Origin of the sequence: Maribacter caenipelagi, from assembly GCF_004364175.1 — a bacterium.
GTDB classification, from domain to species: Bacteria; Bacteroidota; Bacteroidia; order Flavobacteriales; family Flavobacteriaceae; genus Maribacter; species Maribacter caenipelagi.
The window spans coordinates 403,701-634,386 of sequence record NZ_SNZW01000011.1; the positions used below are offsets into that span (position 1 = coordinate 403,701).

The 230,686-nt window shown below is 35.5% G+C and carries 205 protein-coding genes, 2 tRNA genes and 1 pseudogene (2 of these 208 only partly in view); 87 read left to right on the plus strand and 121 right to left on the minus strand.

The features are described 5' to 3' along the window. Both DFQ03_RS02595 and aspS read right to left on the minus strand, forming a co-directional pair. A protein-coding gene (locus DFQ03_RS02595; RefSeq protein ID WP_133671466.1) for a chloride channel protein crosses the window boundary here: on the minus strand, positions 1-614 show its beginning. It extends 1,171 nt beyond the left edge of the window; 614 of the gene's 1,785 nt are visible here — the first part of the coding sequence; its start codon is at positions 612-614; its stop codon lies off the left edge, out of view. Positions 615-794: 180 nt separating this feature from the next. Beyond that, positions 795-2,549, minus strand: a complete 1,755-nt coding sequence (aspS, locus tag DFQ03_RS02600; protein WP_133671467.1) for an aspartate--tRNA ligase — start codon at positions 2,547-2,549, stop codon at positions 795-797. Between the two features lie 257 nt (positions 2,550-2,806). Here aspS and DFQ03_RS02605 point away from each other — a divergent pair, with 257 nt between their 5' ends. Next, on the plus strand, positions 2,807-3,154 hold the full coding sequence (locus tag DFQ03_RS02605) for a toxin-antitoxin system YwqK family antitoxin (RefSeq protein WP_133671468.1): 348 nt from the start codon (positions 2,807-2,809) through the stop codon (positions 3,152-3,154). A 70-nt stretch (positions 3,155-3,224) separates the two neighbouring features. Here the strand turns inward: DFQ03_RS02605 and DFQ03_RS02610 are convergent, their stop codons facing one another. The 11 genes from DFQ03_RS02610 to DFQ03_RS02660 form a co-directional block, all read right to left on the minus strand. Further along, positions 3,225-6,728: an efflux RND transporter permease subunit gene (locus tag DFQ03_RS02610; protein WP_133671469.1), complete on the minus strand. Its 3,504-nt coding sequence runs from the start codon at positions 6,726-6,728 to the stop codon at positions 3,225-3,227. A gap of 6 nt (positions 6,729-6,734) precedes the next feature. Then, positions 6,735-7,901 carry an efflux RND transporter periplasmic adaptor subunit gene (locus DFQ03_RS02615; protein WP_133671470.1) on the minus strand — a complete coding sequence of 389 codons (1,167 nt, stop codon included), beginning with the start codon at positions 7,899-7,901 and terminating at the stop codon, positions 6,735-6,737. A 25-nt stretch (positions 7,902-7,926) separates the two neighbouring features. Then, positions 7,927-9,267, minus strand: coding sequence for a TolC family protein (locus DFQ03_RS02620; protein WP_133671471.1), 1,341 nt, complete (start codon positions 9,265-9,267; stop codon positions 7,927-7,929). Next, positions 9,268-9,873: a TetR/AcrR family transcriptional regulator gene (locus DFQ03_RS02625; RefSeq protein WP_133671472.1), complete on the minus strand. Its 606-nt coding sequence runs from the start codon at positions 9,871-9,873 to the stop codon at positions 9,268-9,270. A gap of 84 nt (positions 9,874-9,957) precedes the next feature. Further along, positions 9,958-10,371, minus strand: a complete 414-nt coding sequence (locus DFQ03_RS02630) for a hypothetical protein (protein WP_133671473.1) — start codon at positions 10,369-10,371, stop codon at positions 9,958-9,960. An 11-nt stretch (positions 10,372-10,382) separates the two neighbouring features. Continuing rightward, positions 10,383-10,907, minus strand: coding sequence for an RNA polymerase sigma factor (locus tag DFQ03_RS02635; protein WP_133671474.1), 525 nt, complete (start codon positions 10,905-10,907; stop codon positions 10,383-10,385). A 115-nt stretch (positions 10,908-11,022) separates the two neighbouring features. Beyond that, a complete protein-coding gene (locus tag DFQ03_RS02640; RefSeq protein WP_133671475.1) occupies positions 11,023-12,726 on the minus strand; it encodes a CRTAC1 family protein in 1,704 nt (567 codons plus the stop codon). Continuing rightward, the gene (locus tag DFQ03_RS02645; RefSeq protein ID WP_243834397.1) at positions 12,716-13,984 is read right to left on the minus strand and encodes a phosphatase PAP2 family protein; all 1,269 of its coding nucleotides are present in this window, start codon (positions 13,982-13,984) and stop codon (positions 12,716-12,718) included. The genes DFQ03_RS02640 and DFQ03_RS02645 overlap by 11 nt, the downstream gene beginning before the upstream one ends. 107 nt (positions 13,985-14,091) lie before the next feature. Then, positions 14,092-17,433, minus strand: a complete 3,342-nt coding sequence (locus DFQ03_RS02650; RefSeq protein WP_133671476.1) for a VCBS repeat-containing protein — start codon at positions 17,431-17,433, stop codon at positions 14,092-14,094. 67 nt (positions 17,434-17,500) lie between these two features. Then, positions 17,501-19,390 carry a RagB/SusD family nutrient uptake outer membrane protein gene (locus tag DFQ03_RS02655; RefSeq protein WP_133671477.1) on the minus strand — a complete coding sequence of 630 codons (1,890 nt, stop codon included), beginning with the start codon at positions 19,388-19,390 and terminating at the stop codon, positions 17,501-17,503. 10 nt (positions 19,391-19,400) lie between these two features. Next, positions 19,401-22,592 (minus strand): SusC/RagA family TonB-linked outer membrane protein, encoded by a 3,192-nt coding sequence (locus tag DFQ03_RS02660; protein WP_243834398.1) that lies wholly within the window; start codon positions 22,590-22,592, stop codon positions 19,401-19,403. A gap of 507 nt (positions 22,593-23,099) precedes the next feature. Here DFQ03_RS02660 and DFQ03_RS02665 point away from each other — a divergent pair. After that, positions 23,100-24,116 carry a GntR family transcriptional regulator gene (locus tag DFQ03_RS02665; protein WP_133671478.1) on the plus strand — a complete coding sequence of 339 codons (1,017 nt, stop codon included), beginning with the start codon at positions 23,100-23,102 and terminating at the stop codon, positions 24,114-24,116. A 139-nt stretch (positions 24,117-24,255) separates the two neighbouring features. Further along, positions 24,256-25,230, plus strand: coding sequence for a polyprenyl synthetase family protein (locus tag DFQ03_RS02670; RefSeq protein ID WP_133671479.1), 975 nt, complete (start codon positions 24,256-24,258; stop codon positions 25,228-25,230). Here the strand turns inward: DFQ03_RS02670 and DFQ03_RS02675 are convergent. Both DFQ03_RS02675 and DFQ03_RS02680 read right to left on the minus strand, forming a co-directional pair. After that, entirely contained in the window at positions 25,227-26,369 is a 1,143-nt protein-coding gene (locus DFQ03_RS02675) for a lycopene cyclase family protein (RefSeq protein WP_133671480.1), read from the minus strand. The genes DFQ03_RS02670 and DFQ03_RS02675 overlap by 4 nt on opposite strands. A 75-nt stretch (positions 26,370-26,444) precedes the next feature. Continuing rightward, on the minus strand, positions 26,445-28,721 hold the full coding sequence (locus tag DFQ03_RS02680; RefSeq protein WP_133671481.1) for a TonB-dependent receptor: 2,277 nt from the start codon (positions 28,719-28,721) through the stop codon (positions 26,445-26,447). 77 nt (positions 28,722-28,798) lie between these two features. Here DFQ03_RS02680 and DFQ03_RS02685 point away from each other — a divergent pair, with 77 nt between their 5' ends. From DFQ03_RS02685 to DFQ03_RS02730, 10 genes are all read left to right on the plus strand, one after another. Beyond that, a complete protein-coding gene (locus DFQ03_RS02685) occupies positions 28,799-29,461 on the plus strand; it encodes a metal-dependent transcriptional regulator (protein ID WP_133671482.1) in 663 nt (220 codons plus the stop codon). A 26-nt stretch (positions 29,462-29,487) separates the two neighbouring features. Next, the gene (locus DFQ03_RS02690; RefSeq protein ID WP_133671483.1) at positions 29,488-30,309 is read left to right on the plus strand and encodes a ZIP family metal transporter; all 822 of its coding nucleotides are present in this window, start codon (positions 29,488-29,490) and stop codon (positions 30,307-30,309) included. A 63-nt stretch (positions 30,310-30,372) separates the two neighbouring features. Beyond that, on the plus strand, positions 30,373-31,383 hold the full coding sequence (locus DFQ03_RS02695) for an endo alpha-1,4 polygalactosaminidase (RefSeq protein WP_133671484.1): 1,011 nt from the start codon (positions 30,373-30,375) through the stop codon (positions 31,381-31,383). A gap of 153 nt (positions 31,384-31,536) precedes the next feature. Beyond that, the gene (gene pelF, locus DFQ03_RS02700; protein WP_133671485.1) at positions 31,537-33,081 is read left to right on the plus strand and encodes a GT4 family glycosyltransferase PelF; all 1,545 of its coding nucleotides are present in this window, start codon (positions 31,537-31,539) and stop codon (positions 33,079-33,081) included. A 1-nt stretch (position 33,082) separates the two neighbouring features. Further along, positions 33,083-34,687, plus strand: a complete 1,605-nt coding sequence (locus tag DFQ03_RS02705) for a hypothetical protein (protein ID WP_133671486.1) — start codon at positions 33,083-33,085, stop codon at positions 34,685-34,687. After that, a complete protein-coding gene (locus DFQ03_RS02710) occupies positions 34,674-35,480 on the plus strand; it encodes an endo alpha-1,4 polygalactosaminidase (protein WP_133671487.1) in 807 nt (268 codons plus the stop codon). The genes DFQ03_RS02705 and DFQ03_RS02710 overlap by 14 nt, the downstream gene beginning before the upstream one ends. Beyond that, positions 35,473-37,461, plus strand: a complete 1,989-nt coding sequence (locus DFQ03_RS02715; protein ID WP_133671488.1) for a hypothetical protein — start codon at positions 35,473-35,475, stop codon at positions 37,459-37,461. The genes DFQ03_RS02710 and DFQ03_RS02715 overlap by 8 nt, the downstream gene beginning before the upstream one ends. Then, entirely contained in the window at positions 37,458-41,459 is a 4,002-nt protein-coding gene (locus DFQ03_RS02720) for a DUF2194 domain-containing protein (RefSeq protein WP_133671489.1), read from the plus strand. The genes DFQ03_RS02715 and DFQ03_RS02720 overlap by 4 nt, the downstream gene beginning before the upstream one ends. 140 nt (positions 41,460-41,599) lie before the next feature. Then, complete coding sequence (locus DFQ03_RS02725; protein WP_133671490.1) at positions 41,600-42,040, plus strand: hypothetical protein; 441 nt, start codon at positions 41,600-41,602, stop codon at positions 42,038-42,040. Between the two features lie 90 nt (positions 42,041-42,130). Beyond that, a complete protein-coding gene (locus DFQ03_RS02730; protein WP_243834399.1) occupies positions 42,131-42,553 on the plus strand; it encodes a DUF2141 domain-containing protein in 423 nt (140 codons plus the stop codon). Positions 42,554-42,560: 7 nt separating this feature from the next. On the opposite strand, the gene DFQ03_RS02735 is transcribed toward DFQ03_RS02730, so the two are convergent. Next, positions 42,561-42,959, minus strand: coding sequence for a TonB-dependent receptor (locus DFQ03_RS02735; RefSeq protein WP_133671491.1), 399 nt, complete (start codon positions 42,957-42,959; stop codon positions 42,561-42,563). A gap of 70 nt (positions 42,960-43,029) precedes the next feature. Between DFQ03_RS02735 and DFQ03_RS02740 the strand changes: the two genes are divergently transcribed. Further along, positions 43,030-43,416: a DUF423 domain-containing protein gene (locus DFQ03_RS02740; RefSeq protein WP_133671492.1), complete on the plus strand. Its 387-nt coding sequence runs from the start codon at positions 43,030-43,032 to the stop codon at positions 43,414-43,416. 1 nt (position 43,417) lies between these two features. Here DFQ03_RS02740 and DFQ03_RS02745 read toward each other — a convergent pair whose 3' ends face one another. The 5 genes from DFQ03_RS02745 to DFQ03_RS02760 form a co-directional block, all read right to left on the minus strand. Continuing rightward, positions 43,418-44,956 (minus strand): carboxypeptidase-like regulatory domain-containing protein, encoded by a 1,539-nt coding sequence (locus tag DFQ03_RS02745; RefSeq protein ID WP_133671493.1) that lies wholly within the window; start codon positions 44,954-44,956, stop codon positions 43,418-43,420. A gap of 105 nt (positions 44,957-45,061) precedes the next feature. Then, a complete protein-coding gene (locus tag DFQ03_RS18740; protein WP_166637424.1) occupies positions 45,062-45,205 on the minus strand; it encodes a hypothetical protein in 144 nt (47 codons plus the stop codon). A 7-nt stretch (positions 45,206-45,212) separates the two neighbouring features. Further along, positions 45,213-47,399 carry a ferrous iron transport protein B gene (gene feoB / locus DFQ03_RS02750; protein WP_133671494.1) on the minus strand — a complete coding sequence of 729 codons (2,187 nt, stop codon included), beginning with the start codon at positions 47,397-47,399 and terminating at the stop codon, positions 45,213-45,215. Continuing rightward, complete coding sequence (locus DFQ03_RS02755) at positions 47,396-47,641, minus strand: FeoA family protein (protein WP_133671495.1); 246 nt, start codon at positions 47,639-47,641, stop codon at positions 47,396-47,398. Before DFQ03_RS02755 ends, feoB begins: the two co-directional genes overlap by 4 nt. Before the next feature lie 108 nt (positions 47,642-47,749). Continuing rightward, positions 47,750-48,433, minus strand: coding sequence for an SCO family protein (locus DFQ03_RS02760; protein ID WP_133671496.1), 684 nt, complete (start codon positions 48,431-48,433; stop codon positions 47,750-47,752). A gap of 162 nt (positions 48,434-48,595) precedes the next feature. Between DFQ03_RS02760 and rseP the strand changes: the two genes are divergently transcribed. The 6 genes from rseP to DFQ03_RS02790 all read left to right on the plus strand — a co-directional run bounded on the left by rseP (position 48,596) and on the right by DFQ03_RS02790 (position 56,136). Continuing rightward, entirely contained in the window at positions 48,596-49,948 is a 1,353-nt protein-coding gene (gene rseP / locus DFQ03_RS02765) for an RIP metalloprotease RseP (RefSeq protein ID WP_133671497.1), read from the plus strand. An 80-nt stretch (positions 49,949-50,028) separates the two neighbouring features. Further along, positions 50,029-50,102 (plus strand) — tRNA-Asn (locus tag DFQ03_RS02770). Positions 50,103-50,323: 221 nt separating this feature from the next. Beyond that, positions 50,324-51,520, plus strand: a complete 1,197-nt coding sequence (locus tag DFQ03_RS02775; protein ID WP_133671498.1) for a site-specific integrase — start codon at positions 50,324-50,326, stop codon at positions 51,518-51,520. Positions 51,521-51,577: 57 nt separating this feature from the next. Continuing rightward, positions 51,578-54,094 carry a DEAD/DEAH box helicase gene (locus DFQ03_RS02780; protein ID WP_166637425.1) on the plus strand — a complete coding sequence of 839 codons (2,517 nt, stop codon included), beginning with the start codon at positions 51,578-51,580 and terminating at the stop codon, positions 54,092-54,094. Between the two features lie 169 nt (positions 54,095-54,263). After that, positions 54,264-55,136 carry an AAA family ATPase gene (locus DFQ03_RS02785; RefSeq protein WP_133671500.1) on the plus strand — a complete coding sequence of 291 codons (873 nt, stop codon included), beginning with the start codon at positions 54,264-54,266 and terminating at the stop codon, positions 55,134-55,136. Beyond that, the gene (locus DFQ03_RS02790) at positions 55,111-56,136 is read left to right on the plus strand and encodes a DUF3871 family protein (protein ID WP_133671501.1); all 1,026 of its coding nucleotides are present in this window, start codon (positions 55,111-55,113) and stop codon (positions 56,134-56,136) included. Before DFQ03_RS02785 ends, DFQ03_RS02790 begins: the two co-directional genes overlap by 26 nt. Positions 56,137-56,193: 57 nt before the next feature. Here the strand turns inward: DFQ03_RS02790 and DFQ03_RS02795 are convergent, their stop codons facing one another. Genes DFQ03_RS02795 through DFQ03_RS02830 form a run of 8 tightly spaced genes read right to left on the minus strand, consistent with a single transcriptional unit; the run spans position 56,194 to position 66,243 of the window. Then, positions 56,194-56,487, minus strand: a complete 294-nt coding sequence (locus DFQ03_RS02795) for an STAS-like domain-containing protein (protein ID WP_133671502.1) — start codon at positions 56,485-56,487, stop codon at positions 56,194-56,196. 31 nt (positions 56,488-56,518) lie between these two features. Next, a complete protein-coding gene (locus tag DFQ03_RS02800; RefSeq protein WP_133671503.1) occupies positions 56,519-57,475 on the minus strand; it encodes an ATP-binding protein in 957 nt (318 codons plus the stop codon). 15 nt (positions 57,476-57,490) lie between these two features. Beyond that, complete coding sequence (locus DFQ03_RS02805) at positions 57,491-60,712, minus strand: type I restriction endonuclease subunit R (protein WP_133671504.1); 3,222 nt, start codon at positions 60,710-60,712, stop codon at positions 57,491-57,493. Beyond that, positions 60,712-62,496: a DUF262 domain-containing protein gene (locus DFQ03_RS02810; protein ID WP_133671505.1), complete on the minus strand. Its 1,785-nt coding sequence runs from the start codon at positions 62,494-62,496 to the stop codon at positions 60,712-60,714. Before DFQ03_RS02810 ends, DFQ03_RS02805 begins: the two co-directional genes overlap by 1 nt. Positions 62,497-62,506: 10 nt before the next feature. Continuing rightward, on the minus strand, positions 62,507-64,018 hold the full coding sequence (locus tag DFQ03_RS02815; RefSeq protein ID WP_133671506.1) for a restriction endonuclease subunit S: 1,512 nt from the start codon (positions 64,016-64,018) through the stop codon (positions 62,507-62,509). Then, a complete protein-coding gene (locus tag DFQ03_RS02820; protein WP_133671507.1) occupies positions 64,018-64,500 on the minus strand; it encodes a nucleotidyltransferase substrate binding protein in 483 nt (160 codons plus the stop codon). The genes DFQ03_RS02815 and DFQ03_RS02820 overlap by 1 nt, the downstream gene beginning before the upstream one ends. After that, positions 64,493-66,040, minus strand: coding sequence for a type I restriction-modification system subunit M (locus DFQ03_RS02825; protein WP_133671508.1), 1,548 nt, complete (start codon positions 66,038-66,040; stop codon positions 64,493-64,495). The genes DFQ03_RS02820 and DFQ03_RS02825 overlap by 8 nt, the downstream gene beginning before the upstream one ends. Positions 66,041-66,051: 11 nt before the next feature. Next, positions 66,052-66,243: a helix-turn-helix domain-containing protein gene (locus tag DFQ03_RS02830; protein WP_208295881.1), complete on the minus strand. Its 192-nt coding sequence runs from the start codon at positions 66,241-66,243 to the stop codon at positions 66,052-66,054. A gap of 323 nt (positions 66,244-66,566) precedes the next feature. On the opposite strand from DFQ03_RS02830, the gene DFQ03_RS02835 reads away from it, so the two are divergent. The 6 genes from DFQ03_RS02835 (at position 66,567) to DFQ03_RS02860 (ending at position 72,289) form a co-directional block, all read left to right on the plus strand. After that, complete coding sequence (locus DFQ03_RS02835; RefSeq protein ID WP_133671510.1) at positions 66,567-66,959, plus strand: hypothetical protein; 393 nt, start codon at positions 66,567-66,569, stop codon at positions 66,957-66,959. Positions 66,960-67,012: 53 nt separating this feature from the next. Next, positions 67,013-67,447: a JAB domain-containing protein gene (locus DFQ03_RS02840; RefSeq protein WP_133671511.1), complete on the plus strand. Its 435-nt coding sequence runs from the start codon at positions 67,013-67,015 to the stop codon at positions 67,445-67,447. A 131-nt stretch (positions 67,448-67,578) separates the two neighbouring features. Then, entirely contained in the window at positions 67,579-68,022 is a 444-nt protein-coding gene (locus DFQ03_RS02845; protein ID WP_133671512.1) for a hypothetical protein, read from the plus strand. 655 nt (positions 68,023-68,677) lie between these two features. Further along, positions 68,678-69,157, plus strand: a complete 480-nt coding sequence (locus tag DFQ03_RS02850) for a biotin/lipoyl-containing protein (protein ID WP_133671513.1) — start codon at positions 68,678-68,680, stop codon at positions 69,155-69,157. Between the two features lie 90 nt (positions 69,158-69,247). Then, positions 69,248-70,720 (plus strand): acetyl-CoA carboxylase biotin carboxylase subunit, encoded by a 1,473-nt coding sequence (gene accC / locus DFQ03_RS02855; RefSeq protein ID WP_133671514.1) that lies wholly within the window; start codon positions 69,248-69,250, stop codon positions 70,718-70,720. A gap of 27 nt (positions 70,721-70,747) precedes the next feature. After that, positions 70,748-72,289, plus strand: a complete 1,542-nt coding sequence (locus tag DFQ03_RS02860; RefSeq protein WP_133671515.1) for an acyl-CoA carboxylase subunit beta — start codon at positions 70,748-70,750, stop codon at positions 72,287-72,289. Positions 72,290-72,304: 15 nt separating this feature from the next. On the opposite strand, the gene DFQ03_RS02865 is transcribed toward DFQ03_RS02860, so the two are convergent. After that, on the minus strand, positions 72,305-73,330 hold the full coding sequence (locus tag DFQ03_RS02865) for a LacI family DNA-binding transcriptional regulator (RefSeq protein ID WP_133671516.1): 1,026 nt from the start codon (positions 73,328-73,330) through the stop codon (positions 72,305-72,307). A 195-nt stretch (positions 73,331-73,525) separates the two neighbouring features. On the opposite strand from DFQ03_RS02865, the gene DFQ03_RS18985 reads away from it, so the two are divergent. The 6 genes from DFQ03_RS18985 to DFQ03_RS02885 all read left to right on the plus strand — a co-directional run bounded on the left by DFQ03_RS18985 (position 73,526) and on the right by DFQ03_RS02885 (position 80,547). Beyond that, complete coding sequence (locus DFQ03_RS18985) at positions 73,526-74,686, plus strand: carboxypeptidase-like regulatory domain-containing protein (protein ID WP_243834400.1); 1,161 nt, start codon at positions 73,526-73,528, stop codon at positions 74,684-74,686. A 21-nt stretch (positions 74,687-74,707) separates the two neighbouring features. Further along, positions 74,708-76,201, plus strand: coding sequence for a TonB-dependent receptor domain-containing protein (locus DFQ03_RS18990; protein WP_243834401.1), 1,494 nt, complete (start codon positions 74,708-74,710; stop codon positions 76,199-76,201). Between the two features lie 176 nt (positions 76,202-76,377). Continuing rightward, the gene (locus tag DFQ03_RS02875; RefSeq protein ID WP_133671517.1) at positions 76,378-77,691 is read left to right on the plus strand and encodes an MGH1-like glycoside hydrolase domain-containing protein; all 1,314 of its coding nucleotides are present in this window, start codon (positions 76,378-76,380) and stop codon (positions 77,689-77,691) included. A 120-nt stretch (positions 77,692-77,811) separates the two neighbouring features. Continuing rightward, positions 77,812-79,251, plus strand: coding sequence for a sodium:solute symporter family transporter (locus DFQ03_RS02880; protein ID WP_243834402.1), 1,440 nt, complete (start codon positions 77,812-77,814; stop codon positions 79,249-79,251). Positions 79,252-79,259: 8 nt separating this feature from the next. After that, on the plus strand, positions 79,260-79,412 hold the full coding sequence (locus DFQ03_RS18995; protein ID WP_243834403.1) for a hypothetical protein: 153 nt from the start codon (positions 79,260-79,262) through the stop codon (positions 79,410-79,412). 10 nt (positions 79,413-79,422) lie between these two features. After that, complete coding sequence (locus DFQ03_RS02885) at positions 79,423-80,547, plus strand: glycerate kinase (protein WP_133671518.1); 1,125 nt, start codon at positions 79,423-79,425, stop codon at positions 80,545-80,547. A 22-nt stretch (positions 80,548-80,569) separates the two neighbouring features. Here DFQ03_RS02885 and DFQ03_RS02890 read toward each other — a convergent pair whose 3' ends face one another. The 3 genes from DFQ03_RS02890 to DFQ03_RS02900 are packed head-to-tail and all read right to left on the minus strand — an operon-like array spanning position 80,570 to position 86,529. Further along, on the minus strand, positions 80,570-82,348 hold the full coding sequence (locus DFQ03_RS02890; RefSeq protein ID WP_133671519.1) for a hypothetical protein: 1,779 nt from the start codon (positions 82,346-82,348) through the stop codon (positions 80,570-80,572). A gap of 9 nt (positions 82,349-82,357) precedes the next feature. Next, a complete protein-coding gene (locus DFQ03_RS02895) occupies positions 82,358-83,656 on the minus strand; it encodes a DUF4249 domain-containing protein (RefSeq protein WP_133671520.1) in 1,299 nt (432 codons plus the stop codon). 23 nt (positions 83,657-83,679) lie between these two features. Beyond that, positions 83,680-86,529, minus strand: a complete 2,850-nt coding sequence (locus tag DFQ03_RS02900) for a TonB-dependent receptor (protein ID WP_133671521.1) — start codon at positions 86,527-86,529, stop codon at positions 83,680-83,682. 352 nt (positions 86,530-86,881) lie between these two features. On the opposite strand from DFQ03_RS02900, the gene DFQ03_RS02905 reads away from it, so the two are divergent. The 6 genes from DFQ03_RS02905 (at position 86,882) to scpA (ending at position 94,574) form a co-directional block, all read left to right on the plus strand. Further along, positions 86,882-89,146, plus strand: coding sequence for a PAS domain-containing sensor histidine kinase (locus tag DFQ03_RS02905; protein WP_133671522.1), 2,265 nt, complete (start codon positions 86,882-86,884; stop codon positions 89,144-89,146). 11 nt (positions 89,147-89,157) lie between these two features. After that, on the plus strand, positions 89,158-89,574 hold the full coding sequence (locus tag DFQ03_RS02910) for a response regulator (RefSeq protein ID WP_133671523.1): 417 nt from the start codon (positions 89,158-89,160) through the stop codon (positions 89,572-89,574). Between the two features lie 106 nt (positions 89,575-89,680). Next, a complete protein-coding gene (locus DFQ03_RS02915; RefSeq protein WP_133671524.1) occupies positions 89,681-89,836 on the plus strand; it encodes a YqaE/Pmp3 family membrane protein in 156 nt (51 codons plus the stop codon). A gap of 292 nt (positions 89,837-90,128) precedes the next feature. After that, positions 90,129-90,938: a DUF6503 family protein gene (locus DFQ03_RS02920; RefSeq protein ID WP_133671525.1), complete on the plus strand. Its 810-nt coding sequence runs from the start codon at positions 90,129-90,131 to the stop codon at positions 90,936-90,938. A 107-nt stretch (positions 90,939-91,045) separates the two neighbouring features. Further along, on the plus strand, positions 91,046-92,419 hold the full coding sequence (locus DFQ03_RS02925; RefSeq protein ID WP_133671526.1) for a methylmalonyl-CoA mutase subunit beta: 1,374 nt from the start codon (positions 91,046-91,048) through the stop codon (positions 92,417-92,419). Continuing rightward, a complete protein-coding gene (gene scpA, locus DFQ03_RS02930; RefSeq protein ID WP_133671527.1) occupies positions 92,412-94,574 on the plus strand; it encodes a methylmalonyl-CoA mutase in 2,163 nt (720 codons plus the stop codon). Before DFQ03_RS02925 ends, scpA begins: the two co-directional genes overlap by 8 nt. A gap of 74 nt (positions 94,575-94,648) precedes the next feature. Here scpA and DFQ03_RS02935 read toward each other — a convergent pair whose 3' ends face one another. After that, the gene (locus tag DFQ03_RS02935) at positions 94,649-95,893 is read right to left on the minus strand and encodes an MFS transporter (RefSeq protein ID WP_133671528.1); all 1,245 of its coding nucleotides are present in this window, start codon (positions 95,891-95,893) and stop codon (positions 94,649-94,651) included. A 238-nt stretch (positions 95,894-96,131) separates the two neighbouring features. Between DFQ03_RS02935 and DFQ03_RS02940 the strand changes: the two genes are divergently transcribed. The 5 genes from DFQ03_RS02940 to DFQ03_RS02960 all read left to right on the plus strand — a co-directional run bounded on the left by DFQ03_RS02940 (position 96,132) and on the right by DFQ03_RS02960 (position 100,138). Next, the gene (locus tag DFQ03_RS02940) at positions 96,132-96,704 is read left to right on the plus strand and encodes a RidA family protein (protein ID WP_133671529.1); all 573 of its coding nucleotides are present in this window, start codon (positions 96,132-96,134) and stop codon (positions 96,702-96,704) included. 738 nt (positions 96,705-97,442) lie between these two features. After that, positions 97,443-98,489, plus strand: a complete 1,047-nt coding sequence (locus DFQ03_RS02945) for an alpha/beta hydrolase (RefSeq protein ID WP_133671530.1) — start codon at positions 97,443-97,445, stop codon at positions 98,487-98,489. 14 nt (positions 98,490-98,503) lie between these two features. Beyond that, the gene (locus tag DFQ03_RS02950) at positions 98,504-99,028 is read left to right on the plus strand and encodes an RNA polymerase sigma factor (RefSeq protein ID WP_133671531.1); all 525 of its coding nucleotides are present in this window, start codon (positions 98,504-98,506) and stop codon (positions 99,026-99,028) included. Continuing rightward, complete coding sequence (locus DFQ03_RS02955) at positions 99,018-99,677, plus strand: hypothetical protein (protein ID WP_133671532.1); 660 nt, start codon at positions 99,018-99,020, stop codon at positions 99,675-99,677. Before DFQ03_RS02950 ends, DFQ03_RS02955 begins: the two co-directional genes overlap by 11 nt. Positions 99,678-99,679: 2 nt before the next feature. Further along, positions 99,680-100,138, plus strand: coding sequence for a hypothetical protein (locus DFQ03_RS02960; RefSeq protein ID WP_133671533.1), 459 nt, complete (start codon positions 99,680-99,682; stop codon positions 100,136-100,138). Here DFQ03_RS02960 and DFQ03_RS02965 read toward each other — a convergent pair. Both DFQ03_RS02965 and DFQ03_RS02970 read right to left on the minus strand, forming a co-directional pair. Continuing rightward, complete coding sequence (locus DFQ03_RS02965; RefSeq protein ID WP_133671534.1) at positions 100,125-101,222, minus strand: adenylate/guanylate cyclase domain-containing protein; 1,098 nt, start codon at positions 101,220-101,222, stop codon at positions 100,125-100,127. The two genes, DFQ03_RS02960 and DFQ03_RS02965, sit on opposite strands and share 14 nt — an antisense overlap. A gap of 553 nt (positions 101,223-101,775) precedes the next feature. Beyond that, complete coding sequence (locus DFQ03_RS02970; RefSeq protein WP_243834404.1) at positions 101,776-102,525, minus strand: hypothetical protein; 750 nt, start codon at positions 102,523-102,525, stop codon at positions 101,776-101,778. A gap of 483 nt (positions 102,526-103,008) precedes the next feature. Between DFQ03_RS02970 and DFQ03_RS02975 the strand changes: the two genes are divergently transcribed. The 6 genes from DFQ03_RS02975 to rimK all read left to right on the plus strand — a co-directional run bounded on the left by DFQ03_RS02975 (position 103,009) and on the right by rimK (position 109,795). Then, positions 103,009-104,421 (plus strand): arginine decarboxylase, encoded by a 1,413-nt coding sequence (locus DFQ03_RS02975; RefSeq protein ID WP_133671535.1) that lies wholly within the window; start codon positions 103,009-103,011, stop codon positions 104,419-104,421. Between the two features lie 93 nt (positions 104,422-104,514). Continuing rightward, entirely contained in the window at positions 104,515-105,453 is a 939-nt protein-coding gene (gene speB, locus DFQ03_RS02980) for an agmatinase (protein ID WP_133671536.1), read from the plus strand. Further along, positions 105,440-106,417, plus strand: a complete 978-nt coding sequence (locus tag DFQ03_RS02985; protein WP_133671537.1) for a deoxyhypusine synthase family protein — start codon at positions 105,440-105,442, stop codon at positions 106,415-106,417. The genes speB and DFQ03_RS02985 overlap by 14 nt, the downstream gene beginning before the upstream one ends. A 2-nt stretch (positions 106,418-106,419) precedes the next feature. Next, a complete protein-coding gene (locus DFQ03_RS02990; protein WP_133671538.1) occupies positions 106,420-106,743 on the plus strand; it encodes a hypothetical protein in 324 nt (107 codons plus the stop codon). Positions 106,744-106,855: 112 nt separating this feature from the next. Further along, the gene (locus tag DFQ03_RS02995) at positions 106,856-108,382 is read left to right on the plus strand and encodes a bifunctional GNAT family N-acetyltransferase/carbon-nitrogen hydrolase family protein (RefSeq protein WP_133671539.1); all 1,527 of its coding nucleotides are present in this window, start codon (positions 106,856-106,858) and stop codon (positions 108,380-108,382) included. A gap of 42 nt (positions 108,383-108,424) precedes the next feature. Then, positions 108,425-109,795, plus strand: coding sequence for a 30S ribosomal protein S6--L-glutamate ligase (gene rimK / locus DFQ03_RS03000; RefSeq protein ID WP_133671540.1), 1,371 nt, complete (start codon positions 108,425-108,427; stop codon positions 109,793-109,795). Between the two features lie 18 nt (positions 109,796-109,813). Here rimK and DFQ03_RS03005 read toward each other — a convergent pair whose 3' ends face one another. Next, on the minus strand, positions 109,814-110,761 hold the full coding sequence (locus tag DFQ03_RS03005; RefSeq protein ID WP_133671541.1) for an NAD-dependent epimerase/dehydratase family protein: 948 nt from the start codon (positions 110,759-110,761) through the stop codon (positions 109,814-109,816). 63 nt (positions 110,762-110,824) lie between these two features. On the opposite strand from DFQ03_RS03005, the gene DFQ03_RS03010 reads away from it, so the two are divergent. Then, a complete protein-coding gene (locus tag DFQ03_RS03010; RefSeq protein ID WP_133671542.1) occupies positions 110,825-111,325 on the plus strand; it encodes a hypothetical protein in 501 nt (166 codons plus the stop codon). Further along, complete coding sequence (locus tag DFQ03_RS03015; protein WP_133671543.1) at positions 111,312-111,806, plus strand: nuclear transport factor 2 family protein; 495 nt, start codon at positions 111,312-111,314, stop codon at positions 111,804-111,806. Before DFQ03_RS03010 ends, DFQ03_RS03015 begins: the two co-directional genes overlap by 14 nt. Before the next feature lie 51 nt (positions 111,807-111,857). On the opposite strand, the gene DFQ03_RS03020 is transcribed toward DFQ03_RS03015, so the two are convergent. From DFQ03_RS03020 to DFQ03_RS03035, 4 genes are all read right to left on the minus strand, one after another. After that, on the minus strand, positions 111,858-112,562 hold the full coding sequence (locus DFQ03_RS03020) for a tetratricopeptide repeat protein (RefSeq protein WP_133671544.1): 705 nt from the start codon (positions 112,560-112,562) through the stop codon (positions 111,858-111,860). Between the two features lie 134 nt (positions 112,563-112,696). Next, a complete protein-coding gene (locus tag DFQ03_RS03025; RefSeq protein WP_133671545.1) occupies positions 112,697-113,071 on the minus strand; it encodes a hypothetical protein in 375 nt (124 codons plus the stop codon). A 125-nt stretch (positions 113,072-113,196) separates the two neighbouring features. Beyond that, a complete protein-coding gene (locus tag DFQ03_RS03030; protein WP_133671546.1) occupies positions 113,197-114,003 on the minus strand; it encodes an SDR family oxidoreductase in 807 nt (268 codons plus the stop codon). Beyond that, on the minus strand, positions 113,996-116,278 hold the full coding sequence (locus DFQ03_RS03035; RefSeq protein WP_133671547.1) for a M28 family peptidase: 2,283 nt from the start codon (positions 116,276-116,278) through the stop codon (positions 113,996-113,998). Before DFQ03_RS03035 ends, DFQ03_RS03030 begins: the two co-directional genes overlap by 8 nt. 120 nt (positions 116,279-116,398) lie before the next feature. Here DFQ03_RS03035 and DFQ03_RS03040 point away from each other — a divergent pair, with 120 nt between their 5' ends. Continuing rightward, a complete protein-coding gene (locus tag DFQ03_RS03040) occupies positions 116,399-116,863 on the plus strand; it encodes a CBS domain-containing protein (RefSeq protein ID WP_036151428.1) in 465 nt (154 codons plus the stop codon). 88 nt (positions 116,864-116,951) lie between these two features. On the opposite strand, the gene DFQ03_RS03045 is transcribed toward DFQ03_RS03040, so the two are convergent. The 13 genes from DFQ03_RS03045 to DFQ03_RS03105 all read right to left on the minus strand — a co-directional run bounded on the left by DFQ03_RS03045 (position 116,952) and on the right by DFQ03_RS03105 (position 127,176). After that, a complete protein-coding gene (locus DFQ03_RS03045) occupies positions 116,952-117,302 on the minus strand; it encodes a hypothetical protein (RefSeq protein WP_133671548.1) in 351 nt (116 codons plus the stop codon). Next, positions 117,303-117,761 carry a DUF6265 family protein gene (locus tag DFQ03_RS03050; protein WP_243834405.1) on the minus strand — a complete coding sequence of 153 codons (459 nt, stop codon included), beginning with the start codon at positions 117,759-117,761 and terminating at the stop codon, positions 117,303-117,305. 84 nt (positions 117,762-117,845) lie between these two features. After that, positions 117,846-118,226 carry an SMU1112c/YaeR family gloxylase I-like metalloprotein gene (gene gloA2 / locus DFQ03_RS03055; RefSeq protein WP_133671550.1) on the minus strand — a complete coding sequence of 127 codons (381 nt, stop codon included), beginning with the start codon at positions 118,224-118,226 and terminating at the stop codon, positions 117,846-117,848. A gap of 61 nt (positions 118,227-118,287) precedes the next feature. Beyond that, the gene (locus DFQ03_RS03060) at positions 118,288-119,274 is read right to left on the minus strand and encodes a TIGR03571 family LLM class oxidoreductase (protein ID WP_166637426.1); all 987 of its coding nucleotides are present in this window, start codon (positions 119,272-119,274) and stop codon (positions 118,288-118,290) included. Positions 119,275-119,370: 96 nt separating this feature from the next. Beyond that, a complete protein-coding gene (locus DFQ03_RS03065; protein WP_133671552.1) occupies positions 119,371-120,579 on the minus strand; it encodes an MFS transporter in 1,209 nt (402 codons plus the stop codon). Positions 120,580-120,697: 118 nt separating this feature from the next. Next, the gene (locus DFQ03_RS03070) at positions 120,698-121,270 is read right to left on the minus strand and encodes a Crp/Fnr family transcriptional regulator (protein ID WP_133671553.1); all 573 of its coding nucleotides are present in this window, start codon (positions 121,268-121,270) and stop codon (positions 120,698-120,700) included. A gap of 207 nt (positions 121,271-121,477) precedes the next feature. After that, the gene (locus DFQ03_RS03075) at positions 121,478-121,987 is read right to left on the minus strand and encodes an outer membrane beta-barrel protein (protein WP_133671554.1); all 510 of its coding nucleotides are present in this window, start codon (positions 121,985-121,987) and stop codon (positions 121,478-121,480) included. 204 nt (positions 121,988-122,191) lie between these two features. Beyond that, entirely contained in the window at positions 122,192-122,752 is a 561-nt protein-coding gene (locus tag DFQ03_RS03080) for a nuclear transport factor 2 family protein (RefSeq protein ID WP_243834406.1), read from the minus strand. A 4-nt stretch (positions 122,753-122,756) separates the two neighbouring features. After that, positions 122,757-122,975 (minus strand): DUF6500 family protein, encoded by a 219-nt coding sequence (locus DFQ03_RS03085; RefSeq protein ID WP_133671555.1) that lies wholly within the window; start codon positions 122,973-122,975, stop codon positions 122,757-122,759. 1 nt (position 122,976) lies between these two features. Next, entirely contained in the window at positions 122,977-123,168 is a 192-nt protein-coding gene (locus DFQ03_RS03090) for a DUF4177 domain-containing protein (protein ID WP_133671556.1), read from the minus strand. 48 nt (positions 123,169-123,216) lie between these two features. Beyond that, positions 123,217-123,438, minus strand: coding sequence for a hypothetical protein (locus tag DFQ03_RS03095; protein ID WP_133671557.1), 222 nt, complete (start codon positions 123,436-123,438; stop codon positions 123,217-123,219). Positions 123,439-123,440: 2 nt separating this feature from the next. Next, positions 123,441-124,013 (minus strand): pentapeptide repeat-containing protein, encoded by a 573-nt coding sequence (locus tag DFQ03_RS03100; RefSeq protein WP_133671558.1) that lies wholly within the window; start codon positions 124,011-124,013, stop codon positions 123,441-123,443. 7 nt (positions 124,014-124,020) lie between these two features. Next, complete coding sequence (locus tag DFQ03_RS03105) at positions 124,021-127,176, minus strand: WD40/YVTN/BNR-like repeat-containing protein (protein ID WP_133671559.1); 3,156 nt, start codon at positions 127,174-127,176, stop codon at positions 124,021-124,023. A 202-nt stretch (positions 127,177-127,378) separates the two neighbouring features. Here DFQ03_RS03105 and DFQ03_RS03110 point away from each other — a divergent pair, with 202 nt between their 5' ends. Then, on the plus strand, positions 127,379-129,967 hold the full coding sequence (locus DFQ03_RS03110) for a cyclic nucleotide-binding domain-containing protein (protein ID WP_133671560.1): 2,589 nt from the start codon (positions 127,379-127,381) through the stop codon (positions 129,965-129,967). A gap of 9 nt (positions 129,968-129,976) precedes the next feature. Here DFQ03_RS03110 and DFQ03_RS03115 read toward each other — a convergent pair whose 3' ends face one another. From DFQ03_RS03115 to DFQ03_RS03135, 5 genes are all read right to left on the minus strand, one after another. Beyond that, complete coding sequence (locus tag DFQ03_RS03115; RefSeq protein WP_133671561.1) at positions 129,977-131,524, minus strand: M20/M25/M40 family metallo-hydrolase; 1,548 nt, start codon at positions 131,522-131,524, stop codon at positions 129,977-129,979. A gap of 63 nt (positions 131,525-131,587) precedes the next feature. After that, on the minus strand, positions 131,588-132,022 hold the full coding sequence (locus DFQ03_RS03120) for an SRPBCC family protein (protein WP_133671562.1): 435 nt from the start codon (positions 132,020-132,022) through the stop codon (positions 131,588-131,590). Between the two features lie 6 nt (positions 132,023-132,028). Then, positions 132,029-133,321: a Zn-dependent hydrolase gene (locus tag DFQ03_RS03125; RefSeq protein ID WP_133671563.1), complete on the minus strand. Its 1,293-nt coding sequence runs from the start codon at positions 133,319-133,321 to the stop codon at positions 132,029-132,031. 135 nt (positions 133,322-133,456) lie between these two features. Beyond that, positions 133,457-133,891 carry a (4Fe-4S)-binding protein gene (locus tag DFQ03_RS03130; RefSeq protein WP_133671564.1) on the minus strand — a complete coding sequence of 145 codons (435 nt, stop codon included), beginning with the start codon at positions 133,889-133,891 and terminating at the stop codon, positions 133,457-133,459. Between the two features lie 3 nt (positions 133,892-133,894). Then, positions 133,895-134,191 carry a GNAT family N-acetyltransferase gene (locus tag DFQ03_RS03135; RefSeq protein ID WP_133671565.1) on the minus strand — a complete coding sequence of 99 codons (297 nt, stop codon included), beginning with the start codon at positions 134,189-134,191 and terminating at the stop codon, positions 133,895-133,897. A 196-nt stretch (positions 134,192-134,387) separates the two neighbouring features. Here DFQ03_RS03135 and DFQ03_RS03140 point away from each other — a divergent pair, with 196 nt between their 5' ends. Next, positions 134,388-135,023, plus strand: a complete 636-nt coding sequence (locus DFQ03_RS03140) for a CatA-like O-acetyltransferase (protein WP_133671566.1) — start codon at positions 134,388-134,390, stop codon at positions 135,021-135,023. Positions 135,024-135,051: 28 nt separating this feature from the next. Here the strand turns inward: DFQ03_RS03140 and DFQ03_RS03145 are convergent, their stop codons facing one another. After that, the gene (locus DFQ03_RS03145) at positions 135,052-136,554 is read right to left on the minus strand and encodes a sensor histidine kinase (RefSeq protein ID WP_133671567.1); all 1,503 of its coding nucleotides are present in this window, start codon (positions 136,552-136,554) and stop codon (positions 135,052-135,054) included. A 208-nt stretch (positions 136,555-136,762) separates the two neighbouring features. Between DFQ03_RS03145 and DFQ03_RS03150 the strand changes: the two genes are divergently transcribed. Next, positions 136,763-137,449 carry a GNAT family N-acetyltransferase gene (locus tag DFQ03_RS03150; protein WP_133671568.1) on the plus strand — a complete coding sequence of 229 codons (687 nt, stop codon included), beginning with the start codon at positions 136,763-136,765 and terminating at the stop codon, positions 137,447-137,449. Between the two features lie 142 nt (positions 137,450-137,591). On the opposite strand, the gene DFQ03_RS03155 is transcribed toward DFQ03_RS03150, so the two are convergent. Then, the gene (locus tag DFQ03_RS03155) at positions 137,592-138,542 is read right to left on the minus strand and encodes an alpha/beta hydrolase (RefSeq protein WP_133671569.1); all 951 of its coding nucleotides are present in this window, start codon (positions 138,540-138,542) and stop codon (positions 137,592-137,594) included. 326 nt (positions 138,543-138,868) lie between these two features. Between DFQ03_RS03155 and DFQ03_RS03160 the strand changes: the two genes are divergently transcribed. After that, a complete protein-coding gene (locus DFQ03_RS03160; protein WP_133671570.1) occupies positions 138,869-139,201 on the plus strand; it encodes a single-stranded DNA-binding protein in 333 nt (110 codons plus the stop codon). 143 nt (positions 139,202-139,344) lie between these two features. Further along, on the plus strand, positions 139,345-141,429 hold the full coding sequence (recQ, locus tag DFQ03_RS03165) for a DNA helicase RecQ (RefSeq protein WP_133671571.1): 2,085 nt from the start codon (positions 139,345-139,347) through the stop codon (positions 141,427-141,429). A gap of 5 nt (positions 141,430-141,434) precedes the next feature. Here recQ and DFQ03_RS03170 read toward each other — a convergent pair whose 3' ends face one another. The 5 genes from DFQ03_RS03170 to metG form a co-directional block, all read right to left on the minus strand. Further along, positions 141,435-142,721 (minus strand): serine hydrolase domain-containing protein, encoded by a 1,287-nt coding sequence (locus DFQ03_RS03170; protein ID WP_133671572.1) that lies wholly within the window; start codon positions 142,719-142,721, stop codon positions 141,435-141,437. A 91-nt stretch (positions 142,722-142,812) separates the two neighbouring features. Further along, complete coding sequence (locus DFQ03_RS03175; protein ID WP_133671573.1) at positions 142,813-143,646, minus strand: phosphatase PAP2 family protein; 834 nt, start codon at positions 143,644-143,646, stop codon at positions 142,813-142,815. A gap of 78 nt (positions 143,647-143,724) precedes the next feature. After that, positions 143,725-144,627 carry a histone deacetylase family protein gene (locus tag DFQ03_RS03180; protein ID WP_133671574.1) on the minus strand — a complete coding sequence of 301 codons (903 nt, stop codon included), beginning with the start codon at positions 144,625-144,627 and terminating at the stop codon, positions 143,725-143,727. Between the two features lie 8 nt (positions 144,628-144,635). Further along, a complete protein-coding gene (locus tag DFQ03_RS03185) occupies positions 144,636-146,777 on the minus strand; it encodes a Tex family protein (protein WP_133671575.1) in 2,142 nt (713 codons plus the stop codon). Between the two features lie 28 nt (positions 146,778-146,805). Then, on the minus strand, positions 146,806-148,887 hold the full coding sequence (metG, locus tag DFQ03_RS03190; protein WP_133671576.1) for a methionine--tRNA ligase: 2,082 nt from the start codon (positions 148,885-148,887) through the stop codon (positions 146,806-146,808). Positions 148,888-149,097: 210 nt separating this feature from the next. Here metG and DFQ03_RS03195 point away from each other — a divergent pair, with 210 nt between their 5' ends. Next, positions 149,098-149,277, plus strand: a complete 180-nt coding sequence (locus DFQ03_RS03195; RefSeq protein WP_133671577.1) for a hypothetical protein — start codon at positions 149,098-149,100, stop codon at positions 149,275-149,277. 57 nt (positions 149,278-149,334) lie between these two features. Here the strand turns inward: DFQ03_RS03195 and DFQ03_RS03200 are convergent, their stop codons facing one another. After that, entirely contained in the window at positions 149,335-151,038 is a 1,704-nt protein-coding gene (locus DFQ03_RS03200) for a DUF1501 domain-containing protein (protein ID WP_133671578.1), read from the minus strand. Between the two features lie 11 nt (positions 151,039-151,049). Beyond that, on the minus strand, positions 151,050-152,543 hold the full coding sequence (locus DFQ03_RS03205) for a DUF1800 domain-containing protein (protein ID WP_133671579.1): 1,494 nt from the start codon (positions 152,541-152,543) through the stop codon (positions 151,050-151,052). A 185-nt stretch (positions 152,544-152,728) separates the two neighbouring features. Here DFQ03_RS03205 and DFQ03_RS03210 point away from each other — a divergent pair, with 185 nt between their 5' ends. Together DFQ03_RS03210 and DFQ03_RS03215 are read left to right on the plus strand one after the other, a co-directional pair. Further along, on the plus strand, positions 152,729-153,088 hold the full coding sequence (locus DFQ03_RS03210) for a YraN family protein (protein WP_133671580.1): 360 nt from the start codon (positions 152,729-152,731) through the stop codon (positions 153,086-153,088). A gap of 88 nt (positions 153,089-153,176) precedes the next feature. Then, positions 153,177-153,836: an aspartate kinase gene (locus DFQ03_RS03215; protein WP_133671581.1), complete on the plus strand. Its 660-nt coding sequence runs from the start codon at positions 153,177-153,179 to the stop codon at positions 153,834-153,836. On the opposite strand, the gene DFQ03_RS03220 is transcribed toward DFQ03_RS03215, so the two are convergent. From DFQ03_RS03220 to mfd, 7 genes are all read right to left on the minus strand, one after another. Continuing rightward, positions 153,833-155,152: a TlpA family protein disulfide reductase gene (locus DFQ03_RS03220; RefSeq protein ID WP_133671582.1), complete on the minus strand. Its 1,320-nt coding sequence runs from the start codon at positions 155,150-155,152 to the stop codon at positions 153,833-153,835. The two genes, DFQ03_RS03215 and DFQ03_RS03220, sit on opposite strands and share 4 nt — an antisense overlap. A 175-nt stretch (positions 155,153-155,327) precedes the next feature. Then, positions 155,328-155,648, minus strand: a complete 321-nt coding sequence (locus DFQ03_RS03225) for a tellurite resistance TerB family protein (protein ID WP_133671583.1) — start codon at positions 155,646-155,648, stop codon at positions 155,328-155,330. 8 nt (positions 155,649-155,656) lie between these two features. Next, entirely contained in the window at positions 155,657-155,986 is a 330-nt protein-coding gene (locus tag DFQ03_RS03230; protein ID WP_133671584.1) for a hypothetical protein, read from the minus strand. Between the two features lie 100 nt (positions 155,987-156,086). Next, positions 156,087-157,361, minus strand: a complete 1,275-nt coding sequence (locus tag DFQ03_RS03235; RefSeq protein WP_133671585.1) for a serine hydrolase domain-containing protein — start codon at positions 157,359-157,361, stop codon at positions 156,087-156,089. 60 nt (positions 157,362-157,421) lie between these two features. Further along, positions 157,422-158,435 (minus strand): 3-dehydro-L-gulonate 2-dehydrogenase, encoded by a 1,014-nt coding sequence (gene yiaK, locus DFQ03_RS03240; RefSeq protein ID WP_208295882.1) that lies wholly within the window; start codon positions 158,433-158,435, stop codon positions 157,422-157,424. A 99-nt stretch (positions 158,436-158,534) separates the two neighbouring features. Next, positions 158,535-158,861 (minus strand): TerB family tellurite resistance protein, encoded by a 327-nt coding sequence (locus tag DFQ03_RS03245; protein WP_133671586.1) that lies wholly within the window; start codon positions 158,859-158,861, stop codon positions 158,535-158,537. Then, a complete protein-coding gene (gene mfd, locus DFQ03_RS03250) occupies positions 158,861-162,229 on the minus strand; it encodes a transcription-repair coupling factor (protein ID WP_133671587.1) in 3,369 nt (1,122 codons plus the stop codon). Before mfd ends, DFQ03_RS03245 begins: the two co-directional genes overlap by 1 nt. A gap of 126 nt (positions 162,230-162,355) precedes the next feature. On the opposite strand from mfd, the gene DFQ03_RS03255 reads away from it, so the two are divergent. Next, positions 162,356-163,705, plus strand: a complete 1,350-nt coding sequence (locus tag DFQ03_RS03255) for a dihydrolipoyl dehydrogenase family protein (RefSeq protein WP_133671588.1) — start codon at positions 162,356-162,358, stop codon at positions 163,703-163,705. On the opposite strand, the gene DFQ03_RS03260 is transcribed toward DFQ03_RS03255, so the two are convergent. From DFQ03_RS03260 to DFQ03_RS03280, 5 genes are read right to left on the minus strand one after another with little or no spacing between them, the layout of a single operon-like run. Next, entirely contained in the window at positions 163,702-164,505 is an 804-nt protein-coding gene (locus DFQ03_RS03260; protein WP_133671589.1) for a tryptophan-rich sensory protein, read from the minus strand. The two genes, DFQ03_RS03255 and DFQ03_RS03260, sit on opposite strands and share 4 nt — an antisense overlap. Positions 164,506-164,562: 57 nt before the next feature. Next, complete coding sequence (gene pdeM, locus DFQ03_RS03265) at positions 164,563-165,234, minus strand: ligase-associated DNA damage response endonuclease PdeM (protein ID WP_133671590.1); 672 nt, start codon at positions 165,232-165,234, stop codon at positions 164,563-164,565. A gap of 14 nt (positions 165,235-165,248) precedes the next feature. Further along, the gene (locus tag DFQ03_RS03270) at positions 165,249-167,717 is read right to left on the minus strand and encodes a ligase-associated DNA damage response DEXH box helicase (RefSeq protein ID WP_133671591.1); all 2,469 of its coding nucleotides are present in this window, start codon (positions 167,715-167,717) and stop codon (positions 165,249-165,251) included. Beyond that, on the minus strand, positions 167,710-169,329 hold the full coding sequence (locus DFQ03_RS03275; RefSeq protein ID WP_133671592.1) for an ATP-dependent DNA ligase: 1,620 nt from the start codon (positions 169,327-169,329) through the stop codon (positions 167,710-167,712). Before DFQ03_RS03275 ends, DFQ03_RS03270 begins: the two co-directional genes overlap by 8 nt. Continuing rightward, on the minus strand, positions 169,326-170,351 hold the full coding sequence (locus tag DFQ03_RS03280; RefSeq protein WP_133671593.1) for a ligase-associated DNA damage response exonuclease: 1,026 nt from the start codon (positions 170,349-170,351) through the stop codon (positions 169,326-169,328). The genes DFQ03_RS03275 and DFQ03_RS03280 overlap by 4 nt, the downstream gene beginning before the upstream one ends. Positions 170,352-170,453: 102 nt before the next feature. Here DFQ03_RS03280 and DFQ03_RS03285 point away from each other — a divergent pair, with 102 nt between their 5' ends. After that, complete coding sequence (locus DFQ03_RS03285; RefSeq protein WP_133671594.1) at positions 170,454-170,876, plus strand: tellurite resistance TerB family protein; 423 nt, start codon at positions 170,454-170,456, stop codon at positions 170,874-170,876. Positions 170,877-170,927: 51 nt separating this feature from the next. Here the strand turns inward: DFQ03_RS03285 and fbp are convergent, their stop codons facing one another. Next, a complete protein-coding gene (gene fbp, locus DFQ03_RS03290) occupies positions 170,928-171,938 on the minus strand; it encodes a class 1 fructose-bisphosphatase (protein ID WP_133671595.1) in 1,011 nt (336 codons plus the stop codon). Positions 171,939-172,045: 107 nt separating this feature from the next. Here fbp and DFQ03_RS03295 point away from each other — a divergent pair, with 107 nt between their 5' ends. From DFQ03_RS03295 to DFQ03_RS03305, 3 genes are all read left to right on the plus strand, one after another. Then, positions 172,046-172,528 (plus strand): GNAT family N-acetyltransferase, encoded by a 483-nt coding sequence (locus DFQ03_RS03295; RefSeq protein ID WP_133671596.1) that lies wholly within the window; start codon positions 172,046-172,048, stop codon positions 172,526-172,528. 37 nt (positions 172,529-172,565) lie between these two features. After that, the gene (locus DFQ03_RS03300; protein WP_133671597.1) at positions 172,566-173,813 is read left to right on the plus strand and encodes an aspartate kinase; all 1,248 of its coding nucleotides are present in this window, start codon (positions 172,566-172,568) and stop codon (positions 173,811-173,813) included. A gap of 81 nt (positions 173,814-173,894) precedes the next feature. Continuing rightward, positions 173,895-175,715, plus strand: a complete 1,821-nt coding sequence (locus tag DFQ03_RS03305; protein ID WP_133671598.1) for a GNAT family N-acyltransferase — start codon at positions 173,895-173,897, stop codon at positions 175,713-175,715. 1 nt (position 175,716) lies between these two features. Here DFQ03_RS03305 and DFQ03_RS03310 read toward each other — a convergent pair whose 3' ends face one another. The 17 genes from DFQ03_RS03310 to DFQ03_RS03390 form a co-directional block, all read right to left on the minus strand. Beyond that, positions 175,717-176,217 carry a GNAT family N-acetyltransferase gene (locus DFQ03_RS03310; RefSeq protein ID WP_133671599.1) on the minus strand — a complete coding sequence of 167 codons (501 nt, stop codon included), beginning with the start codon at positions 176,215-176,217 and terminating at the stop codon, positions 175,717-175,719. Between the two features lie 14 nt (positions 176,218-176,231). Further along, on the minus strand, positions 176,232-176,717 hold the full coding sequence (locus DFQ03_RS03315; RefSeq protein WP_133671600.1) for a DUF6428 family protein: 486 nt from the start codon (positions 176,715-176,717) through the stop codon (positions 176,232-176,234). Between the two features lie 15 nt (positions 176,718-176,732). Further along, positions 176,733-177,056: an ArsR/SmtB family transcription factor gene (locus DFQ03_RS03320; protein WP_133671601.1), complete on the minus strand. Its 324-nt coding sequence runs from the start codon at positions 177,054-177,056 to the stop codon at positions 176,733-176,735. Positions 177,057-177,135: 79 nt separating this feature from the next. Further along, positions 177,136-177,582: an NINE protein gene (locus DFQ03_RS03325; protein WP_133671602.1), complete on the minus strand. Its 447-nt coding sequence runs from the start codon at positions 177,580-177,582 to the stop codon at positions 177,136-177,138. 55 nt (positions 177,583-177,637) lie between these two features. Next, positions 177,638-178,024 carry a VOC family protein gene (locus tag DFQ03_RS03330; protein ID WP_133671603.1) on the minus strand — a complete coding sequence of 129 codons (387 nt, stop codon included), beginning with the start codon at positions 178,022-178,024 and terminating at the stop codon, positions 177,638-177,640. A 6-nt stretch (positions 178,025-178,030) separates the two neighbouring features. After that, on the minus strand, positions 178,031-178,486 hold the full coding sequence (locus DFQ03_RS03335) for a DUF1801 domain-containing protein (RefSeq protein ID WP_133671604.1): 456 nt from the start codon (positions 178,484-178,486) through the stop codon (positions 178,031-178,033). 1 nt (position 178,487) lies between these two features. Then, positions 178,488-179,432: a 2-hydroxyacid dehydrogenase gene (locus DFQ03_RS03340; RefSeq protein WP_133671605.1), complete on the minus strand. Its 945-nt coding sequence runs from the start codon at positions 179,430-179,432 to the stop codon at positions 178,488-178,490. A 10-nt stretch (positions 179,433-179,442) separates the two neighbouring features. Further along, a complete protein-coding gene (locus DFQ03_RS03345) occupies positions 179,443-179,808 on the minus strand; it encodes a cupin domain-containing protein (protein ID WP_133671606.1) in 366 nt (121 codons plus the stop codon). Between the two features lie 117 nt (positions 179,809-179,925). Continuing rightward, positions 179,926-181,278 carry a magnesium transporter gene (mgtE, locus tag DFQ03_RS03350; protein WP_133671607.1) on the minus strand — a complete coding sequence of 451 codons (1,353 nt, stop codon included), beginning with the start codon at positions 181,276-181,278 and terminating at the stop codon, positions 179,926-179,928. Then, the gene (rsmA, locus tag DFQ03_RS03355; RefSeq protein WP_133671608.1) at positions 181,265-182,131 is read right to left on the minus strand and encodes a 16S rRNA (adenine(1518)-N(6)/adenine(1519)-N(6))-dimethyltransferase RsmA; all 867 of its coding nucleotides are present in this window, start codon (positions 182,129-182,131) and stop codon (positions 181,265-181,267) included. The genes mgtE and rsmA overlap by 14 nt, the downstream gene beginning before the upstream one ends. A gap of 20 nt (positions 182,132-182,151) precedes the next feature. Continuing rightward, entirely contained in the window at positions 182,152-182,784 is a 633-nt protein-coding gene (locus DFQ03_RS19175) for a DUF4286 family protein (protein WP_133671609.1), read from the minus strand. Positions 182,785-182,859: 75 nt separating this feature from the next. After that, positions 182,860-184,647, minus strand: coding sequence for a tetratricopeptide repeat protein (locus tag DFQ03_RS03365; protein ID WP_133671610.1), 1,788 nt, complete (start codon positions 184,645-184,647; stop codon positions 182,860-182,862). Positions 184,648-184,763: 116 nt separating this feature from the next. After that, on the minus strand, positions 184,764-185,090 hold the full coding sequence (locus DFQ03_RS03370; RefSeq protein WP_133671611.1) for a DMT family transporter: 327 nt from the start codon (positions 185,088-185,090) through the stop codon (positions 184,764-184,766). Positions 185,091-185,365: 275 nt separating this feature from the next. Then, positions 185,366-186,907 (minus strand): amidase, encoded by a 1,542-nt coding sequence (locus DFQ03_RS03375; RefSeq protein ID WP_133671612.1) that lies wholly within the window; start codon positions 186,905-186,907, stop codon positions 185,366-185,368. A gap of 234 nt (positions 186,908-187,141) precedes the next feature. Continuing rightward, positions 187,142-188,413 carry a serine--tRNA ligase gene (serS, locus tag DFQ03_RS03380; protein ID WP_133671613.1) on the minus strand — a complete coding sequence of 424 codons (1,272 nt, stop codon included), beginning with the start codon at positions 188,411-188,413 and terminating at the stop codon, positions 187,142-187,144. A 154-nt stretch (positions 188,414-188,567) separates the two neighbouring features. Continuing rightward, entirely contained in the window at positions 188,568-189,899 is a 1,332-nt protein-coding gene (locus DFQ03_RS03385; protein WP_133671614.1) for an HTTM domain-containing protein, read from the minus strand. 2 nt (positions 189,900-189,901) lie between these two features. Continuing rightward, positions 189,902-190,828, minus strand: coding sequence for a bifunctional riboflavin kinase/FAD synthetase (locus DFQ03_RS03390; RefSeq protein WP_133671615.1), 927 nt, complete (start codon positions 190,826-190,828; stop codon positions 189,902-189,904). A 53-nt stretch (positions 190,829-190,881) separates the two neighbouring features. Here DFQ03_RS03390 and DFQ03_RS03395 point away from each other — a divergent pair, with 53 nt between their 5' ends. Together DFQ03_RS03395 and DFQ03_RS03400 are read left to right on the plus strand one after the other, a co-directional pair. Beyond that, a complete protein-coding gene (locus tag DFQ03_RS03395; RefSeq protein WP_133671616.1) occupies positions 190,882-194,646 on the plus strand; it encodes a zinc-dependent metalloprotease in 3,765 nt (1,254 codons plus the stop codon). Next, positions 194,643-195,329, plus strand: a complete 687-nt coding sequence (locus tag DFQ03_RS03400) for a hypothetical protein (RefSeq protein WP_243834407.1) — start codon at positions 194,643-194,645, stop codon at positions 195,327-195,329. The genes DFQ03_RS03395 and DFQ03_RS03400 overlap by 4 nt, the downstream gene beginning before the upstream one ends. Here DFQ03_RS03400 and pth read toward each other — a convergent pair. The 3 genes from pth to DFQ03_RS03415 all read right to left on the minus strand — a co-directional run bounded on the left by pth (position 195,326) and on the right by DFQ03_RS03415 (position 197,657). Next, positions 195,326-195,955, minus strand: coding sequence for an aminoacyl-tRNA hydrolase (gene pth / locus DFQ03_RS03405; protein WP_133671617.1), 630 nt, complete (start codon positions 195,953-195,955; stop codon positions 195,326-195,328). The two genes, DFQ03_RS03400 and pth, sit on opposite strands and share 4 nt — an antisense overlap. An 86-nt stretch (positions 195,956-196,041) precedes the next feature. Beyond that, on the minus strand, positions 196,042-196,674 hold the full coding sequence (locus DFQ03_RS03410) for a 50S ribosomal protein L25/general stress protein Ctc (protein ID WP_133671618.1): 633 nt from the start codon (positions 196,672-196,674) through the stop codon (positions 196,042-196,044). 41 nt (positions 196,675-196,715) lie between these two features. Next, positions 196,716-197,657: a ribose-phosphate pyrophosphokinase gene (locus DFQ03_RS03415; protein WP_133671619.1), complete on the minus strand. Its 942-nt coding sequence runs from the start codon at positions 197,655-197,657 to the stop codon at positions 196,716-196,718. Between the two features lie 259 nt (positions 197,658-197,916). Between DFQ03_RS03415 and DFQ03_RS03420 the strand changes: the two genes are divergently transcribed. The 10 genes from DFQ03_RS03420 to DFQ03_RS03460 all read left to right on the plus strand — a co-directional run bounded on the left by DFQ03_RS03420 (position 197,917) and on the right by DFQ03_RS03460 (position 206,831). Beyond that, positions 197,917-197,999 (plus strand) — tRNA-Leu (locus DFQ03_RS03420). 365 nt (positions 198,000-198,364) lie between these two features. Then, entirely contained in the window at positions 198,365-200,152 is a 1,788-nt protein-coding gene (locus DFQ03_RS03425) for a ParB/RepB/Spo0J family partition protein (RefSeq protein ID WP_133671620.1), read from the plus strand. A 258-nt stretch (positions 200,153-200,410) separates the two neighbouring features. Continuing rightward, a complete protein-coding gene (locus DFQ03_RS18745; protein WP_166637427.1) occupies positions 200,411-200,572 on the plus strand; it encodes a hypothetical protein in 162 nt (53 codons plus the stop codon). 16 nt (positions 200,573-200,588) lie between these two features. Beyond that, positions 200,589-201,425, plus strand: coding sequence for a DUF932 domain-containing protein (locus DFQ03_RS03430; protein WP_133671621.1), 837 nt, complete (start codon positions 200,589-200,591; stop codon positions 201,423-201,425). Positions 201,426-202,378: 953 nt separating this feature from the next. Next, on the plus strand, positions 202,379-202,723 hold the full coding sequence (locus DFQ03_RS03435; protein WP_133671622.1) for a single-stranded DNA-binding protein: 345 nt from the start codon (positions 202,379-202,381) through the stop codon (positions 202,721-202,723). Positions 202,724-202,800: 77 nt separating this feature from the next. Continuing rightward, positions 202,801-203,181, plus strand: coding sequence for a DUF6876 family protein (locus tag DFQ03_RS03440; protein ID WP_133671623.1), 381 nt, complete (start codon positions 202,801-202,803; stop codon positions 203,179-203,181). A 12-nt stretch (positions 203,182-203,193) separates the two neighbouring features. Next, entirely contained in the window at positions 203,194-203,391 is a 198-nt protein-coding gene (locus tag DFQ03_RS03445; protein ID WP_116772143.1) for a hypothetical protein, read from the plus strand. 432 nt (positions 203,392-203,823) lie between these two features. Then, on the plus strand, positions 203,824-204,204 hold the full coding sequence (locus DFQ03_RS03450) for a BfmA/BtgA family mobilization protein (protein ID WP_133671624.1): 381 nt from the start codon (positions 203,824-203,826) through the stop codon (positions 204,202-204,204). 11 nt (positions 204,205-204,215) lie between these two features. Continuing rightward, positions 204,216-205,247, plus strand: coding sequence for a MobB family relaxase (gene mobB, locus DFQ03_RS03455; RefSeq protein ID WP_133671625.1), 1,032 nt, complete (start codon positions 204,216-204,218; stop codon positions 205,245-205,247). A gap of 3 nt (positions 205,248-205,250) precedes the next feature. Beyond that, the gene (locus DFQ03_RS03460) at positions 205,251-206,831 is read left to right on the plus strand and encodes a type IV secretory system conjugative DNA transfer family protein (RefSeq protein WP_133671626.1); all 1,581 of its coding nucleotides are present in this window, start codon (positions 205,251-205,253) and stop codon (positions 206,829-206,831) included. Here DFQ03_RS03460 and DFQ03_RS03465 read toward each other — a convergent pair. After that, positions 206,801-207,544 (minus strand): hypothetical protein, encoded by a 744-nt coding sequence (locus DFQ03_RS03465; protein WP_133671627.1) that lies wholly within the window; start codon positions 207,542-207,544, stop codon positions 206,801-206,803. The two genes, DFQ03_RS03460 and DFQ03_RS03465, sit on opposite strands and share 31 nt — an antisense overlap. After that, positions 207,531-208,211, minus strand: a complete 681-nt coding sequence (locus tag DFQ03_RS03470) for an RNA polymerase sigma factor (RefSeq protein ID WP_133671628.1) — start codon at positions 208,209-208,211, stop codon at positions 207,531-207,533. The genes DFQ03_RS03465 and DFQ03_RS03470 overlap by 14 nt, the downstream gene beginning before the upstream one ends. 95 nt (positions 208,212-208,306) lie before the next feature. Between DFQ03_RS03470 and DFQ03_RS18750 the strand changes: the two genes are divergently transcribed. From DFQ03_RS18750 to DFQ03_RS03490, 5 genes and pseudogenes are all read left to right on the plus strand, one after another. Then, positions 208,307-208,480 carry a hypothetical protein gene (locus tag DFQ03_RS18750; RefSeq protein ID WP_166637428.1) on the plus strand — a complete coding sequence of 58 codons (174 nt, stop codon included), beginning with the start codon at positions 208,307-208,309 and terminating at the stop codon, positions 208,478-208,480. A 4-nt stretch (positions 208,481-208,484) separates the two neighbouring features. Further along, complete coding sequence (locus DFQ03_RS03475) at positions 208,485-208,901, plus strand: lecithin retinol acyltransferase family protein (RefSeq protein ID WP_133671629.1); 417 nt, start codon at positions 208,485-208,487, stop codon at positions 208,899-208,901. After that, positions 208,894-209,721 (plus strand): SMODS-associated NUDIX domain-containing protein, encoded by an 828-nt coding sequence (locus tag DFQ03_RS03480; RefSeq protein WP_133671630.1) that lies wholly within the window; start codon positions 208,894-208,896, stop codon positions 209,719-209,721. The genes DFQ03_RS03475 and DFQ03_RS03480 overlap by 8 nt, the downstream gene beginning before the upstream one ends. Next, positions 209,722-211,356 carry a nucleotidyltransferase domain-containing protein gene (locus DFQ03_RS03485; RefSeq protein ID WP_133671631.1) on the plus strand — a complete coding sequence of 545 codons (1,635 nt, stop codon included), beginning with the start codon at positions 209,722-209,724 and terminating at the stop codon, positions 211,354-211,356. A 150-nt stretch (positions 211,357-211,506) separates the two neighbouring features. Next, positions 211,507-212,850, plus strand: a pseudogene (locus DFQ03_RS03490) (RNA-binding domain-containing protein). Between the two features lie 10 nt (positions 212,851-212,860). Here DFQ03_RS03490 and DFQ03_RS03495 read toward each other — a convergent pair. From DFQ03_RS03495 to DFQ03_RS03525, 7 genes are read right to left on the minus strand one after another with little or no spacing between them, the layout of a single operon-like run. After that, a complete protein-coding gene (locus DFQ03_RS03495; protein WP_133671632.1) occupies positions 212,861-213,223 on the minus strand; it encodes a hypothetical protein in 363 nt (120 codons plus the stop codon). Positions 213,224-213,230: 7 nt separating this feature from the next. Further along, on the minus strand, positions 213,231-214,091 hold the full coding sequence (locus tag DFQ03_RS03500; RefSeq protein WP_133671633.1) for a DUF4138 domain-containing protein: 861 nt from the start codon (positions 214,089-214,091) through the stop codon (positions 213,231-213,233). A 30-nt stretch (positions 214,092-214,121) separates the two neighbouring features. Continuing rightward, complete coding sequence (traM, locus tag DFQ03_RS03505) at positions 214,122-215,051, minus strand: conjugative transposon protein TraM (protein ID WP_133671634.1); 930 nt, start codon at positions 215,049-215,051, stop codon at positions 214,122-214,124. Positions 215,052-215,082: 31 nt separating this feature from the next. Continuing rightward, positions 215,083-215,697 carry a conjugal transfer protein TraK gene (locus tag DFQ03_RS03510; RefSeq protein ID WP_133671635.1) on the minus strand — a complete coding sequence of 205 codons (615 nt, stop codon included), beginning with the start codon at positions 215,695-215,697 and terminating at the stop codon, positions 215,083-215,085. 11 nt (positions 215,698-215,708) lie between these two features. Beyond that, positions 215,709-216,551, minus strand: a complete 843-nt coding sequence (locus DFQ03_RS03515; protein ID WP_133671636.1) for a hypothetical protein — start codon at positions 216,549-216,551, stop codon at positions 215,709-215,711. A 2-nt stretch (positions 216,552-216,553) separates the two neighbouring features. Further along, positions 216,554-217,135: a conjugal transfer protein gene (locus tag DFQ03_RS03520; RefSeq protein WP_133671637.1), complete on the minus strand. Its 582-nt coding sequence runs from the start codon at positions 217,133-217,135 to the stop codon at positions 216,554-216,556. 4 nt (positions 217,136-217,139) lie between these two features. After that, on the minus strand, positions 217,140-219,542 hold the full coding sequence (locus DFQ03_RS03525; RefSeq protein WP_133671638.1) for a TraG family conjugative transposon ATPase: 2,403 nt from the start codon (positions 219,540-219,542) through the stop codon (positions 217,140-217,142). A 110-nt stretch (positions 219,543-219,652) separates the two neighbouring features. On the opposite strand from DFQ03_RS03525, the gene DFQ03_RS18755 reads away from it, so the two are divergent. Further along, positions 219,653-219,796, plus strand: a complete 144-nt coding sequence (locus DFQ03_RS18755) for a hypothetical protein (protein WP_164076250.1) — start codon at positions 219,653-219,655, stop codon at positions 219,794-219,796. A gap of 17 nt (positions 219,797-219,813) precedes the next feature. Here DFQ03_RS18755 and DFQ03_RS03535 read toward each other — a convergent pair whose 3' ends face one another. Beyond that, on the minus strand, positions 219,814-220,101 hold the full coding sequence (locus DFQ03_RS03535; RefSeq protein ID WP_031427463.1) for a hypothetical protein: 288 nt from the start codon (positions 220,099-220,101) through the stop codon (positions 219,814-219,816). Between the two features lie 189 nt (positions 220,102-220,290). On the opposite strand from DFQ03_RS03535, the gene DFQ03_RS03540 reads away from it, so the two are divergent. From DFQ03_RS03540 to DFQ03_RS19020, 4 genes are all read left to right on the plus strand, one after another. Then, complete coding sequence (locus DFQ03_RS03540; RefSeq protein WP_031427464.1) at positions 220,291-220,932, plus strand: N-acetylmuramoyl-L-alanine amidase family protein; 642 nt, start codon at positions 220,291-220,293, stop codon at positions 220,930-220,932. Between the two features lie 211 nt (positions 220,933-221,143). Next, positions 221,144-221,515 carry an ArsR/SmtB family transcription factor gene (locus tag DFQ03_RS03545; RefSeq protein ID WP_008610939.1) on the plus strand — a complete coding sequence of 124 codons (372 nt, stop codon included), beginning with the start codon at positions 221,144-221,146 and terminating at the stop codon, positions 221,513-221,515. 12 nt (positions 221,516-221,527) lie between these two features. Next, positions 221,528-222,130: a mercuric transport protein MerTP gene (merTP, locus tag DFQ03_RS03550; RefSeq protein WP_008610940.1), complete on the plus strand. Its 603-nt coding sequence runs from the start codon at positions 221,528-221,530 to the stop codon at positions 222,128-222,130. Next, positions 222,130-222,336 carry a GDCCVxC domain-containing (seleno)protein gene (locus DFQ03_RS19020; protein WP_008610941.1) on the plus strand — a complete coding sequence of 69 codons (207 nt, stop codon included), beginning with the start codon at positions 222,130-222,132 and terminating at the stop codon, positions 222,334-222,336. Before merTP ends, DFQ03_RS19020 begins: the two co-directional genes overlap by 1 nt. Before the next feature lie 17 nt (positions 222,337-222,353). Here the strand turns inward: DFQ03_RS19020 and DFQ03_RS03560 are convergent, their stop codons facing one another. The 10 genes from DFQ03_RS03560 to DFQ03_RS03605 form a co-directional block, all read right to left on the minus strand. Continuing rightward, positions 222,354-223,016, minus strand: coding sequence for a P-loop NTPase family protein (locus tag DFQ03_RS03560; RefSeq protein ID WP_133671639.1), 663 nt, complete (start codon positions 223,014-223,016; stop codon positions 222,354-222,356). After that, positions 223,000-223,752 (minus strand): hypothetical protein, encoded by a 753-nt coding sequence (locus DFQ03_RS03565; protein ID WP_026754846.1) that lies wholly within the window; start codon positions 223,750-223,752, stop codon positions 223,000-223,002. Before DFQ03_RS03565 ends, DFQ03_RS03560 begins: the two co-directional genes overlap by 17 nt. A 3-nt stretch (positions 223,753-223,755) precedes the next feature. Continuing rightward, a complete protein-coding gene (locus DFQ03_RS03570) occupies positions 223,756-224,040 on the minus strand; it encodes a helix-turn-helix domain-containing protein (protein WP_047550478.1) in 285 nt (94 codons plus the stop codon). 299 nt (positions 224,041-224,339) lie between these two features. Then, positions 224,340-225,176, minus strand: coding sequence for an RteC domain-containing protein (locus DFQ03_RS03575; protein ID WP_133671640.1), 837 nt, complete (start codon positions 225,174-225,176; stop codon positions 224,340-224,342). A gap of 275 nt (positions 225,177-225,451) precedes the next feature. Then, positions 225,452-226,366 (minus strand): helix-turn-helix domain-containing protein, encoded by a 915-nt coding sequence (locus tag DFQ03_RS03580; protein WP_133671641.1) that lies wholly within the window; start codon positions 226,364-226,366, stop codon positions 225,452-225,454. A gap of 5 nt (positions 226,367-226,371) precedes the next feature. Continuing rightward, the gene (locus DFQ03_RS03585) at positions 226,372-226,860 is read right to left on the minus strand and encodes an asparaginase domain-containing protein (RefSeq protein WP_133671642.1); all 489 of its coding nucleotides are present in this window, start codon (positions 226,858-226,860) and stop codon (positions 226,372-226,374) included. A gap of 81 nt (positions 226,861-226,941) precedes the next feature. Next, positions 226,942-228,912 (minus strand): heavy metal translocating P-type ATPase, encoded by a 1,971-nt coding sequence (locus tag DFQ03_RS03590; protein ID WP_133671643.1) that lies wholly within the window; start codon positions 228,910-228,912, stop codon positions 226,942-226,944. Between the two features lie 33 nt (positions 228,913-228,945). Continuing rightward, a complete protein-coding gene (locus tag DFQ03_RS03595; RefSeq protein ID WP_181898143.1) occupies positions 228,946-229,737 on the minus strand; it encodes a cation transporter in 792 nt (263 codons plus the stop codon). 27 nt (positions 229,738-229,764) lie between these two features. Continuing rightward, positions 229,765-230,187 (minus strand): Fur family transcriptional regulator, encoded by a 423-nt coding sequence (locus tag DFQ03_RS03600; protein ID WP_133671644.1) that lies wholly within the window; start codon positions 230,185-230,187, stop codon positions 229,765-229,767. Continuing rightward, positions 230,180-230,686: the 3' portion of a cation diffusion facilitator family transporter gene (locus DFQ03_RS03605; protein ID WP_116216549.1), read on the minus strand. The gene runs 135 nt beyond the window's last position; 507 of the gene's 642 nt are visible here — the last part of the coding sequence; its start codon lies beyond the right edge, outside the window; it ends in the stop codon at positions 230,180-230,182. The genes DFQ03_RS03600 and DFQ03_RS03605 overlap by 8 nt, the downstream gene beginning before the upstream one ends.

Sequence of the window (230,686 nt, forward strand, 5' to 3'; positions counted from 1 at the left end):
ATAGAAGCTAATAAAAGCGGTAGCATAGAAATCATGGTAAGATCTAAACTAAAAACTTCAACGGCAAAAATGATGGCCGCAATCGGTGACTGAAATATAGATGAAATCGCACCTGCCGATGCGCAGGCAATTAATAAAGAACGGGTTTTGCTATTAATATGAAAAAGTCTACCTAAATTAGAGCTAATAGCTGCACCTGTAGCCACTGCGGGACCAAGTAAACCTACAGAACCACCAAAACCAACGGTCAACGGAGCTATGATTAATTGGGTATATACCTGTTTTACATCTATGCGCCCCTTATTTTTTGAAAGTGAAAATAGAATGGAAGAAACAGCATGTTTTAACTTCTCTTTATGCACATATTTTACATATAGATACACTAATGTTAAACCAATAATTGGGAGAATGAAATACAGTTGATTACTGGAGAATATGATCCCTTTTTCAAGAGAAGCTTCAATAAAGTAGGTGATATTCTTAAGGGTTACCGACGCCAAACCTGCTAAAAGACCTACAACTACACTTAAAATGTAAATAAAGGTTTTTTGAGAGATATGTTTATATCTCCATTTGTAAATGCTTTTTAAAATTTTATTCCTTTGGATGGGCATGGTTGAGCCATATCAGTGATAGGGTTCAAAGGTATTTAATTACTTGCTATGATTTCGGTTTTAAGTTCTTCTAAATCTTCAAGGTTTGTTTTATGTAAAGTTTCCATTGTTCAAGAATCCATAGTTAAAAAAATATCCTGCTCAGAGGCAGGATTTTTTTTATGATTTGATCAAGATTTACTATTCTTGAATATCCAACTTCAAGTTTAATTCTTTCAATTGTTCGTTATCAATCGGGGCAGGAGCATCGATCATTACATCGCGCCCACTATTGTTCTTAGGGAAGGCAATAAAATCTCTAATAGTTTCTTGTCCGCCTAAAATAGCAACAAGCCTATCTAAACCAAATGCTAGCCCGCCATGTGGTGGTGCACCGTATTGGAAGGCATCCATTAAGAACCCGAATTGTGCTTTTGCTTCCTCCGGAGTAAAACCTAAATGCCTGAACATGGTTGCCTGCATATCTTTATCGTGAATACGAATAGATCCACCGCCAATTTCGTTACCGTTCAATACCAAATCGTAAGCATTTGCACGTACAGCACCTGGATCAGTATCCAATAATTCTAACTGACCTGGTTTTGGTGATGTAAACGGGTGGTGCATTGCATGGTAATGACCAGTTTCTTCATCAAGCTCCAATAATGGGAAATCTACTACCCATAATGGTGCAAATTCGTTTGGTTTTCTTAGTCCCAGTCTAGTAGCCATTTCCATACGTAAGGCACTTAATTGTGTTCTTGTTTTATTGGCATCGCCAGAAAGTACACATATAAGGTCACCAGCTTTGGCGTCAGTTGCTTCTGCCCACTTAGCCAAATCATCTTGGTCATAAAATTTATCTACGGTAGATTTAAAGCTTCCGTCTTCATTACATTTTACGTAAACCATACCATTGGCACCAACTTGAGGGCGCTTAACCCAGTTTACTAAAGCATCTAATTCTTTACGTGTGTAAGACGCTGCACCTGGCACCGCAATACCTACTACCAATTCGGCAGAATTAAACACTCCGAATTCTTTATGTTGGGCAATACTGTTTAATTCAGCGAATTCCATTCCAAAACGAATATCTGGCTTATCGTTACCATATTTAGCCATGGCATCATCATAAGTCATTCTTGGGAACGAATCGATCTTAACACCATTCACTTCTTTTAAAAGGTACTTGGTCAAATTTTCGAATACGTTAAGTATATCTTCTTGCTCAACAAATGCCATTTCACAATCTATCTGTGTAAACTCTGGCTGTCTGTCGGCACGTAAATCTTCATCTCTAAAACACTTTACAATTTGAAAGTATTTATCCATACCACCAACCATAAGCAATTGCTTAAATGTTTGTGGCGATTGTGGCAAGGCGTAAAACTGACCTTCGTTCATACGACTTGGTACCACAAAATCACGAGCACCTTCTGGTGTAGATTTTATTAAATACGGAGTCTCAACTTCTATAAAGCCTTCGCCAGATAAAAACTTGCGAACGGCCATAGTTACCTTGCTTCTAAAAATAAGATTGTTTTTTACAGGATTTCTACGGATGTCTAAATACCTATATTTCATTCGTAGGTCTTCACCACCATCGGTTTCGTTCTCGATAGTGAACGGCGGAGTCTTAGATTCGTTTAAAATGGTCAATTCAGAAACTAAAACCTCAATATTACCCGTTGGGATGTTAGCATTTTTTGAAGCTCTTTCAATAACCTCACCTTTTATTTGAATAACAAACTCTCTACCCAAATTTCTTGCCTGTTCTAAAAGCTCAGCACTGGTGCGATTTTCATCAAGTACCAATTGTGTAATACCATAGCGATCTCTTAAATCTACCCAAACTACGAAACCTTTGTCTCTAGTTTTTGCTACCCAACCGGATAGTGTAACCGTTTGGCCAATATGTGATTCTCTTAGTTCCCCGCAGGAATGGCTTCTATACATAGTACTTGCTTTAATGAATTGGCAAATTTAAGAAGTCTATTTCATTATAGATCTATTTAGCTGGTAGCTTTTACACGATGACCAGTTGTGCCTATGTTAAACATGAATTGTTGTTAAAATACTGTAAAATAGAACATTATAAGCCCAATGTAAATTTAATGTAAACTAAAAGTTACCAAAACATTGATTAATTGGAAAATAAATGTATATTTGTAACGTTAGTGTTAAGGAAGAAATTAATTTAAAAAATATATCCCATGAAAAAAATCTTAATTATAGCTGTAATGGCATTGTCTTTAGGAGCATATGCTCAAGTTGATCCTACTTTTGAAAAAGAGGGTGATAAAGTAAAAGCTACATATTTTCACGCCAATGGAGAAAAGTCTCAAGAGGGCTATTTTTTAAATGAAAAGTTGGAAGGACAATGGAAAATGTTCAATGAAAAAGGAGAGAAGATTGCAATGGGTAACTATGATAATGGTGTAAGAACCGGTAAGTGGTTATTTTGGGAAGGTGATGTAACGAGTGAAGTAAACTTCGATAATAATAGAATTGCTAGTGTAAATAAAGCTAGTAAAAAAGATCCTGTTGTAAGCAATAAATAATCTCAATCAACAACAATAAAAAAGCCCCGTATCATTTGATACGGGGCTTTTTACTTTAGTTATTTTGTGGTTATGCCACTTGTTCTAATTGTTTATTTTCTTCATTACTATTACTGCCGAAACCGCTAAACTTTATTTTTATACGGTATACTATGTTGAATAATACTGGCACGATTATAAGGGTTAAGAAAGTCGCAACGATTAATCCGAAGATAACCGTCCATGCTAATGGTCCCCAGAAAATTACGTTGTCACCACCAATGTATATATGCGGATTAAACTCTGTGAATAGCGCAAAGAAATCAATGTTGAGTCCGATTGCAAGCGGAATCAATCCTAATACGGTGGTAATTGCTGTTAATATTACTGGGCGTAATCTTGCCTTACCACCAACAATCATGGAATCGGTTGCATCTTCCATGGTTAACAGATCACTGTCTTCCATACCAAGACGCACTTTTTTACGATCTATCAGAATTTGGGTGTAATCTAGGAGTACCACTCCGTTATTTACCACAATACCGGCTAACGAAATAATACCCATCATAGTCATCATAATTACGAAAGACCATCCGGTAATCATCAATCCTCCAAATACACCTATAAAACTTAAGAAAATAGCGATCATAATAATCAAAGGTTTAGAAATGCCACCAAATTGGAATATTAGAATAAGCATAATCAATCCTAATCCTGAGAAAAAGGCACCTATTAAGAAAGCTTGTTGCTTAGCTTGCTCTTCTAATTGACCTGTGTAATCAATTTTAACGGTTGCGGGAGTTCCATCAAAACTTTCCATCTCATTTTGAATCTCGGCCACAATAGCACCGGCATCTGTAAAACCAGGTTTTAATCCGGAATAAATAGTTACTACTCGTTTTCCGTCTCGGTGTTTAATAGCACTATAACCAGATGTGTTTTTCTCGGTGGCTACAGCAGAAATCGGAATCTCCTTAATCTGCCCGTTAGAAGGATCTCTAAAAATGATATTTTGATTGAATAACGCACTCTTATTGTATCTCAAATCTTCATTGAATCGAATGTTGATATCATAATCTTCACCATCTTCTTTATAAACACCTGCCTTTTCACCAAAAATAGAACGTCTTAACTGGTTACCAACTTGACCAACGGCAACACCCAGTTCACCTGCTTTTTCGCGATCTACAATTACCTGCATGGCAGGTTTGCCTTTGTTTACATCGATTTTCAATTCTTCAATACCGGCAATGTTTTTGGTGTTGATGAAGTTTTTAACGTCTTCGGCGGTATTGATCAGTTCATCATAATCATTACCTTCAAGCTCAATATTAATAGGAAAACCAGCTGGTGGACCATTGGCATCTTTTTCTACAGAAATGGCAACACCTGGGTAAACACCCTGTAAGGCAGCCTGCACACGACCACGAATATCCTCGGTATTTAGGCCATTACGATATTTATACTCACTAAAGTTTACGGTTACCTTACCCTTATGTGGCATTTCTGCAGATGACCCACCATCTGTAAGCGGATTACCAGCACCTTCGCCAACAACAGATACAGCTGAGGCCATCATAAAGTTTTTACCATCTGCATTCTTGTACCTATCATCATCCATGATAGCGTACACCTGCTTTTCGACCTCTTTGGTGATTTCATTGGTTTTCTCAATAGAGGTACCTTCAGGATATTCTACATACACATAGATTTCATTTGGTTTATTATCAGGGAAGAATTCAATTTTGGTTCTGCCACTACCTACAGACATTCCAAATAACATAAATACACCAATCAACATTAAAAAAGTTACACCAAAATACCAGTATACATTACTACCTCTTAAGGCATGTTTTAAACGACGCTCATACCAATTTTCGAAATGAGCCATTGTATTCTTTTGAAATCTAATTGCAGATCCCTTAATGATATATTTGTATGCCCAGAACATGATTCCGGTCAATATCAACACAGAACCCAAGCCACGCATGGCGCCACCAAAAATTAGTATTAAGGCACCTAGGCCACCTAGAATAGCACTCATTCTAATCAATTGCTTTAAGGTCAGTTCTTTTTCATCTGTACTCATGAATTTCGAAACTAACATAGAGTTCATGAAAATTGCCACAAACAATGACGATCCTAAAACCACAGAAAGTGTAATAGGGAAGTAGATCATAAACTGCCCGAAAATACCAGGCCAAAGACCTAATGGTACAAACGCTGCCACAGTTGTAGCTGTCGATATGATAATTGGGTAGGCAATTTCACCGATACCTTTTTTAGCAGCTTCGATTCTAGACATGCCTTCGTCCATTAAACGATATACGTTTTCTACTACAACAATACCGTTATCAACCAACATACCAAGCCCCATAATCATTCCGAAAAGGATCATTGTGTTTAAAGTGTAGCCAAGCCATGAAAGAATTACGAAAGACATGAACATAGACATAGGTATCGCAAAACCAACGAATAATGCATTTCTAAAGCCTAGGAAAAACATTAAAACGGTTACAACTAGAATAATACCAAAGATGATATTATTGACCAAATCATCTACTTGGTTCAGTGTACGTGTAGAAGAATCATTGGCAATAGAAATATTTAAATCTGGAGGAAAGTAATCTGCTTTCTCCTTTTTTACCAACGCCTTTATTTTATCAGCTGCTGAGATTGAATTTCTACCTGCTCTCTTTTTAACATCGAGCATCACTACATTATTACCAAATTCTCTAGCATATGTAGTTTTATCTTTTGCTTGAAAGTTGATGGTTGCAATATCTTTCAAGTATACGGCGCCATTTTCAGATTTGACTACAAAGTTGTTCAATTCTTTAGGGTCCTCTACTTCACCAAGAATACGAATGGTTCGTCTTTGTCCTACGGTTTTTAAATTACCTGCAGACATGGTCATATTACCATTATTTATTGCATTTATGACATCTTGAAAGCTAATTTTTGCAGCCATCATTTTATAGATGTCTACACCAACTTCTACCTCTAAATCTTGTGCACCACGTATATCCGCTTGTTTGATTTCAGGTAGATCTTCTACTTCATCCTGTAAATATTCGGCGAACTCTTTTAATTTTTCTACAGGATAATCACCTGTAAAGTTGATGTTCATAATAGGTACCTCTTCTGAAAAGTTGAGGTCAAAGACATTAGGCTCAACCTTTGCCCCATTGAAAGTAGGCCAGTCTTCACTAGCTTTTTCACTATCAACTTCATCTTTTATCTTTTGCTTTGCCTGTTCAACGGTTATCTCTTCATCGAACTCGATAGTTACAATGGCGTAATCTTCTTGAGAAGTTGATGTAACTTCTACAACATTACTTACATTCTTTAATCTATCTTCTAAAGGATCTGTAATCAGTTTTTCAATATCCTCAGCAGTGTTACCTGGGTAAGGTGTACTAATGTAGATTTTAGTTTCTATGATCTCAGGAAAATCTTCTCTTGGCATGGCCATGTAGGCGCTGAATCCTAGCCAAAGAAAAATGGCTATCATGACATAAATAACCGAAGGGTTATCAATGGCCCAAGACGATAAACCGAATTCCTTATCGGCGTTCTTTTGTACTTTGCTCATCGATATTTATTTTTGGATTTTTACTTTTTGACCATCCTTTACACTTCTAGCACCTTCTTTAATGATTTGGTTGCCATCTGCTAAACCAGATAATACTTCAATATTCGCACCCTGAGTTTTACCAGTTATGATAACGCTTCTTTTTACCAAAGCCTCACCATCTGCATTCGGCTCTTCTGCAACAAAAACATACTGCTCACCATCTGCATTTTCTGAAATTATACTAGTCGGTATTAATATGGCATCTTCACTTGTATAGTCATTAATAGCTACCTTTGCGGAAAGATTAGGTTTAATTTTACCTTCTTTATTTGGTACAGGTATTTCTACCTCAAAAGATCTGTTCGAGGGATTGATAAAATTGCCTGTTTCTCTAATTTTTGTAATGATACTATCACCTAAAACAGGAAAGTATACTAAAGCTTCTTTACCTTTAGAAACACTACCTATATATGTTTCTGGCACTTCTACCTCAATGTACATATCAGATAGATTTACGATACGAAATACCTCTGAACCTTGCCCGGGTGCAACTACGGTACCTTGATCTTTTATTACATTGTCAATGATACCGGAGAAAGGAGCTCTTATAGTAGATTTCCCTAATTGACTTTGGGCTTGAGACACCATATTTTCTGCAGCTTCATAATTGGTCTTAGCTTGTAAAAATTGAATTTCTGAACCTATATTCTGATTCCATAAGCGTTCTTGACGCTCAAATGTAGTTTTGGCTAAATCAGCTTGTGATTTTAATTGGCTTAGTTGGCTTGACATTCCGCCGTCGTCAATAGTCGCTAATATCTGTCCTCTAGAAACTTTGTCCCCCTCTTTAACATAGACTTTTTGTAGCGTACCGGCCATTTCTGGGTATATCAATACATTTTGTTTGGTAGATACATCACCTTGTAATTCTAAGTAGTGATTAAATAGCTCTTTTTTAGCAGTTAAGGTATTTACCAAAGGTAATTTCTCTTCATTACCCAAAATAGCAATAGCAGAATCTAAAGATTTCAGTTGTGCATCAATCAGTTTTTGTTGTGAGGTAATATCATTTTTTTTAGCCCTTATCGCCTCTAGGTCTTGCTGTGCGATAATATCTGTTACCGATTGCTCACCACTGCCACATGAGTATATGCCAACGGTTGCAATAAATAAAACTAGTATTTTCTTCATGATTTTATTTTTAATGATTGATTATTTAGTCTTTTGTATTTAAAATGATTTCTAATTCGGTTTTGTTATTAATTACCTCTACCATTGACTGTAAGTATTCTTGTTGGGTAGTATATAATTGTGTTTGTGCCTGTCTCAGTTCAAAACTTGAAGCAAGACCTTCTTTATATTTGATTTGGTTTTTGTTTTCAATACGTTCAGATAGTGTTAGGTTTTGCTTTGCAGTTTCGTAATTATCAATCGCCAGTGTATAATTGTTTTTTGCATTCTCTAACTGTAATCTAATTTGTTGTTCAGCTTCGGTTAATTGTGTTTTTGATTTTTCTAAAGCAATTTTGGCACGTTGCGTACTTGCACTTCTTTTAAATGAACTGAAAATTGGAATATTTAAATCAAATCCTAAGATCGAAGAATCGAACCATTGTTGGTCTCCACTGAAAAAATCGAAGTTTTCTGAGAAGGCAGAGCTTCCGTAGTTTACATACGCATTTAAGGTCGGCAATGCGCGGCTTCGTGCCAATTTCCATTCAAAAAAACGCTGTTCGTTTAAATTTTCTGCCAGCTTATAATCAACGTTATCATTGATGTTGAAGTCGATAGCAAGAATACCTAACTCCATTTTTGACATGGTAAGATCTTCTAAGTTTTCTTGCAATTGTGTAGGTGCATTAAGGTCTAGACCCATGCTTACATTCAACATCTGTAATGTAATGTCCTTTAGTCTAAGAGCACTTTGTAATTGATTTTCAACAGACGATAAGGTAATTTGAAGCTGATCAACGCTTTCTTCATCTCCTAGTCCGTTTTCAAACAATTTAGAAGTTTCGTAAACATTTTTCTCTAGTGTAGTTTTATTCTTTTCTAAAATAGCAACGCTCTCTTCTGCTAATAGCACATTGCCATAAGCTTCAACAACTTGTTTTCTAACGTCTAACTCTGTTTTTTCTTTATTATTCGCACTATAACTTAAAAATGCTTTGGTTGCTTGCACGCCAACAATGTAAGAACCATCAAAAATTTGTTGGGTCAATGTTGCGGTCGCCGTGGCAGATTGAGGCTGGGAAAAAATAACTGGTATAAATGTACCAGCTTCTCCACCTGCCAGTTCTGCAGGTAATAAGGATACGGGTTGTTTTAATTGATTTTGATAACCAACAGATCCGTTAACTTGAGGAAGTCCGCCGGCAATAGTTTCCCATTTTTGCTTTTGTGCGTCTATAATATCTCTATTTGCATTAATTGCCGAATAGTTATTTTCTAGTGCAAATTGAATTGCTTCTTCTAACGTAAACGAATAGGTTTGCTCTTGTGAATATCCTAAACTAATACTTAGAATAGTGATTAATACTAATAATTGATGTCGCATTTATTCTTGATTTGAATTGATGATGTTATTTAATATGGTTTTTCCTTTTGGTGTTATAATCCCTCTTAAGTGATATTCTAAAAATGAGTCCATAAGTTTACCTATTGGAAACTGTTCTAATGGAAAAATGTTTTGATCTTTAATACTGTTCATGCCGGTAAAATATATACGAGCAACAAACTCCGGATTTATATTATCTCTAAACAAGCCTTGTCTTAAACCACCTTCAACATTCAATAATATGCACTTATGCATTTTATCGAATTGTAGTAGCTTAAGGTTTTTATGAATTTTCGGATAGTATTTCATTAATTGGTACTGAGGAGAGCTTTTTTCATTATTTAAATGAGACATTACATACTTTTTAATCTCATAAAGTTCTTCAATAGCGTTTTTCTCCATCGCTATAATTAAGTCGATACCGTTGCTTAAATCACAGAACTTATTCATTACGCAATCTTCTACTAACGAAGTCTTATTGCTGTATTCGCTGTAAATGGTTTTTTTTGACATGCCAATCTCATTGGCAATATCGTCCATGGTAATACTTTTAAAACCACGTTCTAAGAATAGCTGTGAAGCTGTATCTCTAATTTTTTCTTTCATAAGGGCTACAAATATACATCAGGAAACTTTAGAAACTAAAAAAGTTTCCAAAGTTTTACAATTTGTTAATGTCATATTTAAAGTTCACCCGTTGTTTATTGATTCATTTCTAGCAACATAATCTTTGTAGGCTTCTTCTCCTTCGTTTTTCCAGAATTCATCATAATGTTTCCATTTAGAAAAATCGTTTCTTAAGGGTTTGCATGGGTCAAATTTTGGAAACTTTTTGCGTTTGTTCTTTTTCTTGTTACCTGGTCCGTCTCCACCTCCAAAACCAAAGATTATTTTGGAGAAAAGAAGTATTCCAACAGCTTTCCAATAATCAATTTGAGGTAATCCAAAAATATCTGGCATAAGCCAATTCCATAAGCGCATGACAATGTAGCCCACTAAAAAGGCTATCGCGAGACCTAGCAAAATAAATAGGAGAATTTTAAACGCTTTGTACACGTAGTGTTGCACTGATTTTTCCATGTTTTTTTCCAAATTAGATTTCATAATGCTATTTTTTAATTTTCTATACTTTTAAGTAATATTGATAATGCTCTATGTCTCCTAGACATAAGTGTGCCTTGTGGTATGCCGGTTTCAAAGGCAATTTCTTTGTAACTATAATTTTCAAAATCTACCGCGATGATAATGTCCCTATACACAGGTTTTAGTTCACTAATTGCAATCTTTAGCTTTTCGCGAACATGATGAGGATATTCGTTGGAAGTTTCATCATAGAATAGGTTGGTGAAATCCGTCCAAAGTTCTTCTAGTTGATCTTGATCATCAAAGCGCGATTTTTTAGCGCGCAATATGTCGGTAATCTTATTTTTGACAGCATTATATACATAACCGCCAATGTTATGTATAGGTAATGCATCAATAGGTCTAGAGAAAATACGTAATGCAACATCTTGTATAATGTCTTCTGCATCACTTTCTGATGTTTGTTTAATTTTAGATTGAATATAGTACTTGATCGAGCTATATTCTTCTTCAAAAAAACTATTCAGGTTCTTGTTATCTTTTTGGTTGGATGACATCCAAGAGTATTTTCAATTGGTCTTCCTATATAAAGACGAAGAAGTTGAAACCTATTGCATTTTTAAGAAATATTTTTTTAAAAGGGAAATCTAATTGATGGTAAAGGTAATATAATCAAACAGTTGTGTTTATTTTTTTGCGATATAAATATATCGTAACAATAATTAAAAGAAGTATGCTTAGAAGGTACCAGACATAAGATTGATTGTTTTTGGGTTGGGCAATTTCTATAATCTGTAGTTGTTGGTTGATCTCAACATTAGTCAATACCTGAGTATTGCCACCCGTCCAATCTACAATAACAGAATCTATTTTTGTATTTGCTCCTAATCCGAAGTGTGCAATGACGGAGTTTTGAGACAAATGGCTGGATCCGCCACCATCTATTTCTCTAATAAATCTTTTTCCCTTGGCAATTACCGTAACCCTTGAACCTATTCCGTTGGCTTCGGCCTGTACACCTTTTAATGCCACTTTTAACCAGTTACCTGTAGCAATATCATTTCTAAAAAGGCGAGTGGTAGATGCTATTGGGTAATTTAAAATAGGATGTTGATTTACAACTAATAAATCCATATCGCCATCATTATCCATGTCAAAAATTACCGATCCTCTGCCGATACCATAATTGTTTATGGCTAATTCCCTTCCTTTTTCAGTAAAGGTATTGTCGTTATTGTCAAAATAGAAATTGCCCATTGGTGTGCAATTCGGATTCAGATCACCGTTAGAAACAAAAAGGTCTAAATCTTGATCATGGTCAAAATCTGCAAAATTGGCGCCCCAACTTATGGCTAAATTATAAGTACCCAATTCTTTTGCCTTGTCTACAAATGGTTTGCCATTGCCTTGGTTATCCATTAGCATGTTGAACTTGATGTTGGTAATGTAATAATCCATCCACCCATCGCCATTATAATCGCCCACAGCAGCTCCCATGGCGTTGATTTTCAAATCCATTTCGGTTTGCTTGCTTGTGTCTTCAAAATGGTCATCAGGATATTGATTTTGATATAGAAAGTTGGGAACTGCTTTATACCCAAAATCTTGATTAACCAATAGATCTTGATCATGGTCATTATCAAAGTCGGTGAAAACACCGCCAAAACCAAAACCTTTATGCCCTAAACCGTATTCATCATAAACGTTTTCGAAACTTTTGCCTCCTTTGTTTTCGAGTAAATAACTTCTTGCTGTTTGATTGGCGCTAACAATAGTAGCATCTTTTATGATACCTAGTTTGCCAGTAAATTCTTGAAAATAATTGCCTACAAATAAATCAGGATATCCATCTGCATTAAAATCTCCAAAACTCGGTCCTGTACTAAAAGAGTTTAAGTCCTCTAAACCGTATTCATTCGTGACATCTTTAAAGGTGGCATCTCCATTATTTAAGAACAGTAAATTTTTAGCTCTTGGTATTATGCTTTTGCCATCTGTAGTTGTAATCGTGGTAATGAACAAATCTCTATACCCATCTTTATTAATATCGGCGCTTACAACACCTTGTGTAACATACTCGTCAGTAACTTCTAGTCCAGAACTCTTGAAAATATCTTTGAAAGTACCATCACCATTGTTAAGGTACAATCGATCGGATTTTATACCACTTGTTATATATAGATCTTCAAATCCGTCATTATTGACGTCAAATACGGTAACACCGCCGCCAAATGTTCCTTCATAGACTTCGTATTGGTGGTTAATACCAGCAGCTTCTGAAATATCAGTAAAAGTTTGTTGCGCATAACTCATCATTCCGAATACTAGAAAGAATATGCTAGTGCTTATTTTAATGGGTGCTGAATTATTTTTCATTATTGTTCTTCCATTCTAGGGCATAAATGTTTTTAGCAATTTCGACCCCTTTATTTAATCCTACTTCATTGTCTAATTGTGTATGTATTCCGCCATAAAATCTAGAATCTGCGGTTTCTAGCGCTGCATCCCAAAACGTATCAAAAGATCGAATTACAAAGTCGGTTTCTTTGTGTTCGTCACGTTCTCTGCCTTCGTGGGCTCTATCTATAAAGGTAAATTCTTTTCCAAAATTATGTTCTAACACGGTAGCTGCAGCTGCAGCTTGTATAGCATGACCAGACGGAAATGATGGAAAAGGAGGGTCGGGCCAGAAAGACTCCCATTCTTCATCAATATATTTTGGTATAAACGTATTCGGGCGTTCAGTGAAAAATTGATATTTCCATTTCCAGCAATTCACGAAAGCATCTGATACTGCCATGCCTACTTGAGCAAATATTTTGGCGCTTTCAATAAGTGATATGTCATGCCCTTCTATGGCTAAAGTGGCGAAATAGTACGAATGCCCTGGTGGTGTAAAACTAACATCTGGGTCATCGCCCCACCAAATAGCTGCTTCTTTTTCAAGCTGTGTCAATTCTAAATCTTTCAGATATACATTTTCGAATTGCTTGTAGTAGGGCGAACCTGGTGTAGTGTCATACGGAATCATAATTGGATCCTTAAGTTCTTTATTCGTGGATGCAAACGTTCTATTTTCTCCCCAATGTGGGTGTAAAGGGTGGTGACTGAAAGATTGTGCGAATAAGGGCGGTTTCCATGCACCCGGTCTGTCTAGGTGTACCATTTCTTTATCAAAATTATTAAGATACCCTCTATGTCCACCATCGGTTTTGGACCATTCGAAAATAGTTTGTGCGACAGATCTACCAAACTCCACAGAACGTGAAACGGTTTCTTTATCTAGACCATCTTGAAATTGAGTGAAGATTACACGCTCTAAAGAATCAATTTTCTGAATATTTTCTTCGGATGTTTGAACGTAGATATTTTTTAGAATTTCTGATTGACCTGCATTTAATGCCAATACCCAATTATATTCTTTTAAATCATCAACAATTGGAAGCTGATCTAAGCCATTTAATTGCCCATTCATTGATGTATACTCAGAAAAACCTGGTACTATAGCTTCGTACATGGCAAGACCGATATACCCAAATGCCCTAGATGCAAAAGTGGGGGAATTTGACGGGGTATATCTAGTAATGAATAAGGTCATATTTGCCCATTCTAAAGCAACTTCTTTACCACTCATTTTTGACTGCTCTGTAGTTGAACATGCCATTATAAATAATAGCGAGAGTAGAGTAGATATTCTTTTAAATATTGTGTTTAAAGTAATAGTCATTGTTAAATTAAGAGCTATTTTAAAAGTCCATAGGTTTCAGTTGGCGTGCCATAACTGGTTAGAATTAGTTCATCATTAATCAATATTGCATGGGTGTTGCTTCCTTTTATTGATAGTCCAGATTTCGGTTGCGAAACATATTTAAAAGTACCGCCGCCGACACCAAGGAGTATGGTGCCGTAGTTGGCGTCAAATTTTCCTATTCTAAGTTTATAATAATCATTGTTACCCAAAAGTAGTAAATCTGTATTACCATCATTGTTGAAATCTGAGCTAATGATTTCTGAAATAGGGGCGTATTGTGCTTGAATTGGCAACGGTTTGCTATGGTATTTACCGCCTGCACTGCTCATTAAAACAGTAGTTTCTTGATGTGTTATTGTTAGTTTACGGGCTTTCTGTAATTCAGTTTTATTGAAAATATCGGTTATAGTTGCATCGGCATATTTTTCATAACTATTGAACTGTTGTCGTTTGCCTGAAAGTTGACCTAGCAATTCATCTCTTGTAATATAGGGGTAGCTAGTGCCATCCATATAATAATTCAAAATTGGATCTATAGAGCCGTTATTATCAAAATCTGAATAATACAATTCAGCGGGAGTATCAGTACTTAGTTTAAACTGAGTATTAGTACCAATGTTACCTGCAATAATATCTGGTTTACCATCTTTATTAAGGTCGGTTACATGTAGGCTGGTCCATAATCCAGATAAAGGTTCGTCAAAAAACTGATTTGTTTTTTGAACCAATTTTCCATTTTTATTGAGGTAGATTGATATTGGCATCCATTCACCAACAACGATTAAATCTTCTATTTTGTCACCGTCCATGTCTGCCCATACAGCAGCAGTGGTCATGCCTATATTTTTTAGTTCTGACTGAATATCATCGGTCTTGTCAGTGAAATTGCCTTTGCCATCATTTATTAGAATATAGCTTCTAGATGATTCAGGAAAACGACCAGGAATAATAGAACCACCAATAAAAATATCGAAGAGGGTATCGTTGTTAACATCTGAAAAAGCAACTGAACCTGTTGTTGTTTGCATATTTGGTAAAGAAGATTTAGACCTTGTAAAATTTCCTTTTCCGTCACCTAGATACAGTCGGTCTTGTAATAATGGGTCATTTTGGGCAAAGTTATGGTAGCCAGCACTAGCAACGTACATATCTAGATTGCCATCCTTATTTACATCGAAAAGTGCTATATCTGAATCAAAATGTGCTTTGTCTAAATCAAAACTGGCATTTACCTTTTGAGTAAATTTCTTGTTCTTGGTCTGTATGAATACAGATGTCGCTTGTTCAATGCCACCACCAATGATAATATCTTCTAAGCCGTCATTATTGATGTCTCCTTTTGCCATTGGCGGCCCGTCATGCGATACTTGTTTCATTAGAAGCGACTGCCTCTTAAAGTCATTTACTGATGATGATTGGTGCTGATAGTTAATAGTACTCGAAACCTTTGAAAATAAGACGTCTGATTTATCTTTTACTAAAGCTGATTTTTTCGCATTACTCTCTTCAAGTACCAATAGTCGATTTGTAGAAACTTGTTTAAGTGTTTCCTTTTTACCTGAATTCCAGCTAATTGTTAGGGAATCTATTGTGGTATTGTTGGCTAAACCAAAATGTAATATGGTAGATACGGTCGACAAATATCCCTGGGTAGGCATTTGTTCAATTACTTGTGTTTCTCCATTACTGAAAATACTCACTTTAGAACCAATACCATGTTTATTCTTATCGCTGCCTTTAAGTTCTACACTCAAATAATTGTTGGTTTCATTTGGCGAATTGTTTCTGTAAATAAAAGCCGGTTTGTTGATGTTATTTACTACGAGATCCAAATCACCATCATTATCTAAGTCTGTATAAATGGCTCCGTTACTATTTGCAGGTTGATTTATACCGGCATTTTTAGTGTTGTCAGTAAAATTTACACCGTCTTTATTACTATAAAAGAAATTAGTTAGGTTAGACGCTGGCATTTCTTTGATTAACTCTAAAACATCTTGTCGTTGTAACCTGCCTTTAGATTGAACGTAACTATCCATGTAGTTGATAAAATCTAAATTGGTGTAGTCTCTGAAATATCCGTTAGTAATAAACAGATCTTTAAATCCGTCATTATCGAAATCTGCAAATAGTGGAGCCCAGCTCCAATCTGTATTCGAGATACCGGATAATTGACCAATTTCACTAAAGGTGTCATCACCATTGTTCAATTGGAGCATGTTGCGCATGTATTGATGATGAAAACCGCTTCTAATATTTAAATCAAATTTTTCATAATTATCTGGCGATAATAATAGCTTTTGGCGTTTATTATCTTTTGGCAACATATCTAAGGTGAAAATATCTTGTAGACCGTCATTATTAATATCTGCCACATTATTTCCCATAGAAAAGTGACTTGTATGCCCCATTTGTGAGCCTAATTGATCTGTGAACGTTCCGTTATTATTATTAATATACAAGTAATCTGGTACTGTATAATCATTGGAAATATAGAAATCTTGCCATCCGTCGTTATTGATATCACTTATGGCAATACCTAATCCGTAGGTTAGGGCAGAACCGCTAATACCTGCTTTTTCGGTGATGTCGTAAAATTTATTATTTCTTTGTTCAAATAGACGAGTACCTTGAAACGGGTCATCTTTTTTTAAGAATTCTTTTGTACTTACTTCATTTAATACTGGCAGTGATTTCGGATTATGATTTAGTAACAGCATGTCTAAATCGCCATCTTTATCATAATCAAAGAAATAGCCTTGGTTACTGAATGCGGCACTTGCCAAACCGTATTCTTCGGCTTGTTCTTTGAATATGGGAATATTGTTAGGGTCGTTACCTAGATTGATAAAAAGTTGATTTTTACGCTTAGCATCGGGCAATGCGCCTGAATAACATAAGTAGAGGTCTAATTTGCCGTCGCCATTAACATCTGCTGAAGTAATACCTGTTTTCCAGGGTCCAGTTCGGCCCGCTACTTTAGAGATTTTGGTGACATCATTAAAAGAAAAATCTCCTTCGTTTAAATAGAATTTGTTTTCACCCATATTAGAGGTAAAATACAAATCTTGTAATCCGTCATTATTGAAGTCACCCGTAGCTACACCACCACCATTATATAAATACTCATATACTAATACATTTGCATTTAGCCCTTCTTTTAAAGTGTTCTGAAAAGTAATGTTTGTTATACTTTCAGGTAAAAGTGTAAATAAAGATGATTTTTCGACGGTATTGATAGTAGGTGTCACTTCGTCTTTATTAGCCTTCTCTTTGCAGCTTTGAAGAAGTATACATATTATAAAAAGATAGAAAGTAAGATTTTTTGTCATTTGCTTAAAAGTAAAAGATCTATCCCCTTTTGGGATAGATCTTTAAATTAACTCAATTTAAACTAAACTAATAACCTGGATTCTGAATCAATAGGTTATTTCTATTGATTTCATCTCTACTAATAGGCATGAAATACATTTTGTCATCCCAAGTTCTAGTTTCGTTATCATTATTATCTACAACAGTGTAAGTATAATCATATACTGTTGGATCATATTGATAAGGGGTTCTTGGTGTAGCACCTGCTTTTAGTGCCGCAGTAACTTTCATTACTTTGATGCCTCTACCCAACGTTTGGTCAGCGATCATCCATCTTCTGGCATCATGGTATCTATGCTCTTCATATGCTAGCTCGACCCTTCTTTCGTTGATATAATCTTCTAAAAGCTCAGTACCCGATGATTCAATTGCCGGCATACCTGCTCTAAAACGAATCTTGTTCAACCAATTTCTAGCTTCACCTTCATCCCCTAAAGCAATAGAAGCTTCTACATAGTTCAAGACTATTTCAGTATATCTGATAAATGGCCACGGTACAACTTGAGCACTAGATTGATTGTCAACTAAATTCGGGTCTGAATCAATAAATTTACGTACGTAATAACCTGTTCTACTTCCGTTCCAGTTTTCAATTGGTGAGTCTCTCATATCCACACCTGGCACAATTATAGATTTACCTTCATTGTCTATACCTTCATATGTACCAGTCTGAATTTCATTAAAGGGGTCTATTCCAGCAACATCAGCTGGTCTTGGTTTCCAAGCAGCTCCATCATAAAGAATTGTTGCAGCTAATCTAGGGTCTCTATTCTCATACGGAGCAGCAGCGTGTTCAGGATTGTTCCAATCGAAATCAGAACCATCCATCATCTGGTAATCATCTACCAATTGTTGAATTGGTGTATTACCTGCCCAGTTATGGTAACCGTTCGGGCCATTGTTGATCCCTTGGTGAATACCACCTAACGGCCAGTTACTCTCGGCTGTAAATAAAGGTGAATGTGTTCTTTCGAATAAAAGTTCAGATCTTGCAGCAGCGTCACCAACAGTACTACCACCACCCATGGCTATAGAAATATAGTTTTCTGTAGCTTCTTCTGCTGATGCAGGTTCGGTTAAATTTAGTTTGTAGCCTGATACGTCATCTAAAATTTCTTTGGCAGCATTTTTAGCAGCGTTCCATCTACTACTTCTATCACCGGAAGTATATGCAATCAATTCTGGATTGGAATATTGTTCTAATATAGAGGATTTAGCACGTACAGCTGTTTCATCTCTTAAATCACTAGCGGCATATAAAAGAACTCTAGATTTTAAACCCATTGCACTTAACGTTGAAGCTCTACCCGGCGTAATATCTTTTTCTTTTAATAAAGTAATAGCCTTTTCAATATCAGCTAAAACGAATTCGACATTTTCAGCATAGGTACTTCTTGCTATTGAATAATCATCATCAAGGCCATAAGGTGTATCTATTAAAGGTGCGCCACCATAATATCGCATTAATTGATGGTAATAATATGCTCTTAAAAAATGAGATTCACCCATTAACCTGTCCTTAAGCAATTGGTCATCAAATGGAGCATTTGGTAATTCTTGTAATGCAATGTTTGCCTTACGAATTGCCGAGTATAGTTCATCCCATTGGGGAATTATAGTGGTATTTCCTGTGCTCGTTGGAGACAAAGTGCCTTCTGTTATAAAATTGATATTTCTTCCGGAATGTGTAAACATAGCTTCATCTGTTAATGATGCCAAGCTTTCTTCTTCAAAACCTCCATAACCTAGAGAAGCGTAAATGTTAAACACAAATGCCTGTGCCGTAGCACCATCTGCCCAAGTGGCATCTGCTGAGAGGGCATCTAAGGGTTCGGTTTCTAAGAAATCTTCATTGCAAGAAATAGGTACTAACGCGAGCGTTAGTATGCCTAAGAGTAATAGTTTTCTTTTTTTCATGATTTTTTTTTTAAAATGTTAAGCTAAAACCTGTGTTAATAATCGACTGTTGTGGGTAGAACTGACCACTATTACTAGTCGATTCAGGGTCATAGATATCTTGTGCTGCCCATGTAGCCAAGTTAAGACCGCTCATGTATACCTTAAATTTAGATAGACCAAATTGATCTATCATTTCTGATGGAAAATTATATGCTAGTTGAACGTTCTTAAGTCTTAAATAATCTTTACTGAATAGATTGTAAGTATTATCTCCATATTCACCACCTGAATAATACGTATCTCCACGACTTGCTAGTCTTGGGTGAACGCTACTTGGGTTATCTGGGCTCCATCTATTATCATAACTGTACTTTAAAAAGTTACCAATATCTCCTGATTCTGTTTGAATAAATAATTTGGCACCCGTTGCACCCTGTAATAAAACTGAAAGGTCAAAGTTCTTGTAAGAAGCATTGAAGGTAACACCAAAGTTGAAATTAGGATTGATACTATTTTTTAATCTTACTTGATCTAAATCATTAATAGCACCATCACCATTAACATCTTTAAACTTCATGTCGCCAGGTTCTAAGGTAGTTTTAACAGCGCTATAATCTAATGGGTCAGCGTCTATGGCAGCTTGGTCAATAAAAACCCCGTCAGATTCATATACCAAATACGATCCAATTGGCTTTCCTTCTCGTAATTGATAGCTTGGAGCTCCAGGAATTTCATCTAAAAACTCTACCGTGTTTTGTGCATAACCACCATTAACACCTACATCCCACTTAAAGCCATCTACATTACCACCAAAATAGTTTAATGCAAATTCGAAACCTTCATTATTTACTTTACCTGCGTTTACCGGCGGTAATAAATCAGATATACCAGAAGATCCGGGTGTAGATCCTGTTTTCTGAATAAGTATCTGGTCACGTTTGTTCAAGAAGTATTCTAAAGTGAAGCTTAATTTACCATCAAGCACGATACCATCTAAACCTATGTTATAGTTCTTAGCACGCTCCCAAGTAAAACTAGGGTTAGCTAATAAAGGTTCAGAAAGTATTGTTTGAACTTGTCCATTAATTGGATACTGACCAAACTCGTAAATAGATCTATATGCGTATTCCTGTAATTCATCGTCAGTAATTTCTCCATCTTCATTTATATCAAAAGAAACTTGGTCATTACCCATTTCACCGTATGAAGCTCTAAGTTTTAAGTAGCTTATAGAATCTACATTAAACCAATCTTCATTGTTAATGTTCCACCCAACTAATAAACCAGGGAAGAATCCGAAACGATCGTTACCTGGGAAAATATAAGAACCATCATACCTCCAAATAAACTCAGCTAAGTACTTCTCTTTAAAGTTATATTGAGCACGACCATAGTATCCTAAACGTGTTCTATTGTAGCCATAACCATCGGTTTCTTGTGCAATTTCACCACCAACACCTAGCTGATCAACTGCTGTAGAAAGGTAGTTTCTTCTAAATGCCGAGAAAAATTCACCTTGAAAATTTTCTCGGGTAACACCAGCTAAAAGACCAATATTATGATCCTCACCAAGCGTTCTGTCATAAGTTAAAAGACCGGTAAGGTTAGTATTCAGTATATTGTTAGATGATTGTAATAATCTGGCATCTGTAAAGTTAGATCTGATAGCTCCTTCAAGTACAGGGTTACCGGTTTCAATGTAGTTATCACGATTTAATGAATATAGAGTCCATGGTGTTTGCCATAATTTTCTACGTAACTGGCTTTGATCTACACCTGCCAATAGTGTTAATTTCAAACCTTCTACCCATGGGTTCGTAATATCTACAGAACCTGTAAATTGTAGGTAATCTGTTGGTTGTTTGTCATAGCCAGTGGCATTGGTAGTAACAACAACAGGTTGTTGTCCATTTTCAATATCTGGACCCGGTAAACCGTTTGGCCAAATTGCAGGTTCGTTTGGTCTACCTCTCATTAACATTCTAAAAATAGCACCTGCACCTTCAGTTGGGAATGTTCTATCTTCCTTTCTGTATGCCATGCTCAACTTTGTAGAAATGTATTCATTAATTCTAGCATCGGTATTCAATCTAAAATTATATTGCTGATATCTATTTGCAGAATTCTTGTAGATAGCGCCTTGGTCAGAATACCCTAAAGAAGCATAATACTTTAAATCTTCATTACCACCACTTATAGATAGATTATGTCTTTGTTGTTCTGCCCAATCTTTAAAAGTTGCACCGAACCAATCTGTGTCTGGGTATAACCATGGGTCTGCACTAGTTCTATGATTATTGATAGTTTCTGGACTAAAAGCTGCATTTACAGTTTCTGCAGGACTACTGCCAGGTATGGTATAGCTGCCGGTAGTTTGAAAAGCAGTATTAGCTGTGCCCCATTGCGATGCTGGTATATTGCTGTTGTAAATGGCCAGTTCGTTCATTATAGTTTGGTATTCGACGGCACTCGCCATTTCTGGTACTCTAGTCGGTCTTGTAAGTCCGAAATCGGCTTTATAGTTTATTTGCATTTTACCAACATTACCAGTTTTGGTAGTAACGATAATTGCTCCGTTTGCAGCTCTTGCACCATAAATTGCAGCAGAGGCATCTTTAAGTACAGAAATATTTGCAATGTCATCTGCATTGATACGACCTATACCACCATCTCTATCTGGTATACCATCAATTACAATCAATGGTTGGTTGTTACCTAATGTGTTTGTACCACGAATACTAATAGTTGATTCGTCATTACCAGGCTCACCACTAGTTTGTACAATAACAACCCCAGGTAGTCTACCAGCCAATGAGTTGGATACACTAATAGCGGGCGAACTTTCTAGAACTGGACCTTGTACTGCCGTAACTGCACCAGTTACGGTCGCTTTTTTCTGGGTACCGTAACCAACGACAACTACTTCGTCTAAGTTTGCAACGTCTTCTTCTAGAGAAACGTTGAGGGTACTTTTGTTATTTACGGGTACTACTAAAGTTTTAAAGCCGATATAGCTAAATCGTAAACTGGTACTGCCATCATCTACGGTAATTGTAAAGTTACCGTCAAAATCTGCTTGTACTCCCGTTGTTGGGTTATTTGCATCAATGACTGATACACCAGGTAACGGCATGTTATCTGAAGCTGATGTAACAGTTCCAGAAACGGTTGTTTGTGCGTGGAGACTGAATAGGAGGAATCCACTAAAAAATAAAATCATCGTTAAGCTTGCACGATTTCGAATCATGGAAAACTTAGAAAAGTTTTTTTGATAATTCATAAAGTTAGTTGTTACAGTTGTTAGTTATTGTTGTTGGCATTCGAATCATAATCTCATGGAAGCATTTTGAGATAAAATACTATGATACACTATGCTACTATAAACAAATATATAAATTAATGTTAATTTAATAAATTTTGTTATGATATTTTTTGAATATGATATTTGAATCACAAAATATTGAGGATCTATCACTGTTAGCTTTTCATTAGGACTCCCTACTTGTAGGGGTTTTTTCTTTGGAGATAGGTTTTTTTAATCAAAAAATATTTTTTTAAAAAAATGTTTCATGTGAACGTTTCACTTCAATTTTTAATGATTGTTAATTTTGGATGTTTTATTAACTCTTCTCTGCTGAACTACGGTTTATGAGTGAACTAAAAATGGAAGAACTTTGATATATTTTATTAAATTGTATATTGACGGCTCTTAATTTGATTATAATTTATGCCGGTTATTAGTAAAATTTTAAACCTAACCCACAATAATAACCTTACAAAACACGAACAATTGGTTCAGGGAGTTATTGAATCAATTGAAGAAGGTAAATTGACCGTCGGTGACCGCTTACCTTCTATAAATATTATGGTTGAGGAAATTGGTTATGCTCGAAAAACTATTTTTAAAGCGTACGAAGAACTTAAAAATAGAGGTCTCATTGAGTCGAGACAGTTAAAAGGGTATTTTGTAATAAGTCAGGCAACAAACATTACTAAAAGAATGGCTTTGTTGTTGTTTGCTTTTCAAAGCTATCAAGAAGAATTTTACAAAACCTTTCGAAAAGAAATGGGTAAACGATTTCAGATCGATGTATTTTTTCATCATAATAACACGACCGTTTTCGAGACTATTATGACAAATATTAACGGTAAATATGGAATGTATGTCGTTGCGCCTATTGAAAATGAAAAGGCAGCTCTGTTACTACAAAATATTGAACCTAAAAAATTATTACTAGTAGACCGTTATTTAAACTTGGGTAAGTCCTTTTCTTATATTTCTCAGGAATTTGAAAATGTTATTTATACTTCATTAGTAAAACTGCTCCCAGAAATTAAAAAATATAATAAGATCATACTTTATTTTAATGAAGAGAGCGATTATTCACCCATAACTATTAAAAGTGCATATGAGAGTTTCTTGAAAGAGTATTCAATTGAAGGTGAAGTTAAAAATAACTATACTATTGGTTCTGCAACTAAGGGCAATCTCTATTTTGCATTAGGAGATACTAATCTATGGCATATTTTACGTGATGCTGTTCGTAAAAATTTAGTTATTGGGGAAGATATTGGCATACTTTCTCAGAATGACAATGTTTCAAAAGAGATTGTTTTTGGTGGTATTACTACCATTTCTACAGATTTTAATGAAATGGCCAAATTGGCGGCAAGACATATAAAAAATGAAAGTATTACGCAGTTAATTATGCCATCAAGGTTAATTAAACGCGCTTCTTTATAAAATAATTCTATCCAAAATTAAATTGTAGTTTACAATCTTTATTTTCTTGACTAAATGTTGGTTTAGAGATTTGTTCCTTCTAGTACAAAAAAGGGGGTTTCAATCTTATTTGTTCTATTTTTGAAAAAAATTGCGAGGAATGCATACTATTACTGAATATCGAGAAGAGTTTATTGCGTATTTGGACTCAATGAAAATTACAAAGGAACCTAGAAACCTTTATGAGCCCATTACTTATATTCTTGGTTTGGGCGGAAAGCGCTTAAGACCGGTTCTGGTATTAATGACTGCTGAGATTTTTAAAGGCGATTTTAAAAAAGCTTTAGATGCAGCCGTGGCTATTGAGGTTTTTCATAATTTTTCTTTGGTTCATGATGATATTATGGATGATGCTCCTGTTCGTAGAGGGCAAACTACCGTTCATGAAAAGTGGGATATAAATACAGGTATTCTTTCTGGTGATGCTATGCTGATTATGGCATATCAGCTTTTTGAAAATTATGAGCCTAACGTTTTTAGGGACCTTGCTAAATTGTTTAGTAAAACAGCATTAGAAGTTTGTGAAGGTCAGCAGTATGATGTTGATTTTGAAACTCGCGATGATGTTATGTTACCTGAATATCTGAAAATGATCGAATATAAAACAGCTGTTCTTGTTGCCGCTGCTTTAAAAATGGGTGCTATTGTTGCCGGGGCCTCTGATACGGCACAAGAGCAAATGTATAATTTCGGATTAAATCTTGGTATAGCCTTTCAATTGCAAGATGATTACTTAGATGTATTTGGTGATCCAGAAACATTTGGAAAACAAGTGGGTGGCGATATCATTGAGAATAAGAAAACGTACCTATATCTAAAAGCATTGAATTCTGGTTCTGAAATGATGACGAAAGAGCTAGAACATTTATATTCTATTCAGCCAAAAGAAGCAGATGCTAAAATTAAGGCTGTACGTTCAATTTTCGAGAAAACAGAAGCAGATAAGGCAACTAAAGTGGCTATTACAGACTACACGGCAAAAGCTTTTGAAGTATTGGATGGAATGGAAATAGAGCTTGAAAACAAAGATTTGTTAAAGCAATTCGGAGAAAACCTTATGAACAGAACGGTTTAAAATAACCGTCTTAATAACGCTTTTATAAATGGCGTTTTGGGACAAGCATTTATGTAAATAATATCTTCCTTTAAACTGGTATTCTCGTCTAAGAATTTAAATACCAGTTGTGGTTTTATGGATTTGAATATAGATTCGAAAATTGCATGTCCGTTACCATTATTATGATGTAAAACATCTAAAAAAAGCATATCGTAAAACCAGAACTTATTTTTTAATTTCATTTTTTGAAGTGGCTCGCCTAGCTTTATATGTTCAATTAATTTCGGAATCTTATTTGCCGTACTCATTAAAGTGTAGCCTGTGCTTGGTTTTGCCCATCCGCCTGCGGTTCCTATATATCGTATTCTTTTGGTGTGGTGTTCTCTAAAATCATAAGCGGTCATGGGTATACTACCCGCTTCCTTTTCAATAATTTCATAAGTATTGCATTGAAAACGGTCTACTATATATTCTTTTATCGCCGCTTCATATTCGCCTTTTGGCAGTAATTGTTCTGAAAATAACGTGTATTCAATCAACGCGGTGTCATTTGAATAGGGCAGTACATACATAAAACGAGTATTACCTTTTTGAGGGATGGAAAAATCCATGTAGGTTACTTCACTAGCATTGAAAACGGGCTTATCAGTTTTAATTACCCAGCCCACAAAATGTTGCTGCAACACCGGATATTTTTTTTGCTTGGTTGCCATTTTATAGTCAAAAAGACTATTGAATATGTACTTGCTAGAATACGTGTTATTGGTAGTTTTTACTGTAACTTCAGTGGCTGACTCATTTAAGTCTACCATAGCTTCTTGAACAAAGGTTATGTTCGATGATTCTTTTATTCTACCTAAATAGTGATTGTAGAAATCAATACTCCTAATCATTTTGTAGGAGTACGGCTTTATGTCTGTTCTTTTAAGAACATCTTTTCCTTGAAAGTGGATAGAATTCCATCTTTTATAAATGATTTCCTCGAATTGACCATTGCTTTCCTCCCAGAAACACCAAGTGCGGTCGTTCTTATTTTTTGGGTTTTTGTCAAGAAGTAATATCCTTTTTTGATCAAAGAACGAATCATTGAGCATGGCATCAGCCAGTAATAAGCCAGAAGCGCCTGCACCAATAATGATATAATCGTATTCGTTCATGAATTTTTAAAACTTTACTTCAGTTATTAAATATTGAGAATCTCAAAAATACGAAATAGCAATTGTCTTTTGTGCTTAATTCAAGGTGTAACGTAATCCGAAAAATGATCTTATGCCCTGGTTAGGTCCGTAAACGTATGATGGGTCAAAAGTCAAAGCATTTGGGTTGTTTGGGGTAGCCACCGCATTACCATTATTATCAAAAGTTACTTCTTTATCAAATGGGTCGTTTGTACGTGCAATAATAAATGGATTTCCGCTATTAGGTGTCCAATCCAAAAGGTTTTTTACTCCTCCATAGAACTCAAAATTCTTTAAACCATCATATGTGAATTGGATATTTTGAATACTCCAAGCAGGTGAATAATCACTTCTTGGGTCGTTTTTACCTAAGGTAGGTAAACGCATAGGTCCGTATAAGTTTCCTGTATAGTCTACAGATAAATCCCAAGCACGAATATCATAGCTAATACTCCAATTAGCAGAATAGCTTTCGGTAAGTATTTGTCTTTCTTTTACACCGTCTTCTGTATTACTTACATTTTGTAATGTGCCGCCTAACATAAATTTTAAACCGTTGTAAAATGAAACATCTACATTGGCGCTAACTCCTTTTGAAATAGATGTTCCGTTTAAATTGTCATATATAATTTGATTAGGATTTGTATCATAATCTGGGATAATGACATTCTGAAAATTGGTGTAAAATACAGATGCATCTAAACTAACAAAAGTGCCATTGTCGCCATAAATTTTCTTTAAGTAATTCAGGTTTACATTAAACGAACGTTCTGGTTTTAATTTTTCGGCAATGATGACATCTCGCGAGCCTGTTAATGCAGCATGATCCTCGGTAAATAGATTTACTACCCTAAAACCTGTACCAGCATTTAAACGAATAATATCATTGTCAGTGAATTTAAAACGATATGCGCCTCTGGGGGTAAAAATATTACCATGGCGGTCATCATAATCGTAACGACCACCTACTAGTAAAGAATGCTTTTTATTAAAAGCTATTTCATCTTGTACATAAATACTTGGTATTAGAACTTCATCTGGTTCATTTCCATTGGCATTTAAGGTAGCCGGTGTGTTGTCATCATAATAATTGTATCGCAATGCAGTACCTGCTAAAAGACTATGTTTGCCTATAGTTTTGTCCCATGTTAATTGTGTAAAACCAATGCGCTGATCGGCTAGGTAGGGCACATCGCCATAAACAGAATTTTGTTTGTGGTCATTATAAGAAAAAGAAAGCATCAATTGTTCTTCTGTAGGGAGTTGATATTTACCTAGAACTTCCCATCTACGGGTGTAAATACTTTCTCCATAAATTTCATCTCCACCTCTAAATTCTGGGGTCCATTGCATTTCACCACCCCATCTATCTTCGTAAAAAAAGCGTCCGGCCAAAGAAAGAATTCTTGAGTTTTTTCTAGTGAAATTCCACTTTTGAAAAACTGAAATACGGTCTTGTAATGTAAGGTCTGTAAAATTATCTCCGTTATTATCAATAGGGTTATCATACTTGAAATAGTTGGCACCTAAGAGTACAATGGTTTTTTTGCCTATATTAAATTTCGTGCCTACATCTAGGTTAAATTCTCCCCATGAGGTAACAAAACTATCCGCAAAAAAATCGGGAGCAGTCAGGTTATTTTTTGTGATGATATTTATGAGTCCGCCAACGGCTTCACTTCCATAAAGTGTAGAAGCAGGACCTTTAACCACTTCAATTTGTTCAATAAGCGAATTCGGAATACCTGATAATCCATAAACTGTTCCTAGTCCGCTTACAATCGGCATACCGTCAATTAATACCAAAGTGTACGGCCCTTCTAGACCATTTATATGAATATCACCCGTATTACAAACATTACAATTTATTTGTGGGCGTACACCATTTACATTCTGAAGCGCTTCAAAAATACTGGCCGTAGGGTTTTTCTTGAAAAAAGTCGGTTTGTACACTTCTACGGGCACCGGACTCTCTAATCTACTAACAGGCTTTAAGGTTCCGGTAACGACCATTTCATCTAAAGATTCGGTAGAAGGGGATAAGTTGATGTTTATAATTTGATCTTCGCCAGCAGAAATACTTATTGTTTTGTAAAATCTCTCGAACCCAATGGTAGAAGCTATTAGCGTGTGTTTACCTATGGGTATATTTTTTAAAGTGTACTGTCCGTTTTCATCTGAAGCAGTACCAATTTCTGATCCCTTCAAATAAATATTTACATAGACTTCTGAACCGTTTTTTGATAAAACAGTACCAGATATAGTAGAATTTTGCGCACTTATGATACCGAAAGATAAAATAGAGTAAGCAAAAAATATTATTTTAATCATCTAAATATTATTTTAGACAAAACTAAAAAATTGTTTTTACGTATAAAAATGTATTTTTGTGTTTATATTGTTTTTACATGACATTATCTGAAGAAGATTACATAAAAGCTATTTATCATTTAAGCGAGTTCAATAGTAAGTCTGTTGCTACCAATGCCATAGCAGAGCAGATGAAGACGAAGCCGTCGTCAGTTACCGATATGATCAAAAAGCTAGCGGAAAAGTCTTTGGTGAATTATAAAAAGTACCAAGGTGTGTCACTTTCTGAAAAGGGAAGGTTGGTAGCACTCTCTATCATTAGAAAGCATCGTTTATGGGAAGTGTTTTTGGTAGACAAATTAAATTTTTCTTGGGATGAAGTCCACGTTGTAGCCGAGCAATTGGAACATATAAAGAGCGATGCTTTAATAGATAAATTAGATGCTCATTTAGGGTTTCCGAAAGTGGATCCGCACGGAGACCCGATCCCTAATAAAGACGGAGTGTTTACCAAATCTGTAAAAAAGTTAATAAGCGAATTACCAGTTGGTAGTCAAGGCGTTTGTGTTGGGGTTAATGATTCGTCGGCAGCTTTTTTAAAGTTTTTAGATAAAAATAAAATCTCTTTAGGCGATACTTTTAAAATATTGGAAATTGAAGAGTTTGATGAATCCGTTACTATTTCTACACGATCAGGGTCTATCAGAATATCCAAACAAATAGCAACGAATTTATTTTTAGAGATCGTAGATGTAGAGTAGTTTTTAACTGATTAATTTTTGAAATTATGGAAGAAATTATAGCGTATTTTGAATCGATAGACCCAGTATTAGCTGCGTTTTATGCGACATTATTTACTTGGGGGCTAACTGCAGCCGGTGCTGCTTTGGTTTTTCTATTCAAGACAATGAACCGTGCTGTCTTAGATGGTATGTTGGGTTTCACTGGCGGAGTTATGGTTGCGGCAAGTTTCTGGAGCTTACTGGCGCCTGGTATAGAAATGAGCCCAGGAGAAGGGTTTGTTAAGGTAATACCAGCAGCCGTTGGTTTTTTCTTAGGTGCCATGTTTATTTTTGGATTGGATAAAGTATTACCGCACTTACATATTAATTTTAAAGAGAGTGAAGCAGAAGGCGTAAAGACTCCTTGGCGTAGAACCACCTTGTTGACCTTAGCCATTACACTCCATAACATACCGGAAGGTTTAGCGGTCGGGGTTCTATTTGGCGGAGTAGCAGCTGGTTTTGATGGTGCATCTATTGGTGGTGCCGTCGCATTGGCGCTAGGTATAGGTTTGCAGAATTTTCCAGAGGGTTTCGCCGTAGCTATGCCGTTAAGAAGACATGGTTTAAGTAGAAGTAAGAGTTTTATGTTCGGTCAGGCATCTGCACTTGTAGAACCAATTGCTGCTGTTTTAGGGGCATGGGCAGTGATGACTTTTCAGCCTATTTTACCTTATGCACTTTCATTTGCCGCTGGTGCAATGATTTTTGTTGTGGTGGAGGAAGTGATACCAGAAACGCAGCAAGATAAATACACCGATATTGCTACAATGGGCTTCATTGGCGGTTTTATAATTATGATGACTTTAGATGTTGGGTTAGGGTAATAATTTAGTTTTAACTAACAGCAGTAATTTTATATTTGAACAATTAATTACATAATTAAGCGTATGGGTATTTTAAAATATAGTTTTTTGCTTTCGGTGGTATTCTTAAAATGTGGTAAAGCTCAGGACATAGTAAATCCAGTAAATGATGAGCAAACTAGTATAGTTGACTCAGTAAACTACAGAGATGAAATGCGCTCGTTTGTTATTAATTTGAGCGAGTATGCCAAAAATGTAAAGCCTAGCTTTAATATTATTCCGCAAAATGGAATAGAATTAATTACTAAAAAAGAAGATGCTAAGGGTAGCGTTTACACAGATTATTTAAATGCCATAGACGCACAGGGTCAAGAAAATTTGTTTTACGGTTATAAAAGAGATAATGCAAAGACACCTACCTCCGTTACCGATTATATGGTCAACTATTTAAAAGTATCACAAGATTATAACAATGAGATCTTTGTTATTGATTATTGTAAATCTGATAGTGATGTTGAAAATGCTATAGAAAAAAACTTAGACCTGGATTTTATTCCATTTGCGGCACCAGAACGAGATTTAACGGTAATTCCTGAAATTTCTGAATCATTACCAATATCTACAAAAAATATATCCTCTTTAAAAGATGCCAATAACTTTTTATTTTTTGTAAATTATTCTGATTATGATTCAAAAAATGATGTAATTGAAGCAATTTCAGCAACAGATTATGATGTAGTATTTATGGATTTGTTTTTCAATGACGGCTCTGAATTTGGAAGAACTATGATTGAACGTTTAAAAGTAAAATCAGATGGTACTAAGCGCTTAGTATTATGTTATATGAGTATAGGCGAAGCGGAAGATTACAGGTTTTATTGGAATACTGTATGGCATAATCAAAAACCGGTTTGGTTAGAGGAAGAGAATCCAAACTGGCCAGGAAACTATAAAGTAAAGTATTGGGATCCGGAATGGCAAAGTATTATTTTCGGTTCGGAAAATGCTTATTTAGACGCTATTTTAGCAGTGAACTTCGATGGTGTTTATTTAGATATTATCGATGGATTTGAGTATTTCGAAAACAAAAACTAGTGCTATTTCTATTAGGTATTTCATCGATCAGCACCTTGCTTTTAACCGTTAATAGATAAAATAAAGAACTTCAACAATTAATAATTAAAAGTCTTTTTATTAGCTTTTTCTTTGAACTTGGGAGCAAAATTTCACTCTCTCAAAAAAAGTTTAATGGATTCTGAAAATTCTAAGAAAGTACTTTTAATTTGTGAAGGAACATATCCCTTCAATACAGGGGGCGTTTCCACTTGGGCAAACGACCTTTGTACTCAAATTAAGGATACGGACTTTGTAATCTACTCTATAAATGCCAATGTAGAAGTACGCACAAAGTACCCAATTGGCGATAATGTAAAAGATATTATTCAGGTACCTATGTGGTCTCCTGAGGAACCTTTAGACTGTGTAGATTACGATATTAAGTACTCGGATATATTACAAAAAAAAGAGCGAACATCACCTAATGTAATTACAGCTCAATTTAAAAGCAATTTTCATTTATTTATTAATGAACTATACAAGCAGGAAACAAATATATCTATTCTAAATAACTGTTTTTATCAGATGTGGTCTTACTTCCAAGAGTACGATTATAAGGCTACCATGTGCAGTAATATCATTTGGGAAACGTTTTGTGATGCTATAAAAGAATCTTTGCCTGAACATGAGTTAAGTGAGGTGACTCTGGAAGATATTACCATTGGCTTAAGATGGATTTATAGGTTCTTAATACCTATGGCGGTCAAAGTACCAAAGGTAAATATTAGTCATGTAACCATTTCTGGAGTAGCGGTTATACCAGCGCTAGCATTAAAGTATCAATATAATACCCCCATTTTAGTTACTGAACATGGCGTTTTTATTAGAGAAAGATTATTGGCTATAAGCTCTAGTGATTATTCTTATTTTTTAAAAGATATGCTTATTAAGTTTTCTGAAGGAATTACCAAATTGGTGTATCAGAATGCTACGAGGATTACCACTGTTAGTAAGTTTAACATGTCTTGGGAAACATATTACGGTGCAGATTACAATAAAATAGAAGTTATTTACAATGGAGTGGACCATAACAAATTTAAGCCTATACCAAAACCAGAGCACTTAAAAGATGTGCCTACTGTTGTAGCGGCCGCAAGAATTTTTGATTTAAAGGATATTATTACTATGATCAAAACTTGTCATGAGGTTAGAAAACAAATACCTAATGTTCAGTTTTTGATTTATGGCAATAAAGATGCTGTGCCAGAATACACAGAAAAATGTGAAGCCCTTATTGTAGAGCTAGATTTAGCTAAGAACTTTTTCCTCAAAGGTTTTCATAATACGCCTCAAGAACTTTTTGCTGAAGGCGATATTTCTATATTAACATCTATCTCAGAAGGTTTTCCTTATACAGTAATAGAATCTATGAGTTGTGGGATTCCTGTAGTATCTACAGATGTTGGAGGGGTCTCTGAAGCTTTAGATGCTAATTGCGGATTTATTTGTAAACCAAAAGATTATGAAGAAATTGCGCAAAAAGTGGTGACCTTATTAAACGACAAGACGTTAAGAGAACAGATGGCAATAAATTCTAGAAAAAAGGTTGTTGAAAATTTTACTCTAGGAAATTTTGTAAATGCTTTTGAGAAAACATACAATGAACTTAACGCAATAATGGTGCAGCCTCAAGACAATTTTAATAAATCTAATTCTACACTTTTATCTTTAGTATAGCATGCCTATAAATAGCCAAAACATAAAGGATGTAGAAATGCAGGTTATAGATAAAGTGGGTAACCCTGTAAATGTCATGGTGGTAAAAGCCGCCTTAGAGTCCATGGGGATTAGGGAAAAAGATGTTATAGTAGATTATGGCTATTACACGCTTATGGAATTAGCAAAGCTTGTTTACAAAAGTATAAAACAAAGAAGCCCTAAGGAAGTTTTAAATATAAATGAGCGAAAGCCTAAAAATTTAAATAAATCTATACCTATTTCAGATTATTTGTGGGTAAAGGCAAAGTTGTTTGCCAAATATTACCCTTTAGGTATTTTTCACTTAATGCCAGTTTTTATTCAAATAGCAAGTATTATAGTCTATGGTTATTCTTTATGGACTTATATGGGCTTTAATATTATACAATCTACCTCTGTGGTATTTGGTGTAATTCTCGGTATAGTTTTATCTGGTGGTTATGTTCAAATGCTTGGTAGGCAGGCTTCCTTTTATTGGAATCATAAAGAGTATTATAAAACTAAAATTCTGACAAAAAGGTTGGTTATATCTGGTATTAAAGGTATGACTGCTGTTTTTGCTTTCCTGTTAATTGTTAATTATGTACTAGGTACTTACCCAACTAGTTTCGTGCTTGTAACTATTTGCTATGGATTTTTAATCGGCTTATTATTATTGGTTATGGCACCTTATCATGCAATAAGCCAACGCTGGGTAATTTCTGTTGTTATTGCGGTGTCCTCGTTATTTGCATTAATGCTTCACTTCTATACTTCTTTCCATATTTATATAACGCAATGGCTTAGTATTTTATTGGCCATAAGTCTTTCGCAATTGTACCTTTACCTATTTTTTAAATTAAAAATCACAAAGGATAAACCAGAAAATCTAAAGCCAAGACAGTTAATGGTTATATATAAAAACTATCCTTATTTCTTTTACGGAATACTGATTTACATATTTATTTTTATTGATCGTTTTTTGGCTTGGTCTGCAGATATAGAGCTAAACTATAGGTATTTATTTCTCTATGAAAAAAGTTATGAAATAGGAATGGATTTAGCTATTGTCGTATTCTTTATTCTAGTAGGGGTTATGGAATATGCTATCGCTTCGTTTACCAAATTTATGGACTTAAAACAGAGAAGTATAATGATTGTTGACAAGCATAATTTTGGTAAAAGTCTATATAAAAATTATAAAAATCACGTATTAATACTATTTGTTATGTTGCTGCTTGTTGGTATGTTTTTGTATTGTTTTATTATAAATTCATGGGGTTATCAAACTAGTTTTGGAGAACAAATAGATGTTTTAAGTATTAGAGTGTGTGTTATTGGTGGTCTAGGATATTTCTTTTTGTCTTGGGCCATGCTAAATGCACTTTACCTTTTTACCTTAAATAGACCAAATGAAGTGTTAAAAGCTTTAATTGTATCGAGTATAATCAATTTTACAATCGGATTTTTTATAAGTAGGTGGGTTAGCTATGAGTATAGTGTAGTGGGTATGTTAATTGGTTCTGTGGTATTTATGGTATACACAACTAACCATATAAAGGCATATTTTAAACAATTAGATTTCTATTATTATGCAGCTTATTAGTATTCTATTACTGTGGGTGCCTTTTATTAATGCATCATCTTTAAAAACAAAAGTTAAGGCAGAACATGACAAGTTTATCGTTTGTTATGGCAAATTAAATCCTAAGAATATTAGAGGTTATTCTATGGTAATACTAGAGCCTGAACATTATAATACTGAGGATATCGAAGTGTTTAAACAAAATAACACCAAAGTAGTAGCTTATATAAGCTTAACAGAAATAAATAAAAATTCAAAGTATTACGAAAGCCTGCTTCCATATGTTTTTGGTGGTAATCAAGTGTGGGGTAGTTGTTATATTAATATAAGAGAAAAAAAGGCAAGGCAAGTAGTGGCTGGTATGGCTAATGATATTTTAAGCAAAGGGTTTAATGGTTTGTTTTTAGATAATTTAGATAATGTATCTGAATGGGGCAAATTAAAAGGTGCTGAAAACGAATTAGTTTGTATGATTAGACATCTTAAGAAAAATAATAATGACCTTTTTTTAGTTCAAAATTCTGGTTTTTTCCTTAATGATAAGTTGGTAAATAGTACGGATGCCGTTTTGCTCGAGTCTCTTTTTAGCCTGTATGATTTTACTACAAACACCTATGGTTACAGAGATGAAAAAAGCTTAAAGATTATGCAGAAACGCATAAAAGAAACGCTATCTAAGACATCAAAAGAAGTGTATGTGATGGAATACGCAAATACTCCTAAAATGAAAAGGGTAATTGCCAAGAAGCTACAAAAATTGGGTGTACCATATTATATCAGTAATATAAATTTACAAGAGGTTACTAATGATTAATATTTTTAACATAGATGTTGTTTTATTGGGACCATTTAGATTAATGGTGATAGTGCTTTGCTTTTTCTTTCTACACCAAGTTGTTACAAGACAAAAGCTTAGAAACTATAATCTAGATTATGTTATTAAACGTGGTGCTTTAGCAGGAAGTTTTACACTAGTGTTATTGTTTATTTTGATATTAATTAAAGTTTATGATTCCCTTGCTATCCTTATTTTATCGCTATTATTTTTTATATGGCAATACCTAGAAATTAGAAAAATACATAAGGTTAATGGTACATTGGCAAAAAAAAGGGTTGCAACTTTAATTCAAGTTTTTCGTTTCGTAGAAAAAAAATGGAGTTATAAGAAGATTTTAAAGAATTTAAAAGAGGTGCTTCTTCCTAAAAGGATAAATTATGTATTGTTTGCATCTGTATTCTGTGCATTTGCTACCATGTTTTCTAGATATCAATTTCTGAAAAACGACTTGTGGGTACTTTCTGGGTTGTGGCTAAATAAATTAAATGCCGTAAAGCTTATAAATAATAACAAATGGTTTAGTGATAATCTAGCTGTTCCAGGAGAACAAATTGCTGTTAATTTTTATTCCAAAATATTAAATATAAGCGAAGAAATGGCACTTCATTCATTTGGCTTGTTAGAGACTTTCGCATTGTCTATGGTCTTGTATTGGGTTATTATGCAATTATCGAAATCTAAGTTTACTGCGCCGTCTATAGCTTTGCTGATTTTTGGTTTTTTCTATAGATTTTTGCCAATGAATATCAATTTGTTGTTGGAGCACAATCCAGTTTATTTAGCTCTTTGTTTTGTATTTCCAGCTACTATTTTCACATTAAAACCAAAGTTGTTAACCACTAATAAAAAAAGGTTTTTATTCTTTTTGACAGTATTATATTTTGCAACTGCACTAACAAATCTCTTTGTGTTGGTTTGGCTCTTGCCTATATTTTTTGTGGTATCCTATTTTACTTGTAGTCGTAATAATGTAAGCTATGTTAGATGGAGTGTTTTGGCTTATCTTATTGCAATTGGTGTATTGTTTGTGCTTTATATTACTATGGGGTGGGTGGCTAACAAGCCTTTAATAAACATCTTGAGAGAAAATTTAATTATAGTAGATATTTATACTTATTTTCCTCACTTGATAGTGTCCTTACCCGTGGTATTAAGTTTTTATACGCTACAAGGTATTATTGTATTTGCTTTAGTTGTTCCGCTATATATTAAAAATAATAAAAAATGGGAGGCATTACTTATCTATGCCCTTGTTTTCAATGCATTTTTATTGCTAAGATATATTCAATGGGAGTGGATCGATATGGATATGTTTTATCAAGTATTAACCCCAATAATCATTATTAATTTTGGGATTCTTCTTGCAGTAATACGGGAGTATTTAAAATTTTTATTACCAAGAAATAAGCGAGTTAGAAATTTAATTACGCCTATTGCTTGTATTTTTTTAGTAGTTTTTGCAATAAAATATAACGGTTTTATTTCTAAAGAATTTGAACAAAAAGAACCGTTAAAAACAGGGGTTTTAATGGCGTATAATGAATTGTCCAATAAATATCTTCCATTTTCTTATGCTGTAGTAAACGCTAATTATGGTTATAAAATTAGTAAAAGCGAACATAGTTTTATTGCTTATGATTTGTTTGTGAGAAATTATCTAAAAAGTGATTTACACTATTGTAACTATAAAGATGATGAAGAATATATAAGAGAACATCCCGAAGTGGTTTTACCAAGTAATGTTTTTGTTTTTGTCACGAAAAAAGAAACTGTTGGCAGATCAGAATTTATAAATACGCCGAAACGATTAAAGCAACCTATAGCAGATGTGCTGGCTACACTTAAAAAAAGAGGTAGGAAGATTACTGTTTTCTACCAAGATAAAGGATTAACAGTGTATCAAATAGTCAATAAAGAAAATGCCTCCAAGATGGATGAGCTCATTTTTAGTTTATGAATAAAAGGTTTTTTTTAAAATTTTTAAAGTACAGTTTATTGGCGCTTTTTTTAGTTGGTTGTCAAAATGACTTATATAGGTTTAATTCTAAGTTTAACTTGCCTAAAATAAGTTCAGAGTCTCCTATTGTTCTATTAGTAATTGATACTAAAGTACACTCTAATGTTCTAGAAATTGAAAATTTAAAGAAAACACTAGAGTACACTAAAATACCATATGCATCCAATGTAGTAGACGGTTTTAACCTAAATCCAAAAATTCCAAATAGTATAAAAGTATTAAGCTTACAACAAACTATTGGCTTGACAGATACTAGTATTGATAGTATCACTGATTTTGTTGCTAAAGGTGGTACATTGCATATTCCTAAAACGGTTAGAGACCCAAGAATGGCTTTTTTAATGGGTTTAAAACCTGAAGCTAAATTGGAAACTAACACTACTGCCAAAGGCTTTTATTTTAATAAACCTGTTTTTCCTGATAAAACGGGTTTAGTACACGACTATTTAGACCCATTTATTGGTCTAGATAAAAGTAACTTTAAAGATAATATTCATGTTTTAGTTTCTGCTGCAAATGATAATGATTATCCAGTTTTATTAGAAAATAAGGTTGGTGAGGGTAGGGTTATCTTAATAAACACTTCCTTCAACCTATTAAAAAACATGCGTGGCTTTTTGTTTTCTAGTCTAATATATGGTTTGGAGGGGGTGCCTTACCCAGTTGCAAATGTGACCACAATTTTTTTAGATGATTACCCATCTCCAACATATAATATTTATAAAGAACCCATTAAATCCGAAATGGATTTAAGTATTTCTGATTATGTGAAAGATGTTTGGTGGCCAGACATGAAAAAACTGGCTAAAAGACATAGAATGAAGTATACTGCCTATGTAACCTTCGATTATAATAGTAATGTTTACCCACCGTTCGGGTTTTTGGAATGGGATCAGAATAGAATAATGACCAATGAAGGGGAGGAAAGTAGCAGTGGTTGGTTAGGTAAGAATATTTTAAATAGTGGTCATGAATTAGGTTTTCACGGTTACAATCACGTATCACTATTAAAGGATGATTGGAAAAACCCAAATTATATTCTTACAGCCTTAAATGCTGCTGAAAAAAAATGGAAGGTGCTAGGATTTGAAAACTTACCTATTTCTTATGTGCCACCAAGTAATTATATAGATAGTGTTGGATTACAGAAATTGCATGAAGGTATGCCATCATTACGTTTTATGCAAAGTACTTATTTAGGTAAAGTTAGTGAAGGTGGTGGAAGAGAATTTGATCCCGATCCACTTAATAATCACTTTTTTGATTACCCAAGAATTAGTAGTGGTTATAATATTGAGGCGGCTTCTGAATGGGCTATAGAATCTATGTATATCTATACAGGGATTTGGACACACTTTGTGCACCCCGATGATGTTTATCAAATTTCAGATGAATCTAATGCAGCAACAAGTGGACATTTCGAATTTAGAAATAAACATAATCTAAACTGGTACTCTTCATCATCGGAAAAAGGATTGCTAGAGGTTTTTGAAGATTATTTAGTTGATTATAAAGCGAGACACCCTTTTACTCGTTTTTTAAATGCCACAGATGGATCAAATGAAACTATTAACTGGCGTTATGCTGAATATTTCCATACCATTCAAGAAAATATATATGAGGTCGAAAGTTTTAACAGTAGAAATAAACATGGATTGTACTATTGGTTAATGTATATTGATAATGTAAATGATCAGAAAATTAGTGATTTGTTATACGAGCAAAATATAAGATATAAAAAGGTGCCGTATTTAGATGGATACCTTTTCTCTTTGGAAACTAAAAACCCTTCGCTGGCGGTGTTAAATTTGAATCCAACTCAACAAAATAATGTCACTAATATAATAGCAAAAGTAAACAAAGAAAGAGATATTTTTTATGATTTACAGGCTTCCTTAATGTCTTTTGATGATCGGTTAAAAAGATATGTGGCTAATGATAATTTACCTCAGGCAACACGGTTAATAGAAAATTATCTAAAGGTTAACCCTATGGCAAGTAGTCAAATATTAAAGGATTATGCTCAATACATGGTTTGGCAAGGTAAAGAAGATTTGTTTTGGAAAACATTAGATACTTATTATCAAAAAAATTCAAATGAAAGAATTGCATTTTTAGCTCATGATCTAAACCTTATTGTAGGCTATCCTACTACTGAAGTAAGGCGTTTGTGGATGACTAGGCAACTAAAACATAATACAACTAATGTAGTATGTTTAAAAGAATATTATAATCATTTTAATACGCTAGATAATAGTGAAAATATTTCTAAAGTATTAAAGAAGTTATCGGAATTGTCCCCTACTTCTGAAAATACCAAGCGTTACTTGGAGCACTTAATCTATTCCAAGGCGAATAATATAATAGAGGAATTAAACCAAATAGAACTATGTAGCATTTACGATAAAGAATTAGCTACTAGTATTGCATGGACTTACGCAGATGCTTTAATTTTTGAAAAAGCGTTACAATGGGAGAAGTGCAGTTTAGAAATTTCGAATGAAACTATAGAGTATTGGACCGTAAATTCTAAAGATTTTATAAAATATAAGTATTCTAATTTCTCATATTACATTGGTTTATTACTAGCGAATGATGAGAGGAAAGCTAGTCAAGAGCTTAGAGGTGTTCCGGCATGTAGAGAAGATTTAGTAAAATATGCTAATAAAATTACGAAGGTTTTTGGCCACTTGGAAAACTATAGGATCGCTGTGGCTTGGTCTAAATGTGCTACAGAAATAAATGTTAAAAATAAAATGACCTGGCTTTTTGAATTGGGTCAGATGCAAAGCCTTATCAACTACTATAATGACTATATACAAGAACATAGCAACGACAATGAGATAAAAAATTACATGTCCACCTTATATCTGTATGATGGCAAAATAACAGAGGCTATTAGAATTGCATTTTCTATTCCCCCTCAGGAAGTTGATCCAAAATTAATACTGGCAATAAATAACGAAGTCAAAGAGATGGAATTAAAACAACAATTAGAAATCTCTAAACTGTATTTGGATATATTGGATCCATCTACGGTGTTGTTAATAGAAAAAAACAAAAGACAGTTTCAGGGTGCTAGTTTGGGGGCGGATTATAATAGTATTAATGATAAACTCGACCCTACAATGTCCTCCTTTAATGGGTATTATGAGTTTTACAATCAAAAAGGAAATGTGCATAGATTCTCTTTTTCACAATCTTCCATGTATACAATTAATGTAAAACCCAGATTTGCTAGTAATGTAAATAAAGATTTAATTAGCTTGGGTTATAGGTATAAATTAAAACCAGGAGAGAATAACAATTACCTATTTAAAGGGCGAATAGAGAAAGACAACGATAATGAACTTTATTTTCAAGCAGGTATTGGGTATAACAAAACTAAAGGAAAGAATTATTCTGCCTATCAAGTGGATATTTTTCCGGTACAATCGGGACCTGGTTATGAGCTAAATATTTATAGAACTCTGTTGAATGTGTATAAAGAAATACCACTAAGTACTTTGTTCAAACAAATATTAGCATTGGAGGCAACTTATTACACAGATTCAGGGGCAGATGCAACTTTTGTTGGAAGGTATGAGTATAACTTGGTAAATACTAAAAAGTTAAAATTGAATCCTTATATTGAAGGTGCTATTGGTAGAGGTACACTAAATCGTCGTTCTGGTTACCCATATTGGATGGCTGAAGAGCGAATGTTCGGCGGTGCTGGTATATTATTTACGATAGGAAATAGCACTTCTAAAATTAAGTTGATAGCAGATTTCAGCCTCTTTGCAGAGGATAAAAGAGCGGATTTTGAAAGGTATACAGGCTCGGTCATCTACCGATTTACAGATTATTTTACTTTTAATGGAGCATATGAATTTTATACTATAGATAATTTTTATTCCAATGTTTTTCAACTAGGTATTAATTATAAGTTTGAATAATACCGAACCATAAGAAATTTTTCTAATACATTTACTGCATAATTTTTTTTAGAAATATCAGTTATGGTTATTGATGTTGAAATTTACGTTGTAAAGAAAAATCTTTTACACGCATTTTTGGCTATTTTATTTTTTGAGACATGACTGTGAGAAAAACACATTGGTTCTGGAATCTTTTGGTAGTGATAACTTTTATAGTTTGTTTGTCTGCACTAACCCTTCACTATAAAAATTGGTTAAGTGTTAAATCAAATCAAATACAAATATATTCTGGTTTTTATTCTGCCAAAATATCATATTCTAAAATAGATAGTTTGAAATTAGTGTCTAGAATTCCACCTATGGATAGGTTGCATGGTTTTTCTGCTTTAGAAAAAGAAAAGGGTGTTTTTAGAGAGTTTAAAGATTCATTGACAGATAAGAAGGTGCATGTGTTCGTAGATAATATCAATCAGAATAAAATAAAGTTGGTTTATAAAGATTCGAGTTATGTATACTTTAACCTAAAAGATTCCGTTGAAACTATTCAATTATTTCAGAAACTTAGCGCTAATACAAGTGCTCTAAGTGAGCCCAATTAGAACAGTGTAAACTAAAATTTAAAACATTGTTAAAGTATTAAAACCCTTTGGCATAACTATTGAAACTATTTTTGACTTTAAATAGCAAGCATGAATAAAAGGAATCTATTCGTATTATGTGTTATATTATTAATGTCTACCGGTCTTTTTGCACAACATAATCTTAGTTTGAATATTGACGGAGTATCATCTGAGAAAGGCAATATTTGTTTTGCTATTTACAATGATGAGGGTTCTTTTTTAAAGTTCGATAAAGTCTATAAATCTGGATCGGAGAAAGCTGTAAAGGGAAAAACAGCTGTTAATATCACAGATTTACCCGAAGGTGATTATGCTATTGCTATTTTTCATGACGTTAATGGCAATAAAAACTTAGATACCAACATGCTAGGTATTCCGAAAGAGCAAATTGCTTTTTCTAAAGGAAAAATGAAAATGTTCGGTCCGCCGAAATATAAGGAATGCGTATTTACAGTAAACTCTAATATGGAGATGAATATTAGATTAAATTAATAATAATTTAATAACTAGTAATTTTAATTACCCCATTTGCCCCTTGAGATCCATAACCTGCAGCATCTGCGCCAGATAGAATTTTAATTTTCTTTATATTATAACTATCTATCAGTTCGTTGACAGAATGAAACGAATTACCGATTACTTGATTATTTAAAACGTACAAGGGTTCTTGATTTCCGCCAGAGTCGAACGAGTTTGTGGTTTTATTTAAAATGGGAACATTGTTCTGTAGTACTATACCAGGTTTTTGTCTTATGCGTTGCAATAGAGAAATATTAGCTCTATTCTTTTCTCTTAATTCAGTATCTAAAGATAATCTGTCATTGCTTGTACTTTTTGCAGAACTACAACTACACAATAGAATTACTGCTATTAAAAAAAGAGATAGATACGTTTTCATTTTTATTCAATAATGGTTTCTGTAATTTATGAATTAAAATTAGATGACAGTATCTTTGAAATAAAAAATTATGGTATTAGTGGCAGAATTAGTTGGGGCTTTGTTAGGATTACTGGCAATTGTATTTGGTGCTTTTGGCGCGCATTTATTAAAGAAGACTTTTACTGCAGATCAATTGAATAGTTTTGAAACAGGAGTAAAATACCAAATGTATCACGCACTTTTAATATTGATGCTGAGCTTTAATCTGAATCTAGAAACTGGTCTTGAGAAAGCTATTATCTATTGTCTTATTTTTGGAACCATCCTGTTTTCTTTCAGTATCTACGGATTGTGTATTTCTGCATCCAAAGGAAATAAAATAAAAATCTTGGGTCCTATAACTCCTCTTGGTGGACTCTTTTTAGTAGCGGGGTGGGGGTTGTTATTCTATAATTTCATTAAAAATTTTATTTAATCTATTCTGCAGATGTAGCAGTAAATTCTTTAATTGCGGTATTCGGTTCCATAATGGCATACCCTTCCCAGAATGTTGGGTCGTATTTAGGCATATAAGTAGGCGATATGGTGTTGTTTTCTTTAAAACTATCAAATGTAGCTTGACTGATGTTTTCTGTCTCAAATACAATCATTTCATTTTTCTCTACACTGATAATCACAAAATCCATATTTCCAGATAGTTCGTTCTGCTTATTTCTACCTTTTACGATTTTATTCTTTTCAATAATTTTTAGTGGTCTTCTAACGCCAACCCTCATACCATTTTCCGATTCAAAATATCGTACACCATAGTAACCATCTTTTCCTTTGTTGTAAATTATTTTCCCTTTTGAAAGGTAGTTATTGGTTGAAATACCCAATAGGCTAAATTTACTCGTAGGTTTAACATTAGAGTAGTCCACTTGTATTATTGCAAAATCATCTGCATTAACGTATAAAGTGCCTTCAAAGTCTGCTGAACCATCAGGTTTAAACGAAATTACATATACTGGGTTATCGCCTAAAAAGGTAAACTCTTGAAGGATATAATTGTATTTTCTTTGCTTATTAATGAAATTGAGTTTGGAATCCTCTTGTGTCGGTAAACCACTAAATATTTTAGCTAGTTGATTTCTTTTCCAATTACCATAATTTTTTTGCTGCTCTTCTTTACTTTTCTTTTTCTCTTCAAGCTCTTTATTAACGGCTGCTACATCGGTAGAATCAACATCTTCTTCAAAAAGAGAGCTTACTTCATCAGAATCTATTTTGAATGACAATAAGCCAGATTTAATTTTAAAATAAGATCCTGGTTTTACATTTTTAATTAAAATATCGTTTAACCTTTCTTCGATTTTTTCATAATCAAATTCTGTGTTTTTGTCATACAACTTAGAGGCTTTCAGTAAATTAAACTTTTGCAGTTCTTCGTCATGATTACCATACAGGTCTCCTACGATTTCAGAATAATAACTATCATTTTTTGGAACAGTATAGATTATGCTATCAATAAATTGTTGATTCAATACATCTATAGAAGATTTTTTGACTTTAAAATCACTTTTCGTCCAATGGTCAAAATTTGATGTTCGGTGAAAAAGTCTTTTTTTTGATAGATCATTAGAATAGTTCTTGTTTAGATTATCCTCAACAAAATCCATTATCTCATCTGCAGTATAATTCTTGTTAGAAACGATAACTTCTCTTAATTCTATGGCTTTAGGTACTAGTAAAATTTTAGATGTAGTGAATTCAGAAATGGGTTTCGACAAAGTTTCATAACCCATTGAAGATATAATAAGGGAGTCAGATTCTTTGATTACCTGATCGAATATTAGATTAAAACTACCCTCTTCATTCGAAATGGCCCATTTATCTTTTAATTGAACTGAGGCAAAGGGTATGGGTTGTTTACTAACACTATCTATAACTATTGCACTTAAACTCTGTGCATTGACACTAAATAGGTTGAAAATTAGAAATGTAAAAAAAGCTAGAAGAGGTAATTTGGTGTTCATAGGTTCGATTATACTTATGCAATCTAGACGAACCAAAGTAAGTAACGTTACAATTTTAGAAACTGTTATGAGGGTTTTAAATAATTTTTAACAAAAATTCGAACCTTAATGGCAGCCACAACCATCTTGACCGCAAGACTTTGAACTATCTTTTTTGCTAGACCAAATAGATTTTGGGATAAAAAATTTAGTTACTATATAACCAACAGAAATAGCTAATGTGATGTAAACTAAGATATGTTGTATCATGTGTTTTTTATTTTAATAATTGATAAGCTATTAAAGCTACAATGTAAGCAAATAAGCTCATAAATACTAGCTGCCCTGCGGGCCATTTCCAAGAATTAGTCTCCCTTTTTACCACGGCCAATGTACTCATGCATTGCATTGCAAAAGCATAAAATAAAAGTAGAGAAACACCTGAAGCTAAATTAAATAACGGTTTTTGGGTTCTAGGGTTAACTTCTGCCGCCATTCTATTCTTTATAGTTTCTTCTTCATCATTTCCTACGCTGTAAATAGTTGCTAGCGTACCCACAAAAACTTCTCTAGCGGCGAATGAGGTAATAACGGCAATACCTATTTTCCAATCATAGCCTAAAGGTCTTACAATAGGTTCTATCGCTTTACCCATGTAACCCATATAAGAATGCTCTAATTTATACCCTGCTATTTCTTGTGCTAAAGCACGTTCTTCAAGTTCTTTTTGCTGGTCAGATGCGTTTGGGTCGTTAATATCCAAACCATCTTGATGTGTGTCAAAATAAATTTCACTACTAGCGCTGAAACCTTCTTGTTCTACGCGTTTAGTTACAATAGTCTCTGCGTTTTTGAATTCATCGGAGAATCCGTTAGAACCCAAAAACCATAGTATAATTGAAATTGCCAAGATTATTTTACCTGCCCCAAAAACAAAACTTTTGGTTTTTTCAAGAACGGTGTAACCAACGTTTTTGAGCAAAGGCAATTTGTAATTTGGCATTTCTACCACAAAGAAAGATTTGCTCTTGATTTTAAGTATTTTGTTCAAGATCACTGCCGATAGAATAGCGGCCCCAAAACCCATTAAATATAATGACATTAAGGTCAATGCTTTATAGCTCAAACCTAGAAAGCTGCCTTCGGGTATTACCAAGGCTATAATAATCAGGTATACCGGTAAACGCGCAGAGCAGGTGGTAAACGGAGTCACTAATATGGTAATTAATCTTTCCTTCCAGTTTTCAATGGTTCTGGTAGCCATTACTGCAGGTATAGCGCAAGCGGTACCCGATATTAACGGAACAACACTTTTACCACTTAATCCAAACGGTCGCATTATCCTATCCATCAAAAAAACAACCCTACTCATGTAGCCTGTTTCTTCTAACAAGGCTATGAATAGAAATAAGAAAGCTATTTGCGGTATGAAAATAACAATACCACCAATACCAGCTAGAATACCTTCTGCAATAAGATTGGTAAAAACCCCTGGCGGTAAAGTGTCTTTTACCCATTCTGTTGCCGATGCGAAGAAACCGTCAATTAAATCCATCGGGTATTCGCTCCACCCATAAATAGCTTGAAAAATAGTTAGCAGGATTAAAAAGAATATTAAGTAACCGAAGATCTTGTGGGTCAATACCTTATCTAAGGTAGCCCTAAATCCTTTTGCGGCATTTAAATCTACTTTATACGTTTCTTTTAAAATACCATTGATAAACTGGTATCTTAAAATCGTTTCTTTCTGTTGAAGACGTTTTAATTCTGACTTAGATTTGGTTGCAAACGAAGAGGCATCTTTAAACAGCGTCTTTTCAAGAGGCATAAAATTGACATCTTGTGTTATTACCAACCATAATTTGTACACATCTTCTTTAGGGAATGTGGTAGCAAGTTTTTCAAAATATTCTGGAGCAATTACAGAAATATCTACATTTTGCGTTTTTGGTAAATTCTTATAATCGGCTATTAACTCTCTAAGTTTGTTGATACCCGTTTCTTTACGGGTACTAACCAATGCAATTTTTGAGTTTAATTTTTTTTCTAATAATTCTATATCAATAGTAATACCCTTGCGAGACATACGGTCGGCCATGTTAATGACTAGTATGGCGGGTATTTTTAAATCTTTTATTTGCGTAAAAAGAAGAAGGTTTCTTTTTAGGTTCTCTACATCAGAAACTACAATGGCAACATCTGGGTGGTCTTTGTCATTTTTATTAAGCAGCAACTCGACTGCTACACTTTCATCTAACGAAGTGGTATTTAAACTATACGTACCAGGTAAATCCAAAATATGAGCTTTTACCCCTCGAGGAAGTTTACAAATTCCTTCTTTTTTCTCCACCGTTATCCCTGGGTAATTACCTACTTTCTGGTTTAAACCCGTAAGTTGATTAAAAACCGATGTTTTACCGGTGTTCGGGTTCCCGATAAGGGCTACATTGATTTGTTTGCTCATATAACCATATTATCTTCAATAATATCAAGAGCTATATGTAAGGCCATCTCTCTTCTAATGGCAATATGAGATCCGTTAACATTGATATAGATAGGGTCGTTTAGGGGAGCTACTTGCACCAATTCTATAACGTTGCCTGGCAAACAACCTAATTCTAGTAGCTTTATGGGCAGTAGATTTTCGGTGAATTCTTTAATAATTCCCTTTTGTCCTCTTTTTAAATGTGCGACCGTAGTTTCCAATCTTTATTTAGATTCATTATAAGTAAGACAAAAGTAAATGAAATAATCCAATTAGGAAATTAATACATCTTAAATCTAATACCGCTTTTAAGGTCTTGCGAGTAAGGGTTATTTACTTTTTTTGTCGTAAGACTTTTTCAAAAGTTGAATATCTGCTAAAATTTTTTCCATATCCTCCTTTTTTGTTCCGTCATAGAAACCTCGAATTCTCTTTTTCTTATCTACCAAAATGAAATTTTCGGTGTGGATCATGTCAAACGGTCCGCCATCGCCATCTGTCTTTACGGCTAAATATGATTTGCGGGCAAGGTCATAGATTTGTTTCTTGTCGCCCGTAACCAAATTCCAGTTGCGATCATCGACTCCTTTTTCTAAGGCATATTTCTTGAGCTGAGCTACAGAATCTATTTCTGGTGTTACCGAGTGCGACAAAAGCATAACATCGCTATCACTGCCAAGCGCTTTTTGTAAATCTGACATATTCTTGGTCATAATCGGGCAAATAGTTGGGCAGGTTGTAAAAAAGAAATCAGCAACGTAAATTTTATTTTTGTAATTATCTTGGGTAATGGTCTCTCCATTTTGGTTGGTCAAAGAAAAATCTGTGATAGTGTGATATTTTCTAACATGTTGAATCTCTTCAGATACCAATTCGGCATTTACCATAGCAGGAGAATAAATTGGTAAAAGCTTTACAGGTTGTAGGGCATTATAAAAAAGATACATGATAACTGCAGAAATAGGCAGTAGTACCAAACCGAATAATTTGAATTTAGCGAAGAAAGAACGCATAAGAATTTTTTACAAAGGTACGCTAGGGCTGTTTATTTTTCAAGTGAATTAACCGTATCAGCTGATAAATTATTCATAAAATACCACTCCCTCAGTGTGTTTCTTTTTTTTAGCGGTTGTAAAAATGTACTTTTGTGCGATTTTAATTTTCAGTAAAGAAGAATGAGCCCTATTATAATAAAGACAATACAATTTTTTTTAAGCCTTTCTATACTTATAGTTCTACACGAGTTAGGGCATTTTATACCAGCAAAATATTTTAAAACCAGAGTGGAGAAATTCTACTTGTTCTTTGATGTGAAGTTTTCGCTTTTCAAAAAGAAAATCGGGGAAACTGAATACGGAATCGGTTGGTTGCCTTTAGGCGGATATGTAAAAATATCTGGAATGATAGATGAGAGCATGGACAAAGAAGCCATGGCAGAAGAACCAAAGGAGTGGGAGTTTAGAAGCAAACCAGCTTGGCAACGTTTAATTATTATGTTAGGCGGTGTTACGGTTAATTTCGTTTTGGCAGTAATCATTTTTATTGGCTTGGCGTATGCTTATGGAGAGCAATATATTGCAAATGATAGTTTAAAAGATGGGGTTTGGATTACAGACACTACTTTGGGTGATGCATTGGGAATAGAAACTGGGGATAAGGTCATTGCTGTTGATGGTAAAGAAATTAAGTCATTAAATAGTATCATGCCAGAAGTTGTATATGGTGAAAAGATCACTTTAGAGCGTGATGGTAATAGAATTGAAAAGGACATTCCTGTAGATTTTATAGAAACGATATCTGATAATAGAGAGAATGCAAGATTCATCAATTATAGAATACCATTTATAATTAGAGAAATTCCTGAAGAATCTCAAAATAAGGATAGTGGATTTAAGACTGGCGATGCAGTTGTTGATATTGCAGGTAATGCTGTTGAATTTCAGGATCAAGTTATTCCAGTGCTTGCTGCCAATAAAGGAAAGAGTGTTCCTGTGGTTGTTATTCGTGATGGGAATAAAGTTACTCTGAATGCAAAAGTATCTGACGAAGGTAAATTTGGTGTTTATGCAGGATTAGGCTCTATGGAGGAATATCAAGAGAAGGGTTATTTTAGAGTAGAAACTTTGAACTACACTTTTCTAGAATCTATCCCAGCCGGATGGAACAAAGGTGTTAAGACCCTTACAGATTACATTAAGGGGATGAAGAAAATCTTTAACCCTGATACTGGAGCCTATAAAGAGGTTGGTGGTTTTGCCGCTATTGGTGGTATGTTCCCAGATACTTGGAACTGGCCGGCCTTTTGGGCAACAACCGCCTTTATATCCATTATTTTAGCATTTATGAACATACTACCTATTCCTGCGTTAGATGGTGGTCATGTGATGTTTTTGCTTTATGAAATGATTACAGGTAGAAAACCAAGCGATAAGTTTTTAGAGTATGCTCAAATCACCGGATTCTTTATTTTGATAGCACTTTTACTGTTCGCAAACGGTAATGATATCTATAAATTGATATTTAAATAAAAAAACTTAATTCTTTGTTTGGCGAGTTTCAAAAAACTACTATATTTGCACCCGCTTTAGGAAACTAAAACGGGTTATTTTCCTCCTTAGCTCAGTTGGTTAGAGCATCTGACTGTTAATCAGAGGGTCCTTGGTTCGAGCCCAAGAGGGGGAGCAGATAAACAAAAACCGTTCAATTATTGAACGGTTTTTTTATGCGTTAAACTCAGCAATCTACTTCTTGAATCCCTGCGACTATTGGCTTACTTGTCAAGTACCTTTATCCTTAATCTATACACGCGCGACCTCCTATATCTCGAAAAAAAGTATTAAAAAGGTGTACAATTCGGTGTACATAAAATTTCACTGGTGTACCATTTTAAAATTAAAAATATCATGTCAATTATAAAGTATTCGCTTCTGTATGTATTGCAGAAGTCACGTTTAAACAAAAGAGGTAAATGTCCGATTAGAGGGAGGATTACACTTGATAGTAAAAGGAAGGAGTTCTCAACAGGACAATTTATATACCCCGAAAACTGGAACACTAGAAAACAACTTGCGATTGGTGATAATGTCGATGTAGAGTTCATAAATAAACAACTAAGCCTTATAAAGCAAAAACTTGATAAGGCTTTTTTAATGCTCGAACTTTCGGAGGTCAACTTTACAATCGACGATTTATTTCGTGCCTACAAGGGTGATGATAATAAGAAGGACCTTGGGGTATTGGAGTACTTCAATTCTTATTTGGAGCGTCGTAAAGAGCTTATTGGTATTGATATTGTCCAGTCAACATGGAATAAATTTTCATATCTAAAAAGCGATCTTAAGAGCTTTGTTGGGGGAAAGTATGGGGGTAGGGATTTTATGTTGTCCCGAGTAGATATCAAGTTCATCAACGACTTTGAACATTATCTGAAAACTAAGAAAAATAAAAAGCAGGTTACCGTTAACAAAAACTTGCAAAGATTCAAATCGGTAGTTAAATCTGCGGTTTCAGAGAACGTTTTGGATAAATATCCATACTCTTTTCACAGATTGAAAAAAGTGAAGACAGAAGTGCTGTATTTGAGTCGTGATGAACTTCAAAAGTTGGAAAAGTACAAATTTGCGCAAACACGATTAGAGCAAGTGAGGGACATGTTTGTGTTTTGTTGTTATACTGGGTTAGGATATCAGGAGATGGCTACACTGAAAAAGGAGAATCTCGTAGAAGCTTTTGATGGCTATATATGGATTAGAATCACGAGGAAGAAAACTAGTACCGTCATTTCCGTACCTCTACTGCCTAAGGCAGAGGAGATTCTTCAAAAATACGAGTATGAGTTACCCGTAATTTCAAATCAAAGGTTCAATTCATACCTAAAAGAGATAGCGGCTATTGTTGGTTTGCAAATAAAGCTAACTCATCATATCGCGAGGAAAACTTTTGCAACAACTATTCTTCTATATAACGATGTTCCCATGGAAGTGGTTTCAGAGTTATTGGGACACTCAAAGTTGTCAATTACACAAGAACATTATGCAAAAGTCGTTCAGCGTAAGATAAGTGAAGAGATGATTATGCTGAAGACGAAACTTAAAAATTAAAAGTATGCAATAAACATGAAACAACTGTGTTGTTTAATTACTAACACAGTTGTTTTTATGAGAAGAACCACAGTATTTCCGTTTGATAACCCTATAGAGTTTAAGGAAATAAATCATGATGATTTTCAAGGATACGAATTTGAAGATGTAGACAAGACTATTGTAGAGCCTAATGAGCAAGGTTATATATCCGATATATTAAAAGAAAAAGTAAACCTTGAGACCAACAATACAACCGTTATTAACGCAGGTGTTGGTCAAGGTAAAACCAAAGCGGTAATAGATTTTATAAAATGGTATTATGAAACAACTAAAAATAATGAAGACAAGTATAAAGTCATAGTTGTTACTCCTTTTAAATCTTTGAATAAAGAATATAGGGATAAGATTCATAAAGCAGTGGGGGAAGATGATTTGTGCTTTGATTACCAAGAATTAAATGCCAAAGTCGATGAAGAACTAGATTACCCAGAATTTTACTCTAAACCAGTGCAGCTCATTTCTGTGATGAGTATTCTAGGAGATCCGGGTACAGTTGCATTTAAGCAAAGTAATATTAAAAGAAAATACTATGAATACTTAATTGATCGGTGTGCGGCAAATAAAGAAAAAGTCATCTTGATTTTTGACGAGTTACATGAATCTTTGGAAAGCTTTACACCGGATCTTATGCCTAATCTTTTGAAGTGGAAAGGAGTTGTTTATAAGGCAATTATAGCTAGTGCAACTTTTACAGAATCTTCCAAAATACCTATAAAGTTTATTGCAGAATTAACAGAAAGAAAGCTTAAGATAATTGAAAGTGAAAGGGTTCAAAGTACCCATAATTTAAGCGAGCTTCATCTTTGTTTTTATAATCAACACACTCTAAATCCTGAGCACCAGTTTTTAAAAGATTTAGTTCAATTGCAATTGGAAACAGCTTCGACAGTTAATATTTTATGTTATTCAAAGAACATTGCAAATGAACTTTATAACGGGTCAATTGGTACAATGCTAAGGGAGCAATATGGTTCAGTAACCTTATGTACTGGTGAAGAAGAGAATACTTTTGACCATGAAAGCTGTAATATAGGTACTCGATTTAAGACTGGAGTTAGTATTGAAAAGGAAAACAGCGCATATTTCGTGGTGTTACCCTTAAAATTTGCTTACACAGGTCAAAACACAGAACATTTGGGGATTTTTACCGACCGAATTAATTCCTTAGTTCAGGGATTGGCTAGACCTAGGAAAAAGTCTAAAATCTTTGTAATAACACCTTCTCCAACAAAATTAATAACTAGGGTAACTGATAAACGTGATTACATTGATCGCCTATCGCTAGGGTATCTAGGATTTCAAGACGAAGATTATCAAAGTAGATATTATAGCCTTAGGCAACAAGAGATGTTTTTAAAAAGACATTATGGTGAAGTTAGAAATACTATTGAAACGCAAATAAATCAAATGGAAGGTTTGTCTGATGATATAAAAACTATTTATTCTTCATTTGATTGGTTTAGATTGAAGGATGGGGATCGGTATCTACATACCCAATTTGATGCCTATGGTAAAAACCTGTCCAATTACCTTTACTGGGCTGCTTGGAACAACCAATTTGTAAATTGTAAGCTTACTAGTATTATTAAAATTAGAACTTTGAAGTTTAATGAAGGTAATATACAATCAGAATTAGATGCATACTTTCCTCTTTCTGTCTTCAATGAAAACACTTTTGCTGAATACCATGATAAACATTTATATCTTCAACTTAGAAATACACTTTTTTCAAATAACCTTTACTATAGGAAGAATGGAGAAGTAGACTTTAACAAAATTGAACCTAAAAGAACTTTAGTTTTTGAACAACAAATCATTCATTTTATCCAACGTAGAAAAACCCCGTACTTATTTGAACCAATTTGTGGTTGTACATATAGTACTAGACTAGGTGAAAAGCCTGTAGATGCATCTGTAAGTAAATCAACATACTTTAGAAGTTCGATAGGTCACTCGGTAAGCTATACAGATGTTTTTGATGCCTTAACGGAAAGTGAAGAGTTGTTGATAACTGCATATAATGGTTTGCTGGAATTTCAAGAAATATTATTAAATAGTTATTCAATTTTACAAGATGATGGCACCTATTTTTTGCCGTTAGATAGTAAAGTTATTCTTGAAAGAATGCACTCCATAAAACTTAAAGCATTATTTACAAATATCAAGGAGCACGATGTAGGTATGGTAGCATTCAATAAAACTAATTTATCTAGTGATAAAGGTGTATATAGCTTGTTAAAGGAAATGTTCTATGAAACCTCTTCAACTACTAAAACTATTGATGGGAAGATAGTGAAATGTTGGAAGGTCAATAGAATTAGAGATATTAATAGCTCGGAATACCCATTAAACCTTGTGCATAATGTGTATGACCCATTTTTACATATGCCTGTTAATCCAGAGAAAAGTACAACGGAAGAAGCAGGTGATGTGCTAGAAGAAGTTAACTTAATAGACATTGACCCGGATATGTTCGTACTTGACTATTATGAAGAAACAAAAGACAATATAAAAAGAGATAAGTTATTTTAATTTTTATCCAAATTTCGATGTAGAACTATATATAGTATAATAGAAGAATTTGGATAATGTCCGTTAGCGGATAGTATCAGATGCAAAGGTTAATTCAGAAATGGATTAACCTTTTTTCATTTTAGAATGAATCTTATCACATAAATATTAATCAATTAAATTTTTTATTATGCAATTAAAACAAAGCAAAAGGCAGAATGTAAAACTACGTTTAGGCATCTCTGGTGCTAGCGGTTTTGGAAAAACGTACAGTGCATTACAATTAGCGTACGGCTTAACTGGAGACTGGACTAAGATAGCCGTCATTGACACCGAAAACTCTTCGGTTTCTCTATATTCAAACCTCGGTACATTTAACGTCCTAGACCTTTATTCTCCTTATAGCCCAGAGCGTTACAATGAAGCAATAGAGACTTGTGAGCGAGCTAAAATGGAAGTCGTAATCATTGATTCCATAACGCACGAATGGAGCGGAACGGGAGGCTGTTTGCAAATTCAAGAGCAACTTGGTGGTAGATTTCAAGATTGGGCTAAGGTAACACCAAGACATCAAGCTTTTATAGATAAAATCCTTTCTGCTAATTGCCATATCATTACTACTACAAGACGAAAAGTAGATTACTCTTTAGATATGGGTAGTAATGGTAGAGCAAAAGTTGTAAAACACGGAACAAAGGAGATTACAAGAGAAGGGTTTGAGTACGAGTTAACCGTCAACTTTGAGATTGTAAATGACCAACACCTTGCAAAGGTATCTAAAGACCGTACTGGACTGTTTACTGGAAAACCCGAATTTGTAATTAATTCTGCAACGGGTAAAAAGTTACTGCAATGGTGTAATATCGAACCTTTATCCCTTAAAGGTATAGATACTAGAATCCAAGAGTGCCTCTCCGTATCTAAGTTGATGGAATTGTATAAACAATACCCCAACTTTCAAAAATCACATCAAGCTCAATTTCAACAAAAGAAAGTAGAGCTAGAGAAACTGTCTAACCCAAATAATTTTAGTAAAAATGGAACTAGTGTCAATACGCAATAAGAACTCGCAAGCAAACGTAAACAATACCAATCAAGCATTGGTATTAGAAGAGGTAAAGGTACCTGATGTCGGCTTGCAGTTTAAGCAAAAACCTTTCATAGAGGCTAACACGCAAGAAGTGTCATTGGAAGAACTGCAACATAATTGCATTATACCTGTATTTTCAAAAGACAATGAAAAGACAATTGCACATCAAGAGTTTATTCATGTAGCCTATAATAGTGTTGCATCAGTTTATTCTGGTCAAGTTATAAATGCACCAGAAATACGTGTTAGTCATCAGATAAAAGGGAGAACCCCCGATGCGATTCACAAGTCTGCAAAAGACTTGTTGGATCACGAACGTACGCAGTATTTTGAGCGTATGGCTTTTATAATACGCATACCTTCAATTGTAGAGACTATAAATGGTAATAAGTTGTCATTAATAGTTGGAGGGGTACGAGCATACAATCATGAAAACCTGTATTCAAAAAAAGGATTTGAAAAGTTTAAGTTCTTTATAGGGTTTCAAAATATGGTGTGCTGTAACATGTGTATCTCTACAGATGGATTTCAGTCGGAAATGAAGGTTTCATCAGTACTTGAACTGCAAGAGAAGATGATGGAACTAATTCAAGGGTATTCCGCATCTAAGCATTTAGAAGAAATGAAAAACTTGTCTAACTATCGTTTAAGCGAGAAGCAGTTTGCACAGTTGGTAGGTAAGGTGAGGCTTTATAACTTTTTACCAAAAGAGGAGAAAGTAGTTTTGCCAGAGCTTCTATTGAATGACAATCACTTTAATGCGATAGCTAAAGACTATTTTGCAGATAAAAGCTTCTGTAAAAATGAAGATGGAAGCATAAACCTATGGAATATTTATAACCTCCTAACAGGGGCCAATAAGAATAGTTATATCAACACTTTTTTAGATAGAAGTGTGAATGCCTTCAGCTTTACTGAAGGTCTCTCAAAGGCAATCAATGGCGATTCTAACTACCGTTGGTTTTTGAGTTGAATGATGGGCTGCCTGTAAAAAGGCGGCCTAAATTCATTAATATCAATGTAGGTAAATCTATGCTTCTGCTAATTGAGAAGCTCTTTCTTTTAAGGTAAAGGAAATAGTTTTTTTAACTAAATCATTTGTGTTTTTAAATGTAGAATTAGACTTAATATTATTGAAGTCTAACGAAAGTAAAAGTTTGCCAAAACATTCATCTGCAAAAGAGTGAGAGATTAATTGTACTCCCTCAAAATTAAAAACAACAAATCCTCCACTTCTAAGAGATTTTTCAATCTCCAAGCGTAATTCATGACCTAAAGCTCTAGTGCCTAGGCTGGATCCAATATTTCCAAAATCTATTTGCATACTCTAAATAAACGAAAAATTTCGCACAAAATTACCAAAGGTCTTCGATATTTCCTAATAAATCCTCATAACGCTCTTCAAAAGAATTTTTTTGAACGTCACTTTTGAATATTTTATCATATGTAACTGCTACATCCGTATTAACTCTGATATAAGTATATGCTCCTTGCCATTTAGTCGTATTGGTAAGCGATTCATTACTGTCTACTTCTAATGTATGATTGCCCGAATGAATAATTAGCTTACCTCCATTCTCTTTAATTAATGTTGCTGTAGCCCATAGACCAAAGCCCATACCGGTACTGTTTGTAACGCCCATATCTATACAGTGCTCAACAGCTTGTGATTCATTAAAGTTCTTGTACTTACTTTGTGGGTGGGATGTTAATGCTTGATGAATACCTTGCCCATTATCAGCTATGATAATTCTAATTTGTTTTTGAGAATGAAAATATTGGCAACTAATAAAACCACTACCATTGTTTAGTGTGCCATCAGATTTTGAATGACGAATTGTGTTATCAATGACTTCCCAAAGACAATAATCTAAAACTATCAACATATCTTTGTTTATTGAATCCTTAAACAAAATTTTCATAATTTCTTTATGGATATCAATTGAATTGCTATTGTCAAAACGTTTAATTTCAGTAAATCGTCCAGAGGCAGTGTGTCTTACATAATTCTCTTGATAAGAAAATCCAATTTGTTCGAAAAAATTTACTCTACTTGCATATTGGACCTGTCCTGAATTATATCTGAAGTCTTGAAAATTACCTGTTACTGTTATTCCTCTATTTCTTAAATGATTTACGGTACTACCTATCAAAACCAAATGGTCAGAGTATAGCATTGAGTACGTATTAAGGTTTATGGTAAAATGAACAGTATCGTTAGTTATTGCATTAAATGAACTGGACAACGCATCTACTATTTGAGCGTGACCAGAAATATTTCTAAAATCTATTGTGATTGGAAAATGTGCCAAAATGAATGCTCTTTTTTAATTCCAGAAATCTGCTAAAAGTTCAGCTTGTTTTAAAACGGTATCAGTTGCCAATTTTTGCTGGTCTGGTGGGTAACCGAATTTTCTAAGTGCACGTTTTACCATTACTTTTAATTTTGCTTTTACACTTTCTTTTATTGTCCAGTCTATAGTTGCATTACTTTTAACTGTTTCTACCAAGTATATAGCAAGCTCTCTTAATATCTTATCTCCTAATACGTCTTTTGCACTTTGATTTTGAGAAATAGCATCATAGAATGCTAATTCGTATTCAGATAAACCTAAATTATCACCACGTTTGTCGGCATCTTTAATTTGCTTTGCTAAATCTATAAGCTCTTGAATAACCTCAGCAGCTGTAAGTACTTTGTTTTGATATTTTTTTATTGAATTTTCAAGCATTTCCATAAGTGATTTGCTTTGTATCAAGTTTGTTTTGCTTCTTGATTTTATTTCTTCATTTAGCAATTTTTTTAAGGTTTCTAATGCTACATTTTGATGCTCCATACCTTTAATTTCCATCAAAAACTCTTCTGATAAAATAGATATATCTGGTTTTTTAATACCAGCTGCATCAAATACATCTATTACTTTATCTGATATTAATGCTTCATCAATCACCTGACGTATGGCAGTTTCTAAATCTTCATCTGTTCTGCCAATACCTGTTGTGTCAAATTTTGATAATCTTGCTTTAACTGCTTGGAAAAATGATACTTCATCTTTCACATCCATAGCTTCATCGTGAGGTACAGCTATTGCGAATGCTTTAGATAATGCAGTTACTTCATTAATGAACCTCTTCTTACCATCTTCTAAGCTCAAAATATGTTCTTCTGCTATAAGAATTATCTTCAATTTTGTTTTAGTATCAGCAGTAAAATATTCCTCATAAAGCAAACCTCTATCTTTACCGATGTAAGGTGCAGAAGGTTCATTTACTAAATTTTGTAATGCCTTAGAATAACCTCTTTCAGGTTTTTCTAAAAACATTTGAGATACTATCTCTATTTTCTCTAATATTAAAGAAACCGCTTGTTCTTGCGCAATTGTTGGGTCTCCTTTACCACCACTATCACTATAAAATGCTAATGCTTTTTTAAGGTCTGATGCAATGCCTAAATAATCCACTACTAATCCACCGGGCTTATCTTTATAAACCCTATTTACCCTTGCTATTGCTTGCATTAGATTATGCCCCTTCATGGGCTTATCTATATATAACGTATGCATTGAAGGCGCATCAAAACCTGTTAACCACATATCCCTAACAATAACTAGTTTTAGTTCGTCATTAGGGTCTTTCATACGTTCTGCTAAAGCTCTTCTTTGTTCTTTAGTAGTATGGTGTTTTGCCATTTTTGGTCCATCAGAAGATACGGCAGTCATTACTACTTTTATTACTCCTTTATCTAAATCTTTGTGATGCCAATCTGGTCTAATACTAATGATTTGATGGTATAATTCTGCCGCAATTCTTCGTGACATTCCAACAATCATTCCTTTACCTTCAAAAACATTTTGCCTTGCAATAAAGTGAGAAACAATATCTTGAGCTATGTTTCCAATTCTATTCTCACTACCTATTAAGGCTTCTAACTGTGTCCACTTAGCTTTAGCTTTTTGGGTTTCACTAAGTTCTTCATTTGCTAAATCTTCATCTAATTGCTCTACTAACTTTTTCCCTTCTTCACTTAGATTTACTTTAGCTAATCTACTTTCATAATAAATACGAACTGTAGCACCATCATCTACTGCTTGCGCTATATCATAAATATCTACATAACTACCAAAAACAGCTGGTGTATTAACATCTGTACCTTCAATTGGTGTACCTGTAAAACCTAAATAAGTTGCACTTGGTAAAGCATCACGCATATACTTTGCAAAACCATATACAATACGTTTACCAATTACATTACCATCTTCATCTTTATCATCTACTGTTTTAGCCTTAAAACCATATTGTGTTCTATGTGCTTCATCCGCAATAACAATTACATTTTTTCTATCTGTTAAGGTTTCATATATATTACCTTCTTCTGGTTGAAATTTTTGTATTGTAGTAAAAATTACACCACCTGAAGCTACTTTTAATAATTCTTTTATATGTTGTCTATCTGTAGCTTGTACTGGTTTTTGTCTTAATAATTGCGTTGCAGAAGCAAAGGTGTCAAATAATTGATCGTCTAAATCATTTCTATCTGTAATTACTAATACTGTTGGGTTATTAAGTGCTTGCACAATTTTACCTGTATAGAAAACCATTGATAAAGATTTACCAGAACCTTGTGTATGCCATACCACACCACCTTTTCTGTCACCATCTACTGCAGCAGCTATTTTACTACTTTCTACTGCTTTATTAACTGCATAATATTGATGATAAGCTGCTACCTTTTTAACCGTATCAATAGTTGTAATACCTGTTTTAAAATCTTCTTTTTTAGATTTTTCAAATACTATGAAATACCTAATAATATCTATTAATGTTTTTTTGTTTAGTTGTCCTTGTGCTAACACTTCTATTTCAGAATCTAAATGAGAAGCTAACGTTTCACCATCTTTTGTTTTCCAACTCATAAAACGTGAAAAACCTGCTGATAATGAACCTGATTTTGCTTCTAAACCATCTGAAATAACACACAAACTATTATAAGTAAATAGACTTGGAATGGTCGCTTTATAGGTTTGTAATTGTTTGAAAGCTGATTTTACAGTCGCATTTTCATCTACTGCATTTTTTAATTCTATCACTACCAATGGTAAACCATTAATAAACAGAATAACATCTGGTCTTTTTGTGTGATTATCTTCTATTACTGTAAATTGATTAGCAACTACAAATTCATTATTCTCTGCATTATCAAAATCTACCAACCACACTAAATCACCACGAGAAACTCCATCTTTTCTATATGATACTTTTACACCCTCTGTAAGCATTCTATGAAACGCTTCATTATTTACTAAAAGGTCTGGTGAGCTGATACGTAAAACTTGGTTAAAAGCATCTTGTCTCGCTACTTCGGGAATTAAAGGGTTTAGTTGTAGTATGGCTTCTTTTAAACGATTATGTAATACAACATCTGCATAACTTTCTCTTTCTGGAAATTCGCCATCATGTGCTATTTCTGGACCATACACATAGTTGTAGCCTAAAGCCTTTAACTCTTCTATTAATAATTGCTCTATGTCGTCTTCAAAAAGTTTTGTCATTATATGTTGTAATGCGCTTTGATGATATTAATAAGCTGGTTATGATTATCCCTTAACTCCGTAACTGTCCATTGTGGTTTTTGCATAACCCTTATTGAATTAGGAAAAGTCTCGATGCTATTTGTAAAATACTTTGCTTTTTTATCACTAAAATCTAATCTACCTTGACCAGAGTTTTTACGTCTGCTAATTAGCACAAGATTACCTAATTTATGCGTCCATTCTTCTTGTTCTTCAGGTGTGAAATCGTTATTCCATTGACTATCGTCTTTTGGTGTTTGTGGTAGTACGTGTTCTACTGTCATTTGACCATAAGAGTTTCTTCTTTCTGAATATAAAGGTGCATCTAATAAGAAATCAATTTTACGCAGTATATAACGTGCAAAACGCCTTCCGTAGATAGTACTATGTTCTAATTGATTTATAAACTCTATGGTATTGAATTTAAATACGGTTGAACTAAAAAGTAGATATATTTTAGTTTCAACCTCTTCTTCAAGAGCTGCAACTTCTTCTATTTTTTTAAGAACTGTATTCATTGCTTCAATTCTGGTAGTAGGTGTTTCTCTTGCAATCCAATCACCAGAAAACTTATTGTCTAATAACTTTAAAAACTCATAGATTTTTACGTCTCCAAAATGCTTGCGATATACCAAAAGAGAAGGAATCCAAATATCTGACAATGCAGTGTCTTGCATTACACTTATCAAATTATCAAACGCCCAATTATTTGTATTTGAATAATTACTGCCGTCAAATACTTTATCAAAATGACCTTTGTAGCTTTCTATTAAATCAAAGGTTGCATCACCTTTTGTAAGTAATGGTGTGGTCCGCTCATATTTCTTTGTACTTTGATTATATACTTTGGGTGCATAGATGCTATCTTCAAACTCTTTAAGTAAATTATAGCGTGCTTTTTCTTTTACCAAAATAGTACGTATGTAGGATAAAAACTGATCGAAATCCTCACCTAATTCTCCTTCTAACTCTTCCCAAAACTTAGCGTATTCTGCCTGTTTTGAAGAGGTGCTTACTTCTTTGAGGTTATGCGCTTTTAATATGTCACTATTTCTTAACTTAATACCCCTATCATTTAATACGGTAAATAGTCTAAACGCATCTTCTAACTCGCCACTTGCTACATAGACTAAAACTACGTTTTTACGCAAGTAAGGGAAAATTGTATCTACATCTTCATTACTATCATTTGCCAGCCATTTTTGCATTATCAAAATGGCATTAGACATATTACGTATAGATACGTCTTTTGAGGAAGCAGTAAGTTTTTTTAAATCTTCCGTTTGTAAGGTAGCGTCTTTTGGTTTGATATATTTATCTACAAATTTTGCTACTTCAGAACGTATTGCAAATTCTACACGCATACGTTCTGGAATACCGTCATCTGGATTACCTTGTTGAAAAATAACTTTTTCACAAGACCCTTTTCGTGAATTATTATTTGTTTTATCTCTAATGACTGCGTGCAATAAGTATAACGTGGTTAGACGTTGTTGTCCATCTAATACAGCATTTTCTATATAAGCCGTTTCATCGTGTTCTTTGTCTTGGCAATGCAGTACTAACGAGCCTAAAAAATATTGACTCTTGGGTGTATTTACTGCTGCGTGTGCAATATCATCTAAGAGTGTAGATATTTGGTCTTCACCCCAAACATAGGGTCTTTGGTAATCTGGTATGTTAAACCACATATCTTCTGCAAAGACTTCTTTTATTGCTATTTTATTTGTGGTAATTTGTTTTCCTGCTACTTCTATTGCCATTTTATGTATATTATATCTGCACTCTTATTTCACCACTCATTAATTTAGGTAAAAGCGTATCTCTTAATTTTTCAACTTGTTTAATCTGTTTGTTGTTTGCTATAATTTTATCGATTAGCGGTGTAAATGTTTTACTCATTTTCGCTAATTCTGCAGGTGGTGGAATTACTACCATTGCATCGTCTAAATCTCCTCTTTTTATATGCCCCATTGTTGTAGCGTGTGCTTTAGCTATTGCAATAAACATATCTAAATGATACTTACTCCATAAATAATAAAACCATTTAGGGAAACGCTCTGAGGTTACTTTAAATAAATGTTGATTTAGAATACAATCTTCTCCATCCCATATTTTAACAACTAATGAAGCTGACCAAGAGAATATAACGTCACCATTTTGTACAAGGTATTTTTCATTTACGTCTGTACTTGCGAAATCGCTGCTTTCTGATAGACCAGACTTTAAATCTTTAATTTTTAGAACAGGTAGTTTATCTATTTCATTTTTTGGCGGAAATTTTTGACAAGCTAAACCATTTAGAAAAGTTGCTATTGAACTTAAAGATTCTTCTTCCCATTCTTCATTTACTTCTTCAACCAACCATTGTCTGAATAATGCTTTTGATAAGCCTTCTAATGTTTTATTTTGCCTGTAAAGTAAGTCTATTTTATTATCTAAACCACTAAGTACATTGGCTATAGCTTTTTGTTCTGGCAAAGATGGAAGGTTTACAGCTAAATTGAGGATGTTAGTTTTTGAAATATTTGCTTGATTCGCACTACCAGAAGATTGATTTGCTAAATATTTGTGAGTTGTATCGTCTTTGAAAAAGTAATACGTGAAATCTTCATCAATATTTTCTGAGCATACTATTTTACCAACCCTTTGATTTAATAAACTATTTGTATTTAATCTATATCTTGAAACATCACCAACCACTTGTGACTTAGCTTGTGGATGATTACCAGTCATTGCTATTAGGGTGTCATTTTTTGTAATTAAAAATTTTTCTAACTTATCATTATACAAATGATATTGAACTCCATTAAGATGTACATCACCATTTGCTACATTCTTTATTTTTAAAACAGATAAAGAGTTCTCTACTTGGTTTTCTAAAAAATCTTTTGACTTGAAAGCATAACCGCTAATCAAATCAATATAATCACCAATAATTACTTCATCCCATTCATTTTCATTTTCTAATTTTTCTAAATTATCGCTACTATTATATAAATTAATACCAACTCTGTTTATGTGTTCTATTAAATCTTTATTCTCTATTTTATGAAAAATAGATAGATCCATTTTATAAGGCAGTAATAAATCGTCTAAATCTGTTTCAATAGAAAATTGCTGAGATAATTTAAGTGTTTTACCTACTAAGGTTATATCTATATCTGAGTGTGGCTTATAATTACCTTTAGCTCTTGAGCCATATAATATCGCTTTTTCAACCTCTGGATATTTACTAAAAACCGAGTTTATTTTATCTATGTCTCCTTGTTCTAATCCGTACATTATTCTTCTTCAAAAAGTTTTTCTTGCTCACCACTTCTTTTTTCTTCCATTGTGGTTAAAAATGCTTTAAAAACATAGTGATAATCATTAATAACTAAATTAAATATTTCATCAGCTGTTTCTTCATTATAAGTATGAGATGTTTTATTTCTACTTATAATCATTTCCATCCATATTTTACCGTTAGGAATTAAACCTATTTTAAAAGCCTCTCTAACCGCATCACGAGAGCCTCCAACATTAGTGTTACCTTGAAATTCCGCATAATCCTTCATTACGTTCCAAGCTATTTCGTGCGTGTACTCAAATCGTTTTATCACCCCTTCTTTTATAATGTCATCCAAAAATTCATCATCATCAATATTACCATCTTCATCTACTGCATAATCTTCTTTGATTTTTGTAACTGCTTGATCTAACTTGTTAAATGCTTTTACATAATTAGAAAAGCGTTGTTCCCATCTTATATCTTCTTTACTCATTGTTTATTACGATTTTAGAAAGGTTATCTTTAATAGCTTTATTAAGCGCATCTTCTTCTTTTAGTTGTGTCTCGAATGTTGCTTTTAAACTTGTAAAACGTTCTGCAAAATCAAAATCATCTTCTTCATCTGGTAACCCAACATAACGCCCTGGTGTTAATACACAATCGAGTTCTTTTACTCGTTCTATACTTTCTGCTTTACAGAAACCTGCAACATCCTCATAATTACCTTCTGTATTTCTCCAATTATGGTAAGTATCTGCAATGAGGTTAATATCATCTTCTGATAATTCTCTTGTTCTACGGTTTATTAAATGCCCTAAATTACGTGCATCTATAAATAGTATTTCATTTTTACGATTTCTGAATTTACCATTGGTACGATTGCGACTAATAAACCATAAACAAGCAGGTATTTGAGTGTTTAAAAAGAGTTTTGCAGGTAGGTTTACAATACAATCTATTAAACCAGCTTCTACTAAGTTTTTACGTATTACATCTTCACCAGAAGTTTTAGTAGTTAAAGCACCTTTAGACAATACAAAACCTGCTTGTCCGCTTGGTGATAAGTGATACAAGAAATGTTGAATCCAACCGTAGTTTGCATTTCCTTCTGGTGGCACACCGTATTGCCATCTTCCATCTTTTCTTAATAAATTACCACTCCAATCATCATCATTAAATGGTGGGTTTGCGATTATGTAATCTACCTTTATGTCTTTGTGCTCGTCTTTTAAAAATGAGCCTTCATTATTCCACTTTACCTGTGAACTATCTATACCACGAATAGCTAAATTCATTTTAGCTAAACGCCAAGTTGTTTGATTGCTTTCTTGTCCATACACAGAAATATCACTTACATTTCCTTGATGCTCTACTACAAATTTTTCACTCTGTACAAACATACCTCCACTACCACAACAAGGGTCCATTACACGACCTTTGTATGGCTCTAACATATTTACCATTAATTCTACCACACTTCTTGGCGTATAGAACTGTCCTCCTTTTTTACCTTCTGCTAATGCAAATTCACCTAAGAAATACTCGAATACGTGCCCTAATACATCTGCACTTCTATCTTTTACATCACCAAATGCAATATTACCAATCATATCTACTAATGTTCCTAAATTGGTAGTATCAAGGTTTTCTTTTGCATATACTTTTGGAAGCACACCTTTAAGTCTTGGGTTTTCTTTTTCGATAGCATCCATTGCTGCATCTATGTACTTTCCTATTTCAGCATTTTTTGCATTGTCTTGAAGAAAACTCCAACGAGCTTTAGTAGGTACAAAGAATACATTTTCTCCTTTATACTCATCCTTATCCTCTGGGTCTGCACCTTCAAATTCTCCTTTTCCTTCTTCTAATTTTGCATATAGGCTTTCAAAAGCTTCTGAGATATATCTCAGGAATATTAAACCTAACACTACGTGTTTATATTCGGCTGCATCGATATTCTTTCTGAGCTTATTTGCTGTTGCCCAAAGTATCTTTTCTAAAGGCTCTTCTTTTTTTGTTTTGGTCTTTGCCATTAATTGATAAATTATATTGTTGTTTTTAGTAACTCTTTTGGGTTAACATTTAGAATACTTGCTACTTCATAAAGTACTTCTAAGCTTGGCTGGTTTCGGTTTTGTACATAACCATTTACAGTATTAAAGCTCTTACCGAGCTTATCGGCTAGCCATACTTGTTTAATACCTTTTTCTTCTAAGACCTCTTTTATCCGATTCATTTGTATTAAAATTTTAGGGGAAGGTTTAAAGATATGTATTTCACTATTAATATCACGAAATACGTTATGTTTTTATAAATATTTATTAGTAGTTTCTTTCAAATTTTTTATAAAAAAAATTTCCAACCTCGATTATTTTTACACAAACTACCCCCTCGCAAGACCCGCACCCAAGTTAAGGTTGGGAAACACCCCGCCCCCTTTTAAGATTAATAGCTTTTTTCACGGACAGAAATAAATTGCTCAAGGTGATAGCTGAGGTTATTTTGCTGGATGAATCTATGGTCTTGTAGGGAAGTATTCAATTCAAAAAATTAAAAACAATGGTTAGAATTATTGGTTACAAGGAAAGAGAGAACGAGGAGGGAACTCCTTTCTTTTTATTAGAATTGCAAGGAGGTATAGAAATGGTATTAAGCCAAATTACCAACAGGTATTATGCTACCGCAAAGAGAGCTTTCATTTCATCTACTTTTGATGAAGCTACCTGCCATGCATTAACAGGAACAGAAATGCCGGGTAGAATTGTAAAGGAAGAATGTGAACCATACCAGTACGTTATTAAAGAAACTGGAGAGGAAATTACATTGGCGCATAGGTGGGCATACTTACCAGAAGATGCACCAGAACCAAAGAAGATTGAAAAGTCTCCTACAGAGCAATTAGAGGCTGAGATAAGTACCTTTAGTACTAATGGAGTACATGAATTAGTTTAACTGCAAAGTCACTGCCATAAGTTAATGGTGGTGACTTTTTATTTTTTTCTATTATGAATATATCGGAGATAAAGGTTTCTTACAGACCAAAAAAAGTAAGTGTGGTTAGCTACAACAACAGTAGTATGTTATATAAAATGGTACGTGCCAATTGGAATGCAGATACCATTGAACTGCAAGAAGAAGTAAAAGTTATTCTTCTAAATAGAAACAACCAACTGTTAGGTGTTTATGAACTAGCCAAAGGAGGAGTTTCTGGTGCATTTGTAGATGTGAAATTACTATTGAGTGTTGCGCTGAAATGTGTGGCATCTAATATTGTACTTGTACATAACCATCCTAGCGGTAACTTAAAACCAAGTAAAGCAGATATTACGTTGACTGACAAGATAAAAAATGCATCTAAACAAGTAGATATGGTACTGTTGGACCATTTAATTGTTACCAAAGATGACTACTATAGTTTTGCAGATAACTGTCAACTTTAATTTTTCACGAAAGCGTGCGGTAACGTTTAACATCTATATTTATAGGTAAATCTAAGCCTGAACTAATTTACAGATAGGTATTAATAGCGTAAATTAATTTTAAGGCAAAAGTTAACTTAGAAAAAGAAGCTTTGAAAATAAGAAAAACTCAAGATTGGTTAAAAGCTAATCACCATAAGCTTTGTTCTTCCATTAAAAAGACAGAGTGCTATAAATGGAGTAGGTGGCTTAAAGATAAGCGCACACATGTATTTCCTTGTGTGTGCGAGACTAGAAATGACGACTGCATTTTTGCAGAAACGTATTATAGAGTTTGGCAGGTAGGTCAATTGTTAGAACAAGAAGATATGTTTGTTAATGCACTCTTGGAGTATGAAAATATGAAAGGAGATAAAGGTTTTCACAAACGATGGCTCAATAACTACAGTAGCTTAGGAGAGAACATTTTTTTATTGGAAGAGAGGGTTAAAATTGCAATCCAAAAAGATCCTTATGTTACTGCCGAAGTTATTCTGCCAAGAGAGGAAATTAAACACCTTTTGAAATTTAAGGAAGTATATTGGTCTTGTGTGTAAGTTTCAATATCGGAGTTAATATAATAGTTTAAGATTTCAGATTATCCGATTTAGTCTGCTTTTCTATATATAAGTTTGCAACGAATTTTGGATAAATATATAGAATTCGGGTAAAGGTATATAACGGTTATAGTGTAGAGTTTTGAAAATTCTCGAAGAAATCTAGGTTTTACTTTTGAGTTTTGAATATAATTTTTAAAAGCTTTTTTTGATATAAAAAAGTATTTAAAAGGTGTAGAAAAAGGAGTACATACTTATTGTAAAGGTGCCATTGGAAGTTATTGCAAGTTGCGACTGATTGAAAATTAGATAATTAGAGCATCTGACTGTTAATCAGAGGGTCCTTGGTTCGAGCCCAAGAGGGGGAGCAAAAAGCGAAATCCAATCTATTTATTTAGGTTGGATTTTTTGTTTTTGGTCAATATTGAGGCTGGTTTGCGCTAGTTTGTCATGTACTTTTACTTTTTTCTATAAAATCTACTTTTCCAGTTTTTAATTAAAATTAGGTATTCGATTCGGTGCCCCATTTAATATTATAGGTATCCTACTTTTTAATATTCTAAAGTAGATAACGTCTTTTCTATTTGGTAAAATATATCGCCAATCTTTTTCAATATCTTTGGTATACACTCCTATTGTTTTTATTATATAAAATATGTCAAACTATTTAATTACCGTAAACGAAGAAGAACTACACTGCAACAGTAACGATGTTGCCATTTTAGATAGTATTAAAGTTGATGCAAAAACACTTCATGTTTTGGATAAGAATAGGGCTTTTGAGGTAGAAATACTTCATTCCGATTTTTTGAACAAGACCATTTCACTTTCAATTAACGGAAATATATATGAGGTTAAACTTGAAGATAAATACGATCAGCAAGTCAAAAAAATGGGATTGCTGGCTGTTACCAGTCATAAACTCAATGAAGTAAAAGCTCCAATGCCCGGCTTAATTGTAGATGTGATGGTCAAGGTTGGTCAAGAGATAGTAGAAGGCACTCCGTTATTCGTCTTGTCTGCTATGAAAATGGAAAATATTATCCTGGCGCAAGGTGAGGGGACAGTAAAATCTATTGAAATTAAAAAAGACGATGCCGTAGAAAAAGGACAGCTGATTATTGAAATGGAGTAGAAAAACACGAAAGTGATAAGAGGAAACTCTTGAAATTTAGATGTAAATCGTTTGGAATTAAATCTCGATTATCGAGTAAATTAAGTTTTAATGAAAAAAATACTAATTGCCAACCGTGGTGAAATCGCTTTAAGAATTATGAAGACTGCCCAGAAAATGGGTATTAAAACAGTTGCCGTTTATTCAGAAGTAGACCGACATTCTCCCCATGTAAAATTTGCCGATGAAGCAGTTTTATTAGGACCTGCACCTTCATCAGAATCTTATCTGGTAATGGAAAAGGTAATTAATGCAGCTAAGGTAACAGGTGCAGAAGGTATTCACCCGGGTTACGGGTTTTTAAGCGAGAATGCTGTTTTTGCGCAAATGGTCGAGGATAACGGTATTGTCTTTATAGGGCCCAAACCTCATGCAATTAAAGTTATGGGGAATAAACTAGCTGCAAAAGAAGCGGTACGTGATTATGACATTCCAATGGTGCCAGGTATAGAAGAGGCCATTACAGATGTTGCTTTAGCAGAAAAAGTAGCGAAAGAAATAGGATTTCCAATTTTAATAAAAGCTTCTGCAGGTGGTGGTGGTAAAGGTATGCGTGTGGTTGAGAACTTAAAAGATCTGCCAGAACAAATGGATAGAGCTATCAGCGAAGCACTAGCTGCTTTTGGCGATGGTTCGGTTTTTATTGAAAAATATGTGGGTTCGCCCAGACATATAGAAATTCAAGTACTTGCAGATACTCATGGTAATATTGTTCATTTATTTGAACGGGAATGTAGTGTGCAAAGAAGGCATCAAAAAGTAGTAGAAGAAGCTCCTTCAGCAGTACTTACTCCGGAAATTAGAAAGAATATGGGTGAAGCTGCTATCAAAGTAGCAAAAGCATGTGACTACGTTGGTGCAGGTACGGTGGAGTTTTTACTAGACGAAAATAAAAATTTTTATTTCTTGGAAATGAATACGAGGTTGCAAGTAGAGCATCCGGTTTCTGAGTTAATTTCTGGTATTGATTTAGTCGAGCAACAAATTAAAGTAGCTCGTGGTGAAAAGCTATCTTTTACCCAAGATGATTTAAAAATAAAAGGTCATGCTCTTGAGGTGCGTGTGTATGCAGAAGATCCGTTGGCTAATTTTATGCCGAGCATAGGTACATTATCAACATATAAAACTCCGGTTGGTGATGGTATACGCGTTGATGATGGTTTTGAAGAAGGTATGGAGGTCCCTATTTACTATGACCCTATGATTTCTAAGTTGATTACTTATGGAAAAAATAGGGAAGAAGCTATACAATTAATGATAAAAGCAATTGACAACTATAATGTGGAAGGTGTTTCCACAACCTTGTCTTTTGGCAAATTTGTATGTGAACATGAAGCCTTTACTTCAGGAAATTTCAATACACATTTTGTCAAGAATTACTATTCTCCAGAGCATTTAGAAAAGCAATATGCTGTAGAAAGACGAATAGCAGGTTTAGTAGCACTAAAGTTGTATTTAGAAAATGATAAAACATTAAAAATTCCGTCTAAAGTATCTTCGAATTGGCAGAAGAGTAGAGCTTAGAATTGCAAATTGATTTGAAAAATTAGAATGAAAGATAATAAACAAATACTAGCGGAGAAACTTGCATTGGCAAATTTGGGTGGTGGTCAAGAACGTATTGATAAACAACATGCCAAAGGAAAGTTAACTGCTCGTGAACGTATTCATTTTTTGTTAGATGAAGGCTCATTTGAAGAAATGGGTGCTTTGGTTACTCACCGTACTAAAGATTTTGGTATGGAAAAACAGGTTTTTTACGGTGACGGAGTGGTCACAGGTTATGGAACTATTAACGGGAGACAAGTTTGCGTTTTTGCACAAGATTTTACCGTTTTTGGTGGTGCGCTGTCAGAGACCCATGCAGAAAAAATTTGCAAAATTATGGATATGGCCATGAAGATAGGTGTTCCTATGATTGGTTTAAATGATAGTGGGGGTGCCAGAATTCAGGAAGGTGTACGTTCGCTTGGAGGCTATGCCGATATTTTTTATAAAAATGTAATGGCATCGGGAGTAATTCCTCAGATCTCTGCCATAATGGGGCCTTGTGCCGGTGGGGCGGTGTATTCACCTGCTATGACCGATTTTACCCTAATGGTAGAGAATTCTAGTTATATGTTCGTTACCGGCCCAAATGTTGTTAAAACGGTGACGAATGAAGAGGTGACCTCAGAAGAACTGGGTGGTGCATTAACGCATGCAACTAAATCTGGTGTAACGCATCTTACGGCAGCTAACGATATTCAATGTATCAATCAGATTAAACAGATGATTAGTTACATGCCTCAAAATTGCGAGGATAAAGCAACCGATATACCATTTGAGCCAGGTAATGAAATTCGTGATGTACTAGAGGATATTGTTCCTGAAAATGCAAATCAGCCTTACGATATGCGTAATGTTATCAACGGAATCATAGATCAAGATTCATTCTTTGAAATTCACGAAGCGTATGCCGATAATATCGTTGTCGGTTTTGCAAGGTTAGGTGGTAAAAGTATTGGTATTGTTGCTAATCAGCCCATTAGTTTGGCAGGTGTTCTAGACGTTGATAGTTCTAAAAAGGCAGCACGTTTTACTCGGTTTTGTGATTGCTTCAATATTCCACTTTTAGTATTGGTTGATGTACCAGGATTTTTACCAGGTACTGATCAAGAATGGAACGGTATTATCACCAACGGTGCAAAATTGTTATATGCTTTAAGTGAAGCAACCGTACCTAAAGTAACGGTAATTACCAGAAAAGCTTACGGGGGTGCGTATGATGTTATGAATTCGAAACATATTGGTGCCGATTTAAATTATGCTTGGCCAGGTGCAGAAATTGCGGTAATGGGAGCCAAAGGTGCAAGTGAAATAATTTTTAGAAAAGAAATAAGTGCTGCCGATGATCCAGAAGCAAAATTGGCAGAAAAAGAGGCTGAGTATGCAAAACTATTTGCAAACCCTTATAGTGCGGCGCAAAGAGGTTTTATAGATGAGGTTATTTTACCAAAGGATACCAGAAGAAAATTGATAAAAGCATATACTATGCTCGAGAATAAAGTTGCTACTTTACCAAAGAAGAAGCATGGCAATATTCCATTATAATCTATTCTTGCCTTTTTAAACCATTAGTGAAGAATCCCTAACAATTAAACTGGTCTTAATTTCAACGGTTTTAGTGTTTACTTCGTTGGTAGGGCTTTCTATTTCTTCAATTAAGAAACGAACCGCTGTACGTCCAATTTTGTCACCGGGTTGATCTACTGTGGTCAAAGCCGGACTCACGATGGTAGAGTTTATGGAATTGCTAAAACCTACTACAGCTATTTCTTCAGGTATTTTCACTTTGAATTTGTGTAGCGCCTTAATAGCTCCGATAGCTGCATTATCTGTAATGGCAAAAATCGCATCAGGGCGTTTCTTCATGCTTAATAGAATATTAGTCAATCGTCTTCCGTTTCCTAAAGAAATATCTTCTGTACTTAAAATAAGCTTATCGCGCACTGGTATGCCATATTTGTTTAATGCCCTTAAATAACCAGCGAATCTTTTTTCAGAATTATAAGAGTTCTCGGTTTCTTTAATAATAGCAATACGTTGTTTGCCCAGTTCTATTAAATGTTCAACAGCATTAAAAGCCGCTTCTTCTTCATTGATAACAACTTGGGTGCATGGTATTTTACTCGATACTTTATCGAACAGAACTATAGGTATGCGATTTAATATTTTTAATATTTCTTCAACGTTGGTTGTCTTTCTTGCCAAAGACATCAATACACCATCTACACCAAATTGTGTCATGGTATTTAGCATTTCTACTTGTTTGACCTCGTTATTGTTTGACTCTGAAATAATCACACGATAGCCGCGTAGTTCAGCTTCCTCCAAAATTCCCTTTAAAATAGTTGAGGTAAACAAATGAGATATGTTGGGTACGATTACACCGAGTATGTGAGTTTCACGAGAGCGAAATCCTCTGGCAAATAAATTGGGCACATAATTCATTTGCTTGGCTAGCTTTCTAACCCTTTCTTTAGTGTCTTGGCTAATATCTGGGTGGTCGTTTAGTGCTCTAGAAACTGTCGAAATAGATAAGCTTAATTCTTTAGATAGCTCTTTTAATGTGGTATTTCTCTTTTTGCTCATAATTGAAAATCAATGAATTATGATGATTTTGTTGTAATTACAATACTACAAAATAAATTGCAAACGTTTGCACAAACGTTTGCATTGAAATTCGGTTAATTTTTGGTTAACAGAATGCTATATTCATATAATTTGGTCTCATAATCAACGATTTGATAATTTGAATCGACTCAACTTAAAAAAAACTCAAAAATTATGAAGAAAATTATTTTTGCGGTAATCGGACTTCTATTCAGTGCAGGCTCCTTTGCACAGACCGATATTTCAGGAACCGTAACAGACAGTTCAGGAGAACCTATTCCCGGTGCTAATATTTTAATAACAGGTAGTACATGGGGTACAACATCAGATTTTGATGGTAATTTTGCTTTTTCAACAGACCTTACAGGTGCTCAGATTTTACGTGTATCATATATAGGGTTTACATCGGTAGATAAACCTTTGACTTTAGACGGTACCGCACAAACGGTAAATGTTGTGCTTCAAGAAGGTGGTCAGTTATTAGATGAGGTAGTTTTAACGGCTTCTAGTACTTTCCGTTCTCAAAAGCAGGCTCCTTTATCTATTAGCTCTGTAAAAATGAAAGAAATTACTAAGCTATCCGCCAATAGTCAGGCAGATATTCTTAGAAGTGTACCGGGTATTACCGCTGAAGGTGGTGGTGGTGAAACGGCAAGTAACATATTCGTTAGAGGTTTGCCTTCTGGTGGTCAATATGTGTTCAACCCTTTGCAGTACGATGGTATGCCTTTGATTAGTTCTTTCGGGTTAAATTCTTCGGCGCATGATGTTTATGCAAGACCTGATATAGGTTTTAAAGGTGTTGAATTTGTTCGTGGTGGTGCAGCTGTATTATACGGTGCAGGTTCTGTTGCAGGTATTATTAACTACACTAGTAAAACGGGTGATACAAACCCTGGTAACATTATTAATATTGAAGTAGCCAACCAAGGTAGAATTAAAACAGATTTCTATTCTGGTGGTCAACTAGGTGGTGAAGATTCTAATACGTACTATGCTTTTACAGGTTTTGTACGTCATGATAGAGGTCCTATAGATGTAGGTCTTCCAACAAAAGGTGTTCAGTTTAGAGGTAACATCAAAAAGAAATTCGATAACGGTTCTTTTACTTTAAGCGGACAGTTTATTGACGATAAGGCACAATTTTACCTTCCAATACCATTAAGTGGTGGTAGCAGAGAGCGTATAAATGGTAATGACGGTAACCCAGTTGAACAATTGTTATCTGGTGACTTGGCGAACACTTCATTCAATACTCCTGGTGGAACATATAACAGTCCTATTGCAGATGGTGTTGCAACTACAGGTGGTTATATTATGGGTGATTTCAATTAAAGATTTGATGACGATCTTAAATTGACTTCTAAAATCAAGTATGCTAATTACAAGCATAATTTCGCTCTTTATGTAGGTGGTAACGGTGCTAACGGAAATCCTATTACACTTGATAATTATGTAGAAAGTATCGCTCCTGGTAATTTAGGGTATACTGCAGCTTACCAAAGTGGATCAGACTCTCAAATTAATGGTAATGACCTAGTAATCGATAATTTACATGTAGATCGTTTACGCCCTATGACAGATTACTCTGGTGAAATCAATTTGACAAAATCTATTGAAACAGCAAACGGTGGTAACCACAACATAACTGTAGGTTCTTATATTGCTCGTACAGAAGCTGAGGATGTTAACTATCAGTATAGAGTATTGACAGAATTCAACAATAATCCGCAATTGGTAAACTTAAATTATACCGATGCCAGTGGTAATAATGTAGTGTATTCTCAAGGCGGTCTTTATAACCGTATTGGGCAGACAGCTAACAATTTTCTTTCTCAAAACAGACTTGCACTTTATGTAACTGATGAGATGGTTTTAGACAGATGGCGTTTTGATGTTGGTTTTAGATGGGAACATACAGATGGTATCAACAGTCGTGGTGATATTATGAGCGAAACCGTTTATTCTACTCCAGATATTACTACAGAACTTAGCGATGTACAAACAGCAGATGGTTCGTTCTTAAGAACTGAGGTCAACGCAAGTGCTTGGGCCTTGTCTTTAGCTGGTCTATATGAATTGACAGAAACAACCAATCTATATGCTAACTTCTCTAAAGGATATTTCTTTCCACAATTAAGAGGTTTCGCTCCAGTACCTGGTATTTCTGAAAGCCCTTACGATGCTGAAAATATTATTCAATTTGAGGCGGGTGCCAAATTTGGTAACGAGAAATTTTCTGGTTCTGTTGCAGGGTATTACGTAGGTCTTAAAGATCGTGTATCTATTCGTCAAGCAATCGTAGGTGGTCAATTAATAGATGAGACAAGAGCAGAGCAAAACACAAGAACAATAGGTATTGAAGCCACGGGAGATTATTCTCTTGCACAGTACTTAAATCTTCGTGGTAATGTAACATATCAAAACCATGAGATCACAAAAAATATCGATTTCGATTTAGTTAACGGTACTTCTACAGAAGCTAATGTAGGTAACGAATTGGCAAGACAGCCTAACTTATTGGGCGGATTGGGATTATACTATGATAATGCTGCTTTCGATGCAAATTTCGGATTTAACTATACTGGTGCAAAGTTTACAGATGATACCAATAATATAGAATTAGATGCTATTACCATAGGTAGATTAGGTGCCGGTTATACATTCTCTAAAGAGGATAACAACAATTCGGTTCGTTTAGGGGTATCGGTCTTTAATTTATTTGATAGTGACGGAATTACAGAAGGGAACCCAAGAGCAGGTTCAGCAGGTCAAACGGAATCTCAATTCTTTGTAGGTAGACCAATTTTACCTAGAAGATTGTTCGTAACGGCTACTTTCAATTTCTAAAAATTTGTGTTGTTAGTTTAAGTTTAAATGATGAGCACATTGGTGGTTGGAGAATTACCAATGTGTTTTTTTACTCGATAATCGAGATTTAATTGCTCCGACGCTTGAGTCGAAGTGATAATTATTTTTCAATTCAAAACCTAGTGGGTTAGCCCCAAGGTTATTTATGAGATAATATGAAGCAAGAATTATATAAAAAGGCAATTGCAGTATTAGATGCAAATTTTCAAGACGGAGGTTTTACCATACCAAGCGCAGGGCTGTATCCTTTTCAATGGAAGTGGGATTCTGGGTTTATCGCTATCGGTTTTGCCCATTATGATGTAGAAAAGGCAAAAACGGAAATGAGAACATTGTTAGATTCTCAATGGGGAAACGGATTTATACCGCATATCGTTTTTCATACGGATAACGATTCATATTTCCCCGGAGCAGATTTTCATCAATCTGAATTGCACCCTTTGTCATCAAAAAAGTATAGATCTACAGGTATGACGCAACCACCAGTTTCTGGTTTTGTGTTGCAGGAAATGCATCGTATTGCAGAAGATAAAGATGATATGTTGAGCTTTATCAAAGAAGAAATCGATAAGGTTTTTGATAATCACGTGTATTTCTATGAAAATAGAGATCCCCAAGATGAAGGTTTGGTCTACATCTATCACAACTGGGAATCTGGTACCGACAACTCACCTGTTTGGGATGATATCTGGGATACAATGAATCCGCCAGAGTATAATTTTGTACGAAAAGATACCACCCATGTAGACGCTTCTCAACGTCCTTCAAAAAGGGAGTATGATCACTACCTGTATATCATAGATATTGCTAAACAGAATAATTATGACGATTGTAAAATAGCGGAATTGTCTCCTTTTTTGGTACAAGATCCATTGTTCAATGCCATGCTAATAAAATCGAATCAAGCGCTTATAGAATTATATGAATTAATTGGTGGTAATGAAGAAAAAATTAAGACCCTTTTAAATTGGCAAGCTAAAAGTATCAAGAGTTTTAACGAGAAGTTATTTGATGTTGAACTGGGTGCCTACGTGCATTATGATTTAAGGAATGAAAAAGCTATTCGACATATTACGTCTTCATCGTTTTCACCTTTGTTCGCAAATATTCCTTCGCCAGAAAGAGCTAAAGTTTTGGTGAATACCATGATGGATAAATTTGGAGGAGACGATAGGTACCTATGCGCATCATTCGACCCTACAAGCGATCGATTTAATCCAAGAAAATACTGGAGAGGTCCTGTTTGGATTAATATGAATTGGATGCTTTTTCTAGGACTTAAGAATTATGGTTTTCTTGATGTAGCCGAGCAAGTAAAGAAAGATAGTATAGAGCTGATCGAGAGATATGGTTTCTACGAATATTTTGACTGTAGAAAAGATACTGGTGATGAAAACACCACCGGATATGGAGGTAATAATTTCTCTTGGAGCGCAGCTTTGTTTATTGATATGGTGAATACACCATAGTATTGTTATAAATTGATTTAAAGGTTTAAAAATGAACTACATTAACTATTTTTTAATCGGATTTTACATAATATGTATAATTGGAGTGAGCCTTTTGATTAAAAAAATTAAAACTAGGATATGAATTACGTTGATTACATTATTATTGTTGTTTACCTAGTTGGGTTTTTAGGTTTGGGCTTCATGTTCAAGGATAATAACACGGGTGGAGATTACTTCTTAGGTGGTCGTAAAACATCATGGTTGCCTTTAAGCTTGTCTGCAATGGCTACCCAATTATCTGCTATCAGCTTTATATCGGCTCCTGCATTTGTTGGCCTAAAAGATGGTGGTGGTATGCAATGGCTAACCTATGAATTAGGTGTTCCCTTGGCTATGGCCTTTTTATTAATTGCAGTATTGCCAACGTTATATAAATCAGGAATAGTTAGTGTTTATGAATATTTAGAAACACGATTCGATGCTTCTTCTCGATTATTGATAAGTTTTGTTTTTCAAATAAGTAGGTCTGTAGCTACCGGGGTTATGGTGTATACCATGGCGTTAATTTTGCAAGCTACTATAGGATTAGAATTTTGGATCTCTATTTTAATTATTGGTCTTATTACCATGATTTATTCTTTTCAAGGCGGAATGAAAGCGGTTATCTGGGGAGATGTTATTCAAATGAGTATTCTATTTATAGGTATTATCATTTGTTTGTATTTCGGATTTAGTGAGCTTGGTGGAGTAGATAATTTTCTAACTCATGTGGATACCGATAGAATTACAGCGGTAGACTTTAGTAAATGGGGCTTTAATAATGCAGATGGAAATGATGAATTTGGATTTTGGCCCATGGTCATAGGCGGATTCTTTCTATATGCGTCCTATTACGGTACAGATCAAACCCAATCGCAACGATTGTTATCTTCAAGTAGCATGTCTAACCTTAAAAAATTGATGATGGCAAACGGATTACTTCGTTTTCCGTTTACATTAACTTACTGTATAATGGGTCTTGTGTTGGGTACGTTATTATTGCAAGATGTAACTTTTCAAGAGCAAATGGAAACTGTTTATCAAGCGAATATTGGCTCTCTAGCAGGTAAAAAGGCAGATTTAATGGTGCCGGTTTTTATAATAAAATATTTGCCTAATGGTATTATCGGTATATTGATTGTAGCTATTATGTCGGTAGTAATGTCAACTTTAAGTTCAACGGTAAATTCACTTTCTGCCGTAACGATGGAAGACTTCGTAAAAAGGTTCAACCCAAACATGCCCGATAAAAAATACATGACCTATTCAAAACTCTTATCCATTTTTTGGGGTCTAGTATGTCTGTTCTTTGCGTTTTTTGCAGGTAATATTGAAGGTACGGTTATAGAAGTAATCAATAAAATAAGTTCTGTTTTCTATGGTCCTATTTTGGCTGCTTTCATTTTAGCGATTCTTACGAAGAAAAGGCATGCACTTGGTGCGAATATTGGTATAGTGGTAGGTGTATTATTTAATATTTATGGCTATACGTACCACAAGTTTTCTGGTTCTGGTGGAATGCGCTGGGTTGCTTGGTAACGGTATTGGTGGCACTAGCGGTGAGCTACACCGTTAAGAGAACGGTAAACGAAGGGTTAAAAGTAGCATACTATTCAGGTAAAAAAGAAGTGTTGATATTGATTGCTTATTTTGTAGCCATTGTAGCGTTCAGTGTTGCATTACCGAATATTTTAAATTAATCTTACAACGATGAAATTTGTAATAGCACCAGATAAGTTTAAAGGCTCCTTAACCGGTTTCGAATTTTGCGATGCCGTAGAGGAAGGACTCCGAATGGTGTTCAAAGATGCCGAAATTTTAAAAAGACCATTGGCTGATGGTGGTGATGGTACAATGGAAGTCGCAAAACATTATATAAAAGGAGAAAAGGTTGCAGTTACGGTAAACGACCCGCTTTTTAGACCCATCAATGCTTCCTATTTATATTCTGACGTAACAAAAATCGCCTACATAGAAATGGCTGAAGCATCAGGATTAAAATTGCTTTCCGAAGATGAACAAAACTGTATGGAAACTTCAACTTCGGGCACAGGAGAACTTATTTTTGATGCATTGGAAAAAGGTGCTTTAGAAATTATTTTAGGTATTGGTGGTAGTGCTACCAATGATGGTGGTATGGGCATGGCAAATGCTTTGGGATATCGATTTTTAGATGAGGAAGGACAAGAATTGTCACCTGTTGGTAAAAATCTCTCTGAGGTTAAAACAATTGATGATTCCAGTAAACACCCACAACTTGACAAGATAACCGTAAAAGTGGCATGTGATGTTACCAATCCTTTTTACGGGCTTCAAGGTGCCGCTTATATTTATGGTGCGCAGAAAGGTGCTTCTGAAAATGAGATTATATTTCTAAACCAGGGTTTGTGCAACTTTGCCGAAATTATTAAAAATTGCTATAAAATAGATTTACAAAAAGTAAGTGGCGCCGGTGCAGCCGGTGGTGTTGGTGGCGGTGCCCATGTTTTTCTAAAAGGCGAATTAATTTCCGGGAATAATTTGGTAAAAGAATTGGCAGATTTTGATAATGCCATTAAGGGAGCAGATTGGATTATTACCGGTGAAGGTCAGTTAGATGAGCAAACGCTTTCTGGTAAGACTATAGATGGAGTTATGAAATCTGCCAAACAACAGAATATACCCGTTGCTGCACTTTGTGGATCGGTAAGTATAAGCGTGACGCAGCAACAAAAATTCGGACTCGCCTATGTTTCTTCCATTGTAAGAGGCATTTCTACTCTAAAAGAAGCCATGGAAAATAGTAGAGAAAATCTTGTAAACGCTACCTTTAATTTTGCAAGTCTGATTAAATAGTTTTGAAATTATACTTAGAACATTAATTTAAATTTTTGTCTGTTACTTCAATTTCCTTAATTATTGTTAAAGGCTTACCATACGTTGTAAACCCGTTCAGTATAATCTCATAGGTACCTTCTAGATCAGAGGTGAAAAATTCAAACTGATAATCGCTATCACTGATGTTGAAGGTTGGTTTCCAGAATAGCATTCTTCTATAATCTGGAATTCTATCATAAGAATCATCTTCTGACTGATAAGATTGTATAAAATAGTTCTTTTTGGCTACGGGTTGCCGAAAAGGAACTACTAAACTATTTTTAGATGTATAGGTTTCTAGAAAATCACCTTCAAAAGTTTCAATGGAAATTATACCTTGATATTCTTTTTGACCTAAACGAAATTGATCTCTTGTCAAGCTTATTTTTTCAATATTTCGAGCATCATAGGTTCTTATTTGTTCATGATGAGGTATGAATACCCCGTCTATTAAAACTATGGCTGGGAAGTCATTATATTCTTCATCATAAGATTTAAAATCTTGACCGATTCTTATATAGGTGTCACTGGTATTCGCTTTTCTAAAGCCTGCAAAGTTTACAACTTCTATCAATGTTTCCTCAAGGGTTGGGAAACGCGTGTATTCATCTAGAACGATGACTTCTGGTATACCCCCATTAAAAATATCTATGGGATTGCTTTGTAAAATAGAATCTGGTTTTGCACCAAAGAACTGATTTTCTATTTGGTTCAATACACTCCTGCCGGTAATATAATCGGCTAGCTCTTTTGATAACCTGAAATTTGCGAATGATAGTTCGGTTAGGTCAATATGACTAGGTTTACCTTTCTCTATAGTATACGTTTCGCTTTGATCTGCAACCTGTATTACCGCCATTGGATTTTTACGGTCTTTGCGTATGTAAGAATAGAAATTTCCATTTTGGTCGGTTTTTGAAAACTTCAATAAAGATTCCTTTCCGGGAATAGAAATTACAACGGGAAGGTTCTCAGCAGGTAATCCTGAGTTAGCGTTTGTTACGGTGCCGTAAACTAGTTCTCCTCGTTGTTCAGGCAAGAAGATGCTATCACCAATAGTTTGTTTGATTTCCTTGTCTGCATTGAAGTAGGCATTGCCATATGTAATGGAATTTAATGCGGACGGAACATCTATTTCTTCTTTTCTTTTCACTTTTAAGGTATATGAACCATGTCCTAAAGCTCCTTTGTAATTTTTTATGGATAAGTTCACTTTTTCTCTAGGGAGATACGATGCTTTTGGAGTTTTTAGTGTAATAATCGATGAGTCTGAAACTGATATTTTTTCTAAAGTGTTTTTTTCTACGTTAGGTGGTGTTTTATTCAATAATGGAGCTTGATCGGCTAAATATGGGTTGATAATGATTATATCGTCTTTAAAAACCTGCGATATACCGGAATTTTTCATCCACTGGGTGTAGCCTAAAAGTTTATATCTACCTGATGGCATATCGGTCGTGATAAAAAAGTCGCCATAGCCATGACCTTTGTTCAGTTTTACTTTATGTTCAAAAACGTACTCTCTTGCTTCGTTGACGAGGCTTACATACCCAACTGTACTTATATTGGTAGGGTTATTGGTTTGGGCATTAAAACAGTGAATAGAGTAATATAAATACTCACCAGAAAGTACCAGAGGACCGTTATGATCAATATATGCTTTCTCTTGAGGAACCTTTTTTAGGTTTAAAAGGTCAGTTCCGTCTTTGATGACATATTGGGCATGAACTATGCATGTGGTCAATAGTACAATAATTGCTATAATTTGATTTGTTTTCATAATCAGAGTTTATTCTACCCAAAAATCTGGTTTTATATTACTACCCAGTACCGTGCAATCTCCGCAAACTTTGGGAACGAAGATGTGCGGACCATCACATTGACCGTCATTAAAATTTGGCTTTACATAACTTATTAAATCAAGATCCACTTGTTGAATAATGGATTGTGGACAAGGGTTTGGTCCTCTGGGACCACTAAAACAAAAGGAGACATGAGATTCCGGTGCGGTCAATTCACTGCAATTAAAAGGATACGGGGGTAATTCTTCTTCTGGATAAAAATCGTTATAGTTGAAAAACACCCTACTTTTTGAAACAGATACTACATCAAAAAAACCTATGACAGTGCCCTGTATGCCATCGTCTGATGATATATTACCCTCTAAAAACCCTGGTTGTATCTGTGAAAATATATTGCCCGATTGACTAAAACTGTTCAGTTGGTTATAAAAACTATAAGATGCAGAACTGGATACCAGTTGAGATACTTCGATACTGTATCTATGGCTTATTATGAAATTCTGTTGATCTAAAAACCTGACCATAAATTTTTGAACGTTGCTATTTAAACTGCTTTGTTGTGTTTGTATAATGGTATTAGAAAGGTTATTTCCATAACAAACCTGTTGTTCTTCTTCTCGTTCAACAATTTCAAGGTCATAAGTTACTTCTGGTAAAGCGCAGGGTTCATAATTTGTCAATTTAAATTCATTAGGTGACCAATTAGGGGCTATAATTTTATACGTTTCATTATAAGTATAGCGTAAGTTCTGAACGGATCCCGTTTCTACATTGTTGTCCACAAAAATCCCAATACCTTCTGCGCCAGATTCACTGGTAGTTTTTTTCGCATATATATTTGAAATACTTGCCAAACCTTCAATTTCCATGTTGGAAGAAGTGTATGTTTTGCCATCGGAGGTTATTATGTTCAACTGATATGAATTTCCCATTTCAGCAGCAAATTCAATTTCGGATTCATAAATACCCGGACTGGCTTCATTAAAAGAATATGTGGTGCCATTACTGTTTTCAATTGAAACCGTAGCATTGGTTTCATAGCGTACCAAATCTCTATTAATATCTCGTATGGGTGTGTAAGGGTTGTAAACGGAGTCTATACCTAAGTCTACCAAAGTGTCCATTCTGCTTAATGCTACCGTATGGTTTTTTAGCTCGTTGGTAAGAACGGCCTCAACAATTAATATTTTTAAGATTTCATCATCTGCGGCTATACCCAAATCAACTTCTTCAATACATGAGGCTAAAGTGGAAATGCAAATTATAAATAGAATTAACTTTTTCATTTATAGTAATTTTGTTCTATTCTTTAAAATTTGAAATTATAAGTAATGGAAGGTATAGGAATTGAAAATATGGAACTCTGTAGCGCCTTTACCTCGCCGTTATCGGTGACAAAAAATACCGAATATGGGTTGTTTCTTCCTAAAACATTATAGACAGATATGGTCACAAAACTATGTGCCAGTTTATTTTTCTTGTGATTTCCTTCTATGTTCAAACCCAGATCTAGACGATAAAAATCTGGAATTCTAAATTTATTTCTATCGCTAAAAGCAACAAAATCCGCGTTATTGAATCTAAATGTACCTACAGGATAAGTAATAGGTCTACCGGTTTGGTACACAAAGTTTGCAGATATACTATATCGCTTTGTAAAACGATAGTTGGTAATAACACTTACATCATGGGGCTTATCAAAGTTGGAAGGAAAAAATTCCCCGTTGTTAATTCGCTCCTCACTAAATTCACTATCAAAACGGTACAAAGATCTAGAGTAGGTGTAACTCAACCATCCGTTTAAATCACCGCTTTTCTTTTTCAATAAAAATTCTACTCCGTACGCCTTTCCATCACCCTGTAATACCTGTGTTTCTACATTTTCATTTAAGAAGAGGTTGGCACCAGTTTTAAAATCTAGTACATTTTCCATCTTCTTGTAATACCCTTCAATACTTAGTTCGTACTCGTTTTCCTTAAAATTTTTATAGAAGCCAAGAGAAGCTTGATAGCCTTTTTGAGCATCAATATTTAAATCAGAAAGCTTCCAAGTGTCAATAGGTGAAATTGTGGTATTGTTAGAAAGGGTATGTAAAAACTGATAGGAGTTATTTAGACTGGCTTTTACCGAAAAATCTGGAGTAAATAAATATCTAACGGATACTCTGGCCTCTGGTCCGCCATAGGTCTTTATATTTTCACCACTAGAATAGGCTATGGTGTCTTGAACGGTAGATTCATTCTTTGGCATACCTTCATCATAAGTTCTTTGTGTAGCCTCGCCCAAGGCAGCAAAAAATGCATACCTAACCCCTAAATTGACAGATAGTTTGTCATTAACCGTAATTTCATCCCCTATAAATAATGCACCTTCAACAGCTTGTTCTTTGTCAATAGCAAATTCACTGATGTCCGACTCGCTTCCGTCTGGTTCTATGTTGCCAGGGTTAACGGAATAGTATTTGGCTGAAATACCATAGTCTAAAGTGTTTTTATCGTTTAGACCTGTACGAAGCTTATATTTTAATTCGGTTTCGTTAATGCTGTAATCAAGCTTAAAATCACTGTTCGATTCACCGTCAAAATCAATTCCGAATCCGTAATTACTATTATCGACAATAAGTGCGCTATTGGTTTTATCACTCATTCTATGGTCCCAACGCACAGAAAAAAGACGATTGTCATAATTGTATAATGAATCTGAGGTGATACTAAAAGCATCTCTGCTGTAATAGGCAGTCGCTTTCACTTCATTTTTGTCATTTATTTTATTGTGATATTTAACGATGCCGTCAAAAAACGAAGCGTTGCTATTGCTCAACGATTCGTCATCTAAAGACCTTAGAATCCAATCGGCATAAGCACCTCTACCACCAATGATAAGAGATGATTTTTCTTTTTCTAACGGAATTTCCAATGCCAAGTTTCCGGTAACGGGACCAATAGAGCCTTCACCTGAGAATTTTTCTACATTGCCGTTTTTTGTTCTGATATCGAAGACAGATGAAAGGCGACCGCCAAATTCTACAGGGATAGCACCTTTGTAAATATCTACGCCCTTGGTCGTAAAAGGGTTCAGTGCCTGGAAAATGCCAAAAAAGTGTTGTGGGTTATAAATAACCGCATCATCTAAAAGAACTAGGTTTTGGTCTGTTTTGCCACCACGAACATTTAAGCCCATAGCACCTTCACCAGCAGATGAAATACCGGGCAAAGCTTTAGCGACTGACAAGATATCTCTTTCCCCTAATACTAAGGGAATGTTCTTAGACTCTTCAGAATCTATTTGCTCACTACCTGTAATAGCTTCCTCAACATTCTTGAATGCATCTGCCTCGACCACTACCTCGTCCAATTGTTGAAGGCCCTCTTCCATCAATAAATCTAAATTGCCATTGTTATACATAATCACTTCACGGTCTGTAGATGCAATACCCATGGCTCGTATACTTAGCACGTTATAGCCCGCAGGCAATGCCAAAGAGTAATTTCCATTAGTATCGGATACAGTAATTTGGTTGGAGCCTTTAACGCGAATAGTTAAATCTGGAATGGGCTCTCCGGTTTTAGAATTTATAGCTCTACCAGTTAACCTGTAAGATTCTTGTAAGTTATTAGGGTCGCTTTTGCCCACTTTTGCCACATCATAATTTCGTTTAACCTGAGTATTGGTGGTATAAAATGTTGGGGGTGGGGCATTATTTTTTGATGGACTAGAGGTATTTTGTTCAGTAATTTCTTCACTACCAAAAAAACCATTAGGTAGTACGTCATATACTATCGTATTCTCTAAAAGAACTATGCGTTTAGAGTTTTTTTCAATATAAAAATTTAGCGAAGTGTGTTCAAAGAGTGATTGTAAAGCATTATTTATGTTCTCGTTATCGTAGGTTTTAGTAACTGTAACTCCGTTAATCCATTCATCTAGAAAAAAGAATTTAAAATCTGTTTGCCTTTCAAAATCTACAATTACCTCTTCGATTGGTGTTGCGTAATATTGACCAGAAATATTCGGTAAATCTTGCGAATGTCCAGAAATAATCCCTATGAAAAATAAAAGTGTGAACAGAAAATTTTTATAATGCCTAATGGTTACAAAAGACAATATATCTTTAATAGTTGTTTGAGAAAAACAGCTATTGTTTTGTAGTTTGGTCATGACAGTTGGTTGGATTCCTACAAGGTAAGAAAAAGAATAATATCACAAAATGTGATTTTTAGAATTATTATACTGATTATATGAAGAAATGAAAATAATAAGGCTCTGTTCTACGAATCTGATTATGCTAATTTAATCTGTTTATTACAAGTATTTTATGACTTTATAAGTCCGATTTTTAATTGTTATATATGCCTATAGTGTAGTTTTTCAAATGAATATTGGTCAAATAGAGTTGCTTTTTATTTATACTATTCTCGTTTTATTAGATTTCAGTATTTTATTACTATTTTTAACATAAATACTTGTTAAAATAAGTAAATTGAGTCATTACCTTAATAATATCAAGCTTTTGGAAAAGCATCACCAAATATTTATTGAACAAACTCCAACAGCCATTGCAATGCTCGATACCAATATGGTGTATTTGGCAGCTTCTAAACGTTGGCTAAAAGATTACAAACTAGAGCAAGAAGATGTAATCGGTCATTGTCATTATGACATTTTTCCAGAGATTGGGGATGATTGGAAAAAGGACCATCAAGAATGTCTTAATGGTAAAATTAATATTTGTGACGAAGCTCCGTTTCTGCGTGCAGATGGTACAACTCAATGGATTTATTGGGATGTTCGACCGTGGTATAACTCTAAAGGAGAAATTGGCGGACTTTTAATGCATACTGGTGACATAACAGAGCAAAAAGAAAAGGAACTTAAGAAAAAACGTGTTGAATCTATTTTAAATGATACCAGCGAGATTGCACGTATATCGACATGGGAGATAAATCTTTCTACTCAAGAACTTTTATGGAATAAGATGGCTTATGAAATCTATGAAGTTGTAGATGATTTTAGACCAACAGTAGATGCTGCATTAGAATTTTTTAAATATGATGAAGATAGACAAGCTGCTAAAATTGCAATTCAAAATGCAATTGATTATGGTTCTGCTGTAGATATGGATGTAGAACTGATTACTGCAAAAGGGAATACTATCTGGGTGAAAATTTTAGGTAAAGTAGAAAGTATATCTGGAGTGCCAACAAGATTTTATGGTATTTTACAAGATGTAAGTAGTTTTAGGCTTACCGAGCAACGTCTTAATAAAGCTTACAAAGAATTAGAAGCTATTTTTAATTCAAAATCTATTGCAGTAATTTCTACGGATAAAGATGGAGTAATTAATCGTTTTAATAGTGGAGCTGAAAAGATGCTTGGTTATTCGGCAATGGAAATGATAGGGTTTAAAAAGCCTGAAATTTACCTATTGAAAGAAGAATTGAATGTCTTTAAACAAGATATGGAACTTGAATTTAAAGGAGATTCTAATAATGCAGATTTTAACTATCGAAATGAGAAGATTTTTAATACTAAGCAATGGACCTTTAAAAGAAAAGATGGATCAACTTTCCCAGGGCTAAAATCTTTAACAGCCATTCAAGATAAAGATGGACTAAATGACGGTTTTATAGCAGTTATTACTGATATCACCAAAATCAAGGAAGTTAAAGATGAATTGCGTAAAAAGAATGACTTATTAAATCTTGCAGAACGTCTAAGTTTATTAGGTCATTGGCAGTGGAATATTATAGATGATGTAGCTATTTGGTCGGATAATCTTTTGGCACTTCTCGATTACGAGGGTGAACAATTTACGTTGGATTTTGCAACATATTTCGCAATGGTTCATGATGGTGATAAAGATGAGGTTCTGAAGCATTTTGAACTTGCTAAAAGGGAACAGGAATTTAAGAATATTACTCACAGAATCATAACTTTTACTGGCAATATCAAAACTATAAAGATTATTGCAAATGTCATTTCAAATCAAAATGGCGAAGCAGTTGAAATGGTCGGTACTTGCCAAGATGTAACCGAATTTAAAAAAGCAGAAAATAAACTGATTAATGCTAAGGAAGATTTGGAAGCAGTAGCACAAAAACTATCATATCAGAATAAACAACTTGCAGATTTTACACACATTACCTCGCATAATTTAAGAGCACCGGTAGCTAATTTAAACTCGTTAATGGAGATTTATAAGCTTTCAGATGATGATGAAGAACGCTTAGACATATTCGGTAAGTTCGATACTGTTGTTGATCGCCTTACTCTAACATTGAATACATTGATAGAGGCATTAAAAACTAAAATTAGTGATGCTCAAGAAGAACTGGAAAGAGTAGATTTAAATCAAATTTTTGAAAATACGACCCAAACATTAAGTGGTGTAATCTTAACTTCGGGTGCTGTTATAAAAGGAGATTTTAAAGAAGTGTCAATTATTGCTTATAATAAACTATATATGGAAAGTATTTTCCTTAATTTAATTGGGAATGCCATAAAATACAAAGCAAAAGACAGGGCACCAGAAATAATAGTACAGTCTAAGGTTAAGAATGGTAGAAATATCATTACATTTAAAGACAACGGATTGGGTATTGATCTTGAAAGACACGGTCATAAATTATTCGGACTTAACAAAGTTTTTCATAGACACCCAGATGCAAAAGGTGTTGGTCTATTTTTAACAAAAACTCAAGTTGAATCAATGGGCGGTACTATTACCGCAATTAGTGAGGTTAATGTTGGCACAACTTTTACAATAATTTTTTAATGAAGCTTACTATGAATAATTTTCTAAAAACATGTATTGTTGATGATGATTCAATCTATCGTTTTACAATGGTTAAAGCACTAGAATCGACTAAATTACCAATGGAGATTATGTCATTTTCAGACGGTGAAGAGGCTATAGATTTTATGCTAAATAATCTTGATCAAGATTCTGTTTTTCCAGATGTTATTTTTTTGGATATTGATATGCCAGTTATGGACGGATTTCAGTTCATGGAAGAATACGTGAAAATAAAACCTAGAGTAGGTAAAAAGATTACTATTTATATGGTATCCTCTTCATTAGATCCTGTAGATATCGAAAGGGCAAGGAAAATAAGTGCTATTTCAGATTATATTGTAAAACCAATTGGTTTAAATAGATTAAAAACAATTATTGAAGACTTATTAGAGGATCGAAATAATTAAAACATCGAGGCAGTATTTTATTGTTTTTAGGTCATTATACTATTGAATGGAGTTAAGCTAAACAGCTTAACTCTAGTATTTTTGATTGAATCTAAAAATTAAAAATATGTCTTTACTCACAATAATTTTAAATATATTATTACCACCATTAGCTGTTTTTTTAAAACACGGTATTGGTACAACATTACTAATTAGTATACTATTGACCATGTTAGCATGGTTACCAGGCGTAATTCATGCTTTTGTCGTTAATCAAGAATAGTTTTATCACGCAAGGTCTTGCTTATATTAATTTTGGCAAAGACAAGTAAACCGCGCTAACTTTCAACATAATTGGATGGTTGGCGCGGTTTCTTTTTAAAGCTAATCAATCGTTCTGCATTCGAAAATCAGTTTCTTCTTAACAATAATTATGATATACCCGCTGCTAAGCCGTTCTTTTATATAATAACTTTGGTGCGTTAGGTACATCTATCTCATTCGACTATTGTTTTATTAATCAATAGATTTGAAATTGTTACCTATCATTCATCTTTAATTTTATTATTTATAATATGAATAAGTTTTTAAGTATTGTTATCGGGGTCATTTTTTTATCGGTTGTAGGTTGTAAAGATGTTGATAAGGAGAAAAGTAGCGAAGGACAAAGTGTAAAATCTGCGGAAGAATTTAATAGAGAAAGCGCTGAGTCGATAGTGCAAAATGCGATTAAAGCACATGGCGGAAGCCTCTATGATAGTGCCAAATATGAATTTGTATTTAGAAATAAAGTATACATGTTTGATAATGCTGACGGTTACACGTATACCGTAACTTTTAAGGATAGTATTGGTAATAGTATTAAAGATAATTTACAAAATGGGAAGTTTACTAGAACCAAAGATGAAAAAGTGGTTATTCTGTCAGAAAAAGATATTGCAAAATATAGTAATGCTCTAAATTCAGTGATTTATTTCGCCACACTACCACATAAATTGAATGATAAAGCGGTGCACAAAGAAGATGTTGGTGAAACTGTTATCAAAGGTGAAGATTATGATGTAATTAGGGTGACTTTTGGTAAAGAAGATGGCGGTAAAGATCATGATGATATTTTTATGTATTGGGTAAATAAGAAATCGAACTATATAAATTATTTAGCGTACAGTTATAGCACTAATGATGGTGGTGTACGTTTTAGAAGTGCATATAACCCAAGAACTATTGACGGTATTCGTTTTCAAGATTACATTAATTGGGAAGCTCCCATTGGTACTCCGCTAAAAGAACTTCCAGCCCTTTTTGAAAAAGAAGAGCTGAAAGAGTTGTCTAGAATAGAAACTGAAGATGTTCGAAACCTTAATGCTGGTGAAGTATTAGAATAGGATCTTTTTATAGAACACAATTTACTTATCGTATCTTTGAAAGAATGTGTTTGACACATTTTCAATACACATAAAACAAACTTTTTTTTAATTAAACTCCGTCTTGTATGAAGGGTAATACCTTATTTGAGAATTTCAATCCCGTTTCTGAAAAAGAATGGAAACAGAAAATTCAATATGATTTAAAAGGGAAGGATTATAATGAAGAAGTGGTATGGAATTCTCCTGAAGGTATTAAAGTTAAGCCTTTTTACCATGCTGAAGATTTAGAGCACATTGCAGGTGCTTCTTCTCATATTACTTCTTGGAATATTGGTCAGGTTATTTACGCAGGTAATGCTATAATGGCTAATGAAAAGGCACTAAAATATATAGCAAAAGGAGCTAAAGCTATTAGGTTTGTTATTCCGACCAATGCAGTAGATGCTTCGGTTATTTTGAACAATATTGATTTAAATGTTATCAATGTCTATTTTGACATGCAATTTTTGTCTAAAGATTATATAGCTCAAATTCTAGATAAGGTTACTGATTCTAATAAGATACATTTTCAAATTGATCCTATCGGTCATTTGGCAAGATCAGGAAACTGGTACGAATCTATGTCTTCAGATATTCACATAGTAAATGATCTAGCAGCACTTAATATTGACAATTTACTGAGTGTAGATGTTTCGCTGTACCAAAATGCTGGCGCAGATATGGTGCAACAATTGGCAGATGCCTTATCTCATGCCAATGAATATTTGAATATTTTACAGGAGAGTGGAAACCTAACAAACCTTAAAAATATAGATTTCAAGGTAGCGGTTGGGGGTAATTATTTTTTTGAAATTGCTAAGATAAAAGCGTTGCGTAATCTTTGGAATGTGCTTGCGCAAGCATATGAAATTTCTATTCCATGTCACATTACTACACAACCCTCTAAACGAAATAAAACTATTTACGATTATAATGTAAACTTGCTTAGAACTACTACCGAATGTATGTCTGCGTTACTAGGTGGGTCTGATTCTGTTTTTAACTTAAACTATAATTCAGAATATAAAAAGGATAATGACTTTGCAGAACGTATTGCTTTTAATCAGCTTCTTTTATTAAAAGAAGAAAGCTATTTTGATAAAGTAGAAAACCCAGCAGAAGGCAGTTATTATATAGAAACTATAAGTACTCAATTAGCAGAGAAAGCGTTGATTTTATTCAAGGCTATAGAAAAGGATGGCGGATTCTTAAAGCAACTAAAAAATCATACGATTCAAAATAGAATTGCTGATAGTGCTAAAAAGCAACAAGAGAAATTCAATACTAAGAAAACAGTTTTGGTAGGGTCTAACGCATTTCAAAATGAGAATGATAAAATGGCGCAAGAAATAGAACTGTATCCGTTTGTAAAAAAGAATCCTCGAAAAACATTGATTACTCCGATTATCGAAAAACGATTAGCAGAAGAACTAGAGCAAAACCGTTTGTCACATGAGTAGAAAAAACGTACAACATATTCAATTGAAAGATTCGGGAATAACAGGTACTGATCAGCATGATATAGCCTCAGGAACAGAAGAATCAACATTTACTACGGCGGAAACAGTTTTATTAAAAAAGAAATATGTTAAAGAGGATATTGCTGATATTGAGCATTTAAATTTTGCCGCAGGCATACCGCCATTTTTGCGTGGACCATATTCGACCATGTATGTATTACGCCCATGGACAATTAGGCAATATGCTGGATTTTCAACGGCTAAAGAGAGCAATGAATTTTACAGAAAGAATTTAAAGGCAGGTCAGAAGGGATTATCGGTCGCTTTTGATTTACCTACCCACAGAGGTTATGATAGTGACCATGAAAGAGTAGTGGGTGATGTGGGTAAAGCAGGTGTTGCGATAGATAGCGTGGAAGATATGAAAGTACTCTTCGATGGCATTCCCCTAAACGAAATGTCTGTTTCTATGACCATGAACGGTGCGGTATTGCCAATAATGGCATTTTATATCGTTGCTGCCGAAGAACAGGGCGTTTCATTAGATAAGTTATCCGGTACCATACAAAATGATATTCTTAAGGAGTTTATGGTGCGTAACACCTATATCTACCCGCCAAAGCCTTCTATGCAATTGGTGGCAGATATATTTGAGTATACCAGTAAACACATGCCCAAGTTTAATAGTATCAGTATTTCTGGTTATCACATGCACGAAGCGGGTGCGCCGGCACATTTAGAGTTGGCGTATACACTATCTGACGGATTGGAATATATAAGAACAGGAATAAAAGCGGGTTTACAGATTGATGATTTTGCACCACGACTTTCCTTTTTCTGGGGAATAGGGATGAATCACTTTATGGAAATTGCCAAAATGCGAGCAGCAAGAATGCTTTGGGCAAAAGTGGTGAAAGAATTCAATCCGAAGAACGAGAAATCTTTGATGCTAAGAACACACTGCCAAACTAGTGGTTGGAGCCTTACCGAGCAAGATCCATTTAACAATGTAGCGAGAACAACTATAGAAGCTGCTGCTGCCGTTTTTGGCGGTACGCAAAGCTTACATACCAATGCATTAGATGAGGCAATAGCGTTACCTACAGATTTCTCTGCGCGTATTGCAAGAGAAACTCAGATATATCTGCAACAAGAAACGAATATTACGAAGACCGTTGACCCTTGGGCAGGTAGTTATTATGTAGAGAAACTTACACATGAGTTAGTGCATAAAGCTTGGGAACTAATGGAAGAAGTAGAGAATCTTGGTGGTATGACCAAGGCGATTGAAACGGGTATACCTAAAACTAGAATTGAAGAAGCTGCCGCTAGAAAACAGGCGCGAATAGATAGTCAGCAAGATGTAATTGTCGGCGTTAATAAGTATCAATTGACCGAAGAAGATGAACTTCAGATTTTAGAGGTCGACAATAAAGAAGTTCGCAGACAGCAATTACAGCGATTAGAGAAAATTAAAGCGAATAGAAATTCAGCTTTGGTAAATGAAAAGTTGAAGGTACTTACGATAGCGGCGAAAACTAAATTAGAAGATGGCGATTCGCAAGAAAATTTATTAGCTTTAGCAGTAGATGCTGCAAGAGAAAGAGCCACGTTGGGCGAAATTAGTAACGCTCTTGAAGAGGCATTTGGTAGACATAAGGCAATTATAAATTCATTTACTGGCGTGTATTCAAGAGAAATAAAAGAAGATAAAAGTTTTAAGAAAGCACAGGAGCTAGCAGATCAATTTGCAGAAAAAGATGGTCGTAGACCTCGTATTATGGTCGCAAAAATGGGGCAAGACGGTCATGATCGTGGAGCTAAGGTTGTGGCTACGGGTTACGCCGATCTTGGTTTTGATGTAGATATAGGTCCGCTTTTTCAAACTCCGAAAGAAACGGCTAAGCAGGCAGTCGAAAATGACGTGCATATATTAGGAATTTCTTCGCTCGCTGGAGGGCATAAAACCTTAGTGCCAGAAGTGGTCAAAGAACTTAAAAGCTATGGTCGCGAAGATATTATGGTTATAGTTGGTGGAGTAATACCGAAACAAGACTATGATTTTCTAAAGGAAGCTGGAGCTACAGCAGTATTTGGTCCAGGAACCAAAATCAGTGATGCGGCAATTCAATTGTTAGAATTACTTTTAGAATAGAATTGCAACACTATAAAACAAAAAATGCCCGAACAAATTCATTGTTCGGGCATTTTTTGAATCAATAAAAGAAATTATGCTGTGGCAACTTCTGCATTAGCCTCTTTGTTCTTAAGCCAGAAATAAAGAATGGTAAATAGAACTATTAAGATAGCAGGAAAAAGAACCATAGTACCCAAAGTTTCTTGACCTGATACTAATTCTAACTCATCACCTGTGAATCCTTGTGCTTCCGCAGCCGCTCTATCCGCATCGATCCAACCACCAATAATTGGTTGAAAAATAGAAGATGAGAACATTCCTATTGCTCCAATGATAGACATTCCTAAAGCTCCTGTTTTTGGTGTTTTGGTGGCAGCCAAACCAATCATGTTAGGCCAGAAGTAAGCAACACCTAGCGCAAAAATTACAGCGGCAACATAAGCCATAGCCCCTGTTTGTGTACTAAATAAATAGATACCTAAAGTCGCTAAAATCGCAGAGCCTAAAAGAACACCTGTTTGGTTAAATTTAGCAACCATGCTTCCTCCAAAGTAACGTGCTACAGCCATTAAACCTGCTGTTAATGCTAAAATTATTGTTGGCTCAGCCCCGCTTTTAGAAAGAATAAGACTTACCCATTGGTTTGGTCCGAATTCAGAAATTGCAGTAAGTGCCATACATATTCCTATAAATAAAAATAGCGGAGTAAACATACCTTTTAGGTTTCCGCTTATAGTTGCCGCTTCTTCGATTTTTGCCTTAGGCCAAGTTTGTCCATAAAATAAATAAGCATAGATTACTGCCGGTATTAATAATAACCATACTTGACTTTGACCAATGATGCCGAAATCTGTCATAAAACCAGATAGCAAGCTACCTACGGCAATACCACCAGGAAACCACATGTGGAATCTGTTAAGCATGGTACTCATTCTATTACCTTTATACGCATCTGCAATCATTGGGTTACAAGCAGCTTCGGTACATCCGTTACCAAGACCTATTAATAAGTTTGCTACTAAAAGCCCAATGTAACTTCCTGAAAATATTAATAGTAAAATACCTATGGCATGCGCAAAAAATGCAAACTGCATAATTACTTTACCACCTACTTTATGATAAATTAAACCACCGATTACCATAGCAATAGGGAAACCTAAAAACCACATAGAGGTTATTAGTCCCGCTTGACTGGCACTTAATTCTAATTCTGTTTTTAATTGGTCTAATATACCTGCCGCAATGGCAAAGGAGAATGCCGTGGTAATTAATGCGAAACAGCTGGCATAAAAGAGCCTATTTGCATTTACTTTAGAAGTTGAGTTAGAACTGTCCATATTTAAATTGATTTAGTTGTTGTTTTGGTTAATTTGCTAAACTAATAAAAATGAAATAATATTAGTACTTTTTTAGTAAAATGATACCTTAAGTACGACAGAAAGCACAAAAAATAGTATTTACACAAATTTTAGTGTTTTTTATGCAATGTGTGGCATGTCATTTTTAGGGGTATTGTGTTGATTATGAAGTATTAGGTAACTTGTAGTTTAAATAACCACCTTTAATTTGAAAAATATGAAATACTCTGTTTTAATGCTTTTAGCCGCTGTAGTTCTGAGTTGTGGCGATATAGACAAGCCAGCTGAAGTAGAAAATGATTCCACGACCGCTAAAGTGGCAACTAATTATAACCCAGAAACTGTTATAGATAGTTTAGGGATTGTATTACGAGATCAGGGCACACCAGTTGCAAATTATGTACATGCTGTAAGAACGGGCAATCTTTTGTTTTTAGCGGGTAAGGGTCCAAAACAGGCTAATGGTGAAAATATTATTGGTAAGCTAGGCGATAGCTTAACTATAGACCAGGGTTATAAGGCTGCTCGAGAGGTAGGTATTAATCAATTATCGGTTTTAAAAGCAGAACTTGGTAATCTTAATAAAGTAAAGAGAATTGTAAGTGTACATGGTATGGTCAATGCCACATCAGATTTTAAGGATCATTCAAAGGTCATAAACGGCTATTCAGATTTAATGGTAGTTGTTTTTGGAGAAAAAGGGAAACATGCACGAGCTGCTGTTGGTATGGGGTCATTACCAGGGAATATGGCTGTTGAGGTAGAGATGGTTGTTGAGGTGTATGAGTAACGTAGCTTAGCTAGATTTTCTTTAAAAGATCGGTGATAACATAGTTTTTTAGCGTAAATAAGGTGTTCTTGTCAGGAATATTCATAATTTGATTTTGAATAAGAAACGCTAGTAAAATTTATAGTTTTATAACATTTATTTCATTCTTAATAAATGTAAGCAACTGTTGGCTACCATAACGTGTCAACGGAATTTTCGTAATATTTATAAAACTGATTTTCTAAACCATTGAGGTAATTGGATATTGCTTATCGGTTTGTCACTAGCTAAAAAAACCAATTCTACCACTCCGTTTTGTTTTAAAAACCCATACTATAAATATTGATTCCTTTGTTCGATACTTGAAGATTATCTGCACAGGCAATGGCTAAATCTTTTCCGAAAATTGATTTATTTTTTTCTTACCACTACCAGAAAGATACACCTTGCCTTTAATTGCCGTTTTAAAAATGCTTTCATATCCGAGAAAAATCCGTTAGGACGTATTATGCTAAAGTCTAACCCAGAAGCGATCAATTCATCTACGAAAGCTTATTTGGCTTCAATGATTTTTAATTTTCTATGTTGTTTATCGTTTAGAACTCAGGTATGAATATCATAACTTTTACTTGTAAGATTTAGTCTAAAATTATATTGATTATCAATGGTTTATAAAAATAATAGATATAAAGTGTGATTTTATCCAATTTGATGCGAATCATATAATAAACAATCAAAAAATCAAAAAATCAAACAGTCATGAAAAAAGTAGTAGTTAACCTAATGATGTTCGTCTTACTCTTAACAATGTCATCAGTAAGGGCACAGGAAGATAATTGGGAACAATTTGAAAAAGTACAGAATGAAGTTACAAATCTGATAAACCTACCTGATCCAACATTTAATCTTCAGGAAAATCGAAAACCTATGGATGCCAAAGCAATGTCTGATTTAGGTTTGGAACAGATATATAAGAACAAACCAATAAAGTTTGCAGTTAGAGATGGAAAACAGTTGTTCGCTTATCAATACAAAAGTGACAGTGATACCACAATCCTTCTTTTACATGGTATTTTGTCTAGTGCTTATATGATGAATAAAACAGCAGGACTGCTACAAGAGGCCACGCATAGTACAATTGTAGCACTTGATTTTAGAGGGCATGGGCAATCTGAAGGTACACCTGGCGATGTATCTTACATAAACCAGTATGTAGATGATGTTATCGATGTTGTTGCAAGTATCAAAAAAGAACAGCCTCAACAGAAAATAATACTCGCTGGGCACTCCATGGGTGGAGGTGTTATTTTAAAATATGTCATGGCTCAAGATGCTCCGGAAGTTGAAGGTTATTTGCTTTTTGCGCCACAATTAGGTGCAAATTCACCCACAATAAAAGTAGAACCGTTAGAAGGGGATCAAGAACCGTTCTTAAAATTGCATTTAAATAGAATTATAGGTATTAAAATGATGAATGCTATTGGTGAAACTAATTATAATGATTTACCTATACTGTTTTTTAACCTGCCAGAATCTATGCCGGTAACCAAGTATAGTTATCTAGCCAATGAAAGCATGTATCCTTCTGATTATAAAGTAGGGTTGAAAAATGTAACTAAGCCTTTGTTGGTACTGGTTGGCGCCAATGATGAGGTATTTAATGCGAGTGAATACCCTAAAGCAATTACAGAGAATAGTAATGGTGCAGTATTTATAATTAATGAGGAAACCCATAATGGAATTCGTCATAATGATAAATCAATGAAAATTATTGCTAAATGGTTCAATAGCCATAACTTACAGTAATCACCAGCCAACACATGGAACCGACCAAAAAGGAAAAATTCATAAGTGTGATAGATGAACATAAACGTATCATCTATAAAATAGTGAACTCTTATTGTCCACAACGTGAAGACAGGAAGGACTTAGAACAAGAGATTGTCATTCAATTATGGAATGCTTTTGATAACTATAATCCCAAGTACAAGTTTACTACCTGGATGTACCGAATTGCATTAAATACCGCTATTTCGTTTTATAGAAAAGAGAAAAAATGGTATCAAAAAAATGATTTTTTTAATGATGAATCTGTGTTTTGTTTAGAAGATGGTAATAATGTGGAAGCGTTGGAACTATCGGCAAATGTAAAATTACTTCAGGAGTTTATTCAAAAACTAAAAGAGCTCGATAAGGCAATTATGTTATTGTATTTAGAAGAAAACAGTTATGAAGAAATCGCTGATATATTAGGTGTTTCTACCACTAATGTAGGTACCAAAATTGGCAGGATAAAAGTAAAGATTAAGAAAGAATTTGATAAAATTAAGAGCCATGGAAGATAAAGAAATAAGAGAACTTTTTGCAGAATATAATGACAAGTTAGATAGTGTTCTAAGTTTAAACAAGGCTTCGATAGAAAAGATGAAGCTTAATAATACCAAAAAACAAACAAATAAAATTTTAATATTAAGAAGTATAGAAGTAGTGTTTTTCTTAATGGTGATGATAGTGCTTGGTAAATTTACAGCCGATCATTGGGGAGTGTTACATTTGGCTGTTAGCGGTATTATTTTATATGTTTTTGCTCTCATAGCCCTTATTGGTAGTATAGGGGAAGTGGCTTTAGCTGCCCAAATTGATTATGCCAAACCTATTATAGAAATTAGGGAGAAAATAGAAAAGATAAACATGCATAGTTTGTTATTTATAAAACTTGCTTTTCTATCTGCACCGGTGTGGTGGACTTACCCTATAGTAGCATTAGCTTACTTTTTCGATTTTGATATTTTTCCTCATTTAGATGCTGCTTTTGTACATAGATATATAATCATTAATGCATTATTGTTGATACCATTAATATGGTTTCTTAAAAAGCTTAGTTATATTAACATGCATATTAAATGGGTAAGAAAAACTATAAATATTCTCGCAAGTGCCAATACCAAAAAGGCAATGGAGTTTTTAAACGATATTGAAGAATTTAAAAAGTAATCATGAAAAACAAAACTCATTCTGTACGTAAAAGAAAATTAATTGCCATTATTTTTGGTGTACTTGCTATAGTTTTTGGTGTGATTTTATTTTTAAAAGTTGATGCTCCACATCATCTTGGCGAATATTTTACCAAGGCTTATTACGGTCAGTTTGGCGCCATTGCTATTTGTGTAGAATTATTGGCGGCAGCATATTATCTCTTTATAGGTCACAAGAAAACAAATTTTGCAATGGCGCTGTTTGCCTTTACTGTGGCGTTAAATGGCATTCTCAATTTGCTTGGACTAGGTACATCTTCAATTCCCATATTTATTATGCTGGTATTCTTGGTTAGTGGTGGTATTGCCTTTTATATAGCCTTTTCCAATGCGTTCAATTCTGGTAAAATATTAATTAGAAATGTAATTTTTAGTTTTGTATTAGGTAATATTATTGCCTTTTACTTCAACTACTTCTAGAAACCGTAAAGAGTTCCATTTTTTGCTCCTTACCTTTTAATTCGGCAATGCCCTTGGACTTTACTTCTAAACTATTATCTGGTTTTAGCTCTTTAATGAGTTCCTCGGAAATTAATATATCAACATTATGTGAGTTACAGAGCCCTTGAATTCTTGCGGTAGTATTTAAAACATCACCAGTGAAAATGATTTCTTTTTTTAAAGTGCCTATTTCACCAGTAGTGACTTCACCTACGTGAAAACCGGATTTGAAAGTGGGTTCCAAACCAAAGTTATTTTTATACCAATTCGCTTTTTTATGCAGGTCTTGCTTCATGGCTAAAAAACAGTTTATCCAGTTGTTATTCTTTATTCCTTCCTCAAACTTCCAAGAGATAATAATTTCATCGCCTACATATTGGTACACCGCACCCGAATGATTTATGATAGCATTGGTAAAATCGCTATAGTAGGCTTTTAGCAGTTTAAAATACTCAATATGGCCTAATTGTTCTGCGATGGTGGTAGAAGATTTCATATCACAAAACAAGAATATGCGTTTTTCTTGAATGGGCTTATGATACTTTCCGGTAAAGAAATTCATGAGTACTGAATCGCCTACATTATAACTAATTTCCGAATAAAAGAGACTAACAAAAAGACTCACAGCAATAGATCCCAAAGTGCTTAAAAAGTCAAGACTAATTAAAAAATTAGATAGTTTGTTTAAAACCAATTCGTTCAATGGTGATAGCCCAAGCTCTATAGAAGCTGCAAAAGGGTATACAATAATAATGGTAAGCACTAAGAAAAATGTATAGAAGCTGAGTTTGTAAAAGATCTTTTTATAAAAGGTTTTGTTGTTAAATAATTTTCCAAGCCACAAAATTTCTACTGCACCTACCAATAGACCGATAATGGTAACTGAAATCATCGCGAAAACGAAGACCTTGGGGGTTAATGTGATTACTACATTAGGGTTTATGTTTTTATTGCCGGTAGCTGCTTCTTGAATAAATAAAACAAAAAGACCAATTACAAACCATATTACACCAAATGGTAAAATACGTTGTAATCTTCTTTTTGATTTAGGAGACAAACCCATACCCGTTATTATTCTCTTGGTTATAACTAAAATAGCAAAGAATAATAGAAAAGACCGGGATTATAATGGAAATATGAATAGGCGAAAGTGTTTAGGGTTTTATGAAATGAACATATCAATTTCATAACAGTATGTTTACGTACAAATGACCTTGTAGAAAACAATGATCCCTAATTTTGCAGCGCCCTAATAAAGGGATACGTTCTTAGTTTGAGTTAGTTTGGTAAAGCCGATTTGTTCAATCGGCTTTTCTTTTGCCATATAGTCATGACTAATGTTTCCGAATACAACTGACCTTTGCGGATTTAATTTTTGTTTTCGCTAAAAAAGAATACCACTAAAAAGGCAACTATTAAACAAATTGCGAAAAATCCGAAAAGATTAATGTAGTTGGACATAAGTAGGAATTTTCAGCTAAACTATAAAAAGTATGGTAGTGCAAGGTTCATCTAAAGTTATTTTCGATAAACGGTATCATTTTAAAGTTTGATAATAATATGCCAGTAATTAATAGCTGGGTAGTGGTTTTTTCATCAGTAAATAACCCATTTTTTTATGATCCTGTCATTATTCTTTTGCTCCAAATCTCATACATAAGTTCACCTTTACTATTTTTTCCTGTGTGGTGCCAATCATCGCTTTCGAGTTTATAATTGAATTCTAATTGTGCGCCGACTCTAGAATTATCTTTTGAGAAAAATTCAATTTCTTCTTTGTAAATACCGTTTTCAGCTTTGTAAGTACCGCCTCCGGTTCCTGAAACTCGAAAAGATTCGGTATCATAGGCAATCCACTGAAAAGTATTGTCAATTAAAAGTTTTAAAGTCTTTCTTGAATTTTCTTCACCGCGTCTTTCTTGCCCGGTATCTGGCCCTCTAGTGGCAAAAAGCCATGCTCCGTCTAAATCTTGTGTAGAGGCTTTTACAGGTTCTAATGTTAATGGTTGGGTCCAGTTCATTTTTAGCTTTTCACCTTCTTCCTCAATAGAAATTGATAGTTGTCTAACACCATCATTTTCGAAGTCAGAATTAAATTCTAAAAGCACTACCATTAGCTTTTCTAATGTAGTTTGCTCAATTTTAAAAAAGCCACCGACCGTTTTAATGAATTTAGCAGGTTCAATTTCGTACTCGTTGTAGATCAAATAGTCCTCGGTAATTTTTACTTGATGCACTCTTTTTGCAGTATTGTTTTCAACAGTATCGACATAAATTCTGCGCTCAATTTGACTGTAGGAAGCTAAACTTGCTGTAAAAAAAAGAACTATTGCGAAATATAGTGCTTTTAAATTATTATTTTTCATTTTATAAGATTTAGGTTCGTTATTTTAATCTGTTAAAAATAAGATAGTTATGTGTTGTTTTTAAAATATTCAGGTATAATTTTTAAAAATTTTGTTGCTGGTCGTAAAAAAAATAAAAAACCTTGTTTTTTCAATTTTTTTGATTTCATTTGTCCTGTTCTAATACACAACTTTGTGTAATAGAGATTTCAAGCTTTTAGCTGAACATTATGTATCGTTATTCTATGTTCGGGTTTGAGGGAAATTGGAAGTATTTTTCTCAAATGGCTTATAAGATAGGTTGCCGATTAGTTAAGCAAACTTCCAACTCATTTTCTACTATCATGCAAAGTCAGCATGACTATTTTTTTATTCCTACTACTCAGAAGCAAATTCTGGTGTGATATCTTACTTAAAATAGTTACGTTTTCTTAACTTTAAGTCTATAGGCTAGTTACTACATTTATCATAATCATATTTCATTATTATTTAATATTCAATTTCATGAATACCAAATACATTGATCTTATTGATCAAACTTATTATTTTCCACAAGAAGAGTTTAATTTAAATGGTGAGCACTTACAATTTCACGGCATTCCGTTGAACGATTTGGTTCAACAATACGGTAGTCCTTTGAAATTTACATACCTCCCAAAAATTTCTGAAAATATATTGAGAGCCCAAAATTGGTTCGCAAACGCTATAGAAAAGAATAACTATAAAGGCAAATACCACTATTGTTATTGTACTAAAAGTTCGCATTTTCAACATGTAATGCATGAAGCCCTTAAGAATGAGATACACATGGAAACCTCTTCTGCTTTTGATATCAATATTATTGAAAAGCTTAAGAAAGACGGTAAATTAACAGATCAAACTTATGTAATCTGTAACGGATTCAAGCGCGAAAAATACATTGAAAATATTGCTCGTTTAATCAATAATGGTCACCAGAATTGTGTGCCAATTATTGACAATTACGAAGAGATAGATTTATTATCAGATGCTATCAACGATACGTTCAAAGTAGGTATTCGAATAGCATCAGAAGAAGAGCCAAAATTTGAGTTTTATACTTCTCGTTTGGGTATTGGGTATAAGAATATTGTTCCGTTTTACGAAAATCAAATAAAAGACAATGATAAGGTAGAGCTAAAGATGCTTCACTTTTTTATTAATACCGGTATTCGTGACAATGCCTATTACTGGAACGAGCTTGTAAAATGTTTAAAAGTATATGTTCGTTTAAAAAAGATATGCCCTTCATTAGATAGCTTGAACATTGGAGGCGGATTCCCAATTAAAAACTCATTGGCTTTCGAATACGATTACCAATACATGATCAATGAAATTCTAAATCAGATAAATATTACGTGTTCAGAAGCAGATGTTCCTGTTCCTCATATATTCACTGAATTTGGTAGCTTCACGGTAGGTGAAAGTGGTGGTGCCATCTATGAGATATTATATCAGAAACAACAGAACGATAGAGAGAAATGGAATATGATAGATTCATCTTTCATAACTACTTTACCAGATACTTGGGCAATCAACAAAAGATTTATCATGTTACCAATTAACCGTTGGAACGATGAATATGAGCGTGTGTTGTTAGGCGGTCTAACCTGTGACAGTGATGATTACTATAACAGTGAGCAGAACATGAACGCTATTTATTTGCCAAAATATAAGAGAGAAAAACCACTTTATATTGGGTTTTTCAACACAGGTGCTTATCAAGAGACTATTGGTGGGTATGGCGGTTTACAGCACTGTTTAATTCCGCAGCCAAAACATATATTGATTGATAAAGATGAAAACGGTAACTTCACTTACAAACAATTTCGCGCACAGCAAAAGGCAGAAGATTTACTAGGTATTTTAGGGTACGATGTAACTGCTGACGATGAATAAAAATAGTTTGGTCATAAAAACCGATACAAATAGAATTACGTATATAAAATTGAAAATAGTACTAAAAAACCACTTAACAATAGCTAAAATATCATGAGTACATCTAAGAATTATGCCGGTATTTCCGATGAATTCGCACAACTAGAAAAATCGAAAATTATCTTGATACCTGTTCCTTATGATGGAACCAGTACTTGGGGTAAAGGAGCGGACAAAGGTCCTGAAGCTTTCTTGGAAGCTTCTGAAAACATGGAATTGTATGACATTGAAACCGATTCTGAGGTTTACAAACAAGGTATTCATTTAACCGAACCTATAACTGTAAACAGTTCGCCCGAGGCTATGGTCAATGAAGTTCATGCTATTACTAAAGACTTTATTAAACGTAACAAGTTTGTAACCCTTTTTGGAGGTGAGCATTCAATTTCAATTGGCTCTATACGTGCCTTTAATGAATGTTTTGATAACTTGACAGTCTTGCAGATAGATGCACATGCCGATTTGAGAGAATCGTACGAAGGTACCAAGTATAACCATGCTTGTGCTGTATACGAGGCTAACCAGACTACTAATTTGGTGCAGGTGGGTATTCGTTCTATGGATGTTATTGAAAAAACCGTAATGGATGAAGAAAAAACATTCTTCGCACATGATATGGTCAATGATGAATATTGGACGGACAAGGTAATTGAAGCCATGACCGAGAACGTGTTCATTACTTTTGATCTAGATGCTTTTGATCCTTCTATTATGCCTTCTACAGGAACTCCAGAACCAGGCGGATTGCTTTGGTATGAAACTATGGAATTCTTAAAGCAGGTTTTTGAAGATAAAAATGTAGTAGGTTTCGATATTGTAGAACTTTGCCCAAATAAAAATGATAGATCGTCAGATTTCTTGGCGGCTAAATTATATTACAAAATGCTCAGCTATAAATTTGCAGGGCAAGAGATCGATCAAGAGTATGACAATACTTTTGATATAGATTATAAAGCAAATACAAATTCAAAATTTGAAGATGACGAAGACTAAAGGTGCAATCACCAATTTTATAGAAAAATACTATTTACACTTTAATGCCGCTGCATTAGTTGATGCTGCAAAAGGCTATGAAGAGCAGTTAGAAAATGGTGCCAAAATGTTGGTTTCATTAGCTGGTGCTATGTCTACAGCAGAATTAGGTAAAATATTTGCTGAGGTCATTCGTCAAGATAAAGTGCAGATCATTTCTTGTACAGGTGCAAACCTAGAAGAAGATATCATGAACTTGGTAGCACATTCACATTACAAACGTGTGCCTAACTACAGAGATTTGACTCCGCAAGACGAGTGGGATCTGTTAGAAAAAGGGTTGAACCGAGTAACGGATACTTGTATTCCAGAAGAGGAAGCTTTTAGAAGATTACAAAAGCATATTTTCAAAATTTGGAAAGATGCCGATGATAAAGACGAGCGTTTTCTACCTCATGAATTTATGTATAAAATGTTACTTTCAGGAGTGCTAGAGGAATATTACGAAATAGACCTTAAAGATTCGTGGATGTATGCAGCTGCAGAAAAGAACTTACCTATCATTTGCCCAGGTTGGGAAGATAGTACTATGGGTAATATTTTTGCATCGTATGTGATGAAAGGCGAGTTGAAGGCAAGTACTATGAAATCTGGTATTGAATACATGACCTTCTTGGCAGATTGGTATACTGAAAATTCACAAAACGGAATCGGATTCTTCCAAATTGGTGGTGGTATCGCAGGCGATTTCCCTATTTGTGTAGTGCCAATGCTTTATCAAGATATGGAACGTACCGATACACCTTTCTGGAGCTATTTCTGTCAAATTAGTGATAGTACTACCAGTTATGGTTCATATTCAGGTGCAGTGCCAAATGAAAAGATAACTTGGGGTAAATTAGATATCAATACACCTAAATATATAATTGAGAGTGATGCGACAATTGTTGCGCCGTTAATTTTTGCTTACTTATTAGACATGTAATTATGGACAAGAACGCACATTTAAAAAGAGTCATTGTGGACTTTAAAAAATTGACACCGGAGGTTCTTAAACTTTTGGTAGATAGGTACCCAGATGGTTATGATGATCGTAATATTATTTCTTTCAAAAATGGACAGGGAGAACGTATCGAGGCAGTTGAGGTTTTAACTGAAGACACAAAATATTTAGTAAAAATCAGTGCCAAGCTTGAGTATACGATGGAAAATTACGATGTAGATGATTATGAGGATTTCGATGATGATGATCCAACAGCGGTAGTGGAGCCAGATCCAGAAGATATGGTTGATGGTGATGATGAAGACTAGTATTCTAGTCCATTATAAGATTACACTTTAAAATTCCGGTTTGCTTCCAGTAGACCGGATAATTACTTTCACTTATAACTAAACTAAATATCGTTGTGCTTACAACAGATAAATGAAAATTGACGAAATTGAAAATATTGAATTAAAGTTTTTAGACCTTGATGACTATCAAGAGTTAAAAACTGCAATGATTTCTGCTTATGCCAACATGCCTGGGTCATATTGGAAAGAGGAACATATAAAGTCTTTAATCGATAAATTTCCAGAGGGGCAGGTAGTTATCAAAATCAACGGCCAATTAGCAGGTGTTGCCTTGTCTATAGTTGTTGACTATGATGCATTCGATGATAGCCATACCTACGAACAAATTACCGGAAAGTATAGTTTTGATACCCATGACGATGAGGGCGATGTGCTTTATGGTATCGAAGTTTTTATAAAACCAAGCTTTAGAGGTCTTCGTTTGGGGCGTCGCTTGTATGATTACAGAAAAGAACTTTGCGAAAAGTTGAACTTAAAGAGTATTGTATTTGGTGGTCGAATGCCAAATTATCATGCTTATGCGACAGCGCTTTCGCCTAAAGAATATATTGACAAGGTTCGTCGTAAAGAAATTCAAGATCCGGTTCTAAATTTTCAGATCAGCAATGATTTTCATCCTGCTAAAGTAATGAAAGGGTATTTAGATGGTGATAAGGCATCTCAAGATTTCGCTATTTTGATGGAGTGGGATAATATTTATTATCAAAAACCTTCAAAGAAAGCTGCTACTAAAAAAACCATAATTCGTTTAGGATTGATTCAGTGGCAAATGCGCCCTTATAAAGATTTAGATGAGTTATTAGAGCAGGCAGAATATTTTATTGATGCTGTTTCTGGTTATCGTTCAGATTTCGCTTTGTTTCCTGAGTTTTTCAATGCGCCCTTAATGGCTGTAAATAATCATATGTCTACGCCAGATGCTATTAGAGAACTGGCAAAACATACACAGGCAATTGCTCAAAAATTTTCAGAATTTTCAATATCCTATAACATTAATATCATAACAGGTAGTATGCCTGAAATGATAGATGGCCGTTTGTACAACGTGGGTTATTTATGCAGACGTGATGGTAGTATGGAGCGTTATGAAAAACTTCATGTTACGCCAGATGAAGCTAAAGTATGGGGCATGCAAGGTGGTAATCAGTTAAAAGCATTTGATACCGATTGTGGTAAGATCGGAGTGTTGGTATGCTACGATTCTGAATTTCCAGAACTTAGTCGTTTGTTGGCTGACGAGGGTATGGATATTTTGTTCGTACCTTTCTTGACCGATACACAAAACGGCTATTCTCGAGTTCGTAATTGTGCTCAGGCACGTGCAATAGAAAACGAATGTTATGTTGCCATTGCGGGTAGTGTAGGCAACTTGCCGAATGTTCAGAATATGGATATTCAATTTGCACAGTCTATGGTATTTACACCGTGCGATTTCTCTTTTCCGACAAACGGAATTAAAGCAGAGGCGACACCGAATACCGAAATGATTTTAATTGCCGATGTAGATATTAGCTTGCTTCGCGAATTAAATCAGTTTGGGGCGGTACGTAATCTTCGCGATAGAAGAACAGATTTATTTGAGTTAAAAAAGAAATAAGAAAAACTCCGTCAATATAAAAGGAGGCAAAAAACAACAAAATTGGATAATTTACAGATTATAGGTAGTGAAGAGTGGTGTGTATTTAATGATTTGGGTATCCCTGCGATCAAAGCAAGGGTAGATTCAGGTGCAAAAACATCTTCCATACAAGCTACCAATATTAAAATAATTACAAAAAGTGGTCAAGAATGGGTAAAGTTTGAGGTAAGTCCGCTACAAGAAAATCGTAGTATAGCTATTGAATGTCAAGCAAGATTGGTTGCTCGCCGTATGGTAAAAAGCTCATCGGGTATATCTGAAGAACGATTGGTGATTAAAACTCCCGTTACTATTGGTGATGATACTTTTGATATAGAGTTGACCCTAGCAAATAGAGATACGATGGAGTTTCGTATGCTATTGGGTAGAGAGGCTTTAAATGAACGTTTTATTGTAAACCCTGCATTAAACTATCAGCTACAATCATTTGAAGATAGTGACGTAAATAAATTATACGCTCCTTATTTTAAGGAAAAAACGGGATTGAAGATTGCACTTTTAGCAAGCAATCCTAATTTGTATAGTAATAAAAGAATAATGGAAGCTGCTGAGGCTAGAGGTCATGAAATACATTTTTTAAATGTTGAACAAGCCTATATGAAGCTCGATGCTCATTCTCCTGAAATAAGATATAGAGGTGGTATTATCCTTAAAGATTATGATGCTGTTATTCCACGTATTAAACCGTCTGTAACTTTCTACGGTTGTGCATTAATTCGTCAATTCAATAATTTAGGAGTCTATTGTCAAAATTCAGCAGAAGCAATTACACAGTCTAGAGATAAATTGTTCGCTTCCCAGCTGTTTTCTAATCATGATATTCATATACCGATAACCGGATTTGCAAAATCACCGATGGATACCAAAGATTTGATCAAAATGGTTAATGGTGCGCCGTTAATTATTAAGCTTTTAGAAAGTACACAAGGTAAAGGTGTTGTTCTGGCGGAAACCAATAAGGCTGCAGAAAGTGTTATTAATGCTTTTAAGAGTGTTAATACCAATATTTTAGTACAAGAGTTTATTAAAGAAGCGAACGGTCAGGATATTCGTTGTTTCGTGGTAAACGGTAGAGTAGTGGCCAGTATGCAACGCCAAGCCCAAAAAGGAGAATTTAGAGCTAATATTCACCAAGGTGGCATCGCTTCTATTATTAAAATTACCGCTGACGAGAAAAAGTTGGCGTTAAAGGCTGCCAAAGTATTGAACCTTGCCGTTGCTGGTGTAGATATTATTCGCTCCAACAAAGGTCCGTTATTGTTAGAGGTAAATTCTTCGCCAGGTTTAGAAGGTATAGAAAATGCTACAGGTAAAGATATCGCCAATGCTATGATTATGGCAATTGAAAAGCGATTGAAGTTTATAAATTAAAATAATTTGAAGAACAGGCTAAACCCTGTTCTTCAAATTATTTAACATTGTTTCTGTAGTTTTTTGAAGGTCGAATTCTGCTTTCCATTTCCAGTCTTTTTGTGCATTGGTGTCATCAATACTACTTGGCCATGAATTGGCAATCTCTTGCCTAAAATCAGGTTTGAAGGCTATATTAAATTTTGGTAGAACGGCTTTAATATTTTCTGCCATTTCTTTAGGCGTAAAACTCATTGCCGCTAAGTTGTAAGCAGAACGTTCTTTAATATTCTCTTCTGGTGCTTCCATAATCTGTAAAGTGGCACGTATGGCATCGTCCATAAACATCATAGGTAATTTAGTGTCTTCTTCCAGAAAGCAGGTATATGCGCCTTCCGTAAGTGCTTTGTGATAGATTTCTACGGCGTAATCTGTTGTTCCGCCTCCTGGCATTGTTTTCCAACTAATAAGTCCTGGGTAACGAATGCTTCTCACATCCACATTAAACTTATTGAAATAATACTCGCACCAACGTTCTCCACTTTGTTTACTTATACCATATACCGTACTTGGCTCCATAATGGTATTTTGCGGAGTATCTTCTTTTGGGGTATTCGGACCGAAAACAGCAATACTCGACGGCCAGAAAATCTTTTCTATTTTTTTGTCTTTTGCTAAATTCAAAACATTGAAAAGCGTGTTCATATTCAGGTTCCACGCACGCATGGGGAATTTCTCTGCAGTAGCACTTAACATTGCAGCCATTAAATACACTTCAGATATATCGTAATAGGCGATTACCTCTTCTAGAGCATCATAATTGGTGGCATCTAAAATTTCAAACGGCCCAGATTCCATTAATTCATCGTTACCTTCTCTAATATCACTGGCTATTATATGTTCGCCACCGTGTTTTTCTCTTAGCGTTAACGTTAGTTCTGTTCCTATTTGACCACAGGCCCCAATAATCAATATGTATTTTGGCATTAAAATTTGCGTTAAATGAATTTGAGATAAAGATACCTTTTCTTAAAATTTGTACATTCGCTTATGTCCAAAATTATCTCTTTTTTAATATTAATTATATTGGTTTCTTCTTGTAAAGATGCTGTACAAGAAAATAATGCTATTCGTGAAACTCGATGGGAAGAGACAACAGATAGCTTGCCTACTAAAATTCGTGTCGATGCTAAAGCACAAACAATCTTAAACGATTGGAAGGAATACAGCGCATTAGAAAAGAGTTTTGATAAAATCTATACTTCAGAACTTATAGAAGATTTTCAGTTTGTCGTAGATGAGTTGATAGAAAATCAGAATAATATGGATACAGGTGAGTATCCCGAAAAATTCAATATTCCACAAATAAAAGCGCGCCAGAAGTTATTTAAAACTTACGTATTAAAAACTAAAGGTGATTTGGAGTATCGACAGAACCCGAGGGAATCTATCATACAAATGATTACTGCTTTTAATGACTTAAGAAACCAGTTTAACGTAGTGGTAAATAATACCTTACCAGATGAATTACTCAAAAATGAAGAGAATTAGCCTTTTATTAGTGCTTTTGTCAACCATGGTATTTGCACAAGAAGATGACAAAACCCAAATTATCGAAACACTTGACGCTTGGCATGCTGCTGCTGGTGCGGCAGATTTTGATGCTTATTTTGAATTAATGACAGATGATGCTGTTTTTATTGGTACAGATGCTTCTGAAAATTGGCAACGAGATGAGTTCATGAGCTTTTCTAAACCGTATTTTGATAAGGGTAAGGCATGGAATTTCACAGCGGTAGAACGTAATATTTATGTAAATACCGATGCTAGTTTAGCTTGGTTCGATGAGCTACTTGACACACAAATGAAAATATGTCGTGGATCAGGAATCTTGAAAAAGGTTGACGGGCATTGGAAAGTGGCACATTACGTATTATCGATAGCTGTACCAAATGATTTGGTAGATGAGCTGGTAGCGCTGAAAAAGGAAAAAGATGATTTGCTCTTGCAAGAGCTTAAAATGAAGGAATAAAAAAGGCGAATCTGTATGATTCGCCTTTTTAGTTTCAATAATATTTTATTATTATTTTTTCTCTTCAGGAGCTTCTTTTCTAGAAGTCAAAGCTTGTTTACTTAAACTGGCTAAGTTGAAATTAGGGTCAATTGCCAATGCTTCGTCTAAAGTAGCGATTGCTTGATCAATATTATCTTTATCCACATTATACTGAATAAGTGCTTTCACATGAATAAATGCAGCTTTTAGTGGAACCTCGTAAGGTTGTTGACGTTCGTAAAAAGCATATTTCATGTCATCTGTAGCATTGGTAATACCGTATTCAACATGCTTCATTGCACCCACGTTATCGCCAGTTTGTACTTTTAAGTCTGCCAATTCATAGGCAAGGTACGCATTTGGCTCTCTCGCATTTAATGCTTCAAATTGTTCTAAGGCTCTTTTTGGCTGATTTAAAGCTTTTAGGGAAACAGCTTTTACTTGAATAGCTAAATTAGAATCAGAATCAACTTTCTCGATTCCGATAATGTTTAGCGCTTGCAAATGTTGATTGTCATTTGCATAAATATAGGCAAGGGTATCATTTCGTTGTTGAGATGGCGATAAGATATTTAAGTGCGTCAATGCATTGATTACACCATCTACATCGCCTTGTAAACGCATTTGGTCATAAAATGCTTCGTAATGCGTTAGTAATTCTGATTTGGTCTGTGAATATCCATAACTACCTGAGAATAATACGGCAGCTACAACTATTAAAACTGATTTTTTCATCTTTCTTGTTCTTTTTAAAGTGCGCTAAACTATTAAAATAATCTGTATGATGCTGTTAAGGAAAGGTTTAAATGTTAGAAATGAAAAAGGCGCCCTACAAGGCGCCTTTTTAAACTTCAATAGTTTTTAAATTCTTAAACTACTTCTAATCTGTTATTAGATTTTCTAAAAGAATTTAAAAGCTGTGTATAAAAACCAATACTCTTATTGTCTTTTTCAACACATGAAATTAGAAACTTACACAAGTTATTAAATAGTAAATTCGTGTAAAATGTTGGTAAATAAGTATTTACCGTTTTAGGGTCATACAAGCTATCGTCTTCTATAACTTCCATTTTAATTCTATGGCGATGATAGTCTATAGTTACATTCGTTGCATTATAGTATTTTTTTAATAATGCAATATGTAATTCTTCGTACTTTTTAGAACCATTTGGGTTCTTGCAACTTAGGGAGATGAGCTTCTCTAATTCAACTAAAACCCTCTCCCGTAATTTATCTTTCTTCATAATATTATGGTTTTATATTGTTATACAAAGGTATGTCATAAGTCGATAAGTAGTTGAAAACCAACAATATATTAACGCTGTTTTTGGGTATTTGTTGTGAAAGGGAAGCTAAGTGTTGTGTAGGGTTAGTTTATAGATGTAAGAAAGTTGTATTTGTTAATAAGAAAAATACTACAAAAATACACTATTTTTTGATTTTTGCCAGTAGCATCGTATTGTGGTGCTGGTATACTTCTTTTGGCAGCTTGTTTAGTATAATATTCTTTTTTCGTTGGATGCTCAGGGTATACGGCATTCAAAACATCATTATAATTTTCGTATTCAATTACTCTTTTTATAATACCAATACAATCATCTAAATGAATAAGGTTAATGGGTGCGTCACCACCACTAAGGTTTTCTCTACCTGATAACATGGTTACAGGATGTCTGTTCGGTCCAATTAATCCGCCAAAACGAATGATAGTGGTATTTAATTCTTTATCATTTTTTAAAAGGTTTTCACATTGTACTAATTGTATACCAGATTCGGTAGTGGGGTGAGGTGGGGTTTTCTCGGTAACTATACCTTCTGTATCACCATAAACTGCTGTGCTACTAGCAAATATGATATTTTTTACTCCCGATTTTTTAATAGCTTGGTGCAGTAATGTAATCTTTGTGATGTAACTTTCTTTAGGACCTTTTCCTCTTAGTTTCGGCGGAATATTTATAACCAGTACCGAGACCGAATCAAGAAATGCATCGATATCACCTTTAATTTCATTTTCAGATAAAGCTATTTTAAACGGTGTGATGCCTTTCTTCTTTAAAACCGATATTTTCTCATCAGATGTAGAAGTTCCATTAACAGAATAACCAGTTGCAATTAAACTTTCAGCCAAGGGCAAGCCAAGCCATCCACAACCTATAACACCTATTTTCTTAGTCAAATTTTACTTTTTGTATGGTTAAAATAGCATCGTTTAATACAAACGGCATAGATATTTGGTCTTCTTTTCGTTGCGGTATAGAGAACAATCCATTTTTAAGCAAATCATTAGAAGCTTCATATATGGTAAGTTCCAATTCTTGTTCCACTGGTACTTCTAGCATAATGTCCGTGTAATTTTTATCACTGATGTAATGTGTAATCAGTCTACCTCCATATCTATTTTTAAGAAAATACTCAGACAATTCTATTCCGTTTACATCTGCCTTTACTATATCAACATCGTTGGTGAAAACTTCCAACCGGTTTATAGGTCTATTAGGAGTAATACATAAATGAACTGTACGAATATTACTTACCATAGTATCTAGTAGCACCTCAATAGTTGGTTTTGGTACATTCTTTAATGGGGCTTCATTTGTAAACGTAAAATTAGAGCCGTATTTACTGCTAATCGTCTTTTTTGAAAGAAGGGTATCTACAGCTTTTTTGGTGATGTATTGCGAAGTCCAATCAGAAGGTCGATGCTCGTAAGTTGCCCATTTTGCTTTATTTTCATCGGTATCTAAAACATATAATAAGCTAGTTGGTTTCGGTCTATCGTTAGTAAAGCCAGAGTTCATATGAGCGGATGCCATAAAGCCAGCAAATAATAAGAAACTTAGAAACGCCAAGGCACCTTTTTTTCTATATTTAGTTATTAACGGAAGTAATAAAAAGAAGATTAATGTCGTCAAAAGGGTAGTGGCAACAAGCATTTTAAGACCTAAGCCTACCGGAAACATTTTCACGAAAGGTGCGAATATGAACAATGCCGGAATGCCAAGAAATACCAGTAAAAATGGATTCGGATTCTTTTGATTGATATGCACGTAAAAAGCAACTAAAAAGCTATATAATGGTATAATGAAAAATGCGGCTCCTTGTAAATACACGGATACTAGTCCACAAATGACAATCCAAATTATGAAAGGAGCTACCAATAAATTCGCGGTTTTAATTACTTTAAATTTATAGTAGGCATAAAAACAAGTACCTAATGAAAATAGGGTGAACGCAAAGATATAAGCATGACCATTATAGGTAAAGCCGTGTAATATGTCATTATAGCCAGGGTATACCCATTTTAAAAACTGCCAACTGAAGAACCCTACGACTCCGTTAACAATTAAAGTAAAGAGTACGGGAATAAATCCTTTTAAAATATCTTTTCCATTCAAGACCTTTTTTCTGAATCCGGAGATTATTAGGATTATAAAAAAGAGAATGGCAATGACAAGCATGGGCATAATCCAACTAAACGGATATGAAACCATTTTAAAGAAAGGTACATTGAAATATACGTTATCATCAAGGCTCTTTAAGTTGCTAATATCAGCATTACTGAAATAGGTCAATAAGGGCATAAGGTAGCTGCCTTGGTGAGCCAATGTGTTTCTGTCTAATCTTTCATAATTATCTATTTGTGTATGGTAATCGAAGTGATCATCAATAAACGCAAAGTTGAACCCCTCTACATCGCCATCTTCTCTAAATACGGTTAAATCGGTATCATTGGGTAACATCTTATAAATACTATAGGCAAGTGAATTTGCTACTGGAAACTCAGGATTTGCAGTTATAAATTCAGTAATCAATTTACTATTTCCTCTATTGGTCTCCATTAACATATAACTTGGTCCGCCACTACCACGAGCTTCAAAATTTAAAACCAAGCCAACATCTTTCAGCCATTCATGCTTATCTACAAATAAATCGGCACCGTTTAGACCTAATTCTTCAGCATCGGATATTAGGATGATAATATCGTTTTTAGGTGTGGTATTTGTTTTTAAAAAAGCCCTAACGCCCTCTAGAATTGTAGCAACACCACTACCTGCATCACTAGCGCCTAATGAAGAATGCGGATTACTATCATAATGACTTAGCAGTAATAATGCCTTACCCGATCCACTTCCTTTAATTCTAGCCAATACATTTTCTGCTTTGCTTAAATTACCCCAATCACCAGCAGTATACCCTTCTTGCAAGGAGGTTTCCAAACCTAACTTTTGAAGTTCTGCAGTAATATAATTACGAACAGTCGTATGTGCAGGAAAACCAACACCATGTGGTTCTTTCGAAATTTCTTTTACATGTTGCAAGGCTCTATCTGTAGAAAATTCGGTTTCTACTACTGTTTCACCCTCATTATATTGTGGTAGTAACACTCTAAAACTCCAATATGTAGCAAGGATGATTAGAAGTAAAGTTAGTACGGTTGGTGTTTTTCTCATAATTATGATATTCTTTTAAAAATACCTAAAATACTGAGTATAAATAGGTATACATCGAAAATTATTAGTAAAATTCGTTTTATTTCTTATCTTTAGTAATCAACCTCTAAATAAACTGTCATGGGAATCAAAAGCTTTCAAGGTGTTAGAAAAGTATTTAAAAAGGAATTTGAAGCCCCAATATTGGTCGCTGATTATATGACTACTAAGTTAATCACTTTTTCGCCAGATGATTCAATTTTAGCCGTAATGGAAAAATTTGCCAAGCATCATATATCTGGTGGACCGGTTTTAGATAACAACGGATTTCTAGTGGGTATCATTTCTGAAGCCGATTGCATGAAGCAGATTTCTGAAAGTCGTTACTTTAATCAGCCTATTTTAGATAAGAGCGTAGAGAATTTCATGACGAAGTCTGTAGAAACAATACCTCATGATATTTCAATTTTTGATGCAGCAGGCATTTTTGCGCAGCACAATAGAAGAAGATTACCGGTTATGAAAAACGGTATATTGGTAGGTCAGATAAGTAGAAAAGATATCGTTGTGGCCGCACTTAAATTAAGTGGTCATAATTGGAAATAGGTTTTATTAAGTATAAAGTATTAAGTAAGAAGTAAAAAGTTAACTTATAAAAAGGTCTCCTTTTAGGAGGCTTTTTATATATAGCCAACTATTCCCTCTTTACAATCATGTAGAAATCATTGTCTAAAGGCAAGTAGCCTAAATCATATAGAAAATAATATGTAGTGCCTTTTTTTGTGGTGTATAGATTGGTAATAAAGTCAAAATCAAAACCTTTATCTATTAACCGCATACGTGTGGTTTTCGTTTTGCCGTCTTTTAATTTAAAACTATCAAGAATACGGTAGTTTTTGCGAAGCTTATTATTGATATTTCTAATAAGGTTTTTGCTGTCTGGGTTTACTTTATTGTTAAAGGTATTGCGACAGTAATCATTGCAGAACTTTTTGTCGGCTCTGCCCAAGACCTCTTTCCCGCATTCTAAACATTTCTTTTTCATCTATTGTCTGTGGTAATTAAAGGTGACTTCGTTCAATGTTCCATCTTCTTCACCAACCTCAACATACATGTTTATTTCTTTGTCAGATATGCACTCTATAGTAAAATCATCAAAGTAAAATTTATTCTCTTCTATTTTTACTAACTTGAAATCTATGTTTTCGTCCTTTTCTTCCCAACCACTTAAGTTGGCATCAAAATGTTTGAGTTGAAGAAGTAAAGTGCCATCTATTTCTATAAGATGACCGAATTCATAAAAGCTTACTTCACCTTTATCAAGTAATCGAAAAGAGAACATCATGGAACCATCTGCAGGCGGACTCCATATTTCTTCGGCAATTCCTCCAAAGGCTTCTCCTTTCCAATGTCCCGCTAACCATTCAATATTTTTTAGCGTCGCAGCCGGACTCGTCATTCCTTCTTCAAAAGAAACTGTGTTTTGTGCCTGTAGTAAACACATTGACGAGAGTAAAAAAAACAGTAAAAATTTCATGCGCTAGAATTTGTAACAAGATACAAATTAAACGTTTACAAACGGCTTCGCTTACTTTTCATAAAACTCTATTGGTAAGTCATCTGGGTCGGCAATGAAAGTGAATCGTTTATTGGTAAATTCATCTATACGAATAGGTTCTGCTATTACATCATGTTTTTTACAATGAGCAATTATCTTTTCTAAATCGTCTACTTCAAATGCGATATGTCTTAATCCGCAAGACTCTGGTCTAGACGGTCGTTTTGGTGGGTCTGGGAAAGAAAATAATTCAATTATATACTCTCCTTGCAGCGCCAAATCTAATTTGTAAGATTGTCTTTCTTCTCTATAAACTTCTCGAAAAATCTCTAAGCCTAAAACTTCAGTATAAAATTGTTTAGAAACCTCGTAATTAGAGCAGATGATAGCGGTGTGGTGTACTTTATTCATGAAGAGTTTACTTTAATTATTTCAAATAGTCTTGTTGTTTTTCTTCTATCGAAAAATCTAATTATAATTCATTAACAATATAATTATTTAAAAACTCCGGCAATACAACCTCCTCAATTTTAGCAATAGCCTCACTTACGGGAGTTTCAGATTTTCTTAGGTTGATAGCCATATGGTTGACTCCTACATTTTCATAGGACTTTAAATATTCGGTAAGATGGTTAATGCCTACCGTACCACCAAAACGCTGTGGCTTAAAAGTCGCGTTGTCGTCTTTAGATAGATTTAAATGTATAGCGGAAATATAAGGTTTTGCTGCTTGGTCTTCATCATACAAAGCATTACACCAGTATTTTCTGTTCTCCAAAGTTTCGGTAACAGGTCTTGGGTAATTAAACCAAGCTTGTGCGTTTTTGGCTATCCAATTAATACTTTGTCCGGAATGACCTGCTATTACAAGCGGAATGTCTTTTTTTGGTTTAGGATAGACTTCTATACCACTAGTTAAAAAATCGTATTTAGATTTTAAATTGCTATTCGTTTTCCAAGCTTCTTTGACAATGTCAAGATTTTGTCGAAAGATTTCAGGTCTTTTTTTATAATCGATATCATACATTGGGAACTCCACAGGTCTGTCTCCCAAACCTAAGCCTAACAAAAGTCTGCCATCACTTAAATTTTCTATGGTAGCAGCAGCTTTCGCTAACTTTATTGGCTGTTGCAACGGCAATACAATGGCTGCGGTACCCAACAAAATGTTCTTGGTAGCTGCAGCTAAATATCCCAAGTACGGTAAGGTGTCAAACAATTGTGCACCATCGCCAAAATTAGGGTCGTACACCGGGACATCTCGCATCCATAAGGCTGCGAAGCCTGCTTCGTCAATTTGTTGTGCCATTGCTAAATGGTTAGAAATATCAGGCACGCCAAAAGGTCTGTTGTCTTCCAAACGTTTACGATTTCCTTCTGATGACCAATCGTTATCTAAAGGAAACTCTATACCAAGTGTCATTTTACCTGGTTTGTATAGTTTATCAAATGGATTCATAGTGTGTATTTTAAATTTATCAGGCATCCGCTAAGACACCTGATGAATTATTTAGCATTAAGAAATGCCTTCAATTATGTATGTACCTATTGGTATTTATATTTTTTCTTTTTTGAATAAAACGAGGGTCAAAAAGAATCCTACAACTACTAGAATACCACCTACCCAAGGAGTTGCTTCAATACCTAAGCTTGATTCTACAACCATTCCGCCTACATAAGCGCCAATAGCAATACCGACGTTAAAAGCTGCAATGTTTAATGCAGATGCTACATCTTCGGTTCCTGGCAAGTATTTTTCAGCCATCTTCACCACGTATAATTGCAATGCTGGTACGTTTGAAAAGGCAAGGATTCCCATAAAAAACAAGGTTATTATGGCAAAAATCTGACTAGAAGCGGTGAAGTATAACACAAACAACACTATGGCTTGTAACACAAACATTACCAATAAGGCTTTGCCTGGTTTGTTGTTAGAGACTTTACCACCAATGATATTCCCAATCGCGATGGCAATACCATAAATTAAAAGAAATACACTAGTCATATTTGAAGAGAAACCAGTCACTTCTTCCAACAAAGGTGTTAAGTAGGTAAAAGTGACAAATGTACCACCATAACCAAATGCGGTAATGGCTAATACCAATAAAATAGACGGATTCTTAATCACTTTTAATTGGTCTATAAGACGTAATGGAGCTGATTGTTTGATGTTTTTAGGAACCAAAGCTAAACTAGCTATTGTACCGACTAATCCTAATAAGGCAACACCAATAAAGGTTGCTCTCCATCCAAAATTCTGACCAATGTATGTTCCTAAAGGCACACCGGTAACAATGGCTACCGTTAGACCAGCAAACATTATAGAAATTGCTGTTGCTCTTTTGTCTTTTGGCACCAAACTAGCTGCAATGGTAGACCCGATAGAAAAGAATACACCGTGTGCAAAACCTGTCACTACTCTTGATAATAGCAATAACTCAAAACTTGGTGAGATAGCTGCTAATCCGTTACCAATAATGAAAAGCAACATAATACCGATTAGTAATTGTTTTCTAGGAATTTTACCTGTTAAGGCAGTTAAAATGGGTGCACCAATGGCAACACCAATGGCGTACAGACTTACTAATAATCCTGCTGATGTTAATGATGTGCCTAGGTCGTTTGCAACTGTAGATAATAAACCTACAATTACAAATTCCGTTGTTCCTATGGCAAATGCACTTATGGTCAATGCCCATAATGCGGCTGGTAGACTCTTCTTTTTGGCTACCGTTTGGGAACCCTGTATTCTTGTAGTTTTCATAGTACATTGTATTTAATTGTTCGATACAAAATTCTATGAAAACCAAGATGTGTGCGAGGACATACATCACGGATTTTTTGTGATGTATATCAATATGGAAAAGTGATTTAGGTCACTTTTAGCTGTTAAAACGACTTAAAGTCTCTCTGGAAACGCCTAAATAAGAAGCGATTAATTTTTTAGGAACGCGTTGTATTAATGTTGGAAGCTTATTTAATAGGTATTCATACCTACTTTCTGCGGTCATGGTAAGCAAAGACAAGATTCTTTGCTGCAGATTGATGTAACCGTGATTCGATTTAATTCTGAAAAAGTTCGCAACGGCAGGGACTTCAATACAAATCTTTTCCCTGTTCTCTAGGGATAAACAGAAGAACTCAGAATCTTCAAGACAATCTACAAAAATAGTACCTGGTTCTTGATGCTGAAAAGCACAATGGTCGCTCACCCAATAGTTTTCCATGGCAAATTGAAGAATATGTTCTTTGCCTTTTTCGTCTATGGAATACGCTTTTACTAAGCCTTTAATAATCCAATATTCAAAGTCTACAGGCTGTCCTACTTGTATTAAAAATTGGTGTTTTTTAAGACTTTTAAATTCAAAGTGCGATTGTACAAAGTTCCACTCCTCATCAGTTAAAGAAACGATTTCTTCAAAATGTTGTCTTAGTAACTGTAACTTGTTTTCCATATGGTAAAAATAAGGTCCTTAGTTATAATAGCAATTGTGAATTGATAAAGTGTTCTTATATAGTAAATTATGAAAAATACTGGAAGTTATTGCTAATGATTTTATGTTGTTTAATTGAATTCAAAAAAGGGCATCAATTGTATTTAAATAAAACAAGGGATGATCTACAAACTTGTAAATCATCCCTTGTTGATATAATAAGTATTCTTATAATTTATAAGTGATTCCGATTCTACCTCCACTTACAACGTTTCCTCCACCAACTTGAAGGTTGATCGCAAAGTTGTCATCGAAGAAATACCGACCACCTACTTGTAAACCAATACCAAAATTATCTTCATCAACATCATTAACAGTGCTACCGTTAATTTTGGTAGACCAGCTATAATAAGTCAAATTGGCACCGGCATATAAATCCCACTGACTTGGAATTTCAAAAATCTCATTGAAATGGTAATTACCATTTCCAGTAATACCAAATATAGAACTCTTGTAGTCCCCACCAAAACCGCTACCGTAATTGTAGGTTTGATAAGATAATTCTCCACCCACAGAGATATTCGGTGCAACACCATATTCTAATCCCGCATAAATAGGAGTTCCCCAACTAGAGAAGCCAAATCCTGCATTTGCTTGTAATGCTCCCTCTTCTAATGGTGATTGTGCGTACGTAAAGCCAATAGTTAATAAGGCTAATAATAAAGTGATTTTTTTCATGATTAATGTGTTGACTAGCAATTAGTTAATTAATGTTGTTTTGATATTTAAATGTAATTGGTGCGAAAGATAATTAATTAATTTAATTGCTAATATTTATTAATTGTCTAATTATATAAGATGAAATTTAAGGTAGTTGGTAATGACACTATTATCTAAATAACCATTTTTTAGAATCATTATAAAATCATACTTGCTTTCTAACTATTCTCGACCCTCATATAATTCAATCGCTTTCAAATAATTCTTTGCCCCAGTCATGGTCATATCATTTACAAAACCATCTAATTTAGGGTGATTTAATTTTATCCAATTGACTAAAGAATCTTTCTCTTGATTCCATTCTTTCCAATTAACGTCAATGTAATCTAGCTCTTCAAGTTTTGTAATTTTACCTGAAGTAAAAGAGATTTTGACGTTTAACTTTAACGGATTATTCTTTAAAAAGGCATTACGAATATTCTTTTGACTGATAGTCGCAATAAGGTGATCGTTCTCTTCAGCCAATTCCAGTATTTCATATGACGGTTTGAAAATAGAATCCCATTTATAGAATTCCTTAAAACTAGTCTTGTTAAAAGGCATTACAAAATCACCGGAAACAATGGTAATGCTGTCATGAATAACAGCTTTTATTTTGTCGAAATCGCCAGAATCAAAAGCTTTATAAAATGTATTAACAGTTTCTTTACGACTTAACGCCTCATTGTTACAACTGAATAATAATCCGATTACGAACAGAATAAAAAAAGTATTTTTTATCATTTCTTTAGTTTAAAGATTTTACCATCTCTTTAATCTTAACCGCCTTCTCAAAATGGTCCAATTTGTTTTCTAGAATCCACCATTGGGCTACTTCCATTAAAAGCTTTGGATTGTCATTTTTGTTCTTGAAAAATGCATAGAAAGATAGTCCCACGTTTTCTCCTTTTGCAGCGATTTTGGCATCACAGACTTCGATGATTTTTGATTTTATTTCTTTGTTCATTTTAATCAATTTTTTTCTCGAATATTAACTCAAAATAAGAGGCTGAGCCATAGCCAGATGTTGCCGGAGCGAAAATTTGAACAAAACGCCAACCTTCCTTTGCTTTGGCGGCTATTATTTCTTTGTAATTTGAGTTTGGCTTAGAAGTAAATATGCCTCCTAATGCTAGTTTTACATATTGATATTCGTACATAATGTATAAATTTAATATTGATTAAAACTTTTAATTTTCCACTGGCGTTCAAATTCCGAAAGTGATAATTCGATTCCGTTGACCTCCTAATTTTCCGAAGGCGTCATTATTCATTTCTGAATGATACTTTAGTCTTTTTCCATTATCATAAACCTCAATTTGTCTCATGGGATAGTTTTCATAATCTAATTCTAAGTACCAATTTGATTTACCCCAATTATCATACTCATCTCCACGAGTGTCATTCCATTTAATTTTATAATATTTCATGTCTACTTCAAAATTTTAAGCTTGTGTTTCTGCAATAATCCCTCAAGATTATCTTTTGAAAATATGGCACTTGTCATTGTATTATTATCAGGGTCAATACTGAAATTTGTGGCCGTGCTAAAATCTGCTTTTTGCAAATTGGTTCTCCCAAATACAGCTCTTTCTAAGTTGCATTCATCAAACTTCGATTTACTTAAATCACAATCGCCAAAATCTACTTCTTCCATTTTGCAAGACATGAAGACTTGCCCTACTAGCTTTAAATCGGTAAAAATGGAGAAACTTAAATTGCAGTCAAAAAAAGAAAAATCCATCAAAAAAGTATTACAGGTATTAAAAGCAAGCCCCATAAGTTTGCAATGCGAAAATTTTACCTCCTTAAAGGTCGTATTTACAATATTTGCATTGCTTAAATTACAATCTATAAACTCACACTCTAAAAAAGTTTGGTTGTCAAGGTATCCTTTAGAAAAATCGCAACTTTCAAAGGTGCAATTCTCATATTCGGCTCTTGGTAACCGGTCTTCTGTATACTTTTGTACTTTAAAAGTTTGATCTAGTATTAATTTCTCCAACTTCGTTTTAGTTTTGTTTTTGCGGTAATATAATTGCAGGAATGTTCAGACTTTGAAATATCGTATTATATGCTTTCATTTCAGTATTGATAATGGCATTATGCTCTGTTTTAAAAGTGTTCCAAGTAGCCAATAGATCTCGTAATCTTTCTTTGGCGCCTGCAGTAACCTTGGGTTCCGCTACATCTATGTATCCTCTCAAATTCAATAATTGAGCATTTAGTTTATTTTCAAAATTAATAACATCTTGAAAGGTTTTTTGATTGGGTTGAATAAGATTCTCTTCCCAAGCGGTAATACGCTTGATCAATGAATCGCCCTGTTTCAATAGTGCCTCAGCTTTTGAGTTATCTTCAAGTAATTGGCTATACTGTTTTAATTGTGATTTTGCCGATTGCATATCATTTACCGCATTATGTATTTCAACTACGGTAGACTCTATGGTTTTTAACATATTTTGTTGCTCTTCATAGTCTGCCATATTAGCCTTAACCTTCGGCAGCGGTAAAATGGTTACCATGGTTTCTGCCGTTTGATTACCTAAAGTTAGCCTTAGCTTATAATCGCCTGGCCCAACGAAAGAACCATCTAATCCACCAAGTACAAAAACCTTATCTACTGCAGGCAATGGGTCTCTTTTAAAATCCCAGGTAAAACGATTATACCCTTTAGTTGCGGTTAATACAGCTGGTTTGGAGGGACCGCCTGGCCACGATTTAAATTTCTTATCTTTTTGATTGGTAACGGTACGTATGATTTCTCCATCTTTTAAGACTTCCAATTTTAACTCTGTGCTGTCTTGTGCTTCACTTAGGTAATAATCAAAAGTTACCCCGCTCTTCGGATTACTGCCTAGTCCGGATACGGGCTTTTCGCTATATCCTCCTATAAATAAATACGTGTCTTTTGGTTTAAAAATATTTATTTCTTGTTTTGGTGTGGTCGCATTTTGCAATGCTGCTAAATCATCTAATATCCAGAAAGCACGACCGGCAGTTGCCGCTACCAAATCATTATCTTGAATGATAAGGTCATTGATCGGAGTCAAGGGTAAGTTTAGTTGTAAAGGTTGCCAGTGCATACCATCATCCAAAGAAATAAACAAACCTGTTTCCGTTCCTGCATAAAGTAGTCCTTTTACCTTTTTATCTTCACGAACCACTTGGGTAAAGGTATTGTCGCCCGTTATACCGTTCGTAATTTTTGTCCATGTTGCTCCGTAGTCCGTAGTCTTGTAAATGTAGTTCTCAAAATCCATCGATTTGTAGCGCATTAATACTATATAGGCAGTGGCAGGATCATGCGGAGATACTTCAATGCTATTAATGATACCGTCTTTAGCACCTGGGGGAGTAACATTTGTCCAATTTTCACCAACATCTTTGGTTATATGTACCAGCCCATCGTCACTACCTGACCAAATTACGCCTTCTTCATGTGGAGACTCGGTTAAATAGGTAAGTGTGTTGTAGATTTCCCCACCTGCGGCTTCATTGGTAAATGGTCTGCCGCCAAGTCCGTGCTTATCTTTTTCGTTTCGGGTCAAATCCGGACTAATAACCGACCAGCTTTGACCTTCATCCGTAGATTTAAACACAACGTTACCACCATGGTAAATGGTTTTTCTATCGTGTGGCGATGTAATAATGGGTGCATTCCAATTATAGCGATACTTTGCATTTTCGGGAGATATACTTAAACCCAGTTCTGGGTATTCCTTTATGGGTTTAGATTCTTTGGTGTCCGCATCCCATTTATCAATATTACCTTGGTAGGTGCCGCCATAAATTAATTTTGGATTATCTGGGTCAAAAGCTAAAAAGGCGCTTTCACCACCGGCAACGGCATACCAATCTTTCCAGTCTATACCACTGTCATTTGTTCTAGAGGCAATTGCAACGGTAGAATTATCTTGCTGACCGCCATAGACGTTATAAGGCACCAAATTATCTGTAATTACCCTGTAGAACTGTGCAGTATTTTGATTCTCTTGCGTACTCCAGCTTTTACCTCCATTATTGGAAACATTAGAACCGCCATCGTTAGAATTTACCATGCGTTGGTTGTTTAATGGATCAATCCATAAATCGTGGTTGTCACCGTGGGGAGTAGGTAACGGCGTAAATGTTCTACCGCCATCTATAGATTTGGTTACCGGAGCATTAAGCACATACACAATATCTTCATTTTGAGTGTCAGCAAAAATTTCCATGTAATACCAAGAGCGGGCAATGTTTATTCTGTCTTTGTTGATAAGCGTCCATTTTTTACCGGCATCGTCAGAACGGTATACACCGCCTTTTTCTCCTTCCGCCTCGATTACTGCGAAAACACGTTCTGGGTTGGCTCTAGATACAGAAATACCTATTTTACCCATTTCTTTGGGTAAACCCTCGGTTAATTGCTGCCATGTTTCGCCACTGTCGGTAGATTTGTAGATGCCCGAGTTTTTACCGCCAGATTCCATGGTCCATGGAAAACGCCTGTGTTGCCACATAGCTGCATATAAAATGGTGGGGTTGGTCATATCAATCGTAAGACCAGATGCTCCGGTATTAGTATCTATAAAAAGTACATTTTTCCATGTTTCGCCACCATCTACAGACTTATAGATACCTCTTTCAGAAGATGCACCGTATTGCGCCCCTTGTGCCGAAACAAAAATGATATTTGGGTTGGTTGGATCTATGATGATGTCAGAAATATGCCTGGTTTTGTCCATACCCATATGCTTCCAGGTTTTTCCGGCATCGGTAGATTTGTATACACCGTCTCCCATTGAGGTCATTACACCACGGGCAGCATGTTCGCCCATACCTGCAATTACAATATTAGGGTTGCTTTCCGATACGGAAATGGCACCAACTGTCGCGGTTTTTAAAAATCCGTCAGAAATATTCTTCCAATTAATTCCGTCATCCGTAGTTTTCCATATTCCGCCACCAACGGTTCCCATATAGTATACCATGGGTTGACCCACTACACCGGTTGAAGCTACACTTCTTCCACCTCTGAACGGACCAATATTTCGCCATTTTAAGCCTGTAAAAAGCGAGTCTTTTATTGTGATGGCGGGTTCGGTTATTTTGTTTTTTCTACGTTGAGATTGCATGGCTACCGGTGCCATAATAATAAGCACGAGCAGAAGTCTGATGGTTTTCATGGTGTGGTCTAATTTGTTGTTGAATAGGGAAGATAACAAAAGCCTTTGTAAAAAGATAGCCGGCAAATTAAATTTGGTAATTCTAATTTTAAGGGTGTAAATTTTATGGTTTTAACCAATATCAATTTCTTAAAATGATAAATTGGTTTTAATGTATGCCGAGTTTCTTTTTTCGATTTAATCTAGTTAAGTTAGAAGGCGCATGATACACCAAACTAGACTTTTAAGACAAGAAATAAATACAGAAAAACTAAAGGAATATTTTCCTGACGGAGCAATAAAAACATACCAAAAGGGATATGCCATTAGTTACATTCATAAGAAAGTCAACACCTTTAGGTGGCTTATAGAAGGGAGTATTAATTACTATATTTCATTGGATAGCCCAGAGAGCGATATTTTGGTCTGCCAAAATTCAGAACCATTTTCAACTATAGGCTTAAATGGCTTTAATACACCTAAACGTTATACCTATAAAGCCACGGTAGCTTCTACAAAAGCTACTTTTTTTGAAATTCCGTTCAAAGAGCTTGATGCATATTTGAAAAAAGGGCATCAGAACGTATTATTAAAAAATATTGGTGCCAAATTATATCATGTATTACGTACCGCATTATTAAAACAAACGGAACTGCTGAGTCCGGTAAGGTTTCAACCTTTCGTTGAGGATCGTCAATTCTTTATCTCTCCCGTATCGGAGCAAGAAGAAATTGTTTCATTGATGCGGCGTTCCCCGTTTTTAGATTATTTTGAAGAGAAAAGTTTAATGGCATTGGCTGCTTTGGCAGAGCGGCGCGAGTATGAGCCCGATGAGGTGTTGTATGTGCAAGATGGTTCCAGTAACGGATTGTTCATTCTTATTCATGGGGAAGTGACCATTAAAAGAATTGAAAACACCATTGAAATTAAACAACGCTCTATTAAAAATTCAGGATTTGTCTTCGGATGGTCTTGTTTGCTTAAGGAGAAAGATATTTGCTCTGCAATTACCAATACAAAAACATCTGCCTATTTTATACCCGAGTGCGATCTAATGAAATTGTTCCGGAAAGATGATGCTTTCGAAGGTCAATTTTATCAACGGTTACTCTGGCTTATGGGTAATCAACTCAATGCAGCTTTTGTTAGATATGTGGGGTTGTTGGGCAAACACAGCTTACAGGCGGTTTATCAATTGATCAAAAACAATAAGTCGCGCTTATTATTGTCCTCACCATTGCACCAAGTACCGCATCTTTTAAAAAGTATGACGACCAAGCAACTTGCATATGATGCCCTCTCAAGATTATTGAAAAACGGCACGGCATTAGAAAGGCATATAGCCTCATTAAGTCTAGAGTTGTTGGGTGAGGATCAAAAGGAGCACGAGTTTGTGAGCGGATTACAGCAGATTTATGAAAATGTTGCAGAAAAGAACAGTGAAGATGTAGAACAGAACAGAAAGGTATGTGCAGAACTCACAACAAAGGTCTTTAAAAACGTACCGTACATTATTGAAGGTTGGGAAAATCTACCGGAGAATACCGGGAATGTTTTTATTTATAACCACCTCATAAATGACCCACATTATACTTTAAACAATAATTTTCAAATTACCCTTGATTCCCATTTTTTAAGTGCTATGGTGCTCTATAAGAAATATGGCGAGCCAGGTATTAGAACGGTAAGAATAGGGCAGGGGCAAGAATACGGACACCAAAATTATTACAACAACCTAGGTTATATCAATGTATATACAAAGGAGTCTGAACAAACTACAAGCAATAAGAAAGAACAAGCCCGTAGCATATTTTATAGTGAGGCTACTAAACATCTGGAACAAAACTATAATTTGATCATAAGTCCTGAAGGCACATCATATAGAACAGAAGAGTCTCCCGGACCTTTTAAAATAGGAGCTTTTAAATTAGCCTTGCATACCGATCCAGAACCTTATATAGTACCGATAGTTATGGTCAATTTTGATCAAAGAATTGGTAAGAATTTGTATTACTGCGTTATTAAAGAACCTTTTTTATTGAGCGATAAGGTGCCTTCTAAAAGTAATACCGATTTGTTCGCGTTTATGGAGCAATATCAAAAACAGTATTCGGGCTATGTAAAACAAGCCATTGAGAGGGCAGAACAATTGAATGTGTCTTCCTCTGGAACTGATAGTCTTGAGGATCCACCTGCTATTTGGTGCAATGAAATAAAACGACTTAAAAGACGGGTTTCCAAATTGCCAACGCAAGAAAATCTAATTGCCTTTTACGGTAGTTCTTCAGTGCGATTGTGGGTAAATATGAAACGTGATCTTAGTCCGTTCAATGTGGTGAACCTAGGTTTTGGAGGGTCAACTTTTGCATGGTGTATTCATTACTTCGATGAAATCTTTACCGAAGCGAATCCGTCTAAAATTGTGCTTTATGCAGGTGAAAACGATCTTAATGATGGTAAAACACCACAAGAAGTACTTTCTGGTTGTATGGAATTGGTGGAGTTGATCAAAAATAAGTATCCAGAGGTAGAATTGGCATTGATTAGCCTTAAACCAAGTGTAGAGCGTGAAGCATTAATTCCGTTGATCATGGAGACCAATTTAATGTTGTCCAAGTATTTTATTTCAGAACTTAATGCGCAGTATATAAACGTGTTCGCACAAATGATAACTACGGATAATAGACCAATTCCGGAATTGTATCTTTCTGACGGATTGCATTTAAACAAGCAAGGCTATGCACTGTGGAGTACTGCTATTAAAAAAGCATTACAAGCAGCGGATAGCCTTGAACTTGAAAATCAAATGTAGATTTTAATCTTAGTCTTGCCCACCTTTTCGTTGTGGCTTTCTTGGTGTTGGCCATTCTCCTTTTTTACCAGACCTTGGATTGATGCCCAAAACCGCTTTTTCACGAGATGTTTTTTCTGGGTCTTCACAAGCCATGTAAGTAAGAATTGCAGTTAGTATGGCATTGTTTCTTACATCATCGAAAACAATTTTGTCATAGGTATCTAAATTGGTATGCCATGTGTAATTCCAATAATCCCAACTAAGAGAACTTAGCGAAAATGCAGGTGCACCGGCAGCTACGAATGAGGCATAGTCAGACCCACCTCTACCAGGTGAACCGGGGAATGTAGTTTCTATTTCATTTTTATAAGTTTCAGGTACAGCTTCTAACCATCGACCTAAATAATCGTATGCATGAAGAAACCCTTGTCCCGACAAACGCACAACGCGACCCGTACCGTTATCTTGGTTAAAAAGGGCTTGAACTCCGTCGACAATTTCTGGATGATCTTCAACAAAAGAGCTAGAACCGTTTAAGCCTTGTTCTTCGCTTCCCCAATGTCCAACTAAAATGGTTCTTTTTGGGTTTGGATATACTTTTTTCAGAATACGTGCGGCTTCTAGCATGGTAATGGTACCTGTACCATTATCGGTTGCTCCTGTGCCGCCATCCCAAGAATCGAAATGGGCAGAAAGTATTACATATTCATCGGGGAACTCGGTTCCCGGTATGGTGGCTATGGTATTGAAAGTGGGCACAACACCTAGGTCTTTAGATTCCGCTACAATTTTTATTTTGGTGTCCTCACCGTGCTCTACCATTCTGTATAACATTCCGTAGTCCTCCAAAGAAATATCTACTGCGGGAATTTTTTCGGTACCGGCACTGAAAATCTTATTGGCACCAAAACCTTCAGACCATCGCGATTGTGCAATACCTACGGCACCTGCTCTTTCAAATGCAGAATTGATGTTTCTACTCGTGTAGCCTGTATTGTTAATATTCTGTCTCCATATCTTTTCTATGGAATCACGCTCGGTTTTCATTTTTTCGAAGGATGCTTTTGTTGCATATTCTTCCCAGTTTTCATCTGGTCTTCCCGTAGGTTGCAACATGCTCACCATTACTATTTTTCCTTTTACATTAGGAAGCCATTTTACAAATGACAATGAATCTGTAAAACTTGGTAGTGTAATTAATGAGGCTGTAACCCCTTTTGAACTAGTACCGGGGTTCCATGCCAATTGAGTAGCGTGCAATGATGCTACACGAGGCGAAACCATATCTACATGGGTAATTCCTCTTTGCCATCCTTTCCACGTTCCCCATTGTTGGTTCTCGGCAGTAATTCCCCATTTTTTGTAGGTGTTGACCGCCCAATCATGGGCACTTTTCATTTCTGGTGTCCCCACCAATCGTGGTCCGTTCAGATCCATTAATTCGTAAGCTAATTGCTCTAATTGGGAGTTTTCAATGCCTTCTTTTTCAATGGCTTTGACAATGTCTTCCGTAGTTTGGGAAAACATAAACGCGGTGCATAACAGGTATGCACTAATGAGTAGTCCTTTTTTCATGTTCAAGTTAGTTCGTTCCTTGAACTAAGGTACTAATTTAATGACGGATGTACGATGTTAAAACTATCTGGTCGCTAAGAATTTGACTAAGCTTTCTTTAATTAAATACTCCCAACCCGCAACACCACTTTCTCTTTTGAATTCGGGGATGTCTGTCGGGAAATCTTTTATGATTTTACTGGTAACCGTAAGCAGTGTCTGATGTTCTTTTTTAGAAAGTTCAAAGGTAGAGATACTCTCGCCCGGGTATTCATCAAACGTCCACCGATAGCTAATTTTTGTGGGGATATCTACTTCCGTAATAACCCAATTGTGGGTGAAATTTCGTCCTTCATTCGTTATTAAAAAACGGGTTTTAAAAGATACTTCTGGCTTAAAATCGGGAATAGCATCAAAATACCATTGTCGCATTTGATTCACATCTGTCAATGCTTCCCATACTTGCTCCATGGACGCGTTAAAAAGCTGAGTAACAATTATGGGTTCATTTTCTTTCATAAATCTTTACTTAAGCTTTTTGTCTAATGCTAAAATGGTCTGCAATAATACATTGGCCCCATTTGCCATGTCAATCGCAGAAGTATATTCTTTTGGCGAATGACTAATGCCATTTTTGCTGGGAACGAATATCATTCCTGTAGGCGCTATAAGTGCCATGTCTTGGGCATCATGACCAGCGCCACTTGGCATTGATTTGTAACTCAATTCAAGTGATTGAACACTTTTTTCAATTGCAGATTGTATGGTTGAATCCATGATAGCTGGATCGGCTGTGGTATCCAGTTTTTTAAAGATGATTTCTACTCCCGATTCAGCACTAATTTCTTCTGCTCTTTTTTCGATAGCAGTATACACCTTTTCAATAACCTCAGAAGATATATCTCTAATTTCAAGACTGGTCACAACATAACCAGGTATTACATTGGGTGCGCCTGGTTCTGCAGATATTCTACCAACTGTAGCAACTTGCGCGCCATCGAAACTTGTGGCAACTTCATTAACTGCCAGGATGAATTTTGAGGCTGCTAAAAGCGCATCTTTTCTTGCATTCATTGGTGTTGTGCCCGCATGGTTTGCAAATCCATTGAATTCAACATCCCACCATTTTAGTCCAACAATACCCTGTACTATACCAATCTCTAAATTTTCTTTTTCAAGAGTACCACCTTGTTCAATATGTAGTTCTAAAAACGCAGCGACATCCCCTTTTTTACGAGCAACTTCTGCAAGTCTGGTGGTATCTCCACCTAATCGCATCATACCTTCGCCAATAGTGTACCCTGTAGAATTTTTTACACCAAAAGCACTTTCTTTTAAATGGCCGGCGATTGCTCTACTACCTACAACACCACCTTCTTCATTAGAGAAGATTATAATTTCTAATGGATGTTTCGTTTTAACATTGTTTTCATCAAGCACCTTAAGAACTTCTAATGAAGCCATACTGCCAACACAGCCATCATAATTGCCGCCCTGGGGAACACGGTCAATATGTGAGCCAAATGAAATCGGTTTCATATTTGGTTTTGTCCCTTTTCGTGTACCAATTACATTGCCTGCATAATCGATATGGGTTTCAATATCAATAGCTTTTAATTGCTTAATAACCCACTGCTGGGCTGCAATATCGGCATCGCTAAAAGCAACGCGTTCGGTTTCGCCATTTTCTTGAATGCCAAACTGGGCAAGATCCGTAATTCGTTCTTCTAATCGGTCTTGATTTACCGAGATTTGAGCGATACATAATAAAGGGCTAACAATTAAAAGTATAGCAATTATATTCTTATATTTTTTCATGATCCTTTATGGTAAAGTGTTTGTATTACTCTGCAAATATTCCAAAAATAGGTAAGCTAGAATTATAGATTATTAAGTGTATACTGTTGATATGTAGTATACACTTAATAATTTATGTTTTAGACTTATAAATGATTAACCTATAAATTCTATTTTTCTATGTGATCCATCGCAAAATGGTTTGTTTTCTGAAACACCGCAACGACAAAAACCAGTGGTTCCTTCTTTTGTTACAATTTCGCCCGTTGCTAATTGAATTTGTAAGTTCCCTTTAATTTTTAGCGGTCCGTTATTTGCCACAATAATATCTGTAACACATTGGTCTTTTGATTCGTTTTCTTCCATTATTTCGTTTTTTATATAATAAGTTAATGCACCCGACGGGCACTCGTTAATTTGTTTTTTTAAAGCTGCTGTCTCTGTAGTTTCGGGAGTAATCCAAGGTCTTTTGTTTGGGTCGTAAACCTCTGGCAGCATGTGAATACATACCTTGGCATGAATACACTTTTGTGGTTTCCAAACCACTACTAGTTCACCGTTAGAATATTCTTTAATTATTTCTTTATCCATCACTTAGTCTCCGATATTAATACCTTTCATTACCAGTTTTTTCCATTCTGGATGTCTTTTTAAATATAGTGCAACAAAAGGGCAAAGGGGAATCAAGGCTAAATTCTTTTTCTCAATATCTTCTAAGACTTTAAGAACAAGTGCAGAACCGATACCTTTACCTTCCATAGATTTTGGAACTTCTGTATGGGTCAAATAGATTTTGTCTTGCGCCTTTATGTATTCAATATATGCAGTCGAACCATCTATGATTGCTTCATATCTCTTTTTTAATGCAACATCTACTAAATTCAAATTCATTGTAGTTCCATTTTAGGAGGTTTTAAGGTAGTTAAAAAATGCTTCTTTTAAGGGCTATGGCACTAACGAATTATTAAATAATAATATTGACTTTCTATATGGTAGTTTATAAAGTCCATTTTATAATACGAATCGCAGGTTGTATATTTATTGCCCTAGAAAATGACTTGACTCAAAAGTGTAATAGAATAAATTAATGAAGAAGGAATTAAATATTAAGGAATGGAATAGAGCAGGTCATTTCAAGTTTTTTTCACAGTTCAGCGAGCCTTTTCATGGGGTAACCGTAAAAGTAAATTGTTCTAATGCTTATGATTATGCAAAACAATCTGGCAACTCATTTTTCTTGATTTATTTACACAGAACTTTAAAGGCTGCCAATACTATAACCCCGTTTAAATATCGAATTGAAGATGGTAAGGTATTCGAATATGATTATGTACATGCATCACCTACCATCGGTAGAGAAAACGGAACATTCGGTTTTTCTTATATTGAATATAAGGAGTCATTTCATGAGTTTAGAGATGCTGCTAATAAAGTGATTGAGGAGGTTAAGATGTCAACGGGACTAGAATTGCCTGAATGCGGTGTCAACGTTTTACATTGTTCAAGTATGCCATGGCTCGATTTCACATCGGTTTCTCATGCACGACATTTTGAATTTGCAGATAGCTGCCCAAAAATTTCATATGGTAAAATGACGGGTGAAGGTGAACATAGATCTATGCCAGTATCAATTCATGTGCATCATGCTTTAATGGATGGGTATGAAGTTGGTTTGTTCGTAGCCGAATTTCAACGATTAATGTCATTGAATGGTGACGTTTAAATTGAAAATTAAGTAATGTGGTGGTAGATTATATTTGAGGTGCTATTTGCTCATTTGTTGCCGTTTTAAAACTTAAGATGAACTCCGTGCCCTTATTTATCTCACTTTTACAGCTTATTGTACCACCGTTCATTTTTACGAAATCTTTAGCTATCATTAAACCGAATCCGGTTCCTTTTTCGCCAATTGTACCTTCCCTAACAGTTGGGCCGCTATTGTTTTCAGATATATTTTGCCAATCGTTATTCATTCCCAATCCAAAATCCTTTACTCCTATTTCAACGATATCAGATGTGCATTTAGAGGACAATATTATTTTTTGACCTTTCTTGCTGAATTTTATAGCGTTAGAGGTCAGATTACGAAGAATGACCTTTAACATATTTTCATCAATAAGGAGTTCTCGACAAGAAATTGCCAATTCTATGTCTATACCCTTATCATCGGCCATTCTTTTAAACTCCTTTTTTATGGAAGTGAACAGTATTTCTAAGTCGCATAATTTTTTGTCTAAAGTGACACCTTCTAGTTGATTATAAGACCAATCAAGCAATACATTAACCATAGAAATTCTATCGGTTACTTCGTTTTTTAATTTTTTTGTAATCTCTTTTAGTTCACTTTCTTCCAACTGACTTTCAATCATTTCTACGATAGCACCAACATTATTTAGCGGTCCTCTTACATCGTGGGTGAGTAGAGAGAATAATTTATTTTTAAGCTTATTTACTTTTTCAAGTTCCTCGTTTTTATATTCTAAATCTTGCTTTGCTATTTGTAAATGTTTGGTTTTTTTTTCAACTTCTGTAGTAAGTTTATTATTTGCCTCTACTTGAATTTTTATAGTATTATCTTCAATAGATTTGTACTTGTAGCCAACCAAAATAGAGAATAGAATTAATTGAAAAGTCACAAGAATTGAAGTTAGTAATACAACAATGCCAACATCTACATTATAAAATTTCTGTGAAAACCATGCAACTACATAAAGAATTGAAGCGAGCAGGTAAGGTGTATAAGAATACAGATAATACTTATTGAACTTTTCAGCATTGTATAACCATATTCCTGAGAATAAACTAAAAAGTGCTGTTGATAAGGCTGTAATGGCAGCTAACATTACTAGAGAACTGTTTAACCATTCAATTTTAGTTATTATATTATTTAGAATGTGTAATACAGGTAAGCAAACTATAATTATGACAAAGAATTTATATATTCTAGCTAAGGTCTTATGGCTATTTCGAGAAATGTTCAGGTAGCTTTTGGTAAACATTAAAAGCCCAAAAGTTGATATCATTGCTGTGGTAAGAGTAGCTTTATTAGAAATGAATATTATCTGATCATTATGAGAACCTTTAATAACAAGAGATAAACTCCAGTGTAAAGTCAATCCGAAAATTAGAATAAAATAATACAGTGTAATTTTATGTCTTAAAACAAGAAATGACAATAGGTGGTATATGCCAAAAACGCCAAAAATAGACGTAAAGACAATCGTTGTTAAATACCTAAAATCAATAATCTCCATACTTAAGTTATAAGTTTGTAAGTGGCGAGATTTGAATCTGAAATGTCCTTTATTATCTCTGCTCTCTGAATTTAGAATTTTTTATTGAGAATCAGCCAATGTTAGGTAAGCTTCTTTTTATATAAGTATTAAAATCATATTTCTATTTTGTAAGATGCGATATTGGTTTAAGATTGAATAATTTGCGAAAGATTTTAATCATATTAGAATGGTAAGCTTAGAAGAACAACTTAAAAACCCCGTCTGGTACTCCTTAAATGAAACACATAAAAAATTTGGTGTTGAATATGACGGAGTGCGATTTTATAATCAAGAGGTATGCACTTTTGGGTCTTTTTTTGATGAAGCAAAAACTAAAAAAGCTTCTGATAAATATATAAAAACGACAGATAGTTTCTTCTTCGTTTCAGAGAGTCAAACCCCAATTATAGATGACACTAAAATTATTTTAGAGAAGAAAATTGATGGTTGCCAAATGGTATTGAATCAACTGTCGGAGGTTTTAATCACAGAAGATATTGTCTTGCTGACCGATGAATATATTGATGAGGTGTACGATTTGATTTGGTTAGTAATGCCTGGATATTATCGTAGAAGAACATTTGAAATGGGTAACTATTACGGAATTTTTAAAGATGGAAAACTAGTTTCATTAACAGGTCAGCGAATGCAAACGAACCTTTTTATAGAAGTAAGTGCTGTTGTTACTCACCCTGATTATACTAGAAAAGGACTAGCTAAGCAACTCATCGCTCATACTACAAAAGAAATTCTAAAAGTAAATAAAACGCCTATTCTACATACCAATAAAGGCAACTTGGCTATACCGCTTTACGAGAAATTAGGATACAAGTTAACCAGAGATATGAACTGGTGGACGTATCGTAAAAAATAGTATGACAAATTCTACATATTGTCGGTTTTGTTAGTTATTTATGCCCTTCAATGTATTGATGATAATTTCAATTATTCCAATGCCTGTTTTTAAAGTTAAACAAGCATTGGATAGTATTGACAATTTTGAAAATTCGTATGTTTTATTTTGAGTTCTTCACTGTGTTGGCTTCGAGAAACTTGTTGACTTCAAGCCAATACATAAATGAATCGAACCAACGGTTACTTGTTCGACCTGGATTTCCTAGACCAAAACCGTGTCCACCATTTTGGTAGAGGTGAAACTCAACCGGTATTCCTGCGTTGTGCCAAGATTCAATCACTCCATTTTGCCCTCTAAAAAGAAAATCATCTGTAGCGATAACGTTGAACATGGGCGGAGCATCTTTAGGTACATCTACAGGCCCCATGCCACCATAAATTGGACCAATAAAAGCCATCTTCATGGTTTTAGAATTTAGTGTAGAATGCATGGTTAGTCCAGCTCCGGCAGAAAAGCCTATCATACCAATTCTATCAATATCCACTCCCCAGTCATCAGCTCGGTCTACTATCATAGCATAGGCCGCTTCTGCATCTTCCAACTGATTGGATAAATCTCGTTGTGGAGGGCTTGGTGGCGTGGTATTGTCGGAGGTTTTTGATGGTGCAGTTCGTGGACGATTCATAAAAGTAGTGAAGTCATCAAGTGATTCTGCGGTGGGATGAAGCCGGTATTTTAAAACAAAGGCTGCGATACCTTTTTCTGCCAATGCTTCGGCTACTTCCCATCCTTCGTTACCCATGGAAAGCCACATAAACCCTCCTCCGGGTGTTACAATGACTGCTGTGCCGTTGGCTTTTTCTGGATCAGGTAAGAATGGAGTAAGTGTTGCGTTCGTTATATTTCTTGCCATAGGATCACCCCATTGTTTAAACCAAGTCTCAGAAGCAGGTTGATTTTCAACACCACCAGTGTTCAAAGGAATGGCATTAGGTTCATCAGGGGCTTCAAGTGGATATATTGTCCCATCTTGGGCAATTGTAATTGAAGTTAAAAATACTGTTGCGATTAAAATGAAGCTTTTAATAAGCTTTAAGTGAGTTGTTTTCATAATAAAGTGTTTTTCTTACACTTAAATATAAATGATATTTGCGATATTCTAAAATTTATTTCCATTTTATGGCGGGTTGAAATTAATTTTCTAAGGGTATTGCCTTTTAAAGGATATTTTTATGTTGAATTTATTTTTTTATTTGATATATAATAAATGTATGTTACTGATAGATAAAATTATAAACGTTTATAAACGACTGTAAACGATAACAAACGACAGTAAATGTTTGTGTACCGATTAATCTTTCAATGCTGTTCTAGGTTTGCAGTGTCGAGTCGTAATGACTTGATAGTATGAACTGTTAAACCATAAAAATTAGAAAGATGAACGCATTAAAAAACAAAGTACAGTTGATTGGAAATTTAGGACAAGACCCAGAAATAGTAAACCTAGAAGGAGGAACCAAATTGGCAAAATTCTCCATTGCCACAACAGATAGTTATAAAAACGCAAAAGGTGAAAAAGTAGATGATACCCAATGGCATAATATTGTTGCCTGGGGTAAAACTGCCGAAATCGTGGAAAATTATTTAAGTAAAGGAAAACAAGTTGCTATAGAAGGTAAACTTACCCATCGCTCTTATGAAACAAAAGAAGGTGAGAAAAGATACATCACTGAAGTAAGGTGTAATGAGTTGTTGATGTTGGGGAAATAGGCTCATATGTCTTCACGAGGAGATACCACGAAGCAATATGCAAGTTTGGAATACGAATGTGGCAGATTGCTCCGTGCCTCGCAAAGACGTGATCTTGTTAAAACCTCTAATAAAGACAATTTCAAACACTATTTTTGCAAAACATGATTACAACAGAAAAAGACTTAATACCATTATTAAAAAAGCATTTTGGTTACGACTCATTTAAGCCGAATCAATTATCAATAATTGAAGATGCACTTAGTAAAAAAGATGTTTTGGCAATTATGCCTACTGGTGGTGGTAAGTCCCTTTGTTATCAGCTGACGGCATTGGCTTTGGAGGGAACTGCGATTGTGATTTCTCCGTTAATTGCTTTAATGAAGGATCAAGTAGATGTATTAAAAGCTAACGGAATTGCTGCTGAATATTACAATAGCTCTCAGACTCAAGAAACTCAGCAAGAGATTCTAGGAAAATTAGAAAGAGGCGAGTTGAAACTATTTTATGTGGCACCAGAGAGTTTGGGTTTTTTTAATAACATTCTTGGGAGTTTAAAAATCAGTCTTTTCGCTGTTGATGAAGCTCATTGTATTTCTTCTTGGGGGCATGATTTTAGACCCGCATATACCCAGCTTGGCGGTTTAAAAAGGAGGTTTCCGAATATACCTGTAATGGCTCTTACGGCTACTGCCGATAAGACTACCCAAGACGATATTGCTGATCAATTACAAATTCCGAATGCTGAGCGTCACTTGGCATCTTTCAATAGACCTAATTTATATCTTGATGTAAAACCTGCTCAAGATAGAATTAAACATATTCTCGATTTCTTAGATGACAGACCGAACGAAAGCGGAATTATTTATTGCCTTAGTCGAAAAAGTACGGAGTCTATAGCCGAGAAATTACGAAATGCCGGATTCAAGGCCAAAGCTTATCATGCGGGTATGTCTTCAGATGAACGTTCTAGTGTTCAAGAAGAGTTCATTACCGATAAGGTGCCCATTATAGCTGCAACCATCGCTTTTGGTATGGGTATCGATAAGAGTAATGTTCGTTGGGTCATTCATTATAACCTGCCAAAGAATATTGAAGGCTACTACCAAGAAATTGGTCGTGGTGGTCGTGACGGACTCCCAGCTCACGCGCTACTGTTTTACAGTTTTGCTGATGTCGCACAGTTACGTAGGTTTATTACACAAAGTGAAAATGCAGATGTTGAGTATGCTAAGTTAGAGCGTATGCAACAATTTGCCGAGGCATTAAGTTGTCGTAGAATCGCGCTACTAAATTATTTTGGAGAGCAAGTAACAGAAGGTTGTGGTAATTGTGATATCTGTAATTCTCCACCTGCTTATTTTGATGCTACGTTATTGGCACAAAAGGTATGCTCTGGTGTTGCTAGGTTAAGAGAGCGAGAATCAATGGGTATGGTTATTGATGTTTTAAGAGGTGCACAGAATGCACAAGTATTAGAGAAAGGTTATCAGAATATTAAAACTTATGGCGCCGTAAAAGATGTCTCTTGGTTAGACTTGCAGCAATATATTATTCAGTTATTGAATCAAGGGGTTTTGGATATTAATTTTAGAGAAGGTGCACGATTGGGACTAACACCATTAGCTAAAGAGGTCTTGTTTTCTAATAAAAAGATACAATTAGCGGTTTTGCAAACCGAAAAAGGAAAGAAGAAAAGTACGGCAAAAGCAAAAACTCCAAAAACAGGTCTTTTCGAAAAGCTTCGCCTTTTAAGACAACGAATTGCCGAGGATCAAGGTGTGCCGGCATATGTGGTATTTGGTGATGCAAGTTTAAAGGATATGGAACTCAAAATGCCTAAAAATGAAGAAGAATTTATGGAGGTATCTGGTGTAGGGCAGGCAAAATTAGAAAAATATGCCGATGTATTTATTAAGGAAATCGCTGCATATGCTCCTGCTAAAAAATCAAAGAAAAAGACTCATGAGCAAACATTCGATTTGTTCTCTGACGGATTAACGGTTACGGAAATTGCAACAGCAAGAAACCTTTCCGAGAATACAATTTATGGTCATCTAATGAAAAAACATGCAGAAGGTGAGGATTTAGATTTGAATCAATTCGTAAGTGCTGACGACGTATCAAAAATAGAGAATGCAAAATCAGAATTAACCGAAGCTACAGGTTTAAAAGATTATTTCGAATTTTTTGAAGAACAAATGCCGTATTGGAAAATTAAATTAGGCCTGTATTTGTTAGATTCTTAAAACCTTTAATCATCAATACTAGAAAAAAGCATTTGCTTAAACTTCCAACTGGTATTATCGTCCACAGGTCCTTGGGTCTGTTTCATTATAATACCGATTATTTTTTCCTTTGGGTCGGCAAAATATTGAGTATTGAAATAACCACCCCATTCAAATGTTCCTTCACTTCCAAGACCGCCAGAAATTTCTCCTTTTTCATTTACTACCGAAAATGCTAGTCCGTTGTGTTTAGGTCCATCCCAAATAGCTCCAATTTGATTACCTAAAATACTTCTTACCGTAGTTCTACTTAATAACCGTACTCCATTCAGTTCTCCCTCGTTTAGATACATCTGTAAAAATGTAGCGTAGTCTTTGGCTGTGCTTGAAAGGCCAGCGCCACCAGAAAAGAACGTTTTTGCACCTTTTATAGGATAATCGGTGTCATAAAAGGTAATAGGGTATTTTATCCATTTATTATTTTCCTTTTTTTGAACAGCTACCAATCTATTATGGTTTTCTTTTGGTTGGTAGAACCAAGTATCTTTCATGTTAAGGGGTTCAAAGATTCTAGTTTTTAAAAATTCATCAAAGGGTACACCAGAAATAACTTCGATAAAATATCCTAACACATCTAAGCCTTCACTATACGTAAATGCTTCCCCAGGCTCATGATGTAAGGGTAGTTTTGCTAATTTTTTTACGCTTTCGGCAATGGTTATTTTTTCTGTTGTAAATAAATCGGTTATTCCTGCTTTAGCATATATTTTCTTGAATTGTTCATCTCCATCAATTACTCCATAACCAATACCTGAAGTATGCGTCAATAAATCACGTATGGTAACTTGATTTTCTGCAGGTTTGGTTGTGTATGTGCCATCGGCTTCGTTATAGGTATCTAATAACTGTGCTTCACCAAATTCAGGAATGTATTTAGATATTTTGTCATCTAATTGAAATCTACCTTCTTCCCAAAGCATCATTACTGCGGTAGAGGTAATTGCTTTTGTTTGTGAGGCAATACGAAAGACTGCATCCTTATCCATCTCAATTTTCGCTTCATTATTGGCCATACCATATGCTTTGTGGAAAATAATTTTTCCATTTCTTGCAATTAGGGCAACTGCTCCTGGTATGTTACCATGGTCGACTTCTGAAGCTATCATGGCATCAATTTTTGCTAACCGTTCTGTAGACATGCCAACTTCTTGAGGGGAAGCTTCGAGAAGTACAGGCGATTTTAATGCTGAAGCAGTTTGTGCAACGGTTATGAATGCAAATAGAAGGCTAAGTAATGTAAAGAAGTATTTCATTGGTATGGTTTTCAGGTACTAGACTAATGTACTGAAAGTTTAATAAAGCATCAATGAAATAATTATCATTAACAAATTTGCATTTGGGTAGTTAGAAATTTACGGTCACACCCATTTGTCTAGGACCAAAATTTAAATTCCAACTTACCATTTTCTTATGGTTGTTGTATTTCTCATCATACCTTTTGTCTAAATATTTATCTATGGACTCAACAGTTGCGATACTAATGGCGAATGCGAATACCATATCACTTAAATAGTGTTGGCCGTCCCAGACACGAGAAATACCTGGTATGGCACCTAAGGTATAAATACCCGCTTTTACCCACGGATTTTTAAATTGTTTACCAATTGCATAAGCATTTGTAAAGGCCAGTAAAGCATGACCAGACGGGAAAGAATGAAAGTTTCTGCTTGAATTGAAAGGGTCGAAAGTATCCTTGCCTAAATTTGCCAATGGTCTAGCTCTACCCACAATAGATTTTAGTACCTGTTGTAAAAGCCCGGCTGAAGTAGCTGATGATATTAATAATACACCTGTTCTCCTTAATTTTTCGTTCTTGGTAATTAATCCTACAGCATATACTCCAGATGTTGCTAAATAGTTATTCTCTGGGCTACCATAAAGTTCACCGTAATCACGAACAAACTGTGGTATGCCTTCTCTGTTATTTCTAATAAACCTTGATGTTTCGTCATCTACTAAATAAACTAACCCTGTACCAGCTACTACAGCGCCAAATTGAGCCCATTGATCCCCTTTCCAGTAGAAAGGACGTGCATACGAATGCCCAACTCCTAAAAACATGCTACCCACATCATACTTAAACATATTCCATCGTGTTTCAGTAGAATCTTTAACAACGTCTTGTGCGTTTAACGAAATACAAAATGTTATGCCTAAGAGGATTATTAGTTTTTTCATGGCGTAAATTTAAAGTTCTGGTTGTTTAAAATATAGTTAAAAGCAAACAATGTTTAACTCTAAAACTCTTGAAAGAGCTTAAAAATAAATGTTTTGTGCCAATCGAAATGTATTGGCATGGGCTTCCACTATGATTTTAATATCTGGCGAGTAACCTCCACCCATACTACATTGCATGGGAATTTTTAAATTATGACATGTTTTTAGTACATATTCATCGCGTTTTTTACAACCTTCTATAGTCATACCCAAAGTTCCTAATTTATCACTTTCAAGAATGTCAACACCACAGAGGTAAAAGATGAAATCTGGTTGAACGCTTTTAATTAGCTGAGGTAATTTTTCTTTAAGTATAGATAGATATGTTTCATCAGTGGTTCCTTTTGGTAATGGAATATCTAGGTCTGACTTTTCTTTTTTAAACGGATAATTTCCTTCTCCATGCATGGAAAATGTAAATACGGCATCATCATTCTGAAATATTTCTGCAGTTCCGTTTCCTTGATGCACATCTAAATCGACAATTAGAATTTTTTTTGCAAGACCCTTGTTCAATAAGTATCTAGCGCCGATGGCTTGGTCGTTTAACATGCAAAATGCTTCACCGTGGTCGCTATAGGCATGATGGGTTCCGCCGGCTATATTCATTGCTATTCCATGTTCTAAGGCAAAATCACATCCTTTTAACGTTCCACCAGCAATTATTCGTTCTCGCTCTATTAAATCTTCTGATAATGGAAAGCCTATTTTGCGAGCCATTTTGGGCGAAATCATAATGTTCAGCAAATCATAGAAATATTCTACATCGTGAACGGCAACAATATGTTTGTCATTCGGAATTTCAGGTTCAAAGAAATTTTCTTCGGTGCAAGTACCTTCATGAATTAATTGCTGTGGTAATAGCTCATATTTTTCCATAGGAAAACGATGCCCCTCTGGTAACGGATGTTTGTATATAGGGTGATTCGCTATTTTTAGCATCAGTTCAATTATTTTTGCAGCTTTAATTGAATACGTTTTCTGGCAACATCGACCTCTAAGACCTTTACGATAATCTGCTGATGTAAATGTACATGTTCGTTGACGTCTTTTACAAAAGAATCAGATAGGTTAGAAACATGAATTAGTCCACTTTCTTTAATGCCTATGTCAACAAAACAACCGAAATTGGTAATATTGTTTACAATACCTGGTAACAATTGCCCGCTATGTAAATCTGTAATCGATTTAATGGTTTGGTCAAATGTAAATACCTTGGCTTTTTCTCTACGGTCTAAACCTGGTTTTTCTAGTTCTGAGCGAATGTCTTCTAAGGTAGGTAGCCCAACCTCATTGGTGCAATATTTTTGAAGATCAATTTCTTTAAGTATTGTTTTATTCCCGATCAGCGATAAAATTTCTGTTCCTTTATCTTTCGCCATTTGTTTGACTATGCCATAGCTTTCTGGGTGTACGGCAGAATCGTCTAGCGGATTTTTAGCATCTTTTATGCGTAAAAAGGCTGCACCTTGCTCAAATGCCTTACCGCCTAAACGAGGCACATCCATAATATCTTTTCGGCTTTTAAATGCCCCTTTTTCTTTTCTCTGTTCAACAATGTTCTCGGCTAATTTCGGACCTATACCCGATACATAACTTAACAATGGAACGCTAGCCGTATTGATGTTCACTCCGACCGAGTTCACACAACTTTCAACCACGGTGTCTAATGAGTTCTTTAATTTAGTTTGGTCAACATCATGTTGATATTGCCCTACACCAATAGATTTAGGGTCGATTTTTACCAGTTCGGCAAGTGGATCTGCCAAACGCCTACCGATAGATACTGCACCACGAACGGTAACATCGTAATTCGGGAATTCTTCTCGGGCAATTTTAGAGGCGGAGTAAATAGAGGCTCCAGCTTCACTTACCACAAATACTTCAACAGGATTATTGAAAATCACTTTCTTTACCACCTGTTCGGTTTCTCTTGATGCCGTACCGTTACCAATAGCGATTGCTTCAATTTTATAGGCATTTGCCAGCGAACTTAATTTCTTTATGGCACCACCAACATCATTTTGTGGCGCATGCGGATATATAGTTTCATTATGTACCAAATTGCCCTGTGCATCTAAACAAACCACCTTACAGCCAGTTCTAAAACCAGGATCTATGGCAAGAATACGTTTTTCCCCAAGAGGTGCGCCCAGTAATAATTGTCTTAGATTATTAGAGAAAACAGCAATAGCTTCATCATCCGCTTTTTCTTTTGCAGCCTTGAGCAGTTCGTTTGATAAGGACGGAAACAACAATCTCTTGTACGCATCTGCAAGAGACAACTCTATTTGTTTAGCACAGGCATTGTTCGTTTTAATGATTCTATTTTCAATTCTATCTAATAATCGTTCGTCATCCAATTCAATTTTTACCCGGATGAATTTCTCTGATTCGGCGCGTAAAATGGCAAGCAATCGGTGAGACGGACATTTGTTTAAAGGCTCGCTCCAATCAAAATAGTCACGAAATTTCTGCGCTTTTTCATCGTCTTTTTTAGTGCCGATTACTTTGGTACTTATAATGGCAAATCTTGATAATTGAGACCTGATCGATGCTCTTATATCTGTTCGTTCATTAATCCATTCCGAGATAATATGACGGGCACCTTCTAATGCATCATCTTCATTTTCAATAGTATCGTTTAAATACTTAGATGCCGTAAATTCAATATCATCATCGCGTTGTGCCATAATGATTTTTGCCAACGGCTCTAATCCGTTTTTACGTGCAACTTCTGCCTTGGTTTTTTTACTTTTTTTGAAAGGAAGATAAAGATCTTCTAGTTGGGTTAAATCTTCTGCGTTTTCAAATTTCTGTTTTAGTTCAGGCGTTAATACACCTTGTTCGTCAACAGTTTTAATTATTGCTTTTTTTCGTTTTTCTAGTGCCTCAAATTGTTCTTTAAACTGAACGATGGCTCCAACTTGTACCTCATCTAAATTGCCTGTACGTTCTTTACGATATCTAGAAATAAAAGGAATCGTACAGTCTTGATCTAAAAGCTCGATTGTATTTTGAATTCCCTTCTCAGGTAGTTGGGTGTGTTTGAGTATGTAGCCGACAATTTCGGCCGAATTAGAATTTGCCATTTATAATTGTAGTTTTTTTGAGAAGAATCTAGCTTATCCCTTCACCATTACCAACCCCATCTTCATCTGGGTTAACGAATACTAATTTACCATCTGTGTTTTCGGTCATAAGTATCATGCCTTCACTGTCTACACCACGCAATGCTCTTGGTGCTAAGTTGACTAGTACGGTAACCTTTTTACCTACGATATCTTCTGGTTTAAAGCTTTCTGCAATGCCAGATACTATTGTTCTAACATCTAAACCGGTATCCACTTTTAGAACTAAAAGTTTTTTAGCTTTTGCCATTTTTTCAGCTTCTATAATTGTACCTACACGCATATCCAATTTAGAAAAATCGTCGAATGTAATGGTGTCTTTTTGTGGCATTGCTTTTTTGTTTTCGTTCTCGTTCGCTTTTTTGGTTGCCTCTAGTTTGTCTAATTGTGTTTGTATTTCACTATCCTCAATTTTTCTAAATAAAAGCTCTGCTTGGTTAATTTGATGTTCAGGTTGTAGCAATGCTTCTTTTGTTGAAACATCATCCCAATTAAGACTTGGGCTACCCTCAGTTGAAGTTAGAATTAAGATATTCTTAAGCTTGCTAGATGTAAATGGTAAAAATGGTTCGCTCAGAACCGCTAATCCTGCTGCTATTTGTAAAGCAACGTTCATAATTGTTTTTACACGTTCTTCATCAACTTTAATCACTTTCCAAGGCTCTGCATCGGCTAAGTATTTATTACCTAAGCGAGCTAAGTTCATTAGTTCTTGACCAGCTTCCCTAAAACGATAGCGTTCAATGGAGTTTGAAATTATTTCTGGGTACTTTCTTAATTGTTCAAGTGTCTCGGTATCAACATCGGTTAGGCTTCCTGCAGCGGGTACTTTACCATCGTAATATTTATTGGTCAATACCACCACTCGGTTAATGAAATTACCAAAAATGGCTACTAACTCATTATTGTTTCGGGCTTGAAAATCTTTCCAGGTGAAATCATTATCCTTGGTTTCTGGAGCATTAGCTGTTAATGTGTAGCGCAGCGAATCTTGCATCTCAGGGAAATCAACCAAATACTCATGAAGCCAAACTGCCCAGTTTTTAGAAGTAGATAGTTTGTTGCCTTCTAAGTTCAAGAACTCGTTTGCAGGCACATTTTCCGGTAAAATATAACTTCCTTCCGCTTTTAGCATGGAAGGGAAAATAATACAGTGAAACACGATATTATCCTTCCCAATAAAGTGAACTAATTTTGTGTTTTCATCTTTCCAGTAGGGCTCCCAATCTTTTCCTTCACGGGCTGCCCATTCTTTGGTTGATGAAATATATCCGATAGGTGCATCAAACCATACATATAATACTTTTCCTTCTCCATCTTCAACGGGTACGGGTATTCCCCAATCTAAATCTCTGGTTACCGCTCTAGGCTCTAACCCGCCATCGATCCATGATTTACATTGGCCATATACATTTGGCTTCCAATCATCTTTATGACCTTTTAAAATCCAGTCTCTTAAGAACTCTTCATATCGATCTAAAGGTAAAAACCAATGTTTTGTTTCTTTGGTTGTGGGTACGGTTCCGGTAATAGTTGATTTCGGATTTATTAAATCCGTTGCATTTAAACTTGATCCACAGTTTTCGCACTGATCACCGTATGCCTCTTCATTGCCACATTTTGGGCAAGTGCCTATGACAAAACGGTCTGCTAAAAACTGTTGTGCTTCTTCATCGTACAACTGAGCAGTAGTTTCCTCTATGAAATCTCCTTTTTCATACAGCTTTACAAAAAAATCAGATGCCGTATCGTGATGTACTTGTGCAGACGTTCTAGAGTAATTGTCGAACGTTATACCAAAATCGACAAAAGACTGCTTAATTATTGCATGGTATTTATCAATAATATCTTTTGGGGTTACGCCCTCTTTTTTTGCTTTCATTGAAATGGCTACACCATGTTCATCGCTACCACAAACAAAGGCAACATCTTTACCTGTTAATCTTAAGTAACGAGCGTAAATATCTGCTGGCACGTAAACGCCGGCTAAATGACCAATATGTATTGGACCATTTGTGTATGGTAAAGCAGCAGTAATCGTATATCTAGAGGGTAACTTAATATCGGACATCAAAATAAATTAAGCTACAAAAATACTGAATTTGATGCGAGAATAACTAATTACTTCTGAATTGTAACTTGTTCTAAAATGGAATTTGAGTCAATATTTTAATACGGATTGATTTAAAGCCGGTTTATGCAAGTAAAAAATATACTAAAACGGTTAAAAATCTGTTCTATTGTAAGAAAAAACTTATTTATTAACTAAAACTTATAACATATGGGTGTTGGTAATTCTAAAAAGCTAAAGCTTGATAAAAGTTTAGAGAAACTTAATACAGAAAGTAAAGAGACACAAACAAGTAAAGAAGATGTTGTGCGCCTTTACAAAGACAAGAACCATAGAGTCATAAAAGAATTGCGATTTGAGTCTAAAATGAACAACTCGAAATTGGCATAAAATAAAAAGCCCTATTCAATTTAATTGAATAGGGCTTTTTACATAGTGGGAAACAAATTAAGCTACCATCACTGATTTACTCATTTTTTGGTTTTGTACATTAATGCGATAAATGTACTTACCTGTTGATAGCTGTTCGGGCATGCGCTCTCGTATATTTATTTCGGTAGAACCTTCGAACATCATTTCATTGAAAACGGTGCCGACTTTCTGACCAAGAATATTAAAAAGTTCTATATCTACATGTGCCGAAAATGGCATTTCTAAATAGATATGTGGTGTACTATCCGTTGGATAAAAAGGTTTATGAACAACGGCATTTATTAAGTCTGGATTAAACGGAGTTTCTGCTTCTTCATCTGGGTAAACAGGTGGCGTAACCTCACCATCGCTATACGCAATTTCGGGGAAAGCTTCTCCACTACAACTAAAGCCTAAATCTACAGGTACATATGGTTTGTAATTCAATAAATGTGCTTCAACCAATGGTATGTCTACACATAGCCATTCTGCTAGAACGGTGGCGTAGAGATCTCTAAAATCCATCGTGTATTCTAAGTTTCCTCTTCCATCTGGGTCGTCTAGGGTTGGGTGGTCGCCAACAAATGCACTACCATTTAAACCTGATCCAAAAAATAAGGTCGGTGTTGCTTTACCATGGTCTGTACCATTAGAGCCATTTTCAAAAATTCGTCGCCCAAATTCAGAAAAGGTCATGCTCAACACTTTGTCATCTTGCTGGGTAAAGGCGATATCTTCGTAGAAGTTGTTTACCGCTACAGATAAATTGGTCATTAAATTGGCATGTGCCTGTGGTTGATTACCATGAGTGTCAAAACCGCCCATTGAAATCATATACACCTTTGTACCAAGGTTACCTTTTATTAATCTTGCAATAAGTGCCAATTGGCGAGCAAAACTATTGTCTTGATATTCAACTTGATTTTGCCCACGGGTGTATGCATCGTGTATAATACCAGAATATTCATAAGTTGTATTTGCTACTCCTCTTAAAAATTTCAACTGATCACCGTACATACAATCATTGAACAAGGTATCATCTAAACCATAGACAACGCCAGATTCTGCAATTTCCTCTAGTTGGTCTACGTTAGATGTCACAAATGCATAATTGGTTTCATCACCTTGAAATACCAAACTACCAAATTGTCCGATTTGTATGGCCGCTGGTGCCGCTGGTGGATTAATTAAGTAATCTGGATACATGTTTTCGAAGTGTCTACCCATCCATCCGGTATTTAATCCGCTAAATCCTGTAGTTTCTATGTCTGTATTCGCAAATATATCTGAACCTGTAAAGTGAGATAAACTTTGGCCTTCATAACCTACACCGTGCACAGCTTTAAACTGACCTTGGTCCCACATTGGTGCCAATGAGTTCATATAAGATGGTACACCGAATTCATCGGTTAATTTTAAAACCTTACTTTCTGGTATATAAATATTCGGTCTTGCATTGGCATAACTATCGTATTGTGCAATAGGTATGACCGTACTTAAACCATCATTACCACCTGAAAGGCGAATCAAGATTAAAATATTATCTGTTTCAGCAGCTGCAATACCCGCCGTTAATGGCGATGGGGCAGAAGCCGATAACATATTAGCACCTAGCATCATTGAGCCTGAGCCTGCAATGCCCATTGCTTGTAAAAAAGAGCGTCTGCTCCATGTTTTATGTTCTTCATCATGGCCATCATGTTGTAGGCCTTTAAATGGTGAGTGGTGTGTATTGCACATAGAAGTAGGTGTTATTTTAATTGAAACTCAGGTTGTCTAGCTAAATATTGAAAAAGAAGGTATACTTGAAACGGACCTTGTTGCCAAGTGCCCAATGTCCAAGATTCTTGATTACCACCTTCGTAGTAAACATCTTCTACATCGCTTCTGAATATGGCAAAGGCCTTGGCATATTCTTCTTCATTTAGAAGTCCCTTAGCTAAAACGAAATCGATTATCAGTCTTGCTACGACATCTGGATTTGAATTTGTTAAGCCGGCATTACCAGATATCTCTAGTCCGAATGTTCTAAACTGCTCATTGTCGGCCATATAGAATTCTTCTAATATGCTTTCAATGGTAAGCCAACGCCCAATCATAAAATTGGTGTTGATCCAAGACCTATCTCGTTGCCAACCGGCAACATCGAAAGGTTCAAATATTTCTTGACTTAATAATGCACTATAATTGACCATTTCGGCAACATTCGTATCAGTATAATTGAAGCCAGATTCGTTTAGCGTATTAAAATAGAAATCTACCGGGCTTTTTATAATTACCCCTATTGCTTCATCGTCGAAAAAGTGCTGACTCTTAAATAATAGTCTTAAAACCGGTGCCAATTCAAAGTCATTGGTTACAAATGTGGCAGCCATGCCGTCTATAATCATTTGTGCGTTATTGGCGTCATCTCTAGAATCTGGGTGCACAAAAAATTCATATAATTTACGGCAGATGAATTCAGCTATTTCAGGAGCTCTTTGTTCGAAAAGTATGTTGATTACATCATCATATCCCCAGTTACCGGTTTGCCCTAATATCGTTTTAGAACCCGCATCATGCTTGGTAGCGTCAAATGCTACAGGTGAACAACCAACTTCACCACGCTCTACATAACCACTTAAGGCTTTTGCTGTTTCAATAATATCTTCTTCAGTATAGCCGTTACCTTCCCCCAAAGTAAATAGCTCATACAATTCACGAGCATAATTTTCATTAGGATTATTACCATTGTTATACACGCCATCTAAGTAGTATAACATGGCATTGGTCAAGCCAATTTCACTAGTAAAGGTTTTAAAATTACCGATAGAATTACGTTGAAGACAATCTATATAATCATATAAATAAGCGTTACAATTATATACGTCTAATTCAGTAACGAAATGATTACTCCAGAAAAAGCTTAATCGATCTCTTAAATTGTTGTTCAATAAACTATTGGCATAAGCCAACTGAAACTCAGATTTCTGTTCTCTCTTTAGTTGATTGCTCGCATCGCTATCTGCAGGGTAATTGTCATTGTTCCAATTTGCCCAAGCAGGTGTAGCTATTTCTGGCATATTCAGCGCTTCATCTATTAAACTATCTACCAATGCACCGGCAGATTGACCCGTTGCTTGATTAATAGTGGCCACAGAGGCACTAAAACCTAATCGGCGGTATAAATGAGATGCTCTTAGCTGATTTAAATTAGCTGTATACGGAGCAAGAGTAGAAGTATTACAATTAATGAAATATTCCATATCTTAAATAGGCATTTGTATTACGTTCGTAGAGTTGGGGCTTCTATGCTAAACGTTTCGAAATTTGGTATAGTATTTAAAACTATCTATTTTCGATAATAAGATTTCAAATAACGAGATTTATTGGTAAAAAGGCGTTGAAATTCCTACTTTTTCGATGAATTACATAATTTGCGAACTATATCATGGGAAAACATAATGAATTTGGTAAAGAGGGAGAGCAGATCGCTGTAGATTATCTTAAAAAAAACGGGTATGCCATCAAGTATAAAAATTATAGATACTTAAAGGCCGAAATAGATATTATTGCTAAAAAGGAAGATGTGTTGGCAATTGTTGAGGTGCGTTCAAGAAGTTCAAATTTTATTGAGAATATCGCAGAGACGGTTACACCTAAAAAAATAAAGCTATTGGTTATGGCCGCCGACCACTATGTTACCGACAATAATCTTGATGTTGAGGTACGTTTCGATATCATTACTATTTTAAAGAATAAGAGCAAATTTGAGCTAGAACATTTAAAATCTGCCTTTTATCATTTCTAAATAATCTACTAAATGAGTAGATTTATTAAAAAACATTTTGTTTTATTTATAACAAGTTGTTATATTTGCACAACAACCATACAGTAAAATGAAAACAATATCATCAGTCGTTGAAGAGTACATTAAGAAAAAGCCATTTTTGCAAAGTGCTCTAGCACAAGGAATCATCAATCTTACATCACTATCAAGGATAGTTAAGCCAGAGATAGAGCATGAATTAGGTAAAGACATACGTAATGGTGCAATAGTTATGGCATTGAAGCGCCTGTCTGATGATCTGGAATTTAGGGCTACCCACAAAATTTTAAAAGTATTGAAGAATATTGGCGAGATAACCGTTCGTTCTTCACTAACGGATTATACTTTTTTAGCTTCAGATAAAATATTGGTGCATCAAGCCAAGTTGCTTGAAGAAATCAATAACAATCAAGATGTATTCTATACTTCTAGCCGTGGTGTAAACGAAATCAACATTGTAATTAGTAATGTGATGGATAAAACAGTCGAGCGACTGTTTAAAGACGAAAAGTGTACTCAAAAATCTGAGGAACTTTCATCGATTACCGTAAAACTACCCGCAGAAAATGTTTCTGTACCTGGTATATATTACTTTATCTTTCAAAGATTAGCTTGGGAAGGGATTGTTCTTTACGAAGTAATCTCAACAACAAATGAATTTACAATTTTAGTAAATGATGATCAAGTAGATATAGCCTTTAAAACAATAAAAGATTTAAAAGCACTTTAGTCTTCTAAAAACTCTACGACTTCTTTGTCAGATTCTGGTTTTGCCAAGAATCGTTTTTCACTATCCAATATGAAATAGGTAGGTGTGCTTTGAATGCCAAAAGTATGTGCATAATCACTTTCCCATCTACCTAATGCAATGGCGTGGTTAAAGCCTGGTAATGTTGCAGAAACTTCTTTCCAATTAACATCATCATCTTCTAGCCCTACAGCTATGATCTTTAGATTTTCATAATCCTCTATTTCTTTATGCAATGCAGGAAGCTCTTTTAAACAATGCGAACACGTACTGCTCCAAAAAACCAGTAGATAATTATCAGCTTCTTTCATCGTTAAAAGTGAATGTTTTTTGTCATTTGCCTCCCACGTAATATCTGGCGATATTGCTCCAATTCTTAATCGAGATGCTAGTTCTACCTCATCGACCAATTTTTGGTTATTGTTGGCTATTGCTAATTTCTTCAAATGGTTTTTGAAAATATAATCTTGCACGCTAGTCATATTGTTTACATCGGCTATTTTCCATAATTGATGCATTGACCTTTCTTGAAAACCGATCGGAGTGGTTTTAATAAACGCTGCCGTAGTCTTTACGTTTTTGTTTACCTCAATTGCTAATTGCTCTTTTGTAGAGATATCGCTAGGCAGTGCAGAAAAAACATAACTAGCGAATTTATCGGTTAAGAAATTAGAACCTTGTAGAACAGGGTCACTAATTGCTAAATGGTCAAAATGATGTTGCTTTTTATTTTTAAGAAATATATCTAAATCTTCAAATTCTGACGGAATGTAGCTTCTGTTCGCCTTAATGAATTTGTGGGCAATAGTAGTAGCATGCTTTTCTTCAAAAGAGCTCTGTATTTCATTTAATTCTTTTATGATGCTTACGTACTCTTTGTTCGATTCGTTATTGGTTTCATAAAATCCTATCAGCTTATCCTGCGCAGCAGTTATCTTAGAAAAGTATTCTCTATACCACTTATTCTCTTCTGAATTTGTAATGGTCAAGCCATCTTGAAGATTGAAATTGAATTTTACATCTTCTTTTTTATCATAAATAATATCGATATAAAACTCATCTTGTGGTACGGCATATACCAATCTATACATGCCCGCCTGAGCAGTTAATGGCATTTCTAGTTTAAATGATCCGTCTCTAACAGCGCTGTCAACGCTATAGCGTTCACCATTCGGTGTCAGCTCATAGGCTATCAACCATTTAAAATCTTTAGGAGGAGAAAAGTTTCCGGCTATGGAGCCTTGTGCTTGAATACTTAATGAAATAAATAAGAGGCAAATACTAATAAGAACTTTCATACTTTTTATAAAACAATTGTCGAACCAATATGTATAGTGCAAATTACATATTGAGCTATTATGTTTCTAGAAATCTACATAAAATGCTGATGTAATGAAGCGTACTATAAAGTCGATAAAAGTAATATTCAGAAAGCAATTGTGGGCTTTAATTTTGAAAAGCTTATGATAATTCTTATTTAATCTCCATATGACCAAGGGCTTCAGCTATTTTTTGAAGCTCCTTATCATGAACAAAACCATCGGAAATAGCCACTTCGTCTAAAAGTTTGGCAACTTCTTTCTTTTTAGGTAAAGACATTAGGTTAAGAATTTTAAAAGCTTTGTCCTTATTCAAGTTTCTAGCTTGGCCTACAAAAAAACTATCAAAAGTAAAACGGTCCATGAGTTGCGTAAGATATCGCATTTCTGCAGGGTCTACCTTGCTATCTGCTAGAATAACATAGTCTACCATTTTTACTAAAGCTAATTTCTCTTCTTTTGTAAAATCTATCATACTTTTACCTACTCTGTTTCTTCTCCAAGACCAATATTTATAAATGTCTCAATAATAAGATCCATTTCTTTTTTATGAATAGCACCATCAGATATAGCAACTTCATCAAGAATCTCTGCTAAGGCTTTTTTCTGATCATGCGGTAAATTGTAGAGAGTAACTAAGGCATTGTCATACTCTAACAATTTTGCGCGTTCTAAAAATGCATCGTCAAAACCAATGATGCCTTTAAGTTTATTTAAGGTTTCCACTTCTGCAGGATGAATTTTACCGTCAGCCTTTATAACTTCATGAATCATCTTAACAAAGGCGGCTTTTACAAACTCTTCAAACTCCATACTTAATATTTAGGAGTTGAAAGATATGAAAAACAACATAATTTTTAGTATTCTTTAACACTTGTTGTTCGAGCTTATTAACAATGTAAGAGTTGTATTGCTAAAACGGATACGGACCATAGACGGCATCTCTAAATTCTTTATGAAGGTTTATTTGATCGTATGGAAAAAGCTGTACGAACAGCACTGCGGACAACTTATTTACTGGATCTACCCAAAAAAGGGTAGAAGCGGCGCCATCCCAGTAAAACTCACCCACAACGCCATTATTTTCTTCAGGAGTTTTCGGTGGTGCTACTCGAACTGCAAAGTCAATACCAAAACCTACCTGCCCTTTGCTAGGTAGCCAAGACCGTTCTGTGATACTATCTGCTAATTGATTGGTAGCCATTAGTTGCACGGTTTCTGGTTTCAGTATTTGCACAGCATCTAAACTGCCTTCATGAACGAGCATTTGGGCAAAGCGCATGTAATTATCTAATGTTGATGTGAGGCCTGATCCACCTCGTGTTAATGGCCAATGTTCGGTATAATTACTATATGTTATAGAATCTTGTATCAAATCACCTTCACCTTTTCTAATATATAATTTGGCAAATCGGTCTCTATCTTCTTCGGGAATATAATACCTGGTTTCGTGCATTTTTAAAGGGTCAAGAACATGTTTTTGTACATATTCATCATAAGGAATTCCAGAAATTCTTTCGACCAATAAGGCTTGAACATCTACACTTGGTCCGTATTCCCACTGCGTACCGGGTTGAAACCATAATGGTGTTTTCCCCATCCTTTCTGCCATTTGTGTCAACGTATTTTCTCTGTTCATGGCGTCTGCATTCTTCATTAACTTACTCAATCCAGGTATGTCATCTCTGTTCGGAAAACCTGCTGTATGCCTAGTAATGTCTCTAATGGTTATCTCTCTTTGCAAAGGTTCTGTAAGAACTTTGTTGTTTTTATCTACTCCCGTATACACCGTCATTTTTTCAAATTCATGAATGTATTTAGAGATAGGATCGTCTAACTTGAATTTTCCTTCTTCTAAGAGTGTCATTAACGCGGTGCCGGTAATAGGCTTGGTCATGGAATATATTTGAACAATGGTGTTCCTTTCCATTGGTTTGCTCGCTTTAATATCAGCATAACCAAAAGCATTGTAATACACCTCCTTTTCGTTTTCAACAATAAGTGCAGATACACCTGCAATATTTCCCGATTTTACGAACTTTTGAAGGACTGAGTCAATACGGGCTTTTGCGGCAGCAGTGATTATTTTAGATTCTATAATAGCCTGCGAAGATGCCTCTTCCTTCTTTTCTTCTTTACACGAAGTGGCAATTAAGAGAAATAAAATACTATATAGTAGTTTTTTCATGTTGAGTAAGTTGGTTTTAGGGTATTTAAAAGTACGAAATTAAATAACTGAATTTTCCGTCTACCCTAATAATTGAAGTACTTCTTCCCATATCTTGTTACTTACTTGCATACCTTCTATTTCTGATTTTTTTCTAGTCGCTAATGTTCGCTCTCCAGGATAAAATGTGCTATCTCCTTTTTGCAGTGGAGGTCCGTCGCGGGTAAATTGAATAATTTCGTTTAACAGATTTTGTTGTATTTCGGTATCTGTGAAAGTACTTGGGTCTATACACATGAATACTTGCGAAAGTGCTGTTTCATTTTTTTTCAGACCGATTTTGTAAGTAGAATTCCCTGCGGATAGTAAAGTCGCCAACATATCTAATATCATAGAAAGAGCAGAGCCTTTCCAATAGCCTACTGGTAAAGCACGTCCAGAATCCATTATGTCTCTAGGATGCTTACTGAGCTCATTATTAGAACCCCAACCACCATGAAAGGGAAGTTCTTTATTTTTTAGATCTAAGCTTTGCATTTTTCCAAATGAGAATTGTGAAAGTGCCATATCTAAAACTACATGACCTTCTTTTCTAGGAATAGCGATAACAAACGGATTGTTACCTAGTCTATTTTCTTTTCCTCCCCAAGCTGGCATATTGGGTATGGTATTGGTAAACAGTATTGAAATGCAACCTTGATCTGCTGCGCGCCAACCATACGTTCCGCCACGCATCCAATGGTTGGTGTTCTTTAGTGCTACCAAACCCATTCCATGAGTTTTGGCTAAGTGAATAGCTTGGTCTGTACATGTTATGGCATTTAGTATTCCAGACCCCAAATTGCCATCCCATCGTTCCATACTGCCCATTGATGCTGTTTTGGTCGCAATAGCATCTGTCTTGATTAAGCCTTTATCGACATAATCTATAAAAACGGGCACTCTGTTAATACCATGGGAATAAATACCATCTAAGGTGCTTTCGGTATGTATTCTAGCCAGTACTGCTGATTTTGCTTTCGTAAATGAGTGTTTGATGAACAAACTCTCCAATACAGATTTCATTTCTTCAGATGAAACTTTTATTTCGCTCAAAACGGTATATGTTAATTCAACCGTTAAGATACATAAGTTGTTTAGTTCAATAAACTTAATGAAGATTTATGTGGCATAAGGGCTGCAGACAAGAAAGAACTAAGCTTTTTTAGATACTCCTATTTCGGCAATAACATGACTAATAACATTATCTTCTTTTTCATGAAAATAGCCATCTGAAATGGCAACGTCTTTTAATATCTGAGCTAGTTTTATTTTTTTCTCTTCAGGCGTATCTTTTAAAATTTTTACACTTTGTTCAATATCAATACTTCGTGCCTGAATCAAAAAATTACTATCAAAATCGATGATGGTCATTAACTTACTTAGTGCGTTTATCTCTCCCTTATGTACTTCACCATCAGCGACAATTACAGAATCAATGATGCGGACCATTGCCAATTTCTCTGATATATCAAATTCCATTATACAGTTATTTTTTCTTTAATTTCAAAAGGTTTTAATGCCAAATATGCCCTATCAACAGATCTTATATTTTCGAAAACCAATAATAGGCGTAATCCGTTTCGGGTCTTTTTTTCTTTGATCTTACATTGTTGGGCATGCGACTGTACATATTGCAATACCCTAGTAAATGTTGCTGTCTGATAAAATTCTGATTGTTGGTCGCTAATAAAGTACCCGATCATTTTACCTTGCTTCATTACTATTTTCTCTAGACCGATGCTATTTGCTATCCATTTTATACGAACAGAGTTTAATAGATCTGCAGCCTCATCAGGTAATTCACCAAAGCGATCGACCAGTTGCGCCTCATATTTTATAAGCGCTTGTTCATCTTTTACTTGATTAAGATCTGTGTATAAGGTAAGTCTTTCTGTTATATTATTGATATAATCGTCTGGAAAGAGTAATTCGAAGTCAGAATCTATCTGTGTTTCTTTAACGAAAACCTTCTCATGTTTACCTTCAACCTCTTCATAAAGGTCTTTAAATTCGTTCTCTTTTAGTTCATCGATAGCTTCTGCCAATATTTTTTGATATGTTTCAAAACCTATCTCATTGATGAAGCCACTTTGTTCACCACCTAAAAGATCTCCGGCTCCACGAATCTCTAAATCTTTCATCGCGATATTAAATCCGCTACCTAATTCAGTAAATTGTTCTAATGCTTCGATTCGTTTACGGGCATCATTGGTCATTACTTCATAAGGCGGAGTAATGAAATAACAAAAAGCTTTCTTATTACCACGACCTACACGACCTCGCATTTGATGTAAGTCGCTCAAACCAAAATTATTGGCGTTGTTTATGAAAATGGTATTGGCATTGGTAACATCTAAACCGCTTTCTACAATAGTTGTAGAAACCAAAACATCGAACTCGCTATTCATAAAACCAAGCATTAAAGCTTCTAATTTTTTACCTTCCATTTGACCATGACCAACCGCTACTTTTGCATCTGGTACAAGCCTCTGAATCATACCGGCAACTTCCTTAATATTTTCAATACGATTGTGAATAAAGAAAACCTGACCGCCACGTTCAATTTCATAACTAACGGCATCTCTTATAATCTCTTCGTTAAAACGTACAACCTGACTTTCTATAGGGTACCTGTTAGGCGGTGCAGTGGTGATTGTTGATAAATCTCGAGCAGCCATCAAACTAAATTGAAGTGTTCTTGGTATAGGTGTTGCCGTTAACGTAAGTACATCGACATTTTCTTTGATAGACTTTAATTTGTCTTTTACCGCTACTCCAAATTTCTGTTCTTCATCAACAATTAATAGACCAAGGTCTTTGAACTGAACGTTTTTATTCACGAGCTGATGGGTGCCAATAATAATATCGACTTTACCTTCGCCCAATCGCTGTATGGTATCTTTTTTCTCTTTCGCCGTTCTAAATCTGTTCAGATAATCTACCGTTACAGGCATATCTTTTAATCGTTCTGAAAAAGTACGATGGTGTTGAAAAGCTAATATAGTGGTAGGTACTAAAACTGCTACTTGTTTACCATTATCAACTGCCTTGAATGCTGCACGAATGGCGATTTCTGTTTTACCGAACCCTACATCACCACAAATTAAGCGGTCCATAGGGCGCTCACTTTCCATGTCTCTTTTTACATCTTCGGTAGCGGTACTTTGATCAGGGGTATCTTCGTAAATAAACGAAGCTTCTAGCTCATTCTGTAAATAACTATCTGGGTTGTATTGAAATCCTTTTTCTAACCTACGTTTTGCATATATTTTTATAAGGTTGAACGCTATTTTTTTAACACGCGATTTGGTCTTATCCTTAATTTTCTTCCAAGCTCCAGAACCTAATTTGTATATTTTAGGTGGTGCACCATCTTTACCGTTAAACTTTGAAATTTTGTATAATGAATGTATGCTAACGTATAGAATATCACGCTCACCATACATTAACTTAATAGCTTCTTGCTTTTTGCCTTCAACATCTATTTTCTGTAAGCCGCCGAACTTACCGATACCGTGATCAATATGGGTAACGTAATCGCCAATTTCAAGTTTGTTCAATTCCTTTAAGGTAATTGCCTGCTTTTTAGCATAACCGTTTTTTAAATGGAATTTATGGTAGCGTTCAAAAATTTGATGATCAGTATAGCAAACCAATTTTTGGTCATCATCTATAAAGCCTTGAAATAACGGAGAAACAATAATTTGATAATGAACATGTTCGTTGACCTCTTCAAAAATGTCATGAAAACGTTTGGCTTGTTGCTCACTGGCGCAAAAGATATAATTGGTGTAGCCTTGGTCTTTATAGCTATTTAAATTCTCAATTAATAAATCAAACTTTTTATTAAAAGAGGGTTGGGGTTTAGAGTGGAATTCGACGAAGTCAACAGCATCTCTTTTTGCATCTTGTGTTAAAAGTGTAAATTTAGAAAGTTGTTGTCTAAATTCGGCACCGCCCATAAATAACTCTTCGGGTTCGGCATGTTTAATGTCTTTAGATAATTTTGTAAAAGCTTCTTTTGCCTTTTCAAAGAAATCGTCTAAACGATCATATAAAAAGTCGGTATTTTTGGCAAAAACTAGTGTATTCGATGACACGTAGGTCAAAAAACTCTGTCTTTTATCAATCAAAAACTTGTCTGCCATATTTGGGACTATAGTGATCGATTTTACCTTTTCTTTCGAAAGCTGGGTTTCTACATCAAATGTTCTTATGCTATCTATTTCATCTCCGAAAAACTCTATTCTGTAAGGCTCGTCGTGCGAGAAAGAATAGACATCAACTATACCACCACGCACCGAAAACTCGCCAGGCTCGGTAATAAAGTCTACCCGTTTAAATTTGTATTCAAATAAAATTTCGTTTAAAAAATCTAATGATAGCGTGTCCCCTAATTTCATTTTTAGGGTATTCTTGTCGAGCTCTTTTCTAGTAACTACTTTTTCAAAAAGTGCGTCGGGGTAGGTGACTATTACCGCAGGTTTCTTTCTAGAATTAATTCTGTTTAAAACCTCGGCACGTAAAAGTACATTGGCATTATCTGTCTCTTCTATTTGATAAGGTCTTCTGTAACTACCTGGGTAAAAAAGCACTTTATCTTCGCCAATAAGACGTTCTAGGTCATTCAAATAATAGGCAGCCTCTTCTTTGTCATTGAAAACCGCTAAGAACGGTCGGTCTTCTGAATTAAAGATGCTGGTAAGCACAAAAGAAAGTGATGAGCCTACAAGACCTTTCAGTTGAATGTTATTGTTTCCCGAATTTTCAGGATCGGCAATAGTATTTTGCAGTTTCCCTATTTGGGGAGACTGATTATACCGTTGTTGGATAGAAGAATGACTCAACAGTTTAAAATTTTTACAAATATAAGCATACCTAAGAAATGGATACGACTCATTATTATCGAATATGGGTTACATATTGCCCTTAAAAAGTTGCACCTTGGGGTATAGCAGAAAAGGTAAGGTGATATGGAAAATAATGAGTTTGATGTTTTTGTAATTGGAAGTGGTATTGCAGGGCAAACGGTAGCTAAAGCCTGTGTGGCTAAAGGTTTAAAAGTTGCCATTACCGATAATCGTGAATTCGGTGGTACTTGTGCAAATAGAGGGTGTGACCCAAAGAAAATTTTGTTGGGTGCCATGGAAGCATATGAACTAAGCGAGAATTTAAAAGGAAAGGGTATTGGTAAACCTGCTAAGATCAATTGGAAGCAACTACAAAAATACAAGCGAAATTTTACTTCTAATATACCTGCAACTACCGAAAAAAGTTTAACCGAATTGGGAATAACATTGTATCACCAATCTCCAAAATTTATTGATGAGCATACTTTGTTGGTAGAAGGTAAGAAAGTCGTTGCCAAGAAAATTGTTATTGCCACCGGTTTAGTACCAAGAACATTGAACTTGCCTGGAGCAAAACATTTTAAAGAGAGTGATGATTTTTTAAATCTCAAAAAGCTACCAAAGAAAATTGTTTTTGTTGGCGGAGGATATATCGGGATGGAGTTTGCTCATATGGCAGCAAGAGCTGGCGCCAAGGTTACGGTAATTGATACAGGTAAAAGACCTTTGCATGCTTTTGATGCAGATTTGGTTAATGAGCTTAGGAAATATTCTGAAACACTGGGGGTTAATTTCGTCTTTAATGCAACGCCTACAGCATTGAAAAAGAAAAGAAAACAACTCACGCTAACCTATGAGTTAAAAGGTGAGACACATACTATTGAAGCTGAAGCTTTTTTTAATACTGCAGGTCGTGTACCCGCATTGGCAGGTTTAGATTCAGAAAAGGGTAATGTTCAATTTGGAGATAAAGGTGTTGAAACAAATGATTATTTGCAGAGCACTAGTAATCCGAATGTTTATGCTTGTGGAGACGTGTCTGACAAGAACTTACCTTTGACTCCGCTTTCGGGTAGACAAGGTTATGTGGTTGCAGAAAATATTATAAATGGAAATGACAAGGTATTGGAGGTTCCTGTGATTCCTTCTGTGGTGTTTACATTACCAAATTTTGCTGCCGTAGGTTATTCGGAAGAAGAAGCACGTAGCCGTTATAAAAATATAAGAGTGAATTTTAAGGTAGTAACCGATTGGTTTAATGCGAAACGATTGAACGCACCATTGTATGCTTTCAAAATAATTATGAATGATAGAACAGGAGAAATTGTTGGTGCACACCTATTAGGACCTAATGCCGGGGAAACCATTAATATATTTACTATGGCAATCAATAATAAAATGACTGATCGCGATATAAAATCTACTATATTCTCGTATCCATCTTGGGGTAATGATATTAAAAGTATGGTTTAAGATCCTTCGTGTAAGCGTTCTTGTAACTTTTTAAATGGATTAGTTTCTCGGTTTTTGAATGCATGAATAGCTATGGCTATGAAAAGAATAACAGTACCTGTCATTGCTGAATAGGCAATGTACATATTAGCGCCGTTATGTCTTACGAAAATAGCAAACAATGCCCAAATACCAACAAGGGCGAATTCTCGCATATTTCTTTTCCAAATCATAAGTAGATTTATGACAGTAGCTGCTACAATCATATTTATTGTCCAGGCTTGTTCTGATAACAATCCTCCGTTCCAATCTAGTTTGCTTAAAAAAGCAGATATGTTCGCAATGGTGGCTACAGTAATCCATCCGCTGTAAAAACAAATGGGCCACCAAACAAAGGCAATGGTAGTGAGTGGAGCATCCCAACGCTCCATATTGGTGTTTAGAATAATCTTAATCAATGAAAGTAGTATTCCAAACATGATAACTACAGATAATCCGGTGTAGTTGTACATAAAAGCAATTACCCAGCAGCAGTTTAAAATGTTCGCTAAGACAAACCAGTAGCCTGTTTGTTCAATAAGATCGCTCGATTTATTACTGAAAAATGCTCTTTTTACCTGAAAAATACCATATGCCAACAATCCTAAAAATATGAGTCCCCAAATAGCAAAAGCATATGACGCGGGAGTAAACAAGTTTGCATACTGTGCGCTCATCTCGCCAATTGTAGTATCGTTAAGCGTAAATACTTGTGAAATATAGTTGACAATGATGACCAACAGTACAGATGCTAAATTTAGAACAGATAGTTTCTTCTTCATAATACAAAACTATAAGGGTTATCTCATAAAGTTATGCTCTTTGGCACATTAAACGAACTATTTTCGGTAATTACGCTTCTTTTTTACCTCTTTTATAGGAACGGGCAGCACGGCATCGCCTAAAAGGGCATAAATCTCACATCCGTCGCAAGGTTCTAGGGTATGTGTTCCTGTAAATTCACCAAATGCCGGGACTATCATTTGATGCTCTGTTTTGTAAAAACATGGTAACCGAACAGATTGCCTGCCTAATCCGCTCAATTTAATAGCTGGGTGTATGTGTCCCGAAAAATTGAATATACCATCTCGTTCTTCAGGGTGATGGGTTAATAAAAAAGAATCGATTATCAATTCGGGAATTACCTTTATTGCTAAAGCTTCATATTTTATCGGAGAAATAATATCGTGATTGCCGCTTACCAGAGTTATTTCTGCTGATATCGTTTTTACCCATTCTGTAAAAAGTGCCCATTCTGTATTTAGGGAGGAATGGAACAAATCACCTAAAAAAACTATCGATTCTGGTTTAAAATGATTCACTACCGAGGTTAGTGCTTCAAAATTTTGCTGTACAGCCTGTTGCGGTACTGCGGCACCATATTTTCTAAAATGAGACACTTTACCTAAATGAACATCACTAATTAATAACATTGATTTCTCCACCCAAAATAGGGATCCAGAGAAATGCATTTCAAAAATTTGATTGCGAAGGGTAATCGAATGGGTCATCGATGTAAAATTAGTTATTTCTTCATCAATAGCGCGGCCATTTTTTTAATTCGATCAGCGAGTTTTTCACTAGATAGTTTTTCGCGACTCATGCGGTCGGTGATAAGCGGGAATGAAAACGGAGTTGGTTTTGAGCACTGTTTCCAAACAATTTCTTGCGTGGCAATACGCTCTAATGATAGTCGTAAACGCCCTTCTTCCAACTGGTGTTCAAAGGTTTCGGTAAAGGCTTGTTGAAACAATAAATTGTCTGGTTCGTAATCCCTGAAAACATCAAATAACAATTGAGAACTGCTTTGTAAATGCTTCATTTTAATACCTTTTTTCGGGTATCCGGTGAAGACCATACCACTTATAATGGCAACATCTCTAAATCTACGGCGTGCCATTTCTGTTGCGTTCAAACTTTTCTGTAAATCATCAAGCATAAAATCTTTGGTAAACAAATCATTATCCAATACTTGTTGAATATCTATGGGTTGATCTGATAGTAATTCGAAGCCATAATCATTGAAGGCCAATGAAAAAGTAATGGGAGATAACAAACTAATGCGATACCCTAACAAACTTCCCATAGCTTCATGAACAAACCTGCCTTCAAAAGGGTAGAAGAGGTGATGGTAGCCATCGCGAGTTTTAAAGGTTTCAATTAAAAATTCGGAAGGTTTGGGTACAATGCTATCTCTTCGCTGTCTTTCAAAAAGTGGCGCCAATGCCCTAATTTCTGCAGATTGGTTTTTATTAGGTTCGCTTGAACTATACAGTTCATTTCTAAGTAATTCAGACATTTGAGCAGATAGTGTTAGTCGGCTCCCCATCCAACTAGAGATTTTATTGGTTTTTTTGTTCGAATTTTTTACCTGAACCGTCATTTCTTTTATCCGAATGAATTCTAGGTTTCTTCCTGCGAACGTAAATACATCGCCTCTATTTAGCTTAGAAATAAAGAATTCTTCAATAGATCCGATATAACCGCCTTTTTGATATTTAACGGCTATATTGACGTCACCTACAATGGTGCCTATTTGAAAACGGTGCCGCATGGCGACACCACGATTATTGACCTTGAATTTACCATCTTCTTCTATTTCAACTTTTTTGTACTCGTCATAGCTTTGCAAACTTTGGCTGCCCATGACCAAAAAGTTCAATAACCACTGCCATTTTTCTTCGGTAAGGGCTTGGTAGCAGAACGTCTGTTTTATTTCTTGATAGATTTCTTTGGGGTAGAATCCGTCTGAAATTGCCAAGGTGGTCAAGTATTGCAACAGCACATCATAACTGTTAAGGTAGGGCATGCGGTCTTCAACAGTATTCAATTTTACCGCTTTTTGTAATGCTGATGCCTCAATAAGTTCAATGGCATGCGTAGGTAGAAAATAGATAACACTTTCTTTTCCAGGTCTATGACCACTACGCCCTGCTCTTTGCAGAAATCGAGCAACACCTTTTGGTCCGCCAATTTGTATGACGGTTTCTACTGGGGCAAAATCGACACCAAGATCTAGGCTCGAAGTGCAGACAACAGCTTTTAACTGTTCATTTCTAATGGCATTTTCTACCCAAACCCTAGTTTCTTTATTTATACTACCATGGTGCATTGCCATTTCACCGGCATATTCAGGGTGTTTTTCCAGAATTTTCTGAAACCAAATTTCGCATTGACTACGTGTATTTGTAAAAAGTAAGGTGGTTTTGCTATTGTTGATAATAGGCACTACTTCTTCTAACAAATGAAGCCCTAAATGACCACGCCACGGGAAGGTTTCCATCTTTTTAGGAATAATACTTTTAACCGTAATCTTCTTATTGATGTTCGCTTTAATAAGAACAGAATTTTCAAGCACCTGTGTCTCCATGCCCAATAAAACATCTCGTGCCTGCTCTAAATTACCGATCGTTGCCGAAATACCCCATATTCTTAATTGTGATGAGATGTTCTTTAAACGAGATAAGGCTAGTTCCATTTGTACTCCTCGCTTTGTTCCCAATATTTCATGCCATTCATCTACAACAATAGCAGAGCAATCTTTGAAAATTTTATCATAGCCTTTTGTGGCTAATAGTAATTGTAAGCTTTCTGGAGTAGTAATCAACAAATCGGGCATTTGTTTTTTTTGCTGTGCACGTTCTTTGGTAGTCGTGTCACCAGAACGAATACCAACAGTCATTTGAGTATCTAGATCTAAGGTAATGCGTTCTGCAGATTGTTTTATTTCTTGGGATAAAGCGCGAAGCGGAGTAATCCAAATTGCCTTTAATCCTTTTTTGTGCTTGGTCTTATAATCAGGATTATTTTTGATGTAATTCAATACAATAGGAAACCATAATGCATAGGTTTTACCACTACCCGTAGGAGCATTCAAGAGTCCGTTTTTACCCTGCAGAAAAGCTTTCCAAGTATCTTTTTGGAATTTAAATGGCTTCCAACCTTGTTCTTGAAACCAATATTCGGCGATATCATATAACTTCTCTCTATTCATTGCTCGGAATTAAGTTCTTCAAATCCTCAAGCGTATTTGCTTCGTGAATATTCTTGTCTTTTCGCCATCGTAACATTCTTGGAAATCGAGTGGCAATTCCACTTTTATGACGTTTAGATAATGCGATACCTTCAAATGCGATTTCGAACACGTGATGCGGAGTTACACTTCGCACTGGCCCAAATCTTTCTAGGGTGTTTTTCTTTATCCAGGCATCTAGTTTTCTAAATTCTAGATCGGTTAATCCAGAATAGGCTTTAGCGAACGTAACCAGTTCTTTTTCTCCTTCTTCATTATCTTTCCAAAGTGCAAAGGTGTAATCTGTAAAAAGATTACTGCGCCTTCCATGTCCGCGCATCGCATAAGTTAATACAGCGTCTATAGTTAATGGGTCTACTTTCCATTTCCACCAATCGCCTTTTTTTCGCCCTACTAAATAAGGAGAATTTTTTCTTTTGAGCATGAGTCCTTCACTATACATTTCGCGAGAACGATCTCTTTCTTGAGCCAATTCATCCCAAGAATTAAAATGCATTGTATCGGATAGGTGAAGAGGGATATCACTTCGGCTCCGCTCGGTGACCTCATCAAACATATTCTCCAGTATTTTTCTGCGTTCTATAAAAGGTGTTTGTCGAATATCTTTTCCTTCCCACTCTAAAATATCATAAGCTTTCAAAATAACAGGAACCTTTTTTAATAGTGCTGCGGATATGTTTTTACGACCAATTCTCGTCTGTAGGTCATTGAAGGTACCGATTGTACCATTGGGAAAAGGAAGTATTTCACCATCTATGACTGTTCCGTTTGGGATTACGCTAACGAACTTTTCGAATTCGGGATACTTATCGGTCACTAATTCTTCACCACGGCTCCACACAAATAGTTTATCATTTCTAAGGATAACTTGTGAGCGGATGCCATCCCATTTATGTTCTGCCGACCAGTCATGAATATCGCCTAAGTCAGAAGCTTCACCTTCTATTGCATAGGCTAAATAAAATGGGTAGGGTTTAGATAAGTAATCACTCTCATTTTCTTCAAGTACCAATTGCTGAAAAGAAATAGTGTTCGGGTCCCAATTACCCATCAGTTTATACGCTAAAATATCTTCATCTATTTCTGTGGCTTTTGCCAAAGCACGTGTCATAAGTTTTTGACTAACGCCGATTCTGAATCCGCCAGTAATCAGTTTTGTAAATACAAAACGTTCGTAGTAGTTGAGTACTTTCCAGTTTTCATAGAGATATGCTTTTTTGTCTTCGTCAGTCTTCTTTTTTAGGGCAATCATTTCCTCTAAAAAAACGGTCAGACTTTTATCTGATGATTGATTTGCAGTAGGAATAACCAAAGCAATGGTCTCTGCCAAATCACCTACAATATGATAGCTTTCTTCAAATAACCACAGCGGAATATTTGCCAATTCTGACGCCCAGGTTCTTAGAAGAGTAGTGTTAACAGGTCTTGGCGGTCTTCGATGAGATAAAATAGCGATTGTCCATACTTTATCGGCATCGTTAGCTTTTAAAAAGTAGTCGGTCAATGCCTGTACCTTAACCGTAGTTTTATTGGTACTGTCTAATGTTTTTATGAGTAGCGCAAAATTTTTCATGATGCAACAGTAGATTTAGACGCTAATGCAGTTTCGTTTTCTTCTTCGCCATATTGTGTAGCCTCGGTACGTGCGTCATACCCTTGTTCGCGTAAATATTTCGAGAATATATCGGTGTATCCGTGTGTAGAAATGATTTTTTCAGCTCCCGTTACTTTAATACTTTCCAGAAGTCCGCCCCAATCGCAATGGTCACTAAGCACAAAGCCTTTGTCAACTGCTCTCCTTCTTCTAGCACCTCTAAAGGTCATCCATCCACTAGCAGAAGCAGTAACATAGGGCACCATTTTTCTTATCCATGTACTGCCATGTGCACTTGGTGGTGCTAAAACGATATTGCCTAACAGTTGTTCTTTCTTTGTTTCTTTGGTAATAAGAGTCGTTTTCGGAAAATTTACTAAAGGTCGCAAGACCTCTGTCATATTTTCGATGGCACCATGGGTGTATATTTCGCCAATATCAGTATTCAAATATTTTAGTAGACGCTGTGCTTTTCCTAAACTATACCCGAAAAGAATAGAGGTTTTGCCTTTAGCTTTATTTTCTGCCCACCAGTTATTAATATTTTCTAGCACCTCTGCTTGTGGCGTCCATTTAAATGCTGGGAGCCCAAAAGTACATTCGGTAATAAAGGTGTGGCATTTTATAGGTTCATACGGAGTAGAGATACCATCATTTTCGGTTTTGTAATCACCTGTAAATACCCAAACTTCGCCTTTATGTTCAACTCGTATTTGTGATGAACCAATTATATGACCTGCAGGGTGCAGACTAAATTTTACGTTATTTATTATAAAAGTTTCACCCCATTCTTTTCCTTCAACATTGATTTCACCTAATCGATGTAGAATAATTGGAACATTTCTGTGGTGTGTAATATACTTTTTATGACCGTATCTACTGTGGTCGGCATGCCCATGTGAAATAATGGCATGGTTTACTGGTTTCCACGGGTCAAGGTAGACCTTGGCTTTTTCGCAATAAATGCCATTGGCCGTAAATTGTAATAGAGGAGTTTTCATAGCGACATCAAGTTACAAATTTTGCATGCAAACAAAGTTGATGACAAACTAAACTATGACCTCTAAAAAAATTATATTTGCTCAATAATTAAAAAATAAGATATGTCTTTTGCAGATTTATATAGTAGCGGTGAGCACAGAAGAAACGTAGCTCATTTTGCAGCTTTGGCAACTTTAGCGTCTATTGATGGTGAAATTAGTACTGAAGAAAAAAAATTATTAGATCGTTTCGCTACTAAATTAGATATTACCGAGTCTGAGTATGAAGAGGTGTTTAAGAAAGAAAATAAATACCCTATCGATTCTACACCAGATTCTGAGAAACGATTAGAGCGTTTATACGATTTGTTTAGAATCGTGTATTCTGATCATGAAATTGATGATGAAGAAAGACTATTAATTAAAAAATATGCTATTGGTCTTGGCTTTACCGGTGAAAAAGCAGATGCTATTATAGAACGTTCTATAGCTATTTTTGGTGGTAGAATAGATTTTGATGATTATCTATACTTAGTAAAAAATTAAGCGTTGAAAAATGTGAAAATAAAAAAGGGAGCAATTTGCTCCCTTTTTTTATTAATGATATTTATTTAAAAATTCTTGTAGTTTTTCGACCATGTTTTTGCTTCCGCAGAAGAACGGAACCCGTTGATGGAGTTCTGTTGGTTCAATATCCATAATCCTGTTTTTACCGCCAATTGCCAATCCGTTAGCTTGTTCTGCCAAAAACGCCATGGGATTGCATTCGTATAATAATCTTAGTTTACCACTTTCAGTAACACTACTTTTTGGATACATATAAATACCACCTTTAATCATGTTTCTATGAAAGTCAGATACTAAAGAACCTATGTACCTAGAGGTATAAGGTCTATCACCTTCTTCCATTTGGCAATACTTTATATAATCTTTCACACCTTGATGAAAATGTACGTAGTTACCTTCGTTTACAGAGTAGATTCTTCCATTTTCAGGAAATTTCATATTAGGGTGAGATAGATAAAAAGTACCCAAGGCCGGGTTTAAGGTAAACCCGTTTACACCATCACCTGTTGTATACACCAACATAGTAGACGTACCGTAAACTACGTAACCTGCAGCTACTTGCTTATTACCAGGTTGTAAAAAATCTTCTATTGTAACAGGTGTACCTACGGGAGTTATACGTCTGTAAATAGAAAAAATAGTACCAACCGAAACATTGACGTCAATGTTAGAAGATCCATCTAAAGGATCGATAAGTACTACATATTTATTCTGGTGATTGTCGTCATTACTGTTGATACTAATGAAACTATCTTCTTCCTCAGAGGCAATACCGCAAACAATTTCTCTGTTTTTAAGAGTCTGAATAAATTTATCATTGGCAAAAAGGTCAAGCTTTTGTTGATCCTCACCTTGAATGTTGGTTTCGCCAACTCCGCCTAAGATATCGATTAGACCTGCTTTGCTTACCTCGTGGTTGACAACTTTTGCAGCTAATCTAATGGCATTGATAAGCTTTGATAATTCACCCGAGGAATATTGAAATGAGTCTTGATTTTCAATGATAAATTCCCCTAGGGTCTGATTTCTTTTTGGAGACATCTTTTAGTTTATGGTTTATACAAATATCGTGTATTTTGTTAAACGTTCAATTTAGATTTTAATTACATTTTTTAAATTTATAACTTTGTGTTTTATTTGTAACAATTATGGATTATACAATTAGAGTTGCCCAGAGGGAAGACATGAAGCAGGTGCTTCACTTAATTCAAGAATTAGCCACTTTTGAAAAGGAAGATGATGCCGTAGAGGTAAGTGTGCAGAATTTAGAAGAAGATGGTTTTGGTAAACAAAAATTGTTCCACTGTTTTGTTGCAGAAAAGAATGATAACATCGTAGGTATGGCTTTGGTTTACCCAAGGTATTCTACTTGGAAAGGACCAGTTATTCATTTAGAAGATTTAATCGTTACCAAAGAAATGCGCGGTAGCGGTTTGGGAACGGCACTTTTAAATGAGGTGGTTAAATATGGCGATGCGTTAGGTGTAAAAAGAATTAGCTGGGAAGTAATAGATTGGAACGAGCCAGCCATTGGTTTTTACGAAAGTAAAGGAGCCAATGTCATGAGAGATTGGGATGTTGTTCAATTAGATGAAGCCGGAATGAAAGAGTATTTAAGCGCATTAGCGTAATTGAAAAAGAACTATAAAACGTAGATAGCAATAGCATATGAGAGTTTTTAAATTTGGAGGAGCATCGGTTAAAGATGCAAATGCGGTTAAAAATGTAGTTAAGGTTTTGAAAGAGGTAGGGTATGAAAATACGCTACTGGTAGTATCGGCAATGGGGAAAACCACCAATGCCATGGAAGATATTATAAATGCTTATTTTAATGATAAGAAGGAAATACCTTCTAAAGTAGCCGAAATGGTAGATTACCATCATAGCATTGTATCTGAGTTATTTCCGAATGCACAACATGCTATTTATAAGGAAATAAAGGTTCTTGTAGATGAGATTAATGGCTTTTTAGTATGGAATAAATCGCCCAATTATAATTTTGTTTATGATCAAATAGTTGGATACGGAGAATTGATTTCTACCACAATAATTAGTGCATATTTTAAGGAAATAGGTATAGCGAATAATTGGTTAGACGTTAGAAATTTTATTAAAACAGATAGTAATTATAGAGATACTACGGTTGATTGGGAACGTACTCAGAAGAATGTAACCACCATAGATCAACGGGTGTTGAATATTACGCAAGGTTTTTTAGGTAGCGATGATAATAACTTTACCACGACTTTAGGTAGAGAAGGATCTGATTATTCTGCCGCAATTTTAGCATACTGTTTAAATGCCGATTCCGTAACTATTTGGAAAGATGTCCCGGGCGTTTTAAATGCTGATCCTAGGTATTTTGAAGAAACACAATTGTTAAATAATATCTCTTATAGAGAAGCTATAGAATTAGCATTTTACGGGGCATCTGTAATTCACCCAAAAACATTACAGCCTTTGCAACGTAAAGAGATTCCGCTTCATGTAAAATCTTTCGTAAATCCCACAGGTAAGGGAACTACTGTTGGTAAGGGTGTTGGTATAGAACCAAAAGTGCCGTGTTTTATAGTGAAGAAAAATCAGGTTCTAATGAAGTTGTCTTCGCTAGATTTCTCGTTCATAGTCGAAGACAGTATAAGTGAACTTTTTAAGTTGTTTCATCAGCATAAAATAAAGGTAGATTTAATTCAGAATTCCGCTATTAGTTTTTCTGTTTGTATCGATAATAAATTTGGTGGTTTAGAAGCGCTTTTGCAACAACTAAAAAGCAAATTCAAAGTAGCTCACCATGAAAATGTTTCTTTGTATACGATTAGACATTTTAATACTAAAGCGTTAGAATCGTTACAGAACGGTCATGAGCTGTTGTTAGAACAGCGTGGAACGGAAACGGTTCAGTTGGTAGTGAAGTAGTTTTAAAGCTATTTCGGTAATTTTTAATAGGTAGCTACAAACGCTATTTTCCTATATTTACAGTCTAATCGATGATGATTTATGGGTTTAGTTACCGCAAAGGAAATTGCCAAAGCTATCAACATGTCTAAATATGGAGTGTTTGGTACTTTTATTGGTTGGGTGTTATTGAAGGTAACGCGTTTATCTCGTATAAATAGAGACTACGATAGCATGGCTCATTTAGAAGGTGAAGATTATGCTAATGCTATTCTAAAGCTATATGAAATCGACTATGAAATTCCTGAGGAAGACTTTAGACGTTTGCCAAAAGAAGGTCCGTATGTAACTATTAGTAACCACCCACTAGGTGCTATTGATGGTATTTTGTTGTTCAAGTTAATGGTGAAACAACGACCGGACTACAAAATAATGGCTAATTTCTTATTACAAAGAATGGTGCCGTTAGAGCCTTTTGTTTTGCCAGTTAATCCTTTTACTGAACACAAAGATGCTAGAAGTAATTTAGCAGGTTTCAAGAAAACATTAGAGCATCTGAAAAATGGTCATGTATTAGGTGTTTTTCCGGCAGGAGAGGTCTCTACTTATAAAGATGGCAAGCTCATTGTCGATAAACCTTGGGAAGAAGCAGCTATAAAATTAATTAGAAAGGCAAATGTACCTGTAGTGCCTATTTACTTTCATGCCAAGAACAGTTCTTTATTTTACCGTATTTCTAAATTAGGAGATTCTTTAAGAACGGCAATGATACCTTCTCAAGTTTTTTCGCAAAGAAATAGACCCATAAAAGTGAGGATAGGGCAGCCGATTTCTTTGGCTACCCAAAAAGAACAACAGAGTTTAGAAGAATATACAGATCTTCTTCGTCGTAAAACTTATATGCTGTCTAACGCATATGAGAAAGAACGTTTAATAGACCAAATACCGACTTCCCTTAAAATACCTAAGCAACCTAAGAAAATTGCCGACGCCGTTCGTAAAGAGGTTATGGAGGGTGAAATAGAGAAGCTGAGGGAGAAAGATTGTCGTTTGTTGCAAAGTAAAAATTATGAAGTCTTTTTAGCAAAGGAAAAAGATATGCCTTTTATTTTGAAAGAAATAGGGCGACAGCGTGAAGTAACATTTAGAGCCATTGGCGAGGGTACGAATAAAGCGATTGACCTTGATAGTTTTGATAGCTACTATCATCATCTTTTTTTATGGGATTCCGAAGCTAAATGCATTGTAGGTGCCTACAGAATGGGAATGGGATCTGAAATTTTTCCGCAACATGGTATTGATGGTTTTTATCTTCAAGATCTTTTTAGGGTAGAACCAGAATTGTATGATATGATGGAGAACTCTATTGAAATGGGTCGTGCCTATATCACTAAAGAATACCAGCAAAAACCAATGCCGTTGTTTTTACTTTGGAAGGGGATTGTGCATACTACATTACGATTTCCTGAACATAAGTATTTAATAGGTGGGGTAAGTATTAGCAATCAGTTTTCGAACTTCTCTAAATCGTTGATGATCGAATTTATGAAGTCTAATTATTGGGATCCTTACGTAGCGCAATACATAAGACCCAAAAAGGAATTTAAAGTGAAATTGAAGGATGCTGATAAGGAGTTCGTTTTTGATGAAACCCAGGCAGATTTAAATAAGTTCGATCGTTTAATTGATGAGGTAGAACCAGGTAACTTACGTTTACCGGTGTTAATTAAAAAGTACATCAAACAGAATGCGAAAGTAGTTGCGTTCAACGTAGATCCATTGTTCAATAACTCGGTAGACGGATTAATGTATATTAAAATTGCAGATCTACCTGAGAGTACCGTAAAACCTGTGATGGAAGAATTTCAGGCAGAATTAGAGCGAAAATTATTAGAATCTCAAAATTTAGATGCAGAGGAGTAATTTAATCTATACCTACAACACTACTTCGTCGTTCAAAAAGTACATTATCTACCCATTGACCATGTAATTTGCCAATGCGCTCGCGTTTGCCGATCATTCTGAAACCTGTAGCCTCATGTACTTTTATACTGCCATAATTTGTGGGGAATACTCCAGATTGTAGCGTCCAAATACCTTCTTGTTCGCTTGCTTTTATTACATGTTCTAGTAATAATTTACCTAAGCCTTTTCCTCTACTGTTTTTAGAGATATAGACACTTATTTCTGCGACACCACCATATACGCATCTGCTAGAAACAGGTGAGAGTGCGACCCAACCCATAATTTCAGTATTGTTTTCAGCAACAAAACGGCAGGTTCTCATGTGTGCTTTGTCCCAAACTTCAAAAGTGGGTATATTGGTTTCAAAAGTGGCAATGCCAGTATCAATACCTTCTTTGTAAATTTTGGCAACGAACTCCCAGTCCGGTGCCGACATTTTTCTTATTGCTATATCTTTCATAATATCATATAGATTTAACAACAGCCACTACTGGGTGCGCAAGATGCTTGAGCAACTTCTGCAGTTTCAGGTACACCGCAAGTTTCTTTAGCCTTACAGTCTGTCTTTTCTACACCTAATTGCATTAAAATTTGACCATCTTTTATTTGGTGTGATAAAACAAATAATTGAGCAGTGTGAAATACCGAATTGCTATATTCAAATTTAACTTCGACATCTTTCTCCATAGGCTTTATTTGATCTACCTTGTTAAGAATACTCAATGCCTTATCGGCAACCATATAATCTCTTTTACCTATTTCTTCGGGACTCTCCCATAACTGAATAATTGTTTCTTTCCAGAAGTCCGTTCCAGCACCACAGTCAACAGAGTCGATAATAATGTTTTTAACTTCTGTAATGTGATAGTTTGCACCTACCAATTGACCAGGTGCATATTCAAATACCAAGCTTTTATCTGTGTTTTCTTTTAATAACGATAGAAATTCTTTTGTTTTCATGTCTATACTTTTTATTTAACAACAATTGCTTTTTGTGGTGTTGAAGAAAGAATTCAGTAAAGTTTGTACCTCTGTCCATTTTGAAAGATTAATACAATAGCATACTTTTTTACCTTCAATTTCACCTTTAATCAAATCTATACTCTTTAGCTCTTTTAAATGTTGCGAGATAGTTGGTTGAGCTAAACCAATTTCATCAACGATGTCATTACATATGCAAGATTCTTGCTGACTTATGTATTGAAGAATTGCAATGCGAGCAGGGTTTGACAATACCTTAAATATGATTGCCAACTGATTTTGCTCTACATTAAATATTTGTGTTTTCGTAATTCCCATTTCATATTTATATATTGCAATATTACGATAATAAACGATATAAAAAAAGCCAGATTATATTTTATCTAGCTTAAGTTTTTTAGAACCAAGGTTTTCTACCTACCTGATATGTGTTGTAAAATTCTTCATCTGATTTTGTTAGATAGATGATTCCTTCAATTAATCCTACAACTGCAGTTGCCGTAAGTATAAAACCTCCAATAACAAAACAAACAGTTATATAACCAATTACAGTAGCCCCTAATAAGATAAAACCTTCTTTTTGATATCCAAGTAAGAATTTATGAACCCCTAAAGAACCAAAGATGATTGCTAAAATACCAACTAAAACCTTTTTGTTTTCACCTCCAGCTCCGCTGAAAGCTTCTTTAGCCCCTGCTGTAAATTCATTGGCAGTTTTTTTTGCACTTTCACTGAATTCTTTAGCAGATTCTTTGGCATCTTCACTAAATTCTTTCGCTGATTCTTTAGCGTTATCAAAAGCATCTTCTGCTTTATCTCCAAAATCTTTATTCTCGTCTGACATTTTTGTTGTTGTTTGGTGGTTATTATAAGCGATAAATGTAGCAATTATTTTAACATCACAAAAATGCTTTATCTAATGGCTCCCAAAGTTCTAGCTTATTTCCGTCAGGGTCTAAGATCCATCCGAATTTTCCATATTCAAATTCTTCAATTTCTCCAACTACGGTGACGCCTTCTTTTTTTAACACTTCTAAAAGTTCAACAAGATTTTCAACCCTAAAATTCATCATAAAACTAGATTTACTGGGATTGAAATATTCTGTGTCTGCATTCATAGGGCTCCATTGCGTGGAGCAATCGTTTCCTTCTTTATCTTTCCACCAAAATGTACAACCGTATTGATCAGTGTTCAGTCCTAAATGCTTATTGTACCAGTTTTTTGAATGATCTGGGTCTTTTGTTTTAAAAAAGAATCCGCCCAAACCTGTTACTCTTTTTTTCATATCTTTTTATTTTTTGATATTCTTCTCGTATAAACTAATCCATTCTGTCGCAGTCATTTTTGTACATAGCTCTGCAATGAGTTCGTAAGGAATGTCATCCAAACTTTTAAACCGAACGCAACTTTTGCCCATGTCTAGTTTTCGTTTGCAATGAATAGGGTATTCGTTCTTAAACCAGTTCATTAGTGCGGGATCTGCATAAATACCGGAATGATAAAGTGCGATAAAGTTTTTCTGAGAAGCCAAATTAATAAAAGGCAAAGGTAGTTCTGGTTGTACATGATACCCTGCCGGATATAGTGAATGTGGAACTACATAGCCCAACATGCCATAACTTAATTGCTCTTCAAAACCATTGGGTAAATTCTTTGAAATAATACCTCTTAGCTTTTCAATTACCACTTTACGTTCTGGTGGTAGTTGTGCAATATATTCGTCTGGGCTGTTGGATTCATATTTCATACTATTCTAAAAATTTAGCTTTTATTTTGTCTACTACCGTTTGTGCTAACTTGATTTTACTTTCTACCGTCCAACCTGCTACGTGAGGAGATAGTATGACCTGATCAGAATGTATTAAATATTGAAATGCTTCTGGTAAATTATCATCTGTGAACATATTCTCAAATGAAGCTTTTTCATATTCCAATACATCTAAACCTGCGCCTAGAACTATGCCTGATTTTAAAGCGTCTACCAAAGCTGTAGTAATAATACATTTACCTCTGGCGGTATTAATTATCCAAATAGGATTTTTAAATTTCTCAAGAAACTCAGCATCGACCATTCCTATAGTCAATTCTGTCTGTGGTACATGTAAACTAACGACATCGACTCTATTTTGAAATTCCATTATACCTACTTGGCGGGCATTTTCATCTTCTACACCACCTTTAATGTCATAACAAATAACCTCTTCTACATCAAAACCTTTTAGCTTTTTAGCAAATGCTTTTCCCATATTACCGTACCCGATAATACCTACAACCTTACCTTCTAACTCAATGCCACGGTTACCTTCGCGATCCCATTTTCCGCTTCTAACTTCTTTATCTGCGGTGTTCAGTTTATTAAAGAGCGATAAAAGCATACCTAATGCATGCTCACCTACGGCATTACGATTGCCTTCGGGTGCTGCAGCAAGAAATATGCCAAGTGACTTAGCATGTTGTGTGTCAATATTTTCAAGCCCCGCGCCTAATCTGCCTATAAATTTCAAGTTCTTTGCTTTGTCTAAAAATGTAGCATCTATCGAAAATCTACTGCGAATTATGAGTCCGTCGTAATCTTCGATTTTAGCTTCTATTTCTTCTTTTGATGAGCTATAATCTTCATCGTTCTGAAAACCTAGTTCAGAAAATTGCTCTATTATTAGTGGGTGATTTATATCTACGTGTAATACTTTCATTTACGCTTAATTATATTTTGGGGTAATCTGTTTGTGTTTTTTTATCTTTTACGTTACCGGTGTGTGCGGTGCTTAATTTTTCAAATAACATGAGTTCTACAATTTCATCGTTTTTGGTCATGGGGCAGTGCTCAACACCTTTTGGTACTATAATAATTTCACCTTGTTGTACAACTTCGGTACGATCTCGAAACTGCATATAAAGCGTGCCTTTGACAACTTGAAAAAGTTCATCTTCATTTTCATGTGAATGCCATACAAACCCACCTTTAATCTTTGCCAATAAAACTTGCATATCATCGACAATACCTATTTGATGCGGATGCCAAAAGTCATTTACGTGATTATACTTTTCTTTTAGGTTGATACTTTTCATGTGTGTTCGTTTCATCCTGTATTAGGATAAAAGGATAGTTTAATTTCTATGATTGTAAAATTTGATATAGTAAGATACGCAAAGCACCACTATTCTAAAAAGAAGATGAGCTGTTTATTAAATGCCTAAAATCAATTTTGCTATAGAGAAGTAGATTAAAATACCGAAAATGTCATTACTGGTTGTAATGAAAGGTCCGGTTGCAATGGCGGGATCTATACCTCTTTTATCTAAAAATAGTGGAACGAAAGTACCAATGAATCCTGCTACTACGATTACCGCAATTAACGAAATTGAAATTGCCAATGAGGTTGGGAAATCTCCCTTCCATATCCATGTAAAAATCAATAATAAACACGAAAGAATAAATCCGTTCAGTAATGCCAAAAGCATCTCTTTAATCAATCGGCTACTTATACTTCCCTTAATATCATCATTTGCCAGACCTTGAACAATAATGGCACTAGACTGCACACCAACATTACCTGCCATTGCAGCTATTAGCGGAGTAAAAAGGAATAGTACGGTATATTCGCGAAACATTTCTTCAAAACCGCCCATAATAACCGCTGCCCCTGCACCACCAAAAAGACCTAGAATTAACCACGGTAAACGGGCTTTAGTAAGATCCCAAATGCTATCATCTGCTTCTACATCTTGTGATATACCCGCTGCCATTTGGTAATCGCGTTCAGCTTCTTCTTTTATAACATCTATAATATCATCAATGGTAATACGACCTACCAGTCTGCCTATTTCATCAACTACAGGTATGGCTTCTAGGTCATATTTACTCATTATTCTCGCCACTTCTTCTGGGTCTTCGTTGACGTTTACAGAATCTACGTTTTTTATAAAGACGTCTTTAATATGGGTTTTGGTCGAAGTGGTCAGTAAATCTTTTAATGATAATCTTCCTTTTAACTTGTCTTCGTCATCGACCACATAAATAGAATGTACCCTAGTAACATTCTCAGCTTGCGCCCGCATTTCTTTAACACAGGTAAGCACGTTCCAATTTTCATTAACCTTTACAAGCTCTTTCGCCATAAGTCCGCCAGCAGAATCATCGGCATATCTTAATAGGTCAACGATATCTTTTGCGTGTTCTCTATCTTCAATTTTAGAGATAACGTCTTGTATCTGGTCCTTGGGTAGCTCGCCAATGATATCTGCAGCATCATCTGTATCTAGTTCTTCTAGCTCACTGGCAATTTCTTTTGTAGAAAGACTGCTTAATATAGCTTCACGAACATCTTCATCTAACTCGGTAAGTACATCTGAGGTTTTGTCACTATCCAATAACTTAATTAGATAGGTAGCTTTTTCCTTATCTAATTCATTTATGATTTCGGCGACATCGGCATAATGCACAGCACCTAGCATAGAATTAAGCTCAGCATCATTGTTCTGTTCAATGAGCTGTTCTATTTCTATTACAAATTCTTCGGTTAGCTTAAAGGGTGTCATTTGCTATTTTGTTCGTCAATGCTATAAAATCGTCGACCGCTAATTGTTCTGGTCGAAGGTCAAATATAGTATCTTCTCTTAAATTATCTGATAATGTAAATGTTTTTAAACTGTTACGTAAAGTCTTTCTTCGCTGATTAAAGGCTGTCTTTACCACCCGATACAAAAGTTGCTCATCGCAAGAAAGTTCAAAATTCGCTTTACGGGTTAATCGTAATACCCCCGACTGTACTTTCGGCGGAGGATCAAAAACATCTGGTTCAACGGTAAAAAGATATTCAGCGTCGTAAAAAGCTTGTACCAAAACTGAAAGAATACCGTATGCCTTACTACCTTCTGATGAGCAAATACGTTGCGCAACTTCTTTTTGGAACATCCCCGAAAATTCAGGAATTTGATTTCTTAGCTCCAACATTTTAAAAACGATCTGCGTAGAAATATTATATGGGAAGTTACCGGTTATGCCAAATTGCTCATCGCCAAATAGGGTTGAAGTATCAAAATTTAAAAAATCGGCTTCAATGACCTTAAAAGTACCATCACCTTTAAATGCTTTAGGGTGTTCTAACGGAAAAGTTTCGTTGAGGTAGGTGATAGACTCCGTATCCAAATCCATAGCCACTAAATTACTATCTCGTAATAGCAGGTATTTAGTTAGTACGCCTGTACCCGGACCTATTTCTATTACATTCTTATAATCTTTTTGTAATAAGGTTTCGGCAATTTGTTGGGCAATATCTTCATCTTTCAAAAAATGTTGACCTAAATATTTCTTTGCTTTTACAGGACCTTTTTCGTAATGCTTTTTGTGAGCATTCTTATCACCTTTATTCTTCTGTCTTTTCGTTCCCATAGCTCTATTTTAACGGTGCCTTATTTTGCAATATAGGTCCAAGCATTTTTTCCTGAAGCTAATTGAATTTGTATTCTTTCGTAAGCTTCGCCTTCGTATCTATCTGCTTTTTGTAATTCTTGATGAGATAGGGTATACACTTGCCCTTTTATAGCATCTTCTTTATCTCCTGTATGTTGCAGCGTAGGGTAGAGGTCTGCCACTTTTATGTCAGATAACGTATACAAAGGTAATTCGTCTTCGAATCCGTTTAAAGGTCTCGCGAAAACTCCTAATTGCACTTCTCTTTCTTGTAAAGTACCGTACGTAAATAGATAATGTGTAGCAGTTGCTCTTTGCACAAAGAACTCATCTACCACTTCTAATTCGGTTTTAAAAGAAACCAATTGACCAGCAAATTTCTTTTGAATACTTTCTATTAGCGAAGGTGCATCTTCTTTATAGTACCTTTCTAACGTAGCTTTGTCAGCTACGGTATACTGAACCGAATATGTGAAACCGCCCATGTCTTCTTCTACCAAAACTTTAGTAAACTTTGCACTTAAGAATTTACCGGTTGAAAGCACTTGCGGAATATGGGTTTCTTTCATCCACTGCAACCAGGTTTCATGAGCTGTTTCTTCAATATTCGTGGTAACGTTATATATATACATGGGTTATATCAAGTTCTATTTGAAATGCAAAGTTAGTTCAACTAAGGCTTAAAACGAATTAGATAATACCTGATTTTAATTTATAGCGTCTCCCCTTAAAATTCTAAAGTTCTTTCTTGCTTCAGGAAAATAGTAACTGTCTTGATAATTGTAGATAATTTTCTCGTACTGTTCCTTAGCCTTTTGAGGATCGTTCAATACTTGTCTATACAATTCGCCCAGAGCATAATAGGCATCATCGGCTAGAATGCCATTGCCGTAGAACGTGATGATTTTTTGATAGTTTAATTGTGCTTCCTCGTATTTCTTTTGCTTATCAAATAATTGTGCTTGTTTTAAAAGCGCCTCGTCTTCAATTTTTTCTCCCTTATGGTTTTCTAAAATATCGTCCAATGCAGTTATTGCCTCATCGGTTTTATTTTGGTAGGCTAAAAAATCTGCCCTGGCATATTTTTTTAAAGCGGTTTGTGTAGAGTCTTCAAGTGAATTATCTGAAATCAGTAGGCTCAACTGCATAGCATCGTTGGCTATTAGTTGAGAGGTAGAACTTCGCAGTACTTTCAATTGCGTTAATGCCCAATCGAAATCTCCTTTATAGAAGCTAGTTTGTGCTACCTTATAACGAGCATCTTGACCTAAAACATCATTTTTTAATTTTTGCTGAATCTGAGAGAAGTAGATGAGTGCTTCGTTAAACTTTTTATCATAGACCAAAATATCGCCTAATGCTAATTTTAAATATGCGGTACCTCTGTCACTTAATGGCAACTCTAAACTATTCTTCAATAATTTTTCTGCAGGTGCAGGATCGTTCTTTGTAAACGTTAGAAAATTAGCGTAGGCCACTTGAAGTTGTAACGATTGTGTTTGGTAGCCATATTCATCTACTAAGGCTTCGTATTTTTTTTGAATAGCATCTAATTGATTGCCAGAAGCATTTAATAGTTCAATATCAATGAGGTTTAACTCCGCATCTAATTGAGTTATCTTATTGTTGGTATTTTCAATAATATAGCTGTAGATATCTTTGGCAATTTCACGTTCTTCATTGTCTAGGGCATCATTGCCTAAATTTTCTAGCCGCGTGGTGGAGCTACCGTTCATGCGTTTGAAAATGGCTTTCTCTTGTCTAAATGCACTACCATATTGCTTTTGTTGAACGAATAACCAGCTTAAGAGTTCGTTCCAAAGAATATCAGGATTCTTTTGGGCACGCTCCAATAATACTTTTTTTAAAAGGATGTTATTTTTGTTCTCTGCATCTTCAGAAACGAAATCATCAATACTTCTTAATATGTTAGATTTAGATGTTTTGCCATCAATAACAAGATTTAAATATGAATTATACATCGCTTCTACATTGCCTTGTTCCCCATAAATTCTGGCAAGTTGAAAGTTGAAGTTTAGTGCAGGATTTAGCTTCATTGATGTTTGAAAGGCTTTTATAGCCATATCTAAAAGACTGTATTTTTGAAATTGAAGACCTATAGCGTATCCGTAATTAGGATTTTTAGAGATGATGCCCAACGCTTTATCATAATAGGTTTGTGCCATTTCTTCTTTTTCTTGAAGAGCATAATTGTAACCCAAATCTATTAATAACGTTGGGTAAGGATTGCGGTCTTTTAGACGTTGATTTAAAAAATCTTCAGCTTCTTTGTAGCGTTCTAATTGCTGATAGCAAGCAACTAAATCTTGTACGTATTCTGTTCTTCTCGGGTTTTTCTCTACTAATTTTTCGTAGAAAACAACCGCTTTTTCAAAATCACCATCAGCAAAATATTGCTTTGCCAAGAAATCATCTTGGGCAAAGGCGAAAGTAGATAGAGCTAAATATGTTATTAGGAAAAAGATAAACCGCATAATCAAATATACATAGAATGCGGTAAGTTGTTGTTAAGTAGATGCTAACAAGCACTTGTTTTTACGAGATACTAACTTTGATTTTTTAGTGAGCGAATCTTGTAGTGACTATAGTATTAATGTGACACGATTTTAAGACCTATAATTGAACCTATTAATGTTGTAATGAAAAGTATACGTAAAAAAGTAGCTGGTTCTTTGAATACGAATATACCAACTAGTACTGTGCCTACGGCACCAATTCCCGTCCATACTGCATAAGCGGTACCGATTGGTAATGTTTGTGTCGCTTTCACTAATAGTATCATACTTATGGCAAGTGCAACTAAAAACCCAACATACCACAAGTACATTTCATTGCCAGTAGTTTCTTTGGCTTTACCTAAACAGAAAGCAAAGGCTACCTCAAAAAGACCCGCGATTATTAATAATGCCCAATTCATAGTTGTACAGATTTAGTAAAAGTAAAGGTCAATAATCTTTACAATTTATTCATTGTAATGAAGGTACTTTTTTAATGTGGTGCCTTTACAGATAAACGAAAGATTTTCGTTGTAAATATCTTGGTTGCTGCAAGCAAGAAAGACCGATAGCAATAAAATTGGTTTAAGTTTATAATAGGTGTTTAGGGTATATTTTATGGGGGCTAAAAGACTGTCTGTTTACATTCGCTAAGGATAAGAATTAGCCTATTCAAACCTTAATAAGAAAATTGATGCTATTTTAAATCGGGCGATTTTCGGTGTTTGGTTCCCTGTTCATAAGCATATGTAAGTCCAATTAAAACAGGCTCGTCATACATTCTACCCAGAAATTGGAGTCCCGCTGGTAGGTTTCCTCTTGTAAAACCCATGGGAACCGTAAAGGCTGGCTGTCCTGTGTGTGGACTAATAACCTGACTATTGTCTCCCTTATATTCTTCTTGATATTGATCAATAGGAGCTGGAGGGTGATTCCACGAAGGATAAACGATGGCGTCTAGTTGTAAAGAATCCATCATGTTTTCAATAGCTTCTCGAAATGCAACTCTTCGAATATCGGTATAGGCATCTAAACATGGTATTTCCGAATTTTCCCATCTATCAGTGTGGGCTGCATTACGAACTAATCTTTCTCTAGCAAAATCAGATGTACTTCCCACTTCAATAATATCTTCAATTGTTTTTAATGAATCATTTTTAACGTAATCGGATAAAAAAGTCTCGACATCATCGCGAAAAGTAGCACACCATTGATTTTGTTTTAAGTATTGAAAATCAGGCACGATAACCGAATCGATGACCGAAGCGCCTAAAGAGTCTAATTGCAGAAGTGCTTTGTTAAATAATTGATTTATTTCTGGATGTGGATTATCATCACTTAAGGTTCTCAGAACCCCTATTCTAGAACCGTTTAGGGCATCTTTTTTAAGAAATTGTGTATAATCTGCCGGTGTCTTTCCCTCTGAATATGTTGTTATTGGGTCTTTAGGGTCTATACCTGCAATAACTTCTAAAACTTTAGTTGCATCTTCAACAGTTCTGCACATGGGGCCGACCACATCATTCCTCAAATAAAGCGGAACAATTGCACTTCTACTTACTAATCCTAAAGTAGTTCTAAAACCTACCAGAGCATTATGAGATGATGGACCTCTGATTGAATTTCCAGTATCTGTGCCAAGACCTATTGTTCCAAAATTGGCGGCAATCGAAGCACCTGTACCACCACTGGATCCTGCAGGTACGTAGTTGGTATTATACGGATTTCTAGTGGTGCCGGCTGTTGAACTTTCGCTATGCATAGGGCTAAAAGCCCATTCTGCCATGTTAGATTTTGCTATGATTATTGCACCGGCTTCTACAAGTTTCTTGATAATAAATGCATCTTCTTCTGGAACATAGTTTTGTAGTGCCAGAGAACCTGCAGTAGTAGGTAGGTCTGTTGTATTAATATTATCTTTTACAATTAACGGTATACCATGTAAAGGGCGTAAAGTGCCAGTTCGTTTATATTCTTCATCAAGTTCTTTCGCTATTTCTAAAGCTCTGGGGTTAATTACCGTAATTGCGTTCAAAGAATTATCAAAATTTTCAATTCTTTCAAGATATGCATTTACCAACTGTTCACTGTTAAAGGTCTTATTCTTATAGGATTTATGAATATCTGAAATGGTTAGTTCTTCAATGTCTAGCTCTTTTTCATTTGTAGATTTTTTATCAGCGCATCCTAGAAAAATCATACTCATAATTAACAGATAGCAATTGAATTTGAAATTCATAATGAAGAAAGTTTTAAGATTTTACCAGTTCATATTTGAAAATGAAGGTTTTACTAAATTAATGAATATAGATGAGGTAGTGTGGCTGAGTTGCAATTGAAAAAATGTTTTTATCGAGTCGATATTATTAGGTATGTGTTTTAAAGCAAAACGCCGTGTAACATTCGTTAAACGGCGTTTTGTTGAATATATGTTAAAACTTAAATCTCAGAATAAAATCTGAATGTTTTAGTGTTAATCTATTATATCAAAACCACAATAAGGCACTAATACTTCAGGAATTTTAATTCCGTCTGCAGTTTGGTAGTTTTCAAGAATTCCCGCTAAAACACGAGGTAAAGCCAAAGAACTTCCGTTCAAGGTGTGTGCCAATTGGTTTTTACCATTCTCATCCTTAAAACGCAGTTTTAATCTGTTGGCTTGATAAGTCTCAAAATTTGAAACTGAACTTATTTCTAACCACCTATCCTGTGCTGTGGAGAATACTTCAAAATCAAAAGTAAGTGCGGCTGTGAAACCTAGATCACCACCACAAAGTCTTAAAATGCGGTAAGGTAGTTTTAACTCTCTAAGAATATTCTTTACGTGTTCAACCATACCATCTAAAGCTTCATATGATTTTGATGGATGTTCTACACGTACTATTTCAACTTTATCGAATTGATGAAGTCTATTTAAACCACGCACATGAGCTCCATAGCTACCAGCTTCTCTTCTAAAACACGGTGTGTAACCCGTATATGTAATAGGGAAATCACTTTCGTTGACGATTACATCTCTAAAAATATTCGTTACCGGAACCTCTGCAGTCGGTATTAAATAAAGATCATCTGCTGTTACATGGTACATTTGTCCTTCTTTGTCCGGTAATTGACCTGTACCATAACCTGAAAGTTCATTTACCAAATGCGGAACTTGAATTTCGGTATAACCTGCTTCAGTGTTTTTATCTAAGAAATAGGCAATTAAAGCACGTTGTAAACGAGCACCTTTTCCTTTGTAAACCGGGAATCCTGCGCCAGCAATCTTAACACCTAATTCAAAATCTATGATGTCATATTTCTTCGCCAGCTCCCAATGTGGTAGGGCGCCTTCAACCAATTTAGGTACTTCACCTTCATTGAATATCTCTTCATTGTCGTCTTCAGTAGAGCCTTTTTTTACAGAAGTATGTGGTGCATTCGGTAATTGGTAAAGAAGTGTTTGTAGCTCTTCTTCTACTGCATTTAAATCATTACCTAATTGTTTTGATTCTTCCTTTAGTTTTACCGTTTGTTCTTTTAAAGAATTAGCTTCTTGAGCTTTTCCAGTTTTGTACAATACACCGATCTCTTTGGAAATTTTATTCGATTCTGCCAAAATGTTGTCCAAACTTGTTTGGGCAGCACGTCGGTTTTCATCTAATTGAAGCACTTTTTCAATTAAGGGTCGTGCATCAATATTCCTTTTTCCAAGGGCTAGGATAATATCTTCTTGATTATCTCTAATGGTTTGTATTTGTAACATTATGGATGTATTGTATTTAAAAACAAATTTACATTAATCTAAAATTTCTAATGCCCACTTTTCAAGACTAAACATCGATTATTATGGTTTTTAATCAAATTGTTCTAAATCTATTAAGTTTTGCTAGATACAAGAACTTGTATTTAGAGATATATTATTTTTCAGGACTTCCTAAGTTTGAAGGTAGAATCCAATCGTGATGTTTTGTTCGGTACCATGTCTCTGCTGCAAGATCAGTTTTAGAATCTATGAAGGGTACATAAGGTTTGCGATTTATACTAATCTTCGACTTTTCTAGGTAAACTGCAACGTTTCTATCGTTTTGTTCGAATTCTTTTTTTAAATATTGGGCAAACTGCCATGCAAAATCCGGGTAGGCAAATATTTTGCGCTCTTGACCGCGAGATACATAATCTTTCGGTATAATAATGAACTCTTCTTTGGTGTCTTTATCGACTACTTTAAAGGTGCCTTTACCTTGTCTGCTACGTAGCATCATTCGCCAACTCATTCTATGTCCTTCTTCACTCCATAGTACATCGTCTTTTATAGCATGATGTCTTACAGGTAGTAATAACTGAATTATGAAATAAATACTTCCGCTAAATAACAGTACATTTTTGTAATTAGGCAACTTTGAATATGTGGTTGTAAATGCTGGTTTTGTTTTAAAAAATATTTTACGAATAGTTTCTGACTCAAAAAAGAAGACGCTGAAAGCAATTGATAAATAAGGGAATATGCCTATCTGAAATATGATAGAATTGAATAGATGAAAGAACAATGAAAGAAAGAATGCCGCTTTTCTAGTTGGTTTCCAGAGTAATGCTGGGACAATGAGCAAATCAAACAAAATACCAACAGACCCTATTATGGTATGTATCCAAGGTTCTTGTAAAATGTCGCCCACAAGCCAATAATTTCTTTTAGAATGCATCAGAACGGCTATGGTGCTAAAATCTAACCAATCTCCATACATTTTTGCTACAGATGCATATACATAAACTATAAATAATTGTAGTACAACTACCCATTTTACATAGGCATACATAGAGTTACATTCTAATTCAGGATGTAATCTAACGTCATACGATCGACTTCTTTCCGCAGGAAAAAAGCACATTAATAATGATATTAAAATGAGTAAATAGTAATGATTGTTATAAGCTGTTTTTTGCATTAAATACGTAGCAGTCCATAATACTGTAAAAGATATGATACTTGCTCTGTATTTGAAGCCCAAAGCAATACATAGTCCAAGTAATCCCATTAATCCAAAATAGAAATACATGCCATTACCTGGCAGTGGTTGTAGAAATTCAAAATCTATAAAAGGAAACTTATATTTTGGCGTGATCAGATTTCGCTTTACCCATCCCGTAGTAATAGCGCCAAAACACTCTAGGGAGACGAGTATGCCGAAAAATATTCGAAAAATAATTAACGGGCTATTATCTATACGTTGAAATAATAACCTGTTGAGCATAATTACTTTTTAATATAGTGTAGCGATTTTTCTTTGTCTTTGGCTAATTGATCTTTTAAAGCATCAATAGATTCAAATTTATGTTCATCTCTCAAGCGAACCAAAATATTTACTTGAATTTTTTGGTCATATAAATCGGCATCAAAATTGAAAAAATTGATTTCTATAGATTTCTCCGTACCATTTACGGTCGGGTTATAGCCAATATTCATCATACCATGTACTACCTCTCCATTTAAATTGCTATTTACGATATAAGCTCCATTTTTTGGTATTAGCTTGTAATCTTCAGCAATAGATAGGTTTGCCGTTGGGTAGCCTAGTTGCTTGCCAATGCCCTTACCTTTTGTAATTGTTCCCGTAAGCATATATTCATAGCCTAAATAGCTATTGGCGGTTTCAATATCGCCCTCTTCCAATGCTTTTCTGATTTTGGTAGAACTTACCGATACATCATCGATTTCTTGAGCGGGAATTTCTTCGACCGAAAAGTCATACGTGTTGCCAAAAGTGATCAAATCTGTGATGTTGGCATTTCTATTTCGCCCAAACCTATGATCATACCCGATAATTACCTTTTTAATATGTAAAGTATTTACAAGCATATCGCGCACGAACTCAATAGCCGTAAGACGAGAAAATTCTTTGGTGAAAGGATGAATAATTAGTACGTCTAGACCAAGTTTTTCTAAAATACTGATCTTTTCATCTATGGTGTTCAGCAGTTTTATATTCGCATCTTTCTGTAAAACCATTCTTGGATGTGGAAAAAACGTAAGAACCGAAGATTTTAGTTCGGTACTCTTGGCATGATTTATGATTTTATTAAGTATTTTAAGGTGACCTATATGCACACCATCAAAGGTGCCTATGGTAATGACCGTAGGATATTCTTCTTTATACTTAGAAATGTTGCGGACTGTAATCACCTATGATAGAAAATAAAAAGACTTATATTTGATTTTGAGTTAAAAGCCTCTTAATGATTGCAAAATTACGCCTAGTTTTTACAATTACCATAGTATTTCTTTCCTTTTCCGGTATGGCACAAACTGCTTATTGGAAAAGTACGGAATTAAACAATATGGCTAAGCAATTCACTAAAGAACAGTTAAGAGTAAATAAAGGAACAGCTTTTACCTTTAATCAGCAACAATTTTTACAAGCACTTTCAGAGAATAAAACTTCCAAGATTATTTATTTTCCACATGAAACGGGTAAGTTAATTCCGTTTTTAGTAGAAGATGCCCATCTCTTTTCTCAAGAATTAGCACTTAAATATCCATCTATAAAATCATATAAGGGTATCGCTTTGCACGATGCCACTACTCAAATTCGTTTTAGTGTTTCACCCAAAGGTATTCAAAGTACCATGAGTACTTCTGGTGAAAACGGAGCATTGTTTATGCAGAAATCTGCTGACGACACCTATGTATTATATCGAAGAACAGAGCAAGATGAGCGTGATATCGACTTCGTTTGTAAAACAATGCCAGAGGTCAAAGAATATTCGCAAAACCTTACTGCCAAGTTAGTTGATGACCAAACACTAAGAAAATTTAGAGTAGCCATTTCTGCTTCAGGTGAATATACAGAATTTCATGGAGGAACAAAGGCAGATGCTCTTGCCGCCATTAACGCTACGCTAACAAGAATTAATGCAGTTTTTGAACGTGATTTGGCAATAACTTTAGAATTGATAGCCAACACTGATCTTGTTATATATACAAACCCCGAAACGGATCCTTATACCGGTAGTTTAAGTTCTCAGGTTCAAAATACGCTAACCAGTGTTATTGGTGAGTCTAATTACGATATAGGGCATCTTTTTAATCAGCAGGATAATACGTTAGACGGTAATTCGGGTTTTATAGGCGCTGTTTGTACAGATAGTAGAAAGGGTAGTGGTTATACTACATTGTCTTCGCCGGTAGGTGATGCTTTCGATATTGATTTGGTCGCTCATGAAATGGGACATCAGTTTGGTGCGAATCATTCATTTTCACATATTTCAGAAGGTACAACGGTACAGGTTGAGCCGGCTAGTGGTACAACCATTATGGGGTATGCAGGCATAACAGGTGTCAATAACGTTGCTTCTAATAGTGATGATTACTTTCATTATGTAAGCATAGTTCAAATACGAGATTATCTAGAAACTGTTTCGTGTGGGGTAACAGAGGTACTTGCAAATAACCCGCCTACTATTACACCTTTATCAGATTATGTGATACCAAAAGGAACTCCTTTTGTTCTTACGGGTGAGGCAACTGATGTTGATGTGGCGAATGTGCTTAGTTATTCTTGGGAGCAGATTGATAACGGAATAGTAACACAGTCTACATTTGGTCCTGATAACCCAGCAGGAGCAAATTTTAGATCATTACCACCGACATTAACACCAGAAAGATATTTTCCCAATTTAAATAGAATTTTAGTCGGAGAGCTAACTCAGACGGTGCCAACTTCTGGTTCTGCATGGGAAACCCTTTCTAATGTTGGGCGTGAGATGAATTTTTCATTGACTGTACGAGATAATGCCCTAAATGGCGGGCAATCAGATTCAGATGAGATGACAGTTTCGGTAATTAATGAAGCCGGACCGTTTTTGATTAATTCTCAAAGTACTGAAGAGTCTTTTGAGGCTGGATCAGTGCAAACTATTTCTTGGGATGTTGCCAATACCAATGTTTTACCTGTAAATGCAGCGACCGTTTCTATATACTTATCTACTGATCGAGGTATGACTTTTCCAATTTTATTGGCAGAAAATACCTTGAACGATGGTAGTCAGACTTTAATTATACCAAATATAACTACGAGTACAGGACGTTTTATGATTAAAGCAGATGACAATATTTTCTTTGCTGTCAATGATGCAACCTTTTCAATTACTCCTTCAGAAATCGTACTAAATTTTGACGAAGTCATTTACGACATTTGTAAACCAGATGACTTAAGTGTTGATTTTACCTATGAAACCGATTTAGGTTTTGATGAAGAAAGTGCATTTAGTGTACTTGATTTGCCAATAGGTATGACAGCTACATTTACACCGGCATTTGCAGATGCTGATAATACTTTGGTTACGGTTGATTTTGAAGGAATTTCTACAGTAGACCCCGGTATTTACCCTGTTCGAGTTTTAGCTACGGCAGATACGGTTACAAAAGAAATTACACTACAGTTAAGAATTTTTGACGATAATTTTGAAGAGGTAGTTCTAATTTTACCTGTAGATAATTTTGAGAATGCATCGACCGATGTGTTGTTAGAATGGGGAACATCGGTCGGTAATACGCAATATGATGTTGAAATTGCAGAAGACAATACTTTTACGAATATTATAGAATCTAGTAGGGTAAATAGTAGTTCGTACTCACCTACACTTTTAGATAATAATAGCACTTATTTTTGGAGGGTAAAACCACGAAATGATTGTGGAGAGGGAATTTTTAGTCCGGCCTTTAGTTTTTCTACTGTTCAGTTTAATTGCGCTAATAAAAGTGCTACAGGTATGCCAATAGCTATATCTAGTAGTGGAACACCTGTAATTACATCTAAGATTGTGTTTTTTGAAGATTTACCGGTAGCCGATATTAATGTGCAGTTAGATATTGAACATACCTTTTTGGCCGATTTGGTCATTACCCTAACATCGCCTGCGGGAACTACGGTAACATTGGTTTCTAATTCTTGCGGAGATTCACGAGATATCACTGCTACTTTTGATGATGATAGTCCGGTTTTTACTTGTTCGGTAAGCCCTGGTATTAGCGGTTCGGTAAAACCTTTAGGAAGTTTAAGTTCATTTAATGGAGAGTCGATACTTGGTGAGTGGACTTTAGAAATAAAAGATAACGCTCCTTCAGATGGTGGTAGCTTAAATTCTTTTGTTCTTGAAGCATGTGTAGAGGGAGATTTTAGACCAGATGCCGATAATGACGGCGTGTTCGATGATGGTGATGATTTATGTTTAGGTACGCCAGCTGGTCAAGAAGTAGATGCTTCTGGTTGTGCTATCTATCGTTTTCCTGTAGAAAACTTTATTGTTAGTCTGGAAAGTGAAACCTGTAGCGATAATAATGATGGGTCGTTGTCCATTGTGCCGAAGTTGGCGCTAGACTATGAAGTGGTAGTTTCTGGTAATGGATTAAATCTAACTCAGAATTTTTCGAATGCCTTTAATTTGGCAAATTTAAGTTCAGGTACCTATTCACTTTGCCTAACAGGTACAGATGGTGTAATCGCCTACCAAGAGTATTGTGTTGAGGTGCAGATTACCGAACCGTCACCGCTAAATGTAACTTCAAAAATTGCAATAGATGGCTCTCAAGTAACACTTGAAATGAATGGGTCGTCATTTTATACTATAGAATTGAACGGAGTGGCAACACAGACAGCAGAATCTACAGTAGTGCTAGATTTAGATAAAGGATTGAATTCATTAAAGGTTTTTACAGATATACCTTGTCAAGGTGTTTATGAAGAGCAGATTGGTTTTTATGTGCAGCCCATTGTATATCAAAATCCTGTAAAAGAAATTGTTCAAGTCTATTTAGGCGCAACACAAGAAAAGGTTGCCGTAAGTGTTTTTAGTGCCGATGGTAGATATGTTTTTGGTATTTCTATTCTACCCATAAACGGAATCATAAGTTTAGATTTGAGTTCGCTGTCTACTGGTATTTATTACTTAAAGTATAAGGGTAGAACAATAAATGGAACTTCTAAAGTAATTAAAGAATGATGCGCTTTTTAGTACTTGTTACGTGTTTGTTTATGGCTGTTACCAGTTGTAAAAAGAAAAGTGCTGCAAACCCGCCCGAGGCAGTACTGTTGGTTTTTCCAGAAGAAAATTCTGAATGTACCACGGGTGTCGATATAGGCGAAGAGACGAGTAGAGTAGAGTTTAGATGGAATTTAGCGGATAATACGGAATCTTATGAATTAAGAGTGACAAACATTGCAACTGGTACAGTACAGACTATTGTTTCATCAACGAATTCTGCACAATTACCTCTGGCAAAAGGCGAACAGTTTTCTTGGTTTGTTCGATCCAGAAATAGTGAAGTAGAGCAAACGGTATCAAGCACAGAGTGGTATTTTTATAATTCAGGTTCTAGAACAACATTTGCACCTTTTCCTGCAACTATAATAAATCCAGCTTCTTCAGATAATGTTTTTAAAGATATAAATAACGAAGTTGAACTGTCATGGTCTGCATCTGATCTAGATAATGATGTCGCTAGTTATGAAGTGTATTTCTCTGTAGAAACACCACCTATAAATTTAATTAGAGAATTATCTTCGGCCGTAACAAGTATAAAAGTTTCGGTTACATCTGATACGGTGTATTATTGGAAGATTATCGTTATTGATGAAGAAGGGAATAAATCAGATACAGGGGTTTACAGTTTTAAAGTACTTTAAGAATTATTGAATTGATTCATTGTTCTGGCAATACCGGCTAGTACAAATGAATTAATAATCTCGGTTGATTTTTTTAATCGCTCTGGCATCAGTGCTTTTTCTTCTTCGTTCCAGTTTCCTAATACATATTCAACCTGTCTGCCTTTGCCGAAGTCAGCCCCTACTCCAAATCTATACCTGTTGTATAATATTGTCTGTAGAAACAGTTCTATATCTTTTAATCCGTTATGACCGCCATTACTGCCTTTTGTTTTAATGCGAATAGTACCGAAGGGCAGGTTAATGTCATCTGTAATTACAAGAATGTTACTTTGAGGAATTTTTTCTTTATCCATCCAATACTTTAAGGCTTTACCACTGCGGTTCATATAGGTAGATGGTTTAAGGCAGATAATTGTTCTACCTTTTATTTTATAGGATCCTATATCACCAAGTTTAGCGGTTTCAAAAGTAAAGTCATTTACTTTGGCTACTTCATCTAGTATTTTGAAACCAATGTTGTGGCGGGTTTCTGCATATTCCTCTCCTATATTGCCAAGGCCAACGATTAAAAATTTCTTCATAGGGTCTTTCTCTTCTGTAATTAAGTTCTGTTTTATAAAAAGAGATTTTAAAAACTTGAACATTGGTAGTTTAATTTAAGGCGTAAAAATACAAAAGCATCCTGATACAAGTACCAGGATGCTTTAATGTATAGTTTAGACTGTAAAGACTACTCTTGAGCAGCTTCTTCAGATGCACCTTCTGCACCTTCAGCTCCTTCTTCTCCTTCTTCATCTTCGTCATCAGTAACCACAGCAGTACGAGCAGTTTTAACCTGTACTACAACTTGGCTTTCTGGGTGTAAGATGGTAAAATCTTCATTCATTAACGTCGCTACAGAAATGTTTTGACCGATTTTCAATTTAGAAATATCGATGTTAAAGAAATCTGGTAATTTACTTGGTAATGCTTTGATTGAAAGTTTACGTTTTCTGAACAATAAACGTCCACCGTTACGTACACCTGGTGAATTTCCTTCTAATGATACAGGAATATCCATAGTAACCATTTTATCATCGAATAATTGATAAAAATCAATATGGATGATTGCATCTGTTACTGGGTGAAACTGAATATCTTGCATGATTGCTTTAACAGAAGCTCCGCCATCCAATTCAATTGCAACTGTGTGTGCATTTGGAGTGTAAACCAAGTCTCTGAACGCTAGTTCATCTGCTGAAAAGTGTAATGGTTTATCCCCTCCGTATACTACGCAAGGAACCTTTCCAGCATTACGTAAGGCTTTGGTTGCTTTTTTGCCCACGCTTTCTCTTTCTGATCCTTTAATTGTAATTGACTTCATTATATGTATTAAAAATTAATATTCTTGTTTTGGCTTCTAACTTACATTAAGAACTTAGAAGATATAGAGTTATTGTTATGTACTTTGTCCATTACTTCTGCAAATAGATTAGCACAACTTAATACTCTTACTTTATCACTCTTGATTTCTATTGGAATAGAATCGGTAATGATCAATTCCGTTAATTTCGAGTTTTCAATTTTTTCGTATGCATCACCTGATAATAAACCGTGGGTGGTAATAGCTCTAACACTAAGTGCACCACGCTCCATCATTAAATCAGCTGCTTTGGTCAATGTGCCTGCAGTATCTACCATATCATCTACAAGAACTACGTTTTTACCTTGAACATCACCAATCAACTCCATATGTGAAATTATATTGGCTTTCGCTCTTTGTTTGTAACAAACAACTACATCACTATCTAGTGCTTTAGAATATGCGTAGGCTCTTTTCGAACCGCCCATATCTGGAGATGCAATAGTAAGATTTTTTAAACCTAAGTTCTTTAGGTATGGTAAAAACAACGTAGATGCAAAAAGATGATCAACTGGTTTTTCAAAGAATCCTTGTATCTGATCGGCATGCAGATCCATTGTAATGATTCTAGTAGCACCTGCCGTTTCTAGCATTTTAGCAACTAGTTTTGCTGCAATCGGTACTCTAGGTTTGTCTTTTCTATCTTGTCTTGCCCAACCAAAATATGGCATAACCGCTGTAATATGACGTGCAGAAGCTCTTTTTGCAGCGTCTATCATCAACAACATTTCCATTAAATTTTCAGGTCCTGGGTGTGTCGAACCTATGATGAAAATTCGTGTTCCACGAATAGACTCTTCAAAAGAAGGTTGAAATTCCCCATCACTATAACGAGAAAAAGATATTTTACCCAATTCCGTTCCGTAGGCCTTAGCGATTTTTTCGCCTAAGATTTTACTTTGTGTACAAGCAAATATTTTCGGTTGTGGAACTTGGTATGGCATGTCTTTCTTATTGTTTTCCAAACAGTTGCTTCAATAAATTATTGAGGTCTTTGTTTTTAAGGAGGTGCAAATTTAAAAATTAAATTCGGTTGCTAATGCATAAAACTGGATATTTTTGGTGTTGGAAAGAAAATAATTATTTAGTTTTGCAGTCCTGTTTTACAGGATGCCGTTTCTTAACGGTAAAATATGCTCGAGTGGCGGAACTGGTAGACGCGCTGGATTCAAAATCCAAATTTGAAAGAGCGTAAAATATTAAGCCGAAGTGGTGGAATTGGTAGACACGATGGATTCAAAATCCATTGCTCACAAGGCGTGCGGGTTCGATTCCCGCCTTCGGTACGAAAAAAGCTGAGATGAAAATCTCGGCTTTTTTTATGCCCAGGTACAACATAGGTACAACATTTTGTCTTTTTTCAGAACCAAATTGGCTTTAGTGCTATATCCTTTTATTTGATGGCAAATCCTATTTTCTATACTGAAGATTAATAAAATTTGTCTTCTCTCAACTTTTTTGCTTCGTTAGAGAGAGTTTTTTATCATACAATATCACCGCAAGGTAAACTCGTAAAATACTTCCATCAAAAGACTACGGCATAAAGCCAACGCTTCTTCCCCTACTCATTTATTCCGTTTCCTTTTGAGTGAAGATTTTATCTTCCGTTTGGCTTCTGCTCAAATATTGTTTAATCAAAAATTTGAGTATTATGACAACAAAAGCGAGTACCACAAAGAAGCACAGTACAACTAAAGTAGCTGCGAAAAAAGAAGTAAACGGAAAGAAATCATCCGTACTTCAAATTCAGAACTTACCATTGGGCAAAATCAAGCCTGACCCAGAACAACCAAGAAAGACGTTTAACGAAGACGCATTACAGCAGCTTTCTGACAGTATCGAAAAGCACGGTGTGTTGCAACCAATCACGGTAAGACAACTAAATGGGCATTACGTCATCGTGATGGGCGAACGAAGATATCGTGCAAGTAAATTAACAGGAAAGAAAACGATACCCTGTATAGTGAGGACTTATGAGAACAATGATGTGCTTGAAGTTCAGATTATCGAGAATCTGCAAAGACAGGATATCGAACCGACCGAAGAAGCTGAGGCGATTGCTTACCTAAGCGAGAAATATTCGCCAAGAGAAATAGCAAAGCGGTTGGGTAGAACGGATAACTTCATCAGACAGCGACTTAAATTGGCTGGATTGATTGATGGTTTCAAGCAATTTGTACGCAATGGCGAAATGACCATATCATTGGGTGTCGGTGTAGCACTCTTTGAACCTGAAGAACAGCTAATGATGCTGGAAACGATGGGCGAGGATTTTAATGCGCACCAGATAAACAGGATGATTAAAGACCAGACCTATGATTTGGAAAAAGCATCTTTTGATGTTAGCGATAAAAAATTAGTTCCGAAAGCTGGGTCTTGTGTAGAATGTCCGTTCAATGCAGCTAATCAAGGCAATCTGTTCGGCGATGGTAAAATGATCTGTACAAAAGCAGCCTGTTTTGAAACTAAGAAAAGTAAATCGTTCTTAAACCTGATTGAAAAGTCCAAGAAAGAGAATATCTTTTTAATCCCTGAAATACGACAGTATTGGGCAGATGACGAAAACAATCAGCTCATAATATCACAATTAGAAAAGAAGGGATTGAAAGTTTATCTACTGGATGATGTTGAAATTATAGAGCATCCGATTGAGCCAACAATCCAGGATATTAAGATAGAATATCAACACTATGATTATTCTGAAGAACAATTGAAAGCTGAACTTGAAGAAGCAAAACAGGACTATGATGAAGAATTTGTGAAATATAATTCAGCGAAAGAAAATGGATTTGTCAATGGCATTTTGTTCCATCCTGAAACGTACAGGAATAAAGAAGTCTTCATAAAAATTGTTGAAAAAACAAAAGATGAATCAACAGATTATTCGGCACCATTGGCCAACAGAAAAATGGCAGATTGTACGCCTGAAGAACAAATCATTAAAATCAACGAAAGAGAAATCCGCAAGAATCAAATAGAAAACAACAACCAGTTTGAAGAAGTTGTGCAGATGATTCGTGAAACAAAATACATTAATACGAAGAAGACACTTTCAATGGATGAAATGGTCGCATTCTCGATATCGCTCTTTGAAAATAATGTGGACTATATGAGTCAACAAAAGTATTTTTCAAAGTTCTTGGGCGACACTTCAAAGATGACTAAAGTTGAAATGGTCGAAAATTTCAAGAAGAAGTTCAAAAAGGAAATCTTTCACAAGTTGATACGCTATATGCTCACAAAGCAAGTGCATTTTGGCGAAAGCAATCACGTCAATAATCTGACGAACATTTCATTCTACAACGCAATGCAAGGATACTACAAATCTAAGATTGCCAGCATTGAAAAAGAATATGCCGATAAACGAAGCAAGCGTGAAGCACGTTTGAAAGAGCGCATCACAGTTCTTGAAAAGCAAATTCAGGAACTCAACGAGTAGCTTTTGTTGTTTGAAGAAGGGTCGGCATTCGTGCTGGCCCTTTTTCTTTTTTATGATAGTGTTTTAAAAGTATTTACAAGGAAGGGGTTATCAATCAATAGTTAGCGCAAAGGTAAACTCGTAAAATACACCCATCAAAAGACTACGGCATAAAGCCAACGCAACATCCTACGCTTATTTATTCCGTTTCCTTTTGAGCTGAGATTTTAGCTTCCGTTTGGGTACTGCTCAAATATTGTTTAATCAAAATATATCATTATGAAACGAGCATCTAAAAAACCTAAAATTTCGCTACAAGAGGCTGAAAAGCATTATCAGTCGAGTAGTGAAAATTATGACATTGATAGTGGCGAAAGTCACTTGGATTATTACAGGGATAAGCATCCCAACTATTACCGAGTATTATCAGAAAATGTTTAATCTAAATTCAAAAGCTATGTATTTACAAAATTTGCAACAGGATGAAATTTTCGTACCATCAGAAATGAAATCCTTAAAAAGTCTGACACAGATGGAATCCCGAAGAGGGCTTGAAAATGCCATTATCTCTAATGGCAAAATCGTCAATGTGGTCTCGAACAGCTATGGCCATATTCCAAACCAACTTTTCTTCAAGAAAGCTGAAGAAATGCTGACCGATGCACAGCTGAATTTCCGCAAACGCACCATCAATAAAAACGATAGGTCGTTCATTACTGACTTAATTATCGACGACAAAAGCCAGTTTACAGTCAAGAACCATAAGGATTTGATACTGCCGATGCTTCGGTTCAAAAACTCGTATGACGGTAGTGAAAAGACCTCTGGACACTTCGGGTTTTATCGAGAGGTTTGTTCAAACGGACTACACGTTTCACAGGCTGAAATAGAGTTTTCCATTAAGCATAGTAGGAATAATACACATCTTATAATGCCGAGACTGAACAACCTATTCGACAAGTTTCTGGACAATGAGTTCTACACCATTACCAAGAAATTTGATAAGATGAAAGAGTTTAAAATCATCGATACACAGGAATTTGTAAAAGCCATACTTGACAAAACGAAACTATTTCGGTATGAATGTAGCGACAAGAACAGCGACCCTTCGAAAAAATCTCGTGAAGTCCTGGAAATTCTGAATTATGAAGCATTGTTGCTAAACGAGGAACCTAATTTGTGGTTAGGTTATAATGCCTTCAATGCAGTTTTGCACAACACGCTGAAGAAAAGCTTTGGCCAACAAGAACGATTGGACAAGAAATTGTTTGATGAAGTTTACGAAATGTCCTAAAGCCAAAAGGTTCATCCAGTACCTTAAACTGGATTTTTTTGTGCTTGTCATTTTAAGGTTTTATAGTAGTACCGTTCAGCACATTCCCCTACATTTCGCGAAAAGCTTCATTCCGGGAAAAGCGCTTTCCTATAATAATCTTGGACACAACTTCAAAGCTTCCGTTTTCCATTCCACTTGCCCGTTCATTCCCGAGAAATATCGGGAAACGGTCAAACTGCATTCCAGCCTACACCTTCAAAGTTAAGTCCGCTTTAAATCCTGAATAATGAGAATTAATAGTTTTCTTAATCCGTTCAGCACATTCCCCTGCATTTCGCCAAAAGCTACATTTCGGAAAAAGAGCATCCCTATAAATATCTTGGACACAATCCCCAATTTTAGCTTTCCATTCCGTTAACCCTTCCCGATGCTCTGGGAAGGAACACTTCATTCCTTTGCCAAAATTGTGAATTAAGTCCGCTTTTCATCGGAAAGTCATCACTTCGGTTTTCTTAACAGGATTTTCGGCGCGGTCTTCTTGAGCCCTCACTCGAAATCCTTAAAAACCAAACCGCTGTCTTACACATTTTAAGGGGTTTATAATGGATAAAGCCTTTTTTGTTTTTCGGGGCGTCGAAAAACAGGCACGACATAACCAATTCTAATGTAAACACAGCTACTTATCTCGCTTAACTGTCGGTACGCTCAAACGCAACTGCGTTTAAAAGAATTGCTAATGCCCTTATGGAACTTGTCAAGACTGTACAAGTTTTAGTGAAAAATAAGGTTTCTACTTCCTTGAAATTCCAAGGAATTTACTACGTCGCAAACACACCTGATTTTACCCTAAAAGTCTTGACAAAACCCACTCTATCCATTGTGCGATGCACAGAAGAAAAGAACAAACACCCCTTAAAATTTAATCTGTTTTAAATCAATAGGGGAAATATAAATCACTTAAATATTTTATTATGAGTACCATTAGAAATCACGTACAATTGATTGGAAACGTTGGACAAGAGCCAACCATTACGAACCTTGAAAGCGGTAAAAAAGTAGCCCGCTTCTCACTCGCTACAAACGAGTATTACAAAGACAGCAAAGGCGAAAAGCAAACGGACACCAACTGGCATACCGTAGTGGCTTGGGGCAAGACGGCTGAAATCGTTGAGAAATTTGTCGAAAAAGGCAAAGAGGTTGGAATTACAGGGAAACTAAAGACCCGAACCTATACCACCGATGATGGCAACCAACGCTATGTAACGGAAGTTGTAGCCGATGAAATCCTATTACTTGGAAGCAAGAGCGAAAAGTAATCTTTAAAAATAAAGAGGGCGTTCCTCTGATAAGTTGCGCCCTCTTTTTCATTATTCACACATTAAATATATGTACAATGAAAGCACAAGTTAACGAAATAAAAGAGCGATTGCAATATTTTACGGGAACGGAAATGTTCTATCAAATCCCATTATTGCGAACCCGTTTTACGGACGGATTGAAATATTTATCGGAAGTAGCAGAATGTTTTTGGCTCATTACGGACACGTCAGTAATCGCAAAAAGTCTGATGAACCGAAGCGAATTTATCACAATCGACTTCAAAAGATTACCCAAAGAAAAACAAGATTTTTTGGGTTACGAAGCCGAAATAATTTACAGCGATGGCAACGACAATATTTTGGAAAAACACGGTTACAGGGCAACCGATTTTCCACTGGATGAACTGCGGTTATTTTTTGTAAATGATACGCTGATGTTACCAAGCGAATACTAAAATTTTGAAGTTATGATTTACATTAAATTTCAAGATTTGAGCGAGGAAAAACAAGAGGAACTCTTACAGGTTTCGAGAGAACACGTTACACATATTTTTGGGGAATCTATTCAAAAATATGTTGACGAAACTGGTGCAGATTATGAAAAGTTAATAGATGAAGAAATGATTAAAAATCTATACACCTACGATTATGTTTTCAATATCTGACACATTAAAATTATATGTGGAACACCTCTGAAATTTCAGGGGTGTTTTTATTTTGAAACAAATCCAAGTCAAGAAAAAAACGTATCTTTATTTTGCTGAAATTCAGCATTCAAAATTACGTAGGGTTATCCACTTTTCGACTTTCGCCGATAACCTTACACATCGAAAAATAACATATCGGAAAATCATTTTCCCTGAAAATGGCAATCGGCTTTTTAGCCGGATTGTATGGATTTTTGTCACGCTTGCGCGTGACGAAAAGGAATAGCAAGAGGGTAACACGCTGCGCGATGTTTCGTATTCCTTTTCGTTTTCAAATAGCTGATTACCAGCGACTTGAATAATTTATAATTTCCTTACAATCAACAATTTGCGACAAACGGGCTGGAAACGCCCATTTTTAGGGAAGATTTTGCGACAAATCGGCGAAATATGGACTCATTTACTGGAATTAGATTTAAAAAGGAAACCGCAAAACGTTTCCAAACGTTCTCACGCACGTACTTCAAATCGCACACCGAGGCGATGTCCACGATGCTCGATTTTTTCTTCTACAACGAAATATCGCCAAAGGAAAAATTAGGACCAACTGGACGTACCATTGAGGCTAAATTACTCAAAAGAATCAATGCGGTTATTGCCATAATGCGAGACGTAGAAAAGACACAAACCAAACCTACGGTGGCTATGATTCAATCCCTTTTTGAAACGGAAGAGCCAACCAAAAAACCGCTGATTGTAGAAAAGAAATATGCCGAAGAAAAGAAGGAAGTCCGCTTTCGAGAAAAGAAAAATCAAAGCAACCAACTCTAAATATTTGAACTATGTACATCACAATCACACCTCAAAAATTGGGTACTAATTATTCACAAAGTTCAGCAGATTTTGTAGGCTATTTGGAAAAGGAAAATCAAGGTTTGGAACAGCACGAAATGGAACATTTTTTCAACCAATATGGCGATGAAATTTCCGCAGAAGAAGTGGTCAAAGAAATCGATGGAAACACCGCAAAATTGAAAAAGAAAGAACCCAAGTTTTATTCGATTACGGTCAGCCCATCAAAATATGAACTGCGAAAACTTCAGAACAGTAGTCAAGATTTAAAAACCTATACTCGTGAGCTGATGAAAGATTATGTTGCCAGCTTCAATCGAGAAATCCACGGACGACCCATAACCATAGATGACATAAAATACTTCGCTAAAATTGAACATCAACGAACCTTTAAAGGAACAGATTTTCAAATTAAAGAGAACCAACCTTTTGCTACAAAAATACTTCAGCTGAAAACCGAAATCAGAAACATTCAAGAAGGACGAGCTGAAGGGAATATTAAAAGGATGAAAAAGGAAATTGCCAAATTGGAACGCCAAGCACCACATCAACAAAATGGAAAACGAATTGTCCAGGGAATGGCGAAAGATGGAAACCAAAGTCATATCCATATCATCGTGAGCAGAAAGGATGCTTCAAATTCGGTCAGTCTTTCCCCAGGAAGTAAACACAAAGCTTCCGAAGTTGAAATGCACGGCAAAAAGGTAAAGCGTGGTTTTGATAGAGATGCCTTTTTCGCGAAAGCGGAAAAAACGTTTGACAAAACTTTTGGCTACAAACGCAACTTTGCTGAAACCTACAAAGCAAGAAAGGATTTTGTAAAGAACTCGAATCTCTATTTCGCTGCCTTGATGAAATTACCAGCCAATGAAAAAGCTTTGGCTTTCAAAATGATTGCCAAAAGTGGCTTGCCAATTGTTCCAAGTATTCCAGTTAGTAAAGCACAAATTGCGCTTCGGGTTTTCAAACGGTTAAGACGTGGTGCTGAAGTGGCCATCAAATCAAGTTCAATAGGAATTTAGGGTATGGAAATAGACAATCTCATTACGATACTTTCAATTATTGGTGTGGCCAGTACTGTTTTCTATGCGATGTTTCGAGTGAGCAAGTATGCACTTTTCTTCAATTTCTTAATGCTTTCCTGCTTAATTTTCTATTTAACTGAACAGAACGAATTAGTATCGATATTACTTTATCTGGTGTGTCCTCTAATGCTAATTAATATAGGGTTGTATGTCTTTCTGCATAAAACTGAAACCTTACAGAATGGCGATAGCAAGTACCAAGTCAAATTTGCAACCACCAAGGGAAATTTCAAATTGGATAATATCAAAAGGGGCGCATCCATAATAGGTTCTGCGGGAAGCGGTAAAACAGAAAGCGTTGTTTATGGCTTTTTAAAACACTTCCGAAAAGAGAAATTTTGTGGAATAATCCACGACTATAAAGATTTTGAGCTGACCGAAATGGCGTATCCGCTTTTCAAGGATAGCGATATTCCGTTTAAGGTCATTTCCTTTGATAAAATCATCCATAGGGTAAATCCTATTGCGCCACGCTATTTAGAGAATGAGGAAAGCGTAAATGAGGTTTCAAGGGTGCTGATTGAAAACCTTTTGGAACAAAGGGAAAGCGGGACTACTGGAACAACAAAATTCTTTAACGATGCCGCTGAAGGCTTGATAGGTGGATTGATTTGGAAACTGAAAACCGACTATCCCAAATATTGTACACTACCACATTTGATAGCCATTTATCAAATGCTCGATACGGATAGCCTTATCCAGTTTTTGGAAACAAATACCACATCGAGAGCGATGGCAGATGCTTTTATTAGTGGTAAGGATTCGGACAGGCAGACCGCTGGAGTAAAAAGTACTCTGGCAAATGCCCTGAAACGAATTAGTACACAGCGTATTTTTATGGCACTATCCGCAGACGAAGTCCCATTGAATATCAATAGCGAGGAAAATCCTGCAATAATTTCAGTAGTAAACAACCCAAAATATGAAACATCCTATTCGCCAGTAATTGCCACAATCATTCACACCATTACTAAACAAATGAGTGTAAGAAATTCCAAACCGTCGTTCTTGCTGATGGAAGAAGCACCTACGATTCGTCTGTTGAATATGTACCGTATTCCTGCAACGTTGCGTAGTTATGACATCGCTACTATTTACGTGATGCAGGATAAAATACAGAACGATATGATGTATGGCGATAAGGCAAGCAAAGCCATATTGAGCAATCTTTCTTATCAATTTTTTGGCAAGGTCAACGACCCTGATACTGCCAAATATTACGAGCGTTTCTTTGAAATTATTAAAGACCCAACCAAAAGTATAAGTCGTGGACATAACCTCGATTTTGATACGCGAATAACAACGGGCGAAAAAGAGATACCGAAGATAAGAGCAGACGTTTTCTTTCGATTAAAACAGGGCGAATTCATAACCTATGCTGATGGAAAGGATAAGAAAGTGCAGTTTAAATTGGCTAATATTCAAAGAGAATTTCCGAAGGAATCAAAGCAGTTTTATCAGGCTGATTTGGAAGCTAATTTTGAGAGAGTTTATGAAGAGGCGAGGTCGATTTTCGGATAGAAACCTTCATTTTTCATCCACTCAATAATGTCGATTATTTCCTGTTTAGAAAATTTCGATTTATCAGGATGCCAATTATAGAATTTTTTAATCAAAATTTCATTGTTAAAAAGCTGCTTTTCTTCAATGATTTCTTTCCAACAAGCAAACACAGTAGCAATTAATTCGACCCTTTTGGTTTTTGTTATTCTAAATTTCTCTATAATGAACTCAATTTCAGAAAGCTGATTTGAAAAATATTTTTCATACCACTCTCTGTGACCACCTATTTTTGAGAGTGGTTGATATTTTAAATATTCCCCACCTGAAAATTGAAACCATTGATTTACTTTAAATTGTTTGTCGAGTGACCGCATAAGCCTGTTATCATAGGGGCCCATAGCTTGTTTTAGAAAGTTAGTATATAAATCCATCTGAGCGGAATGTTGACATAGATATATCAATTTCTGAAGTTTCAAATGCCCTAATGTATTTTCCTTATGAAGTTTGTATACAATTTCGGCAGCTAATACAGTTCTACGATGATAGTCTATATTAGTTACTTTTTTTTTAGGTTTTAAGCTTTTTAAAATCTTTTCTGAGTCTATTTTATTAGCATCAGCTTCAAATTGATACTTTTCAAAAGTTTCTTCAAATGCAATATTATCATTCTTACTTTCGGGAAAACCAAAGCCTAAAGAAACCAATATTTCGTCAATTTTAGATTTTTCCATCGGATAATTCTTCAGTTAACTTCATTACTTCAGTAAAGCTTTTAATCTTGTCAAAAGCTTCTTTTTTATAAGTGCGAATAGTTGTTTGCGAGATATCACCAAGTTGCTGGCGAAGTTCCTGTAAAAGTTTTTTTGGAAGGTTGAACCCTAATTTCTCATATTGACTATAAGTTAGATAAACTGTTCGTTGAGAAGGAGTAAGAGATTCTATTGCCTTTAAAATAATTGACTGTTCAATACTTAACTTCATCCCTTCTAAAACTGGGAGTTCTGTGATAATACGTTCAGTTCCATCATAAGGGTAATTCTTTTTTCTTTGCTCTTCTCGATAATAATTAGTGAGTTCATTCTTTGCTATTTTAAACAAATAACTTTTAAAAGCATCATCTACATCCTGTTGGTTAGCTTTTTGAATAAGAAAGCCACCTTTTTTTGCGTATGATGTAAATGTTGCTGTTGTAACCTGTTCCGCAACAGTAATGTCGTGACCAAACCTTTTACAAACTATTTCACTTCTTTTTAAAACATCATCCTTAAATCTGTAACAAATTGCGTGAAAAGCATTTTCCTTTTGAGATTCAGTGCTCTTATTGTCCTGAAACATTTCTATTAACCTTAATGTAGGTTCATCTTTAAGTTTATTCCAATTGGACATCAATGCTTTCATTACTTATACGCAAAAGCGTTGGGAATGGTTTTGCGTACTGAGGGTGGTAGTAACACGCAAAAGCAAAACTAACAAAATTTTTAACAAATACTAATATGGCAAAAAATAAACCAATAGGGGATAATGCCCGAAAAGGGGCTGTAAAGCAAAGGTCTCAAGTACTTAACCCAAAGACAAATTTGTATGTAAAAAGAAATGCTGACAATGGTCAATTTATGGACGTGAAAACATCCGGCGGTAAATTTAAAGGAGTCAGAAAAGAAAAATAGAAATATGATTAACATAATACCCAATCTACCTATACTCTTTGCTGGCGATGTAATAGTTGCTAAAAAACGCAAAGGCTTAGGACGAATCCTAAACCATTACATTGTATATGTTGGGAAAAACATTTTCATAGGAAATCTCTCTGATGGTGTAAAAGAATTATCTTATTACGAGCTAATGAAGCTCTTAAGAGAGTACGAGCCAACTGGTGTTAGAAGGTTTAATGGCTCATACCTTCAGCGTAATGACGCTGTCAATCGGGCTTATTCAAAATTAGGGCATAGATACAGCTTAATAAGCTTTAACTGTGAGCATTTTGCAAATTGGGTGCAATTTGGAAGATTGGAAAGCAGTCAAGTCACTACTGGATTTGTCATTTTGGCAAGTGCTGTTTTCTTAAAATTGATTGCCACAGATGAGTAAGGAGCTAAAGAGGTTTTTCGGGTACGTAATTGTGCTATTTATTGCTGTAGGCTATTTAGTCTATAGATATTTCTATTTAAGTCCAGTAACAGATTTCCATAAAGAAATACTCGTTACTTGTGCTTTCGCTATTTTATCAACCTGCGCGTTGGGAATTTACGAAACCATCAAATGCCAAGGTAAGTATTTTTTGACCGCCGTGAGGTGTTCTGTTTTTATTCCCAACAAGGAAACCTATGTGTCATTAAGTTATCTAATGAGAATAAAACTCTCAGGTGCTGAACGATATTTTCTGGTAAAAGGGTCAAAGGTTGACCAATACCAGCCTGTGGGAGGAGTTTATAAAATCATAGGGAATAAGGATATATATAAGGAGTGGGAAGCACACCCGAAATCTGACAAGAAAAACCCTGATGATTTACGTTTTTTTGTAAAGGCAAAATACGTTCCAGAAATAATCCGATGGTTCAAGTCTCGAAAAGATAGAGAGACTGGAGTATGGCGAGAGTTTTATGAAGAACTGTTGGAAACTAAAATTGTAAGTCAAGAAAATTTTCAAACAATACGTGCTGAGTATTTGTGTTCGCACGAGAACATTCTTAGCAAGCAAAATAGGTTCAAAAGCGAACAATACCATACTCTCATATACGACATATTTCAGATAGAACTCAGTCCTGAGCAATTTGAAGAGTTGAACAAACTACTGGCAAAAAAGACTTTTACTAAGCATTATGCATTTGTCACAAAGGACGAAATTGAAAAGGAATGTTTTAATGAACATAAATTAAAAATAGGACAACACACCAAATTTACAATATAGATGAACTTTCAAGAATACTTATACAATCAAGGCTTCCAAAGAGAAGACCTACTCGCAAGAATGGCAGAATCACTTGAGTTGGATGATTCCCGATCCAACAGAATGGAATCTGCCTACAATGCCATTTACGATGTTTTAAAAGCAGACCCAGTATTTTTCTCAAAGGTCGATTTTGTGGTATATCCGCAAGGTTCAAAGGCAATAGGTACCACTACAAAGCCTTATGGTAAAGATGAATTTGATTTGGACATAGTTGTCCATATTAGAGATTTGTTCTATAACTATACTTCCTCAGAAATTTACAATCATTTAATTCGAGTTTTTAGAGGCAATGATGTTTATCGTCCTAAGTTAATTCCCAAAAACAGATGTGCAAGAATAAATTATTCTGGCGATTTTCATTTGGATATCCTTCCAGGATGTATTGTTATTGAGAACGAGGATAAATTGATGGTGCCAGATCGTGAATTGGCATCTTGGACATCTACATTTCCAAAAGGTTATATAGGTTGGTTTTTGGATATAGCTAAAGATGTTCGCCAACCCATTTTATTAAGAAAGGCGTACGAAAATTTTGTCACTTTACCTGAAGCAAAAGCTGAACAAGAAGATTTGCCAGAGGAAGATTTTTATTCAAAAGAACCTTTGAAGAGAGCGGTTCAGCTAACTAAGCGTTATCGCGACATATTTTTTGATGATAATCCAAAGCACAGAACTTCAAGTATTGTTTTAACTACAATTTTTGGACAATTTTATCAAGGAGAGCCATCAATATATGAAACCATAGATAATGTTCTGAATCGCATTATAAGCAATTACTCAGACTATCAACAACTATTTGAAAATCGCGGAATTTACAAGAGAATTAAAGTATTAAACCCTGTGAATCCAGAGGAAGATTTTACGGATAAGTGGGACAAGGATAAGGAGTTTTATAATCAATTTATTGCTTTTGCTAAAAGTTATAAGGAAAAATGGGAGCGACTTAAAAAAGGGGATTTTGGAGTAGCTGAAGAACTCTTTGGTAGTACAAGAACTAAAACTATTTTAAAAGCCCAGTTAGAAAATTTATCCAAGGGTAAAGTAGATACGCTTGAAAAAGCTGGTCTTACAATTATGTCTGGAAAAAATCACGTAGACCCAAAGGGAAATATTACGAAAAACAATGGATATGAAAGCAAGCCACATCGAAACTATGGTGGTATTGAATTAGATATTAAAAAAGCCCCCAACAATTTATCTTCAAAAAATTATATAGCTGCATATATCCAAAAAGAATTGGTCGATAAAAATTTTCCTTGGTTGCAAACAGTTGTCAAAGATGGTAAACTATTGGGTAAGGGTAAGATAAAACCAAAGGGATGCAAAAAAGAATATGAGATTTTAATTAGTCATGATATCAATGACACTTACAGAAAGGAAAGGGTTTTTATTCTTAATGATAGCCAAATCCAATTTGGAAAAACCCCACACTTATACCCAGGGAACAGTTTGTGCTTGTACTACCCAAAGGATATGCCACGAGATTTAGACTTGAACTTCGTAGATGTGGTTCCTTGGATATCGGAATGGTTAGTAATGTATGAACTATGGAAAAAATATGGTGTGTGGATGGCAGATGAAATAAAGCACTAAAGCAACACTTAGTTATTGTGTCCTGTCGTTAAGCTTCTATTGCTGTTCTTTTTTCGAGTTTCAAGATTCTTGGAGACTTATGGAAGGCAGACAAACCTATTCCCACAATTTAATATCATTATCTTTACTGCCAGATTTTTTTATTAAATAATGACCGAAACAAACCGTATAGAATACAAACGAGAACTGTCCGATGGACTTGAAAAAGAGGTCATTGCTTTTTTGAACTATCGTGAAGGCGGCATTATCTATATCGGTATTGATAAGGAAGGGAACACTTACGGTCTGGCTGATGCGGATGGCGACCAATTAAAAATTAAAGACAGGTTAAAGAACAATATCCGTCCTTCAGCTTTGGGTTTGTTTGATATTGTGAGTGAGGAACGAGATGGTAAAAACATCCTGAAAGTTATTGTGGCGAGCGGTCCTGAAAAACCCTATCATCTCAAAAAATATGGGATGAGTGAAAAGGGTTGTTTTATTCGCTTAGGTTCAGCAGCTGAACCGATGCCACAAAAAATGATTGACGAGCTCTTTGCCAAGCGCACCCGAAATTCCATCAGCAAAATTAAAGCGGGTCGTCAAGATTTAAGCTTTAGCCAGTTGAAAATCTACTACGAGGAATCGGGTCATACCCTTGGTAAAGCTTTTGCAAAGAACTTGGAACTATTGACCGAAAACGGCGCATTCAATTATGCCGGCTATCTCTTGGCAGATAAGAATAACACTTCAATTAAAGTAGCCAAGTATTCGGGCAAAACCCGAACAGACTTGATAGAAAGCAACGAATATGGTCACGAATGTTTGGTCAAAGCCACTAAGCAAGTGATAGATAAAATTGCTGTCGAGAACCGAACCAACACTAAAATAACGGCTAAGGAAAGACAACAAGCAAACCTTTGGAATCCCATCGCATTGCGCGAGGCCATCATCAATGCATTTGTACATAATGATTATACCAATGAGATTACCCCAAAGTTTGAAATCTTTGCGGATAGAATTGAAATCACTTCGGCAGGCGGTCTTCCGGAAGGATTGAGCAAACAGGAATTTTTCGAGGGCTTTTCAGTTCCACGGAATAAAGAACTGATGCGGATTTTTAAGGATTTGGAACTTGTGGAACAGTTGGGTTCTGGCATCCCTCGTATTTTGTAATACTATGGCAAAGAGAGTTTTGGCTTTTCGGACAACTTCCTTAGAATGACTTTTAGCGCTAAAGAAACTGTGGTTGAAGAAGGTGGTCAAAAAGGTGGTGTAATAGGTGGTGCAATAGGTGGTGTAATTGATGTGACTGAAGCTCTAACTAAAAGACAAAAAGAAGTACTTAAACTTATTGTGGCTAATCCTTCCATAACCTATAATGAAATAGCTGAAGCTTTGAGTATTAACGAATCTGCTGTTGGTAAACATATTACAGCTATCAAGAATAAAGGTTTTCTGGTACGTCAAGGCGATACAAGAGGCTATTGGGAAATCAATCTCGATAAAAATTAAAAAAAGTCTTTTAAAAAGGCCCTTTTTCCCTCGGACCTTTACTGGTAACTTTCCATTGACCGTTTGCCTTGGTCAGTTTGAAAATGCCTGTTTTTCCATCATAGGTCGTGCTGTATTTTACCCAGGCAATTTCGCCATCAACAGCTTCGTCTAAAATTTCTACCTTGATATCTTTATCAGAATCTGGCATCATATTCTGTACAGTAATCAAACTGGCATAGCCTTCAGAAGTGGTATGCTTTTTTAAAGCTGATTCATCTTTTGAGAAAAAGCTTGACGCAACAGCTTTGGCAATTTCAGAAGGGGATTTTGTTGTGCTTTCTGAACAAGAAAGAAATAACAGTACGAGCGAGCAAATGACTAATCTTTTCATAACATTACTAATTTGGGTTATTAATATATCTATGCGATAATTTCATTTCTATATTACGTTCGCCATCTTTTTCATTCAATTCCAAAATTGCCCTACGGTCATCGGATAATGAAAATTTGGGCAACACATAAACAAATCGAGCCATTTCATTTTCCTTAATCTTGGACGGCAGACTATGTTTATATATCGGTTCTTGATACAGTCGTTGCAATGATTTTCTTTTCCCTTTTTGTCTCGTTTCAATAGACAGGTTCAAGAAATTCAAATTGTAATCCAACGTAGAATTATTTTCAATCTCGATAACGAAATAGAGCTCATCCTTATCAAAAACAATGTTCTCTACGGTCAAGATAATACCTTCGTTTCGTTTCTTGATTCGCGCTATGCGCTGTTTTCTATTGAGAAGATATGAGCAGAATTTCTGGTAATAATAGGTGCTGTTATCTACAAGTTCTTCAGAAGATTCAACAAGAACCGAATCCTTTACAATCGGTTTTTCATTACCGATACTATTGGATAGCGGAATGAAATAATTGTGCTTAGAAAGCTGTTTTTTATACCTTACAATATACGAAAAAATCGAACCATTTCTGTTGACTACCAGCAAATTACTTTCCTTCCCAGGCTTTGCTTGAAGAAGTCCAAAATACTGTTCTTTTTCACGGTTATAAGTAAAAACAAAATTATCTGAACCCGTTATGCCTTGTCGTATGGGTTCTGGGAAGAATAGCGCAACATTTTTGGTGTCGTTGGCATAGATTGTATCAAGTGGTATGGGTTGCTGTTGTTCTGTTGCCTGTGCCGAGCAAAGTCGAGGTGCGAAAGCGGAAACAATAATAAGTGCGGAAATAATGATATACTTTTTCATAAGAGTGCGTTTTAAATGCCCATTATGGGCTCATAATTTCGGTTTTAAGATGAGTTTGTAATTATTCAGGACGGTTACTTTAACATTGCGGTTGCTACGTCTGAGCACCTTTGTTACGCCACCTACTTGCGGAACGGTAGGGATGTTGATGTCGCCAATAATATCATCCAACACTTCAGTAGTAGCTTCTGCTCTAAAATTGTTCTGTACGTAGATGCCTTCACTACCATCAGATAAATCAAAAGCTTTGAGTTTTGTGGGATGGTGCTTTATGTTTTCAATTTCAATTAAAGCCCGATTAGGCTGAAAGCTGATAAAACCGAAAATAGGTGTGTTCTTTGGCATTTTTTTACCGTTTATTGTTGCCGATTTGGTCAGACGCATTCGCAATCGGGTATTCGCTTTTACGACTTGGTCGCCATCTACCACCACGTAAATAGTTTCATCTGTATTGCCGATGATTGAAACTTCATTGGGTTTGGGCGAAGCGGCAAAGAACAATTGATGTTCCAAGCCCAATTCTTTCGCTTCAATTTTTTGTTCCCGCTTCACTTCAGCAGAATCGATTGTTGATGCCACTTGGCGAACTGTTCTTCTCTGTCCCAAATTTTGGTATCGCTTTTCTGAATATTGAATCTTGCCTGCTTCATAAATGCTATCTACGATACGTTCTTTTTCGCGTTCCGGAAGGTCTGGGTCGTAAAACCCCAAGGAATCAATCAGCTTTTCATCATAGATGCTGGGTGCATTGTTTTCACGTACTTTTTTTAGGTCGTTAATCGCATCCAGTTTAGAATCATATTCTTTTTGGTCCTCTTCCAAATCTGGCACTAAAGTCTGTTTAAGGTTTTCAGTTTCACTTTCATCATCGCCCATTACCATTACCGAATAGGAAATAAGGAATATGAAAATCACGGCCAATACCGCAGCAAATACTATTTTATTCTTTTCTACTTTCATAATCGTGTTTTTTTAAATGCCGATTATCGGCTCAATTTTCATCGTTCAGTTTTTTCAAGGTGTTCTCGAAATAGTTGGTAATCAACAATCCGTGTGGATTGTTGGGAAAGTTTCTGTCAACCATAATCAGGTTTCCGGTGGAAACCAATTCATAGGTGTCGATGATTGTACCTCTATTGATTTCAAAAATGGTGGTAGTTGTAAAATTGTACGAGCCATTGTTTTCGGTTATCCTTGAATCGATACTCAGAACTTTTTGAACCAAGGAATACTGAAGCAATCTGTTGTAAACACCATCGGCTTTTTTCTGGCGGTAGAGATTGTCCACGGAACTATTGCCCAACCACAACGCCTTTTCCAAGTTGCGTTCGTAATTGCTGGCATCGATGTTATAGAAGTAGTTATGGAAGAGATCCAAATGTGCTAAAGCTTCAACCCGAAAATTTTCCTTTTGGGTCACGAGCTTCAGCGGAATGATACTGCCATCTGTATTAATGGCAAAGGCACTATTGAGCGCTTTTTGATTGGTGTTGAATACCATCCAAACCGAAAATGTGCTGGACAGCAACGCACACACAACAACTGCTAAAACGATAAATCGATTCAGCTTTAGGACGTTGTAAATTTTTTTATATGGTGTTTTCATTCTGAATGGATTTAGTTGGTAAATAGTCTGAGTGTAAAAGATGTGGCGCGTTTATACAGTTTGAACTTCAAGAAAACAATAAACCCTACCGAACCTAATTGAACCACAGGTGCAAAAAAGCCTTGACCTGTATCGGTTCCAAACAAATTGACCCAAAAATTGGTGTTGATTTCCGTGTAGAGTGCATTCACAAAGACGTTTACTAAAAAGAAAGCAGGTACTAACATATAGACCGCAGCATAAAGCTTGAAGAATGTGTAAGCTAACGAACGGAACTTTTCAAAGACTGCAAGGCTAATGACCAAGGGAAAAAAAGTTTGCATTATTCCGAGTAGAAAAAAGCGTTCTGCCAAAAACAATGGATAGATGAATAAATCCAATATCCAGAGGAACAGGCTAATGATAAATGCAAATATTTTGAATCCGTAAAGCGGTGTAACCAAAGCTTCATACAAGAGCGTCATAGCAGCTTGGGCAACCTCGATGATACTCACGTCCTCTTCAATGGGAATGTCCTGCATTTGCAATGGCAATAAGGCTGGTGCAGTTCCTCGATATTGTCCTTCAATGGCAACTAAGATGCCATCGAAAAAGCCTAATACTTGCGTTGAGAAAATGACCAAAATGACAATGGCAAAATTCTTTGCCAGTTCGCCTGGACTCAATCCCCAAGTATAGCCATCCTTATCTGCAATGCCTTCGTTGTACTTTTTAAGGATATTGACCAGAAAGAACAGGACAGCGAGCGTTTTCATTCCCGCAATCGTGTATTGCGAAAAGTCGCTGGCCTGTATGGTCTGGAAAACGGTATCGATGTATTCCAGTCCGATTCCTAAGAGAATGGTCGCCGTCATTTTTAGTATTCGGTTTCTCGATTATTGACTTTATCCTGCATTTTTCTAAAGGAAATGATGTCACGATAGCGTTTGGTTTTGGTTGTAATGTTGGAAACCATTTGCTTGGATTCCTGCTCTTTTGCTTTCAGGATTTCAGCACGTTCGGCATCGCTCATTTTTAGGTAATCGCTGGATAGGACTTCATCAATAAAATCTACTGTGTCCAATGAGTTTTGTACTATGGCGTCAAACGATTCCACAACCCTTGAAACTTCATCGGGTTTGATGTAAGGCGAATTCAAAATATCCTGTAAATCATTTTGCATTACGTTGATAAGACGCTGATTATTCTGTCCAATTTCCTCAACTGCTCTCAGTTGCTCAACAACGCTTGACACTTTCTCTATTGCCTCTTTTGCATCTTTTAAGAACTTCACAGACTTAATCATTTGTGCTGTCTGTTTACCTGATTCTATAAGCTGTTTAACCAAGCTGATAAAATTGGTATTGTCATAAGTGGGCATTCCCTGTGCATTGGCATTGCCTGAAATAAATAAGGTCAGGGCTACCGTCATTACTAAAATTTTGATTTTTGTCTTCATACTATTATGTTTTAGATGTGAATTGAATTATTGCTTTTTGCATATCGTGATGCTGGTTGTAGAGCTTCATTATTTCTTCGTTTTCCTGTCCATCGGTCAAATAGGCGGCATATACTTCCTTCGGAACTTCGAGACGGAAAATGTTACTTTCCCTGCCAATTTTGATAAACATTTCGGTGTACTTGCGCGGTCCTGAAAGATTGTTCTTGATGGATTTTAATTGGTTCAGGTCGTGGCTCGATAGGTTAAGCCTTTTGACCAATTCGTCATAGCCCTTTTCGTTATTCAGGCTGTAAATGACTTGGGTGTTTTCAAGAATACTCGCTGAAGTTGAGTTGTTCGGTAGCTGATTTATGGATTGCAGAATAATCCCAATCGCACCATTCTGTTTACGGATGGCTTGATAGTAAAATTCCACGCTTTCCAATACGTTTTCAAATTTCAGTTGTTTGGCAAACTCATCAAAAAGGATGATTCCCTTTTCAGCACGATTCTTCCAGATGGTTCTTTGAATGGCAGACTTGATGAGCTTGAGCATCACAGACAGGATTTCCTTGTTGTCTTTGACTTCATCCAGTTCAAAGACTATCAAGCGTTTGTCCTCTATTTTATAGGTTTGGTCTTCACTTACTTCAAACAGAAAGCTATATAGACCATCGCCGACATATTCGGACATTACGTGCAAAAAGCTCGTGACATTGAAGTAGTCGGGATGGATTTTTAGGTTGCTCAGAAGGTCGTTCTGATTCCTTTCTATAAAGCTGTAAAAACCATCTAAAGAGTGATTTTCAGAAACGCTATCGTAATAATGGCGCAATATCTTTTTAACTGATACCGATTGTGCTTTGTTTACTTTTAAATCCGAAGCAAAGAGTTCAAACAAGAAAACGGATAAGTCTTCCAATCGTTCCGGTGTAAGGTCATTGGTATCACTTATGTAAAAAGGATTGATGCCTAAGTTCTTTCCACTTTCGTAGCGAAGCACCGTGTATTTTTCAGGATAGAGTTTGGCAAACTTGGTGTAAGAGCCACCCAAATCTATGATAACCAACCGAACACCACTTTCAAAAAATTGGCGTAGGATGTTATTGGCCAAAAAGGATTTCCCTTCGCCTGTTGGTGCGAAGATGGCGAAGTTCCGTGCTTTTATTCGTTTCTTCTTTTCATCCCAAACATCCTTAAGAACAGGAATGTTATGTTCACGGTCATTAAAGATGATTCCGGTAGTATCAGAATTGTAATTGGTGTTATTGATGAACAGGCAAAGTGCGTGCTTTAAATCTGTTACGTATAAATTATTATTTGAGAAGTTAGATGAGAAACAGCAATAACTATTCAGGATGTAATTTTTACGTTCTTCGCCTCTGGGATAGTATGGGATGATATCCAGTTCCTTAAATTCGGTCTTTATTTTTGAACCGATTCGACTTAGATTCTCAGGGTTTTTATCCCAATACACAATGTTTAAATGACCACGAATAATGCGTGCATTATCATCGGCATTGATTTGGTCAAGGATGTGCTGAATTTTCCCTAAAACCACTTTATTCTGTGAACCGAAATTTGAACTTTTATTGAGTTCTTCAATCTTTTTATCCAGTAGCTTGCGCCACTTCTGTTTGTCATCGAGATATAGGATTTGGTTGACGATATGGTTCTCATTAAGCGTAAGCCCTAAACCATCAATAAACCCTTGATGAAACACAAAATCGTCAGAAGTGAATTTCTCATTGGTTTTGCTACTCTGTACACTTTCCCCAAAGCACAGTTCGCTGTTGATGGCCAGGGCATCAAAATGGTTTTCGCCAATATTGACGCTTTTTTTGTCCAGTAAAATATCGGTATCGTAGCCTTCATTAAAGCCATTGAAATAGGCACTTGTTAGTTGCTGTATCTCTTCCGCTTTAAGCGAAACAAAATCCATCTTTCGGCTATTATTGATGAAGGAAACCGAATCGCTAACCGAGTTTACAAAGCTTTTAATATTGTCATCCAGTTCCTGTACGATTCCTTTTGAAACTTTTCTGAAAGGGTTGACGTATTTCGGATTGTTGAGTGCCTTATTTTTGGTCAATATGAAGAACAAATAGCAGCTGTGCTCGATATGTCCACGACCTTTAAAATGCTCGTGGGTAGCTTTTTCCAAAAAGGTGGAATTCGGAAGTTGTTCTGAAGAATAGGATTTCTTCAAGTAGATATCCTGTTTATGAACCACAGTACCAACTGGCAAAGACTTTAATGCCTGAAACCAAGCACCGTGCATATCTTCAAAATCCTTTTCAGACAACGAGTATATTTCCGGCAGATTTCCTTTGTAGCACAAAATAACATTGCCATTATTGGCAAATACGATATTGTCCTGAATATCTACGATGGGTTGATATGCCGAAAGGTTAATCTTGTTCATAATCGAAGCCAGAATTTCTTTTGTTACTAATGATTTTTGGAAAAGCCTTAGCCATTTGGAATAGTTGTGGATTGTGGGCTATTCTCGTCAGCGCCACATAAAGGGAAGCGTTGAAAACCAACACACCTATTATTATCCCAAAGCTGAAAGAGAAGATGATGATGAGCAACGAAGCCAAAATAGAAACCATCATCAAAGCAAACAGGGAAATGGGCAGCCCAAAAATGACCGCCCTTTTCCTGATGTTTTTATAGACTTCGAACCGTTTCATTTATACAACGATTCCTATTAGGTAAGTAAAGATTCCGACTACTGCACCTGCAATCAATACAAATACTAAAACTCGGGTAATCCCCTTTTTTAAATCTGCATTTTCCCCAAAAAAATGTCCTGCGTTAAACAGGAAACCTACAAGGAAGATTACACCGAGAAGTATTGGAAAAATAGTTCGGATAGTGTCGCCTACATCGTTAACTGAATCTTCAATGCCACCAATTTGAGCAAAAAGCGAAGTGGTTAAGAGCGAAAGAATGGATGCTAAATAGTGTGATTTTTTCATAACGGAACAGTTTAAATTTTTGGTTCATTTTCGTTATTGGAAATTTACATATATTTGAACTTAAATAACTGAAAATCAAATAACTGTGAATAAAATATTATTTGATATTGTTTGAATTCCGTTGCTATTATTTGGCATCAAATCCTATGGATTTTTGAAGGGAAGTTGTTGATAACCCGAAAATTGAAAATGAAAAATCTGCTCAAAAACGTCAGTTTTGTGATTTTGGTTCTAAAAATGTGCTTCATTTTTGGACAAGAATCGACTGCTCAAAAACGAATAATAATTGACGTTGGACACGGCGGAAAAGATGCTGGTGCAATTGGTATAAATGACATTCAAGAAAAAGATGTGGTTTTATCGATTGCAAATGAGATTTTAAAGTTAAATGACGACTTGGAAAAACCACTCGATATTTATTTGACCAGGTATAAAGACACTTTAATATCATTATCGGACAGGACTAAACTGACCAAAGCCTTAAATGCTGATTTGTTTGTGTCTTTGCATTGCAATCATTCCGATAATCCGGATGCAAGAGGTATTGAAGTTTACGCTTCAAGAAAACAAGAAAAATTCTCAAAAGCATCGGTTTTTATGGGCTATCAAATTGAAAGTGCACTTTGTGAAGCAATAGGCTATGATAGCAGAGGTGTGAAGTTTACGAACTTTCAGGTGCTAAGGGAAACAGCAGATTATTGTACTGCCATATTAATAGAATTGGGCTTTTTATCCAATTGGGATGAAGAAAGCTATATCTCAGACAACCACAATATTGAGCGTATCGCACTATCGATATTATTATCCATTCAAAAATCAATAGAATTATGAAAGATATTTTTTTAGAGTTAACGAAGAGCTTGAAGGACATTGTTTTACAATGTGTTTCAGAAGTTATTTTACTGTACAAATCCTTTAGAAGTTAGATTACCTAAGTTTATTATCTACACATTATAAAAAACAATTTATTCAAAAGTGTATTTAAGTATTTGCTTAAATAATATAATAATGATATATTTGTGGCCACTTTAAATCAAAAAAGATGAGCTTGGAAATAACCTGTACACGGAACGAAGCAGACAAGAAGCAAATATCGAGATGTAAGGAAACCATAGAGAATTCTTCAGGTAGCTTAGAAGCAATAAGCAAAATTTTGTCTCTTGCGGGAAGCGAGGTACGACTGAAAATTCTATTTCTATTGAACATAGAGAATGAACTGTGTCCTTGCGATATTGCTGACATTCTTGAAATGAGTGTTCCTGCCGTATCCCAACATATCCGTAAAATGAAGGATGCGGGAATTATTACATCGAGACGTGAAGGGCAAACATTGTATTATTCGCTGGTAAAGAGTGAGGACAATGTTTTGAATGGAATTTTCAATTCAATTTCAGCAAGAAAGAAAACAGCTTAGAAAGTTTACATTATGGCACCGAATAAAACTTCAAATACCGCGGCCTATACCGGCATTTTTACCGCAGTTGCAGCATCAATATGTTGTATAACCCCTGTCTTGGCATTAATTGCTGGAACAAGCGGAATTGCATCTACATTCTCTTGGGTCGAGCCATTTAGACCCTATCTTATCGGCTTGACCATTATTGTTTTGGTCTTTGCCTGGTACCAGAAACTACGACCGAAAACACAGGAAGAAATAGATTGCGCCTGTGAAGATGATGCGAAACCATCGTTTTGGCAATCCAAACGGTTCTTATTGATAGTAACACTATTCGCCGCATTGATGCTGGCCTTCCCGTACTATTCCAATCTATTTTATGCACAGCCCGCCAAGGATATCGTCTATGTCTCTCAATCCAATATCAAAAAACAGACTTTTGAAGTCGCTGGAATGACCTGTGCAGGTTGTGAGGCACACGTAGAAAGCGAAGTCAATAAATTGGACGGAATTATTTCTATCAAAGCCAGCTACGAAAATGCTAATACCATAGTGGAATTTGACAAGACCAAAACCGATTTGCCCACAATCCGAAAAGCTATAGAAAGCACGGGGTACAAAATAATAGAATAATGAAGATTCAATTAAAATCTACGATTACCTGTCCAGAATGCGGCCACAAAAAGGCTGAAGAAATGCCAACCACCGCCTGTCAATTCTTTTATGAATGTGAGAATTGCAAAACTGTTCTGAAACCAAAAGAAGGGGATTGTTGTGTATTCTGTTCTTATGGTACTGTGGCTTGTCCGCCGATTCAAGAAAATAAAAATTGTTGTTAAAAAGCCATACCTTAAATTCACTTCCGTTTATCCCCAGCTTTAGTATCAAAAGCAATCAAATTAAAAAGTTCTCGCATTCGGCTACGCACACGATTACCATAGCGTTCTTCCAGTTCTTCAGCATTGAGATTGGTGGTGGCGTGGGTCTTGATTTTGTGTTTGGTTTGTAAGTACAGCTCGTATCGAGATAAAAGCACTTCGCCCATCACATTAAGATCCTTTCCGTAGAATCTGCCAGACGGTTCCACGCCTAAATCATCAAAACAGTAAAATTTGGTGTTACCATATTCTTCAACGGTTTTAAAGCCTAAATGATTAAAACTGAAGGTTACGTTTCGGCAGGGAATCATTTCGTAAGGGCGTTGCAACGGAACCAAATGGCGCAACAATTTCATCAAACTGGTTTTGCCGCAGCCAACGGGTCCGGAAAGTAAAATGCCTTTGTCAATGTCAATACCATAAGTCTCACAGTTGTCTTTATCCTTGATGAAGTAGGAACAGAGCTTCAGCCAAATATCCTTGTCTTCATCATATATCCTAAACTTTTCGCCAAACAAAAGTTTGCCTTTGGCATTTAGGTAAATCAAGATTTTTGGAAAATCATAGATCACACTTTTACCATCAAATTTTCCGAGCGAATATTCCACGCCACCTTCGGTTATTTTAGAGGGGTTGTCCATAATCTTTGTTTTTAGTGGTTCGCAAGTTGTCCTTGATTTGGGACGCTTGTTTTTTGTTTGGTTTGTTTTCCTCGTCGAATATTTCGGTTCTGTCCATCCAGTTGATGGCTACGGCTCGCCAATCTCTGATTTCCTTGCCATCGCCAGTTTGCCAATTTCTGGTCTGGTAATGCTCATAGAATTTTTTAGCTTCATCAGCATCAAAACCTTTTTCTTCAAAAAAAATAAAAACGGCCTGCCAGCCCTTTGGTTGTTTTATATAGTTTTCTTGTTTGATATTGTTTGTATTAGATACCAATGCTTGTCCATCTATGGGACGGTGTTGGTTCACAACCTGTCCATTTTTGGGATGGTGGTGTCCCTCAAGCGGTACACCTCTGGGATGGTACTGTTCCGCAAGTTGTTCTAATATGGGATTGTACTGTCCCACAACCGGTTCATCACTTGTCCCAATAATGGCCATCTTTATTTTGCTGCCTTTGTAGGGATTGTTGGAAGGGAAATAGGTTAAGTATTGCCAAGAATCTAACTCGACGATGCATCTGTGATATGTAGACTTAGAACCTATTTTAGCACATCGCATCAAATCGCGACGGTTTACATAAAATTCATCCATAAAGCGGCAACTGTTCCATTCTTGGAATAGCGCCATATACAAACTGATATGGGATGGGTTAAGGCGGTCATCAAAATAGAACTTTTCAAAAGCCGCATTAAGTAGCTTTATATAGTTCATCGCTTAAGAATTTAGACCGTGGTGCACACGGTTGGCATCCATAACTTTTTGAATTTCCTCGGTATCGTAATAGATAATGCCACCCACCTTGGTGTATGGTAATGTGCCATTGATACGAAGATTTTGTAAAGTGCCTGGACTTACTTGTAGCAAGTCCATAACCTCAGAAGATTTGAGGTATTTTTTGAGTTTCCCGCTGGCTTGTCTGGTAAGTAATTGTTTAATGTCATCGAGCAATTCCATTTTGAATTCCCGAAGGTCGTCTGTGGTAATAATACTTGTTGGCATAATAGAACGGTTTTAAAAGAAAGGGACTATCTGGGTTTATGATTTTAAATGATAGTCCCTGACCTGATTTGACTTTCGTTCTACAAATTTGAATAGGTTTATTGGATTTTATTCCCCAGTACGACCGTACTACGGTCAAAATTTAACATTTTGAAATTTGATGGGTTTTGTAGTATTATGGTGCTTCTAAAGTGGAAACGGTGTGCTAAATCATATCAAATTATATGAAGACGCCTTCCAAAATAAAAAGACCGTAGGTCAACCGTAGTACGGTCTTTTGTTAACAGTAAAATAGCTTGTTATTCTTCGCTTTTGTCCATTTCTATCAGTAACGAGGTGGAAAGCTCATCGAGAAATAGTGTCCTACTGTTCTTGCGGTTTTTGATGTCCTGATAGGTTTTGTAGATGTCCTTTGGCTCAATATCGAAAAGCTGTTGCATTTTTTTGGAAACCTGCATTATGGCTTGATTATCCTGTTTGCCCAATCCCTTTGAGCAGAGTGCATAAACGAGTTCAACATAATCTGTATTTGAAAATGGCCAATGTATCTTTTCAATTGGTTTAGCACCATTTAATTTGCCGTTCAATCCTTTCCGAATTCGATGCTTTTTTTCATCCAAATATATCACTAACAAATCATACGCCTTGTATTTGCCAAGTAGCATATCCCTTGGTGTGCAAAACTCTGGGTCTTGAAAGTAAAATTTGGAAGTTGTTATATGGAATGTTTCGAGATAATCTCTGGTGTAGTATTCCTTGTCAAAATGGGTAGCACCGGAATTTACATAACGTCCAAAATCGATATTGTACAGGAAAAAGCGATTTACTTTGCTGATTTTCTTTTTAATCGATTTTAGTTGGGCATCCTTATCGCCCTTTGGAAGTTGAATCTCAAAGGAATGTATTTCTGAAAAGTAGATGAGCCTTATAAGAGGAACCTGCTTTACCTTTTTAAAGAAATTTATTTCATCTTGTATCGTCTGAAATTTAGTGTCAATGATTTCCTTTTTGTAAGAACTCAATAGTTTGCGACAGGCTTTGATGGAAAGATATGCCTGTTCTAAAATATTTCCATTCTGAATTTTAAACTCATCCAGATCCTTTAATAATTTTTTTGATTGTAATTGCGAATTCATAAGCAGGAACTTTAACGTTGTAAACCATAGAAATGGGATTTAGTTGATACGATTTATTGGTGGTTGTCATAGTCCTACAAAATGATGTAAATGAAAGTCACGGAACATAAAATTTGTGGCTCATTGTTGTATTTTAGGGAACTATGTGTAAAGTAGCTTTACTTTGTAATTGTACAAGGAAAACGTGCCGTATATAATTACGGAATAGTCCGTATTTTTCTACGGATTATTTGTTAGGTACTGCAAATAGTGGTTTTTATATAAACTCAATTTACTTACTTTTTCTTCCGAAATCGCTTCAAAAATTCACGCCTATTCTTTACGCCCGTTTTTTTGAAGATATTTGATGCGTGTTTTGATACGGTACTTTCTGCAATGAATAAATCTTTGGCGATGTTTCTGTAGCTTAAATTACTTAAAATTGACAAAGCCACTTCGATTTCTCTACGGGTCAAATCTTCATAGATGATTTTGCGCTCGACCGATTCGTCACGTTGTTTTTTCTTCAACGCAAAGACCTCATACATTCGGTTATTGTTTTCTATGAAGTACAAATACCTATCTGCTTCAATTGCTGTTATGGCAAAGAAAGCCAAGTTCATTACGGTAAATGTTATCCATTGATAATCGCCGATGACTGTGCAAATAGGCAACAGGGCAATACTTGCTACACTTACCATTGAGAGTTTGTTTCGTCTTACTATGAAAGGATTTGGATTGCTGGGATTCGATATACGACGATAGAAAATAAACAGAAAAACAAAAGCGACAGCAGATATAGGAATGGTAAATAGAAAGCGTGCAGAATTAAGTGAATCTGTCAGAAAATAAGGGATAAGAAACAGTACTACAAAACTCACGCTTGCGAGTATAGCAAGGTTTCTTATGGATGAATTGAATTTCAAAACTACAATATCGTATTCTTTATAGAGATAGTAAACAATATAAACGCACAATGCAATGGCGACACCATACGTGATAATATACTGTAAAATAAATGGACCAGGAAAGTCGTCAATTGGCAAAAAACCACCAGTAGCATTATAAGCAACAAACAGGATTCCGAGGTAGAGAAAACGCCTTAGACTACTTCGCGTTTTCTTTCTGGAAAAGTAGAGTGTAAGCAATACTATGAACGTATCTATTAATAGATAGAAAAAAGTTGTCCAATGTATCGATGTGCCAAACATTTACGCTACTTCTCATTGCGCTCAAATTTGTTGGTTTCTAAATTCTTGGAAACATTGTCCCAATTAAAAATTTGTCCGTTCATAGCAATATAAACATCCGGTTTTAGAAGCTGTAATGAGCTAATTGCATACCCCAAATTAAAGGGTGCATCTGTATCTGCAGATGAACCCAAAATGAAAGACCCAACTAAAACGATTGTTTTGTTCAAATTGAGTTTTCCTATATATTTTGCGGTATCCTCCATCGTGAAAGTACCGTGGGTAATCAGTATCTTAGTCGCATTAGTTTCCTTTATCTTGCGCACCAACAGCTTTCTGTCATCATCTGTTACGGCACGACTGTCTTTTTTAAAAACATTTTCTATGGTGTATTCAAAATCGATATTGGCTTTATTCAAAAAATCTTCAATCCCTACGTTGGATGAAGTAATACCAACATCATCTGTATAGTCCAGTCCCTCGATTGTGCCGCCTGTTGTGAAAATATGAATCATTGATTAAGACCTATTCTGACTTATAAAGATAGCTTTAATTTATTTGAAACTACTTTTATTTGCTCGGCCGTAATAAGCGTTCTAAGAATCCTGCCACTTCATTTTCTGCAATCTAACGGCATTGAGAATAGCAAGCAAAGCAACACCTACATCAGCAAATACGGCTTCCCACATCGTGGCTAATCCACCTGCACCAAGAATTAGTACAATGACCTTAACCCCAAAGGCAAGCCCAATATTTTGCCATACGATACTTCGAGTTGAACGGCCAATTTTAATCGCTCTTGCAATCTTACTTGGCTGGTCGGTCTGTATGATAACATCGGCTGTTTCAATGGCGACATCACTTCCTAAACCACCCATCGCAATACCTACGCCACTTGCTGCCAAAACGGGTGCATCGTTAATACCATCGCCAATAAATGCTACTTTGGTTTCGGGTTGCTTTTTGAGCTCTTCAACCTCATTGAGTTTATCTTCGGGCAACAGTCCGCCTTTTGCCCAATCGATGTTTAACTCTTTTGCAACCTGTTGTGTAATTGAGTCTTTGTCGCCTGATAGCATTATGATTTTTGAAATCCCTGCATCTCTAATTTGTTTAATGGCTTGGTGCGCATCATCCTTCAATTCATCCGCAATAGTTACATAACCTGCAAATGTTCCATCTATGGACACCATAACGATGGATTCTACAATCCCATCTGTTTCCGAAGGGACTTCTATGCTGTTTGAGGTCATCAAGGCTTTGTTACCTACCAAAACGGCTTTTCCGTTGACTGTTCCCTTTAATCCCTTTCCTGCAACTTCCGAAACATTGGTCGCTTCATAATCTGAACCGTCTGCTTTATATTCGAGAATCGCCTTGGCGATAGGATGGGTGGATTGTTCTTCCATCGCCAACAGGTATTTCATAAACTCAGCTTCCTCAAATGTGATGGAATTGATTTCCTTGATTTTAAAAACCCCTTTGGTAACGGTTCCTGTTTTGTCCATTACAACCGTGTTCACTTGGGTCATTGCATCGAGAAAGGATGCACCTTTAAAAAGAATACCGTTGCGGGATGCCGCACCCAATCCGCCGAAATAGCCGAGAGGAATAGAAATGACTAAAGCACAAGGACAGGATATTACAAGAAATATCAACGCTCGGTACAACCAATCCCTAAACACATAATCATCTACAAAAAAGTAAGGTAAAAACGTAAGTCCGATGGCAAGGAATACAACGATAGGTGTATAAATCCGAGCAAATTTTCTGATGAACAATTCGGTCTTTGATTTTCTGGCGGTTGCATTCTGTACCATATCCAGAATTCGTGCAATGGAACTATCTTTAAATTCCTTAGTAGTCTCGATTTCGATTACGCCATCAAGGTTGATACTTCCGGCAAAAACGGTATCGCCTTTAGCAATAGTATCAGGTTTGCTTTCGCCTGTCAAGGCAGCAGTATTAAAAGAACCCTTTTCAGAAAGCAGAATACCATCAAGCGGAACTTTTTCGCCTACACGTACCTGTATCTTTTCGCCAATTTCAACAGTCTCGGGATTTACTGAAACAAAGTCGCCATCACGATAAACCAAAGCTTCATTGGGTCTTACATCGAGTAAGGCTTTTATATTTCCTTTCGCACGGTTAACGGCCGCATTTTGGAAGAGTTCGCCCACAGCATAAAACAGCATTACGGCAACACCTTCGGGATATTCGCCAATGGCAAATGCACCTAAAGTGGCTATGGACATTAAGAAGAATTCCGTAAAAAAATCACCATTTTTAATACTTTTCCAGCCTTCTCTTATCACCGGAAAACCTACAGGGATATAGGCTACCGTGTACCATACTACGCGAATCCATCCTTTGAAGAAAGGAAACGCATCAAAGTAATCAATAGCGATTCCGGCTATCAACATCACAAAGCTGAAAATAGCCGGTAGATAGGTTCTAAAATTTGAAATTTCTTCAGGGCTGCTATGGTTATGGCCATCGTCGTGACTGTGCTCGCCTTGTTGTTTTTTTGGTTCTAAGTCACGTAAGTTTATTTTTTTCTTTTTCATATGTTCTAATCAAGTTTGATATCATTTTAAAAACTACTTCGATAATTTCAATATTCTCAATGCACCGCGCATTACAAAAGTGAAAACGATGCCGCCAATCACTAAATCGGGCCATTTACTATTCAGAAAATAAACCAGCACCCCAGCTACTATAACACCACCATTAACAATAATATCATTGGATGTAAAAATGGCACTTGCCTGCATATGAGCCTCTTGACTCTTTGCCTTGTTGATGAGCCAGAGCGATATCAAATTACCTGCCAATGCGAAAATTGAAACGATAATCATCCATTGAAACAAGGGTGTTTCGGTATTGCTAAAAAACCTTCTCAAGACCTCTGCAAACCCAAGTGTTGCCAATGCCATCTGAAAGTATCCGCTGTATTTCGCAACCTTCTTTTTTCTTGAAATGGCACCGCCTACCGCAAATAGGCTTAATGCATATACGATGGAATCTGCCAGCATATCTAATGAGTCTGCCACAAGACCCATCGAAGAAGAAATCCAACCGGTGGTCATTTCGATAACGAAAAAGCCAAAGTTGATGCCCAAGACCCACCATAGGATTCTTTTTTGTTTGGATTGGTCTTCCATTACGGGTGGTTCGGCTTCTGTGGTTCCTTCTAAGGAATCCCCAAGTTTTAAGCTGGCTATAGACGTTTTTATCGCCTTGACGTCGTCCACGTGATATACTTCCAATTTTCTGTTTGGAATATCAAAATCCAAGTGTTTTACTTGAGCATAAGACTCTAACTTCATCCGAATCATCTGCTCTTCTGAAGGGCAGTCCATTTTAGTTATTATAAAAGTGCTTTTTTTCAAAATCAATCTAATTTGTTCGTTTGTTTATTAAAGTAAATTACTGCTGCATTTTTCGCATATTCCCGTAACCACGAGATTAACATCCTCTGCCAAATATCCATCTGGCAAGTTGATATGCGGGATTTTTTGTTCCGTTAAACAAACTGTTTCGTCACAGTTAGTGCAATGAAAATGTAAATGCAAATCCTGTTCTATTTTACAATTACAGCCTTCTTCACAAAGTGCGTATTTAGAGATTCCAGTTCCGTCATCTATGTGATGCACCACGTTTTTTTCTTCAAACGTTTTTAGGGTTCGGTACAATGTGGTTCTATCCGCTTTTGCGAAAGCATTCTCAATATCAGTCAGGGCGATGGCGGCATCCCTATCGGCCATATACTTATAAATCAAGATGCGCATTGCGGTGGGACGCACGTTATGGTCATTTAATGTTTTTTCAATTTCAGTCATTTTGTGCGGTGTTATAATTGATATTTTTAGCTTTATTGTAGGCTTCATAGCCTTCTTTTGCAGCGTACGGAACGATAAGTAATGCCGCCACAGGATCTGCCCACCACCAGCCTAACCAGTTGACCAATAGCAATCCTATAAGTACGACCACGGTTTGGTATAAGCAAATAAAGGTGTCTTTAGCATCAGCCAGCAAGGCTGGACTGTCTAATTTCTTTCCATACTTTCTTTTGAAATAGATCAGGATAGGATTTACAACCAGGGAAACCAATAATATAATCAGTCCCATCGTGCTCCAGTTTGCGGTTTCTTTATTTATAAGCTTTGTAATGGAATCGTAGGAAATGAAAATACAGATGAGCGTAAAGGAAACTGCAATTACGTTTAACGTGATTTTTTGTCTTCGTTTTACTTTTTCTTCATCGATACCTTTAATCTCGCCGTGTAGTCGCCAGCCTAATGTTCCCGCACTAACCACTTCAATCGTGCTGTCCAATCC

Coding starts and splice junctions, on each gene's coding strand:
- aspS (WP_133671467.1), bottom strand. CDS start 2,549: ATGTATAGAAGCCATTCCTGCGGGGAACTAAGAGAATCACATATTGGC.
- DFQ03_RS02605 (WP_133671468.1), top strand. CDS start 2,807: ATGAAAAAAATCTTAATTATAGCTGTAATGGCATTGTCTTTAGGAGCA.
- DFQ03_RS02610 (WP_133671469.1), bottom strand. CDS start 6,728: ATGAGCAAAGTACAAAAGAACGCCGATAAGGAATTCGGTTTATCGTCT.
- DFQ03_RS02615 (WP_133671470.1), bottom strand. CDS start 7,901: ATGAAGAAAATACTAGTTTTATTTATTGCAACCGTTGGCATATACTCA.
- DFQ03_RS02620 (WP_133671471.1), bottom strand. CDS start 9,267: ATGCGACATCAATTATTAGTATTAATCACTATTCTAAGTATTAGTTTA.
- DFQ03_RS02625 (WP_133671472.1), bottom strand. CDS start 9,873: ATGAAAGAAAAAATTAGAGATACAGCTTCACAGCTATTCTTAGAACGT.
- DFQ03_RS02630 (WP_133671473.1), bottom strand. CDS start 10,371: ATGAAATCTAATTTGGAAAAAAACATGGAAAAATCAGTGCAACACTAC.
- DFQ03_RS02635 (WP_133671474.1), bottom strand. CDS start 10,907: ATGTCATCCAACCAAAAAGATAACAAGAACCTGAATAGTTTTTTTGAA.
- DFQ03_RS02640 (WP_133671475.1), bottom strand. CDS start 12,726: ATGAAAAATAATTCAGCACCCATTAAAATAAGCACTAGCATATTCTTT.
- DFQ03_RS02645 (WP_243834397.1), bottom strand. CDS start 13,984: ATGAGTGGTAAAGAAGTTGCTTTAGAATGGGCAAATATGACCTTATTC.
- DFQ03_RS02650 (WP_133671476.1), bottom strand. CDS start 17,433: ATGACAAAAAATCTTACTTTCTATCTTTTTATAATATGTATACTTCTT.
- DFQ03_RS02655 (WP_133671477.1), bottom strand. CDS start 19,390: ATGAAAAAAAGAAAACTATTACTCTTAGGCATACTAACGCTCGCGTTA.
- DFQ03_RS02660 (WP_243834398.1), bottom strand. CDS start 22,592: ATGATTTTATTTTTTAGTGGATTCCTCCTATTCAGTCTCCACGCACAA.
- DFQ03_RS02665 (WP_133671478.1), top strand. CDS start 23,100: ATGCCGGTTATTAGTAAAATTTTAAACCTAACCCACAATAATAACCTT.
- DFQ03_RS02670 (WP_133671479.1), top strand. CDS start 24,256: ATGCATACTATTACTGAATATCGAGAAGAGTTTATTGCGTATTTGGAC.
- DFQ03_RS02675 (WP_133671480.1), bottom strand. CDS start 26,369: ATGAACGAATACGATTATATCATTATTGGTGCAGGCGCTTCTGGCTTA.
- DFQ03_RS02680 (WP_133671481.1), bottom strand. CDS start 28,721: ATGATTAAAATAATATTTTTTGCTTACTCTATTTTATCTTTCGGTATC.
- DFQ03_RS02685 (WP_133671482.1), top strand. CDS start 28,799: ATGACATTATCTGAAGAAGATTACATAAAAGCTATTTATCATTTAAGC.
- DFQ03_RS02690 (WP_133671483.1), top strand. CDS start 29,488: ATGGAAGAAATTATAGCGTATTTTGAATCGATAGACCCAGTATTAGCT.
- DFQ03_RS02695 (WP_133671484.1), top strand. CDS start 30,373: ATGGGTATTTTAAAATATAGTTTTTTGCTTTCGGTGGTATTCTTAAAA.
- pelF (WP_133671485.1), top strand. CDS start 31,537: ATGGATTCTGAAAATTCTAAGAAAGTACTTTTAATTTGTGAAGGAACA.
- DFQ03_RS02705 (WP_133671486.1), top strand. CDS start 33,083: ATGCCTATAAATAGCCAAAACATAAAGGATGTAGAAATGCAGGTTATA.
- DFQ03_RS02710 (WP_133671487.1), top strand. CDS start 34,674: ATGCAGCTTATTAGTATTCTATTACTGTGGGTGCCTTTTATTAATGCA.
- DFQ03_RS02715 (WP_133671488.1), top strand. CDS start 35,473: ATGATTAATATTTTTAACATAGATGTTGTTTTATTGGGACCATTTAGA.
- DFQ03_RS02720 (WP_133671489.1), top strand. CDS start 37,458: ATGAATAAAAGGTTTTTTTTAAAATTTTTAAAGTACAGTTTATTGGCG.
- DFQ03_RS02725 (WP_133671490.1), top strand. CDS start 41,600: ATGACTGTGAGAAAAACACATTGGTTCTGGAATCTTTTGGTAGTGATA.
- DFQ03_RS02730 (WP_243834399.1), top strand. CDS start 42,131: ATGAATAAAAGGAATCTATTCGTATTATGTGTTATATTATTAATGTCT.
- DFQ03_RS02735 (WP_133671491.1), bottom strand. CDS start 42,959: ATGAAAACGTATCTATCTCTTTTTTTAATAGCAGTAATTCTATTGTGT.
- DFQ03_RS02740 (WP_133671492.1), top strand. CDS start 43,030: ATGGTATTAGTGGCAGAATTAGTTGGGGCTTTGTTAGGATTACTGGCA.
- DFQ03_RS02745 (WP_133671493.1), bottom strand. CDS start 44,956: ATGAACACCAAATTACCTCTTCTAGCTTTTTTTACATTTCTAATTTTC.
- DFQ03_RS18740 (WP_166637424.1), bottom strand. CDS start 45,205: ATGATACAACATATCTTAGTTTACATCACATTAGCTATTTCTGTTGGT.
- feoB (WP_133671494.1), bottom strand. CDS start 47,399: ATGAGCAAACAAATCAATGTAGCCCTTATCGGGAACCCGAACACCGGT.
- DFQ03_RS02760 (WP_133671496.1), bottom strand. CDS start 48,433: ATGCGTTCTTTCTTCGCTAAATTCAAATTATTCGGTTTGGTACTACTG.
- rseP (WP_133671497.1), top strand. CDS start 48,596: ATGAGCCCTATTATAATAAAGACAATACAATTTTTTTTAAGCCTTTCT.
- DFQ03_RS02775 (WP_133671498.1), top strand. CDS start 50,324: ATGTCAATTATAAAGTATTCGCTTCTGTATGTATTGCAGAAGTCACGT.
- DFQ03_RS02780 (WP_166637425.1), top strand. CDS start 51,578: ATGAGAAGAACCACAGTATTTCCGTTTGATAACCCTATAGAGTTTAAG.
- DFQ03_RS02785 (WP_133671500.1), top strand. CDS start 54,264: ATGCAATTAAAACAAAGCAAAAGGCAGAATGTAAAACTACGTTTAGGC.
- DFQ03_RS02790 (WP_133671501.1), top strand. CDS start 55,111: ATGGAACTAGTGTCAATACGCAATAAGAACTCGCAAGCAAACGTAAAC.
- DFQ03_RS02795 (WP_133671502.1), bottom strand. CDS start 56,487: ATGCAAATAGATTTTGGAAATATTGGATCCAGCCTAGGCACTAGAGCT.
- DFQ03_RS02805 (WP_133671504.1), bottom strand. CDS start 60,712: ATGACAAAACTTTTTGAAGACGACATAGAGCAATTATTAATAGAAGAG.
- DFQ03_RS02810 (WP_133671505.1), bottom strand. CDS start 62,496: ATGGCAATAGAAGTAGCAGGAAAACAAATTACCACAAATAAAATAGCA.
- DFQ03_RS02815 (WP_133671506.1), bottom strand. CDS start 64,018: ATGTACGGATTAGAACAAGGAGACATAGATAAAATAAACTCGGTTTTT.
- DFQ03_RS02820 (WP_133671507.1), bottom strand. CDS start 64,500: ATGAGTAAAGAAGATATAAGATGGGAACAACGCTTTTCTAATTATGTA.
- DFQ03_RS02825 (WP_133671508.1), bottom strand. CDS start 66,040: ATGGCAAAGACCAAAACAAAAAAAGAAGAGCCTTTAGAAAAGATACTT.
- DFQ03_RS02830 (WP_208295881.1), bottom strand. CDS start 66,243: ATGAATCGGATAAAAGAGGTCTTAGAAGAAAAAGGTATTAAACAAGTA.
- DFQ03_RS02835 (WP_133671510.1), top strand. CDS start 66,567: ATGGTTAGAATTATTGGTTACAAGGAAAGAGAGAACGAGGAGGGAACT.
- DFQ03_RS02840 (WP_133671511.1), top strand. CDS start 67,013: ATGAATATATCGGAGATAAAGGTTTCTTACAGACCAAAAAAAGTAAGT.
- DFQ03_RS02850 (WP_133671513.1), top strand. CDS start 68,678: ATGTCAAACTATTTAATTACCGTAAACGAAGAAGAACTACACTGCAAC.
- accC (WP_133671514.1), top strand. CDS start 69,248: ATGAAAAAAATACTAATTGCCAACCGTGGTGAAATCGCTTTAAGAATT.
- DFQ03_RS02860 (WP_133671515.1), top strand. CDS start 70,748: ATGAAAGATAATAAACAAATACTAGCGGAGAAACTTGCATTGGCAAAT.
- DFQ03_RS02865 (WP_133671516.1), bottom strand. CDS start 73,330: ATGAGCAAAAAGAGAAATACCACATTAAAAGAGCTATCTAAAGAATTA.
- DFQ03_RS18985 (WP_243834400.1), top strand. CDS start 73,526: ATGAAGAAAATTATTTTTGCGGTAATCGGACTTCTATTCAGTGCAGGC.
- DFQ03_RS02875 (WP_133671517.1), top strand. CDS start 76,378: ATGAAGCAAGAATTATATAAAAAGGCAATTGCAGTATTAGATGCAAAT.
- DFQ03_RS02880 (WP_243834402.1), top strand. CDS start 77,812: ATGAATTACGTTGATTACATTATTATTGTTGTTTACCTAGTTGGGTTT.
- DFQ03_RS02885 (WP_133671518.1), top strand. CDS start 79,423: ATGAAATTTGTAATAGCACCAGATAAGTTTAAAGGCTCCTTAACCGGT.
- DFQ03_RS02890 (WP_133671519.1), bottom strand. CDS start 82,348: ATGAAAACAAATCAAATTATAGCAATTATTGTACTATTGACCACATGC.
- DFQ03_RS02895 (WP_133671520.1), bottom strand. CDS start 83,656: ATGAAAAAGTTAATTCTATTTATAATTTGCATTTCCACTTTAGCCTCA.
- DFQ03_RS02900 (WP_133671521.1), bottom strand. CDS start 86,529: ATGACCAAACTACAAAACAATAGCTGTTTTTCTCAAACAACTATTAAA.
- DFQ03_RS02910 (WP_133671523.1), top strand. CDS start 89,158: ATGAATAATTTTCTAAAAACATGTATTGTTGATGATGATTCAATCTAT.
- DFQ03_RS02915 (WP_133671524.1), top strand. CDS start 89,681: ATGTCTTTACTCACAATAATTTTAAATATATTATTACCACCATTAGCT.
- DFQ03_RS02920 (WP_133671525.1), top strand. CDS start 90,129: ATGAATAAGTTTTTAAGTATTGTTATCGGGGTCATTTTTTTATCGGTT.
- DFQ03_RS02925 (WP_133671526.1), top strand. CDS start 91,046: ATGAAGGGTAATACCTTATTTGAGAATTTCAATCCCGTTTCTGAAAAA.
- scpA (WP_133671527.1), top strand. CDS start 92,412: ATGAGTAGAAAAAACGTACAACATATTCAATTGAAAGATTCGGGAATA.
- DFQ03_RS02935 (WP_133671528.1), bottom strand. CDS start 95,893: ATGGACAGTTCTAACTCAACTTCTAAAGTAAATGCAAATAGGCTCTTT.
- DFQ03_RS02940 (WP_133671529.1), top strand. CDS start 96,132: ATGAAATACTCTGTTTTAATGCTTTTAGCCGCTGTAGTTCTGAGTTGT.
- DFQ03_RS02945 (WP_133671530.1), top strand. CDS start 97,443: ATGAAAAAAGTAGTAGTTAACCTAATGATGTTCGTCTTACTCTTAACA.
- DFQ03_RS02950 (WP_133671531.1), top strand. CDS start 98,504: ATGGAACCGACCAAAAAGGAAAAATTCATAAGTGTGATAGATGAACAT.
- DFQ03_RS02955 (WP_133671532.1), top strand. CDS start 99,018: ATGGAAGATAAAGAAATAAGAGAACTTTTTGCAGAATATAATGACAAG.
- DFQ03_RS02960 (WP_133671533.1), top strand. CDS start 99,680: ATGAAAAACAAAACTCATTCTGTACGTAAAAGAAAATTAATTGCCATT.
- DFQ03_RS02965 (WP_133671534.1), bottom strand. CDS start 101,222: ATGGGTTTGTCTCCTAAATCAAAAAGAAGATTACAACGTATTTTACCA.
- DFQ03_RS02970 (WP_243834404.1), bottom strand. CDS start 102,525: ATGAAAAATAATAATTTAAAAGCACTATATTTCGCAATAGTTCTTTTT.
- DFQ03_RS02975 (WP_133671535.1), top strand. CDS start 103,009: ATGAATACCAAATACATTGATCTTATTGATCAAACTTATTATTTTCCA.
- speB (WP_133671536.1), top strand. CDS start 104,515: ATGAGTACATCTAAGAATTATGCCGGTATTTCCGATGAATTCGCACAA.
- DFQ03_RS02985 (WP_133671537.1), top strand. CDS start 105,440: ATGACGAAGACTAAAGGTGCAATCACCAATTTTATAGAAAAATACTAT.
- DFQ03_RS02990 (WP_133671538.1), top strand. CDS start 106,420: ATGGACAAGAACGCACATTTAAAAAGAGTCATTGTGGACTTTAAAAAA.
- DFQ03_RS02995 (WP_133671539.1), top strand. CDS start 106,856: ATGAAAATTGACGAAATTGAAAATATTGAATTAAAGTTTTTAGACCTT.
- DFQ03_RS03005 (WP_133671541.1), bottom strand. CDS start 110,761: ATGCCAAAATACATATTGATTATTGGGGCCTGTGGTCAAATAGGAACA.
- DFQ03_RS03010 (WP_133671542.1), top strand. CDS start 110,825: ATGTCCAAAATTATCTCTTTTTTAATATTAATTATATTGGTTTCTTCT.
- DFQ03_RS03015 (WP_133671543.1), top strand. CDS start 111,312: ATGAAGAGAATTAGCCTTTTATTAGTGCTTTTGTCAACCATGGTATTT.
- DFQ03_RS03020 (WP_133671544.1), bottom strand. CDS start 112,562: ATGAAAAAATCAGTTTTAATAGTTGTAGCTGCCGTATTATTCTCAGGT.
- DFQ03_RS03025 (WP_133671545.1), bottom strand. CDS start 113,071: ATGAAGAAAGATAAATTACGGGAGAGGGTTTTAGTTGAATTAGAGAAG.
- DFQ03_RS03035 (WP_133671547.1), bottom strand. CDS start 116,278: ATGAGAAAAACACCAACCGTACTAACTTTACTTCTAATCATCCTTGCT.
- DFQ03_RS03040 (WP_036151428.1), top strand. CDS start 116,399: ATGGGAATCAAAAGCTTTCAAGGTGTTAGAAAAGTATTTAAAAAGGAA.
- DFQ03_RS03045 (WP_133671548.1), bottom strand. CDS start 117,302: ATGAAAAAGAAATGTTTAGAATGCGGGAAAGAGGTCTTGGGCAGAGCC.
- DFQ03_RS03050 (WP_243834405.1), bottom strand. CDS start 117,761: ATGTGTTTACTACAGGCACAAAACACAGTTTCTTTTGAAGAAGGAATG.
- gloA2 (WP_133671550.1), bottom strand. CDS start 118,226: ATGAATAAAGTACACCACACCGCTATCATCTGCTCTAATTACGAGGTT.
- DFQ03_RS03060 (WP_166637426.1), bottom strand. CDS start 119,274: ATGAATCCATTTGATAAACTATACAAACCAGGTAAAATGACACTTGGT.
- DFQ03_RS03065 (WP_133671552.1), bottom strand. CDS start 120,579: ATGAAAACTACAAGAATACAGGGTTCCCAAACGGTAGCCAAAAAGAAG.
- DFQ03_RS03070 (WP_133671553.1), bottom strand. CDS start 121,270: ATGGAAAACAAGTTACAGTTACTAAGACAACATTTTGAAGAAATCGTT.
- DFQ03_RS03075 (WP_133671554.1), bottom strand. CDS start 121,987: ATGAAAAAAATCACTTTATTATTAGCCTTATTAACTATTGGCTTTACG.
- DFQ03_RS03080 (WP_243834406.1), bottom strand. CDS start 122,752: ATGATAAAAAATACTTTTTTTATTCTGTTCGTAATCGGATTATTATTC.
- DFQ03_RS03085 (WP_133671555.1), bottom strand. CDS start 122,975: ATGAACAAAGAAATAAAATCAAAAATCATCGAAGTCTGTGATGCCAAA.
- DFQ03_RS03090 (WP_133671556.1), bottom strand. CDS start 123,168: ATGTACGAATATCAATATGTAAAACTAGCATTAGGAGGCATATTTACT.
- DFQ03_RS03095 (WP_133671557.1), bottom strand. CDS start 123,438: ATGAAATATTATAAAATTAAATGGAATGACACTCGTGGAGATGAGTAT.
- DFQ03_RS03105 (WP_133671559.1), bottom strand. CDS start 127,176: ATGAAAACCATCAGACTTCTGCTCGTGCTTATTATTATGGCACCGGTA.
- DFQ03_RS03110 (WP_133671560.1), top strand. CDS start 127,379: ATGATACACCAAACTAGACTTTTAAGACAAGAAATAAATACAGAAAAA.
- DFQ03_RS03115 (WP_133671561.1), bottom strand. CDS start 131,524: ATGAAAAAAGGACTACTCATTAGTGCATACCTGTTATGCACCGCGTTT.
- DFQ03_RS03120 (WP_133671562.1), bottom strand. CDS start 132,022: ATGAAAGAAAATGAACCCATAATTGTTACTCAGCTTTTTAACGCGTCC.
- DFQ03_RS03125 (WP_133671563.1), bottom strand. CDS start 133,321: ATGAAAAAATATAAGAATATAATTGCTATACTTTTAATTGTTAGCCCT.
- DFQ03_RS03130 (WP_133671564.1), bottom strand. CDS start 133,891: ATGGATAAAGAAATAATTAAAGAATATTCTAACGGTGAACTAGTAGTG.
- DFQ03_RS03135 (WP_133671565.1), bottom strand. CDS start 134,191: ATGAATTTGAATTTAGTAGATGTTGCATTAAAAAAGAGATATGAAGCA.
- DFQ03_RS03140 (WP_133671566.1), top strand. CDS start 134,388: ATGAAGAAGGAATTAAATATTAAGGAATGGAATAGAGCAGGTCATTTC.
- DFQ03_RS03145 (WP_133671567.1), bottom strand. CDS start 136,554: ATGGAGATTATTGATTTTAGGTATTTAACAACGATTGTCTTTACGTCT.
- DFQ03_RS03150 (WP_133671568.1), top strand. CDS start 136,763: ATGGTAAGCTTAGAAGAACAACTTAAAAACCCCGTCTGGTACTCCTTA.
- DFQ03_RS03155 (WP_133671569.1), bottom strand. CDS start 138,542: ATGAAAACAACTCACTTAAAGCTTATTAAAAGCTTCATTTTAATCGCA.
- DFQ03_RS03160 (WP_133671570.1), top strand. CDS start 138,869: ATGAACGCATTAAAAAACAAAGTACAGTTGATTGGAAATTTAGGACAA.
- recQ (WP_133671571.1), top strand. CDS start 139,345: ATGATTACAACAGAAAAAGACTTAATACCATTATTAAAAAAGCATTTT.
- DFQ03_RS03170 (WP_133671572.1), bottom strand. CDS start 142,721: ATGAAATACTTCTTTACATTACTTAGCCTTCTATTTGCATTCATAACC.
- DFQ03_RS03175 (WP_133671573.1), bottom strand. CDS start 143,646: ATGAAAAAACTAATAATCCTCTTAGGCATAACATTTTGTATTTCGTTA.
- DFQ03_RS03180 (WP_133671574.1), bottom strand. CDS start 144,627: ATGCTAAAAATAGCGAATCACCCTATATACAAACATCCGTTACCAGAG.
- DFQ03_RS03185 (WP_133671575.1), bottom strand. CDS start 146,777: ATGGCAAATTCTAATTCGGCCGAAATTGTCGGCTACATACTCAAACAC.
- metG (WP_133671576.1), bottom strand. CDS start 148,887: ATGTCCGATATTAAGTTACCCTCTAGATATACGATTACTGCTGCTTTA.
- DFQ03_RS03195 (WP_133671577.1), top strand. CDS start 149,098: ATGGGTGTTGGTAATTCTAAAAAGCTAAAGCTTGATAAAAGTTTAGAG.
- DFQ03_RS03200 (WP_133671578.1), bottom strand. CDS start 151,038: ATGTGCAATACACACCACTCACCATTTAAAGGCCTACAACATGATGGC.
- DFQ03_RS03205 (WP_133671579.1), bottom strand. CDS start 152,543: ATGGAATATTTCATTAATTGTAATACTTCTACTCTTGCTCCGTATACA.
- DFQ03_RS03210 (WP_133671580.1), top strand. CDS start 152,729: ATGGGAAAACATAATGAATTTGGTAAAGAGGGAGAGCAGATCGCTGTA.
- DFQ03_RS03215 (WP_133671581.1), top strand. CDS start 153,177: ATGAAAACAATATCATCAGTCGTTGAAGAGTACATTAAGAAAAAGCCA.
- DFQ03_RS03220 (WP_133671582.1), bottom strand. CDS start 155,152: ATGAAAGTTCTTATTAGTATTTGCCTCTTATTTATTTCATTAAGTATT.
- DFQ03_RS03225 (WP_133671583.1), bottom strand. CDS start 155,648: ATGATAGATTTTACAAAAGAAGAGAAATTAGCTTTAGTAAAAATGGTA.
- DFQ03_RS03230 (WP_133671584.1), bottom strand. CDS start 155,986: ATGGAGTTTGAAGAGTTTGTAAAAGCCGCCTTTGTTAAGATGATTCAT.
- DFQ03_RS03235 (WP_133671585.1), bottom strand. CDS start 157,361: ATGAAAAAACTACTATATAGTATTTTATTTCTCTTAATTGCCACTTCG.
- DFQ03_RS03245 (WP_133671586.1), bottom strand. CDS start 158,861: ATGGAATTTGATATATCAGAGAAATTGGCAATGGTCCGCATCATTGAT.
- DFQ03_RS03255 (WP_133671588.1), top strand. CDS start 162,356: ATGGAAAATAATGAGTTTGATGTTTTTGTAATTGGAAGTGGTATTGCA.
- DFQ03_RS03260 (WP_133671589.1), bottom strand. CDS start 164,505: ATGAAGAAGAAACTATCTGTTCTAAATTTAGCATCTGTACTGTTGGTC.
- pdeM (WP_133671590.1), bottom strand. CDS start 165,234: ATGACCCATTCGATTACCCTTCGCAATCAAATTTTTGAAATGCATTTC.
- DFQ03_RS03270 (WP_133671591.1), bottom strand. CDS start 167,717: ATGAATAGAGAGAAGTTATATGATATCGCCGAATATTGGTTTCAAGAA.
- DFQ03_RS03275 (WP_133671592.1), bottom strand. CDS start 169,329: ATGAAAAATTTTGCGCTACTCATAAAAACATTAGACAGTACCAATAAA.
- DFQ03_RS03280 (WP_133671593.1), bottom strand. CDS start 170,351: ATGAAAACTCCTCTATTACAATTTACGGCCAATGGCATTTATTGCGAA.
- DFQ03_RS03285 (WP_133671594.1), top strand. CDS start 170,454: ATGTCTTTTGCAGATTTATATAGTAGCGGTGAGCACAGAAGAAACGTA.
- fbp (WP_133671595.1), bottom strand. CDS start 171,938: ATGTCTCCAAAAAGAAATCAGACCCTAGGGGAATTTATCATTGAAAAT.
- DFQ03_RS03295 (WP_133671596.1), top strand. CDS start 172,046: ATGGATTATACAATTAGAGTTGCCCAGAGGGAAGACATGAAGCAGGTG.
- DFQ03_RS03300 (WP_133671597.1), top strand. CDS start 172,566: ATGAGAGTTTTTAAATTTGGAGGAGCATCGGTTAAAGATGCAAATGCG.
- DFQ03_RS03305 (WP_133671598.1), top strand. CDS start 173,895: ATGGGTTTAGTTACCGCAAAGGAAATTGCCAAAGCTATCAACATGTCT.
- DFQ03_RS03310 (WP_133671599.1), bottom strand. CDS start 176,217: ATGAAAGATATAGCAATAAGAAAAATGTCGGCACCGGACTGGGAGTTC.
- DFQ03_RS03315 (WP_133671600.1), bottom strand. CDS start 176,717: ATGAAAACAAAAGAATTTCTATCGTTATTAAAAGAAAACACAGATAAA.
- DFQ03_RS03320 (WP_133671601.1), bottom strand. CDS start 177,056: ATGGGAATTACGAAAACACAAATATTTAATGTAGAGCAAAATCAGTTG.
- DFQ03_RS03325 (WP_133671602.1), bottom strand. CDS start 177,582: ATGTCAGACGAGAATAAAGATTTTGGAGATAAAGCAGAAGATGCTTTT.
- DFQ03_RS03330 (WP_133671603.1), bottom strand. CDS start 178,024: ATGAAAAAAAGAGTAACAGGTTTGGGCGGATTCTTTTTTAAAACAAAA.
- DFQ03_RS03335 (WP_133671604.1), bottom strand. CDS start 178,486: ATGAAATATGAATCCAACAGCCCAGACGAATATATTGCACAACTACCA.
- DFQ03_RS03340 (WP_133671605.1), bottom strand. CDS start 179,432: ATGAAAGTATTACACGTAGATATAAATCACCCACTAATAATAGAGCAA.
- DFQ03_RS03345 (WP_133671606.1), bottom strand. CDS start 179,808: ATGAAAAGTATCAACCTAAAAGAAAAGTATAATCACGTAAATGACTTT.
- mgtE (WP_133671607.1), bottom strand. CDS start 181,278: ATGACACCCTTTAAGCTAACCGAAGAATTTGTAATAGAAATAGAACAG.
- rsmA (WP_133671608.1), bottom strand. CDS start 182,131: ATGGGAACGAAAAGACAGAAGAATAAAGGTGATAAGAATGCTCACAAA.
- DFQ03_RS19175 (WP_133671609.1), bottom strand. CDS start 182,784: ATGTATATATATAACGTTACCACGAATATTGAAGAAACAGCTCATGAA.
- DFQ03_RS03365 (WP_133671610.1), bottom strand. CDS start 184,647: ATGCGGTTTATCTTTTTCCTAATAACATATTTAGCTCTATCTACTTTC.
- DFQ03_RS03370 (WP_133671611.1), bottom strand. CDS start 185,090: ATGAATTGGGCATTATTAATAATCGCGGGTCTTTTTGAGGTAGCCTTT.
- DFQ03_RS03375 (WP_133671612.1), bottom strand. CDS start 186,907: ATGAATTTCAAATTCAATTGCTATCTGTTAATTATGAGTATGATTTTT.
- serS (WP_133671613.1), bottom strand. CDS start 188,413: ATGTTACAAATACAAACCATTAGAGATAATCAAGAAGATATTATCCTA.
- DFQ03_RS03385 (WP_133671614.1), bottom strand. CDS start 189,899: ATGCTCAACAGGTTATTATTTCAACGTATAGATAATAGCCCGTTAATT.
- DFQ03_RS03395 (WP_133671616.1), top strand. CDS start 190,882: ATGATTGCAAAATTACGCCTAGTTTTTACAATTACCATAGTATTTCTT.
- DFQ03_RS03400 (WP_243834407.1), top strand. CDS start 194,643: ATGATGCGCTTTTTAGTACTTGTTACGTGTTTGTTTATGGCTGTTACC.
- pth (WP_133671617.1), bottom strand. CDS start 195,955: ATGTTCAAGTTTTTAAAATCTCTTTTTATAAAACAGAACTTAATTACA.
- DFQ03_RS03410 (WP_133671618.1), bottom strand. CDS start 196,674: ATGAAGTCAATTACAATTAAAGGATCAGAAAGAGAAAGCGTGGGCAAA.
- DFQ03_RS03415 (WP_133671619.1), bottom strand. CDS start 197,657: ATGCCATACCAAGTTCCACAACCGAAAATATTTGCTTGTACACAAAGT.
- DFQ03_RS03425 (WP_133671620.1), top strand. CDS start 198,365: ATGACAACAAAAGCGAGTACCACAAAGAAGCACAGTACAACTAAAGTA.
- DFQ03_RS18745 (WP_166637427.1), top strand. CDS start 200,411: ATGAAACGAGCATCTAAAAAACCTAAAATTTCGCTACAAGAGGCTGAA.
- DFQ03_RS03430 (WP_133671621.1), top strand. CDS start 200,589: ATGTATTTACAAAATTTGCAACAGGATGAAATTTTCGTACCATCAGAA.
- DFQ03_RS03435 (WP_133671622.1), top strand. CDS start 202,379: ATGAGTACCATTAGAAATCACGTACAATTGATTGGAAACGTTGGACAA.
- DFQ03_RS03440 (WP_133671623.1), top strand. CDS start 202,801: ATGAAAGCACAAGTTAACGAAATAAAAGAGCGATTGCAATATTTTACG.
- DFQ03_RS03445 (WP_116772143.1), top strand. CDS start 203,194: ATGATTTACATTAAATTTCAAGATTTGAGCGAGGAAAAACAAGAGGAA.
- DFQ03_RS03450 (WP_133671624.1), top strand. CDS start 203,824: ATGGACTCATTTACTGGAATTAGATTTAAAAAGGAAACCGCAAAACGT.
- mobB (WP_133671625.1), top strand. CDS start 204,216: ATGTACATCACAATCACACCTCAAAAATTGGGTACTAATTATTCACAA.
- DFQ03_RS03460 (WP_133671626.1), top strand. CDS start 205,251: ATGGAAATAGACAATCTCATTACGATACTTTCAATTATTGGTGTGGCC.
- DFQ03_RS03465 (WP_133671627.1), bottom strand. CDS start 207,544: ATGGAAAAATCTAAAATTGACGAAATATTGGTTTCTTTAGGCTTTGGT.
- DFQ03_RS03470 (WP_133671628.1), bottom strand. CDS start 208,211: ATGAAAGCATTGATGTCCAATTGGAATAAACTTAAAGATGAACCTACA.
- DFQ03_RS18750 (WP_166637428.1), top strand. CDS start 208,307: ATGGCAAAAAATAAACCAATAGGGGATAATGCCCGAAAAGGGGCTGTA.
- DFQ03_RS03475 (WP_133671629.1), top strand. CDS start 208,485: ATGATTAACATAATACCCAATCTACCTATACTCTTTGCTGGCGATGTA.
- DFQ03_RS03480 (WP_133671630.1), top strand. CDS start 208,894: ATGAGTAAGGAGCTAAAGAGGTTTTTCGGGTACGTAATTGTGCTATTT.
- DFQ03_RS03485 (WP_133671631.1), top strand. CDS start 209,722: ATGAACTTTCAAGAATACTTATACAATCAAGGCTTCCAAAGAGAAGAC.
- DFQ03_RS03495 (WP_133671632.1), bottom strand. CDS start 213,223: ATGAAAAGATTAGTCATTTGCTCGCTCGTACTGTTATTTCTTTCTTGT.
- DFQ03_RS03500 (WP_133671633.1), bottom strand. CDS start 214,091: ATGAAAAAGTATATCATTATTTCCGCACTTATTATTGTTTCCGCTTTC.
- traM (WP_133671634.1), bottom strand. CDS start 215,051: ATGAAAGTAGAAAAGAATAAAATAGTATTTGCTGCGGTATTGGCCGTG.
- DFQ03_RS03510 (WP_133671635.1), bottom strand. CDS start 215,697: ATGAAAACACCATATAAAAAAATTTACAACGTCCTAAAGCTGAATCGA.
- DFQ03_RS03515 (WP_133671636.1), bottom strand. CDS start 216,551: ATGACGGCGACCATTCTCTTAGGAATCGGACTGGAATACATCGATACC.
- DFQ03_RS03520 (WP_133671637.1), bottom strand. CDS start 217,135: ATGAAGACAAAAATCAAAATTTTAGTAATGACGGTAGCCCTGACCTTA.
- DFQ03_RS03525 (WP_133671638.1), bottom strand. CDS start 219,542: ATGAACAAGATTAACCTTTCGGCATATCAACCCATCGTAGATATTCAG.
- DFQ03_RS03535 (WP_031427463.1), bottom strand. CDS start 220,101: ATGAAAAAATCACACTATTTAGCATCCATTCTTTCGCTCTTAACCACT.
- DFQ03_RS03540 (WP_031427464.1), top strand. CDS start 220,291: ATGAAAAATCTGCTCAAAAACGTCAGTTTTGTGATTTTGGTTCTAAAA.
- DFQ03_RS03545 (WP_008610939.1), top strand. CDS start 221,144: ATGAGCTTGGAAATAACCTGTACACGGAACGAAGCAGACAAGAAGCAA.
- merTP (WP_008610940.1), top strand. CDS start 221,528: ATGGCACCGAATAAAACTTCAAATACCGCGGCCTATACCGGCATTTTT.
- DFQ03_RS19020 (WP_008610941.1), top strand. CDS start 222,130: ATGAAGATTCAATTAAAATCTACGATTACCTGTCCAGAATGCGGCCAC.
- DFQ03_RS03560 (WP_133671639.1), bottom strand. CDS start 223,016: ATGGACAACCCCTCTAAAATAACCGAAGGTGGCGTGGAATATTCGCTC.
- DFQ03_RS03565 (WP_026754846.1), bottom strand. CDS start 223,752: ATGAACTATATAAAGCTACTTAATGCGGCTTTTGAAAAGTTCTATTTT.
- DFQ03_RS03570 (WP_047550478.1), bottom strand. CDS start 224,040: ATGCCAACAAGTATTATTACCACAGACGACCTTCGGGAATTCAAAATG.
- DFQ03_RS03575 (WP_133671640.1), bottom strand. CDS start 225,176: ATGAATTCGCAATTACAATCAAAAAAATTATTAAAGGATCTGGATGAG.
- DFQ03_RS03580 (WP_133671641.1), bottom strand. CDS start 226,366: ATGTTTGGCACATCGATACATTGGACAACTTTTTTCTATCTATTAATA.
- DFQ03_RS03585 (WP_133671642.1), bottom strand. CDS start 226,860: ATGATTCATATTTTCACAACAGGCGGCACAATCGAGGGACTGGACTAT.
- DFQ03_RS03590 (WP_133671643.1), bottom strand. CDS start 228,912: ATGAAAAAGAAAAAAATAAACTTACGTGACTTAGAACCAAAAAAACAA.
- DFQ03_RS03600 (WP_133671644.1), bottom strand. CDS start 230,187: ATGACTGAAATTGAAAAAACATTAAATGACCATAACGTGCGTCCCACC.